We start from the raw sequence: 177,666 nt of genomic DNA, 5'->3' as shown, positions 1-177,666 counted from the left end.
GCCTCGTAGATCACGCGGCCCGTGCCGTCATCACCCGCAAGCTGAAAAACTTGCTTGGCCAGATCAACACAGAGGTTTTCGCACAGATTTACATCTGCACAAGGCGCACAATCGTGTTTCGTCGTAAACTTTTTCATGGTCTCGCCCTCGCTGCCGTTGGCTTCTTAGAACGCCACCGTGGCACTGTGATGCCTCGGCGGGGGCGAGTCCATTTAATTACAGGGGATCGAAACAGGGGATCGAAGCGCGGCGTTTTGCCATCATGGGCAATGATTCTCGTCAGCCATGATATCGTTCCCGCTCATGCCCCCAGAGACTGCCCCATGCCCAACCCAACCTCACTGCACCCAGGCTTCATGATTGTCCACGGCAACCGCCTGGATGACCTGCGTAGCCTGGTGGTGAGCTGGATGCGGCGTTACCCGCTGGCTCCCCTGGAAAACGAAATTGCCCTGGTACAAAGCAACGGCATCGCCCAGTGGCTGAAGCTGGCCCTGGCCGAAGACCCCCAGGACGACGACCAGGGCGGCTGCGGTATCGCGGCTGCCATCGACGTGCAACTGCCGGGTAGCTTCATGTGGCAGCTGTACCGCAAGGTGCTGGGCCGCGAGGAAATTCCGGAAGTTTCCCTGCTCGACAAAGCCCCCCTGACCTGGCGCCTGATGCGCCTGCTGCCCGCGTTGATCGAACGCCCGCATTTCGAACCGCTGCGGCGCTTCCTCACCGACGACAGCGACCTGCGCAAACGCTACCAGCTGGCCGAACGCCTGGCCGACCTGTTCGACCAGTACCAGGTCTATCGCGCTGATTGGCTCAAGGACTGGGCCAATGGCGAGCACATCCTCAACACCGCCCGTGGCGAACGCAAGCCGCTGCCCCCCGGCAACCGCTGGCAGGCCGAGCTCTGGCGGGCCTTGCTGGAAGATGTGGGCGAGCAGGGCATGGCGCAGAGCCGGGCCGGTGTGCATCAACGCTTCATCGATCGGGTCAATGGCCTGGACCAGGACCCCCCTGGCCTGCCCCCGCGGGTGATCGTGTTCGGTATCTCGTCCTTGCCCGCCCAGGCGCTGGAAGCGCTCGCCGGCTTGTCCTGCTTCAGCCAGGTATTGCTGTGCGTGCACAACCCTTGCCGCCACCACTGGGCCGATATCGTTGCCGACAAAGACCTGCTGCGCCACCAGTACAAACGCCAGCAGCGCAAGCAAGGCATGCCGCTGCAACTGGACGACGAGTCCCTGCACCAGCACGCCCACCCGCTGCTGGCCGCCTGGGGCAAGCAAGGCCGCGACTACATCAACCTGCTCGACAGCTACGATGACCCCGGCAGCTACCAGGGCGTGTTCAGTGAGGGGCGCATCGACCTGTTCAGCGACGGCCAGCCGACCACGCTGCTCAACCAGCTGCAGGACGACATTCTCGAACTGCGCCCCCTTGCCGAAACACGCGAGCGCTGGCCCGAAGTCGACCTGGCCAAGGACCGTTCGGTACGGTTCCACGTGGCGCACAGCCCCCAGCGCGAGGTGGAAATCCTCCACGATCAGCTGCTGGCCCGCTTCAGCGCCGACCCCAGCCTGCGCCCACGTGACGTCATCGTCATGCTACCGGCGATCGACACCTATGCCCCGCATATCCGCGCGGTGTTCGGCCAACTGCAACGCAACGACCCGCGCTACATCCCCTTCACCCTGACCGACCAGGGCCAGCGCGGCCGCGACCCCCTGCTGATTGCCCTGGAACACTTGCTCAAGCTTCCAGAAAGCCGCTTCGCCGTCAGCGAAGTGCTCGACCTGCTGGATGTCCCGGCCGTGCGCGCACGCTTTGGCATCCGCGAAAGCGACCTGCCCACCTTGCACCGCTGGATCGAAGGCGCCGGCATCCGCTGGGGCCTGAATGCCGACCAGCGCGCCAGCCTCGGCCTGCCAGGTGGCCTTGAGCAGAACAGTTGGCGCTTCGGCCTGCGGCGCATGTTGCTGGGCTATGCCGTGGGCGTGGGTGAAGGCTGTGATGGCATCGAACCCTACGACGAAATCGGCGGCCTCGATGCCGCGCTGATCGGCCCATTGGTCGCGCTGCTCGATGCCCTCGATGTGGCCAACCAGGCCTTGTCCCAGCCCGCCACTGCCGGCGAGTGGGGCGAGCGGCTGAATGCATTGCTGCAGGTGTTCTTCCTCGCCGAGGGCGAGCACGACGAATTCCTCCTGATGCAGTTGCAGGAATTGCGTGATAGTTGGCTGGAAGTCTGCGACACCGTTGGCCTGCAAGACCCGCTGCCGCTCACGGTGATCCGCGAGGCCTGGCTGTCGGGCCTCGACCAGGGCAAGTTGTCCCAGCGCTTCCTCGCAGGCTCGGTCAATTTCTGCACCCTGATGCCCATGCGCGCGATCCCTTTCCGCGTGGTCTGCCTGCTGGGCATGAACGACGGCGACTACCCCCGTGCCCAGCCGCCGCTGGACTTCGACCTGATGGCCAGCGACTACCGCCCCGGCGACCGCTCGCGCCGTGAAGATGACCGCTACCTGCTGCTCGAAGCACTGCTGTCGGCGCGCGACCAGCTCTACATCAGCTGGGTCGGGCGCAGTATTCGCGACAACAGCGAACGCCCCGCCTCGGTGTTGATCGGCCAGCTGCGCGACCACCTGGCTGCCGGTTGGCACCTGGCCGGCGCCGACAAGCCACAAGCCGGCGAACTGCTGCTGCACGCCTTGACCCAGGAGCACCCGCTGCAACCCTTCAGCGCACGGTACTTCCAGAAAGGCAGTGCCCTGTTCAGCTATGCCCACGAATGGCAGTTGCTGCACAACCCGACGGATGCAGCAGAGCCGCCCGGCCCCAACTTGCCCGCCTATGTCAGCGATGAAGCCCTGACGCTGACCCAGTTGCAGGATTTTTTGCGCCACCCGGTGCGGCATTTCTTCAGCCAGCGCCTGAAAGTGTTCTTCGAAGCGCTAGAGGCCCCGACCCCAGACGAAGAACCCTTCGTCCTCGATGCCCTGCAACGCTACAGTGCCAGCGAAATGCTGCTGGGCGCTGCCCTGGGCGACCCGGACAACGCCGAGCAGGCGCTACAAGCCCAGGCCCAACGCCTGCAGGCCTGTGGCATGCTGCCGCTGGCCGGCTTTGGCGAGCTGTTGCAGGCCGAGTTGATCCAACCGCTGCCCGACCTGCTGCAACGTCATCGCCAGTTGCTGCAACGCTGGCCGACGGTGGTCGAAGGCGCGCTGCCGATACACTTCGAGCACGCCGGCCATCGCCTGGAGGGCTGGTTGGGCCGGGTCTACCAGGCCGAAGACCACAGCCTGTTGAGCATCACCACGGTGCCCAACACCATCAACGCCGGGCGCAACAGCCTCAAGTGGCACCGCCTGATCGCCAGCTGGGTCATGCACCTGGCCGCCTGCGCCGCCGGCTATCCGCTGCACAGCGCGTTGCTGGCCAGTGACGTCACCCTGCTGCTCGGCCCCTTGCCCCAGGCCGATGCCGCCGAGCAGCTTGGCCACTTGCTGGTGTCGCGCCAGGCGGGCATGAATGCACCGCTGCCGGTTGCCGCCAAAACCGCATTTGCCTGGCTCGCCCAGGAAGATCCGGACAAAGCCCTGGCGGCAGCCACCCGAGCCTTCGAAGGCGATGGCCGCACCAGCTTTGGCGAGCGCAGCGAAAGCGTGGCCCTGGCCCGGCAGTTCCGCGACTTTGCCGCACTGAGCGCCGACGAAACCTTCGAAGGCTGGTGCGAAACCTTGTACCGCCCCTTGTTCAGTGCCAACTGGCAGGCCCAGGGCAACCCGGAGAATGACGCATGACCCAGGCCCGTCCCCTGGCATTGAGCTTCCCCCTGCACGGCAGCCAGCTGATCGAAGCCAGCGCCGGCACCGGCAAGACGTTCACCATTTCCGCGCTGTACCTGCGCCTGATCCTCGGCCATGGTGGCGAGCAAGGCTTCGGCCGTGAACTGCTGCCGCCGCAGATCCTCGTGGTGACCTTCACCGATGCAGCCACCAAGGAACTGCGCGAGCGTATCCGCGCCCGCCTGGCCGAGGCCGCGCGGTTCTTCCGCGGTGAGCTGGAAGGCGCCGACCCGTTGCTGCACCAGCTGCGCGACGACTATGCCGAAGACCACTGGCCACGTTGCGCCAGCCGCCTGGAGATCGCCGTGCAGTGGATGGACGAGGCCGCCGTCTCGACCATCCACGGCTGGTGCCAGCGCATGCTGCGCGAACACGCCTTCGACAGCGGCAGCCTGTTCACCCAGAGCCTGGAAACCGACCACAGCGACCTGCTCGGCCAGGTGATGCGCGATTACTGGCGGCGTTTCTGCTACGGCATGCACGGCGAGGCGCTGAACTGGGTGCGTAGCCACTGGGGCAGCCCGGACGCGCTGCTGCCGCGCATTCGCCCTCTGTTTGGCCGGGTGCGTGGCCAGCAGGACGAGCAGGAACCCCAGGCGCTGATCGATACCGCGCTGCAACAACGGGTTGAACAACTGCGCCAGCTCAAGGCCCCCTGGGCGCAATGGGCAGACGCGCTGCAGCAGATCTGCCGCGATGCCGTGGCCGCCAAGCAAGCCGATGGCCGCAAGCTGCAGGCGCGCTATTTCGAGCCCTGGTTCGACAAACTCCGCGCCTGGGCCGCAGAAGAGCAGGCTGTGGAGCTTGACCTCGGCACCGGCTTCACCCGCTTGACCCCAGACGGCATGGCCGAAGCCTGGAAAGCCGGCGAGCCCCCCGAGCACCCCGCGCTGCAGGCCATGCAGCACTTGCCGCAACAGCTGCAAGGCCTGGCCAGCCCCGACGCCCGCCTGCTCGAACATGCCGCCGCCTGGGTGTCGGCACGCTTTGAAGTGGAAAAGCGCCGCCGCGCCGAAATGGGCTTCGACGACATGCTGCTGCGCTTGCAGCATGCCTTGGGCAGCGAGGCCGGCGAGCGCCTGGCCGGGCTGATCCGCGAGCAGTTCCCGGTGGCCTTGATCGACGAATTCCAGGACACCGACCCAGTCCAGTACGGCATTTTCGAGCGCATCTACCACATCGGCGAAAACCGCCCGGACACCGGCCTGTTCATGATCGGTGACCCCAAGCAGGCGATCTACGCCTTTCGCGGTGCCGACATCCACACCTACCTGGCGGCGCGGCGCGCCACCGCAGGCCGGCTGCACAGCCTGGACACCAACTACCGCTCCAGCGAGGCCATGGTGGCCGCGGTCAACCGGGTGTTCCTGCAGGCCGAAGCCCGCGACCAAGGGCGCGGCGCCTTCCTGTTCCGTGCCCACGGCGACAACCCGCTGCCCTTCGTCGAGGTCAAGGCCAAAGGGCGGGGCGAGCGCCTGTTGATCGAAGGTGAAGCCTGCGCGGCCTTGCATTGCTGGCAGCTGGAAAGCGAAGACCCCGTCTCCAGCACCACCTACCGCCATCAGCTGGCCGGCAGTTGTGCCAGCCATATCGTCCAGCTGCTCAATGCAGGCCAACGTGGCCAGAGCGGCTTCGCCAATGCTGCCGGCGAACTGCGCCCGTGCCTGCCCTCGGACATCGCCATCCTCGTGCGCGACGGCCATGAAGCGCAGCTGGTGCGTGCCGAGCTGGCCGCACGCGGTGTGCGCAGCGTATACCTGTCCGACAAGGACTCGGTGTTCGCCGCCCAGGAAGCCCACGACCTGCTGGCCTGGCTCAAGGCCTGTGCCGAACCGGATTCCGAGCGCCTGCTCAAGGCCGCCCTGGCCAGCCCCACCCTGGAGCTGTCGCTGGCCCGGCTGGACCAGCTCAACCAGGACGAACGGGAATGGGAAGACTGGGTGATGCGCTTTCGTCGCTACCGCGACACCTGGCAGCGCCAGGGCGTGTTGCCCATGCTGCGCCACCTGCTGCATGACTTCGAACTGCCGCGCACGTTGATTGGCCGCAGCGATGGCGAGCGGGTGCTGACCAACCTCTTGCACTTGGCCGAACTGCTGCAGCAGGCGGCCGGCGAACTGGACGGCGAGCAAGCGCTGATCCGCCACCTGGCCGAGCACCTGGCCAATGCCGGCCAGGCCGGTGAAGAGCAGATCCTGCGCCTGGAAAGCGACGAGCAGCTGGTCAAGGTGGTCACCATCCACAAGTCCAAAGGCCTGGAATATCCGCTGGTCTACCTGCCCTTCATCTGCACCAGCAAGCCGGTGGACGGCAGCCGCCTGCCGCTGGCCTGGCACGACAGCCAAGGCAACGCGCAGCTGACCCTGACCCCAACCGCCGAACAGATCGCCCTGGCCGACGACGAGCGCCTGGCCGAAGACCTGCGCCTGCTCTACGTGGCCCTCACCCGTGCCCAATATGCCTGCTGGCTGGGTGTCGCCGACCTCAAGCGCGGCAACCAGAAAAGCTCGCAGCTGCACCGTTCGGCACTTGGCTACCTGCTCGGCGGCGGCCTGCCGCTGCCGGCCTCGGTGCAACTGGCTGGCTGGCTGCAGGGCTTGCAGGCGGGCTGCACGCACATTGCCTGCCACGCCCTGCCGCCGGCCAGCGACGATAGCTACCGCGCCCCCCATGACGAACGCGAGTTGCTGGCAGCGCGCAAGCCACGCCGGGCCGCTGCCGAGCATTGGTGGATCGCCTCCTACAGCGCTTTGCGGGTGGGTGAACAGACCCTGGGCGCCGACAGCTCCCAAGCCCAGCAACTGCAGGACGACGAGGTTGTCGATGCCCAGGTGATTCGCGAAGTGCCCGCCGATGGCGGGGATATCCACCGCTTCCCACGCGGCCCGAACCCCGGCACCTTCCTCCACGGCCTGCTCGAATGGGCTGGCCGTGAAGGCTTTGCCGACGTCGCCGGCAATGCCAAGCTGATCGAACGCACGGTCGGCCAGCGCTGCAACCGCCGCGACTGGGCCGGCTGGATACCCACGCTCAGCCAATGGTTGCAGCACCTGCTCAACGAGCCGCTGCCCGCCGGCGGTTCGCCGTTGGCCCTCGCGCAGCTGCAGCACTACCAGATCGAGATGGAATTCTGGTTTGCCAGCCACAACGTCGACGCCGAGCAACTGGACCGCCTGGTGGCCCGCCACACCCACCCCGGCAGCGCGCGGCCAGCTGCGCAGCCCACCGTGCTCAACGGCATGTTCAAGGGGTTCATCGACTTGGCCTATGAGCTGCATGGGCGCTACTACGTGGCCGACTACAAGTCCAATTGGCTGGGCCCGGACACCCTGGCCTATGACGCCCAGGCGATGGAGAAGGCCATTCTCGAACACCGCTACGACCTGCAGTACGTGCTTTACCTGCTGGCCCTGCACCGCCAGTTGCGCGCCCGGCTGCCCGATTACGACTACGACCGCCATGTGGGCGGCGCCCTGTTCATCTTCCTGCGCGGTGCCAGCAGCAGTGGCCATGGCGTTTACCATGCCAAGCCGCCGCGTGAGCTGATCGAAGCCCTCGATACGCTGTTTCGCGGCGAGCACGCCCCCGCGCAGCAAGACCTGTTTGCCGGAGCCGCACCATGAGCCGCACCCTGTACGACCTGTTGCCCACGCCGCTGCATGCCGAGCACTTGCTGGCCCTTGCGCCGCAACACAACAGCGCCGACCTGCTGCAACTGCTCGACCGCTGGGTAGAGCGTGGCTGGCTGCGTGCGCTGGACCGCGCGTTCGTGTCGTTCCTTGAGGAGCGCGCCCCCGGCAGCGACCCGTTGCTGTTGCTGGCGGCAGCCCTGGCCAGCCACCAACTGGGCCATGGCCACGTCTGCCTCGACCTGCAACAGACCCTCGCCGAACCAGACTTCGCCCTGTCGCTGCCACCGGAAGGCGATGCCCTCACCGGGCCGTTGCTATTGCCTTCGCAGCTGTTGGCCAACCTCGGCCTGAACACCTGGCTGCAGCGCATCGGTGCCAGCCCGCTGGTGGCGGCAGGCGATGCCCCGGCCCAACGCTCGCGCCCCCTGGTGCTCAGCGGCCAGCGCCTGTACCTGCGCCGCTACTGGAGCTACGAGCGGCAGATCGACCACACCCTGCGCCAGCGCCTGAACCAGGATGAAGCCACCCCCGCCGATTTGCCCGCACGCCTGGCGCAGCTGTTCGACCAAGGCGCCCTGGCAGGCCAGGTGGACTGGCAGAAACTCGCCTGCGCCCTGGCTACCCGCGCCGGCTTCAGCATCATCACCGGCGGCCCCGGCACCGGCAAGACCACCACCGTGGTGCGCCTGCTGGCGCTGTTGCAGGCCCCGGCGGTGGAGCAGGGCAGGCCGCTGCGTATCCGCCTGGCAGCGCCCACCGGCAAGGCGGCCGCGCGCCTCACCGAATCCATCGGCCAGCAGGTCGAACGGCTGCAGGTCAGTGACCAGGTGCGCGGGCAGATCCCCACCGATGTCAGCACTGTGCACCGCCTGCTGGGCAGCCGCCCGGGCTCGCGGCACTTCCGCCACCACGCCGGCAACCCGCTGCCGCTGGACGTGCTGGTGGTCGACGAAGCCTCGATGATCGACCTGGAAATGATGGCCAACCTGCTGGCCGCCTTGCCGCCAAAGGCGCGCCTGGTGCTTCTGGGCGACAAGGATCAGCTGGCCTCGGTGGAGGCGGGCGCGGTACTCGGTGACCTGTGTCGGGATGCCGAGGAGGGTTGCTACTCCCCCGCAACCCAGGCCTGGCTGGAACAGACCGGCGGCCAGTCGCTGGCCGACAGTGGCTTGAAGCAAGGTGACGAGCGCCAGCACCCGCTGGCCCAGCAGGTGGTGATGCTGCGTTTCTCGCGGCGCTTTGGCGAAGGCAGCGGCATCGGCCAGCTGGCCCGCCTGGTCAACCGCCAGGAGACGAGGGCGGCGCGCGATCTGTTGACCTTGCCGCCGGCCGACGTGTTCGGGCTGGCCCTGCGCGGTGAGCATGACCGCGCCTTCGACCGGCTGATTCTCGATGGCCTGAACCGGGGCGCCGAAGGGCCCCAGGGTTACCGCAGTTACCTGCGCACCATTGGCCGCTTGCGCCCGATGCCGGGCACTGCCTTCGACGACCCGCGCTGGGAGCAATGGGCTGGCAGCGTGCTGCAAAGCTTCGAAGCGTTCCAGCTGCTGTGCGCGGTGCGCAAGGGCGCCTGGGGTGTCGAAGGGCTTAACGAGCGGGTGGCGCGGGTGCTGCACAATGCCGGGCTGATCGACAGCCAGCAGCCCTGGTATGAAGGCCGCCCGGTGCTGGTGACACGTAACGACTACGGCCTGGGCCTGATGAATGGTGACATCGGCATCGCCCTGCGCCTGCCCGACGAGCACGGCGAGCCTTTGCTGCGCGTGGCGTTCGCCCGCAACGACGGCAGTGGCGGGGTACGCTTCGTGCTGCCCAGCCGTTTGAACGAGGTGGAAACCGTGTTCGCCATGACCGTGCACAAGTCCCAGGGCTCGGAGTTCAGCCATACCGCCCTGGTGTTGCCCGATGCGCTCAACCCGGTGCTGACCAAGGAGCTGGTGTACACCGGCATCACCCGGGCCAAGCATTGCTTCAGCCTGATCGAACCGCGCCCAGGCATTTTCGAGGAAGCCGTGGCGCGCAAGGTCCGGCGTATCTCGGGCCTGATGCTGGAGCAGGTCTGACGCCCACCCCTGGTAGGAGCGAGCGTAGCTCGCGATGGGGCGCGCAGCGGCCCCGGTTTTTCCGTTTCGCGGCACAGGATGCCGGGGCTGCTTTGCAGCCCATCGCGAGCTGCGCTCGCTCCTACAGGTGCCGTGCAACCTTCTGCTCAGCACTTACCTGAGGCCACCGTTATGCTATCGTTGCGCCGTGTACAGGCAGCAAACGCGAGAGCATGCTCACATGACAGGGGCCAGGGAACGGAAGACCGGCGTTGTGCTTTCTGTGTTGCTGGCGGCCCTGTTGCTATCGGCCGGCCCCGCCCATGCCGACGACGCCTCTGCCACCGCCGCCCAGGCCCAGCAACGGGCCAAGGCCGTCACCCAGGTGGTGCTCGGCATCCTCAGCTATGCCCGCTGGCCCGTCGACCCCCCGGCGCTGCGCCTGTGCCTGGTCGGCCCCACCGAATACGCCGATGACCTGATCAAGGGCAACGTGCAGAACTCCGGCCAGCCCCTGCAGGTACGCCGCCTGTTGGCCGATGACCGTCAGCTGGCCGATGCCTGCGACGCCCTCTACATCGGCAAGCTCGACCTCGGCCAGCGCGACCGCCTGTTCCAGGCCATCAGCGGCCACCCGGTGCTGAGTATCAGTGAAGCCGACGACCCGTGCACGGTCGGCAGCCTGTTCTGCCTGCGGGTCAGCGACCAGCAGGTCGCCTTCGAGGTCAACCTCGATTCGGTGGCGCGTTCCGGCGTGCGTATCCACCCCAGCGTGCTGCAGCTGTCACGGCGCCGGGCGGTGCAACCATGAGCGCCGGCAAGCCACGCCGTACCCGCCCGACCTTGCGCTCGGTGCTTGGCCGTGGCCACCTCAGCGTGGCACTGCTGGCCGTGGGCCTGGCGGGCATCTCGCTGACCCTACTGGGCGTGCTTGCCCTGCGCGTGTATGCCAACCACAACCTGCACCTGATCGCCCGCTCCATCAACTACACCGTCGAGGCGGCCGTGGTGTTCGACGACAGCCCAGCCGCCAACGAGGCGCTGGCGCTGATCGCCAGCACCGAGGAGGTGGCCGAGGCCAAGGTGTTCAACCACGACGGCGAGCTGCTGGCCCACTGGCAGCGCCAGGACGATGGCATGTTCGGGCGCCTGGAAGCGCATGTGGCCAGTGCCTTGCTCGATGAACCGATCCGCTTGCCCATCCTGCACCAGCAACAGCAGGTAGGGCAGACCGAGCTGGTCGGCCAGGGCCGCAGCCTGTTGCTGTTCCTGCTCAGCGGCCTGGGTGGCATCCTGTTTTGCACCGCGCTCAGTGCTTTCGTTGCCCTGCACCTGTCACGCCGCCTGCTTGGCGATATCGTGCGCCCGCTGCGTGGCCTGGCCAGCGTCGCCCACGCGGCCCGCCGCGAACGCAGCTTCGACCGGCGCGTGCCCGAGGCGCCCATTGCCGAACTCAACGAACTGGGCAACGACTTCAATGCCCTGCTCGACGAGCTGGAGGTCTGGCAGGGGCACCTGCAAAGCGAAAACGCCACCCTGGCCCACCAGGCCAGCCACGACAGCCTCACCGGCCTGCCCAACCGCGCGTTCTTCGAAGGCCGCTTGAACCGCTGCCTGCGCAACGCCGCGCAGCAGCAGGACCACCTAGCGCTGCTGTTCCTCGACAGTGACCACTTCAAGCAGATCAACGACAGCCTCGGCCATGCCGTGGGGGACGAAGTGCTGATCAGCGTCGCCGAGCGTATCCGCCAGCAGCTGCGCGAGCACGACCTGGTGGCGCGCCTGGGCGGCGACGAATTCGCCGTGCTGCTCACGCCGCTGCACACCCGCGAAGATGCCGAGCGCATCGCCGAGAAGATCATCGCCAGCATGCGCCAGGCGATCCAGCTCGACAGCGGTGGCCACCTCACCACCTCACTGAGCGTCGGCATTGCCTATTACCCCGATGATGGCAGCACCCCTGCCAGCCTTCTCAATGCCGCCGATGCGGCGATGTACCAGGCCAAGCGCAAGCGCCGTGGCCAGTGGCATGCGGCGCAGACGCAAGCGCCTGCCGCCGAGATCAAGAACAGGAGTTGAACCGTGATCCAGCGTGTGCGTTTTTCCTTGCTTGCAGTGTTGCTGGCCTTGCTGGCGCTGGGCGGTTGCCAGAGCGCCCCGCCCAAAGGCCTGACGGCCGAACAGATTGCCGTGCTCAAGCGCGAAGGGTTCGCCCCCACCGATGAAGGCTGGGCCTTCGACCTCTCGGGCAAGGTGCTGTTTGGCAGCGACCTGGACAGCCTCAACGGTGCCAGCCAGGCGATTGTCGAGCGCATCGGCAAGGCGCTGCTGGGCGTTGGCATACAAGGCGTGCGGGTTGACGGGCACGCCGATGCCTCCGGCAAGGCGGCCTACAACCAGCAGCTGTCAGAGCGGCGCGCGCAGAGCGTGGCCAGGGCCTTGGTCGGGGTAGGCATGCACGAGCAGAACATTCGTACCCGCGGCCTGGGCAGCACGCAGCCGGTGGCAGACAACCGCACCAGTGCCGGGCGCACCGAAAACCGCCGCGTCTCGATCGTGGTCGCGTCCTACTGACGCCTGAAAACACCCCTGCCCGTGCCATCAATGTGGGGCGAAGCGCATCTTGCGCGTTTCCCCCATCAACAACGGCGCATTCGCCTCGGTCACCCCACGAATGTAATCCCACAACAAGGTAATGCGCTTCAACTTGCGCAAATCCTCCCGGCAATACATCCAGAACTGCCGCGTCACCTCGATCTGCTCCGGCAACACCGTTACCAGCCGCGCATCCTGCGCCGCCAGGAAGCACGGCAGAATTGCCAACCCACGCCCCTGCAACGCCGCCGTGTACTGGGCAATCACGCTGGTGCTGCGCAGGTGCGCGTTGGCATTGGGAATCAGGTTGGCCAGGTACAGCAGCTCGGAACTGAACGCCAGGTCATCCACATAGCTGATGAATGGGTGGCGTACCAGGTCGCTCACCTGGCGGATCGGCGCATGGTTGTCGAGGTAATCCTGCGTCGCGTACAGCCGCAGCCGGTAGACGCACAGCTTGCAGCACACGTAAGGCCCATGCTCGGGCCGCTCCAGCGCGATAACGATGTCTGCCTCGCGCTTGGACAGGCTGATGAAGTGCGGCAGCGGCAGGATATCCACCGAAATCGCCGGGTAGGCATCGACGAAGTGGCTCAGTTGCGGGGTGATGAAAAAGCTGCCGAAGCCCTCGGTGCAGCCCATGCGTACATGCCCCGACAGCGCCACCCCCGAGCCTGACACCTGCTCGCAGGCCATGTGCAGGGTGCTTTCGATCGACTCGGCATAACCCAAAAGGCGCTGCCCCTCGGCGGTCAGCACGAAGCCACTGGTGCGCGACTTCTCGAACAGCAGCGTGCCCATCGCCCCCTCCAGCGAGCTGATGCGCCGCGACACCGTGGTGTAGTCCACGGCCAGGCGCTTGGCGGCGCTGCTGGCCTTGCGCGTGCGCGCCACTTCAAGAAAGAACTTCAGGTCGTCCCAGTTCAGCGCACTGAGGGAGGTCAGGTCTTTTTGCATGTTGATCCGGTTTTTTTGTGCGTTCTTGTTGGATGTTTGCACATCTATACTCGAAAAAAGCCCCAGTACGCCACCTCGCGTCTGCCCGGCGCTGGCGATCGCGTCCCGACAATAATTCCAAGGAGAACGCAGATGAACGCACCGCAATCCCCCGGTAACACCAAGGTCGAGCAAGCCAAGCTGCTGATCGACGGCCAGTGGGTCGAATCGAAAACCAACGAATGGCGTGACATCGTCAACCCAGCCACCCAGGAAGTGCTGGCGCGGGTGCCGTTCGCCACCGCCGAGGAAGTGGACGCTGCCGTGGCGGCCGCCCAGCGCGCCTTCAAAACCTGGCGCGATACCCCGATCGGTGCGCGCATGCGCATCATGCTCAAGCTGCAGGCGCTGATCCGCGAACACACCAAGCGCATTGCCCAGGTGCTCAGCGCCGAACAGGGCAAGACCCTTGCCGACGCCGAGGGCGACATCTTCCGCGGCCTGGAAGTGGTCGAGCACGCCGCCTCCATCGGCACCCTGCAGATGGGCGAGTTCGCCGAGAACGTTGCCGGTGGCGTGGATACCTACACCCTGCGCCAGCCCATCGGCGTGTGCGCCGGCATCACCCCGTTCAACTTCCCGGCCATGATCCCGCTGTGGATGTTCCCGATGGCTATTGTTTGCGGCAACACCTTCGTGCTCAAACCGTCCGAGCAGGACCCACTGTCCACCCTGCTGCTGGTGGAGCTGGCGCTGGAGGCCGGAGTGCCGGCCGGGGTGCTGAACGTGGTGCACGGCGGCAAACAGGTGGTGGACACCATTTGCACCCACCCGGATATCAAGGCGATTTCCTTCGTCGGCTCCACCGAAGTGGGCACCCACGTGTACAACCTGGCCAGCCAGCACGGCAAGCGCGTGCAGTCGATGATGGGTGCGAAGAACCACGCCGTGGTGCTGCCCGACGCCAACCGCACGCAAACCGTCAACGCCCTGGTTGGCGCCGCCTTCGGTGCGGCGGGGCAGCGCTGCATGGCCACCTCGGTGGCGGTGCTGGTGGGTAAGGCACGGGAATGGCTGCCGGACATCAAGGCCGCCGCCAGCAAGCTCAAGGTCAATGCCGGTTGCGAGCCGGGTACCGACGTTGGCCCGGTGGTGTCCAAGCGCGCCAAGGAGCGCGTGCTGGGCCTGATTGAAAGCGGGATCAAGGAAGGCGCCACGCTCGAACTCGATGGCCGTGGCGTCAAGGTGCCGGGCTACGAGCAGGGCAACTTCGTTGGCCCAACCCTGTTCTCCGGGGTGCGTACCGACATGCAGGTGTACACCCAGGAAATCTTCGGCCCGGTGCTGGTAACGCTTGAAGTCGACACCCTCGATGAGGCCATCGCCCTGGTCAACGCCAACCCGTTCGGCAACGGCACCGGCCTGTTCACCCAAAGCGGGGCGGCGGCGCGCAAGTTCCAGAGCGAGATCGACATCGGCCAGGTGGGCATCAACATCCCGATTCCGGTGCCGGTGCCATTCTTCAGTTTCACCGGCTCGCGCGGTTCCAAGCTCGGTGACCTTGGCCCGTATGGCAAGCAAGTGGTGCAGTTCTACACGCAGACCAAAACCGTCACCGCCCGCTGGTTCGATGACGACAGCGTCAACGACGGTGTGAACACCACCATCAGCCTGCGCTAAGGAGCACGCCATGCGTATTGCATTCATCGGCCTGGGCAACATGGGCGCGCCCATGGCCCGCAACCTGACCAAGGCCGGGCATCAGCTGAACCTGTTCGACCTGAACAAAACCGTGTTGGCCGAACTCGCCGAGCTGGGCGGGCAGGTCAGCGCATCACCCCGGGATGCTGCGGCCAGCAGCGAGCTGGTGATCACCATGCTGCCCGCGGCGGCCCATGTGCGCGCCGTGTACCTCAATGAAGAGGACGGCGTGCTGGCGGGCATTCGCCCAGGCACGCCCACCGTCGATTGCAGCACCATCGACCCGCAAACGGCGCGCGACGTGTCCAAGGCTGCAGCGGCCAAGGGCATCGACATGGGGGATGCACCGGTGTCTGGTGGCACTGGCGGCGCGGCGGCGGGCACGCTGACCTTCATGGTCGGCGCAAGCCCAGCGCTGTTCGCTACCCTCAAGCCAGTGCTGGAGCAGATGGGCCGCAATATCGTGCACTGCGGCGAAGTCGGCACCGGGCAGATCGCCAAGATCTGCAACAACCTGCTGCTGGGGATCTCGATGATCGGTGTGTCCGAGGCGATGGCCCTGGGCAATGCGCTGGGCATCGATACCCAGGTGCTGGCCGGGATCATCAACAGCTCCACCGGGCGCTGCTGGAGCTCCGATACCTACAACCCTTGGCCGGGCATCATCGAAACTGCGCCGGCGTCGCGGGGGTACACCGGTGGGTTTGGCGCGGAGTTGATGCTCAAGGACCTGGGCCTGGCCACCGAGGCCGCCCGTCAGGCGCACCAGCCGGTGATCCTCGGCGCCGTGGCCCAGCAGTTGTACCAGGCCATGAGCCTGCGCGGCGACGGCGGCAAGGACTTCTCGGCGATCATCGAGGGCTACCGCAAAAAAGATTGAATCAGGCCCCTCACAAAACCTGGTAGGAGCGAGCGTAGCTCGCGATGGGGCGCGCAGCGCCCCCAGGGTTTCAGCTTCGCCGCCGAAACCCCCGGGGCTGCTTTACAGCCCATCGCGAGCTGCGCTCGCTCCTACGCGTGCAGTGTCGCGTTTGAAAATATCCCCGTGAATCAGGCGAAAACGAAATACTTGCGCACGGTCTCGACCACTTCCCAGGTGCCTTTCATCCCCGGTTCGATCACGAACACATCACCCGCCTTCAGGTGCTTGGGCTCTTCACCTTCAGGGGTGATGATGCAGTAGCCATCGAGGAAGTGGCAGAACTCCCACTTCTCGTAGTTCACCTCGAACTTGCCCGGGGTGCAGATCCAGGTGCCCATGATCTTGCTGCCGTCGGCCGACAGGTAGGCATTGAGGTTGACGGTGTGCGGATCGCCGCCGATGCGCTTCCACTTGGTGGCGTCCACGACCGGCGTCGGGCAGGTTTCGCGCAGGACGGTGATGAAATCGGACATGGCACAACTCCTGGTGATGGCTGAATGACTCGTCACCATAGGGCCATCTGCCGGGCCGCAGTTGCCTGGGCTCGACGCCCAGGTGCCTGCCCGCGCTATGCCATCAATGCCGGCCAGTGGCTAGCGCGCCAACTCTGATTTCCTACAAGTCTGCAGGTAGGAGCTCATTTCCTGGCGTCTGCGGCATTGCGCGAGTTGGCGCTCGCGCACTAAAGCCCCAGCGCGTTGGCATCAGCCGTTGGCTATGCCCACCAATACCGCACAAAGTGAAAGAACACTGGCGCTGCGAAGCATACCGAGTCCAACCGGTCGAGCATGCCGCCGTGGCCTTCGATCATGTGGCCCCAGTCTTTTACCCCACGGTCGCGCTTGATCGCCGACATCACCAGGCCGCCGAAGAAGCCCATGGCATTTACCGTCAGGGCCATCAGCGCGGCCTGCCAGAACGTGAACGGGGTGATCCAGCACAGCAGGGCGCCGATCAGGGTGGCCAGCGTGACGCCGCCCACCAGGCCTTCGAGGGTTTTCGACGGTGACAGGTTGGGCGCTACCTTGCGCTTGCCGAACAGCTTCCCGCACACGTACTGCAGCACGTCGCTCAGTTGCACCACCAGGATCAGCCAGGCGATCAGCAGCAGGTTGCGGCCTTCGAAGCCTGGAATCTGCAGGGTCATCAGTGCCGGCACCGACGACACGCAGTACACCGCGATCATCAGCCCCCACTGCACCTTCGAGGCGCGTTCCAGAAAGCGCGTGGTGTCGCCGCCCAGGCTCGCCAGAATCGGCAGCAGCAGGAACAGGTACACCGGAATGAAAATGCTGAACAAGCCATACCAGTCCATGGCGATCAGCACGTACTGCACCGGCAACGCTAGGTAGAACGCCGTCGCCAGCGCCGGGTAGTCGCTGCGCCGGGTTGGGGTGAGGGTCATGAACTCGCGCAGGGCGTAGAACGACACGCCATAGAACAGCACGATCACGCCATACTTGCCGAACAGGAAGGCCAGCCCGATCACCAGCACCATCACCCACCAGGCATTGATGCGCGCATTGAGGTTGTCGATCACCGCGTGTGGCGCAGGGCCGGCGCGCCACTTGAGCAGGCGGCCGATCACGCTGGCGAGCAGCAGCAGGGCGCCGATGCCGGCGAACAGCGAAAGGGTGTTGTCGTCCATCTCAGGCATCCTTCGGGGCCAGGTTCAGCAGGGCCTGGCTGGCCCGCTCAAGAAAGGCCTGCTTGCCTTCGTCGGCGAGCAGGTGCAGGGGTTCGCCAAAACTCAAGGTACACAGCAACGGCAGAGGCAGGGCGCGGCCCTTGGGCATGACCCGGTTGAGGTTGGCGATCCACACGGGCACCAGTTCGATACCGGGGTTTGCTGCGGCCAAGTGGAACAAGCCGCTTCTGAACGGCAGCAGCGCCTCGTCGCCCAGGTTGCGGGTGCCTTCCGGGAAGAAAATCAGCGAGTCGCCCTGGGCCAGGGCATCGAGCACCGGTTGCAGGGGGCTGCCTTGGCCTTCGCTGCGCTGGCGGTCGATCAGCACGCCATTGAACACCCTGCGGATCAGAAAATCGCGGATCCCAGGCTTGGCCCAATAGTCGGCGCCAGCCACCGGGCGGGTGCGCTGGCGCAGGGCCTGGGGCAGCGACGCCCAAAGCAGCACGAAGTCGCCATGGCTGCTGTGGTTGGCGAAGTACAGGCGCTGCACCGGCTGCGGCGTGCAGCCCAGCCACAAGGCGCGGGCGCCGGTGATCAGGCGGGCGGCGGAGGTGATGACGAAAGCGGTCAGGGGGGCGAGCATGGATCGGTTCTTATCCGGTGAAAGGCAGTGTCAGCAGGGTAGCCAACACCAGCAGCACTTGCAGGCCCAGGCATGACGCCTGGCGGCGCAGCAGCGCCAGGGCGCCCTGGCTGCGGGTTGGCCAATCGCGGGTGTCGCTGGCCTGGGGTTTGAGTTTCAGCCCGTGCAGGGCCTGGTCCAGCGCCTGGGTATCGGCTGCAAGGTCGTTGCTGGCGGCCAGGTGGGCAAACAGCGCGGCGTCCAGTGCCACGCGAATCGCCCAGTATTTGTGCAGCCCACCCAGTAGCAGCAGGGCGATACACAGCATCGTTCCCCCTGGCTGCACGGCAGCCCCGGCGAGTGGCGCCAGGCCGTAGGCCAGGGCCACCAGGCTGATGCCGTCCGACCAGCGCTCCAGTTGCCTGCCGCGCTGCAACAGGCTGGCGATCAGTTGCAGGTTCATCGTTGGGCTCCCAGCTGCTGCAGCACCTGGCGGTGGGCCGGGTGCAGGACGATACCGGGGCGTGCCTGGCGGATCGTGCGCTCGGCCTGGTCGGCATCGGCGCAGCGCCCGGTGATAATCAGCCAGGCCGCCACGGCACTGGCGCTGCGCGAGTAACCCAGGGCGCAGCAGACCAACAACGGGCCTTGCTGGCGCAGTTGTTCGATGCTCGTGGCTGCCGCGTGCAGCAGGGCGCTGTCGGGGGCGATCAGGTCCAGGGCCGGAAAGACCCGATAAGCCTGCTGGCGCGTCACGGTGCAGGGCAGTTCGCCGCACAGGTCGACGATGGCGGTGTGCGCAGCCGGGCTGCGGCAACCGGGAATGCGCCCCAGGAACACCCCATCGCAGACTTCATCCGGGCGTGGCTGGCGCCAGGTCCACAGCCGCGAGTTGAGCCACGCACCGGCCAGGTAGGGTGCGAACAACCCGATTGCCGCGCAGCTCAGCCGGCCATCGTCCCTCTTCTGAAAACCGCTGGCACCGAGCACGGCGTAGTTCAGCGCGACCAGCCCCAGTGACAGCGCAGGCCACGCCAGCCACAGCCACGCGCCGCCCAGGCCGAACGCCAGCCCGGCACACAGCAACGCGCCCAGCGCATAGGCCAGGGCCAGCCACCAGCGCTTGGGCACCCGTGCCAGGCGGGCCGCCTGCCAGGGCAGCTGGCCCTGTGACGGCCACAGCCACAGGCAGAAAAACCCCGCCAGCGCCCCCGTGGGCAGGTCGATGAAATGGTGCTGCCAGGTGGTCAACACCGACACACCGATCAATGCCATCCAGCCATGCATCAGCCAGCGCCAGGGTTGGCCCTGCAGGTGACGGGCGAACATCGCCCACAGGATCACCAGCAGGGTAATGTGCAGCGACGGTGCCTGGTTGAAGGGTTTGTCGAAGCCCATCAGCACGTCGAACAGCCAGCCGAACAGCCCGTCCAGCGGCGGGCGTTCGAAGGTGAAACGCAATGGCAAGAGCAGGAAGCAGAAGATGCAGATCACCTGCGCGCTCAGCAGTGCCAGGGCATGCCGGTCCATTTCCCGGCGGCTGCGCGGCAGCAGGAACGACAGCCCGTACAGCAGGTCGATCGACCAGTACGGAATGATCGTCCACGGCCACAGCGGCATGCGCTGTTCCCAGGCGAACACCAGGCTACCGACGTCGCTGCGCCCGGCCGTTAGGGTGTTCGCCAGGCCATAGCTGATAAAGAACAACGGCCCCAACAGCAACAGCCAGAGCACGCCCCGGCGGATCAGGCCCGGTTCGCGCACTGGCGTCATTCGCCAACCCTTATGGCCAGGCTGACGCTGAAAATGCCCCACTCGTCGATGCGCTGGGTCAGCTTGCGAAAACCTGCCGCCTCCACCAATTGGTCCATTTCCGCCTGGCTGCGCCGGCGCATCACCCAGGCTTGGCCACCCCGGTGGCTGGTCAGGGCGCGGGCGATCATCTCCAACTGCGGGTGCCAGGGTTGCCCGGTGTACACCAGGTAACCGCCGGGCTGCACGGCATCTGCCAGGCCCGCCAGGGAGTTGGCCACCAGCGCATTGCTGGCAAACAGCTCGTAGAGGCCCGACACCACGGCCAAGGTTGGGCGCGGTTGCAGGGCAGCCAGGCTGTCGCGGTCGAAGGCATCGCCTTGAACGAAGCGGGCGATATCGGCCAGGCCCTTTTCGCCGATCAGCGCCTGGCCTTGCTGAACGTTCAGCTCACTGTAGTCGCGCAGCAGGATCGAGTCCGGGCGCTGTTGCAGCCCCTCCAGGGCTTCGAGGATGTAGCGGCCATGGCCGGCGGCAATGTCGACGATATCCACAGGCCGCTGCTGTTCCCACAGATGGGCGATGGCCAGGCGCAGCAGCGCTTCCACATGCAACTTGCGCTGGCGAATGCCCCGCCAGCCGATGGCATTGAGGTAGTTCCGGTCGACCAGCCGCCCCAGTTTGCCCTTGCCCGTGGGCTGGTTGCGGTACACATAGTCGAGGGTGCTGCCAGAGTCGAAGCCGGTTTCGAAGCCAAGTTTCACTCCCTCAGAAAGCCCCTTGCCCAGGCGCAGGCCGGCACGGGTGGCCCGCCAGTACAGCTCGCGGGGCGAGTACCGAGGCAACGGCGCGGCAAGGCTTTCGGCTTCGGCGCAGCTGGCGCCGGCCTTGTCGGCGTCGAGCAGGCCAGGCGGCGCAGCGGGGTTGTCGAAGCAGTGGCTGACAAAGCGTTCGATGCGGCGCAGGGCATGGGCCCGGTCGCGCTCGCCCAGGGTGTCGTGGAAGAAGCCGGGAAGCACGTGCATTTCCTTGCGCGCGCTGCCCAGGCGTTCGAAGAATTGCACCTGCGGCTGGCGCTCGACCACCAGGTCGGCGCCAGACACCAGCAACTGGGTCGGCAGCTGGATCGCCTGGGCATCGGCAACCACCCGGTCGGCCGCGTCATACAGGCCCAAAAGCATGGTGACCGAGATCGGCCGGCTGATCAGCGGGTCGGCCTGGTACGACATCACCCGCTCCGGGTCGTGGGTCAGCAGCCGTGGCTTGACGTAGCTGTTGACGAAGAAGTTGCCGCGCAGGGCCTTGAGCAATTTCAGCCCGGGCCGGGCGAACGGCACGTACAGCTTCACCTTGAACGCCGGGGAGGCCAACACCAGGCAGCGAACCTTGGGCGCGTAGTCGTGGGCCCAGGTGGCGATCAGCACTGCACCGACGCTTTGTGCCAGCACCACCATGTCCTGTTCGGCTATGCCGTGCTGCGCCTGGAGATGTTCGATGAAGGTCTGCACGTCGCGCACGCTGGTGGCGAAGCCTGGGCTGTCACCCCGTGCGCCTGGCGACTGGCCGTGGCCGCGGGCGTCCCAGGCGAAGAAGTCGTAGCCTGGCAGGTCCAGCTCGTCGGCCAGGTGGGCCATGCGCCCGCCGTGTTCGTGGCCACGGTGAAACATCACCACCGCCCTGCGCGGCTGGAAAGCGTTGCGAGTGGCAGGCCAGTGACGGTAGTGCAGCTCGACACCGTCATGGGTGGAGAAATGCAGTGCTTGGGCTTGGCGCATGTCAGCGTCCTTTTCTGGCGAAGGGCTCAGCGAAGTTCAGCCAGGCCCTGGCGAACCCGGTTGTACAGGGTATAGAGCGAGAGCAGCAGGATGACCACCAGCAGGCCGTTGCTCCAACTGGCGTTGAGCAGCCCCAGGGCCACCCCGAAGCCCAGCACGCCGAAGGCGAAGGCCCGGTCGCTCTTGCCCATTGGCCCGTCGTAGCGCCGCGACGCACCGGCCAGCGGGCCCATGACGCCGGCGTATTCGCTGATCAGCGCGGCAATCACCACCAGCACCACCAGGGCCGGCGAAATGCCTGCCACCAGGGCGAAGGGCAGGTACAGGGCGGCATCGGCCACCAGGTCGCAGAGTTCGTTGAGGTAGGCGCCAAGGCGGGTCTGTTGGCCGAATTCACGGGCGAGCATGCCGTCGACGGCGTTGAAGGCCATGCGCAGCAGCATCCACACCGGAACCAGCAGGAACAGCCAGGTGATGTGGCTGAAGGCCGCGAGCAGCAGGCCCAGCAGCACCGACACCAGGGCGGCGCCAAGGGTGACCTGGTTGGCGCTGACGCCACGGGCGTGCAGGCGCTGCACGGCAGGGCGCAACAGGGCCTGGAAGCGGGGTTTGAGCTGGTAGATCGAGGGCACGGGAATTTCCTTTTCGGGTGCGACCCGCCGATTGTGAGCATTCCCCGGCGCACGCTGCAAGCGGCTTGCACGCTCCCCCCTTGTTTAGCGCTGGCGCCTCGCGCCATGATGGCGCCCATGGAAAACTTCATCGCGTTCTACCACAACATCGGCCCGGCACTGTCATTGCTGGTGGTCATCACCTTTCTGCTGGCCGGCGCGGTCAAGGGCGTGATCGGCCTGGGCCTGCCCACCATCGCCATGGGCCTGCTGGGGCTGGCCATGCCGCCTGCCCAAGCAGCCGCGTTGCTGATCGTGCCCTCGACCCTGACCAACCTGTGGCAGTTGGCAACCGGCGGGCACCTGCTGGGGCTGCTGCGCAGGCTCGGGGGGATGCTGGCGATGATCTTCGCCGGGACACTGCTTGGCAGTGTCTGGCTTGGCATCGACAGTGGGCCATGGGCAGTGCATGCGTTGGGCGCCGCACTGGTGGTTTATGCGCTGTACGGGTTGGCGGGGCCGAGCTTGCGCGTGGCCGCGGAAAAGGAACGCTGGCTGGGGCCGCTCTGTGGCCTGGTCACCGGCGTGGTCACGGCGGCAACCGGTGTGTTCGTGATGCCGGCAGTGCCCTACTTGCAGAGCCTGGGCTTGAGCCGCGACGAAATGATCCAGGCCCTGGGCCTGTCGTTCACGGTGTCGACCCTGGCACTGGCGGTAGGCCTGGCTGGCCAGGATGCCCTGGGAGGGCAGGCCTTGGGTGCCTCTTTGCTGATGCTGGCGCCGGCCCTGCTGGGCATGCTGGCTGGCCAGTGGCTGCGCCAGCGCATCAGCGCAGCGCTGTTCAAGCGCTGCTTCTTCATCGGCCTGGCCGCGCTGGGCGGCCATTTGCTGATCAACGGTTAGCGGATGAGGCGCTGAGCATCACGACCGGCTGGATATCGAAATCGCGCTCAAGGTAGTCCATGCGTTTTTCGAAGAACTCGACCATGTGCGGCAGGGCCGAGTGGGTATCCAGCGCCGCCTTGTTGGCCCACACCTCGAAGAACACGAACAGGCTCGGGTCCTGCTGGTCGCGCAGCATGTGGTATTCGATGCAGCCCGGTTCCTGGCGGCTTGGCTCGACATAGGCGCGGAACAGGGTTTCGAAGGCTTCGGCCATTTCCGGGCGGGTCTTGGCCTTGAGGATGAATGCGTGTTGCTCGCTCATGAGGGGTTCTCGTAAAACGACAATGAAGGGGTGAACCGATTCTACGGCAATAATGGAGTGTGCATTGTTGACTTCAGGTCAATTGTATTTTGCCCCGCACCGGCTGTATCCCGTCCCCCGTGAGCCTCTAACCTGCCGGCCTGAATTTTTGACCCGGCCCGGGAGGCCAGCATGAAAAAGATCCTTCTGCTCAATGGTGGCAAACAGTTCGCCCATTCCGACGGGCGCTTGAACCAGACCCTGCACGACGCCGCGCTGGCCCACCTGGACCGCGCCGGCTACGACGTGCAGCAGACCTTCATCGACGGTGGCTACGATGCCCAGGCCGAGGTGGAGAAATTCCTCTGGGCCGACGTAATCATCTACCAGATGCCGGGTTGGTGGATGGGCGCGCCGTGGACCGTGAAGAAGTACGTCGACGATGTGTTCACCGCCGGCCACGGTAGCCTCTACGCCAACGATGGCCGCACCCGCTCGGACCATTCGCAGAAGTACGGCAGTGGCGGCCTGGTGCAGGGCAAGCAATACATGTTGTCGCTGACCTGGAACGCACCGCAGCAGGCGTTCGACGACCCGAGTGATTTCTTCGAAGGCAAAGGTGTGGATGCGGTGTATTTCCCGTTCCACAAGGCCAACCAGTTCCTCGGCATGGCCGGGCTGCCGACGTTCCTGGCGGTGGATGTGATGAAGCGGCCCGATGTGCCGGCAGCCTTGGCGGCCTATGAGGCGCACCTGGACAAGGTGTTTGGCACGGCGGAGTGATTTATTGCCTGTACCGGCCCTTTCGCGGGGCAAGCCCGCTCCTACAGGCTATACGACGGCCTTGTAGGAGCGGGCTTGCCCCGCGAAGAGGCCAGTACAGCTACCACTGGACGTGCACCGCCAGCCGCTATCTAATCCCACCACACCCCCTCACAGGCCCCCGCCGTGAAAACCCGATCCGAAGAACTCCAGGTATTCGTCGCCGTCATCGACTGCGGTTCGATCTCCGCCGCCGCCGAGCTGATGGGCCAAACCCCATCGGCCGTCAGCCGCACGTTGTCACGCCTGGAGGCCAAGCTCGGCACCACCCTGGTCAACCGCACCACCCGGCGCATGGACCTCACCGAAGAGGGCCGCTTCTTCCTCGAACGCGCGCGCCGGGTGCTGGAACAGATGGACGAGATGGAAGAGCGCCTGTCGATGAACCGCCAGACCCCGTCCGGGCGCCTGCGCATCAACGCCGCCGCGCCGTTCATGCTGCATGCCATCTTGCCGTGGATCGGTGAGTTTCGCCGCCAGTACCCCGGCATCGAGCTGGAACTCAACACCGACGACCTGATTATCGACTTGCTGGAGCAGAGCACTGACGTTGCCATTCGCATCGGTGAACTGGCCGACTCCAGCTTGCATGCACGCGCCCTGGGCTGCAGCCCGGTGCAGGTGCTGGCAAGCCCGGCGTACCTTGAGCAACACGGCACGCCGCAGCAGGTCGAAGACCTGAACCAGCATTGCCTGCTGGGTTTCAGCCAGCCGGAATCGCTCAACCAGTGGCCCCTGCGCCATGCCCAGGGCGACCGCTGGAGCATTCGCCCGGCGCTGCTTGCCTCCAGTGGCGAAACCCTGCGCCAGCTGGCGCTTGCCGGGGAGGGCATCGTCAGCCTGTCGCACTTCATGACCCACGAAGACATCCGCAGCGGCCGCCTCCAGGTGCTGCTGGGCGAAGCCAACAACGGCTACCGCCAGCCCATCCATGCGGTGTACTACCGCAACACGCAACTGGCCCTGCGCATCCAGTGCTTTCTCGATTTCATCCAGCGCAAGTTGGCGATGTACGCCTGCTGAGTTGCCTGAACGCGACAGCGCCTGCCCACAGGCGGCGAAACTTCCCTTGGTTGATTGCACAGTCGAAACGCTTCGGCCTTACTGACTGCTCAACAAAAACAACACCAAGGAAGTGTCATGCGTATTGTCCCGTTCCAGTACCTGGCCCTGGCCGCCGCGCTCCTGAGCTGTTCCACGACCTTCGCCGCCACGCTGGAGGGCGGCGCGGTCGCCGCCCCCGATCAATATGGTGCACAGGTTGCCGCCGATATCCTGAAAAAGGGGGGTAACGCGGTGGACGCTGCCGTGGCCACTGCCTTCACCCTGGCGGTGACCTACCCCGAGGCGGGCAACATCGGCGGTGGTGGCTTCATGACCTTGTTCGTCAACGGCAAGGCCTACTTCCTCGATTACCGCGAAGTGGCGCCCAAGGCAGCCACCCGCAACATGTACCTGGACGCCAAGGGCGAGGTGATCGAGAACCTCAGCCTGGTGGGTGTGCGCGCTGCAGGCGTGCCCGGCACGGTGATGGGCCTGTGGGAGGCCCACCGCAAGTTCGGCAAGCTGCCCTGGAGCGAGCTGCTGACGCCGGCCATCGGCTACGCCAAGAACGGCTTCAAGGTGGCTGAAAAGCAGTACCAGTACCGCAACGATGCCCAGGGCCTGTTCAAGACCGCCACCAACTTCAACGACTACTTCGGTTCCCTGAAAGTGGGCGAGCTGTTCAAGCAGCCGGAGCTGGCGCAGACCCTGGAACGCATCGCCGACAAGGGCGTCAGCGAGTTCTACCAGGGCAAGACCGCCGACCTGCTGGTGGCGCAGATGCAGGCCGACAAGGGCCTGATCAGCAAGCAGGACCTCAAGGACTACAAGGCCGTGTGGCGCGAGCCAATGGCCCTGAGCTGGCGCGGCAATGTGGTCTACACCGCACCGCCACCCAGCTCTGGCGGCGTGGCCCTGGCCCAGCTGCTGGGCATCAAGGAAGACCGCGCCGCTGACTTCAAGGGCGTGGCGCACAACTCGGCGCAATACATCCACCTGCTGGCCGAAATTGAAAAACGGGTGTTCGCCGACCGCGCCGACTACCTTGGCGACCCGGCCTTCACCAAGGTGCCGGTCGACCAGCTGGTGGCCAAGGACTACCTGGCCAAGCGCGCCGCCCAGGTCAACCCGAAAGCCATTTCCGCCACCGACCAGGTCAAGCCTGGGCTGGAGCCGCACCAAACCACGCACTTCTCCATCGTCGACCAGCAGGGCAACGCGGTCAGCAACACCTACACCCTCAACCTTGACTACGGCAGCGGCGTGGTGGTGAAGGGCGCAGGTTTCCTGCTCAACGACGAAATGGACGATTTCAGCGCCAAGCCCGGTACGGCCAACGCCTTTGGCGTGGTGGGCGGTGATGCCAATGCCATCGCGCCGGGCAAACGCATGCTGTCGTCGATGAGCCCGAGCCTGATGACCCGCGATGGCAAGGTCGAGCTGGTGATCGGCACACCGGGCGGTTCGCGGATCTTCACCTCGATCTTCCAGGTGATGAACAACCTGTACGACTACGGCATGCCGCTGGAGAAGGCCGTGGCGGCGCAGCGGGTACACCACCAGTTGCTGCCCAAGGACACCATTTACTTCGACAGCTATGCGCCGCTGACCGGGCCAGTGGCTGATGAGCTGAAGAAGATGGGGTATGTGCTGGAGGACCAGGGCTGGGAGATGGGCGATATCCAGGCGATTCGGGTGGAGGGGGGGAAAATTGAAACCGCTTCCGATCCGCGTGGGCGTGGGGTGGGGATGATCGTCAAGTAGCTCTTGGCTGGCACTTTCGCGGGGCAAGCCCGCTCCTACAGAGGTACGGCGCAGGGTTTGAATGTTGCGCTGGCCCTGTGGGAGCGGGCTTCAGGTCAGACGCGGAACTGGCTCACCAACGTCTGCAGGTGCCCGCCCAAACGCGCCAGCTCCACGCTGGACGCCGCCGTCTCATCACTGGCCGCCGCCGTCTGCTCCGACACATCGCGCACGTTGAGGATGCTGCGGCTGATCTCCTCCGCCACCGCACTTTGCTGCTCGGCCGCCGCGGCAATCTGCTGGTTCATCGACTGGATGCTCGACACCGTGCTGGTGATGTTTTCCAGCGAGGTGCCCGCCTTGCGTGCCAGCTCCACACTGCTGTCGGTGAGGGTGCGGCTGCCCTGCATGGCATTGGCCACCTGCTGGGTGCCGTGCTGCAGGCCGGCCACCAGTTCCTCGATCTCCTCGGTGGATTTCTGCGTGCGCTGGGCCAGGCCGCGCACTTCGTCGGCGACCACGGCAAAGCCACGGCCGGCTTCACCGGCACGGGCCGCTTCGATCGCGGCGTTAAGCGCCAGCAGATTGGTTTGCTCGGCCACCGACTTGATCACGTCCATGACGCTGCCGATCTTCTGGCTTTCCTGCTGCAGCAGGTTCATGGCCTCGGTGGAACGCTGCACTTCCTCGGCCAGGCGTTCGATCTGGCTGATCGCCTCGGCCACCACGCGGTCACCGGCGCGGGCTTGCTCGTCGGCGCCGGTGGCGGCATGGGAGGCCTGCTCGGCGTTGCGCGCCACTTCCTGCACGGTGGCGGCCATTTCATGCATGGCGGTGGCCACCTGGTCGGTTTCCACTTTCTGGCTGTTGGCACCGGCGCTGGTCTGCTCGGTGACCGCCGACAGTTCCTCGGCGGCGCTGGCGATCTGGGTGACGCCGTCACGGATACCGCTGATCAGCTCGCGCAGGGTGGTGCCCATGCGCGCGATGCCTTGCTGCAACACACCGATTTCGTCGCGGCGGGTGATGCGCAGGTCGTGGGTCAGGTCGCCACTGGCAATGCGCTCCACGGCCTTGAGGGTATCGTGCAGCGGGCGGGTGATCTGGCGGGTGATGACCACGGCGGCAATCACCCCGGCCAGCAGTGCCAGCAGCGTGGCGATGATCTGCAGGCTGCGGGCCTGGGCGCTTTCGGCGTCGCGGCGCTCCAGCTGGATCTTGTACAGCGCGTCGCTGCGCTTGACGATGTCGGCGCCCTGCACGGTCATTTCCGCACGCGCCGTGGTGATTTCGGCAACCGCATCGCGGAATTGGCGCACGGCATCGCGGTAGGCCAACACCGACTGCTCGAACTGCTGCACCTGGGTGGTTTCGGCCGGCAGCTGGCGCTTGAGGCTGTCGATTTCCGCCAGGGCAGCGTCGAGCTGGCGCAGCGCGGCTTGCTCGTTGGCGGCGGTGTTGTCGGCAATGTAGCCGCGCACGTCGATGCGCACTTGCAGCAGTTGCTGGCGCGCCTTGCTGATCAGCTGGTACTGGGCCAGGCGCACGCTGTCGGCTTCAGGGCGCGACATCACGTCCTGGCTCAGGGTGTCCATGGCGCCATCGGCCTTGGCCGCCAGCACGTTCATCGCCTCACGGGCGGCTTGGGAGTTCTTGTAGCCGGCGCGCATCTTGCTCAGCGACACCTTGTACTGGTCGATGGTCTGCCCCAGCTCCTTGAGCAGCACGACGTTGGCCGGGCTTGTGAAGGTGCTGACCAGGTATTGCTGCTGTTTGCTGAAGGCATCGAGCTTGGCCTGGGTGTTGGCTGCTGCGGTATCGTCGCCATTGGCGATCATGTATTGCAGGCGCGCGACGCGCAGGTCGGTCAGGTCTTTGTTGAGCTGGCCGATGTCGCCCATCCAGTTGCTGCGGTCGATGAGGCTGCCCAGGCTGGTCCAGCCGGTCAGGGCCAGCAGGCCGGTAAGCACCAGCACCAGGCCGAAGCCCAGGCCGAGTTTGAGGTTGACGCTGATATTGGCAAACCAGCTGTTCATGCACGCTCTCCAGAAAATTCGTTCGCTCACTTGATCTTCGATCGCAGGGCGTTGTTCTTCTGGGGCCTGCTGATTCGTGCAGCAGTTATCGGCACGGGGAGCGGAAAGCTGAAACGCTTTTGCAGGTGATTTGTAAAAAGCCCATCGCGAGCTGCGCTCGCTCCTACAGGGGGGATACGCTTCCGGTAGGAGCGAGCGCAGCTCGCGATGGGCCGCAACGCGGCCCCCCTACACATTCAAAGGCTACGCGCCCCAAAGGTATCGCAGCTGTTCACATTGCCATTGGCAAACCCAGCCTTGAACCAGTGCACCCGCTGCGCCGAGGTGCCATGGGTGAACGAATCGGGCACCACGCGCCCCTGGCTCTGTTGCTGCAGCCGGTCATCGCCGATGGCATTGGCCGCGTTCAGCGCTTCTTCGATATCCCCAGGCTCCAGCCAGTTCAGGCGCTTTTGCGCCTGGTAGGCCCACACCCCGGCCAGGCAGTCGGCTTGCAGCTCCTGGCGCACCAGCAGGCCGTTGTCGCCCTTCAGGCGCTGGCCACTGCGCTGCGCGGCATCGATCTTCGCCGGCACTCCCAGCAGGGTCTGTACATGGTGGCCGATTTCGTGGGCGATCACGTAGGCCTGGGCGAAGTCACCGGCGGCGGCGAAGCGTGTTTCCATTTCGCGGAAGAACGCCATGTCCAGGTACACCCGCTGGTCTGCCGGGCAGTAGAACGGCCCGACCGCCGCCGTGGCAAAGCCGCAGGCCGAACTCACCTGGCCGCTGAACAGCACCAGCTTGGGGTCGCGGTATTGCTTGCCGGCCTGGGCGAACAGCGCCTTCCAGGTGTCTTCGGTGTCGCCCAGGATCGAGGCGACGAACTGTGCCTGCTCGTCGTTGGCCGGCGGCGCATTGCCGCCAGCGCCGCTGGGCGCTGCACGTTGCTGCTGTTGTTCCATCTGCCCGGTGAGCTGGCCAAGGATCTGCAACGGGTCCTGCCCGGTCAGCCAGCCGATGCCGACGATCAGCAGGATCGCCCCCAGGCCAAGCCCTTTGCCACCGCCAAAGCGCATGCCACCGCCGCCACCACCTTCGCCTCGGGCATCGACCACATTGTCGCTGCGCCGGCCTTTTCGCCATTCCATGAAGTGCTCCCGGAAACGTGAAACATGAGGTTAAAGATTAGATCAGCGCCACCAAAGGGCGTAGTACATAACCATTTGGTTATGTAAGGGGCGGCTGATTTCAATATTCATCCCGCGCGACCTATCCGAAACTGCAAGTCCGCCTGCACTGTACAGGCCGTTCTCATAATTCCAAGAGAGGAAACCGGCATGCCTGCCCAGGACAACAGCCGCTTTGTGATCCGTGATCGCAACTGGCACCCCAAGGCCCTGACGCCCGACTACAAGACCTCGATTGCTCGCTCGCCGCGCCAGGCACTGGTGAGCATTCCACAGTCGATCAGCGAAACCACAGGCCCGAATTTTTCCCACCTGGGCTTTGGTGCCCACGACCATGACCTGCTGCTGAACTTCAACAACGGTGGCCTGCCGGTCGGCGAGCGCATCATCGTTGCTGGCCGTGTGGTCGACCAGTACGGCAACCCGGTGCCCAACACCCTGGTGGAAATGTGGCAAGCCAACGCGGGCGGGCGCTATCGCCACAAGAACGACCGCTACCTGGCACCGCTGGACCCGAACTTCGGTGGTGTTGGCCGCTGCCTGACCGACCGCGACGGCTACTACAGCTTCCGCACCATCAAGCCGGGCCCGTACCCATGGCGCAACGGCCCGAACGACTGGCGCCCGGCGCACATCCACTTCGGCATCAGCGGCCCGTCGATCGCCACCAAGCTGATCACCCAGCTGTACTTCGAAGGTGACCCGCTGATCCCGCTGTGCCCGATCGTCAAGTCGATCGCCAACCCCGAAGCCGTGCAGCAGTTGATCGCCAAGCTCGACATGAGCAACGCCAACCCGATGGACTGCCTGGCGTACCGCTTCGACATCGTGCTGCGCGGCCAGCGCAAGACCCACTTCGAGAACTGCTGAGGACCCCGCCATGCCAATCGAACTGCTGCCGGAAACCCCCTCGCAGACCGCCGGCCCCTACGTGCACATCGGCCTGGCCCTGGAAGCGGCCGGCAACCCCACCCGCGACCAGGAAATCTGGAACCGCATGGCCAAGCCGGACGCGACGGGCGAGCAGATTCTGCTGATCGGCCAGGTGTACGACGGTAACGGCCACCTGGTGCGCGATTCGTTCCTGGAATTGTGGCAGGCCGACGCCAATGGCCAGTACCAGGATGACTACAACCTGGAAAACGCCTTCAACAGCTTTGGCCGCACCGCCACCACCTTCGATGCTGGCGAGTGGACCGTGCACACGGTCAAGCCGGGTGTGGTGAACAATGCCGCCGGCGTGCCGATGGCGCCGCACATCAACATCAGCCTGTTTGCCCGCGGCATCAACATCCACCTGCACACGCGCCTGTACTTCGACGATGAGGCCCAGGCCAATGCCAAGTGCCCGGTGCTGAACCTGATCGAACAGCCGCAGCGCCGCGAAACCTTGATCGCCAAGCGTTGCGAAGTGGACGGGAAAACGGCCTATCGTTTCGATATCCGTATTCAGGGGGAAGGGGAGACGGTGTTCTTCGACTTCTAACTCACACCTGCGCTCGCCCCAACCATCCCCCGGTTGGCGCGAGCGCAGGCCGCGATGGGCCGCCAGGCGGCCCCATCCCTCTCAGCCTTTCACGGGCTTGAGGTCGAACGCATCAGCCTGGTACTGAAACAACAGGCAATCCGCAGCGGCCGTGCAGCCGCTCTCATGCACCAGGTCCGCAGGCAGCTTGTAGTAGGACCCCGCCGGGTACTCGCTGCGCTTGCCATCGATCACCGCGTAGAACGTGCCCTTGAGCACCACCGTGGGCAGCACCTGGGTGTGCTGGTGCAGGCCGTTATCGGTGCCCTTGCGGAATTTCACATAGGCCGAATACGGCCCCTTGCCGAAGATATCGCCCTCGACATTGGCATAGCTGACGGCGCCCTTGGTGCCCGGCACGTCCTGCCACTTCAGGGCTGCGCTATCGGTGACGGAAATGGTTTTTTCCGCGGCGGTGACACCGGCCGCCACGCCAGCGATTGCCAGGGCTGCGAGAATTGCGTGCAGGATTTTCATGATGGAGCTCCTTCGTTGAGTGACTGTCAACGCAGGCTATCCAAACAATCAGTGCACAAATACTGGCTTATCCAGCCATGACCTGTGCGAAAAATGCACAAATCACCACCTCGGCGTTGAGTAATAGGCCTGCACGTAGTCGAGCAATGCCCTGACCTTGGGGGCCAGGTATCGGCTCTGTGGATAAACCGCATACAGGCTGCGCGGTGGCAGCGCCCAGCTTTCCAGCACCGGCACCAGGCGCCCGTCCTGCAGGGCATCGTGCACGATGAAACGGTCGAAGCTGGCGATGCCCAGCGCACCAATGGCGGCAGCGCGCAGGGCCATGGGCGAGTTGGCGCTCAGGCGCCTTGGCATCAGGATATCGCGCTGCTCGCCAGCGGCGCCGCTCAGCAGCAGGCGCTGCGGGTGCAGCAGCTGGCTGTAGCCGAGCAGGGCGTGGCTGGCCAGGTCGTCAGGTGTGGCAGGGGCGCCATGGCGTTCGAGGTAGCCCGGGGCGGCCACCAGCACCACCTCACTGCTGGCCAGGCGCCGTGCCACCAGGCTTGAGTCCGGCAGAGCGTCGGTAACCCGCAGGCAGACGTCGATCTCCTCCTCCAGCAGATCGACGAAACGGTCGCTGCAGTGCAGCTCGATATGCAGCTGCGGGTGGCGTTCGACGAAGTCCGGCAGCCAGCGGCCCAGTTCCAGTTCACCAAACGCGGTGGCTACCCCCAGGCGCAAGGTGCCAGTGGGTTGTTGCTGGTGCTCGGACAGCTCCAACGCCATTGCCTGCATCTGGTCGAGGATTTGCGCGCAGTGGCGGTAGAACAAGGCCCCAGCCTCGGTCAGGTGCAGGCGGCGGGTGGTGCGGGTGAGTAGCTGCGTGCCCAACTGCTGCTCCAGTTGCTTGACCTGGCGGGACAGCACGGTATGAGAAACGCCTGCCTGGCTGGCGGCGGCGCTGAAACTGCCGAGGTCGACGACCCGGCGAAAGGCTTGCATGGCACTGAACTGGTCCAACGGCACGAATCTCCTGGCAGCTTGCAGCGGAGCCGGTGGGGCCCCGCTGCAGCATGGATCAGCGCCGAACCAGCAGCACCCCGCTTTCCATGTGGTGGGTGTACGGGAATTGGTCGAACAGCGCGCAGCGTTCGATACGGTGGGTATCTTGCAGTTGCGCGATGTTCTGCGCCAGCGTTTCGGGGTTGCACGAGATGTACAGGATACGCTCGAAACGGCGGGTCAGCTCGCAGGTGTCCGGGTCCATGCCGGCGCGCGGCGGGTCGACGAACACGGTGCCGAAATCGTAGCTTTTCAGGTCGATGCCTTCGAGCCTGCGGAACGGCCGCACCTCGTTCAGCGCCTGGGTCAGCTCTTCGGCCGACAGGCGCACCAGGCGCACGTTATCCACAGCGTTCTCGTCGAGGTTGCTGAGGGCTGCGTTTACCGAGGTCTTGCTGATTTCGGTGGCCAGCACCTGGCGCGCGCGGGTGGCCAGCGGCAGGGTGAAGTTGCCGTTGCCGCAATACAGCTCCAGCAGGTCGTCCTCACGCTCGCCCATGGCCTCGAAGGCCCAGCCGAGCATCTTCTGGTTCACCGCGCCGTTGGGCTGGGTGAACGCGCCCTCTGGCTGGCGGTAGCTGAACACGCGGCCAGCGACATTCAGCTGCTCCACCGCGTAGTCGCGGCCAATCACCAGGCGCTTGCCCTTGGAGCGGCCAATCACGCTGACGCCAAGGTCCGTGGCCAGCTGGCGCGCGGCCACTTCCCAGGCGTCGTCCAGCGGGCGGTGATAGCACAGCGTGACCATTGCATCACCCGCCAAGGTGGTGAGGAATTCCACCTGGAACAGGCGGTTGCCCAGTGCCTCGCTGGCCTGCCAGGCCGCCTTCAGGCGTGGCATCAAGGCATTGATACGCTGGCTGGCAATGGGGAAGTCGTCGATCAGGATCGCCTTGTGCTTCTCGCCCGGGGCGAACATCGCGTAGTGGCGCTGGCCGTCCTCGCGCCACAGGCGGAACTCTGCGCGCAGGCGGTAATGCTCGCGTGGCGAGTCGAACACGGCCGGCTCCGGCGCCCCGAAGGGCGCCAGCAGCTCGCGCAGCCGGGCGACCTTGGCGTCCAGCTGGCTGTCGTAGGAGGAGGGGTCGAAGGCAGCACTCATGCGTTGAACCAGCCCAGCTTGATGACGAACAGAATGGAAAGGATCACCAGGGCCGGGTTCAGGTCGCGGTGGCGCCCCGAGATCAGCTTGACGGCGGTCCAGGAAATGAAACCGAAGGCGATGCCGTTGGCGATCGAGTAGGTCAGCGGCATGGCCAGAGCCGTCACCACCACAGGTGCGGCCTCGGTGACGTCGTCCCAGTTGATTTCCGCAAGGCCCGAGGCCATCAGCACGGCAACGAACAGCAGCGCCGGCGCGGTGGCGAAGGCCGGTACGCTACCGGCCAGCGGGGCGAAGAACAGTGCCAGCAGGAACAGCACGGCCACCACGATGGCGGTAAGGCCAGTGCGGCCACCGGCGCTCACGCCAGCAGCAGACTCGATGTAGCTGGTGGTGGTCGAGGTGCCCAGCAGGGAACCGGCCATGGCGGCGGTACTGTCGGCAATCAGCGCACGGCCCATCTTCGGCATGTGGCCGTCCTTGCCCATCAAACCGGCGCGCTTGGCCACGCCAATCAGGGTGCCGGAGTTGTCGAACAGGTCGACGAACAGGAAGGCAAAGATCACGCTGACCAGGCCTACGTCCAGGGCGCCCTTGATGTCCAGCTGCAAGAAGGTCGGGGCCAGCGATGGCGGCATCGACACCACGCCGCCGAACGGCGTCACGCCCATCACGATAGCGGCGATGGTCACGGCCAGGATGCCGATCAGCACCGCGCCGCGCACTTTCAGCGACTCGAGCCCGACGATCAGGAAGAAGCCCAGGGTGGCCAGGATCGGCGCCGGCTGCTTGAGGTCGCCCAGGCCAACCAGGGTGGCCGGGTTATCGACGACGATACCCGCGTTATGCAGGGCGATGAACGCCAGGAACAGGCCGATGCCGGCGGCAATCGCCGAGCGCAGCGGCAGCGGGATGCTGTTCACGATCCATTCGCGGATACGGAAGATCGACAGCAGGAAGAACATCACCGCCGAAAGGAATACCGCACCCAGCGCCACTTGCCAGGTGTGGCCCATGTGCAGCACGACGGTGTAGGTGAAGAAGGCGTTCAGGCCCATGCCCGGTGCCAGGGCGATCGGGTAGTTGGCGATCAGGCCCATGGTGGTCGAGCCGATGGCCGCGGCCAGGCAGGTGGCGACGAAGATCGCGCCCTTGTCCATGCCGGTTTCGCCGAGGATGCTCGGGTTGACGAACAGGATGTAGGCCATGGCCAGGAAGGTGGTGACGCCCGCAAGAATCTCGGTGCGCACGTTGGTGTTGTGTGCTTTTAGTTGAAACAGCCTTTCCAGCATGCCCGCTCCCCAGGGCGCTCGCGCGCCGTGAATGTATCGACCCCATCAGCAAAGCACACACCGCAGCCGGTGCCGTGGTTTTGTGTAGGGCGGAAAAAAGCCGCGCATCATACCAGCATGCTTGGCGGGGGCCTATGGCCGTTGGGGAAAGGGTTTTCTTGACCTGTGCCGGCCTCTTCGCGGGGCAAGCCCGCTCCTACAGTGTAGGAGCGGGCTTGCCCCGCGAAGAGGCCGGCACAGGCTTACGTCGATCACCCGTTATGCAACCGATCCCGCTTGGCCAATGTCGGGAACAGCCTTATCCACACCCCGGTCACCACCAACGTGCCCACGCCACCCAGCACCACCGCCGGCACCGTGCCGAACCAGTGCGCCGTCACCCCGGACTCGAATTCGCCCAACTGGTTCGAGGCGCCAATGAACAGCCCGTTCACCGCACTGACCCGCCCGCGCATCTCGTCCGGCGTCTCCAGTTGCACGAACGCCCCGCGAATCACCATGCTGATCATGTCGGCCGCGCCCAGCACCACCAGCACCGCCAGCGAGAACCAGAACGACGTCGACAACCCGAAGGCGATGGTCGCCACGCCAAACAGCCCCACTGCGGTGAACATGGTGCGGCCGACCTTGCGTTCCACCGGGAAGCGCGCCAGCCAGAACGACATCAGCAAAGCCCCCACCGCCGGCGCCGAGCGCAGCAGGCCCAGGCCCCAGGGGCCTGTCAGCAGGATGTCCTTGGCGAACACCGGCAGCAACGCCGTGGCGCCGCCCAGCAGCACGGCGAACAGGTCCAGGGAGATGGCACCGAGGATGTCTGGGCGGCTGCGGATGAAGCGAATCCCCGCCAGCAGCGACTCAAGGCTGGCGCGGCCACGCTGGGGCACTTGCTGGCGCGAGTCGAGGCTGAGCATCAGCAGGCAGGCGATGGCGTACAGCACCACCGTCGGGCCATACACCCAGATGCTGCCGAAGGCATACAGGAAACCGCCCACGGCCGGGGCGACGATGGTCGCCGACTGGGTTGCCGAAGCCGAGGCCGCCACGGCCCGCGGGAACAGGCCTGTCGGTACCACGTTGGGCAGCAGCGCCTGGGTGGCGGGCATCTCGAACGAGCGGGTGGCGCCAAGCAGGAAGGCCAGGGCGAAGATCAGCTCGCGGCTGACGTTGTCGGTGGCACTGCCCACGGCCAGCGCCAGGGCGATCAAGCCTTGCAGGGTCTGGCACAGGGCGGCCACCTTGCGCCGGTCGTAGCGGTCGGCCACGTGGCCGGTGTGCAGCATGAACAACACCCGCGGGGCGAACTCCACCAGGCCGACCAGGCCCAGGTCGAGCACGTTGCCGGTCAGCTGGTAAAGGTGCCAGCCAATGGCCACTGTGAGCATCTGGAAGCCGCTGGCGGTGAACACCCGGGCCAGCCAGAAAGCGATGAACGGGCGGTGGTGACGCAACAACTGCGGTGCGGAATCGGACATCGGAAACCTGTTGGCCTCGGCGCAGTAGAGGGGGGCGCAGCGTATCATCTGTTTGTAACAAGTGGTTACTGTTTGCCCAAGTCGGCACTTTTTCACGCTCTGTGAAAGGGGGTGGGGCAACCGGTCACGCGGCATTCAACCACACGGCCCGGCGGGCTATTCGGGACTATGCTTCCTAACAGTCGTTGATCTGGATCAAACGTTGCATTTGCAACGGTTGGCCAACGATTGGCCTTACGGCCGGATTCCCTGCGATCGAACAGAACAATTCCAACGCGCCACGCTCGACTCAAACGTAGGGGCAGTGGGCGACCGGGCCAAAAGCCCGCAAGCCGAATTACCTGAAGAGGAAGCACCATGTTCGGAATAGAGGCCTTAGAGCTCGCCCGAATGCAGTTTGCCTTTACCGTGTCGTTCCACATCCTGTTCCCGGCCATCACCATTGGCCTTGCCAGCTACCTGGCCGTTCTCGAAGGCCTTTGGCTGCGCACCAACACGCAGGTGTACCGCGACCTGTACCACTTCTGGTCGAAGATTTTCGCCGTCAACTTCGGCATGGGCGTGGTGTCTGGCCTAGTCATGGCCTATCAGTTCGGCACCAACTGGAGCCGTTTCTCCGATTTCGCCGGCGCCGTCACCGGCCCCTTGCTCACCTATGAAGTGCTGACCGCGTTCTTCCTGGAGGCAGGCTTCCTGGGCGTCATGCTGTTTGGCTGGAACCGCGTCGGCCGTGGCCTGCACTTTTTCTCCACGGTCATGGTTGCGCTCGGCACGTTGGTTTCGACCTTCTGGATCCTGGCTTCCAACAGCTGGATGCAGACGCCCCAGGGCCACGAGATCATTGATGGCCGGGTAGTGCCGGTGGACTGGCTGGCAGTGGTGTTCAACCCCTCGTTCCCGTTCCGCCTGATGCACATGGCCACCGCGGCGTTCGTCTCCACCGCCTTCTTCGTTGGCGCCTCGGCGGCCTGGCATTTGCTGCGCGGGCGTGACAACCCGGCGGTGCGCACCATGTTGTCGATGGCCATGTGGATGGCCCTGATCGTCGCCCCGATCCAGGCGGTGATCGGCGACTTCCATGGCCTCAACACCCTCAAGCACCAGCCGGTGAAAATCGCCGCCATCGAAGGCCACTGGGAGAACAAGCCCGGCGAGCCGACCCCGCTGATCCTGTTCGGCATCCCCGACATGAAAGCCGAAACCACCCACTTCAAAATCGAGATACCGGCGCTCGGCAGCCTGATCCTGACCCACAGCCTCGACCAGCAAGTGCCGGCGATGAAGGAATTCCCGCCCGAGGACCGGCCCAACTCGACCATCGTGTTCTGGTCGTTCCGGGTGATGGTCGGGCTCGGTTTCCTGATGATCTTCGTCGGCCTCTGGAGCCTGTGGCTGCGCAAGCGCGGCACGCTGTACAGCTCGCGGCCTTTCCTGCACGTGGCCCTGTGGATGGGCCCGTCCGGGCTGGTGGCGCTGCTGGCCGGCTGGTTCACCACCGAGATCGGCCGCCAGCCGTGGGTGGTGTACGGCCTGTTGCGCACTGCCGACGGTGTGTCCAACCACAGTTATGCACAGCTTGGCTTCACCCTGGTGGCGTTCGTGGTGGTGTATTTCGCCCTGTTCGGCACCGGCCTTGGCTACATGATGCGCCTGGTGCGCAAAGGCCCGCAGACCGGCGAGGGCGACGAGCACAACCCCGGGGGCCCCGGCACCAAACGCACGCCGGCGCGGCCATTGTCGGCCGCTGACGATGGCCGCAAGGCCGAGCCTGCCAGCCTGAGCAAGGGGAACTGAGCCATGGGTATCGACCTTCCGCTGATCTGGGCCGTGATCATCATCTTTGGCGTCATGATGTACGTGGTGATGGACGGCTTCGACCTGGGCATCGGCATGCTCTTCCCGTTCGTCAAGGGTGAGCGTGACCGCGATGTGATGATGAACACCGTCGCCCCCGTGTGGGACGGCAACGAAACCTGGCTGGTGCTGGGCGGCGCCGGGCTGTTCGGGGCCTTCCCCATGGCTTATGCCGTGGTGCTCGAAGCCCTGTACCTGCCGCTGATCCTGATGCTGATCGGCTTGATCTTCCGCGGCGTGGCCTTCGAATTCCGCTTCAAGGCCCGGGACGACAAGCGCCACCTGTGGGACAAGGCGTTCATCGGTGGATCGCTGGTTGCCACGTTCTTCCAGGGCGTGGCCCTGGGCGCGTTCCTGGAGGGCTTCAAGGTGGTCGACCGGCATTTCGCCGGGGGCACCCTCGACTGGCTGACCCCATTCAGCCTGTTCTGCGGCCTCGGGCTGATCGTTGCCTACACCCTGCTGGGCTGCACCTGGCTGATCATGAAAACCGAAGGTGACCTGCAAACGCGCATGCACGACCTCGCCCGGCCGCTGGCGCTGGTGCTGCTGGCGGTGATTGGCATCGTCAGCCTGTGGACGCCCATCGCCTACCCGCAAATCGGTGCCCGCTGGTTCAGCATGCCCAACCTGTTCTGGTTCATGCCGGTTCCGCTGCTGGTGCTGGTGACCTTCTACGGGCTGCTCAAGGCGGTGGCGCGCAATGCCCACTACACCCCGTTCCTGCTGACCCTGGTGCTGATCTTCCTTGGCTACAGCGGCCTGGGCATCAGCCTGTGGCCCAATATCATCCCGCCCTCGATCTCCATCTGGGACGCCGCGTCGCCACCCCAGAGCCAGGGCTTCATGCTGGTGGGTACGCTGTTTATCTTGCCGTTCATCCTCATGTACACCTTCTGGAGCTACTACGTGTTCCGCGGCAAGGTCACCCATGAAGATGGCTACCACTAGGAGGGCCTGACGATGACGGGTAAACCTGGCCTGGAAGAGAAGAAGCCGCTGTGGCAGCGGCTGGGGTGGCTGGTGTTGATCTGGGCGATGAGCGTCGCGGCCCTGGGCGTGGCGGCCTGGGTGATGCGGTTGTTCATGGGCGCGGCTGGGCTGACGACCCACTGAGCCTGAGCGCTACCGGTAGGAGCGAGCGTAGCTCGCGATGGGGCGCGCAGCGGCCCCGGGTTTCAGCTTCGTGGCTGATAACGCCGGGGCTGCTTTGCAGCCCATCGCGAGCTGCGCTCCTACCTGGAAATTGCGGGGTGTTGGGGGATTATTTACGGGCCTTGAGGATCACGAACTTGGGCGTTGCCGCCACCTGCTCGACGCCACGGAACAGCCTCGCCAGCTTGCTGTGGTAGCCCAGGTGGCGGTTACCGACGATGTACAGCGCCCCACCCACCACCAACGCTTCACGCGCCTGCTGGAACATGCGCCAGGCCAGAAAATCGCCCACCACCTGCTGCTGGTGGAATGGCGGGTTGCACAACACCACGTCCAGCGACTGCTTTTCCACCCCCGCCAGGCCATCCGCGGCCATCAGGGTCGCCGCCCGTTCGCCCAGGGCCGCTTGCCAGTTTTCCTGGGCCGACTGCACCGCCATGTACGACTCGTCCACCAGCGTGTACTGCGCATCGGGGTTGGCCAGGGCGCTGGCGATGGCCAGCACGCCATTGCCGCAGCCAAGGTCGGCAACCCGGGCATTGCCCAGGTTGCGCGGCAGGTGCGGGAGGAAGGCGCGGGTGCCGATGTCCAGGCCGTCGCGGCAGAACACGTTGGCATGGTTCACCAGTTCCAGTTCAGGCGTGTCCAGGCGGTAGCGGCTGGGGTAGGGCGAGGTGGCAGCGGGGCGCCCGGCAGCGCTGGCGCTCAGCAGCCGGGCCTTTTTCACGGCGAGCGAAGCCTGTACCGGGCCAATGTACTTCTCCAGCAAGTCGCCAGCGGCACGCGGCAGGTGCTTGATCATGGCGCCGGCAATCACCTGTGCCCCCGGCGCCAGGTGCCCTTGCAGGCGGATCAACTGTTCTTCGAGCAGCGCCAGGGTCTTGGGCACCCGCACCAGTACCCGGTCGAACGTGCCTTGCCAGTGTTCGCTGGCCGGTACGAACGGCACGCTGTCGAATGCCAGGCCATTGCGCGCCAGGTTCTTTTCCAGGGCCATGCGTGCCAGGTGCGAGTCGCCACTGCTGGTAACTTGCAACTGCCCGGCCAGGCTGGCCGCCAAGGCGCCAAAGCTGTCATTGAGCACCAATACCCGCGTGCCCGCCGCCAGGCCCTGCTCGTGCAGCTGCTGCAGCAGGTACTCGTCGGCGGCGTCGAAGGCCTGCAGCGGGTCGTTGGCCTGGTCCGGCTGGCGGATCAGGTCGAGTTCGGCATAGGGGGTGGTCAACAGGGGCATGGCGTTTGGCTCGGGTACGGATCTGCCCACGGCCATTCGCCGCGGGCTTGAAGTACGCGATTCTACAGGGCTTTGCCGAAGGTCGCAGGCCTGGCTATTCGATCAGGCCACGCATCAGGGCGATGGCGATGGCGCCGGCCTTGTTGGTGGCGTTGGTCTTGGCGATCACGCTGCGAATATGGAAATTCACCGTGCTTTGCGACAACGACAGGATGCAGGCCACGTCCGCGGCGGTTTTGCCAGCGGCGGACCACTTGAGCACTTCCAGTTCACGTTCGCTCATCTTCAGGGGCGGCGCACTGAGCCTGGTCAGGTGGTAATCACTGATGATCGCGTGCATCGAGTGGCACAGCCACTGCACCCGGCCGGCCTTGTCGTAGAGTTCCGATGTGCTTATTTCACCCATTGGGCGGCTCACGCTCACCTGGCTTTCGTTGTGCTGCAGGTCGTGCAGCGACTGCGTCCAGCCATGGCGCAGGCCATGCAGGCAGGCCTGCTCGCGAAAATGCGGCACTTCCCGGTACAGCTCATCGGTCCACAGCACGGGCAGGGTGGAGTTGTGGCTGCGCACGGCAGCGGCATCCTGGCGGTGCAAGTCGTCACGCTCGCAGCACGCCACCCACTCGCTGGGGTAGTTGCTGTAGTGGTATACCTTGGGGGCCTGGGCAGCCAGTTGCAGGCGAAGCCGGTAACCCAGGAAGGTCATGTCCAGGTCCTGGGCCAGATTTACCGCGAGGTCGAAAACTTTCTGGGGCGTGCGTTCGCCGGCCAACTGCTGCAGTTGATCGTGATTCCAGTGAATCATCTATCAAACCCTCGGAGCATCGAGCTTAATCGTATGCATTTCCGCCTAATTGTAGGAAGGTTCCTACTAATACGTTCGGAATATTTAGCTATAGCGCTTCGCTGTTTTCGCTCCTCGGCAGGCTCGCCCGGGGGTGCCCCTACACTCCGATGGTTTTTATCCGCGGCACTTTGCGCGACACTTGGCACACGCTACCCACGGAGCCCCCCATGACCGCCAGTGCCGACAAATTCACCCGCCAGACCCTGCTCGACGTTCAGCCGTTGACGCCGAACCTGTTTAGCCTGAGGGTTACACGCGATGCGGGGTTCCGTTTCCGGGCCGGCCAGTTCGCGCGGCTGGGCGTGACCAAGGCCGATGGCAGCGTGGCCTGGCGGGCTTACTCGATGGTCAGCGCGCCCCATGACGAGTACCTCGACTTCTTTTCCATCGTAGTTCCCGGTGGCGAGTTCACCAGCGAGCTGAGCCGGTTGGGCGCGGGCGATACCCTGCTGATCGACCGCCAGGCCTTCGGCTACCTGACCCTCGACCGCTTTGTCGGTGGCCGCGATCTGTGGCTGCTGGCGACCGGAACCGGCATTGCGCCGTTCATGTCGATCCTGCAGGACTTCGAAGCCTGGGAGCGGTTCGACAACATCAAGTTGGTGTATTCGGTGCGCGAGGCGAAAGAGCTGGCCTACGTGGACGCCATTGCCGGGTTGGAGCAGCGCGACTACCTGGCCGAGTTCGCCGGCAAGCTGCAGTTCATTCCGGTGGTGACCCGCGAGCAGCACCCGGGCGCACTCAATGCACGCATTACCACGTTGATCGAGAACGGCGAACTGGAAAAGGCCGCCGGGCTGGAACTGTCGCCTGAGCATTCGCGAATCATGCTCTGCGGCAACCCGCAAATGATCGACGAGACGCGCAAGGTGCTCAAGGCACGCGACCTGCAGCTGAGCCTGAGCAAACGGCCTGGCCAGGTGGCGGTGGAAAACTACTGGTAAGGCGAGGGGCCGCGTGGCGGCCCCGGGGCTGGTTTACGGCAGGCGGTTCTGGTTCTGCGCCTTGAGCAGGTCGCGGATTTCAGTCAGCAGCGTTTCTTCGGCAGAAGGCACTGGCGGTGCGGTCGGTGCCACGGCTTCCTCGCGCTTGAGGCGGTTGATGGCCTTCACACCCATGAAGATGGCAAAGGCGATGATGATGAAGTCGATCACCGTCTGGATGAACTTGCCATACGCCAGCACCACCGCAGGTACGTTGCCCTCGGCGGCCTTCAGGGTGATGGCCAGGTCGCTGAAGTCGACCCCGCCGATCAGCAGGCCCAGTGGCGGCATGACCACGTCACCGACGAACGAGGAGACGATCTTGCCGAAGGCCGCGCCAATGATGATACCCACCGCCATGTCGACGACATTGCCCTTGACCGCGAAGGCCTTGAATTCACTGATCATGCCCATGTCTGTTTCCTTGTAACAAAAGGTGAGGTGTACGCAGTGTAAGCCACTGCAGCGTGTCATGCGTTGGCTTCAGGGGTAGTGACTGCGGTTAGAACGAATAGTTTTGTCGCATCCCCAAGCGCTCGGGGCACGCCGCTGTCGGCTATCATGGCGGTTTTTTCCAGGAGACCCTGCCCATGGCCAAGGCCAAGCGCTTGTATGGCTGCACCGAGTGCGGCGCAACCTTCCCCAAATGGGCCGGCCAGTGCGCCGACTGCGGGGCCTGGAACACCCTCACCGAAACCATGATCGAAAGCGGCGGCGCCGCGGCCCCCAGCGGGCGCACCGGCTGGGCCGGGCAACAGGCACAGATCAAGACCCTGGCCGAAGTCAGCGTCGAGGAAATTCCGCGTTTCAGCACCAGCAGCACCGAGCTCGACCGGGTGCTGGGCGGCGGCCTGGTCGACGGCTCGGTGGTGCTGATTGGCGGCGACCCGGGCATCGGCAAGTCGACCATCCTGCTGCAAACCCTGTGCAACATCGCCGTGGGCATGCCGGCGCTGTACGTCACCGGCGAAGAGTCGCAGCAGCAGGTGGCCATGCGCTCCCGGCGCCTGGGCCTGCCCCAGGACCAGCTCAAGGTGATGACCGAAACCTGCATCGAAACCATCATTGCTACTGCGCGCGTGGAAAAGCCCCGGGTCATGGTCATCGACTCGATCCAGACCATCTTCACCGAGCAGTTGCAGTCTGCCCCCGGCGGCGTCGCCCAGGTGCGCGAGAGCACCGCGTTGCTGGTGCGCTACGCCAAGCAAAGCGGCACGGCGATCTTCCTGGTGGGCCATGTCACCAAGGAAGGCTCGCTGGCCGGCCCGCGGGTGCTGGAGCACATGGTTGACACCGTGCTGTATTTCGAAGGTGAGTCCGATGGCCGCCTGCGCCTGTTGCGGGCGGTGAAGAACCGTTTTGGCGCCGTCAACGAACTGGGCGTGTTCGGTATGACCGATCGGGGCTTGAAGGAGGTGTCCAACCCTTCGGCGATCTTCCTCAACCGTACCCAGGAGGAAGTGCCGGGCAGCGTGGTCATGGCCACCTGGGAGGGCACGCGGCCGATGCTGGTGGAAGTGCAGGCGCTGGTCGATGACAGCCACCTGGCCAACCCACGGCGGGTTACCCTGGGCCTTGACCAGAACCGCCTGGCCATGTTGCTGGCGGTACTGCACCGCCATGGTGGCATTCCCACCCATGACCAGGACGTGTTTCTCAACGTGGTGGGTGGGGTGAAGGTGCTGGAAACCGCGTCGGACCTTGCATTGCTGGCGGCGGTGATGTCCAGCCTGCGCAATCGGCCGTTGGCCCATGGGCTGCTGGTGTTCGGCGAGATTGGCTTGTCCGGTGAGGTACGGCCAGTGCCCAGTGGCCAGGAGCGGCTGAAAGAGGCGGCCAAGCACGGCTTCAAGCGCGCCATCGTGCCCAAGGGCAATGCACCGAAAGAGGCGCCGCCTGGGTTGCAGGTAATTGCCGTGACGCGCCTGGAACAGGCTTTGGATGCCCTGTTCGAGTAGTAGTGAACCTGCATCCGTTGACAGTGGACCTGGTAGGAGCGAGCGCAGCTCGCGATGGGCTGCAAAGCAGCCCCGGCGTTATGTGCCGTGAAGCTGGGCTCCTGGGCCCCTGGGGCCGCTGCGCGCCCCATCGCGAGCTGCGCTCGCTCCTACCAGGTTGGCGTAAACCCCCGTAGCAAACGAAAAAGGGGAGCCAACGATGCGCATCGGCCCCCCTTCACCTCACCGCTCAGTCAGCCGTCAATGCTCGGCCACCGCACTGCGCCGGGGCGCCTGGTTGCCATGCTCGTCCAGCTCCATCACCGGCACTTCGTTGCCGTCGGCATCGAACAGCTTGCCATCCTTGAAGTAGTCGCCATCGCGCAGCGCGGAAATGTCCGAATACTGGATGGTGCGTTCATAGGCCGCCGCGAACACCGACTGGTTCTCCGAGTTGCCTGCCTTGAAGTGGTTGAACAGCAGGTTCAGCAGGATGGCCATGATCGCCGACGAGCTGATGCCCGAATGGAAGATGGTTTCGAACCAGTTGGGGAATTGGTGGTAGAAGGTCGGCGCGGCAATCGGGATCATGCCGAAGCCCAACGACGCCGCGACGATGATCAGGTTGACGTTGTTCTTGTAGTTCACCTTCGACAGGGTGCGGATACCGCTGGCCGCCACCGTGCCGAACAGCACGATGCCGGCGCCGCCCAGAACCGGGGTCGGTACTGCGGCAATCACCCGGCCCATCACCGGCAGCAGGCCCAGCACCACCAGAATCACCCCACCGGTGGCCACCACATAGCGGCTGCGAACCCCGGTCACGGCCACCAGGCCGACGTTCTGGGCGAAGGCGCTTTGGGTGAACGAGCCGAAGATCGGCGCCAGGATGCTCGATGCCATGTCGGCGCGCAGGCCATTGCCCAGGCGCTTGGAGTCGACCTTGGTGTCGATGATCTCACCCACGGCCAGAATGTCGGCCGAGGTTTCCACCAGGGTCACCATGATCACGATGCACATCGACAGGATCGCGGCGACGTGGAACTCCGGCATGCCGAAATGGAACGGGGTAGGGAAGGCGAACATCGGCCCTTCGCTGACCTTGCTGAAGTCGGTCATGCCCAGTGCCCAGGCGATCAGCGTGCCGATCACCATGGCCAGGAGAATCGACAGCCGCGAGATGGTCGCGCTGCCCAACTTGCTCAGCAGCAGCACGATGGCGAAGGTCAGTGCTGCCAGGCCAATGTTGGCGACGCTGCCGAACTCTGGCGAGGCGCTGTTGCCACCCATCACCCAACGTGCCGCCACCGGCATCAGGGTCAGGCCGATGGTGGTGATGACGATGCCGGTGACCAGCGGCGGGAAGAACTTGGTAATGCGCGAAAACACCGGGGTAATCAGGAAGCCGATCAGCGACGCAGCCATCACCGCGCCAAGCACGCCCGGCAAGCCGCCACCGCCTTCGCTGCTGAGAATCGCCCCCATGGTTGCCACGCCGGCGAACGACACGCCCTGTACCAGCGGCAGCTGGCAACCGAAGAACGGAATGCCCAGCGTCTGCAGCAGCGTCGCCAGGCCACCGGCAAACAGCGAGGCGGCGATCAGCATGCCGATTTCGGCACCGTTGAGGCCGGCCGCCTGGCCCAGGATCAGGGGTACCGCGACGATCCCGCCGTACATGGTCAGCACATGCTGCAGACCATAGGCCAGGTTGGCACCCAACCCGAGGTTTTCATCCTCGGGGCGCTGGGCGGGAGACGTGCTAGGGGACGTAGTCATGGAGCAGGCTCTCTGTTTATTGTTGTGCCGCTACTGTAGACACTTCCTACAAATCATTGCCACATAAATTGTATACAATATTTTGATCGGAGCGCGTGCAGCCGGCCTCGCAGTGTGTGCAAAAACACAATGCACGAGCCGTACCAACGTGGTTTATTCGGTGCTAGAGAGGTGTGTACAAAGCATTGCTACCCAGGCATAAAGCTGTCTGGGTAGACAAGAAACAGAAGGTGGGAAGGCGGGTAGCTAGCTAACAGATTTCATTCTTCGATAAGTTCGCGCAGCTCGCGCATCATTTCGGTGCTGTCGGCCAGGTTCAATTCCACAAGACGGTGCAAATGGCTCATCGAATCCACGTCGATGTACAGGCACACGAACCCCAGGCGCGCGGCTTCCTCATGGCGCAGTTCCACCTGCATCTGCACGCGCACCTCGGGGTTGAGGTGGATGACCGCATCGAAATCCTGGCTCAGGTCGGCGTCCCACGGCTCGGGGCGCTTGACCAGCATGCCCTTGAGCGACAGGTCCAGCAGTTTTACCGGCCAGCGGCGGTCGCCCTGGCGCAACTCGGTGGGAGCATCGAAGTCGATGCGCTGGAAGCGGCGGCGTTCGTCGTGATCGCTCATGGGGCAGGTCCTCGGGTGACATCCTGACTATAGTTAGTTGGATAGGTACATCAGGTACCGCAATCTGGCCGCGGAGGCTCTAGACCAAAGCAAGTATGGCAATGCGCGATGACACGCCCTAGACTCGGTGGGCGGTCTTTTCCAATCCACCAGCTGGAAGTAAACCATGAACAACAATAATAGCCTGCTACGCCACGTTCCGTGGCTGGCGCTGGCAGTCATAGGAGCCTGCGCGCTGGGTGTGGTTGCCCTGCGCCGTGGGGAAGCAGTCAATGCCTTGTGGATCGTGGTTGCGGCAGTGGCCATCTATCTGGTCGCGTATCGCTATTACAGCCTGTTCATCGCCACCAAGGTGATGCAACTCGACCCACGCCGAGCCACCCCTGCGGTGCTCAACAACGACGGCCTGGACTACGTCCCGACCAACAAGCACATTCTTTTTGGCCATCACTTCGCCGCCATCGCAGGTGCCGGCCCGCTGGTCGGCCCGGTACTGGCCGCACAGATGGGCTACCTGCCCGGCACGTTGTGGCTGATTGCCGGCGTGGTACTGGCCGGTGCCGTGCAGGACTTCATGGTCCTGTTCCTGTCCACCCGCCGCAACGGCCGCTCCCTGGGCGACATGGTGCGCGAGGAAATGGGCCGCATTCCAGGCACCATCGCCCTGTTCGGCTGCTTCCTGATCATGATCATCATCCTCGCGGTGCTGGCGCTGATCGTGGTCAAGGCCCTGGCCGAAAGCCCTTGGGGCATGTTCACGGTGATGGCGACCATCCCGATCGCCATGTTCATGGGCATCTACATGCGCTATATCCGCCCGGGCCGCATCGGCGAGATCTCGGTGGTGGGCGTGGTCCTGCTGCTGGCGTCGATCTGGCTGGGGGGCCAGATTGCTGCGGATCCGGTGTGGGGCCCGGCCTTCACCTTCACCGGCGTGCAGATCACCTGGATGCTGGTGGGCTACGGTTTCGTCGCCGCCGTGCTGCCGGTGTGGCTGGTACTGGCACCGCGTGACTACCTGTCGACCTTCCTCAAGATCGGCACCATCGTTGCCCTGGCCATCGGCATCCTGGTGCTGGCGCCAGAGCTGAAGATGCCGGCACTGACCCAGTTCACCGACGGCACGGGCCCGGTGTGGAAGGGCACCCTGTTCCCGTTCCTGTTCATCACCATCGCCTGTGGCGCGGTGTCTGGCTTCCACGCGCTGATCTCCTCGGGGACCACGCCGAAGCTGCTGGACAACGAAACCAACGCCCGCTACATCGGCTATGGCGGCATGCTGATGGAGTCGTTCGTCGCCATCATGGCCATGGTCGCCGCCTCGGTGATCGAGCCGGGCGTGTACTTCGCCATGAACAGCCCGGCCGCCGTGGTGGGCAGTGACGTCACTGCCGTGGCGCAAACCGTGAGCAGCTGGGGCTTCATGATTACCCCTGACCAGCTCGAAGCCGTGGCCCGCGACATCGGCGAGCACACCGTGCTGGCCCGCGCCGGCGGTGCACCGACCCTGGCCGTGGGTATCGCGCAGATCCTGCACCAAGTGTTGCCGGGTGAAAACACCATGGCCTTCTGGTACCACTTCGCGATTCTGTTCGAGGCGCTGTTCATCCTGACCGCCGTGGACGCCGGTACCCGTGCCGGGCGCTTCATGCTGCAAGACCTGCTGGGCAGCTTCGTGCCGGCCCTCAAGCGCACCGAGTCGTGGACCGCCAACCTGATCGGCACAGCGGGCTGCGTGGCGCTGTGGGGTTACCTGCTGTACCAGGGCGTGATCGACCCGCTGGGTGGCATCAACACCTTGTGGCCGCTGTTCGGCATCTCCAACCAGATGCTGGCCGGTATCGCCCTGATGCTTGGCACCGTGGTGCTGATCAAGATGAAGCGCGAGCGCTACATCTGGGTCACCCTGTTGCCGGCTGCCTGGCTGCTGATCTGCACCACCGCCGCGGGCCTGATCAAGCTGTTCGACCCCAACCCGGCCGTTGGCTTCCTGGCCCTGGCCAAGAAGTACAGCACGGCGCTGGACGCCGGCCAGGTGCTGGCCCCGGCCAAGGACGTTGGCCAGATGCAGCACGTGATCTTCAACGCCTACACCAACGCCGGGCTGACCATTCTGTTCCTGCTGGTGGTGTTCAGCGTGCTGTTCTTCGCCCTGAAGGTCGGCTATGCCGCCCTTGGCCGCAAGGAGCGCAGCGACAAGGAAACCCCGTTCCAGGCCCTGCCTGACGCTTGAGAGGACTGCAGTGATGTTCAACGACCTGGGTCGACTGGGTAAGTACCTGGGGCAGGCAGCCCGCCTGATGGTCGGCATGCCCGACTACGACAACTATGTCGAGCACATGCAGAAGAACCACCCGGACCAACCGGTGATGAGCTACGAGGCGTTCTTCCGCGAACGCCAGGAAGCGCGTTACGGTGGCAAGTCCGGGCCCAAGTGCTGTTGAACCCGCGACACGTGCAAACCTGTGGGAGGCCGGGCAACCGGCCTCCCACAGTCATTTTCAGTTTCAGGAGATTTTTCGCGTGCAGACGCCCATTCCCGTCACCGTGCTCACCGGCTTTCTCGGCGCCGGCAAGACCACGCTGCTCAAGCACATGCTCAAGGCCGAGCACGGCCTGAAGATCGCCGTGATCGAAAACGAATTCAGCGACGCCGGTATCGACAGCCAGTTGCTGGGCGACGAACCGGTACAGGTCATGACCCTGGCCAACGGGTGCGTGTGCTGCAGCATCCACGGCGACCTGACCCGCGCCCTGTACCTGCTGCTCGAACGCCTGGACGCCGGCGAAATCGCCTTCGACCGCCTGGTGATCGAGTGCACCGGCCTTGCCGACCCGGCACCGGTGGCGCAAACCTTCTTCATCGACGAGGAACTGCGTGAGCGCTATATCCTCGACGGCATCATCACCCTGGTCGATGCCGCCCATGCCGAGCAGCACCTGGCCCAGGCCATCGCCCAGGCCCAGGTCGGTTTTGCCGACCGCCTGCTGCTGAGCAAGACCGACCTGGTGGCGCCTACCGTGGTCGATGCCCTGCGCGAGCGCCTGGCCCGGATCAATGGCCGGGCGGCCATTCGCGTGGTTGAGCATGGCCGTATCGACCTGGCCGAACTGCTCGATGTGCGCGGCTTCAACCTCAACCCGGACCTGGGCGCCAACCTCAAGCCAAGCCTGCGCCCGGTGCTTGCACCGGCCAAGCCGGACCGCATCTCGACCCTGGTGCTGCGCAGCGAAACCGCCCTGGACATCGACCGCCTCAGCGACTTCATGAACCAATTGCTGGAAACCCATGGCAAGCAATTGTTGCGCTACAAGGGTGTGCTGAACATCGCCGGCGACGACCGCCGCCTGGTGTTCCAGGGCGTGCTCAAGCTCTATGGCTTTGACTGGGATGCCGAGTGGGCCGAAGGCGAAACACGCGAGAGCGTGATGGTGTTCATTGCCGACGACTTGCCTGAAGCCACGATCAGGGCTGGGTTCGAGGCGCTGGCTGCGGGCTGAGCCGGCGGGTCGAGGGCGCTTCGAACCACTGCGGCCAGGAGCTGCGGTGGCGGGTGTTAACGTCGATGCACGGAATCAAGCGCTCAGTGAGCACCGCCGTTTGGCCCACGGCCTTGGCGGTGCGGTACTTCACGCTGTGGATGCACTCGCGGTCGCCGAACTCGCAACGGTTCAGCGCCGTGCCACCGCAGGGCCCGTTGGCCAGGCCCTTGGGGCAGGTTTCCGGGCAGGTGTACAGCGTGTCTTCCAGGCGGCAGCGGCCACAGGTGTCGCAGCCCACCATCGGGCGCTTGATGGCCCGCTCCAACCCGTGCAGTACGCGGGCACCGCCCGGTGTGGCCCACAGCGGTTGGCCCACGGCCCAGCCGAAGGCCTTGCTCAGCCAATTCTGGCGGCTGAACAGCAGCGAGTGGGTAGCGTGCAGCACGTGGTAGCGCAGTTTCTCCCTGGGCGATGCCGTGACGGTTGACTGCCCGTCACGCCAGTTTGCCTCGGGTGGGTGGAAGGCCACGGCGGGCAGGCCGGGCATCTGCCAGCTGTCGGCCCAGGCCGGGGCCCACTGTTGCAGCGAGCTGATGCGCCCTTGCCAGTGTTCAAGGCGCTGCTCCAGGGCGAGGAGCTGCTTGAGTTCGTGAATGCCCGACAGGTGCACGCCTGCGTACCCCATCAGTTTCACGCCGATGATCTGCAGGGCCAGGCGGTCGACACTGCGCGCCTGGGCAAATGCCTTGGATACCGCGGTTTCAGCTTCGAGCATGTCGCGCATCGACGGTGACACGGTCACCCCGGCAACATGCTCAAGCATCGCGGCGCGGCCATGGGTCAGGCTCATCAGGCAGGCGAGCATGGGCTTGGGGGCGGCCTGGCGCTGCATCCAGTGCATGGCTTCCTGGTGCTTGGCGGCGTCGAAGCCCAGTTGCAGGGTGAGGAAGTCGGCACCGGCGGCGAGTTTCTTCTCGGCCTTGAAATACTGGGCTCCGCCTTCTTCCTCGCGGTACTTGAACGGGTTGAGCGCAGCGCCCAGCAGCCAGTGCGGGCATGCCTGGCGGGCGACCTGCAGGGCGGCGACCGATTCCAGGTAGCGTACCGGCCGCTCACCCGGCTGGTGCCCGGGCAGGCGGTCGCCGGTGAGCAGCAACAACTGGTCGAGGCCGGCGGCGTCCATGCGCTGCAGCTGGGCCAGCAGGTGGTGGCGTTCGCGGTCCTTGCCGGAGAAGTGCGGCAGGGCAGGCACCGGGGTACTGAACGAGGCGAGGGCGTCCAGCGGCGACAGGTCCAGCGGGCTGCCGACCCGGTCGCCAATGGCCACGGTCATGGGCCAGCCGCACAGGTGCCCACGGGCCATGATCGCCTCCATGGCGGCGAAGCGTTCCGCCGATGGCTTGGGGACGAATTCCATGACGCAGACGAAGGTGTTTTCGCGCAGCGCGGCTTTGAGCGGGCTCATGGGGTGAGGGCACCTGGAGGGTTCAGGTTGGCATTGTGCCGGAAGGTGATGGGCGGGGTCATGTCCGGGGGCGCAGCGGGCTGCTCTGAACGAGACATTGGCGTTTTCCCGTTCTGGCCCTATCGCTGTGTAGGAGCGGGCTAGCCCCGCGAAAGGGCCGGCCCTGCTTTCATCCCCCTCGAATCAACGCTCGATCGCCAAGGCAACCCCCTGGCCACCACCGATGCACAAGGTCGCCAGCCCCTTGCGGGCATCGCGCTTGATCATTTCGTGCAACAAGGTCACCAGCACCCGGCACCCAGACGCCCCGATCGGGTGCCCCAGGGCAATCGCACCGCCATTGACGTTAACCTTCGAGGCATCCCACTCCAGCGCCTTGCCCACCGCCAGCGCCTGGGCGGCAAACGCTTCGTTGGCCTCGATCAAATCCAGCTCGGCCAGTTGCCAGCCGGCCTTGGCCAGGCAGCGTTCGGTGGCCGACACCGGGCCAATGCCCATGATCGCCGGGTCCACGCCCGCACTGGCATAACCGGCAACCTTCGCCAGCACCGGCAACCCCAGGGCCTTGGCCTTGGCAGCGCTCATCATCAGCACCGCGGCGGCGCCGTCGTTGAGGCTGGAGGCATTGCCGGCGGTGACGCTGCCATCCTTCTTGAACGCCGGGCGCAGCTTGGCCAGCGATTGGGCGGTGGTTTCCGGGCGCGGCTGCTCGTCACGGTCGAACACCTTGGGTTCGCCCTTTTTTTGCGGCAACACGATAGGGGTGATTTCGTCCTGGAAGCGGCCTGCCTCGATGGCGGCCACGGCCTTGCGCTGGGACTCGGCGGCGAAGGCATCCTGTTGTTCGCGGCTGAGGCCGAACTTCTCGGCCAGGTTCTCGGCGGTGATGCCCATGTGGTAGTCGTTGAAGGCGTCCCACAGGCCGTCGCTGATCATGCTGTCGATCAGTTGGCCATGGCCCATGCGCTGGCCGGTGCGGGCCGACGGCATCACATAGGGCGCCAGGCTCATGTTTTCCTGGCCGCCGGCGATCACCACCTCGGCGTCGCCGCAGCGAATCGCCTGGGCAGCCAGGTGCAGGGCCTTGAGCCCCGAACCGCACACCTTGTTCAGGGTCAGCGCCGGAACGCTGAACGGCAGGCCGGCCTTGACCGCGGCTTGGCGCGCCGGGTTTTGTCCGGCACCGGCGGTGAGTACCTGGCCGAGGATCACCTCGTCGACCTGGGCCGGGTCCAGCCCGGTCTGTTCCAGCAACTGCTTGATCACTGCTGCACCGAGGTCGACGGCGGGCACATTGGCCAGGGCACCCTGGAAGCTGCCGATGGCGGTGCGGGTTGCGGCGACGATGACCACGTCGTTCATGTTGTTGTTCTCCGGGCAATGGGCGTAGTGCCGCCAGCATCGGCGGGATTGGCTGATTTGTTAAGTTTGTTTTTCTTGTTGATTGATCTGGAAAACAAATGAATGGGGCTGGCCATGGGCGGGGCACGTGGGCAGCTGCACGCTTACCCCAAGGCCGCCTTCGGCGCGGTTGAAGTAGCCAAGGCGCCCTCCCAGTTGCCCCATCACCAACGCCACGATCGCCAGCCCCAGCCCCGCGCCGTTGGCATTGTTGGCGCTGTAGAAGCGGTCGCTCAGGCGCGTCAGCAGGTGCGCCTCGACCCCTGGGCCCTGGTCCAGCACCTGCAGTTCCAGCCAGCCGTCCTTGTTGGCCAGCACTACTTGGATCTCGCTGCCCGCTGGGCTGAACTGCAGGGCATTGCCCACCAGGTTCTGCAGCATCACGGTGATCGCCGCCGGGTCGGCGAAAACCTGGCACGGGCCGTCATCGAGCAGGATCAGCTCGACGTCCTGGCGGATCGCCAGCGGCGTCAGTTCGGCAAGTTCCTCACGCACGCAGGCATCCAGGCGCAGCGCCTGGCGTGCCTGGCTCAGCGGCTCCAGCCGGGCCATGGTCAGTAACTGGCTGGCCAGCCGGGTGGCACGGGCCACGCCCTGTTCAAGGTAGCTCAGGGCCTCGTCGCGCTCGCTTTCGCTGGCCGCGTGGCGGGCATTGCTGGCGTGAATGGCCAGCACCGCCAGGGGCGTGCGCAATTCGTGGGCGGCATCGGCAATGAAGCGGCGTTCGCGCTCCAGCAGCGCCTGCATCTGCCGCAGTTGATGGTTCAGGGCGTTGGCCATCGGCGCCAGCTCTGCCGGCAGGTGCTCGCTGGCCAGCGGTTCGGCGCTGTCGACCAGGCGGTTACGCAGTTGCAGGGCCAGGCGCTGCAACGGTTGCAGGCCCCAGCCCAGCAGCAGCCAGATCAGCAGCACCAGCACGGGAATGCCGAGCAGAGCGGGGGTGAGGGCCTGCTTGGCGATGCGCTGGATCAGGTCCTGGCGCAGGTCGTCGCGCTCACCCACCCAGATCAGCAGGCCGCGCTGCGGGTCTTCCAGCAGCACACCACACCAGTCCTGGCCCTGGTGCAGCAGGTCGTGGATGCCGGGCGCCGGTGGCGTGGCGAAGGGCGGGGCATCGTCCGAGCGCATCAGCAACTGGCCGTCCTGGCGCCACACCTGGAAGGCCAGGTTTATTTCGTAGGGGTGGCTGAGGATCTGCTTGCCCGACAGGCCCATGGCCTGTTCCAGGGCATCCCGCACGGCCTGCCAGTCCTGGGTGGCCGGCATCAGCCGGAACAGGCCCTGCAGCACCCGTGCCGCTTGCACCAGTTGGGCGTCGTAGACGTTCTCGATTTCATGATGATCGTCGCGCACGGCGGTCAGCACCAGGCCCAGGCTACCCACCAGCACCAGCAGCAGGGTTGGCAGCAGGATACGGGCACGCAGGGCGATCACCGGGGCGCCTCGATCAGGTAACCGACGCCGCGCACGGTGCGAATCAGGGTGTTGTCGAGCTTGCGCCGCAGGTTGTGAATCAGCACTTCCAGGGTGTTGCCCGGGCCGGACTCCTGCCAGCCGTACAAGGCTTCGGCCAGGCGTTCGCGGGTCAGCACTGCGCCCGGGCGGGCGAGCAGTTGATGCAGCAACTGAAATTCCATTGGGGTCAGGGCCACCGGGTTGCCCCGGAAGTGCACCTTGCGGCCTGCCGGGTCGAGGCTGACCCCGGCGTGCTCCAGCAGCGGCTGCGCGCGGCCCTGGCTGCGGCGCAGCAGGGCGCGGATGCGGGCCTTGAGCTCGTCGACGTCGAAGGGCTTGACCAGGTAGTCGTCGGCGCCGCTGTCCAGGCCCTGGATACGGTCGCCGGTGGCGTCGCGGGCAGTCAGTACCAGTACCGGCACATCGCCCTGGGCTTTGCTGCGCAGGGCGCGCAGCAGGCTCAGGCCGTCCTTGCGCGGCAGGCCGAGGTCGAGCAGCACCAGGTCGAACCGCTCGCTGTCCAGGGCATGCCCGGCCTCCAGCCCGTCGGCCAGCCAATCGAGGGTATAGCCCTCGCCGCGCAGGGCAACGCGAATGCCCTGGGCGAGGGCTTTGTCATCTTCCACCAGCAGCACGCGCATGGTCCGGCTCTCCTGTGCAAGGCGCCATGATGGCGGCTGCCAGGCCGTTCGGCAGGGGGGAAATGTAACAGGCAGTGACCTACTAAGCTTTCACTAAGCTTGCGCCACGCATAGTGCTGCCATCACCCCCCACTGGAGCTTATCGCCATGCGTACCCTGATTGCCTGCGCCCTGCTGCTGGGCAGCGGTTCGGCCTTCGCCGCCACTCAATGCACCACCGCCGACAAAAGCACCTGGCAGAACCCGGACGCATTCCAGGCCCAGCTCAAGGAGCAGGGCTACAAGATCAACAAGTTCAAGGTGACCAAAGGCAACTGTTACGAAATCTACGGCTTCAACAAGGACGGCAAGAAGGTCGAGATCTACCATGACCCGGTCACCGGCAAGGCGATCAAGAGCGAGATCAAGGACTGATGCCCGCCGCCACGGTGCGGCTCTGGGACCCTCTGCTGCGGCTGTGCCACGTGTCGATCGCCACGGTGTTCTTCGCCAACTATTTCTTCAACGAAGAGGGTGATGGCTGGCACCGCTGGCTTGGCTACTACGCAGTCGGCTGCGTGATGCTGCGCCTGGTGTGGGGCTTCGTCGGGCCGCGCAGCGCCCGCTGGGCCGATTTCTGGCCCACTCCGGCCCGGCTGGCAGCCCATGGGCGGGCACTGGTGCAAGGCCGGCCCTTCCATCGCATGGGCCACTCACCCATTGGTGCGTTGGTGATGGTGCTGATGCTCGCCTGCATGGCTGCCCTGGGCCTGACCGGCTTTCTGATGGAAGAAGTCGATGCCCTGTGGGGCGCGGACTGGCCGCTGAACGTGCACAGTTTCATTGCCGATGCCTTGCTGGCGCTGGTTGCCGTGCATGTGCTGGCAGCGTTGGTCGAGAGCGTGCGCCTGGGCGAGAACCTACCGCTGTCGATGCTGACCGGGCGCCGTCGGCGCATTCCTGACGACCACTGATCACGAGTATTCCCGATGTTGATGCACACTACCCTCCGGCGCGGCGGCGAAACCGGCGCGGCCTGGCTGCGCCTGCTCGCCCTGGCCAGCCTGAGTTGCCTGTTGCTGTTGGCCGATGACTTTATCCAGCAGCTGTTCACACCGGCCAACCGCGCCGAACTCGAAGCGGGTTGGGTTGCCGGCCTGTGGCTGTTCTGCCTGGCCTTGTGGCTGTGCAACCTGCGTGTGCTGGTGGTGGTGATTCTGCTGCTGTTCGCGACGATGCAGGTGCTGCAACTGGCAACTGTCAGCTTCATTGGCGAGCCGCTGAGTGCCATCGATATCCGCAGCTTGCTGCGCGAGCCGGGCGAGGTCTGGGAAACCGCCAGGCACAGCCTGGCCGAGCACTGGCCGGCCCTGGCCAGCGTGCTGGTGCCTTATGGGCTGTTGATCGGCGTGCACTGGGTGCTGCCCAAGCACGTCGCACTGCCTGCCAGCCGCTGGGCCCTGGTGCTGATCGCCGTGGTGCTGCTGGCCAAGCCCTACCGTGCGACCTACCGCAACCTCGATTCATTTACCCCGGGGCCGACCCGCAGTGGGCTGCACAACAGCCTCAACGCGTTCTCGGCCTGGGCCGTGCGCCTGGCGTTCAAGCCTGAACTGGCAGTGCCCCAGGCGCCCTACGCGCCGTATCGGTTAAGCGCGGTGCCCAGCACGGCCAGGCATGTGTGGCTGGTGGTGGCCGATTCCCTGCGCAGCGAACGCCTTAGCCTCTACGGCTATGCGCGGCAAACCACGCCCAGGCTCGACGCCTACCTGGCCGGGCACCCCAGCGCGCTGGTGCGCCCCGGCATTTCGGCGGGGGTGGCCACGGATGTCAGCCTGCCCTACCTGCTGAACCCGATTCGCGAGCCGGGCCAGGACCACCGGCTGCGCAGCGGCGAGGTCAACCTGTTCCGCTTCGCCCGTGAAGCGGGGCTGCGTACCCACTGGATCTCGTCACAGGAGTCACGCCTGCTGGCGCACCTGGGCAGCCGCTACCTGGATGTGTCGATCACCCGCGAGGATCACCCGCTGCGCTTTCTCCAACAGCAGGACCGGGCCCTGCTCGGCATCCTCGACCAGCAGGCATTCGCCGAGCGCAACTTCGTGGTGCTCAACCTGCGTACCGCGCACCTGCCTTATGCACGCAACTACCTGAATGAAGCAGCCCAAGCACCCTGGCCAGACAACGGGCCGCAGGCCCAGGCCAATGCCTATGACAACTCGATTCACTACCTCGACGGCCTGCTGGCAGAGGTGCTGGAGCGTTTCGAACGCCTGGAAGGTGAGCGCTACCTGGTCATCACCGGTGACCATGGTCAGCGCCTGGGCGAAAATGGCAAGTGGGGGCACAATGCGCTGGTGCCGGAAGTGACCGATGTGCCGGTGATCGTGGTGGCCCGCGAAGCGCCGCCCCAGGCACTGGACGCCCTGTTGCCGGAGCGCTGGGTCAGCCATTACGAAATTGGCCATTGGCTCGCGGCGAAGTTGGGGACCCGTATCGACAACCCCAATTGGCGGGCGGGTGAGTATTTCGTGCATGGGAAGTTGCTGTTCAGCGACAACTTCATCCAGCCTGTGTGTGAAACACCGGCGGGCCTGTTGCATATGAAACCCTTGCAGTTGAGCGAGATGTTTGCCAATCGCCAGGCAAGTGCTGCCCCGTGTGAGATGACGAGCAATTGATTCACGCCTCATCCCGGGTGCAGGGCGGGTTTTCCGGCAGGGTTGATCGCCACGCGGCGCACCGTGGTTTTGAATCCCCCCGGTTCAGCCCGTAATATGTGTCGGATAACCTGCGGGGGTAGTCTCACCCTCTGATCAATCGGAATCGCCCCAGTGGCGCTTCCCCGGCATAAACCTGACGAGGTACAGACATTGGCCATCATTCATCCTAAGGTTCGCGGTTTCATCTGCACCACGACTCACCCGAAGGGCTGCGAGCTCAACGTCCGTGACCAGATCGAAGCCACCCGCAAGCTGGGCGTGCGCGAGGATGGCCCGAAGAAGGTCCTGGTCATCGGTGCTTCCAGCGGCTACGGCCTGGCGGCCCGCATCACCGCCGCCTTCGGCTTCAAGGCCGACACCCTGGGCGTGTTCTTCGAAAAACCAGGCACCGAGACCAAGGCCGGTACCGCCGGCTGGTACAACGCTGCCGCCTTCGACAAGTTCGCCAAGGCCGAGGGCCTGTACAGCAAGTCGATTAACGGTGACGCCTTCTCCGACGAAGCCCGTGCCAAGGTCATCGAGCTGATCAAGAACGAAATGGGCGGCAAGGTCGACCTGGTCATCTACTCGCTGGCATCCCCGGTGCGCAAACTGCCGCAGACCGGTGAAGTGATCCGTTCCGCGCTCAAGCCGATCGGCCAGCCGTACAAGTCGACCGCCATCGACACCAACAAGGACACCATCATCGAGGCCAGCATCGAGCCGGCTACCGAGCAGGAAATCGCCGACACCGTCACCGTCATGGGTGGCCAGGACTGGCAGCTGTGGATCGACGCCCTGGCCGGCGCCGAGGTGCTGGCCGAAGGCGCGCGTACCGTGGCCTTCAGCTACATCGGCACCGAAATCACCTGGCCGATCTACTGGCACGGCGCCCTGGGCCAGGCCAAGCAGGACCTGGACGAAACCGCGCTGCGCCTGAACCAGAAACTGGCCGCTGAAGTGAAGGGCGGCGCCAACGTGGCGGTGCTGAAGTCGGTGGTCACCCAGGCCAGCTCGGCCATTCCGGTGATGCCGCTGTACCTGTCGATGGTCTTCAAGATCATGCAGGAGAAGGGCGTTCACGAGGGTACTCAGGACCAGCTGGACCGCATGTTCCGCGACCGCATGTACCGCGCCGACGGCGCCCCGGCCGAGGTGGACGAGAAAGCCCGCCTGCGCCTGGACGACTGGGAACTGCGCGACGACGTGCAGGATGCCTGCAAGGCCATGTGGCCACAGGTGACCACCGAGAACCTGTTCGAGCTGACCGACTATGCCGGTTACAAGAAGCAATTCCTCAACCTGTTCGGCTTCGAGCGTGCTGACGTCAACTACGACGAAGACGTGGCCACCGATGTGAAGTTCGACTGCGTCGAGCTGTAATCGGCCAAGCCTGTACCGGCCCCTTCGCGGGCAATTGCGTTTTCAAACGCTGCTGCCCCCGGTAGGAGCGAGCAACGCTCGCGATGGGCTGCAAAGCAGCCCCGGCGTTATCAGTTGCGAAACTGAAAACCTGGGGCCGCTGCGCGCCCCATCGCGAGCTGCGCTCGCTCCTACCGGGGACGGCGCACACTCCGTCGGTGCGAACGGGCCGGTACAGGTCATACATTTTTTGCTAGTTTTGGCGCACAACAACAGGGAATGCGCCATGAGCAGCCACACCCAACCCGCCACTGCCTTTCGCCAGGCCGCAGCCGACGGCTACAGCCTCGGTGGCTTTTGCTGGCGCCACGCCCAGCCCGATCCCCTGCGCCCGCTGGTGATCATCAACGCCGCCACCTCGGTGCGCTGCCGCTACTATTCGCGCTTTGCCGACTACCTGTTCGCCCAAGGCTTTGACGTACTCACCTATGACTACCGTGGCATCGGCGAATCACGCCCGGCCTCCCTGCGCGGCTTCCAGGCCTCCTGGAGCGATTGGGGCCGGCTGGACTTCGAAGCCATGCTGGCGCACGCCGCCACCCATTATCCCGGGCAACCGGTGGACGTGGTCGGCCACAGTTTCGGTGGCTGCGCGGTGGGCCTGGCAGCGTCGGCCGGGCGGGTGCGGCGGGTGGTGATGGTGGGCGCCCAGTTCGCCTACTGGCGCGACTATGCCGCCGACCAGCGCTGGCGGCTGTTTGGCAAGTGGCATGTGGTGATGCCGCTGCTGACCCGCACTTTCGGCTATTTTCCCGGCAAGCGCCTGGGCTGGATGGAGGATACCCCGGCCGGCGTCGTGCACGACTGGACCACCCGCACGCCGCGCTATGAACAGCGCCCGAGCGGACGCGCGTTGGCCAGGCTGCCGTTTTCCCAGGTAAAGGCTGCGACCTTGGCCATCAGCCTGACGGATGATCCGTTCGGCACGGTAGCGGCCACCGAGCGCTTGCTCGGCTACCTGCCCCCAGCGCAGCGGCGGCATTTGCGGATTGCGCCTGTGGATATCTCAGTCGAAGAGATCGGCCATTTCGCCTTCTTCCACGATCGCTTCCGCGAAAGCCTGTGGCCGATTGCACTGCAGTGGTTGCAGCAAGGCCAGTTGCTGGCAGGAGGGCCGGGGCAGGTCGTCGGTTGATGCCGCCCGCCCCAGCGCTATCAGGCGTTGCGCGCCAGTGGCTGGGCCGCGAACTTGACGCCCGCCAAGCCATGCTTGATCAATGCACGGATATTGCCGTGGTCACTGCCCTCGGGCGTGGCCAGCACATCGCGGTAGTGCTCGCCAAAGGCCAGCAACGCTTCCTGGTCGCTCAGGCCTTCCAGCAGGGCCAGGCCCAGGGTCTTGCACGAGCCTTCGTTCTGCCCGGCGGCATTTTCCACGCCGCCGTTGTTGAAGGCCTGGGGCTGGTAGCTGTAGTTGCCGGCAATGAACGCCAGGGTGTCGGCAAAGGCATGTTGGCCGCTGGCAAGGCTGGCGCGCAGGGTGTTCAGATCAGTCACGAGGTTTTTCCTTTTTCAAACGCCGCTTGCTGCTCGGCGCTGGCTTCTTTCTGGTATTGGGCTTTCCACTCGGCATAAGGCATGCCGTACACCGCTTCGCGGGCGTCGTCCAGGCTGAGGTCGAGCTGGCGCTCGTCGGCGGCGGCCTTGTACCACTTGGACAGGCAGTTGCGGCAGAAGCCGGAGAGGTTCATCAGGTCGATGTTCTGCACATCGGTGCGCGTGCGCAGGTGGTCGACCAGGCGGCGGAAGGCGGCGGCCTCCAGTTCGAGTTGCTGTTGAGGGGTCATGGGCGTCTCTTCAGGTGATGCGGTTCTTCAGATGGCGGCCACCGTTGATGACCACCTGGCTGCCGGTGCTGTACTGGCTGGCGAGCAGGTAATTGACCGTCTCGATCAGCGGCGCGGCGCCGGGTTCGAACTCCAGCAGGGCTTTTTTCAGGGTTTGCTGGCGATAGGCCTCGTCGCCCCCTTCCTTGAGGATCAGCAGGCCCGGCAGGATACCGTTGACGTGCACCTTGGGGGCGTACTTTTCGGCGAATGACAGCACCATGTTCTGCAGCGCCGCCTTGGTGGCGGCGTAGCCGATGTGGCCCTTGCTGCCGCGCGAGGAGGTTTCGTCGCAGATATGGATGATGTCGGCCTTTTCCACCTTGGCCAGCAGGTCGCCCAGGGCCAGGTTCAGGTGGTACGGGGCTTCGACGTGCAGGCGGAACATGGTGTCCAGGTTGTCCAGGCCATCGTCCAGCCACAAGGAAGCGTTGTGGATGATCGCCCGCAGGCCGTCGTAGTTGTGCTTGAGGAAATCGACCAGGGCCTCGCGGTCAGCCTTCACGCACAGGTCGGCCTGGAACTGCACGATATTCGGGTGCGCGGACTGCGCTAGCGGGGTGCGGCTGGCACTGACGACCGTATGGCCGGCCTGTGCCAGGTCCAGGGCCAGGGCCAGCCCTACGCGCTGGCTGGCGCCGGTGACGAGAATAGGGTTGTTCATGTGCGGGTGGTCAACTTGTCTGCTCTGTCGTTGCCCCCAGCATACCCGAACTGCCTGACGGTTGTACGGCCTACACGCGCTGGCTGCGCGCCGTAGTAGAATACCCGTTCAACGTCCGCACACAGGTTATTTCAGCGCTGATGAACGATCACGCAGCTGGCCCGCAAACCCAGGGTGCCCTGGCGCACCAGGCGCTGTTTCCGATACGCGAGGTTTCCCGGCTCACCGGAGTCAACGCAGTCACCCTTCGGGCGTGGGAGCGGCGCCATGGGCTGATCCAGCCAACCCGCACCGACAGTGGCCATCGCTTGTATTCCCAGGCCGACATCGACACCATCCGGCGCATCCGAGGCTGGCTGGAGCGCGGTGTGGCGGTGAGCAAGGTCGCCAGCATCCTGGCCCGCGGCCAGGCCTCGGTGCAGGACGTGGCCGTTGCCGCGCCCACCTCGCGCAGCCAGGCCCTGCTGCGCGAAGCGGTACACCGCTTCGACACCGCGGCCTTGGCGCAACTGTTCGACCAGCTAAGCGCAGGCATGGCACTGGAGCGGGCGTTCACCGAGGTATTGATGCCCGTGTGGCACGACTTGGCGGCAGGGCAGGGGGCGTATGGCCAGGCCAGTGAATGGCTGTTCCTGGACCAGTTCCTGAGAGGGCGGGTCTTTTCCTATCAGCAGCCATACCAGCAGTCACCCCGCAAGGCACAGTCGCGCCGCCTGGTGCTGGCGCCGCTGCCGGGGCCTTGCCAAGAGTTGGAGTTGCAGGTGGCAGGCTTGATGCTGGGCAGCGAGGATGTCGGCGTGACCCTGCTGATGCCGGGGCAACCGTTGGATGAACTGGCGTTGGTATGCGAGCGGCTAAGGCCGGATGCCTTGGTGCTGTTTGCCAACCACGCCCTCACCGCTGGCATGGGCAAGCGCCTGGTGCGCATGGCGCCAAGCCTGCAGTGCCCGTTGCTGTTGGCTGGCGAGGCGGCGCCGCTGGCCCAGGACAGCCTGGCCGGAACCCCGGTGGTGTGCCTGGGTGCTGAAGGGGCGGTGATGCGTCAGCGGCTGCGCCAGTACCTGGCCGGTCAGCTCGATACTTGAGCGTGCAGTTCCGGGTGAGCCTGGCGGTGGGCTTGGAGAATATATTCGCGCAAGCGCTCGACTTCATCGGTGGCGCTGCGGCTGAGGTCGTAGGCGGCCAGGTCCGGGCCAATGCGCCGGCGCAGGCGGCCGTGCAGGCTGATTGGTGGCAGGCCGGCGGGAGCGAAGAACAGGTCGAAGCGTGACGGCGCCTGGGCCAGGCCACGCAGCTCCAGCAGTGCACCTTTGAAGGAAATATCGCGTACCAGCAGGCCGCTGGCCTTGCCTTTGGCATCGCGCAACGGGCTTGGCTGTTCCATCGACAGGCGCCAGGGGCGCAACTGTGGGCCGTCTTCGTAGATTTCCGGGGAGCCCAGCTGCAAGTGCAGGGCGTGGAATTCGTCCTCAACCAGTTGCAGCGGGAAGCTGATCTGCTGGTTGTTGAACTGGGCCTGCAGGGTAACCTGCTCGTTGGCCACCAGGCGGGTCAGCAGCGACTGGATGCGCCTGTCGCCATTGACCAGCAGGCTCGACACCGGGTCGGCCAGGTTCAATTGCGGGGAGTGCTGCATGTTCTGGATGAAATCCAGCTCATCCTGGGTCAGGAGGGCATCGGCTTGCATGATCGAACTCGGTAATGACGACTTCTTCAAGATGGATTGACCGTGCCCAGGGTGTTTGGTTCAGACGCGCTCGTCGGGAAGGCGACGCGCGTTCAGTTCGGCCAGCTCGCGTTCCAGCTCGACCTGGCGGGTGACATCCTTCTGGATGCCGATGAAATACAAATGAGGCTCGCCGTCCTGGCGCACCGGGGTGATCGACAATTCGTTCCAGAAGGCACTGCCATCCTTGCGGTAGTTGCGCAGCACTTCACGGCAGGGCAGGCCAGCGGCCAGGGCCTTGCGAATGCGCGCGCGGGCCAGCTGGTCGCGGTCGTCGCCCTGCAGGAAGCGGCAGTCCTGGTAGAGGATTTCGTCACGGCTGTAGCCGGTCAGGCGCTCGAAGGCGGGGTTGACGTAGATCAGAATGGTGTCATCGCCTTCCAGTTCGGCGACCACGATCCCGTCATTGGAAGCATCGACCATCGATTGCAGCAGCTGCGCATTGATCATGTGCGGACCGTTGGGACTTTGGGATGAGGAGGCCTTTTGCCAGCGTCGGATGCTAGTATCCTACGTTTTCACTCAGTTTCGGAATCTCTTCCCGATGAAAGTCGCCATTATTTCCGGTTCGGTGTATGGCACCGCCGAAGAAGTTGCCCGCCATGCCGAGTCGCTGCTCAAGGCCGCCGGGTTCCAGGCCTGGCATGCCGGCCGCGCTACCCAGCAAGACATCGAAGGCTTCGCCCCGCAGGCTTTGCTGGCGGTGACCTCGACCACGGGCATGGGCGAGTTGCCGGATAACCTGATGCCGCTGTACAGCACCCTGCGCGATACTCTGCCGGCTGCCTGGCGTGGCCTGCCGGGTGCGGTGATTGCCCTGGGCGATACGAGCTATGGCGAAACCTACTGCGGTGGCGGCGAGCAGATGCGCGAGCTGTTTGCCGAGCTGGGCGTGCGTGAAGTGCTGCCGATGCTGCAGCTCGATGCCAGCGAAACCGTGACCCCGGAAGCCGATGCCGAGCCTTGGTTGGCCGAGTTCGCCCAGGCCCTGAAGGCCTGATCCACCCATACCGGCCCCTTCGTCTGTAGGCGCGGGCTTGCCCCGCGAACACCGGCGAATGCCGGTGCCATGTACCGCGGTGCCTGCTTCGCGGGGCAAGCCCGCTCCTACAAGCGCAAGGGCCGGTAAGCCTTACCCCTCTCGCAGCAACGCCAACCAGGCCTGCGCCGCCCGCGACAGATACGCCCCGCGCCGCCAGATGAACGCAATATCCCAGCGCAGATACCCCGGCGCCTTCAATGGCACACGCACCACCCCAGGGCGCTCCAGGGTTTTTGCCACCACACGGGGCAGCAACACCACGCCTTGGCCCGCCGCCACCAGCGCTACCAGAAAATCCGCCTGGCCACTGCGCCCGCCTTCCTTGGGCGTGAAACCCTGCTGCTGGCAGGCCTTGAGCAAGCGGTCGTTGAGCACGAAGCTGCGCTGGTACAGCAGGAAGGGGGTGTCGGCCAGTTGCCTGAGGCTTACCTGTTCTACCCCCGCCAACCCATGCCCGGCTGGCAGCAGCGCATCCAACGGTTCGTTGCAGAAGGGCTGGAATTCGAACGCCGGGTCGCTGGGCGTCAGGCTGCCGCCAAGCTCCAGCTCGCCGCTGCGCACGGCCTGTTCGACGCTGTGGCTGCCGCCTTCGAGCAACTGGATGGCGATGTTCGGGTGGCGCCGTCGGTATTCGGCGAACAGGCCCGCGAACAGCACATCGTTGCCCAGCATCGGCAGGCCCAGGCGCAACTCGCCGCGGGCCATCTGGCTGAGGTCGTCGAGCTCGCGAAGCAGTTCCTGGCGTTGGCGCAGCAGCGCCTCGCCACGCTCCAGCACGATGCGCCCGGCGGCGGTCAGGTGCAGGTGCGAGGCCTGGCGTTCGAGCAGTGGCTGGCCCACATCTTGCTCAAGCTGGGCCACCTGCTTGCTCACGGCCGACTGACTGATGTGCAGGGTTTGCGCGGCCTGGGTAAAACCGCCGCGGTGAACCACTTCGATGAAGCTGCGCAGCTGTTTGAATTCCATGTTCCGAATTCCATTATGGAATGGGTGCAAGTCTAACAATTCGCTTCTGGCCTAGGCAGCCGGCTCTTAAAATAAGGGCTTGTCGAGGAACCCCCGCCCATGAAACCCGCGTTGTTGAAAAAGCCCCTGCGCCTGCTCGCCGAGCTGGCGGTGTTGCTTGTCTTGTTCCTGTTCGGTGGCCAGTTGGCCCAATGGCTGGGTTGGCCGATCCCCGGTGGCGTGATGGGCCTGGCGCTGTTGCTGGTGCTGTTCGCGTGCGGCCTGCTCAAGCCGGCCACCTTGCAGATGGGCGCCGGCTGGCTGATGGCCGAAATGCTGCTGTTCTTCATTCCGGCGCTGATGAGCCTGCTGGACTACGGCAGCCTGGTACGCGAAGAAGGTTGGCGCATCCTGCTGGTGATTGCCTTGAGTACGCTGACGGTGATGGTGGTGACCGCCCTGACCGTGGAACTGGTGTGCCGTTGGAGCCTGCGCCATGAGCCTTGAGCCGATGCCGCTGTTCTGGCTGGCACTGACCTTGTGCGCCTACCTGGCCAGCCGCTGGTTGTACCGGCGCACCGGGCGCTATTTGATGTCGCCGTTGATCCTGGTGCCGGCGCTGCTGTTGGCGGTGGCGGTGCCGCTGCACACCGCCTATGCCGAATACGCGCGTAACACCCACTGGTTGATGGGCGTGCTGGGCCCGGTGACCGTGGCCTTCGCCGTGCCGATCTGGCAGCAACGGGCGCTGCTGGCACGGCACTGGCCGGCGTTGCTGATGGGCATGGTTGCCGGCAGCGCGGCGTCGATCGCCAGCTCCTGGGGGCTGGCCCACCTGCTGGCGCTGGATAACGCGATCAGCCTGTCGCTGGTGCCGCGCTCGATCACCACGCCGTTCGCCATGCCGTTGGCCCACGACCTGGGCGGCGTACCGGAGCTGACGGCCGTGTTCGTGATGTTCACCGGTGTGCTCGGGGCGATGTTCGGGGGCGTGCTGCTGCGCTGGCTGCCGCTGCGCACGCCGTTGGCTCGGGGTGCGCTGTTCGGGGTTGGCGCGCACGGCGCCGGGGTGAGTCGGGCGCAGGAAGTGGGCCGCGAAGAAGGCTCGGTGGCCGGCCTGGTCATGGTCCTTACCGGCCTGCTCAACCTGTTCGCCGCGCCGCTGTTGACCATGCTGTTGTGACCGTTCGTGCCACTGACTCGCTCGGTCATCAAGCTGGCTGGCAACGCAAGTTTCACCGGGCAGGGTGCTGACTAGACTCAACCCCGATACAGAGAGCACATCAATGTGCCGAGGTGACTTGCAATGACCGCAGCCTTGCCCAAACCCGTCCATCGCCAATTCCCGGGACAACCCTGATGCCCCTCGCCGAGATTCCTTTGTGCGTCTGGCGTACCCGGGGTTTGAGTTTTTCATTCCGGGGCCAGAGCATCCGCTACTGGACCGCAGGGCAAGGACAGCCCCTGTTACTGTTGCATGGATTCCCCACCGCCAGCTGGGACTGGCACTACCTCTGGGCCCCGCTGGCCCAGCGCTTCAAGCTCATCGCCTGCGACATGCTGGGCTTTGGCGATTCGGCCAAGCCGCTCGACCACCGCTACAGCCTGATGGAACAGGCCGACCTGCAGCAGGCGCTGCTGGCGCACCTTGGGGTCGACCAGCCGGTGCACCTGTTGGCCCACGACTACGGCGGCAGCGTCGCCCAGGAACTGCTGTCGCGCCACCACGAGCAGCGCGCAAACGTGGCCAGTTGCGTGTTCCTCAACAGCGGCCTGTTCCCGGAGCGTTGCCAGCTTCCGCTGGTGCAGAAACTGCTGCTCAGCCGCCTGGGCTGGCTGGTGGGGCGTTCGTTCGGGCGTGACGACCTGGTGCGCACCGTGAGCCAGATCTACGGGCCCTGTACCCACCCCAGCGAAAGCGCGCTGGACGACTGCTGGAGCCTGATCGCCAGCAACTGCGGCACGCGCATCCTGCACAAACTGGTGGGTTACCAGCCTGAGCGCAGGCAGCACCGCGAGCGCTGGGTGGCGGCGTTGCAGCGCGATGGCGTGCCGCTGCGCTTCATCAATGGCAGCGCCGACCCGTTGTCGGGTGCGCAGATGGTCGAGCGTTACCGGCAACTGGTGCCCAACCCCGACACGGTTGTGCTGCAGGGCATCGGCCATTACCCGCACACCGAGGCACCGGTGCAGGTCTTGCGCCATTACCTGGCGTTTCGCGAGCAGCCCCTGCGCTACCTGCCGCGTAGGCTGGCCTGGTCCTGAGGCGGCGGCCATCGCCCAGCGTTATTGCCTGGCATTCAGCCCGGGTGCGCTTGATTGTCCGCAAGCCTGGGCTGGCGGACACTCACGCCATCGAAACCTGAGCGGGAGCCATGGGCATGAGCGAGCCGGTACGTGTGCAAGACCGTGTAGTGATCGTCACCGGGGCCGGTGGCGGCCTGGGCCGGGCCCATGCGCTGCTGTTCGCCGCGCGCGGCGCCAAGGTGGTGGTCAATGACCTGGGCGGCAGTGCCCGGGGCGAGGGCGCCAATGCTTCGGCCGCCGACCAGGTGGTGGCCGAAATCCGTGCAGCGGGCGGCATTGCCGTGGCCAGCCATGATTCGGTCAGCGAGGGCGCCCGTATCGTCGAGCAGGCGCTGGACAGCTTCGGCCGGGTCGATGTGCTGGTGAACAATGCCGGCATCCTGCGCGACAAGGCGTTCCACAAGATGGACGACAGCGACTGGGCGCAGGTTTGCCAGGTTCACCTGGACGGCGCCTACCAGGTGACCCGCGCCGCCTGGCCGCACCTGCGCGAGCAGAACTGGGGGCGGGTGATCTTCACGGCGTCCACCTCGGGCATCTATGGCAACTTCGGCCAGGCCAACTATGGCGCGGCCAAGCTTGGGTTGTACGGCCTGACCCGTACCTTGGCGATCGAGGGGCGCAAGCATGGCGTACTGGCCAATGCCATCGCCCCAACCGGTGGCACGCGCATGACCGAGGGGCTGATGCCGGCGCAGGTGTTCGAACGGCTCAAGCCCGAGTTGATCAGCCCGCTGGTGGTGTACCTGGGCAGCGAGCAATGCCAGGACAGCGGTGAGCTGTTCGAGGTGGGTGGCGGCTGGGTGGGCAAGGTGCGCTGGGAGCGCAGCCTGGGGGTTGGCTTCGACCCGGTTGAGGGGTTCACGCCCGAACAGGTGGCGCAGAACTGGGAGCGCATTGCCGATTTCGAAGGGGCGCTACACCCGCGGGACAACCTGCAGTCCCTGCAGCAGATGATGGCCAACCTGCAGAAATACCCCTAGCAGCCACGCCGCGCTCTTGTAGGAGCGGGCTTGCCCCGCGAAGCAGGCGACGCGGTGCGTGGCACCGGCTCCGCAAGTGTTCGCTACCAATCGATCAGGCAAAAAAAAGGCCGCTGCAAAGGCAGCGGCCAATCGAGACGTTAGATCAAGGAGCTTCAAAATCAACGTCGGTGAACCTCGCGGGCCTGAAGGACAGGGGGGTTAACGCCCTTCATGCCGGCCAGTGAGGTAAGAATAAGCGCTTGATCCTGAGGGAAAAATAGCCGTCAGTGACATTCACCTTTACGTTTCGGGCAACAGTCTCAAGCCGTGGGCGAATAGCCCATGCGCCAGCTGGTTTCCCTGGACGCGGCAAGCAGCCGCTGCGCCGCCGGGCCATGCTCGTCGGCATGGAAAATCGACGTCGGGCCGACCACCGTCATCACCGCCGCGATCTGCCCCAGGGCGTTGAACACCGGCGCCGACAAGGCATCCACCCCCGGCATCAGCAGGCCATGCACATGGTGCAGGCCGCGTTCCCGGATGCCGGCCAGCAAGCCCTGGTAGTCGCCCGGCGCCTGCTGCAGCGTGGCCAGTTCCCGGTCACGCAATTCCACGGTTTCGCGCTCGGGCAGGTGCGCGGCGAACACCAGCCCGGTGGATGAACTGAGCAGTGGCAGTACCGAGCCGATCTGCGTCACAACGGTCACCGCCCGCACCGCCGGCTCGATGCTCACCACCGTCGCCCCCTGGTTGCCCCACACGGCGATGAAGCAGCTCTCGTTGAGTTCATCGCGCAGCAGCGACAGCGGCATCGCTGCCACTTTCAGCACATCGATGCTGCCCAGCGCCGCCAACCCCACGCGCAAGGCTTCGCGCCCCAGGCCGTAATGGTTGGTGGCCGCGTCCTGTTCGGCGAAACCACTGGCAATCAACGCCTGCAGGTAGCGGTGCACCTTGCTCGCGGGCATCTGCACGTGTTCGGCCAGGCGTGACAGCGAGGTGGAGGGGGACAGCTCGGCAAGGGCCTTGAGGATGTCGGTGCCGACCTCCGCCGAGCGGACTTTCTGCTTGCCGTTGTCGGCGGGGGAACTGGCTTTGGCCATGGGTTGGAAACTTCCGGATTCTTCGCGTCGCGCCTTTATAGCTTGACGCCCGGCGGGGAGCAAATTACGTTATTCGTAATCTGATTACGATAAAAACAAAATCCGGAGGCATCGATGAACCGCGACACGTCCGCCGATCTTCAGTACCTGAGCGGCTTTGGCAACGAATTCGCCAGCGAAGCGCTGCCCGGTGCCTTGCCGGTCGGGCAGAACTCACCGCAAAAGGCGCCCTACGGGCTGTATGCCGAATTGCTCTCGGGCACGGCGTTCACCATGGCCCGCAGTGAACTGCGCCGCACCTGGTTGTACCGTATTCGCCCCTCGGCCCTGCACCCGCGCTTCGAACGCCTGCAGCGCCAGCCCCTGGCCGGCCCGCTGGGCGCGGCCACGCCCAACCGCCTGCGCTGGAACCCCCAGCCCATTCCGGCCGAACCCACCGACTTCATCGAGGGCTGGCTGCCGATGGTGGCCAACGCGGCCGCCGACAAACCGGCTGGGGTGAGCATCTACATCTACCGTGCCAACCGCTCCATGGACCGGGTGTTCTTCAATGCCGACGGCGAGCTGCTGCTGGTGCCGGAGCAGGGCCGGCTGCGCGTGGCCACCGAACTGGGCGTGCTGGAAGTCGCGCCGTTGGAAATTGCGGTGATCCCGCGCGGCATGAAATTCCGCGTCGAGTTGCCCGATGGCCAGGCGCGTGGCTACCTTGCCGAAAACCATGGCGCGCCACTGCGCCTGCCGGACCTGGGGCCGATTGGCAGCAACGGCCTGGCCAACCCGCGCGACTTCCTCACCCCGGTGGCGCACTACGAAGAAGCCGATGGCCCGGTGCAACTGGTGCAGAAGTTCCTCGGCGAGCACTGGGCCTGCCAGCTGCAGCATTCGCCATTGGACGTGGTGGCCTGGCACGGCAGCAATGTGCCGTACAAATATGACTTGCGCCGCTTCAACACCCTCGGCACGGTCAGCTTCGATCATCCCGACCCGTCGATCTTCACCGTGCTGACCTCGCCCACCAGCGTGCATGGCCTGGCCAACATGGACTTCGTGATTTTCCCGCCCCGCTGGATGGTGGCCGAGAACACCTTCCGCCCGCCATGGTTCCACCGCAACCTGATGAACGAATTCATGGGCCTGATCAGCGGCGCCTACGATGCCAAGGCCGAAGGGTTCCTGCCCGGTGGCGCTTCCCTGCACGGGGTGATGAGCGCCCACGGGCCAGACGCCGAAACCTGCGAGAAAGCCATCGCAGCGCAGCTGGCACCGCACAAGATCGACAACACCATGGCCTTCATGTTCGAAACCAGCCAGGTGCTGCGCCCGAGCCTGCAGGCTCAGGACAGCCCGCAATTGCAGGCCGACTACGACAGTTGCTGGGCCACCTTGCCAAGCACCTTCACCCCGAACCGGAGATAACCCATGAACCAGACCGCCATTGCCCGTAGCTGGGTGGAGCACGCCAACGGGCACCGCGACTTCCCGCTGCAGAACCTGCCGCTGGGCATCTTCAGCCGCCCAGGCGAAGCGCAGCGCTGCGGTGTGGCCATCGGCGACGCCATTCTCGACCTGGAGGCCGTGCTGGCCGCCGGGTTGTTCGAGGGCCAGGCCAAGGCTGCGGTGGAAGCGACCCGCGGCGGTGCGCTGAACGCCTTCTTCGCCCTGGGCCGGCCTGCCCGCGTGGCCCTGCGCGAACGCCTGCAGGCGCTGCTCGGGGAAGGTAGCGAACACCAGGCTGCACTCAAACCCGCCCTGCACCCCGCCAGCGAGTGCCAGATGCACCTGCCGGCCAAGGTGGGCGACTACACCGATTTCTACGTTGGCATCCAGCACGCCACCAACGTCGGCAAGCTGTTCCGCCCCGACAACCCACTGCTGCCCAACTACAAGTACGTGCCAATCGGCTACCACGGCCGTGCTTCGACCCTGCGCCCCTCGGGCGCCGATGTGCGCCGCCCGAAAGGCCAAACCTTGCCGGCTGGCCACACCGAACCGGCCTTCGGCCCCTGTGCCCGCCTGGACTACGAGCTGGAGCTGGGGATCTGGATCGGCCAGGGCAACGACATCGGCCAGGCCATTCCCATCGCCGAGGCCGAGCAGCACCTGGCCGGCCTGTGCCTGCTCAACGACTGGTCGGCGCGTGATATCCAGGCCTGGGAATACCAGCCACTGGGCCCGTTCCTGTCGAAAAGCTTCATCACCACCCTGTCGCCCTGGGTCGTTACCGCCGAAGCCCTGGCACCTTTCCGCCGCGCCCAGCCAGCGCGCCCGGAGGGTGACCCACAGCCATTGCCCTACCTGCTGGACGCGCACGACCAGGCCCGCGGGGCTTTCGATATCGAACTGGAAGTGCTGCTGCTCACCGCCCGCATGCGCGAGCAGGGCCTGCCCGCCCACCGCCTGGCCTTGAGCAACACCCTGAACATGTACTGGACCGTGGCCCAGCTGATTACCCACCACAGCGTCAACGGCTGCCAGCTGCAACCGGGTGACCTGTTCGGTTCCGGCACGCTGTCCGGCGCCAGCCCGGACGCCTACGGCAGCCTGCTGGAGATCACCGTGGGCGGCAAGCAACCGGTGGAACTGGCCAGTGGCGAGCTGCGCAAGTTCCTCGAAGACGGTGATGAAATCATCCTGCGCGCCCGCTGCATGGCGGATGGCGTGGCCAGCATTGGTTTCGGCGAATGCCGCGGCACCGTGATCGCTGCCAACTGAGGAAACCTGGCCATGGAGCTGTACACCTACTACCGTTCCACCTCCTCCTACCGGGTGCGCATCGCCCTGGCACTCAAGGGCCTGGGCTACCAGGCCCTGCCGGTCAACCTGCTCAAGGGCGAGCAGCGCGGGGCGGAGTATGTGGCACTGAACCCGCAGGGGCGGGTGCCTGCCCTGCGTACCGACGAGGGGGAGCTGCTGCTGCAGTCACCGGCGATCATCGAGTACCTGGAGGAGGTTTATCCACAGCCTGCGCTGCTGCCCGCAGCGCCAGCCCTGCGCGCCAGGGTGCGGGGCGTGGCGGCGATCATCGGCTGCGATGTGCACCCGCTGCACAACGTCAGCGTGCTCAACCAGCTGCGCCAGCTGGGGCATGACGAAGCCCAGGTGAACCAGTGGATCGCCTATTGGATCAGCCAGGGCTTGGCGGCGGTGGAGGCTTTGATTGGCGACCAGGGCTTCTGCTTCGGCGAGCAGCCGGGCCTGGCGGATGTCTACCTGATTCCGCAGGTGTATGCCGCCGAGCGCTTCACCGTCGACCTGGGTGGCTACCCACGTATTCGCCGGGTGGCGGCCCTGGCGGCGGGGCACCCGGCGTTCGCCAGTGCCCACCCGTCCTGCCAGGTGGATACACCGGCTCAGTGAATCGAGCGGTTTACCGTGGGCAGTTTGCCGATTCGTTCCGACAGTTTCAGCCGTTGCACCGGGTCGTCAGTCAACAGCAGGGCATGCTCCAGGTCGAACCGTTCGGCCTGGGGGCAATCCAGCTGCTGGTACAGCGAGGCGCGGGTCACGTAGTCGCTGACCTGCACCGGGCCCAGCTGCATCACCCGTTCGGCATCGATCAGCGCCGCCAGGTGGTCATCGTTGCTGATGTGCAGTTGGCGCAGGTTGCGTGACAGGCGCTGGAGCATCTGCGTGGCGCTGGCGGCGCGCAGGTGCTCGGCGGTAAGGGCGATGTGCGGGCCGAACTGGCGGGCGAGCAGTTCGCGGCAATCATTGGGGTACAGGCGCCTGCCGCCACAGGGGTCGAGCAAATGGTCGGCGCCGGGTACGCGCAGCAGGAAATGCCCAGGGAAGGCCACGCCTTCCAGGGGAATGGACAAGCGCCGGGCCAGCTCCAAGGTGATGATGGCCAGGGCCAGCGGCTGGCCACGGCGGCGCTGCAGCACTTTGTCGAGCAGTGCCGCCTGTGGGCGCAGGGGGTGGTATTCATCCTGCTGGAAGCCGAATGCGTTGAGCTGGCGCAGCAACGGCTGGGCCAGCTCGGTCAATGGCAGCATGGGCAGGCTGGCGCTGATCTGGGCTTGCAAGTGGTGCAGTTGGGCCAGGCAGGCGGCCGGGTCAACCTGGCGGTCATGCTCGGCGGCAATCCACAAGGCGGCTTCCAGCAGGGCGACCGGCTCGCGCTCCAGGCAGGCCAGGCAAACTTGACGTGGGTTCATCGGCGATCTCCACACACGCTAGAGTAATAGCTGTGGCAGGCAGATTCGTCCAGTGGTCCGCCCGCCGCGTCAGCTGCAAGCGCGTGCCTATACTGGTAGGAGCACCTCGCAGGGGAGCCCGCCGATGTTCGCGCTGATGCAAAGCACCCGCACCCAGTCGCTGCACCTGTTCACTGACCCGCCCACGGGCCTGAAGGCTGTGGTGGCCATTCACAGCGAAACGCTGGGCCCGGCCATGGGTGGCTGCCGCTACTTGCCGTATGCCGACGATGAAAGCGCGATGACCGATGCCATCCGCCTGGCCCAGGGTATGAGCTACAAGGCGGCCCTGGCTGGCCTGCCGTTGGGCGGGGGCAAGGCGGTGGTGATGCGCAACCCCCATGTGGAAAACCGCGCGGCGCTGTTCGAGGCGTTCGGCCGCTTCATCGACACCCTGCAGGGCCGCTTCATCATTGCCGTGGACAGCGGCACCTCGACCCTGGACATGGACTGCATTGCCCAGTCCACGCCACACGTCACCAGCACCACAGCCTCCGGTGACCCTTCGCCGCACGCGGCCATGGGCGTGTTCGCCGGCATCCGTGCCACCTCGCGGGCACGGTTGGGCAGCAGCAACCTGGAAGGCTTGCGCGTGGCAGTGCAGGGGTTGGGCAATGTTGGTTATGCACTGGCTGAGCAGTTGCACGCGGCAGGGGCGGAATTGCTGGTCAGCGACCTGGACCCAGGCCGGGTGCGGCTGGCGGTGGAGCAGTTCAATGCCCACCCGGTGACCAACGATGCGTTGATCAGCACGCCGTGCGATATCTTCGCCCCGTGCGGCGTGGGGCCGGTGCTCAATGGGCAGACGGTGATGCAGCTGCGCTGTGCGGCGGTGGCGGGGGCGGCGAACAACCAGCTGACGACCTTGCAGGTGGCTGACCAGTTGGAGTCACGCGGGATTCTTTATGCGCCGGATTATGTGATCAATGCCGGGGGCTTGATCTACGTGGCGCTGCGGCACCAGGGCGGGGACTTGGGGAACATTACCGAACACCTCACCCGCATACCCACAAGGCTGACCGAGGTGTACGGGCATGCCCAGGCCGAGAAACGCTCGCCCGCGCGGGTGGCGCAGATGCTGGCCGAGCGGCTGCTTTATGGTTGAGATGCAGCGCCCCCTGCGCGGTGAAAACCACCTGCGCAAAACCGGTAGGAGCGAGCAAAGCTCGCGATGCGATCTGGCAGGCGCAGCATACTTCAAAGGCTGAACCTGTCGGTGGCACCGCATCGCGAGCTCTGCTCGCTCCTACCCGCCTGTGAACTGCGCCGATGTCACTCGGCAGCACCGCCTTCAAGCAACTCACCCAACGCATCCGGCTGGCTCTTGAACGCCCGCGCGAACACATCGCGGTTCTTGGCCATGTAGATTCCGGCCTCTTCCACCTGCTGCTCGGTCAACGATGGCACCGCCTTGTGCAGCACCTCTGCCAGGCGCTCGGCCAGTTCGAGCATCTTGTCGTGACGATCTGCTTCGGCCTTATCCATGAACAAGCGCTCCGGGTCGCGGCTGCTGCGGTACACCACTTCGACGGCCATTCATCACCTCTGTGCCTTTTAGCTGGTTGGATTACTGTATCCATATACAGTAATGGCATTGGCCATCACCGTGCAACCAAAAAATCAGGCTAAAGCCTAGTCCACAGGTGCCTTGCGGCAATTGGTCGCCTTCCAAGCCAGGGGCCTGGCCCTTTAACTGCATGGCACAAGCGTCACAAGGGTGACGCACCATCCTTCATGTCGTATCGGGGAATCGCACATCGTGAACATCAAATGGGCTGAAAGACTGCGCAAGGGCCTGCACGGCTCGGCCGACTCGCTGGGCAACCTGTGCGTGGAAGCGTTCCATTACCTGGCGCTGTTCGGCATCGGTGCCATCACCGCCTATGCGGCCGTGGTGACTTTCCTTGAAATGCTCGGCAAGGGTGGGGTCAGTGTCGATGACATCCTGCTGTTGTTCATCTACCTGGAGCTGGGGGCGATGGTCGGGATCTACTTCAAGACCAACCACATGCCAATCCGCTTCCTGCTGTACGTGGCAATCACCGCGCTGACGCGCCTGCTGATCGGCGATGTCTCGCACCACAAGGCGCCCGATGCCGGCCTGCTGTATGTGTGTGGCGGCATCTTGCTGCTGGCGTTCTCGATCCTGGTGGTGCGCTACGCCTCGTACCGCTACCCCTCGACCAAGGCCCTGGACGCCAACGGCAAGGAAGTGGACGAGGGCAAGTGAGGGGATATTTTTCTACCGCCAAGGGTGGGCGGCGGTGCGATTGAATCCTGGCTGGCGCCGCATCGGGCGTCGTGGCATCGGGCCACGGCCGGTGGCGCCAACAGGAGAATCGCAATGCGTAAAGATGCCGAAGCCGTCCATGCCCACCTGAAGAACGTCCTGGCCCCCCTGGGGCTCGATCCGGATGCGCTGTACGTCACTGAAGTCGCGGACGTCATCGAACTGAAGGTGGCCGCCAGCCGCTCGCTGGTCGAAGAGGTTATCTACTGGCTCAAGCAAGGCCAGGAACCCACCTACGACCAGGGCCTGGTCGGCCTGTTCCACCAACCCGGCACATTCGATGCGGCGCATCGGGTAGGCAATTGGCGGCTGCCGGACCTGGAGAAGCAAATCGGCAAGCTGCTGGGCTGAGGCTCAGTTGGCCACGCCGATGGCTGCGAACGGGCGGCTGTCGGCACGGCCTTCGCGGGTCAGGGCGGCCAGTACCTGCAGCGGGTTTTGCCCCAGTTCGATGGCCAGGCCCAGGCGAATGCTGTCGATCACCCGCTGCAGGCGCACCGGGTCGTTGCGTTGGGCTTGGCTGATGAGGCGTTTGGCGACCACGCCGGCGTCGTCGGAAAGGGTCAGCATGATGCTGCCATCGAGCCGTTCGATGCTGAGGTTGACGCGGTATTCGGGGGCGAAGGCGGCGCTGATCTGGTCGAAAGGGTTGTTCATGCTCGGTGTCTGCAATGAATGATTGCAGGAGTTGACCGGGTGAATCCCTGGTTGGTTCAGGCCCGTTGATCCGTAAACATGAAAACGCCCGGCATTGGCCGGGCGTTCTTGTGTGTGCCGATCAGGCGTCGGGGTCGCTGAGTTCAAGCACGCCGCGCTTGCTGCGCAGCTTGCCGTAGAAGTGTTCCAAGGCGTTGTTCAGCTTGCTGGCGGCACCGTCGACCGCTTGGTCCAGCGACGTGGCGGTGTGGGTCACGGAAATCGGTTGGTGGCCTTTCGGGCGAGCCTCCAGCTGGCAGCGTTTATCGTGCGGGCCGGGCTTGGCGCCGTTCTCGTCGCGCAGATGAACCTCGATGCGGGTGAGGTCGTCGTCGTAGCGTTCGAGGGTGGCTTCCAGCGTACTGCGGACCCACTCGTTGAGACGGATGTTGCCTTCGATATGGTTGCTGCTGTTGACCTGGATTTGCATGATTCCAATCCTTATTCAGCTTGCTCGCATGGAGGCGTGCCTAGGCCATTGAGGGCCTTGGTATTTCTGCGCCTCTTGACTCTAAGGTCAGGCAACGGCGAAACGATTTCAAGCCCTTTTTGAAAATAAATTTCCTGTTGCAAATCAGGCCCCGCTCGCCGCCCAAACCCTGGCACGATCCCTGTAACGATCCCTGTAGGAGCGGCCTTGTGCCGCGAATGGGCCGCACCGCGGCCCCGCCAACACCTCAAAACTCAACCGAGGTTTGCACATACAAGGTCCGCGGTTCCCCCACGTATTTACCCTTGTTGTTGTCATCGAACGAGCGCGTGTAGTACTCGCGGTTGAACAGGTTCTTCACCCCCACCGCCACCTTCAGGTTCGACAGCTGTGGCCCGAAGTCGTACCCGGCACGGGTGCTGACCAGCATGTACCCCGGGATGCGCCCGGTGCTGCCATCGGCGCTCTCGGCGCGGGTGTTGGCGTTGTCGGCGTACTGGCTGCTCTGGAAGCTGCCATCGAGGTTCAACTGCCACGGGCCGTCGGTGTAGCCCACGCCCAGGTTGCCCTTGTGGCGCGACGAGAACGGCACCTGATTGCCCTTGTTCGGCCCATCTTCGCGGATGGTCGCGTCAACGAAGGCATAGCTGGCATGCACGTCGAAACCGGCCAGCGCCGGGCTCAGCCCATCCAGGGCGTAGCGCACGCTGGTTTCGAAGCCTTGATGGCGAGTTTCGCCACGGGCGATCACCGAGTCGTTGGTCTGGTTGCTCTCGTATTGGTTGTCGAAGTTGATCAGGAACAGGCCCACCTCGGCTTGCAGGTCGCCACTGTCGTAGCGGCTGCCCACTTCCCAGGTGCGCGCTTTCTCCGGCTTCACCTCACCGCTGCTGACGCGGTTGGGCATCTGGCTGTACTGCACGCTGCCGAAGGAGCCCTCGGTGTTGGCGTAGAGGTTCCAGCGATCGGTCAGGTGGTACATCACGTTCAGCGCAGGCAGGGCGGTGTTGTAGCTGCCTTGGTAACGCTGGCCGTTGAGCAGGTTGTTCTGCGCCGAATCGATCATCTCGTAGCGGATGCCCGGGGTGATGGTCCAGCGGCCGATATCGATGCGGTCGTCCAGGTACAGGGCGTGGGCTTCGGTACTGCCACGGGTGTCGCGGTCGTTGCGGCTGGCGGTGGTTGGCAGGCGGTCGGCGCTGGTGGCTTCGCGGTAGCGCAACTCGTGGCCGGCTTCGTTGACGTAGCGGTAGCCCATGCCCAGCTCGTGCCAGCTGTCACCCAGGGCCAGGCCCTGGGAGAAGCGCGTCTCGATGCCGCGCACCCAGTATTCGCGGGGCGACAGGGAGACGAAACTGCCCTGGTCGAGGTAGCCGCTGCGCAGGGTCTTGGTGAAGAAGCTGTTGACGCTGAACTGGCGGTCGTCCTGCTTGTAGTCGTAGCCGACGTTGACCAGCGTACGGCGGCCCCAGAATTTGTCCTTCAGGCGCGTCGACTGGTACGGGTCGGCATCGAAGTCGGCGCTGCTCAGGCCGCCGGGCATCTGCGCCTCGCCGTCGTAGTACTGGGCCATGGCGTGCAGGCTGTTGGCCTCGTCCAGTTGCAGCTTGCCCTTGAGAATCAGGTCGTCGATCTGCGTGTCGCTGTGTTCGCGCCAGTCGCCGCCACGCACGCCGGAGTACAGCAGGGCGCCACCCAGGCCATTGTCGTTGGTGCCCCCGACCAGCAGGTTGGCGCTGTTCTTGAAACCATCGTGGCTGGAGGAGGGGCTGATCTGGTTCTGCATCGCGGCCTTGAAGGTGGCCTGCTCGGGAATGGCGCGGGTCACGAAGTTGACGATGCCGCCGACGTTCTGCGGGCCATAGCGCACTGCACCGCCGCCGCGAACCACGTCCACCGCATCCATGTTGCCCATGCTCACGGGGGCCAGCGACAGCTGCGGCTGGCCGTAGGGTGCGAACGGCACCGGAATGCCATCCATCAGCACCGTCGAGCGCGATGCCAGGCGCGGGTTCAGGCCGCGAATGCCGAAGTTCAGCGCCAGGTCATGGCTGCCGGTGCCGTTGTTGTCAGGCGCGTTCACCCCTGGCATGCGGTTGAGCACTTCGCGCGCGGTGCTGGCGCCGCTGCGCTCGAACTCCTCACGGCGTACCACATCGCGTGCGCCGGGGTGCTCGAAGACGTTGTCCTGTTGCGCCTCACCCAGCCAGTCACCGACCACGGTCGATGCACCGAGCTCGACCGGCGCGCCGGGGGCGGCTGGGCCTACCGGCTGCAGGCTGTAGGCATTGTCGGCCTGCTGGCGCGCCTGCAGGCCGCTGCCGCGCAGCAGCGCCTCCAGGCCCTGGGCGGTGTCGTATTCGCCGTCCAGGCCTTGGGTCGCCAAGCCCTGGGTGACTTGCGAGCCGAACGAGATCAGCGCACCGCTCTGCCGGCCGAACTGGTTCAGGGCATCCTCCAGCGAACCTGCGGGAATGTGGTAGGTGCGCATATCGGCGGCGAACAGGGCCTGGGAGGTGAGGCCAAGGCTGCTGGCAAGCAGCAGGGCATGGACGAGCGGGCTGGGGCGCAGGGGCATGGGGCTGGATCCTGTAATAAGGGGTTCTGCCTTCCCTGTCACGCGAGGTTCGCCAATCGGCTCAGGCTGCACGAAAAAAAATCAGCTCAGCCGCGGTTCAAGCGTTACCCAGTAGCGGGTGAAGCGCCGTACCTTCACCGGCAATGCCACTTCCAGCATCTGCAGGATGCGTTCGCTGTTATCCAGTGGGTAGGAGCCCGACACTTTCAGGTCGGCGATCCGCTCGCTGCAGCCCAGTTGCCCGTGGCGATAGCGCCCCAGTTCAGCCAGGAAATCGGCCAGGCGCATGTGCGAGGCCACCAGCATGCCGTCTACCCAGGCGCCGCTGTTTGGGTCCAGCGGGCTGATGGCCTGCCAGCCGTGGCCATTGAAGCGGGCGCGCTGGCCGGCGAGCAGGGCATTGCCAGCGAAACGGGCCTGGCCGCTGAACACCGAAACCAGGCTGAAGCCGTCGAACTCGCGCACGTTGAAGTGGCCGTTGCCCAACTGCAATTCGCCCTGTGCGGTGCGCAGCACCAGCGGGCGGGCATCGTTGGCCACGTCCAGCGCCAGTTCGCCTTCGAGCAACCGCACCTGGCGCTGCTGGCCATCGAAACGCACATCGGCGGCGCTGCGGGTATTGAGTTGCAGCACGCTGCCATCGTCCAGGCGCATGCGCCGGCGTTCGCCCAGCGGGCTGCGGTAGTCGGCCAGCAGCCCCGGCACCGGGTTGTGCCCGTGCAGGCCAAGGCCGGTGGCACTGGCCACGCCCAACAGCAGCAAGGCCTTGAGCGCCCGGCGCCGGGCCGGGGAGGGCGGCGCCTGCAGGGTGGCATGCACCACGGGCGAGGCCACGCCTTTGAGGCGCTGGTTGACCTGCTGGATATGTGCCCAGGCCCGCTGGTGCTCCTGGTCGGCCAGCAGCCAGTGCTGCAGCGCCTGCTGCTGGGCCTGGTCGAAGTCATCGCCTTGCGACTCGATCAGCCAGTGCACGGCCTGTTCGGCCACCTGCGCGGAGAACGCGGCGTTCATAGGGCGAAGTAGCAGCGCAGGGCTGCCTTGTTCAGGTAGCGCTTGACCGTGGCCAGCGACAGGCCCAGCTCGCGGGCGATCTCGGTTTGCCCCATGCCGTCGACCTGGGCCAGCAGGAACACACGCTTGACCAGCGCCGGCAGGCCATCGAGCAGGCGGTCGAGCTCCAGCAGGGTTTCGAAGATGATCGCTTTCTGTTCCTCGCTCGGCGCTACCTGCTCGGGCACCAGGGCCAGGGCCTGCAGGTAGGCGCGTTCCAGTTCCTGGCGGCGGAAGTGGTTGCACAGCACGCGCTTGGCCACGGTGGCCAGGAACGCCCGGGGCTCGACCAACTGCGGTGCCTCGCGGGCTTGCAGCAGGCGCACGTAGGTGTCCTGGGCGAGGTCGGCGGCGCTCTGCGGGCAGCCCAGGCGGCGGCGCAGCCAGCCGGTCAGCCAGTTGTGGTGGGCGTGGTAAAGGCCTTCGACCGTGGAAGAGAGGGCGCTGGACACCGCAATACTCCGGCGCCATGCAGCGCAATTGGTAGTAAGAATTGTTCGCATTGTAGTGGCAAGGCGTTTCGTCGGCAATCCTTGGCTATGCCTGGGAAGCTTTGCTTATGAGAATTGAAATCATTACTATTGCATCCCCCAGCTCCACCGGATCCCAGCCATGAAGCGCACCGCCGCCGGACTTCCCATCAGCTACCGCTTGGGCGTGCTTTCGCGCAGCCTCGCCGCGCTGCTGGGCGGGTACCTGCTGGCGTCCATGGCGAGCATCTGCATCACCCTGCTGGCGCCGCTGCCCCAGGTGGACGCGACCATGACCGGCATGATGCTATCGTTCGTTTTCTACCTGTTGGCCTTTCTCTGGTGCTTTGCCTGCCGCAGCGCCTGGCGTGCCTGGCTCGGCGTGCTGCTGCCAAGCCTGTTGCTGGCGCTGGTCAACGGGTTTGCCTACTGGATGAAAAACCCATGAAGGAAGGTTTCCGCCAGGCCATGGCCTGGCTGCACACCTGGACCGGCCTGATTTTCGGCTGGTTGCTGTTCGCCATCTTCCTCACCGGTACCCTGTCGTACTTCAAGGAAGAGATCAGCCACTGGACCCAGCCGGAAGTGCGCCGCCATGCACTCGACCCGGTCGCCAGCCTGGGCCTGGCCCAGCGCTACCTGGAGGCCAATGCCGGGCATGCCAGCAACTGGATGATCCGCCTGCCCAGCGAGCGCGAGGCGCCGATCAGCGTGGGCTGGCGCGACCCCGACGGCGGCCGGCGCGGCTTCGTCAACAAGAAGCTCGATGCCCAGACCGGCCAACCGGTGGAGGCCCGCGAGAGCCGCGGCGGCGATTTCTTCTACCGCTTCCATTTCCAGCTTGAGATGCCGTACCCCTGGGGCCGCTGGCTGGCCACGTTCTGCGCATTCATCATGCTGCTGGGGCTGGTGACCGGGATCATCACCCACAAGAAGATCTTCAAGGAGTTCTTCACCTTCCGCCCCGGCAAGGGCCAGCGCTCCTGGCTGGACGGCCACAATGCGATCGGCGTGCTGGTGCTGCCGTTCCACCTGATGATCAGCTACAGCAGCCTGGTGATCTTCATGTACATGGTGATGCCGGCCAGCATCATGGCCAGCTACGGCGACAGCGACGGCTATTTCAAGGAGGTATTCGGCCGCGACGATGTGCCCAAGGTGGCCAATGTCGCCACGCCGCTGGTGCCGCTGGCCAGCCTGTACGCCAAGGTTCAGGAACAGGTGCCGGGTGCGCGCATGGGCTACATCCAGGTGCAGAACCCTGGCGACAGCAACGCCCGGGTCAGCTTCGCCCAGGCCTCGGCAGACAGCATCGCCTACAAGCGCAGCGCCAACTGGAGCTTCGACGGCGCCACTGGCGCGCTGCTGACCCAGGGCAAGCCCGAGAGCGCGGCGATGATGACCTCGTTCAGCTTCGTCGGCCTGCACATGGGCAACTTTGCCGGGCCATGGCTGCGTTGGCTGTACTTCTTCTTTGGTGTGGCCGGCACGGCGGTGATCGGCACCGGGCTTGTGATGTGGCTGGGCAAGCGCCAGCTCAAGCATGCCAAGAGCGCCAGCTTGCCGGGCGAGTTGCGCCTGGTCGAGGTGCTGAACATCGCCAGCATGAGCGGCCTGCTGCTGGCCGTGGCGGGGTTCTTCTGGGCCAACCGCCTGGTGCCCGCCACGCTGCAAGGCCGTGCCGATTGGGAGGTGAACGCGTTCTTCCTGGCCTGGCTGCTGGCGCTGGTGCATGCCATGCTGCGCCCGGGGCGCAAGGCCTGGGGTGAGCAACTGGCACTCGGTGCGGTGGCCTTTGCCCTGCTGCCGCTGCTCAACTCGCTGACCAGCGAGCAGGGGCTTGAGCATTCGCTGGCCGCCGCCGACTGGGCCATGGCCGGGTTCGACCTCACCGCCCTGGGCACGGGGTTGTTCCTCGCCTGGGCTGCCAGGCAGATGCTGCGTGCCCCAAAGCCTGCAGCCAAGCGCGCGCCGCGCGCGGCCAAGGCGACCACTGACGTGGCCGAGGTGCACTGATGCTCAGCGTTGCCTTGATCGGTTTCAGCGGTTTCGTTGCCTTGTGCCTGGCCATGGAGAAGCACTTCAGCGACCTGCTCGGGCGCAAGCCAGGCCCTGGCCAGTTGCGCAACCTGCGGATCGCCGGCTGGTTGTTGCTGGCCCTGTCGTTGCTGCTTGCCGTGCACCTGCGCGGCTGGGACCACGGTCTGCTGGAGTGGGTGGCGGTGCTGATGGCCGGGGTCACCCTATGGGTGTTCGGCCTGCCTTACCTGCCAAAGGTGCTGCTTGGCCTGGCAGCCTTGAGCCTGGTGCTGGGCCCGCTGCTGGCGCTGCTGGGTGGGTGATGCGTTGAGCGAAACCGACAGTGACGGCAGCCGCGCCCGCTTTGTGCAAGTGTTCCAGAGCCAGCGGGCGCGCATGGAGGCATTGATCAGCCGCCGCGTCGGTTGCCGTGCCACGGCATCGGACCTGGTGCAAGAGCTGTTCCTGCGCTTCTGGCGCCGCCCCGAAGTCAAGGTCGAAGCGCTCGACACCTACTTGCTGCGCTGCGCCGGCAACCTTGCCATCGACCACCTGCGCAGCGAGGGCAGCCGTGAACGCCTGGCCGAGGCCTCGCAGCCGCTGGACGACGATGCCCCGGCGCCGGAGCAGGCACTGGAGGCCGATCACGACCTGCAGCGCATTGAAGCGGCGCTGCGCGCACTGCCTGAGCGTACCCGGCAGATTTTCCTGCTCAACCGTATCCACGGCTGCAAGTACGGCGAAATCGCCAAGGCCATGCAACTGTCCCAGAGCAGCGTGGAAAAGCATATGATGCGCGCCCTTGAAGCGTGCAAGGCCAGTGTTGCCGAGCCCGCGTTTTCCCCACGCCGGCCTGGGAGCGCCCGCCAATGAGCCATCCAGACCTGATCACCGCCGTGCAGTCCGACGCCGCCCTGCACTGGTTGCTGCGCATCAACCAGCAACCCGAGGCAGCCCAGAGCGCCGACTTCAAGCGCTGGCTGATTGCCGACCCCAGGCACCGCGAGGCCTATGCCGAAGCCCAGTTACTATGGCAGATCAGCGAAGCGCCGGCGGCGCGCATGGCCGAGGAGGAGCACGCTGACCTGCAGCGTTACCTGCAGGCAATGGCCCGGCCCGCCAGCAGCGGGCGCTGGCGCGCGCTCTGTGGCATGGCCGCTGCGTCCTGCCTGGTGCTGGCCATGGGCGTGGCAGGGGGGTGGCGGCCGGTGGACTGGCTGCAGAACCTGCAAGCCGACTTCAGCAGCGGCGAGGCAATCCGCCAGGTGACCCTGGCGGACCAGTCCCAGGTGACCCTGGATGCGGGCAGCGCCATCGCCGTGCACTTCCAGCAAGGTGAGCGCCATGTGCGCTTGCTGCATGGTGCCGCGTTCTTCCAGGTGACCCACACCGGCGAGCCGTTCGTGGTCGAGGCGGGCGAGGGCCAGGTGCGCGTGCTCGGCACCCAGTTCGAGGTCCGTGAGCAGGGCGACGGTGCCCAGGTGACCGTGCGCAGCGGGCGGGTGGCGGTAACGGCGGCCCAGGGGCAGGCGGCCCATGAGCTGACGGCCAATCAGCAGTTGGCCTTCGCCGATGGCCAGGCTGGCGAAACCCAGAGCGTGGACAGCGACAGCCGCCTGGCCTGGCGCCAAGGCTGGCTGAATTACTACCAGGTGCCGTTGGCCCAGGTAGTCGACGACCTGGGGCGCTATTACCCGGGGCGGATCGTGCTGCTCGATGGCGAACTGGGGCGGCGCAAGGTCAGTGGCAGTTTCCCGGTTGCAGAGCCCTTGGCGGCGCTGGACTCGCTGGGCCAGGTCCTCGGGTTTTCACGGCAGACCCTACTCGGGCGCCTGACCGTCATCAGGTAGTTGCCCATACCGGCCCTTTCGCAGGCAAACCCGCCCTACAAACCCCGCACGTACCCTTGTAGGAGCGGGCTTGCCCCGCGAAAGGGCCGGCCCAGCAAAATATTTTCCAAAGGGTGATGAGGTAACTGGATGTGACATCCGTGTAATGAGTGTAAGTGCGATTCATTCGCAGTCATCACCCTCTAACAGGTCAGCGTCCATGAAGTTCACCCCGCGTTGCGTCCCCCTCTGGTTCGGCCTCACTGCCTGCTCGGCCCTCGCCGCTGCGCCCTTCGCCATGGCCGCCGAGCAGGTCCAGTTGCACGCTTTTGCCCAACCCAGCCAGCCCCTGGCCCAGGCGCTCAACGCCTTCAGCCGCGCCACCGGCCAGAGCGTGGTCTACACCCTCGAACTGCCCGGCGTGCAGGCCCCCGCGCTGAACGGCAACTTCAGCGCCGAGCAGGCCCTGCAGCAGCTGCTGGGCAACAGCGGCCTGACCTGGCGCCGCCTGGATGCCCGCACCCTGACGCTGGAAACCGTCGACACCTCCGGCGCCCTCAACCTGCAGGCCACCAACGTTACCTCGCAGCTTGACAACTACAGCTACCAGCCACCGGCCAGCGCCTCGATCATGCGCGGCCAGGGCCCGTCCCAGGACATCCCCCAGGCCATCAACGTAGTGCCGGCCCAGGTACTGCGCGACCAGGCGCCACGTAACCTCGACGATGCCCTGGCCAACGTCAGCGGCATCACCCAGGGCAACAACTTTGGCGGCACCTCCGACACCGTGATGAAGCGTGGCTTCGGCGACAACCGCGATGGCTCGATCATGCGCGACGGCATGCCGCTGGTGCAGGGCCGCAGCCTCAACGCCAGCACCGAGCGGGTCGAAGTGCTCAAGGGCCCGGCTTCGCTGCTGTACGGCATCCAGGACCCAGGCGGGGTCATCAACGTGGTCAGCAAGCGCCCGCAACTGGAGCAGTACAATGCCCTGACCGTGCGCGGCTCCACCTACGGCAGTGGCAAGAACGGCAGCGGCGGCGGTTTCGACAGCACCGGCGCACTGGGCGACAGCAACTTCGCCTACCGGCTGATCGTCGACCACGAAGACGAAGACTACTGGCGCAACTTCGGGGTGCACCGTGAATCGCTGGTAGCGCCGTCGTTCGCCTGGCTGGGCGAAGACACCCAGGTGGTACTGGCCTACGAGCACCGTGAATTCCTCTACCCCTTCGACCGCGGCACCGCGTTCGGCAGCAATGGCCACCCGCTGAACATTCCGGCCACGCGCCGCCTCGACGAACCCTTCAACGACATGGAAGGGCGCTCCGACCTGTACCGCCTGGAAGTCGATCACCAACTGGCCGACGACTGGAAGCTGCATTTCGGCTACAGCTTCAACCGCGAAACCTACGACGCCAGCCAAGTGCGCGTTACCGGCGTGAACGAGGCCAAGGGCACCCTGACCCGCAGCATCGACGGCACCCATAACGCCATGAGCCGCGACCAGTTCGCCACCCTGAGCCTGAACGGCAATGTGCAACTGGCCGGCATGCAGCACGACCTGCTGTTCGGGGTCGACCACGAAGACCGCAAGATCTTTCGCGGCGACCTGATTCGCCAGACGGCCAAGTCCACTTTCAGTTACCTGAACCCGGTGTACGGCCAGGAAGTGGAAGGCAGTACGGTGCGGGCCAGCGACAGCGACCAGACCGACAAGCTGCGCACCGATGCGATCTTCCTGCAGGATGCGCTGCACCTGGATGAGCACTGGATCGTGGTGGCGGGTGCGCGCTTCCAGCAGTTCGACCAGTACGCCGGCCGTGGCCGCCCATTCAAGGCCAACACCGACACCAGCGGCCAGGCCTGGGTGCCGCATGCGGGCATCGTCTACAAGGTCGACGACCAGTTGTCGTTCTATGGCAGCTACAGCGAGTCGTTCAAGCCCAACTCCAGCATTGCCCCGCTGACCGGTGGCGTGGTGCTGGACTCGTCGGTGGCGCCGGAGGAGGGCAAGTCCTGGGAGTTGGGCGCCAAGCTCGACATGCCGGGCAGCCTGAGCGGCACCCTGGCGCTGTTCGACATCACCAAGCAGAACGTGCTGGTGGCCAACTTCGACAGCGGCACGGGCGAGACGCTGTACAGCAACGCCGGTGAAGTCAATTCGCGGGGCGTGGAGCTGGACCTGACCGGGCAGCTCAGCGAGCACTGGAGCCTGATCGGCAGCTATGCCTTCACCGATGCCAAGGTGACCAAGGACCCAGACCTCAAGGGCAACCGCTTGCAGAACGTGGCCCGGCACAGCGGCTCGCTGTCGGCGGTGTATGATTTCGGCAGCCTGTTCGGCGGCGACCGCCTGCGGGTGGGCGCCGGGGCGCGCTACGTGGGTGAACGCCCAGGCAATTCGACCAATACCTTCGACTTGCCGAGCTACACCGTGGCAGATGCGTTCGCCAGCTACGAAACCAAGCTCGATGAACACAAGGTGCGCTTGCAGTTGAACGTGAAGAACCTGTTCGACAAGGTGTACTACAGCTCGGCGGTGAACCAGTATTTCGTCGCCATTGGTGATGCGCGGCAGGTGAGCTTGTCCAGTACCTTCGAGTTCTGACGCTCCCCTGAGGGTAGGAGCGAGCGCAGCTCGCGATGCGCCGCGCCAGCGGTGCTCGTTTCGAAGCCCAGCGCCGCGGGTGCGGCGCATCGCGAGCTGCGCTCGCTCCTACCGGGGAGTGGGACGCAGTGGGTCCTTCAGCTGCATGTAGCCATGCGGTACTGGCCTGGGGTTGCCCCAAACGCCTGGCGGAAGCGGTTGCTGAAATGGCTGGCACTGGCGAACCCGCACAGCAGCGCCACCTGCCCCAACGGCAACTCGGCCAGGCGCAGCAGTTGGCAAGCCCGGTGCAGCCGCCGCGCCAGCAGGTACTGGTGGGGCGGCAGGCCGAAGCTGGTGCGGAACATCCGCGCAAAGTGGTATTCGGACAGGTTGCAGCGCAGTGCCAGTTCACTCAGGGTGATCGGCTGGTCCAGATTCGCCTCCAGGTAATCCACCAACTGGCGGCGCAGGCTGGGTGCCAACCCGCCCTTGAGCCGCACACCCTGGCGCAACCCCACCTGGCTGAGCACGGCGTGGTCGACGATCGCGTGGGCCAGGCTGCTGGCCAGCAGGCGCTCGGCAGGTTCGTCCCAGGCCAGGCCGATCAACTGGCGAAAGCGCACCGACTGCTGCGGGTCGTCTATGAAGGTTGCCTCGTGCAGCTGCAACTCCCGCGGCTCGCGGTCGAGCAGGCGCACGCAGCCCAGGGCGAATTGCGCCTCGCTGACGTACAGGTGCGCCAGGCGAATGGCGCCGTTGACCACCCAGTTCGACTCAAAGCCCGCCGGCATGATGCACAGTTTGTTCGGCGCGCCCTTGTCCGCCGGGCGCTGGCGACGGAAGGTACCGGTGCCGTCGGCGATGTAGCACGACAGGGTGTGGTGGCTTGGCGCCTGGTAGTCGCGGGCGTCGTCGCGGTTGCTCCACAGCGCTGCGGCAAGGCCGTCGCCCAGCTGCGCGCTCAGCTCCAGCCGGGCGTTGGGCGAGGCGTGCATGGCGTTGAACACTTGCAGTTGGCTGAGTGGGGTCATGGTTGGGTCCTCTGGCTGCCATCGTACTGCGCCTGGGGGGCGGTGACAGCTGGTTGGCTAGGAAAAGCGCAAGTTTGTGCAAGCGGTGGGGGCGGGGCAGGGGGAACACTGGTGGCTCCGGCGAGGGCTGCGCCCTCGATTCGCGGGGCAAGCCCGCTCCTACAGAGAACCCACCGGCCTGTAGGAGCGGGCTTGCCCCGCGAAAAGCCGGGCGCCGACTTTGAAAGGCCCAAGGAACCACCACCATGAACCTGTCTCTGTACCTGCTCACCGTCCTGATCTGGGGCACCACCTGGATCGCCCTGAAACTGCAGCTTGGCGTGGTCGCCATTCCCGTGTCGATCGTCTACCGCTTCGCCCTGGCCGGCCTGATCCTGTTCGCCATCCTCCTGCTCACCCGCCGCCTGCAGCCGATGAACCGGCGCGGCCACCTGGTTTGCCTGGCCCAGGGCCTTTGCCTGTTCTGCGTCAACTTCATGTGTTTCCTCACCGCCAGCCAGTGGATCGCCAGCGGCCTGATCGCCGTGGTGTTCTCCACCGCCACCCTGTGGAACGCCCTGAACGCGCGGATCTTCTTCGGCCAGAAAATTGCCGGCAACGTGCTGGGTGGAGGCGCGCTGGGCCTGTTGGGGCTGGGCCTGTTGTTCTGGCCGGAACTGTCGCTCCACGCCGCCAGCCCTGAAACCCTCTACGGCCTAGGCCTGGCGTTGCTGGGCACGCTGTGCTTCTCGGCCGGCAACATGCTGTCGAGCATGCAGCAGAAAGCCGGCCTCAAGCCCATGACCACCAATGCCTGGGGCATGCTCTATGGCGCGGCGATGCTGGCCGGGTACTGCCTGGCCAGCGACATACCCTTCGCCATGGAGTGGAACAGCCGCTACATCGGCTCGCTGCTGTACCTGGTCATTCCCGGCTCGGTGATCGGCTTTACCGCCTACCTGACCCTGGTCGGGCGCATGGGGCCGGAACGCGCGGCTTACTGCACGGTGCTGTTCCCGCTGGTGGCGCTGAACATCTCGGCGTTTGCCGAGGGGTATCAGTGGACCAGCCCGGCACTGTTGGGGTTGGTGGCGGTGATGGGCGGCAACGTGCTGGTATTTCGCAAGCCCAAGGTACGCCACGAGGTGGCGTTAGCACGCTGATCTGCGGGCTGCAACTGCTTAAAATGCCAGGGGCGGTAATCCGGCAGATGGCTAGACTAACCCCGGAAGCATCAGCCACCGGACTTCCGAATGATCCTTGCGCAATCATGGAACGTGCAGCTGTCGCCGCGACAGGTGAAGTTGTTTTGCCTGTTGGCAGTGGCGCTGCACCTGCTGCCGCTGTTACTTGCAGACTATCCCTATATCGATGACATCTGGCGCGCCCAGGCAGCAGGGCTGGAAGAGAGTGGCAACGACTCCTGGACCGGCCAAGGACGCATCCTGCTTGCCTGGTTCTACCAGTTTTTAGGGTTTTACGCGGGTGCACCGAATCTTTTTCCTTTGCCTGTCCTGCTGGCGGCGGGAACAAGCGCCATGGCCATGGCCAGTTTGGTCAGGCATTACTTTCCCGTGCCGACGGCGACCTGCCTGTTTGTTGTTCTGCCACTTTGGTACAACCCGTTTTTTCTACAAGGGTTGTCCTACCAGTACGACGGGCCGGGCATGGCGATAGCGCTGGCGTTATGCATCTGGGCGATCACACTTAAGGCCACGCCCGCGTGGCAATGCCTTGGCGGTACGCTGCTGGTAGCTGCGGCCGTCAGTTTTTATCAGATAAGCGTCAATGTCTTTGCCGGGCTCTGTTGCATCGAAGTGATGCGTCAGGTGCTCGCCCATGCGGGTCTGCGCCAGGCCTGCGTGCATCTGCTTGTTCGGTTGGGGCAGTTGCTGGGTGGCTGCGGGTTGTACTACCTGGTGGTCTATCCGCTAATAGATACACCTCGTACTGCGCTGCTACCGCTTGATGGCGGCTGGCTACCCGAGGTGGTGCTGCGGTTGAAGATCATTTTCGGCCATGTAATGTTGCTGATCACCCCTGGTACTGCCTGGATGTTCGTTGGCCTGCTGGCGCTGGTGTTGGCCGCACTGCTGCTGGCGCTGCGCGATACCGTGTGCAATCGCCGCCCAGTTTTGGAACGCCTGCTGCTGGCGTTGATGTTGTTCTTACCGATAGTGGCCGTGGTGATTTTGGTCTACGGCATGATGCTGTTGTTCGCGCATTTTGACGATGGAGCCCGTCTGCTTCAGGGTTTTGGGGTGCTCATGGTGCTGCTGGCACTCCTGGCGCATCGCCTGCTTTATGGCCTGCAGCCACGTTTGGGTTGGTTGCTGGCCCTTCCGTTGCTGTTCATGCTTTCGTTTTCCTACGCCTATGGCCGGTTGCTTGTGGTGCAGAAAGAGTTGCAGCAATCGGTCGGGACAGCACTGGCGCAACGTATTCAAAGCCAGCCATCGCTCTACGACGCCAAGCGGATCTACATGCTCGACATCGGCAGCAGTGGGCACTGGCTTGCGGCAGGCAATGGTGCGTTCCAGGCGATGCCCGCCCTTCGCTATGTACTCAATGTCAATTTCCTGCTTTTGCCGGAGATGATGCCTCGATTCGGGCTGAACAACTTTGGCTCGCATCCACCACTTGAACGTAAACAGGTATTGGCCCGCAGCCCTGTTGCGGTGGTGGATGACCTGTTCTATGCCATCCATGTGGTTGATGGTACGGCCTATATTTTGATGAAAGCACCGAAGGGAGAGGAGGCCTACCGGTGGTGATCTTGCAGCGCTTCTACCGTTACGGCTTGATCGGTGTCGGCAACACGGCGGTGCACTGGCTGCTATTTTTCCTGCTGCATGGGTGCGCGGGTTGGTATCAGGCTCCCAGTAACATTATCGCGTTCGCAGTTGCCGCTAGCCTCTCATACTGCCTGAACGCTCACTTCACCTTCGGTTCACGGACCAATGGTTCTCGCTACCTGATTTTCGTTGCAGGTATGGGAGCCTTGAGCTTTGTGGTTGGGGCGTTTTCCGACTGGGCCGCGCTGTCGCCCTGGCTGACTTTGGTGATCTTTTCTGCAGTGAGCCTGGTCGCAGGTTACTGGTTTTCGCAGGCCGTAGTTTTCAGGCGGAACACGCCATGAACATCACCCTGATCGTACCGGTATACAACGAACAGGACACCCTGGAGCGGTTCTACCAGGCCGTGCGCAACGAGCCGACCCTGCAGGGCACGACCGTGGAAATCCTGTTCGTCAATGACGGCAGCGATGACGCCAGCGAAGACATCTGCGCGGCCCTGGCGGCGCGGGACGAGTGGGTATCGGTGGTGAATTTCTCGCGCAATTTCGGCAAGGAGTCGGCCTTGTTCGCCGGGCTTGAGTACGCCGAAGGCGATGCCGTGGTGCCGATCGATGTCGACCTGCAAGACCCGGTGTCGCTCATTGCGCAGATGATCGAGCAATGGCAGCAGGGGGCCGACGTGGTGCTGGCCAAGCGCCGCAGCCGCACTGCCGATACGCCGTTCAAGCGCTGGAGCGCACGGCTTTATTACCGCTTGCACAACCGCATTGCTTCAACCCATATCGAAGAGAACGTCGGCGATTTTCGGCTGCTCGACCGCAAGGTGGTGGCTGCTATCCGCCAGTTGCCCGAGCAGCAACTGTTCATGAAAGGCGTGCTGTCGTGGGTGGGTTTTCGCACGGTGATCGTCGAGTACGACCGGCCGGAGCGGGTGGCGGGCAACAGCAAGTTCAGTTTCTGGCGGCTGTGGAACCTGGCCCTGGACGGCATCACTTCGTTCAGTACCGTGCCGTTGCGGCTGTGGAGCTACGTAGGGGCGGGCGTGTCGCTGTTCGCCTTTGCCTTTGCCGTGTACATGCTGGTGGACAAGATGCTCCACGGCAACGACTTGCCAGGCTACCCGTCGATCATGACGGCGATCCTGTTCCTCGGCGGGGTGCAGCTTATCGGCATCGGGATACTGGGGGAGTACATCGGGCGGATCTACCAGGAAACCAAGCACCGCCCCCGGTATGTGGTGCGCAAGGTGCTGGGCCGGCGGCGCCAGCGGTAATCGCTATTGCCTGTCCCGGCCTCTTCGCGGGCAAGCCCGCTCCCACAGGTACATCACAGGCCTGGCGATGCAGGAGCGGGCTTGCCCCGCGAAGAGGCCACCACAAGCGCTAAAAAACCATCACCCCTTCCAAACCTGTGGATTCACCAAATCCCGCGGCCGCTCACCCAGCAGCGCCGCCCGCAGGTTCTCCATGGCCCGGTTGGCCATGGCCTCGCGGGTTTCCGCCGTGGCCGAGCCAATGTGCGGCAGGGTCAGTGCATTGGGCAGTTGGAACAAGGGCGATTCGCTCAGCGGTTCTTTCTCGTACACATCCAGCCCGGCCCCGCGAATGGTGCCGTTCTGCAGCGCCTCGACCAACGCCGCCTCGTCCACCACCGGGCCGCGGGCGATGTTGATCAGAAACGCGCTGGGCTTCATCAGCTTCAGCTCGCGGGCACCGATCAGCTTGCGCGTGGCGTCGGACAGCGGCACCACCAGGCAAACGAAGTCCGATTCGGCCAGCAACTGCTCAAGGCTGCGGTACTGCGCGCCCAACTCCTGCTCCAGCGCCGCCTTGCGGCTGTTGCCGGCATACAGGATCGACATGCCGAAACCGAAGCGGCCACGGCGGGCAACGGCCGCGCCGATGTTGCCCAGGCCGACGATGCCCAGGGTCTTGCCATGTACATCGCTGCCGAAGTGCGACGGCGCAACGGTGGCCTGCCAGTTGCCGGCCTTGGTCCAGGCATCGAGCTCGGCCGTGCGGCGGGCGCAACCCATGATCAGCGAGAAGCCCAGGTCGGCGGTGCTTTCGGTGAGCACGTCGGGGGTGTTGGTCAGGGCGATGCCGCGTTCGTTGAAGTAGTCGACATCGTAGTTGTCGTAGCCCACCGAAACGCTGGACACCACCTCCAGCTTGCCCGCACCTTCGAGTTGCGCACGGCCAAGCTTACGCCCGGCACCGATCAGGCCGTGGGCCTCGGGCAGGGCTTCGTTGAACTGGGCACTGATATCACCGAGCTTGGGGCTTGGCACGATCACGTTGAAGTCTTGCTGCAGGCGCTCGGCCATGGCCGGGGTGATGCGGCTGAAGGCCAGGACGGTCTTTTTCATCGGGCAACTTCTCAGGGCGGTGGGTCGGGTTGGTTGCTTAGCAACCTACCATTGTCCACCGCCGCCGTGCAGCAGCTTTTTCAGTTGGCGATCAGTAATTCATGGGTTTTCAGGTCCGCCTCATGGGCTGCCAGAATCTCTGGCAGGGAATTGCGCAGGTACTCGACCCAGGTCTTGATCTTGGCATCCAGGTATTGGCGCGAGGGGTAGATGGCGTACAGGTTCAGCTCCTGCAGGCGGTAGTCCGGCAGCGCCCGCACCAGGCTGCCATCGCGCAGGCCGTCGATTGCCGAGTAGATCGGCAGCACGCCCATGCCCATGCCGCTGCGGATCGCGGTTTTCATCGCGTCTGCCGAATTGACCTGGAACGGCGAGCTGGTGATGTTGACCAGCTCCTGGCCTTCCGGGCCATCGAACAACCACTTCTCCAGCGGAATCACCGGGCTGACCATGCGCAGGCACGCGTGCTGCAGCAGGTCGAGCGGCTTGTGCGCGAAGCCGTTGCGCGCCACGTAGTCGGGCGAGGCGCAGACGATGCTGTAGGTGATGCCCAGGCGCTGGGAGACGAAACCGGAGTCCGGCAGCTCGGTGGCGAGCACGATGGACACGTCGTAACCCTCTTCGAGCAGGTCTGGCACGCGGTTGGCCATGGTCAGGTCGAAGGTCACGTCCGGGTGCGATTCGCGGTAGCGGGTGATGGCATCGACCACGAAATGCTGGCCGACCCCGGTCATCGAGTGCACTTTCAACTGCCCGGCAGGCCGGGCATGGGCGTCGCTGGCCTCGGCCTCGGCTTCCTCGACATAGGTGAGGATTTGCTCGCAGCGCATCAGGTATCGCTTGCCGGCTTCGGTCAAGGCGATGCGCCGGGTGGTGCGGTTGAGCAGCCGGGTTTGCAGATGGGCTTCCAGGTTGGAGACCGCCCGCGACACGTTCGCGGTGGTCGTATCCAGTTGCGCGGCGGCGGCGGTAAAGCTGCCTAGCTGGGCTACGCAACTGAAAGCACGCATGTTTTGCAGGGTGTCCATGGGTCACTCTCGATATAGAGGACAAAATTGTGTCATGAAGTAACGCAAAAGTTATGAAAACTTGCCTTCGACCAAAGGCGGATTATCGCTGTTTCGGTAACAAAGATTCGCAGGAATATGCGCTTATCGCCAGTGCGGCTGCCCCCTAGAATTGCCCGGCCCCTCCACCTCTTCCTCGGGAAATCGCAGCTGTGCCGCGTCGCATCATCAGAACGCTTCAAGTGTTCAGTGCCTGTGCCCTTAGTCTCACCTTGAGCGGCTGTATCGGAACCTGGGGCATTGCCCCGCAAAGCAAGACCCTGCAAGCCAATTCCCTGACCCCTGATGCCGCCATTCGCGAGGCAGCCAGCGATGCCCATTGGCCCGACCAACAGTGGTGGCAGGCCTATGCCGACCCGCAACTGAACCGCTGGGTGAACCTTGCCGTGGCCGGTAGCCCGAGCCTGGCCATGGCGGCGGCGCGGGTACGCGAGGCCAAGGCCATGGCCGGGGTGGTCGAGTCGGCTGAACAGCTGCAGGCCAACGGCCAGGCCAGCCTCAAGCGGCACAATTGGCCGGAGGACCAGTTCTACGGCCCCGGCGCATTGTCGGGGGCCAACACCTGGGACAACAACGCCGCCATTGGCTTCAGCTACGCCCTGGACCTGTGGGGCCGCGAGCGCAATGCCAGCGAGCAGGCCGTGGACCAGGCGCACATGAGCGTGGCCGAGGCCCGCCAGGCCCAGCTCGAATTGCAGAACAACGTGGTGCGCGCCTATATCCAGCTGAGCCTGCACTTTGCCCAGCGCGACATCGTCAAGGCCGAACTCGAACAGCAAGAGCAGATCCTGGCCCTGGCCAAGCGCCGCCTGGCCGGTGGCATCGGCACCCATTTCGAAGTCAGCCAGGCCGAGGCGCCGCTGCCTGAAACCCACCGCCAGCTCGACAGCCTGGATGAAGAAATCGCCCTGGCCCGCAACCAGTTGGCCGCCCTGGCTGGCAAGGGCCCGGGGGAGGGCGCGCAACTGCAGCGCCCGAGCCTGACCCTGGCCGCGCCATTGAAGCTGCCGTCCAACCTGCCCGCCGAACTGGTCGGCCAGCGCCCCGACGTGGTTGCCAGCCGCTGGCAGGTGGCTGCCCAGGCCCGCGGCATCGACGTTGCCCATGCCGGTTTCTTCCCCAATGTCGACCTGGTCGGCAGCCTGGGTTTCATGGCCACCGGCGGTGGCCCGCTGGAGTTCCTGACCGGGCGCAAGTTCAACTACAACGTGGGCCCGGCGATCAGCCTGCCGATTTTCGATGGCGGCCGCCTGCGCTCGCAGCTGGGCGTGGCCTCGGCGGGTTACGACGTGGCCGTGGCGCGCTACAACCAGACCGTGATCGGTGCGCTGAAGAACATCTCCGACCAGCTGATTCGCCGTGAGTCGATGCAGCAACAGGCGCACTTTGCCGCCGAGTCGGTGGCCGCTGCGCAGAAAACCTACGACATCGCCACGGTCGCCTTCCAGCGCGGCCTGACCGACTACCTCAATGTGCTCAATGCCCAGACCTTGCTGTTTCGCCAGCAACAGGTGCAACAGCAGGTGCAGGCCGCGCGCCTGATCGCCCATGCCGAGCTGGTCACCGCCCTGGGCGGCGGCCTGCAGGCGGGCAAGGACGTGCCGGACGAACAGCGCCAGGCCGCCCCGAAAACCCCGGCCAGCCTGGCCCTGTTCGACCAGCAGCCGGGTAACGCCGAATGAGCGCTTGCAGTTTGCCCGTGCGCTGGCTGCAGCGCCTGGAGTGGCGCCGGGGCTTTTTCGCCTGGGCACGTACCGACGGGGTGACCTGGGTGTACATCTTCAAGGTGCTGGCCGCGGCGTTCATCACCCTGTGGCTGGCCATGCGCCTGGAGCTGCCGCAACCGCGCACGGCGATGATCACCGTGTTCATCGTCATGCAGCCGCAGAGCGGCCATGTGTTCGCCAAGAGCTTCTACCGGGTGCTCGGCACCTTGGCAGGCTCAGCGATGATGGTGGCGCTGATTGCCATTTTCCCGCAGAACACCGAGCTGTTCCTGCCCAGCCTCGCGCTGTGGGTGGGCCTGTGCTCGGCGGGCGCCATGCGCTACCGCACCTTCCGCGCCTACGGCTTCGTGCTGGCCGGTTACACCGCAGCGATGATCGGCCTGCCGGTGCTGCAGCACCCCGACCAGGCGTTCATGGCCGCCGTGTGGCGGGTGCTGGAGATTGCCCTGGGTATCATGGTGTCGACCTTCGTCAGCGCCGCGATCCTGCCCCAGTCGGCCAGCGCCGCCATGCGCAACGCCCTGTACCAGCGCTTTGGCGTGTTCGCAGGTGTGGTGGTCGAAGCCCTGCGCGGCGACAGCCAGCGCGACCGCTTCGAAACCAGCAACGTGCGTTTCGTTGCCGAGGCGGTGGGCCTGGAGAGCCTGCGCAACGTAACCGCCTTCGAAGACCCGCACATGCGCCGGCGTTCGGGCCGGCTGGTGCGCATGAACAGCGAGTTCATGGCCATCACCACCCGTTTCAACGCCCTGCATCGCCTGCTGGAACGCTTGCGCGCCCGCGGCCCCTTGCAGATCGTCAGCGCCATCGAGCCTGGCCTTGGCACCTTGGTCGAGCTGCTGCAGCCCTATGTCGGCCGGGCGCTCACCGACGCCGATGCCCTGCGCCTGACGCTGGAGCTGGGCGCCTACAAGGAGGGCCTGCAGGCCCAGGTACGTGGCCTGCGTGCCGACTACCTGGCCACCGGGCCGAGCGAGTCCGACCAGCTGGACTTCCACACCGCCTTCGAGCTGCTTTACCGCTTCGTCGACGAGATGTACAGCTACGCCGAAACCCACGCCTCGCTGGCCGCGCACAATCACCAGCGCGAGCAGTGGGACGAGCCCTACGTGGCGCAGACCAGCTGGTTGGTGTCGCTGGCCGCTGGCGTGCGCGCCTCGGCGGTGCTGTTGCTGCTGGGCAGTTACTGGCTGATGAGCGATTGGCCCAGCGGCGCCATGATGACCCTGATCGCCACGGTGACCGTGGGCCTGTCGGCGGCATCGCCAAATCCCAAGCGCATGTCGTTCCAGATGGCCTGTGGCACGGCCATCGGCGCCTTCGTCGGCTTTTTCGAAACCTTCTTCGTGTTCCCCTGGATCGACGGCTTCGCGTTGTTGTGCATGGTCCTGGCGCCGGTGTTGGCACTCGGCGCGTTCCTGTCGTCGCGCCCGGCCTACGCGGGCTACGGCATTGGCTTGCTGGTGTTCTTCGCCATCGGCTCAGTGCCGAACAACCTCACCGTCTACGACCCGTACAGCTTCATCAACGACTACATCGGCATGGTCATCGGCATGTTCGTTTGCGCCGCTGCTGGCGCGATCATCCTGCCGCCCAACAGCCGTTGGTTGTGGAGCCGCCTGGAACAGGAGCTGCGCGGCCAGGTGCTGTTCGCCATCAGCGGGCGCCTGCGTGGCCTCGGCAGCGCATTCGAAAGCCGCACCCGCGACCTGCTGCACCAGGCCTATGGTCTGGCGGCGGGCAAGCCACAGGTGCAGAGCCAGCTGATGGGCTGGATGTTCACGGTGCTGGAGATCGGCCACGCGATCATCGAGCTGCGCAAGGAGCAGGCGCGGGCGCCGGTGCACCCGGCCTACGCCGAGTCGCAGCCCTGGCGCCAGGCGATCCGCGTGATGGGCCGGGCCCTGGCGCGGTTGTTCCTGCAACCGAGCGCCAGCAACCACGAGCGCGCCCTGGTGGCGGTGGACCACGCCATCGCCCGTGTGCAGGCCACCGACGAGCCCTTTGCCCGGCACTTCGACACCTCGGTGCTGCGCCGGGCGCAGAGCTACCTGCACTTCATCCGTTCTTCCCTGCTGGACCCACAGTCGCCGCTGGCCCCGGCGAAAGGAACGCACCATGTTCAGTAATGCCATGCCCCGTGAAATCGCCTTCCATGGCGTGTACATGCCCACCATGACTTTGATGTTCCTGTTCGCCCTGGGCCTGGCCTGGGGCCTGGACCGGTTCATTGCCAGCCATGATGGCTACCGCTTCTTCTGGCACCCGGCGCTGCTGCGCCTGAGCCTGTTCGTCTGCCTGTTCGGCGCCCTGGCGCTGTCGCTCTACTGGTGAGAATCCATCGATGAAAAAGTTCTTCAGCCTGATCGCCACCCTGTTGGTGCTGGCCGCTGCCGTGGTGATCGGTCGCCAGTTGTGGCTGCACTACATGACAACGCCCTGGACCCGCGACGGCCGTGTGCGCGCCGACATCATCAACGTTGCCGCCGACGTGCCGGGTTATGTGGTCGACGTACCGGTCAAGGACAACCAGCGGGTCAAGAAGGGCGACCTGTTGATCCAGATCGACCCCGAGCACTACCAACTGGCGGTCGACCAGGCCAAGGCGCTGGTCGCCTCGCGCAAGGCCACCTGGGACATGCGCAAGGTCAACGCCAAGCGCCGCGCCGACCTGGACAACCTGGTGATCTCCCGGGAAAACCGCGACGACGCCAGCAACATCGCCAACGCCGCCCAGGCCGAATACCAGCAGGCCCTGGCGGGGCTTGCGGCAGCCGAACTGAACCTCAAGCGCACCCATATCGTCGCCACGGTGGATGGCTACGTGACCAACCTGAACATCCACAAGGGCGACTATGCGCGCACCGGTGAAGCGGTGATGGCGGTGGTCGACGAGCAGTCGTTCTGGGTGTATGGGTTCTTCGAGGAAACCAAGCTGCCCCATGTGCACGTGGGCGACCCGGCCGAGTTGCAGATGATGAGCGGCGAGCGCATCAAGGGCCACGTAGAGAGCATCGCCCGCGGCATCTACGACCGCGACAACCCACAGAGCCGCGAGCTGATTGCCGACGTGAACCCGACCTTCAACTGGGTACGGCTGGCGCAGCGGGTGCCGGTGCGGATTCATATCGATGAGGTGCCAGAAGGGTTCCTGCTGGCGGCGGGGACAACCTGTACGGTGGTGGTGAAGCCGGGCGAGGAATGAGCTGTACTAGCTAGGCTTTACTTGCGCGGGCCCTGACTCGCGCAGCAACTGATCCCAGTCGTCTGGCGGGTGGCCGGTTAGCAACATCTTCCCGAAGACCCTATAAGCGTCATCGCTGCTGTCATAGGCCCGCTTGGTCGAATCGTCGTTGACCCATGCCAGCACGATGATCCGACTGGGTGTGTGGTAGCGAAAGAACAACCGGTATTGCTGGAAAAACTTCGCTCTGAACCAATGCTTGTGTTCACCGCCCAATGTTGCACCCAGCCGGTACTCCACCTTGGTCGGATCTTGGGGGATCACATCGAACGCCAGACGTTTGATTGCTGCCAGCCGTTTGAACGCGTTCTTTTTCGTGTAGCCCGCAGGGTCTTTCTGCATCTGCGCCTGAACCTGTGCACTGAGCGCTTCGAGCTTGGCCAGGAACAGCGGGTGGGCGAACACTGTCCATCCATGAATTACCAGCGGCTTCTTGCTCGCATCACTCATTCATCGTCCGCCGAGAGAGGTTGATCCAGATCGACCTCTGCAGTACCCACAAGCTTGTCGAGGCGAGCGATGAGGTCGGCATCGACAACCTGCAATCGTTGAGGATTGGCTGCGATGTCGTGGGCCAGAAAACTCAGGAACTGGCCTAGCACGGGATCGTCCTCGGTTGCCTCTGCGCGGGTGAGTATCACCTCGCCGTCCGGGCGAATCGAGTAGTGAATCTTGTCACGTTTTTTCAAACCCAGCGCACGGCGCACCGTTTCGGGAACGGTGGTCTGGTAGCGATCGGTCAGGGTGGACTCGACGTCGAAGTGAGTAGCCATTGGTCCGGTATCCTTGGGTTGCAGCAATGCCCTTGAAGGTAATGCGAATGCATTGCCTGGTCAATGCAGTTGCATTACCGAGCGGACAAGCGGTTCAGGCTGCGCAAACCAAGACGGGCATGCCTACCTGATCGATCACCTTGGCACTGATCGACGGGTCCAGTAACCGGCCCAGCCGCGACAGGTGGCGGTGGCCCATGATGATCAGTTCGCAGCCCAGTTGCTGGGCCTTGGCCACGATGGCGTCTACCGGCTGGCCGGCGAGCATGCAGCCCTGGCTGCTGAAGCCTGCCTGGCGCAGTTGTTCCACGGCCTCGGCCACGGCGCGCTCGCCCAGGCGTTGCTCTTCGCAGGCGGCGGGGTATTCCTCCAGCTCCTCGGCGGTGTAGGGGGCGGGTTTATCGTGCACGGCGAAGGTCGAGTCGATGGCCAGCAGCACGTGCAGTTCGTGCTCGCCCGGGCGGCAGTAGCGGCGGGCCAGGGTGAGCAGGGCGGTGGAAGAGGGGGAGGCGTCGATGGCGATCAGGACGGGGTTGGGCATGGGGATCCTTTAATGTAGCAGGTAGGCATTTTTGCAGGTCTGGCCCTTTCGCGGGGCAAGCCCGCTCCTACAGGGAGCGGGTTTAGCCGCGAAAGGGGCTGGCCTGCCATGCATGATTCTTGGCTCAATCCATCCTGGGAATAAATGCCCCACCACGCACGAGCGCATTGCGTCTGGTGCAATCCGCCAACCTGCTACCATCGCCTTTCCCCGCAGCTGTAACGGAACCTGGTCATGCAACTCCCGGACATGAACCTGCTCGTCGCCCTCGATGCTTTGCTCGATGAGGGCAGCGTGGTGGGTGCGGCGCAGCGCATGAACCTGAGCCCGGCAGCCATGAGCCGGACCTTGGGGCGCATTCGTGATGCCCTCGGTGATCCGATTCTGGTACGCGCCGGCCGTGGCCTGGTGCCCACGCCGCGGGCCCTGGCCCTGCGCGAGCAGGTGGCGGCGCTGGTGGAGCAGGCCGGCGAGGTGTTCCGCAGCGCCGATGAAGTCGACCTGCCCCGGCTCGACCGCGCATTCAACATTCGCACCAATGACCTGTTCATTGCCTTGTACGGCGCCCAGCTGCTGCGGCGCATGCACGAGCAGGCGCCGCGCACCGTGCTGCGTTTCGTGCCAGAAAGCCCAGGGGGCGATGACGACAGCGTGCTGCGCGACGGGCGTACCGACCTTATCATCAGCTCCACCGTCGACCTGGGGCCAGAGATCAAGGTGCAGAGCCTGTTTCAGACCTATTACGTGGGCCTGGCGCGGCGCGACCACCCGATCTTCGACGAGCCGATCACGCCGGACAGCTTTGCCAGTTATCCACAGATCAGCGTGTCCCGCCGTGGCCGGGCCAATGGGCCGATCGATGTGGAGCTGGCCCATTTCAAGGTACAGCGGCGGGTGGCGCTGATTACCCCAAGCTTTCACTCGGCGCTGTTCTCGCTGCCGGATTCGGACCTGATCCTGCCAATGCCGGCCAATATCCTCAACAGCGTGTACAAGCTCGGCCTGCCTTTGCGCTCGTTCGAGATCCCGGTGCCGCTGGAGCGGGTGAACGTGCTGCAGGCCTGGCACCCGCGTTTTCACAACGACCCGGCGCACCGCTGGTTGCGGCAGACCTTGAAAGCCTGCTGCAGTGTCGACCCTTGAGGCCGCACCGCCTGCTTCGCGGGGTAGGAGCGGGCTTGCCCCGCGAAGCAGGCGACTCGATCTCGACTCCGATTGCGCTCCACGCAATATAAAACTGCCAATAAGTCAGTTTTCGTCAGCATTCGACCTTCTTAGACTGGCTCCAGTCGCAAATTTGTTGCTGGAGATGTCTGCCCATGAGTTCCCTGTCCGCCCCCTCTGCCGCGATTGCCGCCGCCCCTGCGCCGGCCGCCCCCGTGCAGACGGCGTTCGGCCTGCGGGTGGTGGTCGGGCTGTTCGGTGTGCTGCTGGCCGTGCTCTGCGCCGGGCTGAACGAGTCGGTCACCAAGATTTCCCTGGCCGACATTCGCGGTGCCATGGGCATTGGCGCCGACGAAGGCGCCTGGCTGCTCGCGGTGTACAGCGCCGCCTCGGTTTCGGCCATGGCCTTCGCCCCCTGGCTGGCCACCACCTTTTCCCTGCGCCGCTTCACCATCAGCGCGGTCGGCCTGTTCGCCGTGCTTGGCCTGCTGCAGCCGTTCGCCCCCAACCTGCACAGCCTGATGCTGCTGCGCATCCTCCAGGGCTTCGCCTCGGGCGCCTTGCCGCCGATGCTGATGAGCGTGGCACTGCGCTTCCTGCCGCCGGGCATCAAGGTCTACGGCCTGGCCTGCTACGCCCTGACTGCCACCTTCGGCCCCAACCTTGGCACACCACTGGCGGGGCTGTGGACCGAGTACGTCGGCTGGCAGTGGGCGTTCTGGCAAATCATCCTGCCCTCGGCATTGGCCATGTTCTGCGTCGGCTGGGGCCTGCCCCAGGACCCGCTGCGCCTGGAGCGCTTCAAGCAGTTCGACTGGCGCGGCGTGCTGCTGGGCCTGCCCGCCATCAGCAGCATCGTGCTCGGCCTGTCGCTCGGTGACCGCTGGGGCTGGTTCGATTCGCCGCTGATCTGCTGGCTGCTAGGCGGCGGCGTAGTGCTGCTGGTGCTGTTCATGTTCAACGAATGGTCCGAGCCGCTGCCGTTCTTCCAGTTGCGCATGCTGCAGCGGCGCAACCTGAGCTTTGCCCTGGTGACCCTGGCAGGGGTGCTGATCGTGCTTTCCGGCGTTGCCAGCATTCCGTCGGCCTACCTGGCGCAGATCCAGGGCTACCGCCCGGCACAAACCAGCCCGCTGATGATGCTGGTGGCCATGCCGCAACTGCTCGCCCTGCCGCTGACCGCCGCGCTGTGCAACCTGCGCGCAGTGGACTGCCGCTGGGTACTGGCCACGGGCCTGGCCATGCTGGCGGTGTCCTGCCTGGGCAGCAGCCTGCTGACCAGCCAGTGGATCCGCGGCGACTTCTACCCGTTCTACCTGCTGCAGGTATTCGGCCAGCCCATGGCGGTGCTGCCGCTGCTGATGCTCTCCACCAACGGCATGACCCCGCAGGAAGGCCCGTTCGCCTCCAGCTGGTTCAACACCGTCAAAGGCCTGGCCGCCGTGATCGCCGGCGGCCTGCTGGACGCCCTCGGCACCCTGCGCCGGCATTTTCACTCCAACCACCTGGTGGACAGCCTGGGCAACGCCCCGCTGATCGACGACAACGCCGCAGGCCTGGCCAAGCGCCTTCACGACCAGGCGCTGGTACTGACCTCGGCCGACCTGTACCTGGTCATGGCCTGCATCGCCGTGGCGCTGATCTGCCTGATTCCTTTCGTGCCTACCCGGGTCTATCCGCCGCGCGCGGTGGCCTGAATCCTGGATGAATTCGAGACGCTGAACATGACCAACAACCGCAAAACCCTCTTGATCGGCTCGGTGCTCGGCGTTGCCGTGCTGGCCGGCATCGTCGGCCCCTGGCTGTTTGGCAGCGACCAGCGCCAGAGTACCAACGATGCCTATGTGATCGCCGACTACACCGTGGTCGCGCCCAAGGTCGCAGGCTTCATCAAGGAAGTGCTGGTTGAAGACAACCAACAAGTCCAGGCGGGCCAGCTGCTGGCCACCATCGATGCGCGCGACTACCAGGCGGCGCTGGACGCCGCCCAGGCCCAGCTGCTGGTGGCCAAGGCGCAGAGCGCCGATGCCCGCGCCACCCTCGAACGCCAGGCCGCCTTGATTGCCCAGGCCCAGGCGGCGGTGGCGGCGGCCCAGGCCGAGGCGTCGTTCGCCGACCACGAAGTCAACCGCTACAGCCGCCTGGCCGAGCAGGGCGCCGGCACCGTGCAGAACGCCCAGCAGGCGCGCAGCCGTGTCGACCAGGCCCGGGCCCGCCTGGCCAACGCCCAGGCCGCGCTGGTGGCTACCCGCAAGCAGGTGGACATCCTCACGGCCCAGGTGGCCAGCGCCGATGGCCAGCTCAAGCGCGCCGAAGCGGGCCTTGAAAAGGCCCAGCTGGATCTGTCCTACACACGCATCACGGCGCCGGTGGACGGCATGGTCGGCGAGCGGGCGCTGCGCGTGGGGGCTTTCGTCAACCCGGGGGCGCGGCTGTTGTCGGTAGTGCCGCTGCAGCATGCCTACGTGGTCGGCAACTTCCAGGAAACCCAGCTGACCCACGTGCAACCAGGCCAGCCAGTGCACATCAGCGTCGATACCTTCGCCGGCGAAACCCTCAAGGGCCATGTCGAGAGCATCGCCCCGGCCACGGGGGTGACCTTCGCCGCAGTCAAGCCGGACAACGCCACCGGCAACTTCACCAAGGTGGTGCAGCGCATTCCGGTGAAGATCGTCTTCGATGACGGCCAGCCGCTGCTCGAACGCCTGCGTGTGGGCATGTCGGTGGAAGCGACCATCGACACCCAGGGCGAGCCACTGGCCGGTAAAGAGGTAAGTGCCCGATGAGCCCTGCCATTCGTTTGAGCCCGTTGTTGCTGGCCGTGCTGATGGCCGGCTGCACCCTCGGGCCGAATTTCCAGCGGCCCGATAGCCAAGCGCCTGCCCAGTGGGCCGCGCTGCAAGGTGAGGCTGCCGCCAGCCAACCCCAGGCCGAGCCGCTGGAGCTGCGCTGGTGGGAAACCTTCCACGATGCCCAGCTGAGCGCGCTGATCCAGCGCGTGGCGGATAACAACCTCGACCTGCAAATGGCCAGTGCGCGCTTGCTGCAGAGCCGCGCCCTGCGCAGCACGGTGGCGGCCGACGAGTCGCCGTCGCTGGGTGCCAGCGCCGGTTACAGCCGGGCCCGCAACAGCGCCGAGGGCCTGAGCGACCCTTCCGGCAAGGCCGGCAAGGAAGCGTTCAACCTCTGGCAGGGTGACCTGGTGGCAGGTTGGGAGCTGGACCTGTGGGGCCGTGTACGGCGCCAGGTGGAAGCGGCCGATGCCAGTGTCGAAGTGGCCGAGAACGACCGCCGTGGGGTACTGCTGGCGCTGCTTTCGGAAACGGCCGGCAACTACATCCAGCTGCGCGCCGTGCAGCACACCCTTGAGGTGACCCGCGACAACCTCAAGGTTGCCCGGCACAGCCTGAAGCTGTCTGAAGACCGCCAGGCCGAAGGCGTGGCGACCCGCCTGGACGTGGCCCAGGCCAGCGCCCAGGTCGCGTCCATCGAAGCACGCCTGCCGAGCCTGGAGGCCCGGCGCGACGACTTGATCAACGCCCTCAGCCTGTTGGCCGCCGAGCCACCACGCAGCCTGCAGGCCCAGTTGCTGCAAGGCGGTGAGCTGCCGGCCCCGCAGCAAACATTCGCCATTGGCCTGCCGTCCGAGCTGGCTGAGCGGCGCCCGGACATTCGCCAGGCCGAGGCCCGCCTGCACGCCGCCACCGCCAGCATTGGCGTGGCCAAGGCCGATTTCTACCCGAGCATCCGCCTGTCTGGCAGTGTCGGCTTCCAGGCCATGCAGTTGTCGGACTTCGGTGCCTGGGATTCGCGCCGTTTCGCCTTTGGCCCGCAGTTGTCGTTGCCGATTTTCGAGGGTGGCCGGCTCAAGGGCAACCTGCAGCTGCGTGAGGCGCAGCAGCAGGAAGCGGCGTTGAACTACCGCAAGGTGGTGCTCGGCGCCTGGCATGAAATCGATGATGTGCTACGCCTGTACAACGCCAGCCAATTGCGTCGCGAGCATTTGGCAGAGGCGGTGCGGCAGAACCGCATCGCCCTGGAAACGGCCCAGCGCCAGTATGTGGAAGGGGCGGTGGACTTTCTCAATGTGCTGACCGTGCAGAGCGCGTTGCTGGCCAGCGAAGAGCAGTGGATCGACAGCTCGGCGGCGGTGTCGCAGGCCCTGGTGGGGTTGTACAAGGCCCTGGGCGGTGGCTGGCAGGCGTTTGACGAGAAAGCGTAAGGCGGGGGCTGCTGCGCAGCCCATCGCGATCTGTGGTCGCTCCTACCGGGCCCATCGCGACCTGCGGTCGCTCCTACCGGGCCGATCGAATCCCCTGTAGGAGCGACCGTAGGTCGCGATGGGCCGCAAGGCGGCCCCAACAAATCCCCAGAGCAGCGAGGAGGCACAGATGCACATTTCCTTGAACGGCAAGCGCGCCATCGTCAGCGGTTCCACCGCCGGCATCGGCCTGGCAATCGCCATGGGCCTGGCCGAGGCGGGCGCCGAAGTGGTGCTCAACGGCCGCACCCAGGCCCGTGTCGACGAAGCCCTGCAGGCCGTGCGCGAGCGCCTGCCCCAGGCGCGCATCATCGGCATTGCCGCCGACCTCAGCACCCAGGCCGGCGCGCAGCAACTGTTCGACCAGGTGCCGCACACCGACATCCTGGTCAATAACCTTGGCATCTTCGAACCCAAGCCGTTCTTCGAGATCGATGATGCCGACTGGCAGCGCTTCTTCGACGTCAACGTGCTCAGCGCCGTGCGCCTGTCGCGCCATTACGCCCAGGGCATGGCCGAGCGCAAATGGGGGCGGGTGCTGTTCCTGTCCAGTGAGTCGGCCTTGCAGATCCCGACCGAAATGATCCATTACGGCATGACAAAGACCGCGTTGCTGGCGGTGTCCCGTGGCCTGGCCGAAACGCTGGCGGGCACTGGGGTCACCGTCAACGCGGTGCTGCCGGGGCCGACCCGCTCGGAAGGGGTGGGTGATTTCTTCGCCAAGCTGGCGCAGGAGCAAGGCGTTTCCACCGATGAGTTGGAAGCCAACTTCCTGGCCGAGCACCGGCCGACATCGCTGATCAAGCGGCTGGCGACGGTGGAGGAAGTGGCGAACATGGTGGTGTACTTGGCGTCGACACAGGCCAGTGCAACGACCGGGGCTGCCTTGCGGGTGGATGGCGGGGTACTGCGCTCGATTGCCTGATTGTGGTCGCCTGGGCCGGCCCTTTCGCGGGGCAAGCCCGCTCCTACCAACACCAGCAACAACGCGGACAATGTGGGAGCGGGCTTGCCCGCGAAGAGGCCGACACCGATATCAGAGGGGGCGGAGTAACCCAAAGCGCTTGCGCAACGCCCAGTCCAGCAGCCGCCCAGGCAGCAACCGGGCCATCAACGGCAGCGCCGTGCTGCCATTGCCCAGCCTGACCAGCGCAGGCACCGGCGCCTTGCCGACCGCCGCCAACACCCCTTGGGCAAACGCCGCCGCCGAGGTCGGCTTGTCCTGCGAGGCCCGTGCCCGCGCCTGCACATGCTCACGCAACGGCCACCACGCCGAGTCCGCCGCCAGCACCTGGTCGGCCTGGCGCTGGGCATTGCTGGCGAACTGCGAGGCGATCGCCCCGGGCTGCACTTCCATCACCTGCACACCGAACGGCGCCAGCTCCAGGCGCAGGGCATCGCTCAAGGCGTGCACGGCGGCCTTGGATGCGCAGTAGGCCCCGGCGAACGGGGTGACCAGCACCCCCGACACACTGCCGATGTTCACCACCAACCCTCGCGAGCGGCGCAGCAGCGGGAACAGCGCGCGGGTGACGCCGACCACGGCGAACACATTGGTTTCGAACTGTTGGCGCATCGCCTCGACACCGCCATCGAGCAGCGGGCCCATGGCACCGTAGCCGGCGTTGTTGATCAGGATATCGAGGGTTTCCAGTTCATCGGCCAGGCGGGCCAAGGCCTCGCTGTCGTTTACGTCCAGTTGCCGGGCGGTGAAGCCGGCGGCCTGGAGCCGCTCGACGTCTTCAGGCTTGCGGGCGGTGGCCCAGACGTTGTGGCCGGCATCGCGGAAGGCGTCGGCCAGGGCGCGGCCGATGCCGCTGGAACAACCGGTGATCAGGACGGTGGGCATGGTGGGGGCCTGTTGGCAGGTGAGGTGTGGGTGGACCTGTGCCGGCCTCTTCGCGGGGCAAGCACAGGCGCTAGATCAATTGGCAAATGTACCCTGCAGATGCTCAGCACGGAATTCGAGTGTCTGCGCCCGATACCCCGAGCGCAGCGGCGGCAACGGCAGGCAGTCTTTCCACTCGGCCCCCGGTTGCAGTTCACCCGGCCCACGGTAGCGCGGTGCGTTGTAGGTGTTCTCGGCCAGGTTCACGGTATCGCCCGGCGCATACGCCGCCACGCGCCAGCGCAACTCGGTGAGCGGGGCCTTGTTACCGTTTTTCATGTGCACCTGCAGGGCGCGGTCGGCGGGGCAGTGTTCGGGGGCGTAGCTCAGGCGCAAGTCCAGGCGTGCCAGTTGCGAGGCTTCGCGGCTGTCCTGCCAGATCACCAGCAGGGCCACCAGGCCAAGGCCACAGACGGCCGCCAGGGAAATCGGCAGGGCCTTGGCTGGGTAGCGCAGCAGCAACACCAGCCAGGTGAGAATGAGAAAGGCACCGATGATCATGGCGTGCTCAGACCTAGGTTGCGCAGGTTTGACCATCGTAGCCTTAAATGGCGGGAAGGGGGGAGGGCTTTGCCCTCCATTCGCGGGGCAAGCCCGCTCCTACAAGGCCTGTAGGAGCGGGCTTGCCCCGCGAATGGGCCTCACTTATTGGGCGATGGTCTTCACCGAAACGCCGCGCTCGACGGGTGTGGAGGTTCGCCCATACACATCCTCGAAGCGCTCGATATCATCCTCGCCCAGGTAGCTGCCAGACTGCACCTCGATGATCTCCAGCGGAATCTTGCCCGGGTTGCGCAAGCGGTGGATCGAGGCGATCGGAATGTAGGTCGACTGGTTCTCGGTGAGCAGGAACACATTCTCGTCGCAGGTGACCTCGGCAGTGCCGGACACCACGATCCAGTGCTCGGCACGGTGGTGGTGCATCTGCAACGACAGGCTGGCGCCCGGTTTCACGGTAATGTGCTTGACCTGGAAGCGCCCGCCCATGTCCACCGAGTCGTACGAGCCCCACGGGCGATACACTTCCAGGTGGTTCTGGGTTTCGCTGCGGCCCTGTTCGTCCAGGGTCTTGACCATCTGCTTGACGCCCTGGACCTTGTCCTTGTGGGCAATCATCATCGCGTCCTTGGTTTCGACCACCACGATGTTCTCAAGGCCAATCACCGACACCAGCTTACCGTTGCCGTGGATCATGCAGTTGCGGCTGTCCTGCACCACCACGTCGCCCTTGGTGACGTTGCCATCGGCGTCCTTGTCGTGCACTTCCCACAGCGACGACCAGCAGCCCACATCGCTCCAGCCAGCCGACATCGGCACCACGCAGGCGCGCTGGGTCTTTTCCATCACCGCGTAGTCGATGGAGTTGTCCGGGCAGCATTCGAAGGTAGCTTCGTCGATGCTCAGCACATCGCCGTCTTCGTCGCTGCGCTCCAGGGCCAGCAGGCAGGTGTCGTAGATGTCGGAATCGTGGCGCTTGAGTTCTTCCAGGAAGCGGCTGGCCCGGAACAGGAACATGCCGCTGTTCCAGAAGTACCCCCCGGCGGCGACGAACTCGGCGGCGCGCTGCTCGTCGGGCTTCTCGACGAACTGGGCCACCCGGGCGATACCTTCAGGCAGCAGGGCGTCCTGGCTGGAGCGAATGTAGCCATAGCCGGTTTCCGGTTTGCTGGCCGGCACGCCGAACAGCACCATCTCGCCCCGCTCGGCGGCCACGGTGGCCAGGGCCAGGGCACGCTGCAGGGCCTTCTGGTCGTCGATCACATGGTCGGCGGGCAGTACCAGCATCAGCTCGTCACGGCCTTCGTTGACCAGCTTCATGGCCGTCATGGCCACGGCCGGTGCGGTGTTGCGGCCGAATGGCTCCATCAGGATGCCCTGGGTTTGCAGGTTCAGCGCAGCGAGCTGTTCCTGGACGATGAACTTGTGGTCCTTGTTGCAGACCACGATCGGGCTGTCCATGCCTTCGAACACCAGGCGCGACAAGGTTTGCTGGAACAGCGTGTGTTCACCGGTCAGGGCCAGGAACTGCTTGGGGAACTGTTTGCGCGACAAAGGCCACAGACGCGAACCGCTACCACCAGAAAGAATTACCGGGATCATCATGTTTCTCCAATAGTCGTTATGAGGCAGGGGGATCAGTTGCTAGCCACGGGGCGAGTTACCCACACCGGCGACACGTTGCTGCCGGAACCCGTTACGTACAGCACGGCGGCTTCGCCACGCTCCAGGGCGACCGGTTTCAGGTCGCTGACTTTCTTGTTGCCTTCGAACAGGGCCAGGTTGACCTTGACCGGGTTGATTTCACGCTCGCCACGGCCCTGGGTGGCCACCGACGGCACCACTTCGGTCTTGCCGTCGGCGGTCTTCAGGGTCACGGCCTGGTCGCTGAGGTTCTGCACCCGCACCAGGGCTTTCTGCTTGTTCTTGAACGGCGGCTCTTCAATCAGCTGGGGGGTGGCGCTGCTGCTGTTGACCAGGGTGTAGTACTTGTCGGCGGCCAGCTTCACCGGCACGCTCTTGCCGCCAACCTGGGCGGTGTAGTCACCCCCTGGCAGGAAGCTGAAGTCGCTGCTGGCCTGGGCGCCCACCTGCTTGATCTGGGTGTTGCCGACGCTGGCTGCAGCCGGGCTGCTCGCTGCGTTGTACAGGCGCACGAAGGTCGAGCCTTTTGGCGCGCTCGGGCCATACAGCGCGGCGTCGGCGCCGGCGAAGGCCTGCATCGAGGCAAGGGAAAGGCCGGCCGCAAGGGTGAGGGCTTTGGCAATGGAAGTCTTGGTAGTCATGTGCGTTTCCTCTCTTTCTATCAGTGGTTCGCCCGGGTGGACGACAAGGCCAGGTTTTCTTCGGATTGACGGGAGTGCTTCAGCTGCGCGATCCACTGCGGGTCGAAGCTGCTGAGGTCGTTGCCCATGGGCAGGTAACGTTCGGGGAATTCCCACACCACCACTTGTGGCGCGGCGTTCTTGAAGGCATCGCTTTGCAGGTACTTGAGCATTGGCAGCAGTGGGCCATGGCCGTCCTCGGCGTAGTTGGCAACGTCGCTGTGCAGCGCCTGCTGCAGCGCGCCGAGGAAGTTCCAGTGCGGGTTGGCGCTGTAGCTGGTGCCCACCAGGGCCACTGGAATCTGCGTGTCGGTGAACAGGGCGTCGCCGTTTTCGGCATCGGCCGAGGCTGGGCGCGTGGTGCGTTGCTGGAGGTTGTCCGGGGTCGGTAGCAGGTTGCTGAACAGCGGGTCCAGGGGCAGGAAGTTGGTCAGGTCGCCCTTGTACGGGGCGGTGCTGCCGGCTTCGGTGATGAAGGCCTGTGGGTCACCGTTGAGCAGGCTCTGGCGGCTGACCGCTTCGGCCAGCGCCTGCGCCGCCACTTCGGCGCCCATCGGTGTCCAGTGGGTGTCGGTGCGCAGGAACACCTGGCCGCGGGCCTTGGCCTGTTCCATGGCGGCCATCAGGTCGGGGGCGAACACGTTCGCTTGGCGCGCCTGGGCATGAAACTGGTTGTACAGGTCGTCATGCAGGCTGGCAGGTTGCTCCTTGCCGATGTACTCGGAATACACCCGCGCCTTGGCCGGGATGATCGCCAGCACCAGCTGGCTGCCGTGCTTTTGCAGGGTGTCGCGCACGCCGCGAATCAGCGCCAGGTTGTCCTGCATCTGTTGCTCGGCACCGGCGCTGGGCTTGAATTCTTCGTCGCTGAACAGCCATTGGTCGCGCCCCAGCACCACGCCTGGGCGGCCTTCGTTGAACAGCTTGAAGTCGAGCGCGGCCCAGAGGTTGGTGCCCAGGCGCTTGATCGGGAACTGGTCGTCGTAGTGGGTTTCGGCGGCCTTGGCCAGCTTGCCGTTGAGCAGGGTCATGTGCTCGGTGCGCTGGAAGCTTTCGAATCCAGCGGTGGACCAGGCGCCCATGCCCACCAGCAGGCCGAGGAACGACAGGGAATAGGTGACACGTAATGTCCGGGTCATGGCATCCACCTCAGAACTGGAAGTACAGGAACGGCGAGTAGCTTTGCGCCGAAAGCTTGAGGATCGAGGCTGCGAACAGCAGCAGGATCAGGACGCGGGACATCACCCGGGTCCAGTCCAGGCCAAGCGAGCCGTCGGCGTTGAGCTGCAGCGGTGTAGTCGTGTCAGTTGGCCGGGCGTTGCGGTAGAAGTCGCGCAGGCCGAAGAACGCCAGGGTGAGGTAGGCAATGACCAGGGTCGCTACCTGCAGGCCGGTGAGCTGGGCGCGGTTGAGTTCCGACAGCTGCCAGTCGCCGAAGCTGAACATGGCGCCGTACATGCGGGCGGCGACGTGCAGGTTCTCGGCGCGGAAGATCACCCAGCCGACCACTACCAGCAGGAAGGTGAAGGCCCACTTGACCGGGTTGAAGCGCTGCGGGTTGGTGTCGATGCCCAGCGCTCGCTCGATGGCCAGCCACATGCCGTGCCAGGCGCCCCAGAGGATGTAGGTGAAGTTGGCGCCGTGCCACAGGCCACCGAGCAGCATGGTCAGGAACAGGTTGCGGTAGGTGTTGAAGGTGCCTTTGCGGTTGCCGCCCAGGGTGATGTACAGGTAGTCGCGCAGCCAGGTCGACAGGCTGATGTGCCAGCGCCGCCAGAACTCGGTGATCGACTGGCTGATGTACGGCTGCTTGAAGTTTTCCATGAAGCGAAAGCCCATCATCAGCCCCAGGCCGATGGCCATGTCGCTGTAGCCGCTGAAGTCGAAGTACAGCTGCGCGGTGTAGGCCAGGGCACCGAGCCAGGCGTCACCGGTGGTGGGGTTTTGCAGGGCGAAGCAATGGTCGGCGACCACCGCCAGGGTGTCGGCGATGAACACTTTCTTGATGAAGCCCTGCATGAAGCGGGTGCAGCCTTCGGAGAACTTGTCCAGGGTGTGGGTGCGGTTGTTGAATTGGTCGACCAGGTCCTTGAAGCGCAGCACGGGGCCGGCGATCAGGTGCGGGAAGATCGCCACGAATGCGGCGAAGTCGATCAGGTTGCGGGTGGCCGGGGTGTCGCCGCGGTACACGTCGATGATGTAGCTGATCGACTCGAAGATGTAGAACGAGATACCGATTGGCAGCAGCACGTGGGTGAGGATGAACGGCTCCAGGCCAAACGAGGTGATGATCGCGTTGAGGCTGTCGACGCCGAAGTTGGCGTACTTGAAGTAGCCGAGAATCGCCAGGTCCACGCCCACGCCCAGCAGCAGCCAGCGTTGCGCCGGTTTGCTGCGCACACCGGCGGCGCCGACTTTCAGGCCGATCCAGTAGTTCCACAGGGTGACGCCGGCGAACAGGGCGAGGAAGTCGACCCGCCACCAGGCGTAGAAGATGTAGCTGGCGACCAGCAACAGCAGGTTGCGATAGCGTTGCCCGCTCAAGTAGTAAAGGCCGAGGAAAACCGGCAAGAACAGGAACAGGAACACGTTGGACGAGAAGACCATCCCGGTTCTCCTTTTTGTTCACAGCATCCGGGGCACAGCGCCCCCCAAACCCCCCACGCACATGTGGAGGGCTACCTAGATCCCCTTGTAGGAGCGGGCTTGCCCCGCGAAGGCGTCAGCGCGGACATCGCCGTTACCCGTTCCGGCCTATTCGCGGGGCAAGCCCGCTCCTACAAAGGGGGTTTGCGTTACTTTTTCGGGTCGTAGACCCGGGTTACATCGCCGCCAAGCCTGAAGCTGTTGAACGGCTGCATGTGCTGCTTGCGCTGCAGGGTGTCGCCCACGCAGTGGTACAGCGCACACCAGGGTTCGAGCCAGGCGTACTTGCTGTTGACCTTGAGGTCGGTCAGGTCCTGCTGCTCACCGGCGCGTTCCTTGAAGTGGCTGGGGTCGCGGGCGCCGGCCAGCACGCCTTCGCCCAGGCGCTGCAGGGCGAAGTTGTTTTCCGCGCGCAGGTCCACGCCGTTGGCCTGGGCGAAACTGGCGATCATCGCCAGCGGCGGCAGGGCGTAGTTGTGGTAGGCCAGGGCACGTTGGCGGCGCTTGATCTCGTTGGGCAGGAAGCCCTGCTCGTCGACCTGGTTCACGCCCACCTTGTATTCCTTCACCGCCCAGTCGAACAGGTCGCGGCGGTCGGTGGCCACGGCGGTGGCCATGACCGACCAGGCCGCCCAGTAGCTGTGGTTGTTGATCTTCGCCAGGGGCAGGCCGCTCCAGTCGCGCACGGTCTGTTCGGCCAGGCGGGCGAACCACTTCTCGATCAACTCGGCCTCGGCCTGGTGCGCAGCCAGTGGTTGTGAGTTGGAGAACTTCAGGCGCAGCCACGAACCGCTCATGCTGCCCAGCGCCCATTTGCGCATGGACTTGCCGGTGTGGTTGAAGTCGGTGGACAGCAGCGCATCGGCGCGGGCCCAGGTGCCCAGCCAGGTCAGGGCACAGTCGAGCTGCGCCGGGCGGCCATCGCGCATGTACTGGCCGACCATCTTGCTGACGCCTTTTTCAAGGCCGGTGATGTCTTCGGTGGAGGTGCGGAAGGCTTTTTCCGAGGCGGCGTTGAGGGTCGCCCGGGCCTTGTCGGAGCCTTCGTACTTGCTGCGGAACTGCAGCGCGCCGGTGAAGGGCTTGGGCGCCGGCGCGCAACGGAAGTTGCCGTCGCCGGTCTTCATTTTCTCGATGCCCTCGTAGTAGCCCTGCGGTGGCACCAGCGCCGCGTGCGCGGCGCCGCCGAACAGTGCCAGGGTGAGCAGGGCGGGGCTGAATATTCGCTTGATTGCAGTCATGGGGCGCCTCACTGGCCGGCCTGCGCGGTTTGCGCGGGCACGGCAAAGTTGTTGCGTTTGCAGAGCTTGGCCTCGACCTTTTGGGTGCCGCTTTCCGGGCCCTGTACCTCAAAGGCCAGCAGGCTCTGGCTGGCCCAGTCCTCGTCCTCACGCATCTGGAAGACGAAGCGGCCGTCGGTGTCGGAGGTTTCCGGTTTTTCCAGCTTGATGTCTTCGTGGCGGCCGTTGAGGTACCACAGGGTGGCCTGCAGCACTTTCACCGACGGGTCTTCGAACTTCACGTCCATCTGCAGGTTGCGGTTGACCAGGTTCTTGATCACGCCACCCTTGCCGTTGACCATCAACTCGTTCTTGCCGGGCTTGAGTGTGGTGCTGGCGCTCATCAGTGCCGGGCGTGCGTCGCAGCCGTCATCGAGCAGGGCTAGGATCTGCCGCCAGATGGTTTCCTGGTCCAGGCGATACAACGGCGAGAATTCCCAGATGAGAATCTTCGGTGGGTGGTTCTGGAACTCCTCGCTGCCCAGGTACTGGATCATCGAGCCTTCCAGGCCGCCGCCAGGGAAGGCCACGTTGAGCACGTCGGCGCCGATGTACTGCTCCAGGAAGCCGGAGAAGTTGTAGTTCTTGCCACTGTGGCTGGTGCCGACCAGGGTGATCTGCGCATTGCCGCTGTCGCCGAACAGGTCGTCGCCGCCGCCGCTGGCGCCTTTCGGCTCGGTGGCGAACTGGTCCATGTACTGCACCGCGTAGCTGGTGCCGCACAGTTGCCCGGCCACGTTGTGCAGGGTGCCGGTCTTGCCCATGCGCCCGGACTTGTGGGTTTCGAATGCCTTGCGCGGGATGCCTTCGAAGGCCGGCATCTGCTGCACGGTGTTGGCCACGATCTTCGCTGCGCGCTCGGCGCCATACGGCGTCCAGTGCTGGTCGCCACGGAAGTAGAAGTCCTTGCCCTGGTCGGCGGCGGCCAGCTGTTCGTTGGTCAGCGGCGACAGGTCGGGCACGTTGTAGCCCATGCTGGCGAAGCGCTTGAGCATGGCCTGGTAGTTGCCCAGGGCCTTCTGGTAGTCGAAGGCGGCTTTCTCTTCGGGCTTGAGCATGTTGCGGTTCACCAGGCCACGGGTGGGCTGGTAGACCACCACCAGTTCCACACCGCGTTTCTTGAACGCATCGTGCACCTGCTGCAGGCGCTTGTAGCCGGCGGGGGTGGTGTTGAATTCGGTGCGCAGGTCTTCGCGGGTACGGAACAGCCAGTCGCCCTGGGCTTGTACCAGGGTGGTGAAGTTCTGCTGGTAGCGGGTGGTGTAGCGGCTGGCATCGTGCGCTTCGGGGCACAGCTGGCAGCAAGGCTCGGCGGTGAAGGTGGGCGCCTTCACGTCGCCTGCGCGCACGCCCTGGCTGATGGCCAGGAGGGCGGCAGACAGGCCCAGCAGTTTCATCAGGTGTGGAGTCATGGTCTGGGCTTCCTTAATCGAGCATTTCGGTCTGGCGTTCGACCGGGTCGATCAGCACGGCCTTCTGCTGGCGCACCAGCAGGTCGAGGATTTCGTCCTGGCGCTCGCCGAGCACACCGTTGAGGCTGATGCCGCTGGCCTTGCGCGGGGCGAGCATCGACACCTTGTACAACTCCACCGACAGCGGCGAGTCGATCGACAGGGGGCCGGAGCCGTTGGCCGCCAGCTCGCCACCGACCACGATCAGCGACACCTTGGCGTCGAATGGGTCCAGGGCTATGTCGCGGTCGGTGTCGGACAGGTCCTTGATATGCCCGTACACGCCGACCAGGCCGTTGGCCATGGCGATGTTGTCGTACAGGCGAATGTTCACGCTGTTGCGCACGCGAATGCCGTGGCGGCGGTTGTTGATCAGCTTGTTGCCCCAGATCAGGTTGTCGCCGCTTTCGTACAGGGTGATGCCGTCGGTGTGGTTGCGGTAGATCTCGTTGTAGGCCACCAGGTTGTTGACGCTGTTGCGGTCGATCACCACGCCCGAGAGTTTGTTGTCGTAGCTCTTGTTGTGGATGATCCAGCTGTCGTTGACCTCACGCGAGACGATGATGCCGTGCTTTTTCTTGGTGCCGTACACCGTGTTGCCGGCGATGATCAGCCGGTGCGAGCGGTCGTGGGGGTCGATGCCATAGACGATGTTGTCGTGGTAGGTGCTGTCCTTGACCACGAAGTCGGCGGTTTCATAGCAGTAGAAGCCGTACCACATGTCGCTGAAGGTCGAGCCGAGGATCCAGCCGGTGGGTTCGGCGCGGCCTTTCTGCTTGGACATGTTCGGCGTGTACTGGGAAATGCTCACGCCATAGGACTTGGACTTGGCATAGCCGAAGCTGGCCATCGTGGTGTTGACGATGTACGTCTCGGTGCCGCCCCACGACAGCAGGAACGGGCGAAACTCCTTCGGCGTGCGGAAGGTCGCCGGGCCGTTGTCCTTCTCGCGCCAGCCGGTCACCTGGGTGTCGGTGATGAACAGCTTGCCGTCGTTGACCAGGAACGCGCCGCCTTCCTGGGACAGGCGCAGCTGCTTGACCTTGCCGTCGATTTCGAGAATGCCCTTGTTGCCGACCACGATCGGCAGGCGCGCCAGGTACACCCCAGGTTCCACTTCGCTGAGGTACTGCCGGGGCACCTTCTTGCTCAGTTCGGCCAGGTCGACGTGGCCGTCGTCGATGAAGATCGCCTGGGGAATGCCATGCTGGCGCTGCACCCACTCGGCGGCCTTGTTGTCGCCGCCGACGAATTCCTTGAGGGTGTCTTCCTGGAACATGCGGCGCAGGCTGACCTTGCCTGTGTGGCTGCGGTCGATCTTCCGCTGCACGGCAGCGGCGGTGTAGCCGCTCAGGTCGGGCAGCTTCGGCGGGTCCATCTGCAAGGGCTCGATGGGCGCGCTGGCCACGGTGTAGGTCTTGGCCTGCTGCAGTTCCTTGGCGTGCACCTGGGGCTCTGCGGCTGCGGCCAGCCCACTGGCCAGCAGCAGGGCGCTGGCCAACAGGCTGTGACGGATGTGCGGGTGAAGGTTCATCAGGTTTCTCCCGGCCTCAGAAGCGCCAGATCACGTCGACGAAGGCGCGGTGCATGTACGAGTCCGCTTCCTTGCCATAGGCATCGCCGGGCTTGAACACACCGGCACGCAGGCGCACCAGTGCCGACGGTTCGTCGATCGCCTGGCTCATCGAGGCCGGCAGCAGGCCTTGCTTGAAGTACTTGGTGACGACCACGTCCATTTCCTGGCCGAGGTCTTTCTCGCCATCGACCAACTGGCGGTTTACGCCGTTGTCGTCGACCACTGCGTTGATGCCGCTGGAGCCGATGTTCTGGCTGCCGTCGACACGCCAGAACTTGTGGTAGATGAAGCTTGCGTCGTAGTCCTCGCGCAGCTGCCAGGAGGCGAACAGGGTGGCGGCCTGCAGGTTGCCCAGCTCGCCACGGAAGGCCTCGCCGAAACGGTGCACGCGCGAGCGGGTGCCGGTGTAGTTGGAGCGGTTGCTCTCAAGGCCGGTTTGCTCGAAGTTGTTCGAGCCATCGTCGCCACCGCCGCCGCTGCCACGGGCGTAGGCCGCGCCCACCTGCCACTGTGGGTCCAGGCGCAGGCGAATACCGAGGTCGGTGGCCCAGGCGTTGACGTTACCGCTCTGCTTGCCGGTGGCAACCTGGTCGTCACCCACTTGCTCGGTGCTGAGCTTGTCGCGGTCACCGGTCAGCCAGGTGACACTGCCCCAGTAGTTGACGGTGTGGTCGTTGCGCCAGTTGTAGGCGTCGCTGTTGGCTTCAAGGCCCAGCCAGGTGAGGTCGCCGGTGCGGGTTTTGTCCAGCGCGTCGACGGTTTCGCCGGGGTTCTTCAGGCTGCCGCTGTCATGGGTGTGGTGGGCGCGCAGGCCGACCCAGTGGCCGGGCGTCCATTGCGCGGCAACGTTGCCGTAGAGGTGCGTGCGGTCCTTGTCTTGCGGGGCCAGCTCAGTGAGGTCGGTGCGGTATTCGCTGAAGCGCTGGGCCACGCCCAGGTCGGCCTTGAGCAGGGTGGTGTCGAAGGTCCAGTTCAGCGCTTCGATGTTGGTGTCGCGCCACATGCCGTCGTCACTGCGCAGGCGCTGGCGCCCCAGACGCAGCTGTTCGCCGGGGTAGGCGGTGAGGCCGCTGTAGCCAACCCAGAATTCGCGCATGGCCAGGTAGCTTTTGTCGGGCTGGCGGCTGTCGCTGCCGGTGTCGGTGGTGGTGCCGTCGTCGTTCTGGCGCAGGGTGTCGGTTTCGATGGTGTCGGTGGCCGCCACCGCCTGGCCCATGGCGTAGGCGCTCCAGTTGCCGCGCTCGCCGTACACCCAGGGGCGCAGGTCCAGGCCCAGGCCGTTGACGTCGCCACCAGGGCGGGTGCCCAGGTCGCGGTCGTCCTCGGACTGGCCGGTGATTTTTACTTCCAGGCCGAAGTTCTTCTGGGCGGTGATGTCCGCCAGGGTCGGGCAGGACCACAGCAGGGCGAAGCTCAGGCCGATGCCGGCTTTCACGAAGGGGTTGAGCGTCATAGCGAGTCCTCGGCTTCTACTTCGGGGTCTTCGTCTTGCAGGGCATCGAGTGCCAGGGTGCGACGCCCTTGGGCCATGCTGCCGCGGGCCTGCTGTTCCTGCGCGAGCAGGCCCTGGGCCTGGGTACGCTGCTCGGGCGTGAGTTGTTGATCGAGTTGCTGCAGCAGCTCGGCCGATTGCGCTGTCGGGCTGGCCTGCGACAGCTGGGCGAATACCCAGGCGTTGCTGGGTTGCGGGCGGATGCCGTGGCCTTCGCTGAACAGCTGGGCGAGGGCGTAGTCGGCGCTGTTCTGGCCGCCCCGGGCGGCGCTGAGCAGGTGGTCGACGGCTTTTTGCGGCTGCACCTCGCCCAGGTATCCGCGGCGGTACAGCTGGCCGAGGTAGTAGTGGGCGCTGATTTCACCGGCGTCGGCGGCGGCCTGCAGGTGCTGCTCGGCCTTCACGGCATCGGCCGGCACGGTCTTGCCTTCGTAGTACAGGCGGCCCAGCAGCAACTCGGCGCGCGGTTGTTCGGCTTCGCGGCCCTTGTCGATGTAGGCCATCAGCTGGTCGGTATCGCCAAGCTCGGGGAAGTCGTACAGCACCTGCGCCAGGCTGACCCAGGATGCCGGGTTGGCCGGGGCAACCTGTTCGAGCAGGGCCTTGGCGGTTTTCTCGTCGGTTTGCCCGAGGCTGCGGTCGGCCAGCACCCGCGCCACGTTGTCGACTCGGGTGGCGGGCACCGCGCCGCGGGCATAGGCCGACTGCAGCTGCTGCAGCAGCGCTGCCTGCTGGTCGGCCTGGCCGCGTTTCTGGTACACGGTGGCAAGCTCGGCGTAGCACACGTCCATGCTGTTCAGGGCTTGCTTGCACAGCTTCTCCACGTCGTCCAGGTGCTGGTCGTAGGTGCCCTGGGTGCGATAGAGCAGGATCTGCGCCAGGCCGGCTTCCGGGTAGCCGGCGGCTTGCCACTGCTCGATCTGTTGCTGGGCGTTGACCTTGGGGAAACTTTGCGGATACAGCAGGTACAGCATCGCCAGGGGAATCAGGGTTTTCTGTTCGCCTTGTTGGGCGGCCAGCTTGAGCAAGGTTTCGGCTTCTTCGCGTTCGGCCTGGGTGCTGTCGGGCTTGGCCACCAGCAGGCGGCCAAGGCGCACCTGGGCTCGGGGCGAGGTGGCGGCGGCGGCGCGGTAGGTGGCTTCGGCCTGCTTGAACTGGCTGGGGTCGCCGGTCGATACCTTGATATCGGCCAGGCCCACTTGCGCGTCGCTGTAGCCCAGGTCGGCCAGCGCCTGGTAGTTGCGTTCGGCCAGGGCGGTGTCGCCGCGCTTGAGCGCTTCGTTGGCCAGGCGCTGGTCGGGCAGGCCTGAGCAGCCGGCCAGGGTGATGGCAGCAGCCAGGGCACACCAGGCCAGCGGGCGCGCGCGGTGCGCGCGTTCGCGGGGCAAGCCCGCTCCTACAAACAGAGCAGGGAGCGACTCGGAGCCTGTAGGAGCGGGCTTGACCCGCGAACGAGGGCGCAGCCCTCGCAAAGGCACTGTACGAATCATCGGCGTAATCCCCTTACAGGCCACGGGCCACGGCTTTGTCGATCAGCCAGTTCAGCGACGGGCCACGGTCGCTGTTGACCGCCGCCGGGCGCCCGGCCAGCTCTGCCGGCAGGCCATCGTCAGGCTTGATCTGCACGCGGATGTCGGAGGCCAGGTCTTCGCTGTTGAGGCTGGCGCTGCTGACGATCTTGCCGGTGCGCACGTCGTCTTCGCCGGCGACCTGGAAGTTGACCCGGGTGCCTGGCTTGACCTCGTCGAACTGGCGGTAGCTGAAGCGCGCCTCGACCGTTGGATTGGTGGTGCGCGGCACCAGCTGGAAGATCGGCTGGCCCTTGGCGGCGTACTGGCCGTCGTCCACCAGCTGGCGGGCGACCACGCAATCGCAGGGGCTGGTGAGGGTGCCGGACAGCTGCTTGCCGAACAGCTCCTCGATTTTCGCCGGCTCCAGCTGCGAGTCGTCCAGGCTGCCCTTGAGCATGTCCAGCATGCTGGTGGTGAAGGTCGCCAGCGGTGCGCCCTTGGCCACTTGGCCACCGGTTTGCACCAGGCTGCTGACGGTGCCGTCGCGGGGCATGGTGACGTTGCTGGTCGGCACCGCCACCACACCGGCTTCGGCATGGCTGACGAAGTACATGCCGTACAACGACTTGGCGACGAAGCCGAAGGCTGCCACACCGACCACGAACACCCCGAGGGTCACGGTCACGGCCTTGAGCCGGCCAAACGCCGACAGGCCGCTGCCACCGTCCTTCTGCTTGCGCGCCTTGGTGAAGTTGTCGCGCTGCAGGGTGCTGAGCACATCGCCCACGCTGATCAGCTCTCCGGACAGGTGGGTGGTGATGATGTGGCGCAGGGTGGCGATGTCACGCGGCTCCAGGTTCTGGAACTGCGCGCCGGTGCGGCCGCTGCCGCTCTGGTAGGCGCGCACCTGGAACTCGATGTCCATCGACAGGCCGAGGTTGTCGACCGTGAACTGCAGGCGACCGCGCAGCACGTCACCGACGTTCAGGGGCTGTTTGGTGTGGAAGCTCAGGCCACCGGCGGAGAGGTCGTCGACCTTCACATCGTGGGCCTGGCGCTCGCTGTCGAGAAAACGCAGCTTGGCCGGGATGCGTACCCGGGCGTGTTGGCGCTGGGCTTCGGACTCATGCACGACGTTGACGTTCACGGCGGTATTCATCTGGTGTTGTTCCTGTTAGTTCCGATCCGGGTTGGGCTCACACGACCATGAACAGCACAGCGACGAAGATGCTGGCAGCCGAGAAGGTCATGGTCCGTGAGGACCAGGTGTTGAACCATTGTTGAAAACTGGCGAGGTCACGCTTGAGGGCAGTGGGCTGGCGGGTCCAGGACTGCTTGTCGAGGCGGAAGAACACGTAGATCTTCATCAGCGCGCCGACGATCTGGTTGTAATAGAGAATCAGCGGGTAGGCCGGGCCTACGTTGTGGCCGGAGCACAGCAGCATGATGGTGAGGATCAACCGGGTAATGCCGATCCACAGCAGGTACACCAGCAGGAACGCCATGCCGAACTTGAGGCTGGCGATCACCGCCACGGTCAGGCCCAACAGGCTGGTCCACATCGACACGCGCTGGTCGAACAACACGATGCTGGTGAACAGGCCCAGGCGGCGCAGGCCAAGGCCCAGGGCGCGGGAGTTCTGCCGCAGGTTGTTGCCGTACCAGCGGTACATCAGCTTGCGGCTGGCCTTGAGGAAGCTCTTCTCCGGCGGGTGCTCGACCGTGTTGATGGCGGCGTCCGGCACGTAGAAGGTGTCGTAGCCCAGGCGCATCAGGCTGAACCAGCTCGACTTGTCGTCACCGGTGAGGAACTTGAAGCGGCCCAGGCGCCAGTGCATCAGCGAGTCGCTTTCGACGTCGGCAATGAACTCGGGGTTGGTGACCACGCTTGCGCGGAACATCGACATGCGCCCGGTCATGGTCAGCACGCGCTTGGACAGGGCCATCGAGCACATGTTGATGTGGCGCTGGGCGAAGCGCAGCTTGTGCCATTCGCTCATGATGTAGCCGCCGCGTACTTCGCAGAATTCGTTGGTGGTCAGGCCACCGACGTTGGGGTAGAGCTTGAACCAGGGCACGGTCTTGTTCACCACGCCTTCGGCGAGCACGGTGTCGCCGTCGATCACTGCCACCACGGCGTTCTCGTCCGGCAACATCCGCGAGATGGCGCGAAAGCCGTAGGCCAGGCCATCGCGCTTGCCGGTGCCGGCGATGCGCACGATGTCCAGGGTGACGCGCTCGGGCGGGTTGTACTTGGCCCACAGGCTCTTGACCAGCAGCTCATCGGACATCTCCACCAACGAGCAGACCACGGTGGTGGGGTAGCCGCAGTCGATCGCTTCGCGGATCACTGAGCTGTACACCTGGGCGGTGGTCAGCGCCTCGATGCGAAAGCTGGTGACCATCAGGTACACGTGCGACGGGTCGGCGGCCTTGCCCATCTTCTGCACCTTGCGCCGCAGGTAGGGGTACACGCCGTAGAGGAAGATCATGCCGCGGATGAAATGGGTGGCGCCCATGGAGTAGCGCCAGATGCCGACTGCGCCGACCAGGAAGATGAAGTGCTTCGACTGCGAGTCGAAGATATCGGCTGGCAGGGCCAGGGCGATCAGCATGAGCAGGCTCATGTAGAGCAGCCACCCGGCGCACTGCAACAGCACGGTCTGGAGCCTTTGCATGTTCAGCATCCGTCGAGAATTCGGGAAAGGTTGGGCGACGCAGGTGGGGAGGCCTGCGTCGCCCGGCCGAGGGCTTACCAGCAGATGCCTTCGGTACGGCTGGTGGCGCAGGTCGACTTGCTCATGAAGCCGACCAGGTCGATCACCTGCTTGCCGACCGGCGCTTGCTGGGCAAGGGCGCGGAACTGCTCGTCACGGTTGCCCAGGACGATGATGTCGGCGTTGTCGATGACTTTCTGGAAGTCGCCATTGAGCAGCGACGAGACGTGGGGGATCTTCGACTCGATGTATTCCTTGTTCGCCCCGTGAACGCGGGCGTACTCGACGTTCTCGTCGTAGATGTCCAGTTGGTAGCCCTTGCCGATCAGGCGTTCGGCCAGTTCCACCAGTGGGCTTTCGCGCAGGTCGTCGGTGCCGGCCTTGAAGCTCAGGCCAAGCAGGGCGACCTTGCGCTTGTCGTGGCTTTCGATCAGGTCGAAGGCGTTCTGCACCTGGGATTCATTACTGCGCATCAGCGAATCGAGCAGCGGGGCACGCACGTCGAGGCTGGCGGCGCGGTAGGTGAGGGCGCGCACGTCCTTGGGCAGGCACGAGCCGCCGAAGGCAAAGCCTGGGCGCATGTAGTACTGCGACAGGTTCAGGGCCTTGTCCTGGCACACCACGTCCATCACGTCGCGGCCATCGACACCCACGGCCTTGGCGATGTTGCCGATCTCGTTGGCGAAGGTGACCTTGGTGGCGTGCCAGACGTTGCAGGTGTACTTGATCATCTCGGCCACTTCGATCGGCTTGCGGATGATCGGTGCGTCGAGTTCTTCGTACAGCGCCTGCAGCACGTCGCCGCTGGCCTGGTCGAGTTCGCCGATGACGGTCATGGGCGGGTGGTCGTAGTCCTTGATTGCAGTGCTTTCACGCAGGAATTCAGGGTTCACCGCGACACCGAAGTCGACGCCGGCTTTTTTGCCCGAGCAGTCTTCGATGATCGGGATCACCACGTTCTTGACGGTGCCAGGCAGCACGGTGCTGCGCACCACGATGGTGTGGCGGCGGTTGGTGTCGCGCAGCACGTAGCCGATTTCGCGGCACACCGACTCGATGTACTCAAGGCCCAGGTCGCCGTTCTTCTTGCTCGGGGTGCCGACGCAGATCATCGACACTTCGCTTGCGCGGATGGCTTCGGCGAAGTCGGTGGTGCCGCGCAGGCGGCCATTGGCGATGCCTTGCTGCAGCAGTGCTTCCAGGCCAGGTTCGACGATGGGCGACTTGCCCTGGTTGATCAGGTCGATCTTGGTCTTGGACACGTCCACACCAATCACGTCATGGCCACGTGCCGTCAGGCAGCCTGCACAGACCGCACCCACATAACCCAAACCAAAGATGCTGATACGCATCGCTATCACCTCATGTGTTTATCACGCCGGCACCTCCGGGAAGTGCCGAGCTGGGTTGATTAACAACAGTTTTTGGGCGCACGGGTCCATGGCGAATGCACACTTCGCCGAGCGCAGGCATGAATGAAACCGTCGCGCACAAAGTTGTGCACTAATAAATGGCAGCCATCGGCCAATAATTAAAAGGCGTGCCCCGTATTGCAGCCGTCTTTATTGCAGTGCGCTACATGGCGCAATGCTGTGCTTGTTCTTTCAAGTGGAAAAATCCTTTGAAATCAACCACTAGGACGATTTTTGAAGGGCGCGTTACTCCTTGATATACAGGGCCTCGGGCATTTCCGTTGCGACTGTTGAATGCTGAAGGCGGGTATCGATACCTGCCGCGTTGTCATCTGTAAGTCATCTCTCACACGGTAACAGCGTGAAATTCGTTACGGCACTATGAGCGATGGCAAGCGGGAGAAGTTCCTGGGTGGGTTCCGCTTCGATGAAAGATTTCTAAATAATTTTTCAGTGGCAAATACTTTCAATTTGATAGCACGTCGGAGTTTTACCCCCGGTTATAAAGGACGAAACTGAGAGGCGGTGTTGTTATGCCATCACGTGAAAATATTTTTCAAAATCCGTCAAAAAAGGTACGAACGGTCTTATGGCGTTTGGCGATAACCCTGTGCATGTCGTTTTTTTGGCGTCGTAATTATGGCTTGATGGCAATTTGAAGCCTTTCCCTTGAACGGGGCGTTGGCCTCCACACATCCGGAAACACACCAAGACCTTACGAAAACTAAGGTTTTAGCCCAGGCGGCCGTTAACCCTCTGAGGACGCCTTGTGGGGGCTGTCCATGAACGAAGGAGCGTCTTGGGCAGCCTCGGGCCGATAGCCAGTGAGGGCGTCTCATCCATAAACACATGGAAGAGATGAGAGTAAGCTGATGAAAAAGACAATGCAGATCGTGTTGGGCGGTGCTTCGTTGCTGCTGGTGGGGATGGTGGAGGCGGGGCCGAACGTCGCTGTGACGTTTAAACATCTGGGTAGCGAAGACGCTGTGCTCAAGATGGTGACGACCAATGAAAGCAGTACCTACCAAGTTGCAAGCCCAAAACCTAAAGCGACGGTCAAACCCAAAGAAACCATCAGTTTCGACGTGCAGCGATCAGTGAGTCCGGATGTCAATGCGGCCATGGTTCGTTATGTCCAAGGTCGCAAAACGTGTGCGTTCGGAACCATATTTCAGATGAAAATGTTGCCCGGAGGAATCAAGCAACCCCAGTGGACCAAAACCGCCACGCCGAGCGGAGGGGCTAATTGTACGGCGACTATAACTCGAACGAATGCTGACTATTCATGGGCTGTTGAATTTACCATGAATTAAGAGCTGTCCCAGTGGCCGCACATCGCGTTAAGCCTGATGTGTGGCTGCTATTAGATAGCTCAGTGCATCAGGAGATTTGAGGAATGGATATTCAGAAAGTTTTGAATAATTCTGCTGTTGTTACTCGCGGTTCCCCTGTGGAACGGCAGCAGCCCGTAGTTGGTTCGGATGAGTCAGGGTTGACAGTAGTGCGTGAGGAAAACTCGTCGGAGCAGCAGATTTCGAACCTCGCGCGCCAGCTTGCGGCGGCGGTTGAGAGGGCCGCAGTGCGAGATGCGAAGCTGTCCCGCTCAGAGTTGGCAGCGTTAGCTTCAAAGATTAATGACAAGCTTTCAGGGGGTAGTTATGCGTTTAGCAAAACATCCTACGATGCTTTCTTACCAGATACAGATGATGCTGAGCTTCTTGAGCGGGCTAGGCAAGCAACGGCCTTTGCGAACGGCAAGGGGGCGAATCCCTTCGCAGGGCTTTCAACCGATCAGTTAAGTTTAATTGCCTATGACGAAGGTGGTGATTTTACCGTTAATGAACGAAGAGCAGCCAGTTTTGAATTGAGCGGGCAACGCGCAGCTTGGAGTGTGTATATTGTTCAGAAAATGGATATTGAACGCCAGCAGAGCGGCCGCACAGACCAAGGTATTCATGAAATAATTGATTACTACAGAACGCTGCCTTCTATAGAGGAAGCTCAAATTCCAGGTAACTGGGAAGTTGACTTCATGATGCTGTTGAATCGTCAAGAAGTTGAGTGGCCTGAGTTCAAAACATCATTGGTCGATATCATGGCAAATGATTGGGGTAAACGGGAGCAACCCTCTAAGGCCCACGAAGACGTTACGTTCGACAGAGGGTCGGTGCAGGACAAATCCCTGTGACCCCGATCATTGAGCTGCAAAGCGTCAGTCGACAGCTAATCGGTCATCCCGTCCTGCAGGGTTCGTCCTTAGCCGTGACTCAAGGCGGATCTTGCGCCATTGTCGGCGCGTCTGGCTCGGGCAAAAGTACCTTGTTGAACATCATCGGCCTGCTCGATCAACCCTGCCAAGGCAAGCTGCCACTGGATGGGTGCGACATGTCCAATGCCGATGCAGGCATACGAGCCGTCACCCGCAACCGCCTGCTCCACACATCCGGAAACACACCAAGACCTTACGAAAGCTAAGGTTTTAGCCCAGGCGGCCGTTAACCCCCTGAGGACGCCTTGTGGGGGCTGTCCATGAACGAAGGAGCGTCTTGGGCAGCCTCGGGCCGATGGCCAGTGAGGGCGTCTCATCCATAAACACATGGAAGAGATGAGAGTAAGCTGATGAAAAAGACAATGCAGATCGTGTTGGGCGGTGCTTCGTTGCTGCTGGTGGGGATGGTGGAGGCGGGGCCCCTTGTGGAGGTGACCATCAAGAACCTTGGGAACCAGCAAGCGGTTATGAAGCTGATGACCTCCAATGAGACCAGTACCTACCAGATAGCCAATCCTCAACCCGACCAAAAGATTGAAAAAGGTGCATCAACCTTCATGCGCGTTCAAAGGGTCGTGAGCCCAGACGTAAATGCGGCGATGATTCGCTACACGATGGGCGGCAAGACCTGTGTATTTAGTACGACATTCCAGTTACGAACATTGTCCAATGGCATGAAGCAGCCGGAGTGGACCAAAAAAGCAACGCCAAGTGGCGGAGCGTCCTGCACGGCGACTATCACTGGGACTGCGGCTGACTACTCCTGGAAAACAGAGTTCACCATGAAGTAAGAGCACATTAACCGATGGCTGCATTTCTGGCTTGAAAGTACAGAAGTGCGGCTGAGGTAAGTGATCTGTAGTTGAACCTATAAAAGGAGTACTTGATGAGTCCTATCAATGGTCTGTTCACGGCTGGCAGCGCTTCGGCCGCACTGGCAACTGTCAAGCGATCAGAAGAAAAACTAAGCAGTTCGGTAGCGTTGGAAACAGGGGGTGAGCACGCGAGTGAAGATGAGCAGCTTTCGGGCCTGGCAAAAAAGCTAAGTGCCGCTGCAGAGCGCGCAGCTGAGCGCGATAGCAAGCTTTCGCGCAAGGAATTGGCCGATTTGGCGTCCAAGATTCTCGATAGGCTTGGCGGTTCATCTTACTATTGGGCTAAGGATTTTTATGACTCCCAACTGCCTGATACTGAAGACCAGGAGTGGCTGGAGCGTGCCCGCCAGGCTAATGATTTTTCCAAAGGCAAAGGCCCTAACCCCTTTGAAGGTTTTAGTCGTGAGCAACTTAGCTTAATCGTTCACGACGAAAGCGGTGCCTTCACAGTCAATGAAAGGCGGGCTGCACGATCGGTGAAGACGGATCTGCATAATGCATGGGCGCAAGACATGATTCGAAGAATGAATGCCGAGCACCAGCAAACTGGCCGTAGTGATAATGGGCTGCGTGAGATTCTCACCTATTACAATTCATTGCCGCCTATAGAAGTGGCCGAGTATGGAAATTACGAAGCCAACATCATGATGCAATTGTCCATGCATGAAGTTGAATGGCCAGAATTCAACACGTCATTAGTGGATATGCTCGCCAATGAATGGGGTAAGGAGGATCTGACCCAACCTGATCCCGCTCAGGCAACAGACGAAGCGGAGCCAGGAACCGAAAAGTCATGACGCCTATCGTTTCCCTGGCCGGTATCGGTCGTGTGTTGAACGGCCAGGCCATTCTGCGCGACGTCTCGTTCAACGTAGCCCCTGGCCAGGCCTGTGCTCTGGTCGGGGCTTCGGGCTGTGGTAAAAGCACGTTGCTGAACCTCATCGGCCTGCTCGACCGGCCCAACGCAGGCAGGCTTGTACTAGACGGCAAAGACATGACCCATGCCACTGGCGACCAGCGAGCCGTCACCCGCAATTACCTACTCGGCTTCGTGTTCCAGAGTTTCAACCTGCTGCCGCGCCTTACTGCCCTGGACAATGTAGCGCTGCCGTTGAGCTACCGAGGCATGCCCCAGGAGGCAGCGCGGCAGGCCGCGAGCGCCTGCCTGGAACAGGTGGGCCTGGCTCACCGGGCCTTTCACCTGCCTGCCGAGTTGTCCGGTGGCCAGCGCCAGCGGGTGGCCATCGCCCGGGCGCTGGTTACCGGGCCGCGCATCCTGTTGGCCGACGAGCCTACCGGAAATCTGGATGGCGAAACCGCGCAAGGGATCATCGCGCTGTTGATGTCACTGAACCGCGAACAAGGCATGACATTGCTCATGGTCACCCATGACCCGACCATCGCCCTGCGCATGGATCGGCGCCTGCAGGTCAGCCAAGGTGAGGTGTTCGATGCCTGATGGCTACGGGCCTCGTTGGCCGCAACGGCTGAGGGAAGCGCAGGGCAGTGTGAGCCAACTCGGCACCCGGGCCTGGCTCGCATTACTTGGCATAGCCGTGGGCTGCGCCGCGTTAGTGGCGTTGATCAATATCGGCCACAGCGCCACGCAACACACTCAGCGGATGTTCCAAGGGATGGGCAGCGAGCTGATGGTCGTCAACCTGGAGGCCGCCGATGAAGGCAGCGGCGCCGTGCGCCTGGACCTGGCCACGCTGCCGCCGGGAGTGCTTGCGCTGGCCCCTTTGGCGTCCAGCATCGTGACCGTTCAGCTCAACGCGCTGGGTGTCGAAACGATGGTGACCGGCAGCTCCGCGCAACTGAACGAAGTGCTCAAGCTGGAACTGGGCAATGGCCGGTTACTGTCCCGGTTCGACGACCGAGCCCCACATGCAGTGCTGGGCGCAGCGCTGGCCCATGAGTTGCGGGCCAGCAGCGGCGACCGCCTGCAGGTGGGGGCCTACGTGTTCGACGTGGTGGGCGTGCTGGCGCCGCAGGGCTACAACCCCATGCTGCCAGTCAATTTCGACAACCTGCTGCTTATGCCGCTGGCCGGTATGCAGCGGCTCAATCCTGCTCCGCAGGTTGCGACTTTCATCGCCCGTGGCACGGATGCTGCGACCTTGAGCCAAGCCGCCAGTGCGCTGCGCGATTACCTCCAGGCCCAGCTTCCACGGCATGAAGTGGATGTGCAACTGCCCCGCCAGATGCTGGAAAGCATGGCCGGGCAGTCGCGAGTCATGGCCTGGATGCTGGCCGGCACCGCCGCCATCGCCTTGGTGCTCGGCGGGGTCGGGGTCATGAACGTCATGGTGATGAACGTGGCCCAGCGCCGCCGGGAGATCGGCGTGCGCCTGGCGTTGGGCGCACGAGGGCGCGATATCGCCTGGCTGTTCCTGCTCGAAGCGTTGTTGCTGTCGGTGGCCGGTGCGCTGTTGGGGGTGATGCTGGGCTTGGCGGCCGCCTGGTTGTTGGCGATCACGTCCGGTTGGGGTTTTTCCTTCTCGGCAGGGTCTGTGCCGCTGAGCATGGGCATCTCGCTGCTGCTCGGGCTGTTCTTCGGCTTGCAGCCCGCGCGGGTGGCGGCGCGGCTGCAACCGGTAGTGGCGCTGCGGGATGACTAGGTGGTTGGCGATGGCTTGGGCTTTAACGGTAGCGGGCTTGGCCATGGCCGACAACGCACAGCACCGCTCCCATGCGACTGTGCAACGGGTTGCGCCCGTCAGCGCACGGTCGGTGCCAGGTGGCGAGCCCGTGGCATTGGAACTGGGTGACGCCGTCGCCTTGGCGCTGCGCGACAACCGGGCAATCCGTAGCGCGTACCTTGAGCGCATCGCACAGAAATTCGACCTGCGCGTCGCCCGTGATGCCTTCGCCCCGCAACTGGCGCTCAAGGGCCGCTACCTGGCCAACCGCAACCACGCCGACCGCTATCGGCAAGGGCAACTGAGCCCGTCAGCCAGCCTGCTAACACCCTACGGCACCCGCCTGAGCCTGGATTGGGCTTACGCGCATACCCGTGCCAATGGGGCAGGGCGACGTTACAGCGATGGCGCTAACCTGGCGATCATCCAGCCGTTGCTACGCGGCGCTGGGCGCGGTATTGCCGATGCCCCCTTGCGCCAGGCTCAACTCAGCGAACAGCTTAACCGGCTCGCCCTCAAGGACAACGTGGCGCAGGTCATCACCCGCACCATCAACCTGTACCGCAACCTGCTGCGCGCCCAGGAGCAACTGCGCATTGCCGATGATGGGTTGCGGCGTGCCCGGCAACTGGTGGATGTCAACCGGGCGCTGATCGCAGCCGGGCGCATGGCAGCGTTCGATATCGTCCAGGCCGAAGCCGAAGTCGCCAGCCAGGAACTGGCGCGCGAGGGCAGCCGCAACCAGTTGCAGCAGAGCCGCCTGGCGCTGGCACAGCTGTTGGCACTGGACCTGTCAACGCCCCTCAAGGCGGTGGAGTCGTTGCATGTCGCGCAACTGCAGATCGACGCCGACCAGGCCCTGACGCAGGCACAAGCCTTGCAACCGGCGTATCTGATGCAGTTGGTGGCAGGTGAACAGGCCGCCCTTGAACTGCGGGTAGCGCAGAACGCGCAGTGGTGGGATCTGTCGCTGGTCGGCGGGGCTAGCCAGTTGCGCGAGCGGCCCGGGAATGCGCTGGCGTGGGAGCACTACGTGGCGGTGGAGCTGGAAATACCGATTGGCGACCTCAGCCGGCGTCAAACCTTGCTGCGAGCGCAAGTCGGCATGGAGCAGCAGCGCCTGAGCCAGGCCGAATCCCGGCAGCAGTTGCAGCGTGAGGTCACCAGCGCTGTATGGGATATCCAGGTGCGCTGGCGGCAGTTGCAAATTGCCGAGCGTGCCCAGGGTTTGTCCCAGCGCAAGCTGGCCATCGAGCGAGAAAAGCTGGCGACCGGGCGCTCCAGTAACTTCCAGGTGCTGAGTTTCGAAAGCGACCTGCGTTACGCGCAGAGTGCGCTGCTCGATGCCACTCTCGATTACCTGGAGGCGCAAGTGATGCTGGACCAGGTGCTGGGCGCAACGCTCGAACGCTGGCAGGTGGCACTCAATGACTAGGTGGCGGTGGTTATCGTTGTTGGTCGCAGCCGGCCTGCTGCTGGCGCTGTTCTGGCAAGCCTGGCCCGAGGCGTCGCCTACCGGCCCACAGCGCTGGGTGCGCGTTGAACCGCAGTTGCTTGAAAGCCGCCTTGGGCTGGTGGGCAGGTTGCAGGCGGCGCGGGAGGAAACCTTGAATGCACCGTTCGACGGGGTGGTGGCTGCTGTGCTCGTGAAGGATGGGCAGCAGGTGGTAGCGGGCCAGCCCTTGTTCACGCTGGACACCGCCCAGCTGGATATTCAGCTGCGCGAAGCTGAAGCCGAGCGTTTGAAGGCCCGCGAGCAGTTGCGCCAGTTGCGTGCATGGCAAAGCGGGCCGCAGGTGTCGCAGAGCGTTCGCGCCCTGGGTGCCGCCCGTGCGGCGGTAGCTGCCAGTGCGGCAAGCCTGGCTGAAACCCGGCGCCTGTTCGAGCGCGGTATTGTCGCGCGCATGGAAGTGGATAGCCTCCAACTCATGTTGCAGGCACAGCGCCAAGCGTTGCGGGATGCCGAGCAGGAACTGCTGCTGACCCGTGCACGCGGCCAAGGCGATGCCCTGCGGATTGCCGAGATGGAGCTGGCCAACGCCGAGGCGCGCTGGAGCGGGTTGATGATGATGCGCGCGCGCAGGGTGGTCCGTGCGCCCTTTACCGGCGTGCTGGAGGGCGTGGCCAGCGACGCGGCCCAGGGTTCACGGCCCATGCAGGTCGGGCAGGCGATGAGCCGAGGCATGCCGATGATGGTGCTTGTCGATCTTGAGCAGTTGAACGTGGCGGCGAAGGTGCAAGAGCAAGATGTGGATAAGGTGCGCGAGGGGCTTGAAGTTGAAGTCGTCATCGCCGGGCAGGTGCTCGCGGGGCAGGTCGAACAGATTGGCCAGCAGGCCCGCAGCGACACAGGGCCTGTGGCCTGGTACGACGTGCTGGTCGGCCTGCGCTTGCCTGAGGCACCCGGTGAGTTGCCGTTGCGCCTGGGCATGCGCGCGGAGCTGACCGCAGTGGTGGCCCGGCGTGAGCAGGCAGTGGTGGTGCCTGTCGAGGCGCTGCAGCGCGATGAGGCAGGCAAGGCGTATGTGCTGTTTCGTGAGCACATCGAGCAACTGCCACGCCAGGTTGAGGTGACCCCCGGCCTGGCGGTGCTTGAAGGGGTGGAAGCGGTTGGCCTGAAGGCAGGCTTTGTGCTGTTGCCGTGAGTGCAAACCCAGGCCTTGCGCAGGAAGCGCTCGTTCCAACGGCCGATTGAATGGAAATGTCTGTAGGAGCGGGCTTGCCCCGCGAAGAAGGCACCGCGGTGTATGGCACCGGCTTCGCCGGTGTTCGCGGGGCAAGCCCGCTCCTACAGGTAATTGTATTGCGCAGGGTTGGGTGATCTCCTGCGCGAGCGAGTGGGTTCGATACGGTCAGTCAGCCGGGTGATCGCGCAGGAACACCAGGTGGTCCGCCTTCGACTGCTCGGCACTGTAATAGTACCCCTGCACATCGAACTGCTTGAGCTGCTGCGGATCGTTGACCCGCTCCTGGATCACGAAGCGGCTCATCATGCCGCGGGCTTTCTTGGCGTAGAAGCTGATGATCTTGTACTGGCCGTTCTTCCAGTCCTTGAAGTCGACGTTGATGACCCGGCCCTTGAGGGCGCTGCGCTTCACCGCGCTGAAGTATTCGTTGCTGGCCAGGTTCAGCAGCAGGTCGTCACCCTGATCGGCCAGGGCCTGGTTCAGCCATTCGCTGATGCGCGTGCCCCAGAAGGCGTACAGGTCCTTGCCGCGGGCGTTGGCCAGCTTGGTGCCCATTTCCAGGCGGTAGGGCTGCATCAGGTCCAGCGGGCGCAGCAGGCCGTAAAGGCCCGACAGCATGCGCAGGTGGTCCTGGGCGTAGCTGAAGTCATCGTCGGCCAGGGTTTCGGCGTCCAGGCCGGTGTACACGTCGCCCTTGAACGCCAGCAACGCCTGCTTGGCATTGGCCGGGGTGAAGTCCGGGGTCCAGCTGCCGAAACGCGCGGCGTTCAGGCCGGCGAGCTTGTCGGACAGGTGCATCAGCTCGCTGATCTGCGCCGGCGACAGCTCGCGCAGTTGCACGATCAGTGCCTGGGAATCGTCCAGATACTGCGGCAGGGTGAAGCGGTCGGTGACCGGCTTGGTGTCGTAATCGAGGGTCTTGGCGGGGGAAATCACCGTCAGCATCGGGTCGGCTCCTGGCATCGTTGGCGGCAATTCTACGGGGTGGGCCCGGCAAGTCCAAACTATGCCGACGATAGTCACAGACCATCGCCTTCCCAGGCGCTATAGTGCCCGTTTGGCTGTCATGGAGAGACTCATCGTGCGTATTGCCGTTGCCTTGCTGGCCACCTTGCTGAGCCTGGCCGCCCAGGCCGCCCCCATTCCCCCCGCCAGCATCGACCGCAGCCTGTGGCCTGAACAGCTGGACAGCCCGGCCTTGTTCGATGTGGCTTCGCGTGCCGAAATCCTCTCCTTTGCCCGGGTGCTGCATGAAAGCGAGCTGCTCAGCGATGGCGCATTGGCTGCGCGCCTGGGCTTGCGCCAGATCAACCTGCAGAAGATCCGCGCCGTGCGAGCCCAGATGTGGCAGCGCCTGTGGCAGGGCTACCAGCAGGCGCAGCTTAGCTGCGAGCAGGATGCCTCGTTCTGCTACCTGGTCGACTCCATGGCGGATTTACGTACCAAAGCCGCCACATTCGCCACCGATGTCGGCGAGTTTTACACCGGATGGGTCGAACCCAGCCATCAGTTCCATGTTCGCTACCTGGACGAGCAACTGCGCAAGGCCGCGCTGCTGCCGCAAACCACCAGCGAGGTGGAGCGCCTTTCCAGCCGTGAGCGCAATGGCGATGAATTGAACGACCGCATGTTCCTGCTGACCTTCGTTGGCGGCCCAGGGCCCGATGGCGGCAGCACCGATGCCCTGGCCGAGTACCTGCGCAGCCAGAAATTGCAGGGCACCTTCTTCGTGCTGGGCAACCGCGTGCAGCAACGCCGTGACAGCGGCCCGGCCAATGCCTTGGGGCAGTTGTATGCCGGGCAATGCGTAGGCATCCAGGGCTGGGAATACCGCTCGCACGCCCAGTGGCAAGGCTGGCAGGACTCGATCCGGCGCGCCCAGGCGCGGGTCCAGGCCGACTTGCCCGAGCAGTACGTGCCCTTGTTCCGCCCGCCCTACGGGCAGCGCCGGGCCGATGGCGAGGCGTTCATGGCCAGCCAGCAGTTGCGGGTTTCCCTGTGGGATATCGATGCCCAGGACGACGGCCCGCTGACCGCCGAGGGCTCGGCCCAGCGCGTGATCACCCTGATGCTGCTGTGGCGCAAGGGCGTGATCCAGCTGCACGACACCTTGCCCAATGCGCAACCGGCCGTGGAGTGGTTGCTGCGCAACACGGCGCAAAGCGGGATCGGTTGGGAAGACTGCCGCGATTACGCTTATCGCGAATAGGGGGTATGACTTCTGACTGTAGACCCCCCAGGGGGCGTCGCCAAGGCCTCTTCGTCATTCGGAAAAATAAACTTCAAAAACACGTAAAAATGCTTTTTCCGGTCATGGCTTTTGCGGTATGAAGAAACCAGACAGCCGATTCCTGCAGCACAGGTGGCGTCATCCAGGCCCACCTCGGCAGGTTCGCTTCCCGCCCGTAACAACGCGGATACGGGAAGACCGGCAGTCACTCTGCGGCGCAACAGACCTCGCCGTGTGGCTTCGACATAAGGTGACCGAGTATGGATGACCAAGGACGCAACCCTTCCTCCAGCAAGCCAATCCTCTATGTGCTCGATACCAACGTCCTGATTCACGACCCCAACGCATTGCTCAACTTCGAGGAGCACCACGTCGCCATTCCCATGACGGTGCTGGAGGAACTCGACAAGCTCAAGACTGGCAAACAGACCATCGCCGCCGAATGCCGCCAGGCCATCCGCCTGATCGACCAGACCCTCGGTGACGCCTCGCCCAGCGATGTCGAGCAGGGCGTACCGATCCAGCGGGGCAAGAGCGGGCCCAAGGGCTTCCTGTCGATTCTGATGAGCCCGCGCAACGAACCCAGCAAGTTGTTGCCCGAACACCTCAACGACAACATCATCATCAACACCCTGCTCGAAGTCCGTAGCCGGCGCACCGACCTGGACGTGGTGCTGGTCACCAAGGACATCAACATGCGCCTGAAGGCGCGTGCCTGCGGGATCCCCGCCGAGGACTACAGCACTGACCAGCTGGTTGACGACGTGTCCTTGCTGTCCAAGGGCTATCACTCGGTCAGCGGGTCGTTCTGGGACCGCGTGAGCAAGGTCGATACCCGCCAGGAGCGTGGCCGCACCTGGCATCGGGTGCAGATGATCGACAACCTGCCTGCGGTGCACATCAACGAGTTCATCATTGACGAGCAAGGGTTCGTCGGCTGGGTAAAAGGTATCCGCAACGACGAACTGCTGCTGCTCGACCTGCACCAGGAACCGCTGCTGCACCAGGAGGCCTGGGGCCTCAAGCCTCGGGACATCCACCAGAGCCTGGCGCTGTTCGCCCTGCTCGACCCGGATATCCACCTGGTCAACCTGACCGGCGCCGCCGGTTCCGGCAAGACCATCCTGGCCCTGGCCGCGGCCATCGAGCAAACCATGGTCAGCAAGCGCTACCGGCGCATCATCGCCACCCGCAGCGTGCAGGGGCTGGACCAGGAAATCGGCTTCCTGCCGGGCACCGAGGCGGAGAAAATGGAGCCTTGGCTGGGCGCCATCACCGACAACCTCGAAGCCTTGCACATGGATGACGAGAGCACCCATGGCAGCGTGGAATACATCCTTGAGCGGGTACCGCTGCAGTTCAAGTCGCTGAACTACATTCGCGGGCGCAGCTTCCAGCAGAGCCTGATCCTGATCGACGAGTGCCAGAACCTGACACCGCACCAGATGAAGACCATCATCACCCGGGCCGGCTCGGGCTCCAAGGTGGTATGCCTGGGCAACCTGGCACAGATCGACACGCCGTACCTGTCCGCGACCAGCTCGGGCCTGACCTACCTGACCGAGCGCTTCAAGGACTTCCCCCATGGCGTGCACATCACCCTGCAGGGTGTGCCACGTTCGGTGCTGGCCGAGTACGCCGAGTCTCACTTGTAACCGCCTCTGGCCTCTTCGCGGGGCAAGCCCGCTCTTGTAGGAGCGGGCTTGCCCCGCGAAGAGGCCGGACCTGCCGATACATATCTCTGCTCAAACCTGACCCACGGGTTTACACTGCGGACTCCCTCCACAGGAGCAGAGCAGTGCTGACACATCTTGATTCCCAGGGGCGCGCCAACATGGTCGACGTCACCGAAAAGGCCGTGACCGAGCGCGAGGCCGTGGCCGAGGCGCGGGTGCGGATGTTGCCGCAGACCTTGCAGATGATCGTCGATGGCGAGCACCCCAAGGGCGATGTGTTCGCCGTGGCCCGCATTGCCGGCATCCAGGCGGCGAAGAAGACCAGCGACCTGATTCCGCTGTGCCATCCGCTGATGCTGACCAGCGTCAAGGTCGAGCTTGGCGCCGATGGCCAGGATGCGGTGCGCATCGTTGCCCGTTGCAAGCTGGCGGGGCAGACCGGGGTGGAGATGGAGGCACTGACGGCCGCCAGCGTTGCCGCGCTGACGATCTACGACATGTGCAAGGCGGTGGACAAGGGTATGGTCATCGAGCAGGTGCGCCTGCTGGAAAAAGTCGGCGGCAAGAGCGGCCACTACAAGGTGGAGGCGTGATGAAGGTCAAGGTGATGTATTTCGCCCGTTACCGGGAATTGCTGGGCATCGATGCCGAGCGCCTGGACGGCGAGTTCAAGGTACTCGACGATGTGCGCCAGGCCCTGCTGGCCAAAGGTGGCCACTACGCGGTGCTGGCCGAACAGAACCTGATGTGTGCGCGCAATGAAGAGCTGTGCCGGCTTGACGAGCCGCTGGAGGAGGGCGACGACGTGGCGTTCTTCCCTCCGGTGACCGGAGGTTGAGCATGGCCGTTCGAGTGCAAGAGGCGCCGTTCGACCCGGGGGCTGAAACCAATGCCATGCATGCGGCGAACGTGGGTGTGGGCGCCGTGGTCGGTTTCGTTGGCTATGTGCGCGATTTCAACGATGGCCGGGAAGTGGCGGGGATGTTTCTCGAACACTACCCGGGCATGACCGAGAAGGCCTTGGGCAAGATCGTGGCCGAAGCCGAGCAGCGTTGGCCGTTGCTCAAGGTCGAGGTGTTGCACCGCATCGGGGCGCTGGAGCCGGGTGAGCCGATCGTGTTCGTTGGCGTGGCCAGTGCTCACCGGCAGGCCGCGTTCGAGGCCTGCAACTTCATCATGGATTACCTGAAAACCCGCGCGCCGTTCTGGAAGAAGGAGCATACCCAGGAAGGGCCAAGGTGGGTGGAAGGCAGGCAAAGCGACCAGGACGCCGCTGGGCGTTGGTAGCCCCTGACAGGCAGACACAGATTCCGTAGGAGCGAGCGCAGCTCGCGATACGCCGCCAGGCGTTCAGCGCCGCTGCGCGGCGCATCGCGAGCTGCGCTCGCTCCTACCAGGCCAGGTAAGGCCGGGCTTTCAGTGGTGCTTGCGCGGTACTGGCTTCAACAGCTCGTCCGGCGGCATTTCGCACTTGATCTTGCGTCCCAGCAACTCCTCGATCGCCGGCAGCTGGTACGAGTCATCCTCGCCGGCAAAGCTGATCGACACACCGCTGCTGCCCGCACGGCCGGTACGGCCAATGCGGTGCACGTAGTCATCCGGGTCTTCCGGCAGGGTGAAGTTGATCACGTGGCTGATGCCATCGATGTGAATCCCACGCCCGGCCACGTCGGTGGCCACCAGCACCGTAATGCGCCCCTCGCGGAAGTTCTCCAGGGTACGAATACGCTTGTGCTGCGGCACGTCGCCCGACAGTTGCGCGGCATTGATGCCGTCGCGCACCAGCTTTTCCTCGATGCGCCGCACCTCGTCCTTGCGGTTGGCGAACACCATCACCCGTTCCCACTTGTTCTGGGTCACCAGGTTGTACAGCAGCTTGTACTTGTCGCTGCCGGCCACCGCATACACGTGCTGTTCCACGGTTTCGCTGGCAACGTTCTCCGGCTCGATCTCGACGATGGCCGGGTTGGTGGTCCACTGCTTGGCCAGGTTCATCACGTCGTCGGTGAAGGTGGCGGAGAACAGCAGGGTCTGGCGCTCGCTCTTGGGCGGGGTCTGGCGGATGATCTGCCGCACCTGGGGGATGAAGCCCATGTCGAGCATGCGGTCGGCTTCGTCCAGCACCATCACCTCGACCATGTCCAGGTGCACCTCGCCGCGCTGGTTGAAGTCCAGCAGGCGGCCCGGGGTGGCTACCAGGATGTCGCAGTGGCGCGCTTCCAGGGCCTTGAGCTGCTTGTCGAAGTCCATGCCGCCCACGAAGCTCATGACGTTCAGGCCGGTGTACTTGGTCAGGGCCACGGCGTCCTTGGCAATCTGGACCACCAGCTCGCGGGTTGGCGCGATGATCAGCGCCCGCGGCTCGCCCATGTAGCGTTCCTTGGGCGGCGGCGTCTGCTGCAGCTGGGAGATGATCGAGATCAGGAACGCGGCCGTCTTGCCGGTGCCGGTCTGGGCCCGGCCGATGGCGTCCTGGCCACGCAGGGTGAAGCCCAGCACCTGTGCCTGGATCGGCGTGCAGTACGGGAAACCGAGGTCGTGGATGGCGTGCATCAGCTCATTGGACAGCTTGAAGTCGTGGAAGCGGGTTTTCCCTTCCTGCGGCTCGACCACGAAATCTTCAGGCTTCCACAGGCTGGCCTGTGGCTTGGGCTTGCGTTCGCGGCGCGGTTTGTCCTTGGCCGGTTTTTCCACCGGGGCCTTGGCAGCGACCGGCACTTCAGCCTGGGCGGCGGGTTTGGCGCGAGGCGTGGCCGGCTTGGGGGCGGGGCTGGGCTCGGGCTGTGCGAGGGGCGCGGGCGCCGGCGGCGGCGTCACGCTGGCAGCAGGAGCGACGGCCTGCGGCGCGGCGTCTCCCTTGCCGAATATTTTCTTGAGTGCCTTGAGCACGATCGTCTCATCAACTGGTTAAGGAATGTACGCCGGGCAGTGTAATGCAAGAAATGGGCGCGGCGTAGCGAAAGCGCCCACAACGACAGGTGAACCGGCTTATTGCAACTGCTTGCTCAGCCAGTCATGGATGTCACCCAGTTCCTCGACCACCACTTCGTGCTCCATCGGGTATTCCTGCCAGCGCGCGGCCACGCCCCAGGTGTTCAGGTATTCGAACGCCGTGCGGCCCATGGACGGGATCACCACCGGGTCGTGCACGCCATGCAGGCACAGCGCCGGGGTGCGTTGCTGGCAGGCGCTGAGCTGGTGGCTGTCGCTGAAGGTCGGGGCATAGGTGGACAGGGCGATCACCCCGCCCAGCGCTTCCTGCCATTTTACAAAGGCAGTGTGCAGCACCACGGCGCCGCCCTGGGAGAAGCCGGCGAGGAAGATCCGCGACAGGTTGATGCCCTTGGCCTGTTCGGCCTTGATCAGGGCGATGACCTGCTCGGCCGATTCCTCCAGCTGCGCCTCGTCGATGGCACGGGCCGGGGTCATGGCCTTGATGTCGTACCAACTGGGCATGGCGTAGCCGCCGTTGATGGTCACCGGGCGGGTTGGGGCCTGGGGCATGATGAAGCGGGTGCTGAGCAGGCGTTCCTGCATGAATTCGGCCACAGGTAGGAAGTCGTAACGGTCGGCGCCCAGGCCGTGCAACCAGATCACACAGGCGTCTGCGGTTTTCTGTGGTTCGAGAATCAGCGGTTGGGTCATGACTGCTCCGAAAGTGTGCGTGCCTATATAAGGAGTGCGTGAAAAGAAGGCAGGGGATCTGATTGTCAGAAAAAGAATGTCGCAACGATACAACTTTTCCTACTTGACGAAAGCTTAAACGCTACAGCCGACAAATGTGGTATGCGCTTTGCTATTCAACCTTCGATGCACAGGGCGATTGCCGACGGTAACACCCTTTGCACGCGAAGGCTGTCATAGAACAGCCCATTGCGCCAATTGACCCAAGAACAAGCCAACAAGGGTCGGATGCGCCTCATAAGGGTGCGGTGCAATTCCGGCTCGTACAACAAGAGCGATTTGGAGGTTGTAGATGAAGATGTTGAAAACCACCCTGGCAGTCCTGACCGCTGCCGCCGCGCTGGGCGCCGTGAGCAATGCCCAGGCCGGCGCCACCCTGGATGCGGTAAAGAAGAAGGGCTTCGTCCAGTGTGGCGTGAGCGACGGTCTTCCAGGCTTCTCGGTACCTGATGCGCAAGGCAAGATCGTCGGCATCGACGCTGACGTGTGCCGCGCCGTGGCCGCCGCCGTGTTCGGCGACGCGACCAAGGTCAAGTTCAGCCAGCTCAACGCCAAGGAACGCTTTACCGCGCTGCAATCGGGTGAAGTCGACGTGCTGTCGCGCAACACCACCTGGACCAGCTCGCGCGATGCCGGCATGGGCCTGGTGTTCGCCGGTGTCACCTACTACGACGGCGTGGGCTTCCTGGTGAACAAGAAGCTCGGCGTTTCCAGCGCCAAGGAGCTCGATGGCGCGACCATCTGCATCCAGGCCGGTACCACCACCGAGCTGAACGTGTCGGACTTCTTCCGCGCCAACAACCTGAAGTACACCCCGATCACCTTCGACACCTCCGACGAGAGCGCCAAGTCGCTGGAGTCTGGCCGTTGCGACGTGCTGACCTCGGACAAGTCGCAGTTGTTCGCCCAGCGTTCCAAGCTGGCTGCGCCGGCCGACTACGTGGTGCTGCCGGAAACCATTTCCAAGGAACCGCTGGGCCCGGTGGTGCGCAAGGGCGATGAAGACTGGTTCAGCATCGTCAAGTGGACCCTGTTCGCCATGCTCAACGCCGAGGAGGCCGGCATCACCTCGAAGAATGTCGAGGCCGAAGCCAAGGCCACCAAGAACCCGGACGTCGCCCGCCTGCTGGGGGCCGACGGTGAGTATGGCAAGGACCTCAAGCTGCCCAAAGACTGGGTAGTGCAGATCGTCAAGCAAGTCGGCAACTACGGCGAAGTGTTCGAGAAGAACCTGGGCCAGAGCACCGACCTGAAGATCGACCGTGGCATGAACGCCCTGTGGAACAACGGCGGCATCCAGTACGCGCCCCCTGTGCGCTGATGGTTGCACCTGCGGCGGCATTCCGCCGCCGCAGGTTGTTCGAATCCCTACTTTTCGGGGCACTTCATGCAAAATCAAATCGGCGCACGAAAGGGCTTGTCCCTGAGCGATCCACGTGTGCGCGCGTGGCTGTTCCAGGTTCTCACGATCATCTTCGTGGTGGGCCTGGGCTGGTACCTGTTCCACAACACGCAAACCAACCTGCAACACCGGGGCATCACCTCGGGCTTCGACTTCCTTGAACGCAGCGCCGGCTTCGGCATCGCCCAGCACCTGATTCCCTACGTGGAATCCGACAGCTATGCGCGGGTGTTCGTCATCGGCCTGCTCAACACCCTGCTGGTAACCTTCATCGGCGTGATCCTGGCTACCCTGCTGGGTTTCGTCATCGGTGTGGCGCGCTTGTCACCGAACTGGATGATCAACAAGCTGGCCACGGTGTATGTGGAAACCTTCCGCAACATTCCACCGCTGCTGCAGATCCTGTTCTGGTACTTCGCGGTGTTCCTGACCCTGCCGGGGCCACGGGGCAGCATCAATATCGACGACACCTTCTTCATCAGCAACCGCGGCCTGAACATGCCCGGTGCTTCCATGGCCGAGGGCTTCTGGCCGTTCGCGGTGGCGGTGCTGGTGGCGCTGGTGGCTGTGGTGGCGATGGTGCGTTACGCCAACCGGCGCTTCGACGAAACCGGTGAGCCGTTCCACAAGTTCTGGGTGGGGCTGGCGCTGCTCGTGGTGATTCCCGGCGCCTGCGCGCTGCTGTTCGGCAGCCCGCTGCACTGGGAAGTGCCGCAGTTGAAAGGCTTCAACTTCGTCGGTGGCTGGGTGCTGATTCCCGAACTGCTGGCGCTGACCCTGGCGCTGACCATCTACACGGCAGCCTTCATTGCCGAGATCGTGCGCTCCGGTATCCGCTCGGTGAGCCACGGCCAGACCGAAGCGGCCCACTCGCTGGGCCTGCGCGAGGGCCCAACCCTGCGCAAGGTGATCATCCCCCAGGCACTGCGGGTGATCATTCCGCCGCTGACCAGCCAGTACCTGAACCTGGCGAAGAACTCGTCGCTGGCAGCCGGTATCGGCTACCCAGAGATGGTTTCGCTGTTCGCAGGGACCGTGCTCAACCAGACCGGCCAGGCCATCGAGGTGATCGCCATCACCATGAGTGTCTATCTCGCCATCAGCATCAGCATTTCGCTGCTGATGAACTGGTACAACAAGCGCATCGCGCTGATCGAGCGGTGAGGATACGCCCGTGAATGCCCATGTTTTCAAACCCGACATGCCGCCACCGGTGAAAACCGTCGGCGTGCTCGCATGGATGCGTGCAAACCTGTTCTCCAGCTGGCTCAACACCCTGCTGACCCTGTTCGCCGTGTACCTGGTGTGGCTGATCGTGCCGCCGCTGGTGCAGTGGGCGTTGATCGACGCCAACTGGGTCGGCACCACCCGCGCCGACTGCACCAAGCAGGGCGCCTGCTGGGTGTTCGTGCAGCAGCGCTTCGGCCAGTTCATGTATGGCTACTACCCGGCCGAACTGCGCTGGCGCGTCGACCTCACCGTGTGGCTGGCGGTACTCGGCGCTGCGCCGCTGTTCATCAAGCGCTTCCCGCGCAAGGCCATGTATGGCCTGGGCTTTCTGGTGCTGTACCCGGTGCTGGCCTATACCCTGCTGCACGGCGGGTTGCTCGGCCTGAGCAACGTTGCCACCAGCCAGTGGGGCGGGCTGATGCTGACCCTGGTGATCGCCACCGTGGGGATCGTCGGCGCCTTGCCACTGGGCATCTTGCTGGCCCTGGGCCGGCGTTCGCGAATGCCCGCAGTGAAAGTGGTGTGCGTGACCTTCATCGAGTTCTGGCGCGGTGTGCCGCTGATTACCGTGCTGTTCATGTCGTCGGTGATGCTGCCGCTGTTCCTGCCCGAGGGCATGAGCTTCGACAAGCTGCTGCGGGCGATGATCGGGGTCATCCTGTTCCAGTCGGCCTACGTGGCCGAGGTGGTGCGCGGCGGCTTGCAGGCCATTCCCAAGGGCCAGTACGAAGCGGCCGCGGCCATGGGCCTGGGCTACTGGCGGGCGATGGGCCTGGTGATTCTGCCGCAGGCGCTCAAGCTGGTGATCCCCGGCATCGTCAACACCTTCATCGCCCTGTTCAAGGACACCAGCCTGGTAATCATCATCGGCCTGTTCGACTTGCTCAACAGCGTCAAGCAAGCCGCTGCCGACCCGGCCTGGCTGGGCATGGCCACCGAGGGCTATGTGTTCGCTGCCCTGGTGTTCTGGATTTTCTGTTTCGGTATGTCCCGCTACTCCATGCACCTGGAGCGCAAGCTGGACACTGGCCACAAGCGTTAGGAGTTTGCAAATGAGTGAAGCGATCAAACAAGCGGCCGGCCCCGAAGGCATCATCCAGATGCAGGGCGTGAACAAATGGTACGGCCAGTTCCATGTGCTCAAGGACATCAACCTCAACGTGCGCCAGGGCGAGCGTATCGTGCTGTGCGGGCCGTCGGGCTCGGGCAAGTCGACCACCATCCGCTGCCTCAACCGCCTGGAAGAGCACCAGCAGGGGCGTATCGTGGTCGATGGCGTGGAGCTGACCAACGACCTCAAGCAGATCGAGGCGATCCGCCGTGAGGTGGGCATGGTGTTCCAGCACTTCAACCTGTTCCCGCACCTGAGCATTCTTGAGAACTGCACCCTGGCGCCGATGTGGGTGCGCAAGATGCCCCGGCGCAAGGCCGAGGAAATTGCCATGCACTACCTGGAGCGCGTGCGCATTCCGGAGCAGGCGCACAAGTTTCCGGGGCAGTTGTCCGGTGGCCAGCAGCAGCGCGTGGCGATTGCCCGGGCGCTGTGCATGAAGCCGAAGATCATGCTGTTCGACGAGCCAACCTCGGCGCTGGACCCGGAAATGGTCAAGGAAGTGCTCGACACCATGGTCGGCCTGGCCGAAGACGGCATGACCATGCTCTGCGTGACCCACGAGATGGGCTTTGCCCGCACCGTGGCCAACCGGGTGATCTTCATGGACAAGGGGGAGATCGTGGAGCAGGCGGCACCGGATGATTTCTTCGACCGGCCGCGCAGTGACCGGACCAAGCTGTTCCTTAGCCAGATCTTGCATTGATGTGATTGGGGCCGCTTTGCGGCCCTTCGCGGGCTTTGCTCGCTCCTACCCTGGGGCGCCTACCCCCTGTAGGAGCGAGCGTAGCTCGCGATAGCTTTACTTGTCTTCCGGGTTGGCAGCCGGTGCCGGCGGCGGGCGCAGCCCCACCTCGGCAATCAGCTTCAACTGCTGCCCGTTGCGCATCACTTCGATGCTGATCTTCTCGTTCGGCTTGATCCGCGCCACCTGGTTCATCGACTTGCGCCCGTCACCGGCCGGCTCGCCGTTGATGCTCAGAATCACGTCACCGAGCTGCAACCCGGCCTTCTGCGCCGGGCCATCGCGGAAGATGCCCGCCACCACGATACCCGGGCGGCCCTGCATGCCGAACGACTCAGCCAACTCCTGGCTCAGCGGCTGTACCTCGATGCCCAGCCAGCCACGGATCACCTGGCCGTGCTCGACAATCGATTTCATCACCTCAAGCGCCAGCTTGATCGGGATGGCGAAGCCAATGCCCTGGGAACCGCCGGACTTGGAGAAAATCGCTGTGTTGATGCCCACCAGGTTGCCGTTGGCATCGACCAGCGCGCCGCCGGAGTTGCCCGGGTTGATTGCCGCGTCGGTCTGGATGAAGTCTTCGTAGTTGTTCAGGCCCAGCTGGTTGCGGCCGGTGGCGCTGATGATGCCCATGGTCACGGTCTGGCCAACGCCGAACGGGTTGCCGATGGCCAGCACTACATCCCCGATATGGATGTTGTCGGAGCGGCCGATGGTGATGGCCGGCAGGTTCTTCAGGTCGATCTTCAGCACCGCAAGGTCGGTTTCCGGGTCGCTGCCGATCACTCGGGCCAGGGTTTCGCGGCCATCTTTCAGGGCCACGACGATCTGGTCGGCGCCGCTGGTGACGTGGTTGTTGGTCAGCAGGTAGCCCTCGGGGCTCATGATCACCGCCGAACCCAGGCTCGATTCCCAGCGCCGCTGCTTGGGCAGGTTGTCGCCGAAGAAACGGCGGAACTGCGGGTCTTCGAACAAGGGGTGGGAGCTTTTGTTCACCACTTTGGTGGTGTACAGGTTGACCACCGCCGGGGCGGCCAGGGTCACGGCGTCGGCATAGGACACCGGGCCCTGCATGATGCGCGTGGTTTGCGGGGCTTGCTGCAGGTTGACGTCCTGGCTGGGCAGGCCGACCCACTCCGGGTAGCGCAGGATGATCAGCATGGCGATCAGCACGCCGGTGAGCAGGGGCCAGCCAAAGTAACGCAAAGCCTTGAACATGAACGAATCCTGGAAAAGAGCCGGCGCCTGTGGCCGCGCAGTGGGGCATGAACGCGCGCGACTATACACCGGTTCCCCCGATGCCGACGACGGCCCATAATGGCCGGCATTATACGGGCGTTCTTCAGGCGTTGCGCCCGAGAAAAGCGCAGTTTTCGAGGAGATTTTCATGGCCGTCGCTCTCAACACCCTGGTCGAGGAAGCCGAGCGCTACCTGGGCAGCGCGAAGATCCAGGACTATTGCCCCAACGGCCTGCAGGTCGAAGGCCGTCCGCAGGTCAGCCGCATCGTCAGCGGCGTCACGGCCAGCCAGGCGCTGCTGGACGCCGCGGTCGAGGCCCAGGCCGATCTGATCCTGGTGCACCATGGGTACTTCTGGAAGGGCGAGAACCCGTGTGTCACCGGCATTCGCCAACGCCGCCTGAAGACCCTGCTCAAGCACGACATCAGCCTGCTGGCGTTCCACCTGCCGCTGGATGTGCACCCTGAGGTCGGCAATAACGTGCAGCTGGCGCGCCAGCTCGACATCACCGTGGAAGGCCCGCTGGACCCGGCCAACCCCAAGGTGGTCGGGCTGGTCGGTTCGCTGGCCGAGCCGGTCACCGCCCGTGACTTCGCCCGCCGCGTGCAGGAAGTGCTGGGGCGTGAGCCGCTGCTGGTCGAGGGCGATGAGATGATCCGCCGGGTTGGCTGGTGCACCGGGGGCGGGCAGGGGTATATCGACACGGCGATTGCCGCAGGCGTGGACCTGTACCTGACTGGCGAGGCCTCCGAGCAGACCTACCACAGTGCCCGCGAAAACGGCGTGAGCTTCATCGCCGCCGGGCACCATGCCACCGAGCGCTATGGCGTGCAGGCCCTGGGGGATTACCTGGCGCGGCGCTTTGCCCTGGAGCACTTGTTCATCGATTGCCCTAACCCGATCTGAGATCGGTGTCGCCTGCTTCGCGGGGCAAGCCCGCTCCTACAAGGTTCGGTGTCTATCTTCAGGGCGGCGCGGGCCTCTGTGGGAGCGGGCTTGCCCGCGAAGGGGGCGGGCCTGCAAGCCCAAACCCCTAGTCATATCGTTAGACCTTTTCGATCTAGCCCCCCGCCTAAATAGAATCAGCCGCTGTGATAAAGTGGCTCGCTCGAACACGGCCCGCAGGCCGTCCATAAGATCGTTTTTCGTGAGTAGCCATGGTCGACAAACTGACGCACTTGAAACAGCTGGAGGCGGAAAGCATCCATATCATCCGCGAGGTGGCCGCCGAGTTCGATAACCCGGTGATGCTGTACTCGATCGGCAAGGATTCCGCCGTGATGCTGCACCTGGCGCGCAAGGCCTTCTTCCCGGGCAAGCTGCCGTTCCCGGTGATGCACGTCGACACCCAGTGGAAATTCCAGGAAATGTACCGCTTCCGCGACAAGATGGTCGAGGAAATGGGCCTGGAGCTAATCACCCACGTCAACCCCGAGGGTGTGGCGCAGGGCATCAACCCCTTCACCCATGGCAGCTCCAAGCACACCGACATCATGAAGACCCAGGGCCTGAAGCAGGCGCTGGACAAGCATGGTTTCGACGCTGCCTTCGGTGGCGCGCGCCGCGACGAAGAGAAGTCGCGGGCCAAGGAGCGCGTCTACTCGTTCCGTGACAGCAAGCACCGCTGGGACCCGAAGAACCAGCGCCCAGAGCTGTGGAACGTGTACAACGGCAAGGTCAACAAGGGCGAGTCGATTCGCGTGTTCCCGCTGTCGAACTGGACCGAGCTGGACATCTGGCAGTACATCTACCTCGAAGGCATCCCGATCGTGCCGCTGTATTTCGCCGCCGAGCGTGAAGTCATCGAGAAGAACGGCACCCTGATCATGATCGACGACGACCGCATCCTCGAGCACCTGTCCGAGGAAGAGAAGGCGCGTATCGTCAAGAAGAAGGTGCGTTTCCGTACCCTTGGCTGCTACCCATTGACGGGCGCTGTCGAGTCGGAAGCCGAAACGCTCACCGACATCATTCAGGAAATGCTCCTGACGCGCACTTCCGAGCGCCAGGGCCGGGTCATCGACCACGATGGCGCCGGTTCCATGGAAGACAAGAAACGTCAGGGCTACTTCTAATTTTCAGGGTTACTCCATGTCGCACCAATCCGATTTGATCAGCGAAGACATCCTCGCTTATCTGGCTCAGCACGAGCGTAAAGAACTGCTGCGTTTCCTCACCTGCGGTAACGTGGATGACGGCAAGAGCACCCTGATCGGGCGCCTGCTGCACGATTCGAAGATGATCTACGAGGACCACCTCGAGGCCATCACCCGCGATTCGAAGAAGGTCGGCACCACCGGCGAGGAAGTCGACCTGGCGCTGCTGGTCGACGGCCTGCAGGCCGAGCGCGAGCAGGGCATCACCATCGATGTCGCCTACCGCTACTTCTCCACCGCCAAGCGCAAGTTCATCATTGCCGACACTCCGGGCCACGAGCAGTACACCCGCAACATGGCCACCGGTGCGTCCACCTGCGACCTGGCGATCATCCTGGTCGATGCCCGCTATGGCGTGCAGACGCAAACCCGCCGCCACAGCTACATCGCCTCGCTCCTGGGCATCAAGCACATCGTGGTTGCGGTCAACAAGATGGACCTCAAAGGCTTCGATGAAGGCGTGTTCGAGTCGATCAAGGCCGATTACCTGAAGTTCGCCGACGCCATCGACCTCAAGCCAAGCAGCCTGCACTTCGTGCCGATGTCGGCGCTCAAGGGCGACAACGTGGTCAACCACAGCGAGCGCTCGCCGTGGTACGCAGGCCCGACCCTGATGGAAATCCTTGAGACCGTCGAAGTCTCGGCCGACCGCAACTTCACCGACCTGCGCTTCCCGGTGCAGTACGTCAACCGCCCGAACCTGAACTTCCGCGGCTTCGCCGGCACCATCGCCAGCGGCGTGGTGCACAAGGGTGACGAAGTGGTGGTGCTGCCGTCGGGCAAGAGCAGCCGGGTCAAGTCCATCGTCACCTACGAAGGTGAACTGGAAAACGCCGGCCCAGGCCAGGCCGTGACCCTGACCATGGAAGACGAGATCGACATCTCCCGTGGTGACCTGCTGGTGCATGCCGACAACGTACCGCCAGTGACCGACCAGTTCGACGCCATGCTGGTGTGGATGGCCGAGGAGCCGATGCTCCCGGGCAAGAAGTACGACATCAAGCGCGCCACCAGCTATGTGCCGGGCTCGATTGCCAGCATCACCCACAAGGTCGATGTGAACACCCTGGAGCAGGGCGCTGCCAGTGCCCTGCAACTGAACGAGATTGGCCGGGTCAAGGTTGCCCTGGACACCTCGATCGCCCTGGACGGTTACGACAGCAACCGCACCACTGGCGCGTTCATCGTCATCGACCGCCTGACCAACGGCACCGTCGGCGCTGGCATGATCATCGCGCCGCCAGTACTGCCCCATGGCAGCACCGGCCAGCATGGCAAGCAGGCTCACGTGGCCACCGAAGAGCGCGCCCTGCGCTTCGGCCAGCAGCCGGCCACCGTGCTGTTCAGCGGCCTGTCCGGCGCTGGCAAGAGCACCTTGGCCTACGCCGTGGAGCGCAAGCTGTTCGACATGGGCCGTGCGGTGTACGTGCTCGATGGCCAGAACCTGCGCCACGACCTGAACAAGGGCCTGCCCCAGGACCGCGCCGGCCGCACCGAGAACTGGCGCCGCGCCGCCCATGTGGCGCGCCAGTTCAACGAAGCCGGCCTGCTGACCCTGGCGGCCTTCGTTGCCCCGGACGCCGAAGGCCGCGAGCAGGCCAAGGCGCTGATCGGCAAGGACCGCCTGGTGACCGTTTACGTACAGGCCTCGCCACTGGCCTGCCGCGAGCGCGACCCACAGGGCCTGTATGCCGCCGGCGGCGACAACATCCCGGGTGAGAGCTTCCCGTTCGATGTGCCGCTGGATGCTGACCTGGTCATCGATACCCAGAACACCAGCGTTGAGGAAGGCGTGAAGCAGGTGCTGGATGTGCTGCGTCAGCGTGGCGCGATCTAAGCATTGCTGCAGATGAAAAACCCCGCTTCGGCGGGGTTTTTTGTGCCTGTTGAATGGCTGCCTGGTTTACGTTTAGACAAATTGACAAGTTGACAGGTATCGCAAGGCATCCTAGCCTATCCGCACAGGGGCTATTCAGGCCCTGAGGAGGCCCCATGAGTGTGATCACCCACGATGCCATGCATCCTGCGCTCGCGCATGTCGAGGCGGCCAAGGCAGCCTTGCGGGAGCGCTTCGAGGAGCATCTTGAACGAGCGTCAGCGGTTGTGGTGTTGAAGGCCGTGGCGCTCGCTGACGAAAAGGCATTTGCAGCCCTCGCCAGGGTGGAGGTCGAGGCCAAGCGCAGTATCGCAACGCGCAATCAAGAGGCTGTGGCCCGGATGAAGGCGCGGGCCTTCGAGCGGGTGACCAGCCGTTGTGAACTGCTTGATGCCAAAGCGGCTTGCGAGATCCTGGGTATTACCAAGCAAGCATTGAGTCAGAAGGCCAAGGCCGGGAAGCTGCTGGCATACACCAACACAGGCAATCGCAGAAAGTTCTACCCATCGTTTCAATTTTCGGGAAACAAGCCAAGGCCGGTTATCGAGGCATTGATTTCATCGTTGGATGTCGATCCCGCCGATGCCGAAGCGATGAATACGCTTGTTCAGCATCTGGTGGGCAGGATGGACTATTCCGACCCAGGCGAGCCGAGTAACGTTATGCCGCGTTTCGAAGTGCTGGATGACCCTGTGGCGTTGGAAATCATCACGCGTGATTACCACAATGCGCTGATGGCGGGGCAGTGAAGGCGGGCTTCGTGGGAGGTCCGCCAGGTGCTTACTCCAGCACTACACCTAGGCTTTCCAAAAGCTCTATGGCTGTTTCGCCATTGGATAGCAACGCTTCCATTACCCGCTGGTGGCTAACTGCTTCGACTTGACGCTTCCGGCCCTCGAACAGGACAAGATTGCATCCGTCCAGCGAACCGGTCACGGTGTAGACTGCTGACTGGTAAAGAAGACCATCGACCTCGGCGATCGCCATGCACGCCTGGCTTAAGTTTTGGGTAAGTGCGTATCCCTCACGCCCCTGTCCCTTGGCTTGCACGATATCTCGCACTTTATGGTAAGTGGCTCTGTTTGCCAGCGCTGCCACGTCGACCACGTTCAGCACGCGTGCTGTCTTGAGCCGATGCAGAGACGTTTGCTGAAGTTGCCGAAGGCTGACGGACTGGTCGTCGACGCCTTGCCCAGGCTGGAAAGATTCGGCGATCGCAACTGCTTCGGTAAAACCCAGATAGTAGACACCAACCTGCTTGGTGGGATCGGCATAGCGCGTATCGGAGTCAGCGCGATAGTGCACGGGGTTGGCATCGTAGCGAGAGGGCTGAACGCGGTGCAGTACTGTACCTCCGGTTAACTGACGCACCAGTTCCGGATAGCATTTCAGGGTTTCCCGCACTTGCCTGGCGATTGTGTTTTCGGGCTGCATTGCCGTCTTGCTCATGCGATACCTCCGATCAATCGCGGCGGTGTCGGCAGAGAGTGCGAATTGAATGACATAGTTTGCCTAGCCCTTCTTGCCCTCGACGGACTTGAAGTGCCGATCATAGTCACTTCGCCGTTCGCACCCTTGTTTGTAGGGGTCCATGTCGCAGGCAAATTTCAGGTCCTGCTGGCTGGGCAACAGAAAGAAATCGCCATTGGTACAACCCGAGAGAAGCAACAGCAGCATCCATACCGGCGTTTTCATTGCGCGTCCTTGAACAGGGGAAGGCCCTTTGATTTTCGCCAGGCAATGATACGTGCGATCACACCCATGGCGCAGCCCTCCAGTTCATTGGCTGGGTAATAGAGCAGGTCCGAGCCACCCGGGTGCTCGGTGATGTCGATGAAGTGCTCAAGCAGCCGATCCTGCCAGGCCGAAGTACCAGAGGCCTGGAGCAGTTCCTCGATCACCACCTTGAACTCGGCGCAGGTGTAGTCGGCAAGGCTGTATTTTTGGCTGATCACCACTGCACCTCCGACGACAGCGCGTACTGCAGGGCGCTCATGATTCGCAGGTTTTCAGCGCTGTACGTCTCACCGCCGAAGGCGGGTGGGTCCAGGTGGCAGACCTGATAGTTGCGCACGCCTTTGGCGGTTTCATCGAACGGCGCGCGGGGTGGCCAGCCTTGCTTGAGGCGGTTGAGTTGCGAGGCGACGAACTGGTTGGAATAGACCGGGTCCTCGGCGAGGGCCATCCAGAAGGACTGGGAGAAATCGTCGAAACTGGCGAAGGTTTGCTCTGCCAGCTTGGTTGCGATGTGCTCTGGGAGGTGCATGGCCATGACCGCGGTTCTCTCTTGAAGTGATGCATGGATCATGGCTTTGCTGGTTTGGGATGGGAATATTCACCGTGCTGCATTTGGTGTGAGGTTTTTTTGATGAGCTTGTAGGAAGCTTCGTTCAGTTGAGGTTCCCCGCCGAGGCGGGGGGCTAGGCTTTAGGATGCTTTGAAACCGGGCAATTGCTTGGCAGCACGCCACTCTTTCACAATTCTTAGAATTTCTTCGGGAGTGTCCAAGCCATCGGCTTCAGGCCAATAAATAAGGTCTGATCCGCTGGGGTGTTCAGAAATTTCTTTGAAATCTAGTATGCGAGCGTCCAGCTCCTTCTCGCTGACGTCATCCGCCGGGTCGGCGATGGAAATAATGAGTTTGAGGAATTCATTCTCAGTGAAGTCGGAAATGTTCTTCTTGTCTTTCATTGCGATGCCCCGTAGTGGATTCGGTTGTGAGCCTCTGGTGTTACCACTTTGATATTGTCTAAATCGTACACGGCTCCGCCTTCCGAAATGGGGGTAACATGGTGAAGTATAAAAGTGGTATTGCCTTTGTAGTGATCGATGTCACGTGCCTTGGGGGCATAGCCTTTATGCATAAGTCTATTGTTGGCCACATTGAATTGCGTTGATAGCTCTGGCGTATTGGCGACACTTTTCCAGAATTCATTTCTGAACGCATCGAAGTCCCGAAACTCCCTTCCTCTGAGTAGGTTAGCAATTGCAGCAGGTATTGCTGCGCCTGCATTGCGCGTTTCTTCTGAGAGCCATGCCCCTTCGACCGTTGACCCTTGCCCTGTGACAGTTCCTGGCTCATACCTCGGACTCTTGAACACCACCAGAATAGGCGGCAATCCCGAGTCGATCGGGAAGGTAACGATCAGCCGTTCCTGATCAAGCAGGTCCAGTGCAGGATAACTTTCCGTTGCGTTGCTGACAGGATTCAGACTACTGCCGGTGTAGACAATAGTGCCCGGCGGCGCCGGTGGCAGGCTCGTAGAGCTACCTTCACCGCCTCCGGGCGGGCTTGCGGGTGTCCAGGTCAGAATGCGGTGTGGGTTCTCCAGTGCAAGGCTGTAAACCTTGCGTTCTGTGTCGAATGTCGCCGCCCTTACGGCCACTGCTTTCCCGCCAGGGACCACGTACAAGCCGATGTCGTTCTGTTCTTCACTACCCGCAAGTAAATAGGGCACGTCCACGCTGGCTGAAGAAAGGGCAAGGGCCGCGAGATCAGGCCCATTAGGTGGAGAAAGGCTGGAAAGCGGGGTACTGATTATGTAGCGCCTTTCTGCATTACCGAGCGTTGCAGGCCATCCTGCCGAAAGTACGCCTACCGCCAAGGGGGCCGATAATCCAGCCAATCGACTTACGGCTGCGATGAGCGTTGCGCGAATGGCAACCGACGCGACTTCGACAGCGAAGGTCGCTGCCCCAATCGGAATGACGGTCGTTGCAGAAGCAGCAGAGTGGGTGTTGCTGATGTAGCTGATGCGTTGGCGTGCTGCCTCGGCTTGGCGCCGGGCCGCTTCTTCGGCAGCTACCCGCTCAGCTTCCGCTTGCTGACGTGCGACTTCTTCTGCAGCTATCCGCGCGGCTTCTGCTTGCTGACGTGCAGACTCCTCGGCCCTTGCACGTTCGGCTGCAAGCCTTGCTTGCAGTTGTTCCAGTTCAATCGCTCGCTGGGTAAGGTTCGCCATCGCTGCGCTGAATTGTTGCAAGTAACGAATGGACTCGGTGAGCGCCAGCGCCCGGTGATAATCCGCCCAAAGCACGCCGGCCCGACGGGTGGCCTGTTCATCGACGAGGTGTTGCAGTGCCTCGGTTTGTGGCTTGGAAAGTGGACCGATGATGTTCGGGTTGGAGTCGCTGAAAGCGGGTACCTCGGCTTGCTTCGCTGCGATCAGCGCATTGGCAGTGTTTGCGTAGGCTGAAAAGCGCTGAACGAGAGTATCGGTTTCCTGGGTCGGGGTGGATTGAGCCACTTGATGCTGCAGGAAGCTTGGCAGGCACTCGAAACAGATTTGCTGTTCTTGAAGAATTTGGCCATACCGCCGCTCGATTGCTCTGGGGAGGTCGACAGTGGGTTGGGCAAGCTCTGCCTCGTCGACCTGGCGAGCCATTTCCGGCAGGGCCGCCGCCAACGCCTGAAACTTCTGCGCGGCGATGTGCAGGCGGTAGGCAGCCTCCACTGACGCGCCGTAAGTTTCCCAGACTCGCCGCCCCCATTCCTCGGCGGAGGTACCCATTGTGAACGCGCCGTCATCGTTCAACCGGGTGGCGAAGGAGTCGTAGCGTTTGTAAAAAGGAATGGCGCCGTAGAAGCCTGTTGCCACCGGTGCGATTTGAAGATACTCGGCGCGCTTCTGTTGCAAGCTCGTAGTGTAGAGCTGTTGGCGTAACTCGGCATGCCGGCTAGGGTTGCCAGCTGCCCCTGCAATCGCTTGTTGTTCGATAGCCGTGCGTTCAGCTTCGATTTGCGCGGGAAGTTGCTCAAGGGCGGGGGCGTATTGATCAGCGAAGCCGTTATTAACGGCTAATTGCTCTTCGCCGAAAACTGTTCGCCAGCCTTTCTCCCGGGCGAAACGGCTAGGCCCTCCAGTGCCTCGAGGGCGCCCTGTATCCAGACCCCAGCCGCCATAGCCGGTCCCAGATAACGGGGGCAACGGGCTGAGAGGCACACGGTCTGGAGCGTGGGCGCGCGTCCAGACGCCCTCATTCAGATTCAGCGCACCGCGCGAATCACGGAAGGGTTCACCAAATTTGACGGTTTCATTTTGAGCCATGTAGTCATCCTCCTAATCGCTACATGGCAAGCGTGCTACGGCTGGTTATTCGTGTATGTCAGGCGCGGTCTGTCAATCGGTAGGAGGCTTCCCACCGGTTTGAAAGATTCGATTCAAATATGCGTTTCAGACACAGGAATCACCCGTTTTTCCTTAACTGCCTTGTAGGAAAAACTTGAGTAGATCTCTTTCACCCCCGGCAGCCGCTGCAGCACTTCGCGGGTAAATTCCCCAAACGATTCCAGGTCCCGCGCCAGTATCTCCAACAGAAAATCATACCGCCCAGAGATGTTATGGCACGCCACGATCTCGGGAATTTCCATCAGCCTGCGCTCGAACGCCAGGGCCATGTCCTTGGTATGTGAGTCCATCATGATGCTGACGAACGCTGTGACCCCAAACCCCAGCGCTTTGGGCGACAGGATGGCCTGGTAGCCGGTGATGTAGCCGTTGTCTTCCAGCAGCTTGACCCGCCGCCAGCAGGGCGAGGTGGTCAGCGCGACCTGGTCGGCCAGTTCCGAAACGGTAAGGCGGGCATTGTTCTGCAGGGCTGCGAGCAGAGCGCGGTCGGTGCGGTCGAGGCTTGAAGGCATGCTTTGCCCTCCTGGGGTGGTTTTTATTGTTTTCTTTCCAAGGCAGGCCCTAAACCGTGGGCAAGTTTGGAAAAATTCTGTTGGCCTGGTGGCATAAGCTTAGAACAAACCACCAGAGGCTGTTGCCATGCGCGACTCCCATAACAACACCGGTTTTTCCACCCGCGCCATTCACCACGGCTACGACCCGCTTTCCCATGGCGGCGCCCTGGTGCCACCTGTGTATCAAACCGCAACCTATGCCTTCCCAACCGCCGAGTACGGCGCTGCCTGCTTTGCCGGGGAGGAAGGTGGCCACTTCTATAGCCGCATTTCCAACCCGACCCTGGCGTTGCTGGAGCAGCGCATGGCGTCGCTGGAGGGTGGCGAGGCGGGCTTGGCGCTGGCCTCGGGGATGGGGGCCATTACCTCGACCTTGTGGACCCTGCTGCGCCCGGGTGATGAATTGATCGTCGGGCGGACGGTGTATGGCTGCACCTTTGCCTACATGCACCACGGCATCGGGGAATTCGGGGTCAAGGTGCGGCATGTGGACCTCAACGATGCCGAGGCGCTGAAAGCTGCGATCACCCCAAAAACCCGGATGATCTACTTCGAAACACCGGCGAACCCGAACATGCAGTTGGTGGATATCGCGGCGGTTGCTCAGGCCGCGCGGGGGCACGACCTGCATATTGTCGTCGACAACACCTACTGCACGCCGTACCTGCAACGGCCACTGGAACTGGGGGCTGACCTGGTGGTGCACTCAGCCACCAAGTACCTCAGCGGCCATGGTGACATCACCGCAGGCCTGGTGGTCGGGCGCAAGGCGCTGATCGACCGGATTCGCCTGGAGGGGCTCAAGGACATGACCGGCGCGGTGCTCTCGCCCCACGATGCGTCGTTGTTGATGCGCGGGATCAAGACCCTGGCCCTGCGCATGGACCGCCATTGTGCCAATGCCCAGCAGTTGGCCGAGTTTCTGGCCGGGCAGCCACAGGTGGAGCTGATTCATTACCCGGGGCTGGCATCGTTTGCCCAGCACGCGCTGGCGCAGCGGCAGATGCGCCTACCGGGCGGGATGATCGCTTTCGAGCTCAAGGGCGGGATCGAGGCGGGGAGGCGCTTCATGAACGCCCTGCAGCTGTTTGCCCGGGCGGTAAGCCTGGGCGATGCCGAGTCGTTGGCGCAGCACCCGGCGAGCATGACCCATTCCAGCTATACGCCTGAACAACGGGCGCATCACGGGATATCCGAGGGGTTGGTGCGGTTGTCGGTGGGGTTGGAGGATGTGGAGGATTTGTTGGCGGATGTGGCGCAGGCGTTGGCGGCTTGCCTGTAGGAGCGGGCTTGCCCCGCGAAGCAGGTGACGCGGTGGCTGGCACCAGCTGCGCCGGTGTTCGCGGGGCAAGCCCGCTCCTACAAGGGGCGAGGATCTTGCGCAAGAAAAAGGCCTCTTTCGAGGCCTTGTTCATTTCAGCGAATCAGCGCTTGAGCCCGTAGCTCTCGTCGAGCATGCCCGGCGAGTTCGGCGCTTTTGGCGCGTAGTCACGGGGTACTTCGGCGGTGTCCTTCGGCGGTGTCAGGCGATCACGCGGGCCCTGGGTGCCTTCGGAATGCAGCGCGGCCAGCAGGCGCTGGCGGGTCAGGTCGTCGAGCGCCAGGTGGTTGGCGCCGTCGGCCAGGTGGTCCTGCACGTCCTGGTAGCTCTGGGTCAGCTTCTTGACCAGTACCGCGGTGCTGTTGAAGTGGGTAACCACCTGGTTCTGGTAGTTGTCGAAGCGCTGCTGGATGTCATCCAGCTGACGCTGGGTGCTGCTGGGCGCCGCGTTGGGCAACAGGCGGGCCACGATGAAACCGACCGCCACACCGATGACCAGGGCCAGGGTTGGCAACAACCAAACAAGGAGCGAGAGTTCCACGAGTCCTTCCTCTATAAACGGCTTTGCTTTACGTTAACGGCTCAGACCTGCGCTGTATACCGCGAGCGATCGCAAATCAGAACAGAATTCCTCACCTAGACGAATCGACCCCCTTCGAGGTCACGGAGTAGTGCCTTGCTTGTCCGCGAAACCCCCTTGTTCATCGACGGCCCGATGGGCCAGCTGGAAGCCTTGTACCTGGACGTGGCCGATGCCCGCGGTGCGGTGCTGATCTGCCACCCCAACCCGGTCCAGGGCGGCACCATGCTCAACAAGGTGGTTTCGACCCTGCAGCGCACCGCCCGCGATGCCGGCTACGTGACCTTGCGCTTCAACTACCGCGGCGTCGGCGCCAGCGCCGGCAGCCATGACATGGGCGCCGGCGAGGTGGCCGATGCCGAGGCTGCCGCGGCCTGGCTGCGCGACAAGCACCCGCAGTTGCCGCTGGTGCTGATGGGCTTCTCGTTCGGCGGTTTCGTCGCGACCAGCCTGGCCGGGCGCCTGGAAGCGCAAGGCGCGCAGTTGCAGCAGCTGTTCATGATCGCCCCGGCGGTGATGCGCCTTGGCGCCGAATTCCCGTTGCCGCAGCAATGCCCGATTACCGTGGTGCAGCCCGACGCCGACGAAGTCGTCGACCCACAGCTGGTTTACCAATGGTCTGAAACACTGGGCCGCCCCCATGAGCTGCTGAAAGTGGCAGAATGCGGACACTTCTTCCATGGCAAGCTGACCGATCTGAAGGATCTGCTGCTGCCGCGCCTTTCGAACTGAGCCAAGCCTGAATAAGCGAACACCCATGACCACGCGCATCCTCACCGGTATCACCACCACCGGCACCCCGCACCTGGGCAACTACGCCGGCGCCATTCGCCCGGCGATCGTCGCCAGCCAGCAGCCCGGTGCCGACTCGTTCTACTTCCTGGCCGACTACCACGCCCTGATCAAGTGCGACGACCCGCTGCGCATCCAGCGTTCGCGCCTGGAGATCGCCGCCACCTGGCTGGCTGGCGGCCTGGACCCGGCGAAGGTGACCTTCTACCGCCAGTCCGACATCCCTGAGATTCCTGAGCTGACCTGGCTGCTGACCTGCGTGGCGGCCAAGGGCCTGCTCAACCGCGCGCACGCCTACAAGGCCTCGGTGGACAAGAACCTGGAAACCGGTGAAGACCCGGATGCCGGCGTGACCATGGGCCTGTACAGCTACCCGGTGCTGATGGCTGCCGACATCCTGATGTTCAACGCCAACAAGGTGCCGGTTGGCCGTGACCAGATCCAGCACGTGGAAATGGCGCGGGACATTGGCCAGCGTTTCAACCACCTGTTCGGCCAAGGCAACGACTTCTTCGCCCTGCCGGAGGCGGTGATCGAGGAAAGCGTGGCGACCCTGCCGGGCCTGGACGGGCGCAAGATGTCCAAGAGCTACGACAACACCATTCCGCTGTTCACCAGCGCCAAGGACATGAAGGACGCCATTTCGCGCATCGTCACCGACTCGCGCGCACCCGGCGAAGCCAAAGACCCGGACAACGCCCACCTGTTCACCCTGTTCCAGGCCTTCTCGACGCCGGCGCAATGCGCCGAGTTCCGCGAAGAGCTGCTGCAGGGCCTGGGCTGGGGTGAAGCCAAGCAGCGCCTGTTCCAGCTGCTGGACGGCCAGCTGGCGGAAAAACGCGAGCACTATCACCAGCTGATCTCGCGCCCGGCCGACCTGGAAGACATTCTTCTGGCCGGCGCCGCCAAGGCCCGCAAGATTGCCACCCCGTTCCTTGAGCAGCTGCGCGAGGCCGTTGGCCTGCGTTCGTTCCGCAGCAGCGTGCAGGCCACCACCGAAGTGAAGAAAAAAGCCGCCAAGAGCGCGCGTTTCGTCAGCTTCCGCGACGAGGACGGCAGCTTCCGCTTCCGCCTGCTGGCCGCCGATGGCGAGCAGTTGCTGCTGTCGCGCAGCTTTGCCGATGGCAAAAGCGCTGGCGCTGTAAGCAAGCAGCTGCAGCAGGGCGTAGACGCCGATGTGCGCATCGAAGGCCTGGGCTTCAGCCTGTGGCTGAACGACGAGCAAGTGGCCGAAGGCCCGCAGTTCGCCAGCGCCGAAGCCCGTGATTCGGCCATCCAGAGCCTGCGCGAAGCCCTGGCACCCCAACAGGACTGAAGGCCAAAATCTCCAGGCCGGCACCACCCCGGTAGGAGCGAGCGTAGCTCGCGATGGGGCGCGCAGCGGCCCTTGGGTTTCAGCATTGCGGCCCATAACAGCGGGGCTGCTTTGCAGCCCATCGCGAGCTGCGCTCGCTCCTACAGGTGCAGCGTGTGCGCTGGCAAAGCCGGCGCCATACAGCGCAAAACGGCCTTGAATGAGGCATATTGACGCAAGTCGCATTGCCATTAAGCGGGCCTGTCGCTACAGTGACGGCCCGTTTTTTGTTGCCTCGCTAACGAAATCATGACGCCCCTAGAACGATATCAAGCAGATCTGAAACGTCCCGACTTCTTCCATGACGCGGCGCAGGAAACGGCGGTGCGTCACTTGCAGCGGCTGTACGACGACCTCGTGCACGCGCAGAACAACAAGCCGGGCGTGTTCGGCAAGCTGTTCGGCAAGAAGGAGCAGACGCCGGTCAAGGGCCTGTACTTCTGGGGTGGGGTAGGGCGAGGCAAGACCTACCTGGTCGATACCTTCTACGAGGCGCTGCCGTTCAAGCAGAAGATGCGCACGCACTTCCACCGCTTCATGAAGCGTGTGCACGAGGAAATGAAAACCCTCAAGGGCGAGAAGAACCCGTTGACCATCATCGCCAAGCGCTTCAGCGAAGAAGCCAAGGTGATCTGCTTCGACGAATTCTTCGTTTCCGACATCACCGATGCCATGATCCTCGGCACCCTGATGGAAGAGCTGTTCAAGAACGGTGTGTCGCTGGTGGCTACCTCCAACATCGTTCCCGACGGCCTGTACAAGGACGGCCTGCAGCGCGCACGCTTCCTGCCGGCCATCGCCATGATCAAGCAGTACACCGACGTGGTGAACGTCGACAGTGGCGTGGACTACCGCCTGCGCCACCTGGAACAGGCCGAACTGTTCCACCACCCGCTCAACGATGCCGCGCACCAGAGCATGCGCGCCAGCTTCAAGGCGCTGACGCCCGAATGCACCCAGGCGGTCGAGAACGACACGCTGATGATCGAGAACCGGCCGATCCAGGCCCTGCGCACCTGCGACGACGTTGCCTGGTTCGACTTCCGCGCCCTGTGCGATGGGCCGCGCAGCCAGAACGACTACATCGAGCTGGGCAAGATTTTCCACGCCGTGCTGCTGAGCAACGTCGAGCAGATGGGCGTTGCCACCGACGACATCGCCCGCCGCTTCATCAACATGGTGGACGAGTTCTACGACCGCAACGTCAAGCTGATCATCTCGGCTGAGGTGGAGCTCAAGGACCTGTACACCGGCGGGCGCCTTAGCTTCGAGTTCCAGCGTACCCTGAGCCGGTTGCTGGAGATGCAGTCCCACGAATTCCTATCGCGGGCGCACAAGCCGTAGGGATTTCAGGGCCGCTTTGCGGCCCTTTCGCTGTGTGGGCCCTCAGGCCTCCTGCATGAACTGCTGCCGATACTGGTTCGGCGACAATTCCGTGTGCTGGCGGAACAACCGCGCAAAGAAACTGGCATCGTCATAGCCCACCTCGTAGCTGATGGTCTTGATGCTCTTGCGCGTGCTCGACAGCAGCCCCTTGGCCGTCTCGATGCGTAGCCGCTGCAAATAGTGCAACGGCTTGTCGCCGGTCGCGCCCTGGAACCTGCGCATGAAGTTGCGGATGCTCATGCCGTGGTTTCGGGCCACGTCCTCGAAGCGGAACTTGTCGGCGAAGTGCTCCTCCAGCCAGTGCTGGATCTGCAGGATGATCAGGTCCTGGTGCAGCTTCTGGCCGCCGAAGCCCATGCGCCCCGGGGTGTAGTTGCGCTGCACTTCGTAGAGGATGTCGCGGGCCACGGCGCGGGCCACGTTGGCCCCGCAGAAACGCTCGATCAGGTAGATGTACAGGTCGCAGGCCGAGGTGGTGCCGCCGGCGCAGTACAGGTTGTCGGCGTCGGTCAGGTGCTTGTCCTGGTTCAGGCGCACCTTCGGGAAGCGCTCGGCGAAGCTGTCGAAGAAGCGCCAGTAGGTGGTCGCTTCCTTGCCGTCGAGCAGGCCTGATTCGGCCAGCCAGAACACCCCGCTGGCCTCGGCGCACAGCACCGCGCCACGGGCATGCTGGGCGCGCAGCCAGGGCAGCACCTGGGGGTAGCGTTGCTGGAGGTTGTCGAAATCGTCCCAGAAGGCCGGGAGGATGATGATGTCGGCATCGTCGAGGGCGCCCTCGACCGGCAGCTGCACATTGCTGAAGCTGTCCACCGGCTTGCCGTCGGGGCTAACCAGGCGGATCTCGAACATTGGCTGCAAGCCAAGGCCCAGTTGCTTGCTGTAACGCAGGCTGGCGAGGTGGAAGAAGTCCTTGGCCTGCATCAAGGTCGAAGCAAAGACCTTGTCAATGGCCAGGATGCTGACGCGCCGCAGCGACGCGGAGGGTTGGGTAAACATCATTGTCATTGTTCTTATAGGGTAGAGTGGTCAATCACCGGCTGGATCGTCTTATTTTTTGGCGATTGTGTCTACCCCGCAGCACCGGGTCGCCTGCTTCGCCGGCAAGCCCGCTCCCACAGGCAGTGAGATCCCTGTAGGAGCGGGCTTGCCCCGCGAAGCCGGCGACGCCGCACCTAGCTCAAGGCGCCGGGTTCGGCTGCTCCTGGTGCAGCGCCTCGATGGCCGCCAGCAGCTCGTCGCTGAGGTTAAGCTGCAAGCTGTCGAGGTTGCTCTGCAGCTGCGCAGTATCGGTGGCGCCAATGATGTTGCTGGTCACGAACGGCTGGCGTGTGACAAAGGCCAGGGCCATCTGCGCCGGGTCCAGGCCGTGTTCCCGCGCCAGCTGCACATACCGGCTACAGGCGGCCACGGTCTGCGGGTTGGAATAGCGGGCGAAGCGGCTGAACAGGGTCAGGCGGCCTTTCTCCGGGCGAGCGCCGTTCTCGTACTTGCCCGAGAGCATGCCGAACGCCAGCGGGGAATAGGCCAGCAGGCCGCACTGCTCGCGAATCGCCACTTCCGCCAGGCCCACCTCGAAGCTGCGGTTGAGCAGGTTGTAGGGGTTCTGGATCGACACCGCGCGCGGCCAGCCACGGGCCTCGGCCAGTTGCAGGAACTTCATGGTGCCCCACGGCGTTTCATTGGACAGCCCCACATGGCGGATCTTGCCGGCGCGAACCTGCTCGTCAAGCACCTCAAGGGTTTCTTCCAGCGGCGTGAACAGGTCGCTGGCCTGGTGCTGGTAGCCCAGTTTGCCGAAGAAGTTGGTGCTGCGCTCTGGCCAGTGCAACTGGTACAGGTCGATACGGTCGGTCTGCAGGCGCTTGAGGCTTTCGTCCAGCGCCGCCACGATGTGCTGGCGGTTGTGCCGTAGCTGGCCGTCGCGGATGTGGCTGATGCCGTTGCCGGGGCCGGCCACCTTGCTGGCCAGTACCCAGTCGTCGCGGTCACCGTTGGCGCGGAACCAGTTGCCGATGATGCGCTCGGTGGCCGCGTAGGTTTCCGGGCGCGGTGGCACGGGGTACATTTCGGCGGTGTCGATGAAGTTGACGCCGCGGGCCTTGGCCAGGGCAATCTGCGCGAAGGCTTCGTCCTGGGTGTTCTGCTCACCCCAGGTCATGGTGCCCAGGCACAGGGCGCTGACGTCGAGATCGGTACGGCCGAGCTTGCGGTATTCCATCGAAAAGACACTCCTTGGCAAAGACGCCCATAAAAGCAGGTTGAAATTTTTCGCGCAATCTGGATAATTCGGCACCTCTCCGTGTGGCGGAAGTGATGCACCACCACTCAGGAAGAACCCCGTCGAACATTGGCGTGCCCGACCCGAGCCCCCAAAAGCGTCAGCGTTCGGCTGCGCGTTTGCCCTTGGCAAGCTGTGCACTATCCAGTAAGATTCGCCGTCTATTTTTCGCTGGGCGGCCTCTGAGGCTTTAGAGAATGAAAACTTTTACTGCTAAACCGGAAACAGTAAAGCGCGAGTGGTTCGTAGTCGACGCCGCTGGCCAGACCCTGGGTCGTCTGGCTACCGAAATCGCTACCCGTCTGCGTGGCAAGCACAAACCAGAATACACCCCTCACGTTGACACCGGCGACTACATCGTCGTCATCAACGCCGAGCAGGTTCGTGTAACTGGCGCCAAGTCTTCCGACAAAATGTACTACTCCCACTCCGGTTTCCCAGGCGGCATCAAGGAAATCAACTTCGAGAAGTTGATCGCCAAGGCCCCTGAGCGTGTTATCGAAACCGCGGTCAAAGGCATGCTGCCTAAGAACCCGCTGGGTCGCGACATGTACCGTAAGCTGAAAGTGTACGCGGGTGCTGCTCACCCACACACTGCTCAGCAGCCTCAAGAACTGAAGATCTAACGGGAAAGTTCATTATGTCGGCGACTCAAAATTACGGCACTGGCCGTCGCAAGACCGCAACCGCTCGCGTTTTCCTGCGTCCGGGTACTGGTAACATTTCCATCAACAACCGTTCTCTGGACGTGTTCTTCGGTCGCGAAACCGCTCGCATGGTTGTTCGCCAGCCGCTCGAGCTGACCGAAACCGTTGAGAAGTTCGACATCTACGTCACCGTTTCCGGTGGTGGTGTCAGCGGTCAGGCCGGTGCGATCCGTCACGGTATCACCCGCGCTCTGATGGAATACGACGAAACCCTGCGTGGCGCTCTGCGTCGTGCTGGCTACGTCACCCGCGACGCTCGTGAAGTCGAGCGTAAGAAAGTGGGTCTGCGTAAAGCGCGTAAGCGTCCTCAGTACTCCAAGCGTTAATACCGCTTCGGCAGTCGAAAAAAGCCCGGTTCCTTGGAACCGGGCTTTTTTTATGGCTTGAACTAACCTGTCAGCATGTCCGTGGCGGCATGGCACATAGACGCAGATCAAGCAAAGCGCGGGTTGTGGCCCTTGGAGGGGCTAATCACCTTGTCACTGTGTGGATTTGTTTCTTACCATGGCGGCCAATTTTTAACGCCACAGACACAACCTAAGTACAGGCCAGATACAACTGGCCAAGCAAGCTGATGGGAGAGGACTGAATGAGCAATGACGGCGTCAACGCAGGCCGGCGCCGCTTCCTCGTAGCCGCGACATCCGTGGTCGGGGCGGCGGGGGCAGTGGGGGCTGCGGTACCGTTCGTGGGGTCATGGTTTCCCAGTGCCAAGGCAAAGGCTGCCGGTGCACCGGTGAAGGTGAACATTGCCAAGGTGGAGCCTGGGCAGCAAATGGTCGCCGAATGGCGTGGCCAGCCGGTGTTCATCGTGCGGCGAACGCAGGAGATCCTCGGCAATTTAAAGAAGATCGAAGGCGACCTGTCCGACCCGCAATCGAAAAACTCGGTGCAGCCGGCCTATGTCGACCCCGAGGTTCGCTCAATCAAACCAGAAATTCTCATTCTCGTCGGCCTGTGTACGCACCTGGGCTGCTCGCCGACCTTCCGCCCGGAAGTCGCGCCCGCTGACCTGGGGCCCAAGTGGGTCGGTGGCTATTTCTGCCCCTGCCACGGCTCCCACTACGACCTCGCCGGGCGCGTCTACAAATCCCAGCCGGCGCCGCTCAATCTGCCAGTGCCGCCACACTCTTACGAGACGGACGACCTCATTGTCATCGGCGTCGACCAGGAGAAAGCATGATGAGCAAGTTCATGGACTGGATCGACGCGCGCTTCCCCGCCACCAAAATGTGGGAAGACCACCTCAGCAAGTACTACGCGCCCAAGAACTTCAACTTCCTGTATTTCTTCGGCTCGCTGGCCCTGCTGGTGCTGGTCAACCAGATCGTCACTGGCGTGTGGCTGACCATGAGTTTCACCCCATCGGCCGAAGAGGCGTTCGCCTCGGTCGAATACATCATGCGTGATGTGGAGTACGGCTGGATTCTGCGCTACCTGCATTCCACCGGTGCTTCGGCGTTCTTCATCGTGGTCTACCTGCACATGTTCCGTGGCCTGCTCTACGGCTCGTACCAGAAGCCCCGTGAGCTGGTGTGGCTGTTCGGCATGCTGATCTACCTGGCGCTGATGGCCGAGGCCTTCATGGGCTACCTGCTGCCCTGGGGCCAGATGTCGTACTGGGGCGCCCAGGTAATCATCTCGCTGTTCGGCGCCATTCCGGTGATCGGCGGCGACCTGACCCAGTGGATCCGTGGTGACTACCTGATTTCCGGTATCACCCTGAACCGCTTCTTCGCCCTGCACGTGGTGGCCTTGCCCATCGTAATCCTTGGCCTGGTGGTGCTGCACATCCTGGCCCTGCACGAAGTGGGTTCGAACAACCCCGATGGCGTGGAAATCAAGAAGCACAAGGACGAGAACGGCATCCCGCTCGACGGTATTCCGTTCCACCCGTACTACACCGTGAAGGACATTGTCGGGGTGGTGGTATTCCTCTTCGTGTTCTGCGCCGTGGTGTTCTTCTTCCCGGAAATGGGTGGTTACTTCCTGGAAAAACCCAACTTCGAACAGGCCAACGCCTTCAAGACGCCGGAGCATATTGCCCCTGTGTGGTACTTCACGCCGTTCTACGCGATTCTGCGTGCGGTGCCTGACAAGCTGTTTGGCGTCATCGCCATGGGTGCGGCAATCGCCGTGCTGTTCGTGCTGCCCTGGCTCGACCGCAGCCCAGTGCGCTCCATGCGCTACAAGGGCTGGATCAGCAAGGTCTTCCTGCTGGTGTTCTGCATTGCCTTTGTGATCCTCGGCATTCTCGGCGTACTGGCCCCCACCCCTGAGCGCACGTTGGTGTCGCAGGTGTGCACGGTGCTGTATTTCGCCTACTTCCTGCTGATGCCGTTCTACACAAGGCTTGAGAAGACCAAACCGGTTCCGGATAGGGTGACTGGCTGATGAAAAAGTTGATTGCAGTATTTTTGCTGGCAGTGATGCCTGCCTTTTCCTTCGCTGCCGAGCATGGTCTGGAATTGGACAAGGTCGATATCGACCTCACCGACAAGGCCGCCATGCAGGACGGTGCGCGCACCTTCGCCAACTATTGCATGGGGTGCCACAGCGCCAAGTTCCAGCGTTACGAGCGGGTGGCCGATGACCTGGGCATCCCCCACGAGCTGATGCTTGAGAAGCTGGTGTTCACCGGTGCCAAGATCGGCGACCACATGCAGATCGGCATGCAGCCCAATGACGCCAAGACCTGGTTCGGCGCCGCTCCGCCTGACCTGACCCTGGTTGCCCGGGTGCGTGGCACCGACTGGCTGTACACCTACCTGCGCAGCTTCTACGAAGACCCGTCGCGTCCGTACGGGGTCAACAACCGGGTATTCCCGAACGTCGGCATGCCCAACGTGCTGGTCGGCCTGCAGGGTAACCAGGTGGTTGGCTGCAAGCAGGTGCAGATGGTGGTCGATGGCAAGAAGCAATTCGACCCGTTGACGGGCAGCCCGTTGACCCATGAGGCCTGCGACCAGCTGACCATTACGCCGAATTCCGGTACCCTGACCACTGAGCAGTTCGACGAGAAGGTCAAGAACCTGGTGACCTTCCTGGCCTATTCGGCCAACCCGGTCAAACTGGAAAGCCAGCGCATCGGTACCTACGTGTTGCTGTACCTGGCTTTCTTCTTCGTGTTCGCCTATTTGCTCAAGCGCGAATACTGGAAGGACGTGCACTGATCACGCAGTAGTTCTGGTAGTTGAACGCGCCCGGGGCGCCCGGCCATGTTGGCCGGGGCGCCCCGGGCGCGTTTTCATTTAGAGTTTTACAAGCATCCCTGCGAGGAGGCGCTACATGGGCGCAACCAACCGGTTAGCCTGCTATTCCGACCCTGCTGACCATTATTCTCATCGGGTACGCCTCGTGCTCGCCGAGAAGGGGGTCAGCGTGCAGGTCATCGACGTCGACCCTGCGCGTTTGCCGGCCAAGCTGGCCGAAGTGAACCCGTATGGCAGTGTGCCGACCCTGGTCGACCGTGACCTGGCGTTGTATGAATCGACCGTGGTGATGGAATACCTCGAGGAGCGTTACCCGCATCCGCCGCTGATGCCGGTGTACCCGGTGGCCCGTGGCAACAGCCGCCTGTTGATGCACCGTATCCAGCGTGACTGGTGCGCGCTGGCCGATACCATTCTCGACCCGCGCAGCAAGGATGCCGCCCGCGCCGAGGCGCGCAAGGCGCTGCGCGAGAGCCTGACCGGTGTTTCGCCGCTGTTTGGCGAGTTCGCTTGCTTCATGAGCGAGGAGCAAAGCCTGGTCGACTGTTGTCTACTGCCCATACTATGGCGTTTGCCGGTACTGGGTATCGAATTGCCGCGGCAAGCCAAGCCGCTGCTGGATTACATGGAGCGGCAGTTTGCCCGCGAGCCTTTCCTGGCGAGCCTGTCCTCCGTTGAACGTGAAATGCGCAAGCTTTAAGGAGCCGTTGATGAACTCCAGTCGCCCCTATCTGGTTCGAGCACTGTACGAGTGGATCGTCGACAACGATTGCACGCCCCATATGCTGGTCAATGCTGAATACCCGGCTGTCCAGGTGCCACAAGGTTTTGCCAGTGATGGCCAGATCGTTCTGAATATTTCGCCAAGCGCCGTGCGCAACCTGCACATGGACAACGACGCGGTCAGCTTCGAGGGGCGCTTCAGTGGCGTTGCCCATTCGCTGTTCGTGCCGGCCGGCGCCATTCTGGGCATCTATGCCCGTGAGAATGGCCAGGGCATGGTCTTTGAGCTGGAGCCGCCGTTGATGGAGGACGAGGAGCTTGAAGACGAAGCGGTCGAGCCCGATGACGATGGCTCGCCGGAAGGCGGTGGCCAGCCGCCACGCCCAAGCGGGCGGCCGAGCCTGAAGGTGGTCAAGTAACGAAAAAGGCGATCCAGTTGGATCGCCTTTTTTGTGCGCCGCTCCCCACGCGATGCGCTCCTCGTAGGAGCGAGCGCAGCTCGCGATGAGGCCAGCCCAGGCTAGTCGATATACTCGAACAGCTTGACGATCTTCTGCACCCCGGAAACGCCCTGCACCACGGCAGTAGCAGAGTTAGCCTCCGGCTGGGTCACCAGGCCCAACAGGTAAACGATGCCGTTCTCGGTAATCACCTTGATGCGCGAGCTGGGCACGGCATTGTCGGTGAGCATCTGGGTCTTGATCTTGGTGGTCAGCCAGGCGTCGTTGTTGCGTGCGAGGATGGAGGAGGGCTGCATCACCTGCAGCTCGTTATGCACCTTCTTCACCCGCTGTACCTGGCCAGCGGTTTGTTCGGCCAGGCTCTTGAGGTCGGCGCGCGGGGTTTGCCCGGCGAGCAGGACAATGCCGTTGTAGCTGCTGACGACGATGTGCGAACCCTGGTCCAGGTCGGGGCTGGCCTTGGCAATGTTCACCGAAGCCTTGGTTTCGATCAGCGAGTCGTCGATCTTGCTGCCAATGGTGCGCGTGCCGCGATCGTCCTCGATCGGCGAATTGCGAGTCGAGGTCAGCACCGAGCTGCAACCGGTGACGCTCAGGCACAGGGTCAGGGCCATCAGGCCGAGGCGGATGGGGGTCATTCTTCACTCCCGAACAGTTGGCTGTCGATCAGATCGCACAGGCAGTGGATCGCCAGCAGGTGGACTTCCTGGATACGAGCGGTGACCGTCGACGGCACGCGGATCTCCACGTCCTCGGGCAGCAGCAGCGACGCCATGCCGCCGCCGTCGCGACCAGTCAATGCTACGACAATCATTTCACGATCATGTGCGGCCTGGATCGCTTGAATCACGTTGGCCGAGTTGCCGCTGGTGGAAATCGCCAGCAGCACGTCGCCGGGCTGGCCCAGGGCGCGAATCTGCTTGGAGAAGATTTCGTTATAGCTGTAGTCGTTGGCAATCGAGGTCAGCGTCGAGCTGTCGGTGGTCAGGGCGATCGCCGGCAGGCTTGGGCGCTCGCGCTCGAAGCGGTTGAGCAGCTCGGAGGAAAAGTGCTGCGCATCGCCGGCCGAGCCGCCGTTGCCGCAGGCGAGCATCTTGCCCTCGTTGAGCAGTGCATTGACCATGACCAGGCTGGCCTGCTCGATGTGCGGTGCCAAAATGTCCATTGCCTGCTGCTTGGTGTCGATGCTGGCCTGGAACAGCCGGCGAATTCGGGATTGCATGTCCATCTGGTGACCTTAAGTGGGGCGGTGGCCGGCGCTACGCGCAACAACGACCAGCCCGCGATACATAGAGCAAAAAAATCGGAATGGGTTCAGCATTCGAAGGCGTTTTTCAGCCATTGAAGCGGTCGGCCTGCGTGCTGGCTTCCCTGCAGGGCGACAACGTCGAAGCGGCAGGGGTAACTGGCCCAGCGGGCCTCTTTCTGCAGGAACAGGGTGGCGGCAAGCACCAGCCGTTTCTGTTTGCGCCCGTCGATACTGCCGAGGGCGCCGCCGAAGCCCGCGTGCAGCCGGTAGCGGACTTCGACGAATACTACTGTATCGGCATCGAGCATGACCAGATCAAGCTCGCCGCCTTTGCATCGCCAATTGCGCGCCAGCAGCTGCAAACCTTGCCCCTGAAGGTAGTCGAGGGCTTGGCTTTCTGCAGCCTGGCCGGCGCGGGTTGGCGATGCCTCGGGCATCAGTGGGCGGTGTCCGGCAGGCGCTTGACCTGGCCACCTTCGAACTGGGCCCACGGCAGCTGACGCTCGACGCGCTGGCTGGCGTTGATGCTCAGGCTGCCCGACAGGCCTTGTACGCGGTTGTCCGGCAGGGCCTTCAGCTGGCCCAGGCGCGGCGCCAGGCTGTAGGCGTCGACGCCCATGGCGTACAGGCGGCCAAGGCTGCCGGCGGCCTGTGGCCACTGCTGCACCACCTGCTGGCGCAGGCTGTTGCTGGTGTCGAGCAGCCAGGGCGTTTCGCAGAAGCGGATGCCGTTCATGTCGTTGTACTGGTTCACGTCACCGCTGGCGCTGTACAGGTTCGAGGTGGCGTATACCGGCACGTCACCGGCGTACTGGAAGTTCAGGGTTGGCTTGATCTGCTGCGCCTGCTGCGGGGTGGAGGCGAGGAAGATGAAGTCGATGTCCTGGCGGCGCGACGGCTGCGCGGCGATGTTGCCGCCCACGGTGCTTTGCAGGCTTTGCGCACGGCCTTCGCTCTGGCGCAGCTGGAACAGGTTGGCGATCTGCTGGGCCAGGGCCACTGGCTGGGCGATGCGCTCGGCGGCAATGATGGTGCCGCCGTTGCCTTCCCAGTCCTGGCGGAAGGCGGCCAGCACGCGGTCGCCCCACTCACCGCTCGGAACCAGGGCCACGGCGCGGACCATGCCGTCGGCGCGGGCGCGGCGGGCCACTTCGCGGGCTTCGTCCTCGGCGGCGAGGCCGAACTGGAACAGTTGCGGCGGGGCTTTCTGCCCGGCGTCGGCGTAGTTCAGCGCAAGGGTGGTGATGGGCAGCTGGGCGTTGCCGGCCAGTTGCTTGACCAGGGGTTTTTCCAGCGGGCCGACCACCAGTTGCACGCCATCGGCCTGGGCCTGGCGGTAGAAGGCATCCAGCGAGCCGATGCGCGAGCTGTCATACACCTGCACCGCCGGTGCTGGCTGGCCACCTTGCTGAGCCTGGAAGTGGGCGGCCATGAAGCCGTCGCGCAGGGCGCGGGCAACGTTGGCCAGCGGGCCTTCCTGGGGCAGCAGCAGGGCGATCTTGGTCAGCGGCTGGCTGGCCAGCTCCTTGAGCTTGGTCAGGGCTTGCGGCAGTTGCTGCGCGGCCGGGTGGTCGGGGTGCTGTTTGCGCCAGGCGTCGATGGCAGCCTGCTGCTGCTCAAGGGTGCCGGCGCTTTTCACCGCCAGGGCCAGGCTGGTCCAGCCGGCCAGGGTCTGGTCGTTGGCCGGTTGCTGCAGTTGCTCGGCCGGCAACGAAGCGACCAGGGCCCAGATCGCGTCATTGTTGGCGCTGGCCGCCTGGCCGCTGAGCAGCGGGGCCAGCAGCACGCGCTGCTGGGCTGCCGGCAGGGCCTGGCCATCGGCCTCGAAGGCGGCAGCGTGCACGCTGTAGGTACGCACCTGCTGCTCGGCCGGCAGTTCGCCGACATGGGCCAGGTTGGGGTTGGCCAGGGCCGCAAGGGCCGCCTTGGGCTGGTTGCGGCTCATCGCAAGCTCAGCGCCCAGGGTGGCGGCGAAGATCTGCTGGGCCGGCTTGAGCGTGTCCATCGGCACCTGTTCAAGGATGCGTGCGGCGCGTGGGAAGTCCTTCTGCTTGTAGGCCAGGTCGGCAGCGCTCAGGCGCAGCAGCGCGGCATCTTCCGCGGACTTGCTGGAGGCGGCCTTCTCGAGCAGTTGCTCGATGCTGGCGTCCGGGGTGCGTGGCAGTTCGCCCAGGCTGGATGAGGGCGAGCTGGCGCAAGCTGCCAGCAGGGCAGCGAGGCAGAGGGCTGTGAGCAGCCGCAGGCAAGCGATCATGTAAAGGTCCTGTTACTCGATCAAGTTGGCCGACGATTGTACCCAAGCGGCAGCCCGGGCGCGATGTTGCTGATGGTCGAACCTTCACTATAGGTGCCCGGCCGGGGGCTGCCGATGAAGTTCTTTGCGCCCTGTTACCGGTGCTCGGGCTACAATGGCGCCTTTGATCCGAAAGACAGGTGCGTGCAGTGACTGATGTGGCAGGGGCTTCGAAATCCACCGTGGGGACGCTTTATGTGGTCGCGACCCCCATCGGCAACCTCGACGACATGAGCGCCAGGGCGCTGAAGGTGCTGGCCGACGTCGCCCTGATCGCGGCCGAGGACACCCGGCACTCGATCCGCCTGCTGCAGCACTTCGGCATCGATACGCCGCTGGCCGCCTGCCATGAGCACAACGAGCGCGACGAGGGTGGCCGCTTCATCACCAAGCTGCTGGCCGGTGAAGACGTGGCGCTGGTGTCCGATGCCGGCACGCCGCTGATCTCCGACCCCGGCTACCACCTGGTGCGCCAGGCCCGCGCCGCCGGCGTCAGCGTGGTGCCGGTGCCGGGTGCCTGTGCGCTGATCGCCGCACTGTCGGCAGCGGGCCTGCCCTCGGACCGTTTCATCTTCGAAGGCTTCCTGCCGGCCAAGGCTGCCGGCCGTCGGGCGCGCCTGGAGCAGGTAAAGGAAGAGCCGCGCACGCTGATTTTCTATGAGGCCCCGCACCGCATCCTCGAATGCCTGGAAGACATGGAGCTGGTGTTCGGCGCCGAGCGCCCGGCGCTGCTGGCCCGCGAGCTGACGAAAACCTTCGAGACGCTCAAGGGCCTGCCGCTGGGTGAACTGCGCGCCTTCGTGGCTGGTGACAGCAACCAGCAGCGCGGTGAGTGCGTGGTACTGGTAGGGGGCTGGAGCGCGCCGGAAGGCGAGGATGCGATCAGCGCCGAGGCGCAGCGAGTGCTCGACCTGTTGTTGGCCGAGTTGCCGCTCAAGCGCGCGGCTGCCCTGGCGGCGGAAATTACCGGTGTGCGCAAGAATCTTTTGTATCAGGTGGCCCTGGAAAAACAGAAATCCCAGTAGTGGCCAATTGATATAGTTTGCGGTATCGCTTGTTCTTGCGCGCGCGTGCCGTTAACCTTGTCGGCGGAGAGTCGATCGGACAGTCGCTGCCTGCGTTTGTTCCGCAACTTTTTGTTGCGAAACAGCAGGGGGAGGAAAGTCCGGGCTCCATAGGGCAGAGTGCCAGGTAACGCCTGGGAGGCGCGAGCCTACGGAAAGTGCCACAGAAAATAACCGCCTAAGCACTTCGGTGCCGGTAAGGGTGAAAAGGTGCGGTAAGAGCGCACCGCACGGCTGGCAACAGTTCGTGGCTAGGTAAACCCCACTCGGAGCAAGACCAAATAGGGTTCCATCAGGCGTGGCCCGCGTCGGAACCGGGTAGGTTGCTAGAGGCGTCCAGTGATGGCCGTCGTAGAGGAATGACTGTCCTCGACAAAACCCGGCTTACAGATCGACTCTCCACTTCTTCCCCTCCTGCTTGAATCGATAGCAGATGCCTCTTGGTAATACCAAAAAAATCTTACTCTTAATAAATCACTTTAACTTCGAACGGCATCCGTTTGAGGCGGTTTGATTTTTCTCATGTTTTTTCCCGTCAGGTACTCCTTCCGCATTCCTTTGTTGCGCTAAATCGCGGTCACGTAAGGGTTTTCCTTATGAACGTGCCTTGACGGTGCAGCGGGCGGATTCCTATAGTGTGCGCAAGTGGCAGAAAGTGGGACGAAGTGGGTTTTCTGCGACAAAAAAGCTAACATTGTGGGGGATCGCTACCGTGTTTCGCGGAGCCAACGCCGTCAGCCTCGACGCCAAGGGCCGTCTCGCCATGCCGAGCCGGTACCGTGACGAGCTCGATTCGCGTTGCAATGGTCAGCTGATCGTGACCATTGACGCCGTAGACCCCTGCTTGTGTGTTTATCCCCTCGATGAGTGGGAACAGATTGAAGCCAAGTTGCGTGCCTTGCCGTCGTTGCGTGAGGAAAACCGCCGCCTTCAGCGCCTGCTGATCGGTAACGCGGTTGACCTGGAGCTCGATGGCAGTGGGCGTTTCCTGGTGCCGCCCCGCCTGCGTGAGTACGCCAAGCTGGACAAGAAGGCGATGCTGGTGGGGCAACTGAACAAATTCCAGCTGTGGGACGAGGATGCCTGGAACGCGGTTTCGGCAGCCGACCTTGCAGCTATCCAACAACCGGGCGCCATGCCCGACGATTTGCGTGACCTGATCCTGTGACCATAGATAGCGGCTTCAACCACATCACCGTCCTGCTCGACGAAGCTGTCGAGGCATTGGCCCTGCGCGCCGACGGTTGCTATCTGGACGGCACCTTCGGACGTGGCGGCCATAGCCGCCTTATTCTCAGCAAGCTCGGCCCCCAGGGGCGGCTGCTGGGCTTCGACAAAGATCCTCAGGCGATTGCCACAGGGCAAGCGCTGGCGGCCGAAGACGGCCGCTTTGTCATTGTGCAGCGCAGCTTTGCCGAGCTGGGCGCGGAAGTGGCCGAGCGCGGCCTGCATGGCAAGGTCAGCGGCATCCTGCTTGACCTGGGCGTGTCTTCGCCGCAACTGGACGACCCCGAGCGCGGCTTCAGCTTCCTCAACGACGGCCCGCTGGACATGCGCATGAACCCCAACCAGGGCATCAGCGCTGCCGAGTTCATTGCCACCGCGCCCGTCGAAGAAATTGCCCGTGTGTTCAAGGAATACGGCGAGGAGCGCTTTGCCGGGCGCATGGCACGTGCCGTGGTCGAGCGCCGCGAGCAGCAGCCGTTCACCCGTACTGCCGACCTTGCCGAAGTGCTCAAGGTTGCCAACCCAGCCTGGGAAAAGGGCAAGAACCCGGCAACCCGTGCCTTCCAGGGCCTGCGTATCCACGTCAACAACGAGCTGGGCGACCTTGAGGCCGGCCTTGAAGCGGCGCTCGATGCCCTGGAAGTCGGCGGCCGCCTGGCGGTCATCAGCTTCCACTCGCTGGAAGACCGCATCGTCAAGCTGTTCATGCGCAAGCTGGTCAAGGGCGAGGCCGATAACCTGCCGCGCAACCTGCCGGTGCAGCACAAGGCGTTCGAGCCGAAGGTCAAGCTCATCGGCAAGGCCCAGTTCGCCTCCGACGCCGAACTCAAGGCCAACCCGCGGTCGCGCAGCGCCGTGATGCGGGTGGCGGAGAAGCTTCGGTGAGCCGGCTCTTTGCCAAGCCCCTGCCTGGCGGGAGCTTCCTCATGCTTTTGCTGTTCGTTGGCGTGCTGGTTTCGGCCATCGCGGTGTCCTACAGCGCGCACTGGAACCGCCAACTGCTCAATACCCTGTACGGTGAATTGAACGAGCGAGACAAGGCCCAGGCCGAATGGGGCCGGTTGATCCTCGAACAAAGCACCTGGACCGCCTCCAGCCGCA

General features: G+C 64.1%; 172 protein-coding genes and 1 other RNA gene (1 of these 173 cut by a window edge). 96 read left to right on the top strand and 77 right to left on the bottom strand.

Features of this window, described 5'->3' with window-relative positions; genetic code table 11:
- The first annotated feature begins 323 nt into the window (after nucleotides 1-323).
- From recC to F3J44_RS07060, 6 genes are all read left to right on the top strand, one after another.
- Entirely contained in the window at nucleotides 324-3,797 is a 3,474-nt protein-coding gene (gene recC, locus F3J44_RS07085; RefSeq protein ID WP_167271394.1) for an exodeoxyribonuclease V subunit gamma, read from the top strand.
- Nucleotides 3,794-7,465 carry an exodeoxyribonuclease V subunit beta gene (gene recB, locus F3J44_RS07080; protein ID WP_167271392.1) on the top strand — a complete coding sequence of 1,224 codons (3,672 nt, stop codon included), beginning with the start codon at nucleotides 3,794-3,796 and terminating at the stop codon, nucleotides 7,463-7,465. The genes recC and recB overlap by 4 nt, the downstream gene beginning before the upstream one ends.
- Nucleotides 7,462-9,537: an exodeoxyribonuclease V subunit alpha gene (gene recD / locus F3J44_RS07075; RefSeq protein WP_167271390.1), complete on the top strand. Its 2,076-nt coding sequence runs from the start codon at nucleotides 7,462-7,464 to the stop codon at nucleotides 9,535-9,537. Before recB ends, recD begins: the two co-directional genes overlap by 4 nt.
- A 253-nt stretch (nucleotides 9,538-9,790) precedes the next feature.
- A complete protein-coding gene (locus F3J44_RS07070; protein ID WP_205299728.1) occupies nucleotides 9,791-10,327 on the top strand; it encodes a YfiR family protein in 537 nt (178 codons plus the stop codon).
- On the top strand, nucleotides 10,324-11,595 hold the full coding sequence (locus F3J44_RS07065) for a diguanylate cyclase domain-containing protein (protein ID WP_167271386.1): 1,272 nt from the start codon (nucleotides 10,324-10,326) through the stop codon (nucleotides 11,593-11,595). The genes F3J44_RS07070 and F3J44_RS07065 overlap by 4 nt, the downstream gene beginning before the upstream one ends.
- 3 nt (nucleotides 11,596-11,598) lie before the next feature.
- A complete protein-coding gene (locus F3J44_RS07060) occupies nucleotides 11,599-12,090 on the top strand; it encodes an OmpA family protein (RefSeq protein WP_167271375.1) in 492 nt (163 codons plus the stop codon).
- Between the two features lie 27 nt (nucleotides 12,091-12,117).
- Here F3J44_RS07060 and F3J44_RS07055 read toward each other — a convergent pair whose 3' ends face one another.
- Complete coding sequence (locus F3J44_RS07055) at nucleotides 12,118-13,068, bottom strand: LysR family transcriptional regulator (protein WP_167271373.1); 951 nt, start codon at nucleotides 13,066-13,068, stop codon at nucleotides 12,118-12,120.
- 132 nt (nucleotides 13,069-13,200) lie between these two features.
- Here F3J44_RS07055 and F3J44_RS07050 point away from each other — a divergent pair, with 132 nt between their 5' ends.
- Both F3J44_RS07050 and mmsB read left to right on the top strand, forming a co-directional pair.
- Nucleotides 13,201-14,727 carry a CoA-acylating methylmalonate-semialdehyde dehydrogenase gene (locus F3J44_RS07050; protein ID WP_167271371.1) on the top strand — a complete coding sequence of 509 codons (1,527 nt, stop codon included), beginning with the start codon at nucleotides 13,201-13,203 and terminating at the stop codon, nucleotides 14,725-14,727.
- Nucleotides 14,728-14,737: 10 nt separating this feature from the next.
- Nucleotides 14,738-15,628 (top strand): 3-hydroxyisobutyrate dehydrogenase, encoded by an 891-nt coding sequence (gene mmsB / locus F3J44_RS07045; RefSeq protein WP_167271369.1) that lies wholly within the window; start codon nucleotides 14,738-14,740, stop codon nucleotides 15,626-15,628.
- Nucleotides 15,629-15,798: 170 nt separating this feature from the next.
- Here mmsB and F3J44_RS07040 read toward each other — a convergent pair whose 3' ends face one another.
- The 7 genes from F3J44_RS07040 to F3J44_RS07010 all read right to left on the bottom strand — a co-directional run bounded on the left by F3J44_RS07040 (nucleotide 15,799) and on the right by F3J44_RS07010 (nucleotide 22,081).
- Complete coding sequence (locus F3J44_RS07040) at nucleotides 15,799-16,143, bottom strand: cupin domain-containing protein (RefSeq protein ID WP_003258412.1); 345 nt, start codon at nucleotides 16,141-16,143, stop codon at nucleotides 15,799-15,801.
- A gap of 242 nt (nucleotides 16,144-16,385) precedes the next feature.
- Entirely contained in the window at nucleotides 16,386-17,318 is a 933-nt protein-coding gene (locus F3J44_RS07035) for a phosphatidate cytidylyltransferase (RefSeq protein WP_167271366.1), read from the bottom strand.
- Nucleotide 17,319: 1 nt separating this feature from the next.
- Nucleotides 17,320-17,943 (bottom strand): lysophospholipid acyltransferase family protein, encoded by a 624-nt coding sequence (locus F3J44_RS07030; RefSeq protein WP_167271364.1) that lies wholly within the window; start codon nucleotides 17,941-17,943, stop codon nucleotides 17,320-17,322.
- Between the two features lie 10 nt (nucleotides 17,944-17,953).
- Nucleotides 17,954-18,385, bottom strand: coding sequence for a hypothetical protein (locus F3J44_RS07025; RefSeq protein WP_167271362.1), 432 nt, complete (start codon nucleotides 18,383-18,385; stop codon nucleotides 17,954-17,956).
- Entirely contained in the window at nucleotides 18,382-19,695 is a 1,314-nt protein-coding gene (locus F3J44_RS07020; protein ID WP_167271360.1) for a phosphatase PAP2/dual specificity phosphatase family protein, read from the bottom strand. The genes F3J44_RS07025 and F3J44_RS07020 overlap by 4 nt, the downstream gene beginning before the upstream one ends.
- Nucleotides 19,692-21,449 (bottom strand): bifunctional alpha/beta hydrolase/class I SAM-dependent methyltransferase, encoded by a 1,758-nt coding sequence (locus tag F3J44_RS07015; RefSeq protein WP_167271358.1) that lies wholly within the window; start codon nucleotides 21,447-21,449, stop codon nucleotides 19,692-19,694. The genes F3J44_RS07020 and F3J44_RS07015 overlap by 4 nt, the downstream gene beginning before the upstream one ends.
- 26 nt (nucleotides 21,450-21,475) lie before the next feature.
- Nucleotides 21,476-22,081, bottom strand: coding sequence for a CDP-alcohol phosphatidyltransferase family protein (locus F3J44_RS07010; RefSeq protein WP_167065927.1), 606 nt, complete (start codon nucleotides 22,079-22,081; stop codon nucleotides 21,476-21,478).
- Between the two features lie 117 nt (nucleotides 22,082-22,198).
- Between F3J44_RS07010 and F3J44_RS07005 the strand changes: the two genes are divergently transcribed.
- Nucleotides 22,199-22,963, top strand: a complete 765-nt coding sequence (locus tag F3J44_RS07005; RefSeq protein WP_167065924.1) for a sulfite exporter TauE/SafE family protein — start codon at nucleotides 22,199-22,201, stop codon at nucleotides 22,961-22,963.
- On the opposite strand, the gene F3J44_RS07000 is transcribed toward F3J44_RS07005, so the two are convergent.
- Nucleotides 22,953-23,267 (bottom strand): putative quinol monooxygenase, encoded by a 315-nt coding sequence (locus F3J44_RS07000; protein ID WP_167271356.1) that lies wholly within the window; start codon nucleotides 23,265-23,267, stop codon nucleotides 22,953-22,955. The two genes, F3J44_RS07005 and F3J44_RS07000, sit on opposite strands and share 11 nt — an antisense overlap.
- Nucleotides 23,268-23,438: 171 nt before the next feature.
- Here F3J44_RS07000 and F3J44_RS06995 point away from each other — a divergent pair, with 171 nt between their 5' ends.
- From F3J44_RS06995 to ggt, 3 genes are all read left to right on the top strand, one after another.
- Nucleotides 23,439-24,029, top strand: a complete 591-nt coding sequence (locus tag F3J44_RS06995) for an NAD(P)H-dependent oxidoreductase (RefSeq protein ID WP_167271354.1) — start codon at nucleotides 23,439-23,441, stop codon at nucleotides 24,027-24,029.
- Between the two features lie 165 nt (nucleotides 24,030-24,194).
- Nucleotides 24,195-25,091, top strand: a complete 897-nt coding sequence (locus F3J44_RS06990) for a LysR family transcriptional regulator (RefSeq protein WP_167065915.1) — start codon at nucleotides 24,195-24,197, stop codon at nucleotides 25,089-25,091.
- Between the two features lie 117 nt (nucleotides 25,092-25,208).
- A complete protein-coding gene (gene ggt / locus F3J44_RS06985; protein ID WP_167271351.1) occupies nucleotides 25,209-26,876 on the top strand; it encodes a gamma-glutamyltransferase in 1,668 nt (555 codons plus the stop codon).
- A 95-nt stretch (nucleotides 26,877-26,971) separates the two neighbouring features.
- Here the strand turns inward: ggt and F3J44_RS06980 are convergent, their stop codons facing one another.
- A complete protein-coding gene (locus F3J44_RS06980; RefSeq protein WP_167271349.1) occupies nucleotides 26,972-28,891 on the bottom strand; it encodes a methyl-accepting chemotaxis protein in 1,920 nt (639 codons plus the stop codon).
- Between the two features lie 236 nt (nucleotides 28,892-29,127).
- Entirely contained in the window at nucleotides 29,128-30,021 is an 894-nt protein-coding gene (locus tag F3J44_RS06975) for a neutral zinc metallopeptidase (RefSeq protein WP_167065906.1), read from the bottom strand.
- Nucleotides 30,022-30,210: 189 nt separating this feature from the next.
- On the opposite strand from F3J44_RS06975, the gene pcaH reads away from it, so the two are divergent.
- Both pcaH and pcaG read left to right on the top strand, forming a co-directional pair.
- Entirely contained in the window at nucleotides 30,211-30,930 is a 720-nt protein-coding gene (pcaH, locus tag F3J44_RS06970; protein ID WP_167065903.1) for a protocatechuate 3,4-dioxygenase subunit beta, read from the top strand.
- A 10-nt stretch (nucleotides 30,931-30,940) separates the two neighbouring features.
- Nucleotides 30,941-31,546 carry a protocatechuate 3,4-dioxygenase subunit alpha gene (gene pcaG, locus F3J44_RS06965; protein ID WP_167271347.1) on the top strand — a complete coding sequence of 202 codons (606 nt, stop codon included), beginning with the start codon at nucleotides 30,941-30,943 and terminating at the stop codon, nucleotides 31,544-31,546.
- 81 nt (nucleotides 31,547-31,627) lie between these two features.
- Here the strand turns inward: pcaG and F3J44_RS06960 are convergent, their stop codons facing one another.
- The 5 genes from F3J44_RS06960 to F3J44_RS06940 all read right to left on the bottom strand — a co-directional run bounded on the left by F3J44_RS06960 (nucleotide 31,628) and on the right by F3J44_RS06940 (nucleotide 36,972).
- The gene (locus tag F3J44_RS06960; protein WP_167065897.1) at nucleotides 31,628-32,062 is read right to left on the bottom strand and encodes a cupin domain-containing protein; all 435 of its coding nucleotides are present in this window, start codon (nucleotides 32,060-32,062) and stop codon (nucleotides 31,628-31,630) included.
- A 102-nt stretch (nucleotides 32,063-32,164) separates the two neighbouring features.
- On the bottom strand, nucleotides 32,165-33,064 hold the full coding sequence (locus tag F3J44_RS06955) for a LysR family transcriptional regulator (RefSeq protein ID WP_167271345.1): 900 nt from the start codon (nucleotides 33,062-33,064) through the stop codon (nucleotides 32,165-32,167).
- A 58-nt stretch (nucleotides 33,065-33,122) separates the two neighbouring features.
- Nucleotides 33,123-34,208, bottom strand: a complete 1,086-nt coding sequence (trmA, locus tag F3J44_RS06950) for a tRNA (uridine(54)-C5)-methyltransferase TrmA (RefSeq protein WP_167271343.1) — start codon at nucleotides 34,206-34,208, stop codon at nucleotides 33,123-33,125.
- Entirely contained in the window at nucleotides 34,205-35,500 is a 1,296-nt protein-coding gene (locus tag F3J44_RS06945) for an NCS2 family permease (protein ID WP_167065888.1), read from the bottom strand. Before F3J44_RS06945 ends, trmA begins: the two co-directional genes overlap by 4 nt.
- Before the next feature lie 251 nt (nucleotides 35,501-35,751).
- Nucleotides 35,752-36,972 carry an MFS transporter gene (locus tag F3J44_RS06940; protein WP_167271341.1) on the bottom strand — a complete coding sequence of 407 codons (1,221 nt, stop codon included), beginning with the start codon at nucleotides 36,970-36,972 and terminating at the stop codon, nucleotides 35,752-35,754.
- Nucleotides 36,973-37,329: 357 nt separating this feature from the next.
- Here F3J44_RS06940 and F3J44_RS06935 point away from each other — a divergent pair, with 357 nt between their 5' ends.
- From F3J44_RS06935 to F3J44_RS06925, 3 genes are read left to right on the top strand one after another with little or no spacing between them, the layout of a single operon-like run.
- Nucleotides 37,330-38,766 carry a cytochrome ubiquinol oxidase subunit I gene (locus F3J44_RS06935; RefSeq protein ID WP_167271339.1) on the top strand — a complete coding sequence of 479 codons (1,437 nt, stop codon included), beginning with the start codon at nucleotides 37,330-37,332 and terminating at the stop codon, nucleotides 38,764-38,766.
- A gap of 3 nt (nucleotides 38,767-38,769) precedes the next feature.
- Entirely contained in the window at nucleotides 38,770-39,777 is a 1,008-nt protein-coding gene (gene cydB, locus F3J44_RS06930) for a cytochrome d ubiquinol oxidase subunit II (RefSeq protein WP_167065882.1), read from the top strand.
- A gap of 12 nt (nucleotides 39,778-39,789) precedes the next feature.
- Nucleotides 39,790-39,942, top strand: a complete 153-nt coding sequence (locus F3J44_RS06925; RefSeq protein ID WP_167065880.1) for a DUF2474 domain-containing protein — start codon at nucleotides 39,790-39,792, stop codon at nucleotides 39,940-39,942.
- 148 nt (nucleotides 39,943-40,090) lie between these two features.
- Here the strand turns inward: F3J44_RS06925 and F3J44_RS06920 are convergent, their stop codons facing one another.
- Both F3J44_RS06920 and F3J44_RS06915 read right to left on the bottom strand, forming a co-directional pair.
- Nucleotides 40,091-41,215: a methyltransferase gene (locus tag F3J44_RS06920; RefSeq protein ID WP_167271337.1), complete on the bottom strand. Its 1,125-nt coding sequence runs from the start codon at nucleotides 41,213-41,215 to the stop codon at nucleotides 40,091-40,093.
- 94 nt (nucleotides 41,216-41,309) lie between these two features.
- A complete protein-coding gene (locus F3J44_RS06915) occupies nucleotides 41,310-42,020 on the bottom strand; it encodes an autoinducer binding domain-containing protein (RefSeq protein ID WP_167271334.1) in 711 nt (236 codons plus the stop codon).
- A gap of 209 nt (nucleotides 42,021-42,229) precedes the next feature.
- Between F3J44_RS06915 and F3J44_RS06910 the strand changes: the two genes are divergently transcribed.
- A complete protein-coding gene (locus F3J44_RS06910; RefSeq protein ID WP_167065874.1) occupies nucleotides 42,230-43,006 on the top strand; it encodes a ferredoxin--NADP reductase in 777 nt (258 codons plus the stop codon).
- Between the two features lie 33 nt (nucleotides 43,007-43,039).
- Here F3J44_RS06910 and mscL read toward each other — a convergent pair whose 3' ends face one another.
- Complete coding sequence (mscL, locus tag F3J44_RS06905) at nucleotides 43,040-43,459, bottom strand: large-conductance mechanosensitive channel protein MscL (protein WP_167065872.1); 420 nt, start codon at nucleotides 43,457-43,459, stop codon at nucleotides 43,040-43,042.
- A 176-nt stretch (nucleotides 43,460-43,635) separates the two neighbouring features.
- Between mscL and radA the strand changes: the two genes are divergently transcribed.
- Nucleotides 43,636-45,003, top strand: a complete 1,368-nt coding sequence (radA, locus tag F3J44_RS06900; protein ID WP_167065870.1) for a DNA repair protein RadA — start codon at nucleotides 43,636-43,638, stop codon at nucleotides 45,001-45,003.
- A 240-nt stretch (nucleotides 45,004-45,243) separates the two neighbouring features.
- Here the strand turns inward: radA and F3J44_RS06895 are convergent, their stop codons facing one another.
- Complete coding sequence (locus F3J44_RS06895) at nucleotides 45,244-46,761, bottom strand: nucleobase:cation symporter-2 family protein (protein WP_167065867.1); 1,518 nt, start codon at nucleotides 46,759-46,761, stop codon at nucleotides 45,244-45,246.
- A gap of 260 nt (nucleotides 46,762-47,021) precedes the next feature.
- On the bottom strand, nucleotides 47,022-47,387 hold the full coding sequence (locus F3J44_RS06890; RefSeq protein WP_167065864.1) for a PilZ domain-containing protein: 366 nt from the start codon (nucleotides 47,385-47,387) through the stop codon (nucleotides 47,022-47,024).
- A gap of 166 nt (nucleotides 47,388-47,553) precedes the next feature.
- Between F3J44_RS06890 and F3J44_RS06885 the strand changes: the two genes are divergently transcribed.
- From F3J44_RS06885 to yjiA, 3 genes are all read left to right on the top strand, one after another.
- Nucleotides 47,554-49,620 (top strand): carbon starvation CstA family protein, encoded by a 2,067-nt coding sequence (locus F3J44_RS06885; RefSeq protein WP_167271332.1) that lies wholly within the window; start codon nucleotides 47,554-47,556, stop codon nucleotides 49,618-49,620.
- 13 nt (nucleotides 49,621-49,633) lie between these two features.
- Nucleotides 49,634-49,831: a YbdD/YjiX family protein gene (locus F3J44_RS06880; protein ID WP_167065858.1), complete on the top strand. Its 198-nt coding sequence runs from the start codon at nucleotides 49,634-49,636 to the stop codon at nucleotides 49,829-49,831.
- A gap of 79 nt (nucleotides 49,832-49,910) precedes the next feature.
- A complete protein-coding gene (gene yjiA / locus F3J44_RS06875) occupies nucleotides 49,911-50,888 on the top strand; it encodes a GTPase (RefSeq protein WP_167271330.1) in 978 nt (325 codons plus the stop codon).
- Here yjiA and F3J44_RS06870 read toward each other — a convergent pair.
- From F3J44_RS06870 to F3J44_RS06855, 4 genes are all read right to left on the bottom strand, one after another.
- Complete coding sequence (locus F3J44_RS06870; RefSeq protein ID WP_167271327.1) at nucleotides 50,854-52,335, bottom strand: methylenetetrahydrofolate reductase C-terminal domain-containing protein; 1,482 nt, start codon at nucleotides 52,333-52,335, stop codon at nucleotides 50,854-50,856. The two genes, yjiA and F3J44_RS06870, sit on opposite strands and share 35 nt — an antisense overlap.
- A gap of 183 nt (nucleotides 52,336-52,518) precedes the next feature.
- The gene (locus F3J44_RS06865) at nucleotides 52,519-53,697 is read right to left on the bottom strand and encodes an acetyl-CoA C-acetyltransferase (RefSeq protein ID WP_167271325.1); all 1,179 of its coding nucleotides are present in this window, start codon (nucleotides 53,695-53,697) and stop codon (nucleotides 52,519-52,521) included.
- Nucleotides 53,698-53,757: 60 nt separating this feature from the next.
- On the bottom strand, nucleotides 53,758-55,170 hold the full coding sequence (locus tag F3J44_RS06860; RefSeq protein ID WP_167271323.1) for an ATP-binding protein: 1,413 nt from the start codon (nucleotides 55,168-55,170) through the stop codon (nucleotides 53,758-53,760).
- A complete protein-coding gene (locus F3J44_RS06855) occupies nucleotides 55,167-55,832 on the bottom strand; it encodes a response regulator (RefSeq protein WP_167271321.1) in 666 nt (221 codons plus the stop codon). The genes F3J44_RS06860 and F3J44_RS06855 overlap by 4 nt, the downstream gene beginning before the upstream one ends.
- Nucleotides 55,833-55,979: 147 nt before the next feature.
- On the opposite strand from F3J44_RS06855, the gene F3J44_RS06850 reads away from it, so the two are divergent.
- The 5 genes from F3J44_RS06850 to F3J44_RS06830 all read left to right on the top strand — a co-directional run bounded on the left by F3J44_RS06850 (nucleotide 55,980) and on the right by F3J44_RS06830 (nucleotide 61,070).
- Entirely contained in the window at nucleotides 55,980-56,246 is a 267-nt protein-coding gene (locus F3J44_RS06850) for a PepSY domain-containing protein (protein WP_167065841.1), read from the top strand.
- Nucleotides 56,246-56,785 (top strand): cytochrome b/b6 domain-containing protein, encoded by a 540-nt coding sequence (locus F3J44_RS06845; protein ID WP_167271319.1) that lies wholly within the window; start codon nucleotides 56,246-56,248, stop codon nucleotides 56,783-56,785. Before F3J44_RS06850 ends, F3J44_RS06845 begins: the two co-directional genes overlap by 1 nt.
- A 21-nt stretch (nucleotides 56,786-56,806) precedes the next feature.
- On the top strand, nucleotides 56,807-58,492 hold the full coding sequence (locus tag F3J44_RS06840; RefSeq protein ID WP_167271317.1) for a phosphoethanolamine transferase: 1,686 nt from the start codon (nucleotides 56,807-56,809) through the stop codon (nucleotides 58,490-58,492).
- 198 nt (nucleotides 58,493-58,690) lie between these two features.
- The gene (fabV, locus tag F3J44_RS06835) at nucleotides 58,691-59,896 is read left to right on the top strand and encodes an enoyl-ACP reductase FabV (protein WP_370526712.1); all 1,206 of its coding nucleotides are present in this window, start codon (nucleotides 58,691-58,693) and stop codon (nucleotides 59,894-59,896) included.
- Between the two features lie 265 nt (nucleotides 59,897-60,161).
- A complete protein-coding gene (locus F3J44_RS06830) occupies nucleotides 60,162-61,070 on the top strand; it encodes an alpha/beta fold hydrolase (RefSeq protein ID WP_167271312.1) in 909 nt (302 codons plus the stop codon).
- Between the two features lie 20 nt (nucleotides 61,071-61,090).
- Here F3J44_RS06830 and F3J44_RS06825 read toward each other — a convergent pair whose 3' ends face one another.
- The 3 genes from F3J44_RS06825 to folM are packed head-to-tail and all read right to left on the bottom strand — an operon-like array spanning nucleotide 61,091 to nucleotide 62,425.
- Nucleotides 61,091-61,432: a HopJ type III effector protein gene (locus tag F3J44_RS06825; RefSeq protein WP_167271310.1), complete on the bottom strand. Its 342-nt coding sequence runs from the start codon at nucleotides 61,430-61,432 to the stop codon at nucleotides 61,091-61,093.
- Nucleotides 61,429-61,722 carry a DUF1244 domain-containing protein gene (locus F3J44_RS06820; protein ID WP_167271308.1) on the bottom strand — a complete coding sequence of 98 codons (294 nt, stop codon included), beginning with the start codon at nucleotides 61,720-61,722 and terminating at the stop codon, nucleotides 61,429-61,431. The genes F3J44_RS06825 and F3J44_RS06820 overlap by 4 nt, the downstream gene beginning before the upstream one ends.
- A gap of 10 nt (nucleotides 61,723-61,732) precedes the next feature.
- Nucleotides 61,733-62,425 (bottom strand): dihydromonapterin reductase, encoded by a 693-nt coding sequence (gene folM / locus F3J44_RS06815; protein WP_167065821.1) that lies wholly within the window; start codon nucleotides 62,423-62,425, stop codon nucleotides 61,733-61,735.
- A gap of 140 nt (nucleotides 62,426-62,565) precedes the next feature.
- Here folM and F3J44_RS06810 point away from each other — a divergent pair, with 140 nt between their 5' ends.
- Nucleotides 62,566-63,510, top strand: a complete 945-nt coding sequence (locus F3J44_RS06810; RefSeq protein WP_167271306.1) for a MerR family transcriptional regulator — start codon at nucleotides 62,566-62,568, stop codon at nucleotides 63,508-63,510.
- Here F3J44_RS06810 and F3J44_RS06805 read toward each other — a convergent pair.
- Together F3J44_RS06805 and F3J44_RS06800 are read right to left on the bottom strand one after the other, a co-directional pair.
- Nucleotides 63,495-64,112 carry a hypothetical protein gene (locus F3J44_RS06805; protein ID WP_167271304.1) on the bottom strand — a complete coding sequence of 206 codons (618 nt, stop codon included), beginning with the start codon at nucleotides 64,110-64,112 and terminating at the stop codon, nucleotides 63,495-63,497. The two genes, F3J44_RS06810 and F3J44_RS06805, sit on opposite strands and share 16 nt — an antisense overlap.
- Nucleotides 64,113-64,172: 60 nt before the next feature.
- Complete coding sequence (locus F3J44_RS06800) at nucleotides 64,173-64,601, bottom strand: PAS domain S-box protein (RefSeq protein WP_167065811.1); 429 nt, start codon at nucleotides 64,599-64,601, stop codon at nucleotides 64,173-64,175.
- Between the two features lie 94 nt (nucleotides 64,602-64,695).
- Between F3J44_RS06800 and F3J44_RS06795 the strand changes: the two genes are divergently transcribed.
- Entirely contained in the window at nucleotides 64,696-65,151 is a 456-nt protein-coding gene (locus tag F3J44_RS06795) for a flavodoxin (RefSeq protein WP_167271302.1), read from the top strand.
- A 132-nt stretch (nucleotides 65,152-65,283) separates the two neighbouring features.
- On the opposite strand, the gene F3J44_RS06790 is transcribed toward F3J44_RS06795, so the two are convergent.
- The gene (locus tag F3J44_RS06790) at nucleotides 65,284-66,159 is read right to left on the bottom strand and encodes a LysR family transcriptional regulator (RefSeq protein ID WP_167065805.1); all 876 of its coding nucleotides are present in this window, start codon (nucleotides 66,157-66,159) and stop codon (nucleotides 65,284-65,286) included.
- Nucleotides 66,160-66,258: 99 nt separating this feature from the next.
- Here F3J44_RS06790 and F3J44_RS06785 point away from each other — a divergent pair, with 99 nt between their 5' ends.
- The 4 genes from F3J44_RS06785 to F3J44_RS06770 all read left to right on the top strand — a co-directional run bounded on the left by F3J44_RS06785 (nucleotide 66,259) and on the right by F3J44_RS06770 (nucleotide 69,428).
- Complete coding sequence (locus tag F3J44_RS06785) at nucleotides 66,259-66,645, top strand: CidA/LrgA family protein (RefSeq protein WP_167065802.1); 387 nt, start codon at nucleotides 66,259-66,261, stop codon at nucleotides 66,643-66,645.
- Nucleotides 66,635-67,321: an LrgB family protein gene (locus tag F3J44_RS06780; RefSeq protein ID WP_167065800.1), complete on the top strand. Its 687-nt coding sequence runs from the start codon at nucleotides 66,635-66,637 to the stop codon at nucleotides 67,319-67,321. The genes F3J44_RS06785 and F3J44_RS06780 overlap by 11 nt, the downstream gene beginning before the upstream one ends.
- 290 nt (nucleotides 67,322-67,611) lie before the next feature.
- The gene (locus F3J44_RS06775) at nucleotides 67,612-68,403 is read left to right on the top strand and encodes an alpha/beta fold hydrolase (protein ID WP_205299726.1); all 792 of its coding nucleotides are present in this window, start codon (nucleotides 67,612-67,614) and stop codon (nucleotides 68,401-68,403) included.
- A 116-nt stretch (nucleotides 68,404-68,519) separates the two neighbouring features.
- The gene (locus F3J44_RS06770; protein WP_167271298.1) at nucleotides 68,520-69,428 is read left to right on the top strand and encodes an SDR family oxidoreductase; all 909 of its coding nucleotides are present in this window, start codon (nucleotides 68,520-68,522) and stop codon (nucleotides 69,426-69,428) included.
- A gap of 302 nt (nucleotides 69,429-69,730) precedes the next feature.
- Here F3J44_RS06770 and F3J44_RS06765 read toward each other — a convergent pair whose 3' ends face one another.
- Nucleotides 69,731-70,513, bottom strand: a complete 783-nt coding sequence (locus F3J44_RS06765; protein ID WP_167065794.1) for an IclR family transcriptional regulator — start codon at nucleotides 70,511-70,513, stop codon at nucleotides 69,731-69,733.
- A gap of 114 nt (nucleotides 70,514-70,627) precedes the next feature.
- Here F3J44_RS06765 and hmgA point away from each other — a divergent pair, with 114 nt between their 5' ends.
- The 3 genes from hmgA to maiA are packed head-to-tail and all read left to right on the top strand — an operon-like array spanning nucleotide 70,628 to nucleotide 73,870.
- Entirely contained in the window at nucleotides 70,628-71,929 is a 1,302-nt protein-coding gene (gene hmgA, locus F3J44_RS06760) for a homogentisate 1,2-dioxygenase (protein ID WP_167065792.1), read from the top strand.
- A 3-nt stretch (nucleotides 71,930-71,932) separates the two neighbouring features.
- The gene (gene fahA / locus F3J44_RS06755) at nucleotides 71,933-73,225 is read left to right on the top strand and encodes a fumarylacetoacetase (RefSeq protein WP_167271296.1); all 1,293 of its coding nucleotides are present in this window, start codon (nucleotides 71,933-71,935) and stop codon (nucleotides 73,223-73,225) included.
- Between the two features lie 12 nt (nucleotides 73,226-73,237).
- Complete coding sequence (maiA, locus tag F3J44_RS06750; protein ID WP_167271294.1) at nucleotides 73,238-73,870, top strand: maleylacetoacetate isomerase; 633 nt, start codon at nucleotides 73,238-73,240, stop codon at nucleotides 73,868-73,870.
- On the opposite strand, the gene F3J44_RS06745 is transcribed toward maiA, so the two are convergent.
- Nucleotides 73,864-74,670 carry a SirB1 family protein gene (locus F3J44_RS06745; protein WP_167065786.1) on the bottom strand — a complete coding sequence of 269 codons (807 nt, stop codon included), beginning with the start codon at nucleotides 74,668-74,670 and terminating at the stop codon, nucleotides 73,864-73,866. The two genes, maiA and F3J44_RS06745, sit on opposite strands and share 7 nt — an antisense overlap.
- Before the next feature lie 124 nt (nucleotides 74,671-74,794).
- Between F3J44_RS06745 and F3J44_RS06740 the strand changes: the two genes are divergently transcribed.
- Nucleotides 74,795-75,814, top strand: coding sequence for a Glu/Leu/Phe/Val dehydrogenase (locus F3J44_RS06740; protein WP_167065784.1), 1,020 nt, complete (start codon nucleotides 74,795-74,797; stop codon nucleotides 75,812-75,814).
- Nucleotides 75,815-75,981: 167 nt separating this feature from the next.
- On the opposite strand, the gene F3J44_RS06735 is transcribed toward F3J44_RS06740, so the two are convergent.
- Nucleotides 75,982-76,245: a YebG family protein gene (locus F3J44_RS06735; protein ID WP_167065781.1), complete on the bottom strand. Its 264-nt coding sequence runs from the start codon at nucleotides 76,243-76,245 to the stop codon at nucleotides 75,982-75,984.
- 223 nt (nucleotides 76,246-76,468) lie between these two features.
- Between F3J44_RS06735 and F3J44_RS29800 the strand changes: the two genes are divergently transcribed.
- Both F3J44_RS29800 and F3J44_RS06725 read left to right on the top strand, forming a co-directional pair.
- Nucleotides 76,469-76,939: a phosphate-starvation-inducible PsiE family protein gene (locus F3J44_RS29800; protein ID WP_167065778.1), complete on the top strand. Its 471-nt coding sequence runs from the start codon at nucleotides 76,469-76,471 to the stop codon at nucleotides 76,937-76,939.
- Nucleotides 76,940-77,053: 114 nt separating this feature from the next.
- Nucleotides 77,054-77,350, top strand: coding sequence for a hypothetical protein (locus F3J44_RS06725; RefSeq protein WP_167271292.1), 297 nt, complete (start codon nucleotides 77,054-77,056; stop codon nucleotides 77,348-77,350).
- 3 nt (nucleotides 77,351-77,353) lie between these two features.
- On the opposite strand, the gene F3J44_RS06720 is transcribed toward F3J44_RS06725, so the two are convergent.
- The 5 genes from F3J44_RS06720 to F3J44_RS06700 all read right to left on the bottom strand — a co-directional run bounded on the left by F3J44_RS06720 (nucleotide 77,354) and on the right by F3J44_RS06700 (nucleotide 82,205).
- Nucleotides 77,354-77,656 carry a DUF3509 domain-containing protein gene (locus tag F3J44_RS06720; protein ID WP_167065772.1) on the bottom strand — a complete coding sequence of 101 codons (303 nt, stop codon included), beginning with the start codon at nucleotides 77,654-77,656 and terminating at the stop codon, nucleotides 77,354-77,356.
- A 121-nt stretch (nucleotides 77,657-77,777) separates the two neighbouring features.
- Nucleotides 77,778-78,125, bottom strand: coding sequence for an HPF/RaiA family ribosome-associated protein (locus F3J44_RS06715; RefSeq protein WP_167065769.1), 348 nt, complete (start codon nucleotides 78,123-78,125; stop codon nucleotides 77,778-77,780).
- Nucleotides 78,126-78,372: 247 nt separating this feature from the next.
- Nucleotides 78,373-80,703 (bottom strand): TonB-dependent Fe(3+) dicitrate receptor FecA, encoded by a 2,331-nt coding sequence (fecA, locus tag F3J44_RS06710; protein WP_167271290.1) that lies wholly within the window; start codon nucleotides 80,701-80,703, stop codon nucleotides 78,373-78,375.
- A gap of 81 nt (nucleotides 80,704-80,784) precedes the next feature.
- The gene (locus F3J44_RS06705; RefSeq protein WP_167271288.1) at nucleotides 80,785-81,714 is read right to left on the bottom strand and encodes a FecR domain-containing protein; all 930 of its coding nucleotides are present in this window, start codon (nucleotides 81,712-81,714) and stop codon (nucleotides 80,785-80,787) included.
- Entirely contained in the window at nucleotides 81,711-82,205 is a 495-nt protein-coding gene (locus F3J44_RS06700; protein WP_167065760.1) for a sigma-70 family RNA polymerase sigma factor, read from the bottom strand. The genes F3J44_RS06705 and F3J44_RS06700 overlap by 4 nt, the downstream gene beginning before the upstream one ends.
- A gap of 160 nt (nucleotides 82,206-82,365) precedes the next feature.
- Between F3J44_RS06700 and F3J44_RS06695 the strand changes: the two genes are divergently transcribed.
- The 6 genes from F3J44_RS06695 to F3J44_RS06670 all read left to right on the top strand — a co-directional run bounded on the left by F3J44_RS06695 (nucleotide 82,366) and on the right by F3J44_RS06670 (nucleotide 88,682).
- Complete coding sequence (locus F3J44_RS06695) at nucleotides 82,366-82,671, top strand: DUF3649 domain-containing protein (protein ID WP_167065757.1); 306 nt, start codon at nucleotides 82,366-82,368, stop codon at nucleotides 82,669-82,671.
- The gene (locus F3J44_RS06690) at nucleotides 82,668-84,239 is read left to right on the top strand and encodes a PepSY domain-containing protein (protein WP_167271286.1); all 1,572 of its coding nucleotides are present in this window, start codon (nucleotides 82,668-82,670) and stop codon (nucleotides 84,237-84,239) included. The genes F3J44_RS06695 and F3J44_RS06690 overlap by 4 nt, the downstream gene beginning before the upstream one ends.
- Nucleotides 84,239-84,565 (top strand): DUF3325 domain-containing protein, encoded by a 327-nt coding sequence (locus F3J44_RS06685; RefSeq protein ID WP_167271284.1) that lies wholly within the window; start codon nucleotides 84,239-84,241, stop codon nucleotides 84,563-84,565. The genes F3J44_RS06690 and F3J44_RS06685 overlap by 1 nt, the downstream gene beginning before the upstream one ends.
- Nucleotides 84,558-85,115 (top strand): sigma-70 family RNA polymerase sigma factor, encoded by a 558-nt coding sequence (locus tag F3J44_RS06680; RefSeq protein WP_167065749.1) that lies wholly within the window; start codon nucleotides 84,558-84,560, stop codon nucleotides 85,113-85,115. Before F3J44_RS06685 ends, F3J44_RS06680 begins: the two co-directional genes overlap by 8 nt.
- Nucleotides 85,112-86,092, top strand: a complete 981-nt coding sequence (locus F3J44_RS06675) for a FecR family protein (protein WP_167271282.1) — start codon at nucleotides 85,112-85,114, stop codon at nucleotides 86,090-86,092. Before F3J44_RS06680 ends, F3J44_RS06675 begins: the two co-directional genes overlap by 4 nt.
- 199 nt (nucleotides 86,093-86,291) lie before the next feature.
- On the top strand, nucleotides 86,292-88,682 hold the full coding sequence (locus tag F3J44_RS06670) for a TonB-dependent receptor (RefSeq protein WP_167271280.1): 2,391 nt from the start codon (nucleotides 86,292-86,294) through the stop codon (nucleotides 88,680-88,682).
- A gap of 137 nt (nucleotides 88,683-88,819) precedes the next feature.
- On the opposite strand, the gene F3J44_RS06665 is transcribed toward F3J44_RS06670, so the two are convergent.
- Nucleotides 88,820-89,695, bottom strand: coding sequence for an AraC family transcriptional regulator (locus F3J44_RS06665; protein ID WP_167271278.1), 876 nt, complete (start codon nucleotides 89,693-89,695; stop codon nucleotides 88,820-88,822).
- Between the two features lie 245 nt (nucleotides 89,696-89,940).
- On the opposite strand from F3J44_RS06665, the gene F3J44_RS06660 reads away from it, so the two are divergent.
- The 4 genes from F3J44_RS06660 (at nucleotide 89,941) to F3J44_RS06645 (ending at nucleotide 93,745) form a co-directional block, all read left to right on the top strand.
- A complete protein-coding gene (locus tag F3J44_RS06660; protein ID WP_167271276.1) occupies nucleotides 89,941-90,837 on the top strand; it encodes a DMT family transporter in 897 nt (298 codons plus the stop codon).
- A 90-nt stretch (nucleotides 90,838-90,927) separates the two neighbouring features.
- Nucleotides 90,928-92,448, top strand: coding sequence for a glucosyltransferase domain-containing protein (locus tag F3J44_RS06655; RefSeq protein ID WP_167271274.1), 1,521 nt, complete (start codon nucleotides 90,928-90,930; stop codon nucleotides 92,446-92,448).
- On the top strand, nucleotides 92,442-92,813 hold the full coding sequence (locus F3J44_RS06650) for a GtrA family protein (protein WP_167271272.1): 372 nt from the start codon (nucleotides 92,442-92,444) through the stop codon (nucleotides 92,811-92,813). The genes F3J44_RS06655 and F3J44_RS06650 overlap by 7 nt, the downstream gene beginning before the upstream one ends.
- A complete protein-coding gene (locus tag F3J44_RS06645; protein ID WP_167065727.1) occupies nucleotides 92,810-93,745 on the top strand; it encodes a glycosyltransferase family 2 protein in 936 nt (311 codons plus the stop codon). Before F3J44_RS06650 ends, F3J44_RS06645 begins: the two co-directional genes overlap by 4 nt.
- Before the next feature lie 120 nt (nucleotides 93,746-93,865).
- On the opposite strand, the gene F3J44_RS06640 is transcribed toward F3J44_RS06645, so the two are convergent.
- Nucleotides 93,866-94,840 (bottom strand): D-glycerate dehydrogenase, encoded by a 975-nt coding sequence (locus F3J44_RS06640; RefSeq protein WP_167065724.1) that lies wholly within the window; start codon nucleotides 94,838-94,840, stop codon nucleotides 93,866-93,868.
- Between the two features lie 80 nt (nucleotides 94,841-94,920).
- Nucleotides 94,921-95,868, bottom strand: a complete 948-nt coding sequence (locus F3J44_RS06635) for a LysR family transcriptional regulator (RefSeq protein WP_167065721.1) — start codon at nucleotides 95,866-95,868, stop codon at nucleotides 94,921-94,923.
- Between the two features lie 191 nt (nucleotides 95,869-96,059).
- Between F3J44_RS06635 and F3J44_RS06630 the strand changes: the two genes are divergently transcribed.
- The 4 genes from F3J44_RS06630 to F3J44_RS06615 are packed head-to-tail and all read left to right on the top strand — an operon-like array spanning nucleotide 96,060 to nucleotide 100,839.
- Nucleotides 96,060-97,589, top strand: a complete 1,530-nt coding sequence (locus F3J44_RS06630; protein WP_167271270.1) for an efflux transporter outer membrane subunit — start codon at nucleotides 96,060-96,062, stop codon at nucleotides 97,587-97,589.
- Nucleotides 97,586-99,763, top strand: a complete 2,178-nt coding sequence (locus F3J44_RS06625) for an FUSC family protein (RefSeq protein ID WP_167271268.1) — start codon at nucleotides 97,586-97,588, stop codon at nucleotides 99,761-99,763. The genes F3J44_RS06630 and F3J44_RS06625 overlap by 4 nt, the downstream gene beginning before the upstream one ends.
- A gap of 4 nt (nucleotides 99,764-99,767) precedes the next feature.
- Nucleotides 99,768-99,968: a DUF1656 domain-containing protein gene (locus F3J44_RS06620; protein ID WP_008097766.1), complete on the top strand. Its 201-nt coding sequence runs from the start codon at nucleotides 99,768-99,770 to the stop codon at nucleotides 99,966-99,968.
- Nucleotides 99,969-99,978: 10 nt separating this feature from the next.
- Entirely contained in the window at nucleotides 99,979-100,839 is an 861-nt protein-coding gene (locus F3J44_RS06615) for an HlyD family secretion protein (protein ID WP_167271265.1), read from the top strand.
- A 6-nt stretch (nucleotides 100,840-100,845) separates the two neighbouring features.
- Here the strand turns inward: F3J44_RS06615 and F3J44_RS06610 are convergent, their stop codons facing one another.
- The 3 genes from F3J44_RS06610 to F3J44_RS06600 all read right to left on the bottom strand — a co-directional run bounded on the left by F3J44_RS06610 (nucleotide 100,846) and on the right by F3J44_RS06600 (nucleotide 102,192).
- Nucleotides 100,846-101,328 carry a type II toxin-antitoxin system YhaV family toxin gene (locus F3J44_RS06610; RefSeq protein ID WP_167271263.1) on the bottom strand — a complete coding sequence of 161 codons (483 nt, stop codon included), beginning with the start codon at nucleotides 101,326-101,328 and terminating at the stop codon, nucleotides 100,846-100,848.
- A complete protein-coding gene (locus F3J44_RS06605; RefSeq protein WP_167271261.1) occupies nucleotides 101,325-101,651 on the bottom strand; it encodes a type II toxin-antitoxin system PrlF family antitoxin in 327 nt (108 codons plus the stop codon). The genes F3J44_RS06610 and F3J44_RS06605 overlap by 4 nt, the downstream gene beginning before the upstream one ends.
- A 94-nt stretch (nucleotides 101,652-101,745) precedes the next feature.
- Entirely contained in the window at nucleotides 101,746-102,192 is a 447-nt protein-coding gene (locus tag F3J44_RS06600; protein ID WP_167271259.1) for a universal stress protein, read from the bottom strand.
- A gap of 234 nt (nucleotides 102,193-102,426) precedes the next feature.
- On the opposite strand from F3J44_RS06600, the gene F3J44_RS06595 reads away from it, so the two are divergent.
- From F3J44_RS06595 to F3J44_RS06575, 5 genes are all read left to right on the top strand, one after another.
- Nucleotides 102,427-103,335 carry a LysR family transcriptional regulator gene (locus tag F3J44_RS06595; protein ID WP_167065705.1) on the top strand — a complete coding sequence of 303 codons (909 nt, stop codon included), beginning with the start codon at nucleotides 102,427-102,429 and terminating at the stop codon, nucleotides 103,333-103,335.
- Between the two features lie 176 nt (nucleotides 103,336-103,511).
- On the top strand, nucleotides 103,512-105,053 hold the full coding sequence (locus F3J44_RS06590) for an MFS transporter (RefSeq protein WP_167271257.1): 1,542 nt from the start codon (nucleotides 103,512-103,514) through the stop codon (nucleotides 105,051-105,053).
- A 27-nt stretch (nucleotides 105,054-105,080) separates the two neighbouring features.
- On the top strand, nucleotides 105,081-106,142 hold the full coding sequence (locus F3J44_RS06585) for an HlyD family secretion protein (protein WP_167065701.1): 1,062 nt from the start codon (nucleotides 105,081-105,083) through the stop codon (nucleotides 106,140-106,142).
- Nucleotides 106,139-107,578 carry an efflux transporter outer membrane subunit gene (locus tag F3J44_RS06580; RefSeq protein ID WP_167065698.1) on the top strand — a complete coding sequence of 480 codons (1,440 nt, stop codon included), beginning with the start codon at nucleotides 106,139-106,141 and terminating at the stop codon, nucleotides 107,576-107,578. Before F3J44_RS06585 ends, F3J44_RS06580 begins: the two co-directional genes overlap by 4 nt.
- Nucleotides 107,579-107,747: 169 nt before the next feature.
- Entirely contained in the window at nucleotides 107,748-108,542 is a 795-nt protein-coding gene (locus F3J44_RS06575) for an SDR family NAD(P)-dependent oxidoreductase (RefSeq protein ID WP_167271255.1), read from the top strand.
- Nucleotides 108,543-108,653: 111 nt separating this feature from the next.
- Here F3J44_RS06575 and F3J44_RS06570 read toward each other — a convergent pair whose 3' ends face one another.
- The 14 genes from F3J44_RS06570 to F3J44_RS06505 all read right to left on the bottom strand — a co-directional run bounded on the left by F3J44_RS06570 (nucleotide 108,654) and on the right by F3J44_RS06505 (nucleotide 126,352).
- Nucleotides 108,654-109,466 carry an SDR family oxidoreductase gene (locus F3J44_RS06570; protein ID WP_167271253.1) on the bottom strand — a complete coding sequence of 271 codons (813 nt, stop codon included), beginning with the start codon at nucleotides 109,464-109,466 and terminating at the stop codon, nucleotides 108,654-108,656.
- A 75-nt stretch (nucleotides 109,467-109,541) separates the two neighbouring features.
- Nucleotides 109,542-110,006 carry a multidrug transporter gene (locus tag F3J44_RS06565; protein WP_167065689.1) on the bottom strand — a complete coding sequence of 155 codons (465 nt, stop codon included), beginning with the start codon at nucleotides 110,004-110,006 and terminating at the stop codon, nucleotides 109,542-109,544.
- Nucleotides 110,007-110,150: 144 nt separating this feature from the next.
- Nucleotides 110,151-111,608, bottom strand: a complete 1,458-nt coding sequence (locus F3J44_RS06560) for a mannose-1-phosphate guanylyltransferase/mannose-6-phosphate isomerase (RefSeq protein ID WP_205299724.1) — start codon at nucleotides 111,606-111,608, stop codon at nucleotides 110,151-110,153.
- Between the two features lie 32 nt (nucleotides 111,609-111,640).
- Nucleotides 111,641-112,288 carry an alginate O-acetyltransferase AlgF gene (locus tag F3J44_RS06555; RefSeq protein ID WP_167271251.1) on the bottom strand — a complete coding sequence of 216 codons (648 nt, stop codon included), beginning with the start codon at nucleotides 112,286-112,288 and terminating at the stop codon, nucleotides 111,641-111,643.
- 20 nt (nucleotides 112,289-112,308) lie between these two features.
- Complete coding sequence (locus F3J44_RS06550; RefSeq protein WP_167271249.1) at nucleotides 112,309-113,466, bottom strand: alginate O-acetyltransferase; 1,158 nt, start codon at nucleotides 113,464-113,466, stop codon at nucleotides 112,309-112,311.
- A gap of 10 nt (nucleotides 113,467-113,476) precedes the next feature.
- Nucleotides 113,477-114,934, bottom strand: coding sequence for an MBOAT family protein (locus F3J44_RS06545; protein ID WP_167271247.1), 1,458 nt, complete (start codon nucleotides 114,932-114,934; stop codon nucleotides 113,477-113,479).
- 188 nt (nucleotides 114,935-115,122) lie between these two features.
- On the bottom strand, nucleotides 115,123-116,214 hold the full coding sequence (locus F3J44_RS06540; protein ID WP_167271245.1) for a mannuronate-specific alginate lyase: 1,092 nt from the start codon (nucleotides 116,212-116,214) through the stop codon (nucleotides 115,123-115,125).
- An 8-nt stretch (nucleotides 116,215-116,222) separates the two neighbouring features.
- Nucleotides 116,223-117,665: an alginate O-acetyltransferase gene (locus F3J44_RS06535; RefSeq protein WP_167271243.1), complete on the bottom strand. Its 1,443-nt coding sequence runs from the start codon at nucleotides 117,663-117,665 to the stop codon at nucleotides 116,223-116,225.
- Between the two features lie 13 nt (nucleotides 117,666-117,678).
- Nucleotides 117,679-119,238: a mannuronan 5-epimerase AlgG gene (gene algG / locus F3J44_RS06530; RefSeq protein WP_167065669.1), complete on the bottom strand. Its 1,560-nt coding sequence runs from the start codon at nucleotides 119,236-119,238 to the stop codon at nucleotides 117,679-117,681.
- 16 nt (nucleotides 119,239-119,254) lie between these two features.
- Nucleotides 119,255-120,733 (bottom strand): alginate export family protein, encoded by a 1,479-nt coding sequence (locus F3J44_RS06525; RefSeq protein ID WP_167271241.1) that lies wholly within the window; start codon nucleotides 120,731-120,733, stop codon nucleotides 119,255-119,257.
- Nucleotides 120,730-122,160, bottom strand: a complete 1,431-nt coding sequence (gene algK, locus F3J44_RS06520; RefSeq protein ID WP_205299723.1) for an alginate biosynthesis TPR repeat lipoprotein AlgK — start codon at nucleotides 122,158-122,160, stop codon at nucleotides 120,730-120,732. The genes F3J44_RS06525 and algK overlap by 4 nt, the downstream gene beginning before the upstream one ends.
- 115 nt (nucleotides 122,161-122,275) lie before the next feature.
- Complete coding sequence (locus tag F3J44_RS06515) at nucleotides 122,276-123,442, bottom strand: PilZ domain-containing protein (protein ID WP_167065660.1); 1,167 nt, start codon at nucleotides 123,440-123,442, stop codon at nucleotides 122,276-122,278.
- Between the two features lie 37 nt (nucleotides 123,443-123,479).
- Nucleotides 123,480-124,961: a mannuronan synthase gene (gene alg8, locus F3J44_RS06510; protein WP_205299722.1), complete on the bottom strand. Its 1,482-nt coding sequence runs from the start codon at nucleotides 124,959-124,961 to the stop codon at nucleotides 123,480-123,482.
- Nucleotides 124,962-125,035: 74 nt separating this feature from the next.
- On the bottom strand, nucleotides 125,036-126,352 hold the full coding sequence (locus tag F3J44_RS06505) for a nucleotide sugar dehydrogenase (RefSeq protein WP_167065654.1): 1,317 nt from the start codon (nucleotides 126,350-126,352) through the stop codon (nucleotides 125,036-125,038).
- A gap of 932 nt (nucleotides 126,353-127,284) precedes the next feature.
- Here F3J44_RS06505 and F3J44_RS06500 point away from each other — a divergent pair.
- From F3J44_RS06500 to F3J44_RS06460, 9 genes are all read left to right on the top strand, one after another.
- Nucleotides 127,285-127,725: a hypothetical protein gene (locus F3J44_RS06500; protein ID WP_167271235.1), complete on the top strand. Its 441-nt coding sequence runs from the start codon at nucleotides 127,285-127,287 to the stop codon at nucleotides 127,723-127,725.
- Between the two features lie 83 nt (nucleotides 127,726-127,808).
- Nucleotides 127,809-128,600 (top strand): hypothetical protein, encoded by a 792-nt coding sequence (locus F3J44_RS06495; protein ID WP_167271233.1) that lies wholly within the window; start codon nucleotides 127,809-127,811, stop codon nucleotides 128,598-128,600.
- Complete coding sequence (locus F3J44_RS06490; protein WP_370526709.1) at nucleotides 128,597-128,887, top strand: ATP-binding cassette domain-containing protein; 291 nt, start codon at nucleotides 128,597-128,599, stop codon at nucleotides 128,885-128,887. The genes F3J44_RS06495 and F3J44_RS06490 overlap by 4 nt, the downstream gene beginning before the upstream one ends.
- A 144-nt stretch (nucleotides 128,888-129,031) precedes the next feature.
- Nucleotides 129,032-129,472, top strand: coding sequence for a hypothetical protein (locus F3J44_RS06485; protein ID WP_167271231.1), 441 nt, complete (start codon nucleotides 129,032-129,034; stop codon nucleotides 129,470-129,472).
- A gap of 95 nt (nucleotides 129,473-129,567) precedes the next feature.
- Nucleotides 129,568-130,353, top strand: coding sequence for a hypothetical protein (locus F3J44_RS06480; RefSeq protein ID WP_167065644.1), 786 nt, complete (start codon nucleotides 129,568-129,570; stop codon nucleotides 130,351-130,353).
- Entirely contained in the window at nucleotides 130,350-131,015 is a 666-nt protein-coding gene (locus F3J44_RS06475) for an ABC transporter ATP-binding protein (protein WP_167271229.1), read from the top strand. Before F3J44_RS06480 ends, F3J44_RS06475 begins: the two co-directional genes overlap by 4 nt.
- Nucleotides 131,016-131,064: 49 nt before the next feature.
- Complete coding sequence (locus F3J44_RS06470; protein WP_370526708.1) at nucleotides 131,065-132,177, top strand: ABC transporter permease; 1,113 nt, start codon at nucleotides 131,065-131,067, stop codon at nucleotides 132,175-132,177.
- Between the two features lie 10 nt (nucleotides 132,178-132,187).
- The gene (locus F3J44_RS06465; RefSeq protein WP_205299720.1) at nucleotides 132,188-133,633 is read left to right on the top strand and encodes a TolC family protein; all 1,446 of its coding nucleotides are present in this window, start codon (nucleotides 132,188-132,190) and stop codon (nucleotides 133,631-133,633) included.
- Between the two features lie 16 nt (nucleotides 133,634-133,649).
- Complete coding sequence (locus F3J44_RS06460; RefSeq protein WP_167271223.1) at nucleotides 133,650-134,843, top strand: efflux RND transporter periplasmic adaptor subunit; 1,194 nt, start codon at nucleotides 133,650-133,652, stop codon at nucleotides 134,841-134,843.
- A gap of 207 nt (nucleotides 134,844-135,050) precedes the next feature.
- Here F3J44_RS06460 and yaaA read toward each other — a convergent pair whose 3' ends face one another.
- Nucleotides 135,051-135,830, bottom strand: coding sequence for a peroxide stress protein YaaA (gene yaaA, locus F3J44_RS06455; protein WP_167271221.1), 780 nt, complete (start codon nucleotides 135,828-135,830; stop codon nucleotides 135,051-135,053).
- A 136-nt stretch (nucleotides 135,831-135,966) separates the two neighbouring features.
- On the opposite strand from yaaA, the gene F3J44_RS29795 reads away from it, so the two are divergent.
- The 5 genes from F3J44_RS29795 (at nucleotide 135,967) to moaE (ending at nucleotide 140,078) form a co-directional block, all read left to right on the top strand.
- Complete coding sequence (locus tag F3J44_RS29795) at nucleotides 135,967-137,094, top strand: polysaccharide deacetylase family protein (RefSeq protein WP_167271219.1); 1,128 nt, start codon at nucleotides 135,967-135,969, stop codon at nucleotides 137,092-137,094.
- 281 nt (nucleotides 137,095-137,375) lie between these two features.
- Nucleotides 137,376-138,770: a PhoH family protein gene (locus F3J44_RS06445; protein WP_167271217.1), complete on the top strand. Its 1,395-nt coding sequence runs from the start codon at nucleotides 137,376-137,378 to the stop codon at nucleotides 138,768-138,770.
- 143 nt (nucleotides 138,771-138,913) lie between these two features.
- Nucleotides 138,914-139,384, top strand: coding sequence for a cyclic pyranopterin monophosphate synthase MoaC (moaC, locus tag F3J44_RS06440; protein WP_167061309.1), 471 nt, complete (start codon nucleotides 138,914-138,916; stop codon nucleotides 139,382-139,384).
- Nucleotides 139,384-139,629, top strand: coding sequence for a MoaD/ThiS family protein (locus F3J44_RS06435; protein ID WP_167061945.1), 246 nt, complete (start codon nucleotides 139,384-139,386; stop codon nucleotides 139,627-139,629). The genes moaC and F3J44_RS06435 overlap by 1 nt, the downstream gene beginning before the upstream one ends.
- Before the next feature lie 2 nt (nucleotides 139,630-139,631).
- Nucleotides 139,632-140,078 (top strand): molybdopterin synthase catalytic subunit MoaE, encoded by a 447-nt coding sequence (gene moaE, locus F3J44_RS06430; RefSeq protein WP_167271215.1) that lies wholly within the window; start codon nucleotides 139,632-139,634, stop codon nucleotides 140,076-140,078.
- Nucleotides 140,079-140,207: 129 nt separating this feature from the next.
- Here moaE and rhlB read toward each other — a convergent pair whose 3' ends face one another.
- Both rhlB and F3J44_RS06420 read right to left on the bottom strand, forming a co-directional pair.
- Complete coding sequence (gene rhlB / locus F3J44_RS06425) at nucleotides 140,208-141,680, bottom strand: ATP-dependent RNA helicase RhlB (protein ID WP_167271213.1); 1,473 nt, start codon at nucleotides 141,678-141,680, stop codon at nucleotides 140,208-140,210.
- A gap of 99 nt (nucleotides 141,681-141,779) precedes the next feature.
- The gene (locus tag F3J44_RS06420) at nucleotides 141,780-142,436 is read right to left on the bottom strand and encodes an alpha/beta hydrolase (protein WP_167061318.1); all 657 of its coding nucleotides are present in this window, start codon (nucleotides 142,434-142,436) and stop codon (nucleotides 141,780-141,782) included.
- Between the two features lie 337 nt (nucleotides 142,437-142,773).
- Here F3J44_RS06420 and F3J44_RS06415 point away from each other — a divergent pair, with 337 nt between their 5' ends.
- The 4 genes from F3J44_RS06415 (at nucleotide 142,774) to F3J44_RS06400 (ending at nucleotide 146,924) form a co-directional block, all read left to right on the top strand.
- Nucleotides 142,774-143,796: an amino acid ABC transporter substrate-binding protein gene (locus F3J44_RS06415; protein WP_205299742.1), complete on the top strand. Its 1,023-nt coding sequence runs from the start codon at nucleotides 142,774-142,776 to the stop codon at nucleotides 143,794-143,796.
- 66 nt (nucleotides 143,797-143,862) lie between these two features.
- Nucleotides 143,863-145,041 (top strand): amino acid ABC transporter permease, encoded by a 1,179-nt coding sequence (locus F3J44_RS06410; protein WP_167061324.1) that lies wholly within the window; start codon nucleotides 143,863-143,865, stop codon nucleotides 145,039-145,041.
- A 37-nt stretch (nucleotides 145,042-145,078) separates the two neighbouring features.
- The gene (locus F3J44_RS06405) at nucleotides 145,079-146,149 is read left to right on the top strand and encodes an amino acid ABC transporter permease (RefSeq protein ID WP_205299741.1); all 1,071 of its coding nucleotides are present in this window, start codon (nucleotides 145,079-145,081) and stop codon (nucleotides 146,147-146,149) included.
- 58 nt (nucleotides 146,150-146,207) lie between these two features.
- Complete coding sequence (locus F3J44_RS06400; RefSeq protein WP_370526366.1) at nucleotides 146,208-146,924, top strand: amino acid ABC transporter ATP-binding protein; 717 nt, start codon at nucleotides 146,208-146,210, stop codon at nucleotides 146,922-146,924.
- Between the two features lie 96 nt (nucleotides 146,925-147,020).
- Here the strand turns inward: F3J44_RS06400 and algW are convergent, their stop codons facing one another.
- Nucleotides 147,021-148,181, bottom strand: coding sequence for a Do family serine endopeptidase AlgW (gene algW / locus F3J44_RS06395; RefSeq protein ID WP_167061333.1), 1,161 nt, complete (start codon nucleotides 148,179-148,181; stop codon nucleotides 147,021-147,023).
- 169 nt (nucleotides 148,182-148,350) lie between these two features.
- Here algW and F3J44_RS06390 point away from each other — a divergent pair, with 169 nt between their 5' ends.
- The 4 genes from F3J44_RS06390 to F3J44_RS06375 all read left to right on the top strand — a co-directional run bounded on the left by F3J44_RS06390 (nucleotide 148,351) and on the right by F3J44_RS06375 (nucleotide 152,984).
- Entirely contained in the window at nucleotides 148,351-149,109 is a 759-nt protein-coding gene (locus F3J44_RS06390) for a Nif3-like dinuclear metal center hexameric protein (RefSeq protein WP_167061336.1), read from the top strand.
- Nucleotides 149,110-149,360: 251 nt separating this feature from the next.
- On the top strand, nucleotides 149,361-150,278 hold the full coding sequence (gene cysD, locus F3J44_RS06385) for a sulfate adenylyltransferase subunit CysD (protein WP_054884652.1): 918 nt from the start codon (nucleotides 149,361-149,363) through the stop codon (nucleotides 150,276-150,278).
- A gap of 16 nt (nucleotides 150,279-150,294) precedes the next feature.
- Nucleotides 150,295-152,196, top strand: a complete 1,902-nt coding sequence (gene cysN / locus F3J44_RS06380) for a sulfate adenylyltransferase subunit CysN (RefSeq protein WP_167061339.1) — start codon at nucleotides 150,295-150,297, stop codon at nucleotides 152,194-152,196.
- A gap of 155 nt (nucleotides 152,197-152,351) precedes the next feature.
- Nucleotides 152,352-152,984 (top strand): hypothetical protein, encoded by a 633-nt coding sequence (locus F3J44_RS06375; protein ID WP_205299719.1) that lies wholly within the window; start codon nucleotides 152,352-152,354, stop codon nucleotides 152,982-152,984.
- 31 nt (nucleotides 152,985-153,015) lie between these two features.
- Here F3J44_RS06375 and F3J44_RS06370 read toward each other — a convergent pair whose 3' ends face one another.
- From F3J44_RS06370 to F3J44_RS06340, 7 genes are all read right to left on the bottom strand, one after another.
- A complete protein-coding gene (locus F3J44_RS06370) occupies nucleotides 153,016-153,684 on the bottom strand; it encodes an RES family NAD+ phosphorylase (RefSeq protein ID WP_205299718.1) in 669 nt (222 codons plus the stop codon).
- Nucleotides 153,685-153,747: 63 nt separating this feature from the next.
- Entirely contained in the window at nucleotides 153,748-153,930 is a 183-nt protein-coding gene (locus tag F3J44_RS06365) for a hypothetical protein (RefSeq protein ID WP_167061341.1), read from the bottom strand.
- Entirely contained in the window at nucleotides 153,927-154,190 is a 264-nt protein-coding gene (locus tag F3J44_RS06360) for a bacteriocin immunity protein (protein ID WP_205299717.1), read from the bottom strand. The genes F3J44_RS06365 and F3J44_RS06360 overlap by 4 nt, the downstream gene beginning before the upstream one ends.
- Nucleotides 154,187-154,543: a hypothetical protein gene (locus tag F3J44_RS06355; RefSeq protein ID WP_370526707.1), complete on the bottom strand. Its 357-nt coding sequence runs from the start codon at nucleotides 154,541-154,543 to the stop codon at nucleotides 154,187-154,189. Before F3J44_RS06355 ends, F3J44_RS06360 begins: the two co-directional genes overlap by 4 nt.
- 119 nt (nucleotides 154,544-154,662) lie before the next feature.
- Nucleotides 154,663-154,926, bottom strand: a complete 264-nt coding sequence (locus tag F3J44_RS06350) for a bacteriocin immunity protein (protein WP_167271209.1) — start codon at nucleotides 154,924-154,926, stop codon at nucleotides 154,663-154,665.
- Nucleotides 154,923-157,283, bottom strand: coding sequence for an S-type pyocin domain-containing protein (locus tag F3J44_RS06345; protein ID WP_167271207.1), 2,361 nt, complete (start codon nucleotides 157,281-157,283; stop codon nucleotides 154,923-154,925). Before F3J44_RS06345 ends, F3J44_RS06350 begins: the two co-directional genes overlap by 4 nt.
- Nucleotides 157,284-157,396: 113 nt before the next feature.
- Nucleotides 157,397-157,876 (bottom strand): Lrp/AsnC family transcriptional regulator, encoded by a 480-nt coding sequence (locus F3J44_RS06340; RefSeq protein WP_167061353.1) that lies wholly within the window; start codon nucleotides 157,874-157,876, stop codon nucleotides 157,397-157,399.
- A gap of 127 nt (nucleotides 157,877-158,003) precedes the next feature.
- Here F3J44_RS06340 and F3J44_RS06335 point away from each other — a divergent pair, with 127 nt between their 5' ends.
- Nucleotides 158,004-159,200, top strand: a complete 1,197-nt coding sequence (locus tag F3J44_RS06335) for a methionine gamma-lyase (RefSeq protein WP_167271205.1) — start codon at nucleotides 158,004-158,006, stop codon at nucleotides 159,198-159,200.
- 142 nt (nucleotides 159,201-159,342) lie between these two features.
- Here F3J44_RS06335 and F3J44_RS06330 read toward each other — a convergent pair whose 3' ends face one another.
- Complete coding sequence (locus F3J44_RS06330) at nucleotides 159,343-159,780, bottom strand: ZapG family protein (RefSeq protein WP_167061359.1); 438 nt, start codon at nucleotides 159,778-159,780, stop codon at nucleotides 159,343-159,345.
- 135 nt (nucleotides 159,781-159,915) lie between these two features.
- Between F3J44_RS06330 and F3J44_RS06325 the strand changes: the two genes are divergently transcribed.
- The 3 genes from F3J44_RS06325 (at nucleotide 159,916) to zapE (ending at nucleotide 163,309) form a co-directional block, all read left to right on the top strand.
- Nucleotides 159,916-160,551 (top strand): alpha/beta hydrolase, encoded by a 636-nt coding sequence (locus F3J44_RS06325; RefSeq protein ID WP_167061362.1) that lies wholly within the window; start codon nucleotides 159,916-159,918, stop codon nucleotides 160,549-160,551.
- A 25-nt stretch (nucleotides 160,552-160,576) separates the two neighbouring features.
- Entirely contained in the window at nucleotides 160,577-161,926 is a 1,350-nt protein-coding gene (locus F3J44_RS06320; protein WP_167271203.1) for a tryptophan--tRNA ligase, read from the top strand.
- 288 nt (nucleotides 161,927-162,214) lie between these two features.
- Nucleotides 162,215-163,309 (top strand): cell division protein ZapE, encoded by a 1,095-nt coding sequence (gene zapE / locus F3J44_RS06315; RefSeq protein WP_167061367.1) that lies wholly within the window; start codon nucleotides 162,215-162,217, stop codon nucleotides 163,307-163,309.
- A 42-nt stretch (nucleotides 163,310-163,351) separates the two neighbouring features.
- Here the strand turns inward: zapE and F3J44_RS06310 are convergent, their stop codons facing one another.
- Entirely contained in the window at nucleotides 163,352-164,347 is a 996-nt protein-coding gene (locus F3J44_RS06310; protein ID WP_167061955.1) for a GlxA family transcriptional regulator, read from the bottom strand.
- A 181-nt stretch (nucleotides 164,348-164,528) separates the two neighbouring features.
- A complete protein-coding gene (locus F3J44_RS06305) occupies nucleotides 164,529-165,569 on the bottom strand; it encodes an NADP(H)-dependent aldo-keto reductase (RefSeq protein ID WP_167061370.1) in 1,041 nt (346 codons plus the stop codon).
- A 257-nt stretch (nucleotides 165,570-165,826) separates the two neighbouring features.
- On the opposite strand from F3J44_RS06305, the gene rplM reads away from it, so the two are divergent.
- The 7 genes from rplM (at nucleotide 165,827) to F3J44_RS06270 (ending at nucleotide 170,690) form a co-directional block, all read left to right on the top strand.
- Complete coding sequence (gene rplM, locus F3J44_RS06300) at nucleotides 165,827-166,255, top strand: 50S ribosomal protein L13 (RefSeq protein WP_003251819.1); 429 nt, start codon at nucleotides 165,827-165,829, stop codon at nucleotides 166,253-166,255.
- A 14-nt stretch (nucleotides 166,256-166,269) separates the two neighbouring features.
- A complete protein-coding gene (gene rpsI, locus F3J44_RS06295) occupies nucleotides 166,270-166,662 on the top strand; it encodes a 30S ribosomal protein S9 (RefSeq protein WP_003260797.1) in 393 nt (130 codons plus the stop codon).
- Between the two features lie 263 nt (nucleotides 166,663-166,925).
- The gene (gene petA, locus F3J44_RS06290; RefSeq protein ID WP_167061373.1) at nucleotides 166,926-167,519 is read left to right on the top strand and encodes a ubiquinol-cytochrome c reductase iron-sulfur subunit; all 594 of its coding nucleotides are present in this window, start codon (nucleotides 166,926-166,928) and stop codon (nucleotides 167,517-167,519) included.
- A complete protein-coding gene (locus tag F3J44_RS06285) occupies nucleotides 167,516-168,730 on the top strand; it encodes a cytochrome bc complex cytochrome b subunit (RefSeq protein ID WP_205299716.1) in 1,215 nt (404 codons plus the stop codon). The genes petA and F3J44_RS06285 overlap by 4 nt, the downstream gene beginning before the upstream one ends.
- Entirely contained in the window at nucleotides 168,730-169,509 is a 780-nt protein-coding gene (locus F3J44_RS06280) for a cytochrome c1 (protein ID WP_167061379.1), read from the top strand. Before F3J44_RS06285 ends, F3J44_RS06280 begins: the two co-directional genes overlap by 1 nt.
- A gap of 115 nt (nucleotides 169,510-169,624) precedes the next feature.
- Entirely contained in the window at nucleotides 169,625-170,248 is a 624-nt protein-coding gene (locus tag F3J44_RS06275; protein WP_167061381.1) for a glutathione S-transferase N-terminal domain-containing protein, read from the top strand.
- Between the two features lie 10 nt (nucleotides 170,249-170,258).
- Complete coding sequence (locus F3J44_RS06270) at nucleotides 170,259-170,690, top strand: ClpXP protease specificity-enhancing factor (RefSeq protein WP_167271201.1); 432 nt, start codon at nucleotides 170,259-170,261, stop codon at nucleotides 170,688-170,690.
- Nucleotides 170,691-170,791: 101 nt separating this feature from the next.
- On the opposite strand, the gene F3J44_RS06265 is transcribed toward F3J44_RS06270, so the two are convergent.
- The 4 genes from F3J44_RS06265 to F3J44_RS06250 form a co-directional block, all read right to left on the bottom strand.
- Nucleotides 170,792-171,370, bottom strand: a complete 579-nt coding sequence (locus F3J44_RS06265; RefSeq protein WP_167271199.1) for a BON domain-containing protein — start codon at nucleotides 171,368-171,370, stop codon at nucleotides 170,792-170,794.
- Complete coding sequence (locus F3J44_RS06260) at nucleotides 171,367-171,960, bottom strand: phosphoheptose isomerase (RefSeq protein WP_008097558.1); 594 nt, start codon at nucleotides 171,958-171,960, stop codon at nucleotides 171,367-171,369. Before F3J44_RS06260 ends, F3J44_RS06265 begins: the two co-directional genes overlap by 4 nt.
- An 86-nt stretch (nucleotides 171,961-172,046) precedes the next feature.
- Nucleotides 172,047-172,418: a YraN family protein gene (locus F3J44_RS06255; protein WP_167271197.1), complete on the bottom strand. Its 372-nt coding sequence runs from the start codon at nucleotides 172,416-172,418 to the stop codon at nucleotides 172,047-172,049.
- Nucleotides 172,418-174,235: a penicillin-binding protein activator gene (locus F3J44_RS06250; protein WP_167061392.1), complete on the bottom strand. Its 1,818-nt coding sequence runs from the start codon at nucleotides 174,233-174,235 to the stop codon at nucleotides 172,418-172,420. The genes F3J44_RS06255 and F3J44_RS06250 overlap by 1 nt, the downstream gene beginning before the upstream one ends.
- A gap of 197 nt (nucleotides 174,236-174,432) precedes the next feature.
- Between F3J44_RS06250 and rsmI the strand changes: the two genes are divergently transcribed.
- From rsmI to ftsL, 5 genes are all read left to right on the top strand, one after another.
- The gene (gene rsmI / locus F3J44_RS06245; protein ID WP_370526711.1) at nucleotides 174,433-175,299 is read left to right on the top strand and encodes a 16S rRNA (cytidine(1402)-2'-O)-methyltransferase; all 867 of its coding nucleotides are present in this window, start codon (nucleotides 174,433-174,435) and stop codon (nucleotides 175,297-175,299) included.
- Between the two features lie 67 nt (nucleotides 175,300-175,366).
- Nucleotides 175,367-175,741, top strand: an RNA gene (rnpB, locus tag F3J44_RS06240) — RNase P RNA component class A.
- A 309-nt stretch (nucleotides 175,742-176,050) separates the two neighbouring features.
- Nucleotides 176,051-176,506: a division/cell wall cluster transcriptional repressor MraZ gene (gene mraZ, locus F3J44_RS06235; RefSeq protein WP_011535546.1), complete on the top strand. Its 456-nt coding sequence runs from the start codon at nucleotides 176,051-176,053 to the stop codon at nucleotides 176,504-176,506.
- Entirely contained in the window at nucleotides 176,503-177,450 is a 948-nt protein-coding gene (rsmH, locus tag F3J44_RS06230) for a 16S rRNA (cytosine(1402)-N(4))-methyltransferase RsmH (RefSeq protein WP_167271193.1), read from the top strand. The genes mraZ and rsmH overlap by 4 nt, the downstream gene beginning before the upstream one ends.
- A protein-coding gene (ftsL, locus tag F3J44_RS06225) for a cell division protein FtsL (protein WP_054899260.1) crosses the window boundary here: on the top strand, nucleotides 177,447-177,666 show its 5' portion. 74 nt of this gene lie beyond the right edge of the window; 220 of the gene's 294 nt are visible here — the first part of the coding sequence; its start codon is at nucleotides 177,447-177,449; its stop codon lies beyond the right edge, outside the window. Before rsmH ends, ftsL begins: the two co-directional genes overlap by 4 nt.

Source organism: Pantoea sp. Tr-811 (genome assembly GCF_011752535.1).
In the GTDB taxonomy this organism is placed as follows: Bacteria; Pseudomonadota; Gammaproteobacteria; order Pseudomonadales; family Pseudomonadaceae; genus Aquipseudomonas.
This window is presented reverse-complemented; position numbering and strand designations above follow the sequence as displayed.

Bases quoted from the DNA above. Each gene is read 5' to 3' on its own strand.
- F3J44_RS06480 (WP_167065644.1), top strand. From the start codon at position 129,568: ATGAGTCCTATCAATGGTCTGTTCACGGCTGGCAGCGCTTCGGCCGCA.
- F3J44_RS06745 (WP_167065786.1), bottom strand. From the start codon at position 74,670: ATGAACCCACGTCAAGTTTGCCTGGCCTGCCTGGAGCGCGAGCCGGTC.
- F3J44_RS06505 (WP_167065654.1), bottom strand. From the start codon at position 126,352: ATGCGTATCAGCATCTTTGGTTTGGGTTATGTGGGTGCGGTCTGTGCA.
- F3J44_RS06515 (WP_167065660.1), bottom strand. From the start codon at position 123,442: ATGAATACCGCCGTGAACGTCAACGTCGTGCATGAGTCCGAAGCCCAG.
- F3J44_RS06765 (WP_167065794.1), bottom strand. From the start codon at position 70,513: ATGGCCAAAGCCAGTTCCCCCGCCGACAACGGCAAGCAGAAAGTCCGC.
- F3J44_RS06795 (WP_167271302.1), top strand. From the start codon at position 64,696: ATGAAAGTCGCCATTATTTCCGGTTCGGTGTATGGCACCGCCGAAGAA.
- F3J44_RS06345 (WP_167271207.1), bottom strand. From the start codon at position 157,283: ATGGCTCAAAATGAAACCGTCAAATTTGGTGAACCCTTCCGTGATTCG.
- F3J44_RS06575 (WP_167271255.1), top strand. From the start codon at position 107,748: ATGCACATTTCCTTGAACGGCAAGCGCGCCATCGTCAGCGGTTCCACC.
- F3J44_RS06980 (WP_167271349.1), bottom strand. From the start codon at position 28,891: ATGAACAGCTGGTTTGCCAATATCAGCGTCAACCTCAAACTCGGCCTG.
- F3J44_RS06310 (WP_167061955.1), bottom strand. From the start codon at position 164,347: ATGTTTACCCAACCCTCCGCGTCGCTGCGGCGCGTCAGCATCCTGGCC.
- ggt (WP_167271351.1), top strand. From the start codon at position 25,209: ATGCGTATTGTCCCGTTCCAGTACCTGGCCCTGGCCGCCGCGCTCCTG.
- radA (WP_167065870.1), top strand. From the start codon at position 43,636: ATGGCCAAGGCCAAGCGCTTGTATGGCTGCACCGAGTGCGGCGCAACC.
- F3J44_RS06890 (WP_167065864.1), bottom strand. From the start codon at position 47,387: ATGAGCGATCACGACGAACGCCGCCGCTTCCAGCGCATCGACTTCGAT.
- F3J44_RS07000 (WP_167271356.1), bottom strand. From the start codon at position 23,267: ATGAGCGAGCAACACGCATTCATCCTCAAGGCCAAGACCCGCCCGGAA.
- F3J44_RS06565 (WP_167065689.1), bottom strand. From the start codon at position 110,006: ATGATCATCGGTGCCTTTCTCATTCTCACCTGGCTGGTGTTGCTGCTG.
- F3J44_RS06655 (WP_167271274.1), top strand. From the start codon at position 90,928: ATGATCCTTGCGCAATCATGGAACGTGCAGCTGTCGCCGCGACAGGTG.
- fahA (WP_167271296.1), top strand. From the start codon at position 71,933: ATGAACCAGACCGCCATTGCCCGTAGCTGGGTGGAGCACGCCAACGGG.
- F3J44_RS06275 (WP_167061381.1), top strand. From the start codon at position 169,625: ATGGGCGCAACCAACCGGTTAGCCTGCTATTCCGACCCTGCTGACCAT.
- F3J44_RS06580 (WP_167065698.1), top strand. From the start codon at position 106,139: ATGAGCCCTGCCATTCGTTTGAGCCCGTTGTTGCTGGCCGTGCTGATG.
- hmgA (WP_167065792.1), top strand. From the start codon at position 70,628: ATGAACCGCGACACGTCCGCCGATCTTCAGTACCTGAGCGGCTTTGGC.
- F3J44_RS06280 (WP_167061379.1), top strand. From the start codon at position 168,730: ATGAAAAAGTTGATTGCAGTATTTTTGCTGGCAGTGATGCCTGCCTTT.
- F3J44_RS06845 (WP_167271319.1), top strand. From the start codon at position 56,246: ATGCCCGCCGCCACGGTGCGGCTCTGGGACCCTCTGCTGCGGCTGTGC.
- F3J44_RS06880 (WP_167065858.1), top strand. From the start codon at position 49,634: ATGTTCAACGACCTGGGTCGACTGGGTAAGTACCTGGGGCAGGCAGCC.
- F3J44_RS06855 (WP_167271321.1), bottom strand. From the start codon at position 55,832: ATGCGCGTGCTGCTGGTGGAAGATGACAAAGCCCTCGCCCAGGGCATT.
- F3J44_RS06590 (WP_167271257.1), top strand. From the start codon at position 103,512: ATGAGTTCCCTGTCCGCCCCCTCTGCCGCGATTGCCGCCGCCCCTGCG.
- F3J44_RS06335 (WP_167271205.1), top strand. From the start codon at position 158,004: ATGCGCGACTCCCATAACAACACCGGTTTTTCCACCCGCGCCATTCAC.
- F3J44_RS06790 (WP_167065805.1), bottom strand. From the start codon at position 66,159: ATGGAATTCAAACAGCTGCGCAGCTTCATCGAAGTGGTTCACCGCGGC.
- F3J44_RS06555 (WP_167271251.1), bottom strand. From the start codon at position 112,288: ATGACTACCAAGACTTCCATTGCCAAAGCCCTCACCCTTGCGGCCGGC.
- F3J44_RS06465 (WP_205299720.1), top strand. From the start codon at position 132,188: ATGGCTTGGGCTTTAACGGTAGCGGGCTTGGCCATGGCCGACAACGCA.
- F3J44_RS06820 (WP_167271308.1), bottom strand. From the start codon at position 61,722: ATGACCCCTCAACAGCAACTCGAACTGGAGGCCGCCGCCTTCCGCCGC.
- F3J44_RS06910 (WP_167065874.1), top strand. From the start codon at position 42,230: ATGACCGCCAGTGCCGACAAATTCACCCGCCAGACCCTGCTCGACGTT.
- F3J44_RS06690 (WP_167271286.1), top strand. From the start codon at position 82,668: ATGAAGGAAGGTTTCCGCCAGGCCATGGCCTGGCTGCACACCTGGACC.
- F3J44_RS06540 (WP_167271245.1), bottom strand. From the start codon at position 116,214: ATGACTGCAATCAAGCGAATATTCAGCCCCGCCCTGCTCACCCTGGCA.
- F3J44_RS07035 (WP_167271366.1), bottom strand. From the start codon at position 17,318: ATGGACGACAACACCCTTTCGCTGTTCGCCGGCATCGGCGCCCTGCTG.
- F3J44_RS07020 (WP_167271360.1), bottom strand. From the start codon at position 19,695: ATGACGCCAGTGCGCGAACCGGGCCTGATCCGCCGGGGCGTGCTCTGG.
- F3J44_RS06960 (WP_167065897.1), bottom strand. From the start codon at position 32,062: ATGAAAATCCTGCACGCAATTCTCGCAGCCCTGGCAATCGCTGGCGTG.
- F3J44_RS06780 (WP_167065800.1), top strand. From the start codon at position 66,635: ATGAGCCTTGAGCCGATGCCGCTGTTCTGGCTGGCACTGACCTTGTGC.
- F3J44_RS06995 (WP_167271354.1), top strand. From the start codon at position 23,439: ATGAAAAAGATCCTTCTGCTCAATGGTGGCAAACAGTTCGCCCATTCC.
- F3J44_RS06770 (WP_167271298.1), top strand. From the start codon at position 68,520: ATGAGCGAGCCGGTACGTGTGCAAGACCGTGTAGTGATCGTCACCGGG.
- F3J44_RS06495 (WP_167271233.1), top strand. From the start codon at position 127,809: ATGGATATTCAGAAAGTTTTGAATAATTCTGCTGTTGTTACTCGCGGT.
- F3J44_RS07025 (WP_167271362.1), bottom strand. From the start codon at position 18,385: ATGAACCTGCAACTGATCGCCAGCCTGTTGCAGCGCGGCAGGCAACTG.
- yaaA (WP_167271221.1), bottom strand. From the start codon at position 135,830: ATGCTGACGGTGATTTCCCCCGCCAAGACCCTCGATTACGACACCAAG.
- F3J44_RS06445 (WP_167271217.1), top strand. From the start codon at position 137,376: ATGGATGACCAAGGACGCAACCCTTCCTCCAGCAAGCCAATCCTCTAT.
- petA (WP_167061373.1), top strand. From the start codon at position 166,926: ATGAGCAATGACGGCGTCAACGCAGGCCGGCGCCGCTTCCTCGTAGCC.
- F3J44_RS06535 (WP_167271243.1), bottom strand. From the start codon at position 117,665: ATGACTCCACACCTGATGAAACTGCTGGGCCTGTCTGCCGCCCTCCTG.
- F3J44_RS06735 (WP_167065781.1), bottom strand. From the start codon at position 76,245: ATGGCCGTCGAAGTGGTGTACCGCAGCAGCCGCGACCCGGAGCGCTTG.
- F3J44_RS06255 (WP_167271197.1), bottom strand. From the start codon at position 172,418: ATGCCCGAGGCATCGCCAACCCGCGCCGGCCAGGCTGCAGAAAGCCAA.
- recC (WP_167271394.1), top strand. From the start codon at position 324: ATGCCCAACCCAACCTCACTGCACCCAGGCTTCATGATTGTCCACGGC.
- F3J44_RS06415 (WP_205299742.1), top strand. From the start codon at position 142,774: ATGTTGAAAACCACCCTGGCAGTCCTGACCGCTGCCGCCGCGCTGGGC.
- rpsI (WP_003260797.1), top strand. From the start codon at position 166,270: ATGTCGGCGACTCAAAATTACGGCACTGGCCGTCGCAAGACCGCAACC.
- F3J44_RS06785 (WP_167065802.1), top strand. From the start codon at position 66,259: ATGAAACCCGCGTTGTTGAAAAAGCCCCTGCGCCTGCTCGCCGAGCTG.
- F3J44_RS06600 (WP_167271259.1), bottom strand. From the start codon at position 102,192: ATGCCCAACCCCGTCCTGATCGCCATCGACGCCTCCCCCTCTTCCACC.
- F3J44_RS06935 (WP_167271339.1), top strand. From the start codon at position 37,330: ATGTTCGGAATAGAGGCCTTAGAGCTCGCCCGAATGCAGTTTGCCTTT.
- rplM (WP_003251819.1), top strand. From the start codon at position 165,827: ATGAAAACTTTTACTGCTAAACCGGAAACAGTAAAGCGCGAGTGGTTC.
- F3J44_RS06670 (WP_167271280.1), top strand. From the start codon at position 86,292: ATGAAGTTCACCCCGCGTTGCGTCCCCCTCTGGTTCGGCCTCACTGCC.
- F3J44_RS06485 (WP_167271231.1), top strand. From the start codon at position 129,032: ATGAAAAAGACAATGCAGATCGTGTTGGGCGGTGCTTCGTTGCTGCTG.
- mscL (WP_167065872.1), bottom strand. From the start codon at position 43,459: ATGGGCATGATCAGTGAATTCAAGGCCTTCGCGGTCAAGGGCAATGTC.
- F3J44_RS06840 (WP_167271317.1), top strand. From the start codon at position 56,807: ATGCACACTACCCTCCGGCGCGGCGGCGAAACCGGCGCGGCCTGGCTG.
- F3J44_RS06915 (WP_167271334.1), bottom strand. From the start codon at position 42,020: ATGATTCACTGGAATCACGATCAACTGCAGCAGTTGGCCGGCGAACGC.
- algG (WP_167065669.1), bottom strand. From the start codon at position 119,238: ATGAACCTTCACCCGCACATCCGTCACAGCCTGTTGGCCAGCGCCCTG.
- F3J44_RS06675 (WP_167271282.1), top strand. From the start codon at position 85,112: ATGAGCCATCCAGACCTGATCACCGCCGTGCAGTCCGACGCCGCCCTG.
- F3J44_RS06715 (WP_167065769.1), bottom strand. From the start codon at position 78,125: ATGCAAATCCAGGTCAACAGCAGCAACCATATCGAAGGCAACATCCGT.
- F3J44_RS06400 (WP_370526366.1), top strand. From the start codon at position 146,208: ATGCAGGGCGTGAACAAATGGTACGGCCAGTTCCATGTGCTCAAGGAC.
- moaE (WP_167271215.1), top strand. From the start codon at position 139,632: ATGGCCGTTCGAGTGCAAGAGGCGCCGTTCGACCCGGGGGCTGAAACC.
- F3J44_RS06560 (WP_205299724.1), bottom strand. From the start codon at position 111,608: ATGATGATCCCGGTAATTCTTTCTGGTGGTAGCGGTTCGCGTCTGTGG.
- zapE (WP_167061367.1), top strand. From the start codon at position 162,215: ATGACGCCCCTAGAACGATATCAAGCAGATCTGAAACGTCCCGACTTC.
- F3J44_RS07015 (WP_167271358.1), bottom strand. From the start codon at position 21,449: ATGCGCCAAGCCCAAGCACTGCATTTCTCCACCCATGACGGTGTCGAG.
- F3J44_RS06355 (WP_370526707.1), bottom strand. From the start codon at position 154,543: ATGATCCATGCATCACTTCAAGAGAGAACCGCGGTCATGGCCATGCAC.
- F3J44_RS06405 (WP_205299741.1), top strand. From the start codon at position 145,079: ATGCCGCCACCGGTGAAAACCGTCGGCGTGCTCGCATGGATGCGTGCA.
- algW (WP_167061333.1), bottom strand. From the start codon at position 148,181: ATGTTCAAGGCTTTGCGTTACTTTGGCTGGCCCCTGCTCACCGGCGTG.
- F3J44_RS06250 (WP_167061392.1), bottom strand. From the start codon at position 174,235: ATGATCGCTTGCCTGCGGCTGCTCACAGCCCTCTGCCTCGCTGCCCTG.
- F3J44_RS06635 (WP_167065721.1), bottom strand. From the start codon at position 95,868: ATGGACACCCTGCAAAACATGCGTGCTTTCAGTTGCGTAGCCCAGCTA.
- maiA (WP_167271294.1), top strand. From the start codon at position 73,238: ATGGAGCTGTACACCTACTACCGTTCCACCTCCTCCTACCGGGTGCGC.
- F3J44_RS06615 (WP_167271265.1), top strand. From the start codon at position 99,979: ATGAAAAAGTTCTTCAGCCTGATCGCCACCCTGTTGGTGCTGGCCGCT.
- F3J44_RS06740 (WP_167065784.1), top strand. From the start codon at position 74,795: ATGTTCGCGCTGATGCAAAGCACCCGCACCCAGTCGCTGCACCTGTTC.
- F3J44_RS06375 (WP_205299719.1), top strand. From the start codon at position 152,352: ATGAGTGTGATCACCCACGATGCCATGCATCCTGCGCTCGCGCATGTC.
- trmA (WP_167271343.1), bottom strand. From the start codon at position 34,208: ATGAGTGCTGCCTTCGACCCCTCCTCCTACGACAGCCAGCTGGACGCC.
- F3J44_RS07005 (WP_167065924.1), top strand. From the start codon at position 22,199: ATGGAAAACTTCATCGCGTTCTACCACAACATCGGCCCGGCACTGTCA.
- F3J44_RS06550 (WP_167271249.1), bottom strand. From the start codon at position 113,466: ATGACCCGGACATTACGTGTCACCTATTCCCTGTCGTTCCTCGGCCTG.
- F3J44_RS06525 (WP_167271241.1), bottom strand. From the start codon at position 120,733: ATGACGCTCAACCCCTTCGTGAAAGCCGGCATCGGCCTGAGCTTCGCC.
- F3J44_RS06805 (WP_167271304.1), bottom strand. From the start codon at position 64,112: ATGCAAGCCGATGCCCTCCTGACCCAGGATGAGCTGGATTTCATCCAG.
- fecA (WP_167271290.1), bottom strand. From the start codon at position 80,703: ATGCCCCTGCGCCCCAGCCCGCTCGTCCATGCCCTGCTGCTTGCCAGC.
- F3J44_RS06370 (WP_205299718.1), bottom strand. From the start codon at position 153,684: ATGAGCAAGACGGCAATGCAGCCCGAAAACACAATCGCCAGGCAAGTG.
- pcaH (WP_167065903.1), top strand. From the start codon at position 30,211: ATGCCTGCCCAGGACAACAGCCGCTTTGTGATCCGTGATCGCAACTGG.
- F3J44_RS06830 (WP_167271312.1), top strand. From the start codon at position 60,162: ATGAGCAGCCACACCCAACCCGCCACTGCCTTTCGCCAGGCCGCAGCC.
- cydB (WP_167065882.1), top strand. From the start codon at position 38,770: ATGGGTATCGACCTTCCGCTGATCTGGGCCGTGATCATCATCTTTGGC.
- F3J44_RS06265 (WP_167271199.1), bottom strand. From the start codon at position 171,370: ATGACCCCCATCCGCCTCGGCCTGATGGCCCTGACCCTGTGCCTGAGC.
- F3J44_RS06975 (WP_167065906.1), bottom strand. From the start codon at position 30,021: ATGGAATGGCGAAAAGGCCGGCGCAGCGACAATGTGGTCGATGCCCGA.
- F3J44_RS06475 (WP_167271229.1), top strand. From the start codon at position 130,350: ATGACGCCTATCGTTTCCCTGGCCGGTATCGGTCGTGTGTTGAACGGC.
- F3J44_RS06605 (WP_167271261.1), bottom strand. From the start codon at position 101,651: ATGGCTACTCACTTCGACGTCGAGTCCACCCTGACCGATCGCTACCAG.
- cysN (WP_167061339.1), top strand. From the start codon at position 150,295: ATGTCGCACCAATCCGATTTGATCAGCGAAGACATCCTCGCTTATCTG.
- F3J44_RS06810 (WP_167271306.1), top strand. From the start codon at position 62,566: ATGAACGATCACGCAGCTGGCCCGCAAACCCAGGGTGCCCTGGCGCAC.
- F3J44_RS06685 (WP_167271284.1), top strand. From the start codon at position 84,239: ATGCTCAGCGTTGCCTTGATCGGTTTCAGCGGTTTCGTTGCCTTGTGC.
- F3J44_RS06350 (WP_167271209.1), bottom strand. From the start codon at position 154,926: ATGAAAGACAAGAAGAACATTTCCGACTTCACTGAGAATGAATTCCTC.
- cysD (WP_054884652.1), top strand. From the start codon at position 149,361: ATGGTCGACAAACTGACGCACTTGAAACAGCTGGAGGCGGAAAGCATC.
- F3J44_RS06435 (WP_167061945.1), top strand. From the start codon at position 139,384: ATGAAGGTCAAGGTGATGTATTTCGCCCGTTACCGGGAATTGCTGGGC.
- F3J44_RS07030 (WP_167271364.1), bottom strand. From the start codon at position 17,943: ATGCTCGCCCCCCTGACCGCTTTCGTCATCACCTCCGCCGCCCGCCTG.
- F3J44_RS06270 (WP_167271201.1), top strand. From the start codon at position 170,259: ATGAACTCCAGTCGCCCCTATCTGGTTCGAGCACTGTACGAGTGGATC.
- F3J44_RS06665 (WP_167271278.1), bottom strand. From the start codon at position 89,695: ATGACCCCACTCAGCCAACTGCAAGTGTTCAACGCCATGCACGCCTCG.
- mmsB (WP_167271369.1), top strand. From the start codon at position 14,738: ATGCGTATTGCATTCATCGGCCTGGGCAACATGGGCGCGCCCATGGCC.
- F3J44_RS06390 (WP_167061336.1), top strand. From the start codon at position 148,351: ATGGCCGTCGCTCTCAACACCCTGGTCGAGGAAGCCGAGCGCTACCTG.
- F3J44_RS06305 (WP_167061370.1), bottom strand. From the start codon at position 165,569: ATGGAATACCGCAAGCTCGGCCGTACCGATCTCGACGTCAGCGCCCTG.
- F3J44_RS07055 (WP_167271373.1), bottom strand. From the start codon at position 13,068: ATGCAAAAAGACCTGACCTCCCTCAGTGCGCTGAACTGGGACGACCTG.
- F3J44_RS07040 (WP_003258412.1), bottom strand. From the start codon at position 16,143: ATGTCCGATTTCATCACCGTCCTGCGCGAAACCTGCCCGACGCCGGTC.
- F3J44_RS06260 (WP_008097558.1), bottom strand. From the start codon at position 171,960: ATGGACATGCAATCCCGAATTCGCCGGCTGTTCCAGGCCAGCATCGAC.
- F3J44_RS06920 (WP_167271337.1), bottom strand. From the start codon at position 41,215: ATGCCCCTGTTGACCACCCCCTATGCCGAACTCGACCTGATCCGCCAG.
- F3J44_RS06945 (WP_167065888.1), bottom strand. From the start codon at position 35,500: ATGCTGGAAAGGCTGTTTCAACTAAAAGCACACAACACCAACGTGCGC.
- F3J44_RS06940 (WP_167271341.1), bottom strand. From the start codon at position 36,972: ATGTCCGATTCCGCACCGCAGTTGTTGCGTCACCACCGCCCGTTCATC.
- F3J44_RS06585 (WP_167065701.1), top strand. From the start codon at position 105,081: ATGACCAACAACCGCAAAACCCTCTTGATCGGCTCGGTGCTCGGCGTT.
- F3J44_RS06705 (WP_167271288.1), bottom strand. From the start codon at position 81,714: ATGAACGCCGCGTTCTCCGCGCAGGTGGCCGAACAGGCCGTGCACTGG.
- folM (WP_167065821.1), bottom strand. From the start codon at position 62,425: ATGAACAACCCTATTCTCGTCACCGGCGCCAGCCAGCGCGTAGGGCTG.
- pcaG (WP_167271347.1), top strand. From the start codon at position 30,941: ATGCCAATCGAACTGCTGCCGGAAACCCCCTCGCAGACCGCCGGCCCC.
- F3J44_RS06620 (WP_008097766.1), top strand. From the start codon at position 99,768: ATGCCCCGTGAAATCGCCTTCCATGGCGTGTACATGCCCACCATGACT.
- F3J44_RS06640 (WP_167065724.1), bottom strand. From the start codon at position 94,840: ATGAAAAAGACCGTCCTGGCCTTCAGCCGCATCACCCCGGCCATGGCC.
- F3J44_RS07065 (WP_167271386.1), top strand. From the start codon at position 10,324: ATGAGCGCCGGCAAGCCACGCCGTACCCGCCCGACCTTGCGCTCGGTG.
- F3J44_RS06695 (WP_167065757.1), top strand. From the start codon at position 82,366: ATGAAGCGCACCGCCGCCGGACTTCCCATCAGCTACCGCTTGGGCGTG.
- F3J44_RS06365 (WP_167061341.1), bottom strand. From the start codon at position 153,930: ATGAAAACGCCGGTATGGATGCTGCTGTTGCTTCTCTCGGGTTGTACC.
- recB (WP_167271392.1), top strand. From the start codon at position 3,794: ATGACCCAGGCCCGTCCCCTGGCATTGAGCTTCCCCCTGCACGGCAGC.
- F3J44_RS06645 (WP_167065727.1), top strand. From the start codon at position 92,810: ATGAACATCACCCTGATCGTACCGGTATACAACGAACAGGACACCCTG.
- F3J44_RS06925 (WP_167065880.1), top strand. From the start codon at position 39,790: ATGACGGGTAAACCTGGCCTGGAAGAGAAGAAGCCGCTGTGGCAGCGG.
- alg8 (WP_205299722.1), bottom strand. From the start codon at position 124,961: ATGCAAAGGCTCCAGACCGTGCTGTTGCAGTGCGCCGGGTGGCTGCTC.
- F3J44_RS06595 (WP_167065705.1), top strand. From the start codon at position 102,427: ATGCAACTCCCGGACATGAACCTGCTCGTCGCCCTCGATGCTTTGCTC.
- F3J44_RS06870 (WP_167271327.1), bottom strand. From the start codon at position 52,335: ATGAGCCCGCTCAAAGCCGCGCTGCGCGAAAACACCTTCGTCTGCGTC.
- F3J44_RS06720 (WP_167065772.1), bottom strand. From the start codon at position 77,656: ATGAACAACCCTTTCGACCAGATCAGCGCCGCCTTCGCCCCCGAATAC.
- F3J44_RS06885 (WP_167271332.1), top strand. From the start codon at position 47,554: ATGAACAACAATAATAGCCTGCTACGCCACGTTCCGTGGCTGGCGCTG.
- F3J44_RS06500 (WP_167271235.1), top strand. From the start codon at position 127,285: ATGAAAAAGACAATGCAGATCGTGTTGGGCGGTGCTTCGTTGCTGCTG.
- F3J44_RS06850 (WP_167065841.1), top strand. From the start codon at position 55,980: ATGCGTACCCTGATTGCCTGCGCCCTGCTGCTGGGCAGCGGTTCGGCC.
- F3J44_RS06610 (WP_167271263.1), bottom strand. From the start codon at position 101,328: ATGAGTGATGCGAGCAAGAAGCCGCTGGTAATTCATGGATGGACAGTG.
- F3J44_RS06625 (WP_167271268.1), top strand. From the start codon at position 97,586: ATGAGCGCTTGCAGTTTGCCCGTGCGCTGGCTGCAGCGCCTGGAGTGG.
- F3J44_RS07050 (WP_167271371.1), top strand. From the start codon at position 13,201: ATGAACGCACCGCAATCCCCCGGTAACACCAAGGTCGAGCAAGCCAAG.
- F3J44_RS06340 (WP_167061353.1), bottom strand. From the start codon at position 157,876: ATGCCTTCAAGCCTCGACCGCACCGACCGCGCTCTGCTCGCAGCCCTG.
- F3J44_RS06725 (WP_167271292.1), top strand. From the start codon at position 77,054: ATGCGTAAAGATGCCGAAGCCGTCCATGCCCACCTGAAGAACGTCCTG.
- F3J44_RS06895 (WP_167065867.1), bottom strand. From the start codon at position 46,761: ATGACTACGTCCCCTAGCACGTCTCCCGCCCAGCGCCCCGAGGATGAA.
- F3J44_RS06660 (WP_167271276.1), top strand. From the start codon at position 89,941: ATGAACCTGTCTCTGTACCTGCTCACCGTCCTGATCTGGGGCACCACC.
- F3J44_RS06570 (WP_167271253.1), bottom strand. From the start codon at position 109,466: ATGCCCACCGTCCTGATCACCGGTTGTTCCAGCGGCATCGGCCGCGCC.
- F3J44_RS06285 (WP_205299716.1), top strand. From the start codon at position 167,516: ATGATGAGCAAGTTCATGGACTGGATCGACGCGCGCTTCCCCGCCACC.
- F3J44_RS06410 (WP_167061324.1), top strand. From the start codon at position 143,863: ATGCAAAATCAAATCGGCGCACGAAAGGGCTTGTCCCTGAGCGATCCA.
- recD (WP_167271390.1), top strand. From the start codon at position 7,462: ATGAGCCGCACCCTGTACGACCTGTTGCCCACGCCGCTGCATGCCGAG.
- F3J44_RS06545 (WP_167271247.1), bottom strand. From the start codon at position 114,934: ATGGTCTTCTCGTCCAACGTGTTCCTGTTCCTGTTCTTGCCGGTTTTC.
- F3J44_RS06800 (WP_167065811.1), bottom strand. From the start codon at position 64,601: ATGATCAATGCGCAGCTGCTGCAATCGATGGTCGATGCTTCCAATGAC.
- F3J44_RS06865 (WP_167271325.1), bottom strand. From the start codon at position 53,697: ATGAACGACGTGGTCATCGTCGCCGCAACCCGCACCGCCATCGGCAGC.
- F3J44_RS06320 (WP_167271203.1), top strand. From the start codon at position 160,577: ATGACCACGCGCATCCTCACCGGTATCACCACCACCGGCACCCCGCAC.
- F3J44_RS06420 (WP_167061318.1), bottom strand. From the start codon at position 142,436: ATGACCCAACCGCTGATTCTCGAACCACAGAAAACCGCAGACGCCTGT.